Source organism: Sagittula sp. P11 (assembly GCF_002814095.1).
Lineage (GTDB): Bacteria > Pseudomonadota > Alphaproteobacteria > Rhodobacterales > Rhodobacteraceae > Sagittula.
Map to the genome: position 1 here is coordinate 4,166,150 of NZ_CP021913.1, position 230,686 is coordinate 4,396,835.

Genomic DNA, 230,686 nt, shown 5'->3' on the forward strand with positions numbered 1-230,686 from the left:
TACGTCGAGGCGCTGATGGCGGCGGAGGCGGCGCAGCAGGTGTCGGGCGAGGTGCGCGACCGGCACGGGCTGGGCACGCTGTCGAACCCGGTCTTTGCCGAGATGTACCGCCGCCCGGCGACGGCGGTGGGCGGCGGGCTGCTGGCGGCGGAGCTGGTGGCCGAGGGCGGTGTCGTCCACAACCCGGGCGGCGGGCAGCATCACGCCATGCCGGACCGGGCAGAGGGCTTCTGCTTTCTCAACGAGCCGGTGCTGACCATCCGCAGGCTGCTGGCCATGGGGCTGGAGCGCGTGGCCTATGTCGACATCGACGCGCATCACGGCGACGGGGTGGAGGCGGCCTTTGCCGGGTCGGAGCGGGTGCGCGCGATCTCTGTCCACGAGGCGCGGCGCTGGCCCTTCACCGGTGCGCTGGGGGACCGGGCGGGCGGCGCGGCCTTCAACCTGCCGGTGGGGCGCGGGTTCAACGATACGGAGTTCGCGCTGGTGCTGGAAGAGGTGATCCTGCCCGCCGTGGCCGGTTTCCGGCCCGACGCGATCTTCCTGCAATGCGGGGCGGATGCGCTGGCGGAGGACCCGCTGGCGCGGCTGGCGCTGTCGAACCGCGCGCATGTGGCGACGGCGCTGGCCTTGCGGGCGCTCGCACCGCGCCTGATCGTCTCGGGCGGGGGCGGTTACAACCCGTGGAGCACGGCGCGCTGCTGGACGGCGGTCTGGGGGGCACTGGCGGGGGAAGAGGCGCCGGAACGGTTGCCGGATGCGGCAGAGAGTGTGCTGCGCGGCCTTGTCTGGCACCGGAAGGGCGTCCCGGAGGAGGCGCTGCTGACCACGCTGGTCGACGCGCCGCGCGAGGGGGCGGTGCGGGACGATGTGCGGTCGGACGTGGCCGTGCTGAAGGCGCGACTGAAGGCCGTCGTCTGACGTGAGACGGCCCGCGCCGGGGTGGACGCGGGCCGTGCCGTTCTGCCGTGGAGGAGGGGGTTACCGCGGCAGAAGAACGCCTTCGATGACGTGGATCACGCCGTTCGACTGGTTCACGTCGGACTGCGTGATCTCGTAGGCGTCGCCGTTCTCGTCGAAGATGAAGATGTTGCCGGAGGACGTCACCTTGGCCGAGAGCGCGTCGCCGGACACCGCGTTGAAGTGGTAGAACCCGTCACGCTGGGATCGTGCCGCCTCGCGGATCGACTGGGCCGACCAGTTGCCCGCCACCACATGCGCGGTCAGGATCTTGGTGAGCTGGTCCTTGTTCGCAGGCTCCAGAAGCGTCTCGACGGTGCCGTCGGGCAGCTTCTCGAAGGCGGCGTTGGTGGGCGCGAAGACGGTGAAGGGGCCTTCGCCGCTCAGCGTGTCCACGAGGTCGGCGGCCTTCACCGCGGCGACGAGCGTGGTGTGATCGGCGGAGTTCACCGCGTTCTCGACGATGGTCTTCGACGGGTACATCGGCGCGCCGCCGACCATCGGCACATCGCCCTCGGCGGCCATGGAGGCGTCCGTGGCCATGCCGTCGCCTGCCATCGCGGTCTGGGCCGGGGCCGTTTCCGACATGCCCTGATCGGAGCTTTCCTCGGCGGCGGGCAGCATCACGGTGTCGATGACGTGGATCACGCCGTTCGACTGCTGCACATCGGCGATGGTCACGGTGGCGACGTTGCCCTGTTCGTCGGTCAGGGTGATCATGTCGCCGTCCATCTTCGCCTGCAGCGTGCAGCCGCCCAGCGTGGCGACCGGGTGGGTGCCGCCGTCATCGGCGATCATCCCGGCGATGGCGTCCGACATGGCGTTCGCGCCGACCACGTGGCAGGTCAGCACCTTGGTGAGCTGGTCCTTGTTCTCGGGCATCAGCAGCGTGTCGACGGTGCCGTCGGGCAGCTTGTCGAAGGCGGCATTGGTGGGGGCGAAGACGGTGAAGGGGCCTTCGCCGCTCAGCGTCTCCACAAGGCCCGCCGCCTGCACCGCCGCAACGAGCGTGGTGTGATCGGCAGAGTTCACCGCGTTCTCGACGATGGTCTTGTCGGCGAACATGGCGGCGCCGCCGACCATCGGGTTTTCCATGGCGTGGCTGGCGGCGAGGGCCGGGCCGGCCAGCACGAGGGCAAGCGCGGTGGCGGCGGCGGAAGTGTAAAGGCGTTTCATGAAGGTCCTCCTCCTTGGGACAGCGGCATCCAGTGCGCCGCGATGTCAAAGCCACGGAGGAAGGGGGACGAGGGTTTCGCGCGGTCACGCTTCTGTGACTTACGTTACGTCCGGTGCGTGGGAGGAGGCTGGAGCGGGTAGCGGGAATCGAACCCGCGCGTTCAGCTTGGGAAGCTGACAGGCTACCATTACATCATACCCGCCGCGACGGATTGGCTATCGCAACTCCCCGAAGGGATCAAGCCAAATCGGTGTCGGCTGACGCTGTCGGCGCGGCCTTCTGGGGGCCGGGCGGATGCGGGGGTTTGCCGCCTGCCCGGGTGGCCTGATCGGCAGGGCAGGCTGGTCGTTTAAAGGCCACCCGCCCATGCCGGTGGATCAGCTGCGCCGCCGACGGCGACCGCCGCCGGATCCGTCCCCGCCCACGTTGAAGGAGACCTGCGGCAGGGTCACGACCTTCTTCAGTTCCGGGAAGGGGTCGGTGGCATGCGGGATCGCGTTCGCGGCGACGAAATGTTCCTGGAAGCGCGGCTCGATGGCGGTTTCCACCTTGGTGATGCGGCGCACGGTCGTCTCGATCTCGCGACGGGCCTTGAGCGAGCAGAGCGCGATGCGCGCGCCGGTTCCGGCGGCGTTGCCCGCAGAAGTCACCTTGTTGAGCGGCACGTCCGGGATCATGCCCAGCACCATGGCGTGTTTCGGCGAGATATGCGCACCGAAGGCCCCGGCCAGCACCACGCGGTCGACCTGGTCGACGCCGCGCGTGTCCATCAGGAGCCGTGCGCCCGCATAGAGCGCGGACTTGGCAAGCTGGATCGCGCGGATGTCGCCCTGGGTCACGGTGATCTTCGGTCCGCCCTCGGCGGTGCCGTCGTAGATCAGGTATTCATGGGTGCGGCCCGCGGGCAGGGAGCGTCCGGTGCCTGTGGCCTCGGCCGAGCCGATGAGGCCGGAGGGGTCCAGCAGCCCGGCCATGCGCATCTCGGCCACCGCCTCGATGATGCCGGAGCCGCAGATGCCGGTGATGCCAGTCTGTGCCGTGGCCTCGGAAAAGCCGTCCTCGTCGGACCAGAGGTCGCAGCCGATGACGCGGAAGCGCGGTTCCTTGGTCTCGGGGTCGATGCGGATCGCCTCGATCGCGCCGGGCGCCGCGCGCTGGCCGGAGGAGATCTGCGCCCCTTCGAAAGCGGGGCCGGTGGGCGAGGAACAGGCCAGCGTGCGGGAGGTGTCGCCCAGCAGGATTTCGGCATTGGTGCCCACGTCGACGATCAGGGCGAGGTCCTCGGACTTGCCCGGCTGCTCGGCCAGCGCTACGGCGGCGGCGTCGGCGCCCACGTGCCCGGCGATGCAGGGCAGGATGTAGATCCGCGCGGACGCGGGCAGGGCGGTCAGGCCCAGTTCCACCGCCGAGAGGTGCAACGCGTCGGAGGTGGCCAGCGCGAAGGGCGCCTGTCCCAGCTCCACCGGGTCGATGCCCAGCAGCAGGTGGTGCATCACCGGGTTGCAGACGAAGACGGTTTCCAGGATCGACCCGGTGTCGATCTCCGCCTCCTTCGCGATGTCGGTGGCCAGCGTGTCGATAGCCTCGCGCACGGCGGCGGTCATCTCGCGTTCGCCGCCGGGGTTCATCATCGCGTAGGAGACGCGCGACATCAGGTCCTCGCCGAAGCGGATCTGCGGGTTCATGATGCCCGCGGAGGCGACGACCGCGCCCGTATCGAGGTTCGTCAGGTGCGCGGCGATGGTGGTGGAGCCGAGGTCGATGGCCAGCCCGAAGATCCCCGCCTCGTGCAGGCCGGGCCAAAGCGCGATCAGCCGGGGGCGCGCCTCCGCATGGGTTCGGTGCAGTGCCACCGTCACCTTCCAATCGCCCTTGCGCAGGACCTTCTGCAGGACCGGCAGGATCTTCGGGTCGACCTCCAGATCGGCGATCTCCCACTGTTCGGAGAGCGCCTTTGCCAGCCGCTGCTGGTCGCCGGTGGGGTCGTGCATGTCGGGCTCTGCCACCTCGACGTAGAAAAGCCGTGTGGCCGGGTCCATCTCGATCACCCGGTCGGCGGCGGCCTTGCGGACGACCTGCCGGTGCACCTGGCTTTCCGGCGGCACGTCGATGACCACGTCGGACTGCACGGTGGCCTGGCAGCCGAGGCGGCGGCCGGTCTTCAGCCCGCGCACGCGGTCATAGCGTTCCTCGACGCTGTTCCATTCGGACAGCGCATCCTGCGCGACATGCACCCCATGTTTCGAGAAGTCGCCATAGGAGGGCGTGATCTGGCACTTGGAGCAGATGCCGCGCCCGCCGCAGACCGAATCGAGATCGACCCCCAGTTGCCGTGCTGCCGTCAGCACGGGCGTGCCCACCGGGAAGCGTCCGCGCTTGCCGGAAGGGGTGAAGATCACGAGGGGGTCCTGGGCCATGGTCGCTCCGCGTACAGTCTGGGTCCGTCGTGGCGGAACATAGCGACTGCGCGCGCGAGCGAAAGGCCGGAACGCGGCATCGGTCGGCGGGATTGCGTCGGAAGGGGCCGGAAATGCGAACGGCGGCGCCCCGCAAGGCCCCGCCGTTTCCCGTCACCGGCCGAGGCGTCAGGGTTTGATGTAGGTGTATCCCATCGCCTGGAGGCGAGAGAGTTCGGCCACGCCGGAGGGGACGATGTCCTCTTCCCAGACGTCGTAGAGGTCGTCGCCGTAGTTGATGTTGCGGCCTTCGAGGGTGTTGTTGCAGACGTGGAAAGCGACGTTCTGGCTTTTCAGAGAGCCGATGGCGGTCTGCAGGCGGTCGTCCTTCTTGGCGTTCATCACGAGGCCCACGCCATTGCCGTGCATCACCACGACCACCTCGAGGTTCCCTGCGCCCACCGCGTTGATGTGGTTCTGGATGTTGCGCATCGCGCCCATGTAGCCCTTGCTGTCCTCGCCGCCGTCCTCGTTGATGTGGTAGACGACCTTCTGGGTGCCGTAGCGTTCATTTGCCATCGCGGGCTGCGCCAGAACGAAAATGCCGAATGTCAGCGCGAAAAGCGCCCTTGCCATAAGTCTCATTGGTTTTCCTCCCTTGGCGGGGGGCGTCCTGCTGCCCCCGTGCCGGTCCAGAGCCGCTGCTGGCTCTCGTAACATCATTTACGAATGTATGAATAAGTCAACGGTTTCGAGCCCGGATCGCGGGACCCGAGGGACAGTCAGGGTCAGGATTGCTCCAGCCAGCGCAGGATTTCGCCGCGATTTCCGTCGAGATCCGGCGCCGGGCTGCGCGAGGTCGGATCGGGCGCGTCGGTCATCTTGATCGGGTTGCCCGCGGCCTTGAACGCCTGCCGCCCGTTCTTGTCCAGCACGTCGACCACCATGTTGCGCGCGAGGATCTGCGGGTCCTTCAGCACCTGGTCGACGGTCTGGATCGGGCCGGTGGGGATGCCCGCCGCCGTCAGCTTGGCGATCCAGTGGGCGCGGGTGTTCTCGAGCGTCACCGCCTCGATCAGCCGCTTCAGCAGGCGCGCGTTCTGGCAGCGCGCGGGGTTGGTGGCAAAGCGTTCGTCGTCGGAGATCGGCAGGTTCAGCGCGATGCAGAGCCGCTCGAACAGCCGGTCGTTCCCGGCGGCGATCACGAACAGCCCGTCGGAGGCGTGGAAGGTCTCGAACGGGGTGATCGAGGGATGGCGCGCGCCGGAGGGGCCGGGCGCCTTGCCGGTGACGGTGGTCAGCGCCACGGCGTGTTCGAGGATCGCGAGCTGGCTGTCGAGCATCGCCACGTCGATCTTGCGGCCCTTGCCGGTGCGTTCGCGGTCCAGCAGCGCGGCGAGGATGCCCTGCGTCAGGAACATGCCCGCCACGATATCGCCGATGGAGGCGCCGACGCGCACCGGCTCGCGGTCCTTCTCGCCGGTGATCGACATGACGCCGCCGCGCGCCTGAACGACCATGTCGTAGGCCGGGCGCTTGGCATCCGGGCCGGTGTGGCCAAAGCCCGACACCGCGCCGTAGACCAGCCGGGGGTAGGCGGCGTGCAGGGTTTCCCAGCCGTAGCCCAGGCGTTCCATCACGCCGGGGCGGTAGTTCTCGACGATCACGTCGGCGCGCGGCAGGAGCTTTTCGAAGATCGCGCGGTCGTTGTCTTCCTTGAGGTTGAGCGCGATGGACTTCTTGCCGTGGTTGATCGCGGCGAAGTAGGCGGACTTGCCGTCCTTGAAGGGCGGGAAGGTGCGCGTGTCGTCGCCGGACTCGGGCGGCTCCACCTTGATGACGGTGGCGCCCATGTCGGCCATCGTGACGGTGCAGAAGGGCCCCGCCAGGACATGCGTCAGGTCGAGGATCGTATAGCCTTTGAGTGGGGCGGTCATTGTCGTGCCTCCGGATGTCTGCTGCTCGGGTGCCAGCAAACCGCGACGGGGCCGTGACGGCAAGGGGTTTTGCCGCAGGGTCGCTGCGACGCGGCGGAGGATGGCTGATCTTTCCGCTGCAGGCATGGCGCGCGCCGCGACGGGCGCGCGCATTTGTCCCGGTGCGGGGGCGGTGCCGCTCAGCCCTTCGCGAAGATGAAGCCGAGGAGGTTCAGCAGCACCTGCGCCGCGAGGATCGAGGTGGAGCCGGTGGGATCGTAGTCCGGCGCGACCTCCACCAGGTCGATGCCCACGACCTTGTGGGTGCGCGCCACCTGCTGGAGGATTTCCAGCACGTCATAGTAGAGGAAACCGCCGTGGCTGGGCGTGCCCGTTCCCGGCGCGATCGACGGGCAGAAGGCGTCGATGTCGATGGTGATGTAGACCGGCACGCCCTCGGGGATGCGGGCGGCGGTCGCCTCCGGCCCGAGCTTGCGCACCTGCCGCACCGACAGGATGTCCGAGCCCCGGGCGCGGGCATCCTCGTACCCCTCGCGCGCGGTGGAGGACACGTTGCGGATGCCCAGTTGCGTCAGCCCGCTGACCCAGGGTTTTTCCGAGGCGCGGCGCATCGGGTTGCCGTGGCCGCGCGTCACGCCGTGGCGGACGTCGACGAAATCGAGGTGCGCGTCGATCTGCAGGACGTGGAAGGGGGCGTGGCCCTCGTAGGCCTCGATGCAGGGGATGTTGATCGAATGGTCGCCGCCGATGGTGACGGGCAGGGTGCCTGCCTTCAGCGCAGCCTCCACGCCCTTGCGGATGTTGGCGTGACTGGTCTCCGTGTCGGTGTGGACGATGTCGGCGTCGCCCATGTCCACGATCCGCACCCCTTCGAGATAGGTGATGTCGTCCTCGTGGTCGTAGGCGCCCGCATGGCCGAAGCTGAACAGGGTCGAAGCCTCGCGCACCCCGCGCGGGCCGAAGCGGGCACCGGCGCGCCATTGCGTGCCTGCGTCGAAGGGCGCGCCGAGCACCGCCACATCGGCGTCGAGCGCGCTCCAGTCCGGCTGGTACGGGCTGCGGGCAAAGGTGCAGATGCCGGTGAAGGGCAGGTTCAGGCGGCCGGATTCGTAACCATGTGTCATGCGGGATCTCCTTCGTCGCGCGACCCTGCAACGGCGGCAGGGGGCGGGCAAGCGAGATCGGGCCAAGGGCCTGCCCGGGGCAGGGTGTGCCTCGGGGATGGGCATCTGGTGCCGGTCCGGTGGCGTGGCGTGCGCGCGGGGTGCCCGCCGGGCGGTCTGCGCGCGTCAGGTCGCTCCGGTCCGGCAGGTGCCGTGCGGCGGCCCGCATCAAAGGGGCATTGCGCGGGCGGCATGACGTGGCGGCGGTTTGGGGGTTTCCCTCGCTGACGGCCCATGCAATAGGGACGTGCCAACCGATCCCCTCCCAAAGGAGACTTCCAATGGAGATTCGCGAGGCGCTCACCTTCGATGACGTTCTTCTTGTTCCCGCCGCATCCGTGGTGCTTCCGTCCACCGCAGACACGCGCACCCGGGTGACGAAGTCGATCAAGATGAACATTCCGCTGCTCAGCTCGGCCATGGACACGGTGACCGAAAGCCGGATGGCGATCACCATGGCGCAGGCCGGGGGGATCGGGGTCATCCACAAGAACCTCTCCGTCGACGAGCAGGCGCGCGAGGTCCGGCGGGTCAAGCGCTTCGAATCGGGCATCGTCTACAATCCCGTCACCCTGACCCCCGAACAGACGCTGGCGGACGCCAAGGCGCTGACGGAACGCTACGGCTTCACCGGCTTCCCGGTGGTGGACGAGAAGCACCGCGTCGTGGGGATCGTGACCAACCGCGACATGCGCTTTGCCCAGAAGGACGAGACGCCGGTCAAGGCGATGATGACTTCGGATCGGCTGGCGATCCTGACCGAACCCGCCGACCGCGAGGAGGCGATCAGCCTGATGCGTGCGCGCCGGATCGAGAAGCTCCTGGTCACCGACAAGGACGGCAAGCTGACCGGCCTCCTGACGCTGAAGGACACCGAGAAGGCCGTGCTGAACCCGACCGCCTGCAAGGACGAGCTGGGTCGGCTGCGGGTCGCGGCGGCCACGGGCGTCGGCGACTCGGGCTATGAACGGTCGGAGGCGCTGGTCGATGCCGGGGTCGACATCATCGTCGTGGACACCGCGCACGGCCATTCGCGCGGGGTGCTGGAGGCGGTGACGCGGGCGAAGCGGCTGTCGAACGAGGTGCAGGTCATCGCGGGCAACGTGGCGACGGCGGACGCCACGAAGGCGCTGATCGACGCGGGCGCGGATGCGGTCAAGGTCGGGATCGGGCCGGGCTCCATCTGCACGACGCGGATGGTGGCCGGTGTCGGCATGCCGCAGCTTACCGCCATCATGGACTGCGCGCAGGCGGCGGGCGACGTGCCGGTGATCGCCGATGGCGGCATCAAGTTCTCCGGCGACTTCGCCAAGGCCATCGCGGCGGGCGCTTCCTGCGCCATGGTCGGCTCGATGATCGCGGGCACGGACGAAAGCCCGGGCGAGGTGATCCTCTACCAGGGCCGGTCCTTCAAGGCCTATCGCGGCATGGGGTCGCTTGGCGCCATGGCGCGCGGCTCGGCGGACCGCTATTTCCAGAAGGATGCCGCAAGCGACAAGCTGGTGCCCGAGGGGATCGAGGGGCAGGTGCCCTACAAGGGCCCGGCGGGCGTGGTCATCCACCAGCTCGTGGGCGGTCTGCGCGCGGCGATGGGCTATACCGGCAACGCGACGGTCGAGGACATGCGGCGCAACTGCACCTTCGTGAAGATCACCGGCGCGGGTCTGAAGGAAAGCCACGTCCACGACGTGCAGATCACCCGCGAGTCGCCCAACTACCGGATCGGCTGATGGACGGCGCGGGCACGCCCGGGGTGGACCGCTTCGTCTCCGGCGAGGTGGAGGTCCTGTGCCTGACCGACGGCAGCACCGTGCTGCCGCCGGAGGTCTTTCCTGCGCTCGACGCCGACACCCGCGCCGCGCGGCTGGCGGCCCGCGGGATGGAGGACATCACCACCGCCTTCAACGCCTACGTGCTGCGGCACGCGGGCGGGATCGACCTCGTGGACACGGGATGCGGATCGCTGGTGGGCGAGGGCGCGGGCCACATGGTGCGCCTCATGGCGGAGCTCGGGATCGCGCCGGGCGACGTGGACCGCATCATCTTCACCCACCTGCACGGCGACCATGTCGGCGGCGCGTTCGGCGACGGTGGCCTTGTCTTTCCGCAGGCCGAAGTGCTGATGCACCGCGCGGAGGCGGACCACTGGCGCGGCAAGGACGCGCCCGGCGGCCGCATGGTGGCAGAGGCGGGGCGGCTCGTGCTGCTGGAGGACGGGGCCGACCTGGGCCACGGCATGCGGCTCTGGCACCTGCCGGGACATACGCCGGGCCACAGCGGCCTGCGGATCGGCGCGCTGGCGATCGTGGCGGACATCGCGCACGCCGAGGCTCTGCAACTGCCCGACCCGAACCTGTCGCCGACCTATGACGTGGACCCGGTGCAGGCGGCCGAGACGCGTCTGGCCGCGCTGTCCCGCGTCGCGGCCGAAGGTCTGGTCTGGTCCGGCTGCCACATGCTGGGACCACAGAAGTTTGCCCGCCTCGCGCGGGACGGAGACGGCTTCGCGCGGGTTGCGCTGTGACGCCGGCGGCCCGCATCCAGGCCGCCGCCGAGCTGATCGACCGGATCGCGCAAGGCGAGGCCGCCGAGAAGGCGCTGACCACATGGGGACGTACCTCGCGCTTTGCCGGGTCGAAGGACCGTGCCGCGGTGCGCGATCATGTCTTCGACGTGCTGCGGATGTGGCGGTCAACCGCGGCGATGGGCGGCGGAGAGAGCGGGCGCGCCCGGATGCTCGGCCTCCAGCGTCTGCGCGGCACCGATCCCGATACGCTGTTCGACGGCAAGGGCCATGCGCCCGCACCGCTGTCAGAGGCGGAGCGCACCGCCGGTCATACGCCCGAAGGCGCGGACGCCTGGGACCTGCCGGACTGGCTGGCGGACAGGTTTCTTGCGGACCTTGGCGAGGCCGCCGCTCCGACCGCGCTGGCCCTGCGGGACCGGGCGCCTGTCTTCCTGCGCGTCAACACCCTGAAATGCGATCTGGCGGCGGCGCGGGACCGCCTTGCCGCCGAAGGGGTGGAGACTGCGCCGCATCCCCTGTCGCCCACTGCCCTTGAGGTGCTGTCCGGCGCGCGGGGGCTGGTGCGGACCGGGGCCTTCACCGACGGCTGGGTCGAGCTTCAGGACGCCGCCAGCCAGGCTGTGGTCGATCTGATCCCGGCAGAGGGCGCGGGCCGCGTGCTCGACTATTGCGCCGGGGGCGGGGGCAAGACGCTGGCGCTGGCGGCACGGCTGCCGGGCGCGCGTATCTTCGCCCACGACGCCGATCCGGGCCGGATGTCCGACCTGCCGCAACGCGCGGCGCGGGCCGGGGCGGAGGTCACCGTGACCCGTAAACCCGAAGGGGTCTTCGACCTGGTGATGGCGGATGTGCCCTGCTCCGGAAGCGGCGCGTGGCGCCGTGCGCCCGAAGGCAAGTGGCGCCTGACCGAAGACCGCCTGACGGACCTGCAGGGCATCCAGCAGGGCATCCTTGCGACCTGCGCCGACCGCGTCGCGCCGGGCGGCTGCCTCGCCTATGCCACCTGTTCGGTGCTGGCCGCCGAGAACGAGAAGCAGATCGCGCGGTTCCTCGCGGAGAGACCGGACTGGCGGCGCGGGCCGTCACGGCAGTTCCTGCCCTCGGACGGCGGCGACGGGTTCTTCGTCTGCTGCCTGATCTCGGGCCGCGCCTGACCGCATCCGACCGTGCCGCACGAGGCCACAACCTAGGGCTGTAAGTTGCGTCGTGCGCTATCACGGTTAACATGCCGTTAACCTCTCGGCAGTCGAATGGATGGAGGCGATTCGAGGCGAAAGCCAGTTGTGGAGGACATCATCGCGCGCCGTGGCGACAATTTGCACAGCCTCACCCCGATTATCGGGTCGGTGATCCTTATCGTCATCGCGGCCTGTGCGCTGTGGGTCTCGCAATGGGCCAGCGCGCATGAGGTGCAGGTGGCCGCCCTTGCCGTGACCGGCGCACTGTCCTGCGTGGCGCTGATCTGGCTGGCCGTCGACATCTACCAGTCGGGCCGCAACCGCCGTACCCTGCGCCGTCTTGCCGAGTTCACCGAGACGGAGCCGGGCTTCTGTTTCATCTGCGACGACAGCGGGCGCCTCTACCACGCCAACGCCGCCGCCCGCAGCCGGTTTCAACCGGCAAAGGGAGAGGCGCTGGCGCAGCTCCTGCGCGACGTCTTTGCCAGCAGCGAGGGCATCCTCTACCGGCTCTGGCAAAAGAGCCTGACGACCGGCTACGCGATCGAGGACGTCACCAGCCATTCCGAGGGTTTTCGCATATATGTCAGACGCTTCTCCGACGACGCTGTGCTCTGGCGGCTGGAGTCGGAGGCGCAGCGCAGCGCCGGGACCGTGCGCAGCGACCTGCCGCTGATGTCGCTGGGCCGGAACGGCGCTGTCCTCTACATGAACGCCGCGGCGCGCAGCCTTGTCGGCGGGCGGGCGAAACGGCTGGAGGATGTCTTCGTCGATCTTCCGCTGCGCCCGGGCGGCGTGCATCACCTCAGCAACACGGAAGGCGAGCAACGGGTGCTGGTGCAGTCGAGCGACATCGGCGCCGGGCGGGTGGAACTGGTGCTCTCGCCCATCGCGACGGAAACGGATCCGGAGGACAGTGTCGGCACCTTCGACGGGCTGCCCGTGCCGCTGCTGAAGGTGTCGCCCGACGGCGCCATCCTGCGCGCCAACCCGGAGGCGCGGCGCATGCTCGACCTCGGCAGCACAACCGCGCCGGGCCAGCTGGCCGAGCACATGGAAGGGCTGGGCCGCGCGATCAAGGACTGGCTGCAGGAGGCGGCGGACGGACGCGGCCTGCACCGCTCGGAGTTTCTGCGCCTGACGCGCGCCGACCGCGAGGTCTTTGTCCAGGTGACGCTGAACCGGGTGATCGAGGACGGGGAGAAGCGGCTGGTCGCCGTGCTGAACGACGCGACCGAGCTCAAGACACTCGAGGCGCAGTTCGTACAGAGCCAGAAGATGCAGGCCATCGGTCAGCTTGCCGGCGGCGTCGCGCATGACTTCAACAACCTTCTGACAGCGATTTCAGGGCATTGCGACCTGTTGTTGCTGCGCCATGATCAGGGCGATCCGGATTACGGCGACCTCGTTCAGATCAACCAGAACGCCAACCGCGCGGCGGCGCTGGTGGGGCAGTTGCTCGCGTTTTCGCGCAAGCAGACCATGCAGCCGGAGGTGCTGGACCTGCGCGACACGCTGTCCGACCTGGCCCACCTGCTGAACCGGCTGGTGGGCGAGAAGGTGCGCCTGACCCTGCGCCACGACCCGGCGCTGCCGCCCGTCCGCGGCGACCGGCGGCAGCTGGAACAGGTGATGATGAACCTCGTGGTGAACGCCCGGGATGCCATGCCCGAAGGCGGCGAGATCCTCGTGGAGACGGAGCGCCGCATCCTGCGCGAACCGTTGAAGCGCGACCGCGCGGTGGTGGCGCCGGGGACCTACGTCTCTGTCCGGGTGATCGACGAGGGCATGGGCATCCCCGCGGACAAGCTGCAGAAGGTGTTCGAGCCGTTCTTTACCACGAAGCGGACGGGCGAGGGCACGGGGCTGGGCCTCTCCACGGTCTACGGCATCGTCAAGCAGACCGGCGGTTTCATCTTCGTCGACAGCGTGGTCGGGCAGGGCACCTGCTTTACCCTGATGCTGCCCGCCCACGAGGTCGTCGCCGCGAAGGCCGCTCCGGTGGCGATCAAGGAAGAGGCCCGCCTGCCACAGAAGGGATCGGGCGTGGTGCTTCTGGTCGAGGACGAGGCGCCGGTGCGCGCCTTTGCCGCCCGAGCCCTCCGGCTGCGCGGCTACACGGTGATCGAGGCGGAGACGGCCGAAGACGCTCTGAAGACCCTCGACGACGAGAAGCTGGCGGTCGATGTCTTTGTCACCGACGTCGTGATGCCGGGCATGGACGGGCCGACCTGGGTGCGCAAGGCCCGCGAAAGCCGCCCCGACACGCGCGTTGTCTTTGTCTCGGGTTATGCAGAGGATGCCTTTGGCGAAGGGTCGGAGGCGATCCCGAACTCCGTCTTCCTGCCCAAACCCTTCTCGCTTTCCGAACTGACCGAGACGGTGCACCAGCAGTTGAACTGACGCCGCCATGACCTTGATTTGACGATCAGAACCCCTCGTTCAGGTGGCGCGTTCCCAGATCTCGAAATCTTCGGCGCACTTGCGGCGCAGCTTCTCTTCCGTTGCGGCGGAAAGGTCGGTGTCGCGCCGGGGCGACACGTTTTCACGCGGGAGGTCCAGCGTGACGCCCAGCCGGTCCTCAAGGAAGCCGATCAGGCCCGACTGATTCTCGTACTTGAAGAGATGCGTGACGGAAACGCCGTTGGGGCGCGGCTCCACGAACTTGGCTTGGCTGCCGACATTGGCGAAAGGCGGGCGGTCGCCCTGCGCGTAGGCCTGACAGAAGTCGTCAAAGCTCATGTCGCGGGTCGAGGTCGGCTTGCCCTCGAGAAACGCGCGCTGCCGGTAGCGATACCAGGAGCCAAGCCACGACACGGGTTCGCGGATCACGGCCAGAAGCTCCATGTCCTCGCCGCCGACCTTCTCGAACATCGGGCGGAAGAAGCGGTTGTAGCGGTAGACCGGCGCGTGTTTCAGCTCCGGCGGGTCGGACACGACCATCGACGCCAAGGGGCCAAGCGCCGTCGCATAGGCCGAGGTCCCGGTCTTCGGCACCGCCAGCATCACCAGACGCTGCTTCCAGAACACCAACATTCTCTAAGTCTCTCGATTTGCTCAACCTTCTTTTAACCCTGTGGGCGCAAGCTGCGGAAGGAAAGAATTGACTTGTAATGTTCTACTTTTGTGCTCATCTTGACGAGAACAAGAGGCGAACGAAAGCAGCGATTGCCGCGCCCCGGTGCGTGTGGAATAAGGAGCCAAAGAATGGCAACGGCAGATCTTCTCAGTATGGACAGCAAGCGGAACGCGGACAAGCAGAAGGCGCTGGACAGCGCCCTGGCCCAGATCGAACGACAGTTCGGGAAGGGCTCGATCATGAAGCTGGGTGGCGAGAACGCGATCAAGGACATCGAGTCGACCTCGACCGGGTCGCTCGGTCTCGACATCGCGCTCGGGATCGGCGGTCTGCCCAAGGGCCGGATCATCGAGATCTACGGCCCGGAGTCCTCGGGCAAGACCACCTTGACGCTGCACGTGGTGGCGGAAGAACAGAAGAAGGGCGGGGTCTGCGCCTTTGTCGACGCGGAACACGCGCTCGATCCGCAGTACGCGCGGAAGCTTGGCGTCGATCTCGACGAGCTGCTGATTTCGCAGCCCGACACCGGCGAACAGGCGCTCGAGATCACCGATACGCTGGTGCGCTCCGGGGCGGTCAGCCTCGTGGTCGTCGACTCGGTCGCGGCGCTGACGCCGAAGTCCGAGCTCGAGGGCGACATGGGCGACAGCTCCGTCGGCGTGCACGCCCGCCTGATGAGCCAGGCGATGCGCAAGCTGACCGCGTCGATCAGCCGGTCGAACTGCATGGTGATCTTCATCAACCAGATCCGCATGAAGATCGGCGTCATGTTCGGCTCGCCTGAGACGACGACCGGTGGCAACGCGCTGAAGTTCTACTCTTCCGTCCGTCTCGACATCCGCCGCATCGGCGCGATCAAGGACCGCGACGAGGTCGTCGGCAACCAGACCCGCGTGAAGGTGGTGAAGAACAAGGTCGCGCCGCCGTTCAAGCAGGTCGAATTCGACATCATGTACGGCGAAGGTATCTCCAAGATGGGCGAGCTTCTGGACCTCGGCGTGAAGGCCGGTGTCGTGGACAAGTCCGGGGCGTGGTTCTCCTACGGGGACGAGCGGATCGGGCAGGGGCGTGAAAACGCCAAGACCTACCTGCGTGAAAACACCCGCGTCGCTCTTGAGATCGAAGACAAGATCCGTGCCGCGCACGGGCTGGACTTCCACATGCCGGAAGAAGAGCCGGACATGGTCGACGACGACGAATAGTCCGGCCTCGCCAAGGGGATCGGTCCTTCTCCGAAAGACAATGGGGCGTCCTGCGGGGCGCCCTTTTCTTTGCACACGCTTTTTGCTGACCCGAATTTGGGGGCCATAGGGCCACCCTTTTCCGCCCTGTATACCCGTGGGGCCGGGACCGTGACGGCATGGTGAAGTGGCCGCCCGCGTCAAAGGCCCGGCCGAACCCTTTGTTGCCATGGACAGATGCCCGCACGGCAGATACATCAGGCCACCAGACCTGATAGCCCGCAAAGAGGCCCCGAGACATGGCAAGCCTGAACGACATCCGTTCCACATTTCTGAACTACTTCGAGAAGCAGGGGCACCAGATCGTCCCGTCGAGCCCGCTCGTGCCGCGCAACGACCCGACGCTGATGTTTGTCAACTCGGGGATGGTGCAGTTCAAGAACCGCTTCACCGGCGTCGAGAAGGGCGATTACGACCGTGCGACGACCGCGCAGAAATGCGTGCGGGCGGGCGGCAAGCACAACGACCTCGACAACGTGGGGTACACCGCGCGGCACCACACCTTCTTTGAAATGCTCGGGAATTTCTCGTTCGGCGACTATTTCAAGAAGGAGGCGATCCCCTTCGCCTACGAGCTGGTGACGCGCGAGTTCGGGATCGACAAGAACCGGATCTACACCACCGTCTACCACACCGACGACGAGGCCTTCGAGATCTGGAAGAAGGTGGGCGTGCCGGAGGACCGGATCATCCGCATCGCGACCTCCGACAACTTCTGGCAGATGGGCCCGACCGGTCCCTGCGGTCCGTGCACCGAAATCTTCTACGACCACGGCCCGGAGGTCTGGGGCGGCCCACCGGGATCGCCGGAAGAGGACGGCGACCGCTTCATCGAGATCTGGAACGTCGTCTTCATGCAGAACGAGCAGTTCGAGGACGGCTCCATGAAGGCGCTCGACATGCAGTCGATCGACACCGGCATGGGGCTGGAGCGGATCGGCGCGCTTCTGCAGGGCAAGCACGACAACTATGACACCGACCTGATGCGCTCGCTCATAGAGGCGTCGGCGCATGCGACGTCGGTCGATCCGGACGGGCCGGGCAAGATGCACCACCGTGTGATCGCCGACCACCTGCGCTCGACCTCCTTCCTGATTGCGGACGGTGTGATGCCGTCGAACGACGGGCGCGGCTACGTGCTGCGCCGGATCATGCGCCGCGCCATGCGCCACGCCCACCTGCTGGGCGCGCAGGATCCGCTGATGCACCGGCTGGTCCCGGCGCTGGTGCGCCAGATGGGCACCGCCTATCCGGAACTGTCGCGCGCACAGGCGATGATCGAAGAGACGCTGCTGAGCGAGGAGACCCGCTTCAAGCAGACGCTCGACCGCGGTCTGAAGCTGCTGGACGAGGAACTGGCGGGCCTTGGCGAAGAGGCGGCCCTGCCGGGCGAGACGGCCTTCAAGCTCTATGACACCTTCGGTTTCCCGCTCGACCTGACACAGGATGCGCTGCGCGAAAAGGGCCGGTCGGTGGACACCGCGGGCTTCGACGCCGCCATGGCGGAACAGAAGGCACGCGCGCGTGCGGCGTGGTCCGGTTCGGGCGACGCGGCCGACACCGCCGTCTGGTACGACATCGCGGAAACCGCGGGGGCGACCGACTTCCTCGGCTACGACACCGAGCAGGCTGAGGGCCAGGTGCTGGCGCTGGTCAAGGACGGCGCGCAGGTCAAGTCGCTGGCCGAGGGCGAGAAGGGCTGGATCGTCCTGAACCAGACCCCGTTCTACGGCGAAAGCGGCGGTCAGGTCGGCGACACCGGCTGGCTGCGCCGTCTGGAAAACGAACGCGAGATCGCGACGGTCGAGGACACGCAGAAAATGGGCGGGGGCAAGGTCTTCGCGCATCTGGTTCAAGTGAACAAGGGTACGTTCACCAAGGGCGACGCGCTTTCGCTGGAGGTCGATCATGGCCGCCGGTCCGCGATCCGGGCGAACCACTCCGCCACGCACCTGTTGCATGAGGCGCTGCGCGAGGCGCTTGGCGATCACGTGGCACAGCGCGGCTCGCTCAACGCGCCGGACCGGCTGCGGTTCGACTTCAGCCACGGCAAGGCGCTTTCCGCGTCCGAAATCAAGGAGGTGGAGCGGGACGTGAACACCTACATCCGGCAGAACGCGCCGGTGTCGACGCGCATCATGACGCCGGACGACGCGCGCGCCATCGGGGCGCAGGCGCTGTTCGGCGAGAAGTACGGCGACGAGGTCCGCGTGGTGTCGATGGGTTCGAAGCCCGGCTCCGGCAAGGGCTCGGATGGCTCGACCTATTCGCTGGAGCTTTGCGGCGGCACGCACGTCCGCCAGACCGGCGACATCGGGGCGTTTGTCTGCCTCGGCGACAGCGCGTCCTCTGCCGGCGTGCGCCGGATCGAGGCGCTGACCGGTCAGCTTGCGCTCGACCACCTTGCCCAGCAGGGCCAGACGCTGGCCGCCGTCGCGGCAGAGCTGAAGGCGCCGGCCTCCGAGGTTCCGGCCCGCGTCCGCGCCCTGATGGACGAACGCCGCAAGCTGGAGAACGAGGTGGCGAGCCTGCGCCGTGAACTGGCGATGGCCGGTGGCGGGCAGGGCGCAGGTCCCGAGGCCGAGGAGATCGGCGGCGTGAAGTTCCTGGCGCAGGTGCTGACCGGCGTGACGGGCAAGGACCTGCCGCCACTGATCGACGAGCACAAGACCCGGCTCGGCTCCGGTGCGGTGCTGCTGATCGCCGATGCCGGTGGCAAGGCGGCCGTGGCCGCAGGTGTGACGGATGACCTGAAGGGCACGCTGTCCGCGGTCGACCTCGTCAAAGCCGCAGTGCCGGAACTGGGCGGCAAGGGCGGCGGTGGCCGTCCCGACATGGCCCAGGGCGGCGGCGCTTCGGTCGAGAACGCCGATGCCGCGATTGCCGCGGCGCGGGCCGTGATCGCCGGATGACGCGCGGCCGGGCTTGACCCCGGCGCCCTTCACCGCTTCAAACCATGGGGCCCCGGACACGCGCCGGGGCCAATTCTTTTGGAGGAAATGAGATGCCAGCACTCTGGATCGCGCATGTGTCGGTCACCGACGCCGAGGCCTACGGAAAATACGCCGAACTGGCGGGGCCCGCCATCGCCGCCCACGGCGGAGAATTCATCGCGCGCGGCGGCCGTTACGTGCAGCTTGAAGGCCGTGACCGGCCGCGGAACGTGGTTGCCCGCTTCCCCAGCGTCGAGGCTGCGGTGGAGTGCTACAACTCGGATGCCTATCAGGCGGCGCTGGATCACGCCCGCGGTGCCTCCGAACGCGACCTGATGGTGGTCGAGATCACCGAGTGATCCCGCTTGCAGAGCTGCGCCGCCGCTTTGCCGGGCCGGGGCGGGTCGACTGGATCGGCCTCCGGCCCGCCCGGCTGGCACCCCCGCTTTCCGTCACCCGCTGCACGGTGACGGAAAGCGGGTTGGAGGGCGACCACGGGCGCGGCGGCAAGCGTGCCGTCACCCTGATCCAGGCCGAACACATCCCCGTCATCGCGGCGCTCTGCGGGAGGACGGTCACGGCAGAGATGCTTCGCCGCAATATCGTGGTTTCCGGGCTCAACCTGACCGCCGCGCGGGAGTTCGGCCTTCAGATCGGCGAGGTCGAGTTGGAGATCACCGCTCCCTGCGCGCCGTGCTCACGGATGGAGACGGTTCTGGGGCAGGGCGGTTACACCGCGATGAGAGGGCACGGCGGCTGGTGCGCCCGGGTGGTGACAACGGGTGAAATCGAACTCGGTCACAGGGTTATCCACAGGAGTTGAACCCAATTCGGCGCCTTCCCGCCCGAACTTCACCGCAGCGTGAGCAATGCTTTGCCATCGGCGGATTCCGGCCTTTCGCCTGTCTTTGAGAAGTGGCTGATTCGAGGGAAACTGTGAATACCGTGCAGTTATCCACAACAACGTTTTCTGAATCTGGAAATGTTTCCGCTTCTGAAAGCGAATTGGGGCCGCCAACACCGCGGAACCGTTGCAAAAATATGGCACTCTGGCCACAGATTCCCGAATTTCCGGGGGAATCCGGGGGTCTAGGGCGATTTTGCGTCGGCAAGTACGGAATTCCTGTCGCGCCACCTGAATTTCTTTGGCTAAGGTTCTCTCACCTACAATTTTTTCTTGGGAGAAAGATCATGAAAAAAGTTCTTGCTGGCGCCGCTGTTCTCGCAGCTCTCGCAGCTCCGGCCTTCGCTTGGGAAGGTCAGGTCGTGGCGTGCTACGACAAAGTTTGGGTCCCCGCCAAGTACAACACCTCCAAGACCCTGATCATGGCAGCTCACACCGAGTGGGAGCACGCAGCCAACGGTCAGATGGTGCAGATGCACTACCCGGCGGTCTACAAGGAGAACAAGACGCTGGCAGCGCCCGGTCATTACGTGGCCGTGAAAACCGCCTGCAGATAATCCTCTCCTGAGGTGAAATAAATCGAAGGGCGTGGGGAGCTGCCAACCCGCGCCCTTTTTGCTTGCCGTGGCCTTTGTGTTTCTGCCCCGGAAATTCTCCGGACACAGCCTGTGGAAAACTTGCCAATGCGCCGGAAATATTGAAGACTCCGGCGCAGGGCTGAAACAGGGGGCAACATGGGACGCGTCTTGGCGTGGACATTGGTATTGGCGTCTCTTGCCAATTCCGCCGCTTCTGCGGTGGACACAGACGGGGTTCCCGCTCCACGCTGCTACAAGAAAGTCAGCGTCGAGGCGAAATACGATTATTCCCGGCGTCTCGTCCGCAAGGCCCGCCTCGTGCACGACGAGAACGACAAGGGCCAGATCACCATGACCCATTACCCGGCGATCTATATCGAGGAAAAGACCCTCGTCGCGCCGGCCTACGTGCTGCTCCGGGAAGTGAACTGCACGAAGCGGGTCCTGCGCCGCGCCGAACCTCTGCCCAGCAGCACATGCGTTCAGACCCGCGGCTGCGAAGAACTCGAACCCGCCGCCGCAGACTGACCCCAAACCTTCGTACCACAAACGAAAGAGGCCGGTCCGACCCGGCCCCTTCCTTCATCTTGGAAAAAATACCTGCGGGGGTCCGGGGGGGCACCCCCCGGTGGGTCGCCCTCGCGAGAGGGCGAAACCCGGTCAGGCAGAGCGCGACGCGCGCTTGCGCTCATGCGGGTCGAGGAACCGCTTGCGCAGGCGCACGGCGTTCGGCGTGACCTCAACCAGCTCATCGTCGTTGATGTAGGCGATGGCCTCTTCCAGCGACAGTGACATCGGCGTGGTCAGGCGCACGGCCTCGTCGGTGCCCGAGGCGCGGACGTTGGTCAGCTTCTTGCCTTTCAGCGGGTTCACTTCCAGGTCGTTGTCCCGGGAATGCTCGCCGATGATCATGCCGGTGTAGACCGGGGCCTGCGCGCCGATCATCATCTTGCCGCGATCCTCGAGGTTCCATAGCGCGTAGGCCACCGCCTCGCCGCTTTCCATGGAGATCAGCACGCCCTGGCGGCGGCCCGGGATGGCACCCTTGTGCGGGGTCCAGCCGTGGAACACGCGGTTCAGAACGCCGGTGCCGCGGGTGTCGGTCAGGAACTCGCCGTGATAGCCGATGAGGCCGCGCGACGGGACATGCGCGATGATCCGCGTCTTGCCCGCACCGGCGGGCCGCATCTCGACCAGCTCGCCCTTGCGGACGCCTGTGATCTTCTCGATCACCGCGCCGGAGTACTCGTCGTCCACGTCGATGGTCGCCTCTTCGACGGGTTCCATCATCTGGCCGTCGACTTCCTTCATGATTACCTGCGGACGCGAGATCGACAGCTCGAAACCCTCGCGGCGCATGTTCTCGATCAGGACGCCCATCTGCAGTTCGCCACGGCCCGAGACTTCAAAGGCCTCGCCGCCGGGGGTGTCCTTGATGCGGATGGCGACGTTGGTCTCGGCCTCTTTATAAAGACGGTCGCGGATCACGCGGGACTGCACCTTCTTGCCGTCACGGCCCGCGAGCGGGCTGTCGTTGATCCCGAAGGTCACGGTGATGGTCGGCGGGTCGATGGGCTGGGCTTCGAGCGGCTCGTCCACCGCCAGCGCGCAGAGCGTGTCGGCCACGGTAGTCTTGGTCATGCCTGCGACGGACACGATGTCGCCGGCAAAGGCTTCGTCGATGTCCTGCATCTGCAGGCCGCGGAAGGCCTGGATCTTGGTGACGCGGAACTGCTCGATCTTCTGGCCGATGCGGCTGATCGACTGGATCGTCTGACCCACCTTCACGTGGCCGGATTCGATGCGGCCCGTAAGCAGGCGGCCGACAAAGGGGTCGGCGCCAAGGGTGACGGCGAGCATGCGGAAGTCCTCGTCCACGTGCTTGACCTGCTTCGGCTCGGGCACGTGGTCGACGATCAGGCGGAACAGCGCGTCGAGGTTCTTGCGCGGGCCGTCCAGCTCCGTGTCGCACCAGCCGTTGCGGCCGGAGGCATAGAGATGCGGGAAGTCGAGCTGGTCCTCGTCGGCGTCGAGGGCCGAGAACAGGTCGAAGACTTCGTCCAGCGCGCGGTCCGGCTCCGCGTCGGGCTTGTCGACCTTGTTCAGCACCACGATCGGGCGCAGGCCAAGCGCCAGCGCCTTGGACGTGACGAACTTGGTCTGCGGCATGGGGCCTTCGGCGGCGTCCACCAGCAACACCACGCCGTCGACCATCGACAGGATGCGTTCCACCTCGGCACCGAAGTCGGCGTGGCCGGGGGTGTCCACGATGTTGATCCGCGTGCCCTTCCACTCGACGGAAGTCGCCTTGGCAAGGATGGTGATCCCTCGCTCGCGTTCGAGGTCGTTCGAATCCATGGCCCGTTCGGCCACGGCCTGGTTGGCGCGGAAAGCGCCGGATTGCTTCAGCAGTTCGTCGACGAGGGTCGTCTTGCCGTGGTCGACGTGCGCGATGATCGCGACGTTGCGCAATTGCATGTCTGTTTCCTCTTGTCCGGATTGCCGCCCGCGTAGCGGCAGTCGGGCCAAAACACCAGTGCCAATCGGTCGCAAACCCCCCTGTTGCAATGATGTGACGGATCGTTCCTCACGTTTTCGTGCGCGGAACAGGCGGGGAATGGCCGGGTGCATCCACGTCATCGGCACCGATTGGCCAAGAAATGCCAGTCCTTGGAAATTACACACGAAATCGGGAACGGAAACGCGGGGTTCAACCGTTGAAAGGGTACTACGGATGGCCACATGGCTGTCGAGCGCCCGAGCAGACCGGACAGAGACCCGGAACGAGGCGTGAAAAACAAAAGAAAGGACGAAGGAAATGAAAAAGCATATCCTGACCATGACCGTCGCCATTGCAGCACTTGGCACCGCAGCTTCCGCAGGCAGCCTTGACGTGACGCCGGTCGAGCCGACCCCGGTCACCCCGGTTGAAGTCGTTCCGGTTGCACCGGTCGGCACCTGGACGGGTGGCTATGCCGGTCTGAGCCTCGGCGGCGCACAGGCGTCCTCGGGCGGTTCCGAAGAGACCGGCCTGATCTACGGCCTGCACGGCGGCTACGACTACCAGTTCGGTAACGGTATCGTTCTGGGTGGTGAAGCAGAGTTCCAGGGCAACGACGACCTGAGCGTCAACGGCTTCGACGTGGACAACGTGTCCCGCGCCAAGGCACGCATGGGCTACGACCTCGGCCCGGCGCTGGTTTACGGCACCGCCGGTGTCTCCAAGGTGAACACCAGCATCGGCGAGGCGACCTCCCCGGTTTACGGCCTCGGCATGGAATACAAGGTGACCGATCGCTTCAGCGTCGGTGCGGAATACCTGAACGAGGACTTCGAGAACCTCGGCTCCACGGAAACCGACCTGCAGCAGGACTCGATCTCGCTGCGCGGTAACTTCCGCTTCTGATCGCAGTCTGATCTGTCGATGTTGCGCCCCGGACCCATGGTCCGGGGCGTTTTCGTTTGTGCACCGCGGCCGTGCCGGTCAGTGCGGTGTCGCGCGAGAAAACAGGTGGATCACCACGATCCCGGCCAGGATCATGCCCATGCCCAAAACCGCCGCAAGGTCGAGCTTCTGGCCAAAGACCACCCGCCCGATGACGGCGATCAGCACGATGCCCAGTCCCGACCAGATCGCGTAGGTGACGCCCACCGGCATGACCTTCAGCACCATGCTCAGCAGGTAGAACGCCGCAGCGTAGGACACCGCCACCACGACAGAGGGCAGGGGCCGGGTGAACTGCTGGCTGGCCTGCAGCGCGGTGGTTCCGATGGTTTCGGCCACCACCGCGAGGATGAGGATGAGATAGGGCATGAGGCGACTCCCGCTTGGCTGTGCCCCGGTCTACGTGCCGGGGCGGCGGGGTCAATACGCGGGCAGGTGGATCGGGAAGCGGGCCCGGATGGCACGGTCCAGATCGGCGTGGAACCGGGCGGCAGAGGGCACGGACAGGATCATCTCCTTCCTGCGGGTCGCGGCCTCCTGCAGGCAGGGCTTCTCGCGCTCCTCCCACTCCTTCGGCGACATGCGGTTGCCGAGCGTCGGATAGACGTGGTCCTTCTGCATCCGGCCCAGAGTCTGGTCGGTGCCGAGGTAGTGGCCCGGACCCTCAAGGCAGACCTCGCGCATCTGATCCAGCGCGAGCGTGTCGTCGTCCACCTCGATCCCGCGCACGCAGCGCAGCGCCTGACCGATCAGGTCGTCGCCCAGGATCAGGCTCTCGTGGCAGAACCCCAGAAGGGAGGCGTGCATGCCCGCGGCCTCGTAGATCATGTTCACGCCCGCCAGCCCGGCCATGACGTTGGAACACATCTGTTCCCACCCGGCCTGCATGTCCGGCAGCTTCGAATCCGAGGCGCCGCCCGCCGATCCGCCGGGCAGGCCGTAGAACCGGGCCATCTGCCCGCAGCCCGCCGTCAGCAGCGCCTGCTCGCCCGAGCCCACGCTCATCGCCCCGGTCCTGAGGTCCAGCCCGAAGGGCCATGTCCCGAAGATCGCCGGATGCCCCGGCGCCAGCGCGTTGACGTAGACCACACCGGCAAGGCATTCCGCCACCGACTGCACGATGGCCCCGGCGATGGTCGAGGGCGCGGTCGCCCCGGCCATGCCCGCGCTGAGCAGGAGCACGGGCATACCGCCGCGGATGCAGGCCTCCATCGTCTGGCAGCTTTCGGTGGCAAAGCGCATCGGCGGCACCACGAAACAGTTGGAGTTCGAGACGAAGGGCCGGGCGCGCCACGCCTCTTCTCCGCCCGCGATCAGGTGCAGCAGCTCGAACGCAGTGCTCACATGCGAGCGGTCGGAAAAGGAGGTGCCCACGTGCTTTGTCGTGCCCGAGCAGCAGGCGTAGAGCGTGTTGAGGTCCATCTCCAGCGCGTTGGGAATGTCGCGCGCCACCATGGGGCGCTGCAGGAAATGCAGGTTGTCGAGCACGTCGACGATCCGCGCCGCATCGTGCAGGTCCTGCACCGTGCTTTCGCGGTAGCTGCGGTCCGCCGGATCGACCATGTGCACGGCAGCGCCGGCGGTGCCGTAGTGCACGCGGCTGCCCGACAGGTCGAGGTCGTGATGCGCCTCGCGACCGTGCAGCGGGATGTCCCGCGCGGCCCGGGCCAGCATGTCCTCCACCAGCGCCGCAGGGAAGCGCAGGCGACCATCTTCGCCCTGCAGGGCACCCGCGGCCACCATCGCCTCCACACCGCTCTCCGGCGCGCCTGACAGCCCGATCTCTTCCAGCGCCGTCAGCGCGGTGCGGTGGATGCGCAGCACCTCTGCGTCGCTCAGGGGATTGTAACGCCCGCCGGTGAGCCCGGCCCGCACCGGCCTGAGATCGTGGGCGAGGGCGGCGGTTCTGGCAGCGACACGGGCACGGCGACCGCCGCCCCGCCGGGTAAGAGGCGCATTCATCTCGATAGGTCTCCGTCTGCCTGATCGGGTGATGTCATGCCGCGATGCTGGCGGCTGGCGCGCCGCGCCGTCTGCGCCGAATGCGACATGGGGTCGTTTTCGTCAGCGCCCGCGGTGCGGGTTGCGACAATTGGACGGAAATTGAATGAGGCGCCTTTACCGACTGGTAGGTGTTGGGGCGTAGCGTGCGCTCCACCTGACACAGATACCGGAGACTCCCCCCATGCGCGCAGCACTCTTCACCGCCATGCTCGGCCTTTCGGCCACCATGGTCTTCGCGGCCGAACCCGAGGCCAACGTGAAGGCCTTCCTCGACACCCACATCGCGCCCTGGGCGCAGGACCCCGCCATCCTTTCGGCGGTCGCGAAACAGAATGCCCAGACCGCAGGCTACGACGCCGCCACCATCGAGGAGATGGACCAGAAATGGCGGGCCGAGGTCGGCACCGGCGCCTCCGAACTGGTCGACGGCGTTCTGATGAACCCCGCATCCGACCTTCTGCGGTCGCGGGTCGAGGGGTCCGGCGGGATGATGACGGAGGTGATCGTCATGGATGCCCTCGGCCTGAACGTCGCCGCCTCGCAGGCGACCTCCGACTACTGGCAGGGCGACGAGGACAAGTACCAGCAGACCTACAGCGTCGGTCCCCGCGCGGTGCATGTCTCTGAGATCGAGTTCGACGAATCGAGCCAGACCTACCAGGTGCAGATCTCCATCACCCTCAACGACCCGGCCACAGGCGCCCCCATCGGCGCGATGACGGTGGGCATCGATGCCGAAGCGTTGATGTAAGCGCCGATGAGTTGCACTGCCGCGCGGGGGGCGAACCCGCCGCGCGGAAAAATCGGGAAAAAACCTGAAAGAAATCCGATGTCCGAGCAAACGACTTCAGACGGCCCGCGGGCCGGCGCCCGCCACTCCATCTTCATCCGCTGCGCCGCGATCATGGCCCTGACCACGATCGTCGTCGCGGGCGTGCTGTCCGGCGGTGCCATGCAGTTGCTCGAGCGGATGGCCGTCGCAGACGTGAACCTCCAGGGGGAACGCGCCGCCGACAAGGCCGCGGAGGATCTTGCCAAACCCCTGCGCTTCAACGTGACCGACAAGATCGAGGAAGCGGTCGCCCACGCCTTCAGCAGCGTCGGCGCAAGCGGGGGCGCCGCCGTGGTGATCGGGGCCGAAGGGGACGTCGTGCTGGCGCTCGGCGACGCGGACGACATGGGGCAGGTCGGCGAGATAGCGCAGGAGGTCATGTCTTCCGGAACGGCGGTCTCGGCGGACGGCGGGCGCGTGCGGGCGGTGCCGGTCCTCGCCGGTGAAGACGGTCCGGTGATCGGCGTCTTCGGTTTCACCGTCTCCTACGACGCGAAGATGAAGGAGGTCTGGAACCGGGTCCGCTGGATCTTCGTACTGGCCGCCGTGACCTTCGCCTTGATGATGTCGCTGACGCTTTACCTGTTGTCCCGGACCCTTGGCCGCCCGCTGAAGTCGCTGGCCGCGGCGGTGTCCGATGTGGCGCAGGGCAATTACGACACGCAGCACGGCATGAGCGCCCGCAAGGACGAGATCGGCGGCATCGCCCGCAACCTTGACACCCTGCTGGAGGTGCTGCGCGCCGGTCGCGCGGCCGAGGAACGCCGCGCACAGACGCTCGCCGCGCAGATCCGCGTGGTGGAAGAACTGGGGCAGGCGCTGGACAGCCTCGCCAGCGGGGTGCTGCACCGCCGGATCGAGGTGGAGTTCCCCGACGAATACAGGTCGCTGCGCGACAACTACAACCGCGCGGTCGACCATCTGCGCAAGGTCGTCGAAGAGGTGAAGGAAGGCGCGAAAAGCATCCTCGGCAGCTCGGACCAGATCGCCTCTGCCTCCGGCGAACTGTCGCGCCGGACGGAAACCCAGGCCGCGACGCTCGAACAAAGCGCCGCAGCGATGGAGGAGATGCTGAACAGCGTGCGCTCCGCCGCGAAGAATGCAGCGGACGCCAACACCACCGTGCACAGTACCCGCGAGATCGCCGAACGCAACGGCGAGGTGATGAAATCCGCCGTCGATGCCATGGGCGAGATCGAGAAAAGCTCTGACCGGATCTCGGAGATCACGACCGTCATCGACGACATCGCCTTCCAGACGAACCTCCTTGCGCTGAACGCAGGGGTGGAGGCGGCGCGCGCCGGGGACTCGGGCAAGGGCTTTGCCGTGGTCGCCTCCGAGGTGCGCGGTCTGGCCCAGCGAAGCGCGGAGGCCGCGCAGCAGATCAAGGACCTGATCCAGGGCTCGGGCGAACGCGTGCGCGACGGCGTGCGGCTGGTGGAGGCGGCGGGCAACGCCCTGCAGGACGTTCTCGACAAGGTGGCAGACGTGTCCCGGATGGTGGAAGGCATCGCCTCAAGCGCGGGCGATCAGGCGCAGGGCCTGAACGAAATCAATACCGGCATCGCCAATCTGGACCGGGTGACCCAGCAGAACGCCGCCATGGTCGAAGAGTCCACCGCCGCCGCGCAGATGCTTCAGGGCGACGCCGACAGCCTGAACGACCTCGTCTCCCGCTTCTCCACCCGCCCGGCGCAAGCGGTCGAGAAGCGAATTGACAAGGCGGCCTGAAGGGGCGGCAGGTCGCGCTGCCCCTTCTTCACAACGTTGGGCCGTTTGGCAGATTGTCGATCAGGAGGACAGGCGCGCGCCGCAATTGTCGAAGGCCACCTGACCGGTCAAAGCGGTCAGAGGCCCCGCTCTTCAAGCGCCTGTGCGATATCGCCGCGCACTTGGTCCACCGCCGCGTCCTTCACCGGCCCGAAGCCACGGATCTCCATGACCCTGGCGGCGATGCCAGCCCGGTCTTCGACGTTGTCGCGGGTCAGCCCGGTGGTGAGCCTGTCCAGAAGCGCAGTGTACTCCCCGATCAGGGCGCGCTCCCTGCGCCGTTCGCGCGTATACCCGAAGGGATCGAGCGCCGTGCCGCGCAGCCGTTTCATGCGGGCCAGCTGACGGAACACCGGGCCGATCCACGGCCCGAAGCTGCGCTTCAGCGGCCGCCCCCGCGCGTCCTTGCCCGGCAGCATCGGCGGTGCAAGGTGATGCTTCACGACGAAGTCGCCCTCGAAGCGATCCTTCAGCCCTTCGGCAAACCCTGTCTGGCTGTGCAGCCGCGCGACCTCGTATTCGTCCTTGTAGGACATGAGCTTGAACAGCCCCTTCGCGGCGGCTTCCGTCAGCGGGCCGGGCGCACCGGTCGCCGCCACCTCCGCCGCGCGCACCCGGTCGATCACGGTGCGATAGCGGTCCGCCCAGGCGCTGTCCTGATATTCCGTCAGGAAGGCAGCGCGGCGGTCGATCGTCTCGTCCAGCGTCATCACCGGCGCGGCGGTCAGCCCGGCAGCGGCCTCCGCCTCTGCCCGGTCGGTCATCACGATCCGCCCCCAGGCGAAGGCGCGCTTGTTGAGGTCGGGCTTCACGCCGTTCAGTTCGATGGCGCGCATCAGGGCATCGTACGACAGGGGGACGAGGCCCGCCTGCCAGGCCGCGCCCAGCATCATCACGTTGGCAAAGACGGTATCGCCCAGAAGCGCCTCTGACAGGGCGTTGGCATCGAGCGTCTTCAGATGCGCCGCGTCGACACCCCCGGCAATCGCCGCCAGACGCTGCCCGGCGTTCAGGTCCGCGTCGCGGTTCCGGACGAGGTCGCCCGTCGGCATGACGGCGGTGTTCACCACCGCCCGGGTGCCCGCGTGGAAAGTCTGCGAGGCCTTGGGGGAAGAGCTGACCACAATGTCGCAACCGATCAGCGCGTCGGCGGAGGCGGGCTCCACCCGCACCTGGTTCACCGCCTCGGGCTCCTTTGCCATGCGGATGTAGCTGATGACCGGGCCGAATTTCTGCGCAAACCCCATGAAGTCCAGCACCGATGCGCCCTTGCCTTCGAGGTTGGCGGCCATGGCGATCACCTGTCCGACCGTGACCACGCCCGTCCCGCCCACGCCGGTGACGACGATGTCCCAGGGCCGGTCCAGCGCGGGCCCCACCGGCTCCGTCAGCCTTTGCGACAGCCGGTCGAAGGCCGCGTCGCCCGCGCCCTTGCCGCGCTTCAGCGTCGCGCCCTCCACCGTGACGAAGCTGGGGCAGAAGCCGTTCAGGCAGGTGAAATCCTTGTTGCAGGTGTTGAGGTTGATCTTGCGCTTGCGGCCGAATTCCGTCTCCAGCGGCTCCACGCTCAGGCAGTTGCTTTCCACCGAACAGTCGCCGCAGCCCTCGCAGACCAGCGGGTTGATGACGGCGTAGCGCTTCGGATCCTCCATCAGGCCACGCTTGCGCAGGCGGCGTTTCTCCGTGGCGCAGGTCTGCTGGTAGATCAGGACGGTGGTGCCGGGGATCTCGCGAAGATCGCGCTGGACGCGGTCCAGATCGCGTCGGTGGAAGGCGGTGACACCGGGAACCCGGGGCAGGCCGTCGGGCGCGTCGCTTACCATGACGACCTTCTTCGCGCCTTCGGCCAGCACCGACCGGGCAATCGCCTCGACCGAGATCGGCCCGTCCACCTGCTGCCCGCCGGTCATCGCCACGGCGTCGTTGAACAGGATCTTGAAGGTGATGTTGGTGCCCGCGGCAATCGCCTGGCGAATGGCCAGCGACCCGGAGTGGTAATAGGTCCCTTCGCCGAGGTTCTGGAACACGTGCCGGTTGCCGTTGAACTTCGACCGCGCCACCCAGTTCACACCTTCGCCGCCCATCTGGATCAGCGAGGTGGTGTTGCGCCCCATCCACGAGGCCATGAAGTGACAGCCGATCCCGGCAAAGGCCTGCGACCCCTCGGGCACCTTGGTGGAGGTGTTGTGCGGACAGCCCGAACAGAAATACGGCGTGCGGGTCGCACCAGCGACATGGATCGGCTGCGGCGCGTCGGTCACATGGGCCGCGCGATCCCGCAGATCGACGATGCCGTTGCGTTCCAGCCGGTCGGCGATGTGCCGGGCCAGCATCACCGGGCCAAGCTCCTGCGTCCAGGGAATCAGGCGCTGGCCGGTCTCGTCGCGTTTGCCCACCATGCGGCGCGGTTTGCGTCCGGGGAAATCGTAGAAATACTCCTTGAGCTGGCTTTCGATGATGCCGCGCTTCTCCTCGACCACCAGCAGCTCGTCCTTCTCGTGGGCGAACTCCAGCGCGCCGTCATGTTCCAGCGGCCAGACCATGCCGACCTTGTAGAGGTCGATGCCAAGCTCCGCCGCGCGCGTCCGGTCGATCCCCAGCAGGCGCAGCGCCTCCAGCACGTCCAGATGTGCCTTGCCGGTGGTGACGATGCCGAAGCGGGCAGGGTGGCCCCATTCGGCGCGGTCGATGGGATTGGCGCGGGCAAAGGCCATCACGGCGTTTTTCTTGTGCTCCAGCCGCGCCTCGATCTGCGGGCCGGGCAGGTCGGGCCAGCGGTAGTGCAGGCCGTCGGCAGTCGGCGTGAAGTCGGGCGTGAGAAATGTCCGGTCCGGCGCCAGCTCGAACGACATGCCGGATTCCACGGTTTCGGAGATCGCCTTGAAGCCGACCCACATCCCCGAGAAGCGCGACAGCGCATAGCCCCATTCGGCGAAGGGCAGGAACTCCGCCACGTTGGCGGGGTTCAGCGTCGGCATGAAGAAGTTCATGAAGGCCACGTCGGACTGGTGCGACATCGACGAGGACACGCAGCCGTGGTCGTCGCCCGCCACCACCAGCACCCCGCCGTGGGGCGAGGACCCGTAGGCGTTGCCGTGCTTCAGCGCGTCGCCCGCCCGGTCCACCCCCGGCCCCTTGCCGTACCAGAGGCCGAAGACGGCGCGGCATTCCTTGTCGGGATCGGTCTCCACCTGCTGGGTGCCGATCATCTGCGTCGCGCCGAATTCCTCGTTTACCGCGGGCAGGAAGGTCACGCCCGCCTCGCGCACGATGTCGGCGTTTCGCCCGATCTCGAGGTCGATGCCCCCCACCGGCGAGCCGCGATAGCCGGAGATATACCCCCGCGTGTCGAGCCCGCGCGCCCGGTCGCGCCGCGCCTGGTCCAGCGCAATGCGCACGATGGCCTGCGTCCCGGTCATGAACACCCGGCCTTCGGTGCGTGTGTAGCGGTCGCTCAGCGCGTAATCCTTCAGGATCGGCGTCTGGTCTGTCATCGGTCTCCTCCCGGTGCGGACATGTGTCGCTTGGCCCCGATGATACGGCATTTCGGGTGAAAAGGGCTTTCAACGACGTCCCAGGCAGGGTCCAATGTGAGTGATTCCTTTCAGAAGGGGCGCCCAGATGAACGATCTCGATCCGCTATCGCCGGTAGAGGCCAAACTGCTTTCGATGCTCCAGCGCGACGCCTCGCTCTCCGTGGCGGAACTGGCCGAGGCGGCGAACAGCTCTGCCGCGACGGTCTGGCGCCGCATCCGCAGCCTGGAGGAACGCGGCGTGATCGGCCCGCCGGTGCGGCTGGTCGATCCGGCAAAGGTCGGGCGCGGCATGGATGTCTACTGCCAGGTGCGGATGAAGTCGCAGGACGCGCAGGCGCGGGCGGCTTTCCAGCAGGCGGTCGACGACGAACCCGCGATCATGGAGGTCTACTCGGTCACCGGCGAGTGGGACTACATGCTGCACATGGTCGTGCGCGACATCGCCGATTTCGAGGACATCCTGATGCGGCGCCTGCTCGAACTGGACTGCGTGGCGGGCACATCCACCATCTTCGCCCTGCGCCGGATAAAACACACGCGGCAGGTGCCGGTGTGACGGCGGCGGGGCCTCGCGACAGGACCATCCGCTATACAGAGCGTCTTTCCGCAAGGCAGGCTTGACCGGGGGAAAGCTGCGGCCCTGATCCGTGACAGGGCCGCAGCATCTATGTCGGGCGCTTCGGTGAATGCAGGCGCCCGCAACGGCGCTCAGGAGGCCGCCGTCACCCGCCAGATCACGTCGCCCACGTCATCCGCCATCAGCAGCGACTCGCCGTCCGGTCCCAGCGTCACCCCGACAGGCCGTCCGTAGGCCAGCTTCTCGTCCTCCGACAGGAAACCCGACAGGATGTCCCGCGCCGGGCCGCTCGGCTTGCCGCCCTCGAAAGGGATGAAGATCAGCCGGTAGCCGCTCAGCTTCGAGCGGTTCCACGATCCGTGCTGGCCGATCACCATGCCCGCGCCGAAACCGGGCAGGGTGCCTTCGGGCATCCAGCAGAGCCCCAGCGACGCCGTGTGCCCGCCAAGCGCGTAGTCCGGCGTGATCGCCTGCGCGACCATCTCCGGGTCCTGCGCGACGCGGTCGTCCACCGTCTTGCCCCAGTAGCAATAGGGCCAGCCGTAGAACCCGCCGTCCTGAACGGAGGTCAGGTAATCCGGCGGCGTCTCGTCGCCGAGGCCGTCGCGCTCGTTCACCACGGTCCAGAGCTTGCCGGTCACCGGCTCCCACGCCATGCCGACCGCGTTGCGCAGGCCGGAGGCGAAGATGCGCGCCGCGCCCGTGGCCACGTCCAGTTCCCAGATCGCCGCGCGGCCTTCCTCGGCCGCCATGCCCTGGTCGCCGATGTTCGACAGCGACCCGACCCCGGCATAGATCTTCGTCCCGTCGGGCGAGACGATCAGGCTCCGCGTCCAGTGGCCGTGCGGCTTGAAATCGACCAGCTTCTCTCCGTCGCCGGACAGCGCCTCGTCTCCGTCGGCGTAGTCGAAGACCTTTATCCCGTCCGTGTTGCCGAGGTAGAAGCGGTTGCCCACCAGCGCCATGCCGAAAGGCTGGTTCTGGTTTTCGACAAAGACCTTGCGGATCTCCGCCACGCCGTCGCCGTCCGCGTCGCGCCACAGGGTGACGCGGTTGGCGCTCTTGCCGATGGCCTTGACCCGGCGCATCGTCGCCTGCGCGGCGTGATCCATCAGCGTCTTCGGCGGCCCGGCCTGTTCCTTCGACTCCGCCACCAGCACGTCGCCGTTCGGCAGCACCTCGATCCAGCGCGGATGGTCGAGCCCGCTGGCAAAGGCGTTGACCTTGAGCCCGGGCGCGCAGGTCGGCAGTCGGCCGTCCTTCCAGCCTTCGGCAACCGGCATCTTCAGCGTCATGATGCCCTGCGCACGGGCCTCGGGAATGTCGGGCTTTGCGCCAAAGGCCTGATGTGCCGGCGATCCCATGCGCCGCACGTATGCGACGGTGCCGCCCACCAGGGCGGTTGCTTTTGCGATAAGCTCCATGTGTACCTCTCTGTTTGACCGGCACCTTATCCAACGGCGTGGGCGAGCGATACCTGCCTTGTCCGCTCAGAAGGTCAGGCGGACGCAAAGCGGTGGCATCAGGGCGGGGCCATTCGCCCGACGGCAAGGCGTCGCCGCAGTCGCCTCTCCGGACCCTTACGACCAGGGACCGGACTGACGGCGCGCGCGGGTCTTCGGCACGCTGCTGGAAGAGACGGTCGCGGTGTCCCGCACACGTCCCGAACCTGCCTGACCGGCCATGGCGCGCAGGGCAGCGATCCGGTTCTCCGTCGCGGGGTGGGTCGCGAACAGGTTGTCGTGCTTGTGGGCATGCAGCGGGTTGATGATGAACATATGCGCCGTGGCCGGGTTGCGCTCTGCCGCGTGGTTGTCGATGCGGGCCGCGCCCACGGCGATCTTCTCCAGCGCCGAGGCCAGCCAGAGCGGCTGGCCGCAGATCTCCGCCCCGGCCTTGTCGGCGGCGTATTCCCGCGTCCGGCTGATCGCCATCTGCACCAGCGCCGCCGCCAGCGGGGCAAGGAACATCATCAGAAGCGTGCCGATCAGGCCCAGCCTCTCGCGCGAGCCGCCGAAGAACATCGCGAAGTTCGCAAGCATGGAAATCGCCCCGGCGAAGGTCGCCGTCACGGTCATGATCGCCGTGTCGTGGTTGCGGATATGCGCCAGCTCATGCGCGATCACGCCGGCCAGCTCCTCGCGGCTGAGGCTGCGGATCAGGCCCGAGGTCACCGCCACGGCGGCATTCTCGGGGTTCCGCCCGGTGGCAAAGGCATTGGGCTGCGGCGTGTCGATCAGGTAGACCTTGGGCTCCGGCAGGCCGGCGTTGCGCGCCAGTTCGGCCGTGAGGGCGTGCAGCCCCATCCGGTCGCCGCGCACCACCGGCTGCGCGTTGTGCATGCGCAGGACCATGCGGTCCGAGTTCCACCAGGTGAAGACGTTCATCCCCGCCGCCACCAGAAGCGCGATCATCGCGCCGCCCGTGCCGCCGATCAGGTAGCCCACGCCCATGAACAGCGCCGTCATCGCCGCCATGAGCATCGCTGTCTTTACATAGCCCATCCAAGCCTCCGTGCCGCTTCCATGCGGTAATGGATGAGATATGGAGACGGTTCCCGAGCGCGCAAGCATTTGCCGGTGGATGTGAATGATGGGGCAAGGGGCGGCGCTGGACCGGAAGGTGCCGCCGCCGCGCGGCTCCACATCTATTGGAGGCGCGAAAAAAAGGAACCCGCGGGCATGTCACGCCGATGACCCGCGCACATGATATGTCAGACAAAGCCGACAATCCCCACACGCCGTCTTTCCTGCGCAAGGCAGGAGAGGGCGATCCATAGTCAGGGAATAGTGGCGGAGAGACAGGGATTCGAACCCTGGGTGGACTTGCGCCCACAACGGTTTTCGAGACCGCCCCGTTCGACCACTCCGGCACCTCTCCGCGGGGGTCTGGGTAGAGGGGCGTTTAGACAATTCAAAAGGCAGGTGCAACAGCCAAAACAACGGAATTTCGCCGGAGCGCCGCACAGGCCGCGCAACACGGTTGTTGCCGCCCGCCTGCCGGGCTACCTGTAACCCAGCAAACACGCACGAGGACCCGGACAACCCCATGGCCACCGCCACCAGATTCGCGCAGCAGCCCGCGGGGGCAGGGCTCATGCGCATCGCCGCCGCACTGATGCTCTGCCTTGTCGCCGCGCTGCCGCTGCGCGCCGATCCGGCGAAGGAGGGCATCGACGACCTGCTGGATGCGCTGCAGATCGATTCCATGCTCGAGATCATGCGCGTCGAGGGGCTGGCCTACGGGGCCGATCTTGGCGACGACATGTTCCAGGGCGGGGACAACGCCCGCTGGCAGACCCTTCTGTCGCAGATCTACGACGTGCCGAAGATGCACATCGTCATGCGCAACCACTTCGCCCATCTGCTGGACGGCACCGACATCGGGCCGCTGGTCGACTTCTTCTCGTCCGAGACGGGCACCCGCATCGTGCAGCTCGAGCTTTCGGCGCGCCGCGCGATGATCGACGACGAGGTGGAGGACACCGCGCGGCAGGCTTTCCTTGCCGCCGATCTCGACGCGCCGCGGATGCAGCAACTCACCCGCTTCATCGAGGTGAACGACCTGCTCGAGGCCAACGTGGCCGGCGCGCTCAACGCCTCCTTCCAGTTCTACCGCGGGCTGGTGGACGGCGGCGGCCTGGCGATGACGGAGGGCGACATCCTCGCCGACGTCTGGGGGCAGGAGGAAGAGACCCGCGACGACACGCGCGAATGGCTCTATGCCTTCCTGATGCTGGCCTACGAGCCGCTGACGGACGCGGAACTCGCCCAGTACATCGAGATTTCCGCCACGCCCGAGGGGCGTCTTCTGAACCGCGCGCTCTTTGCCGGGTTCAACGCGATGTACGACGAGGTGTCCTATGCGCTGGGGCTCGCCGCGGCGGAACAGATGCAGACGCAGGAGCTGTAGAACAGGGCGCGCCGCGGGGTGCGGAGCGCTTGACAGGCCTGTCGCACGCGCGTATAGGCACCGGACCAAAGGACGGGGCTCAGGCCCCGCCTTTCGTTTTTGAGATACCCGCCCGACGCAGGGCACATCAACCAACGTCTTGAGAAAGACGCGCAGTTCGAGGCCGGGGCAGGCGCCCCGCCAACGCCCGGAACCGGGGGCCGAAGGACGCGGCAGAGAAAAGGAAGACGCGCATGTTCGCGGTGATGAAAACCGGCGGCAAGCAGTACAAGGTCGCAGCCGGCGACACCCTCCGGGTGGAAAAGCTGGCCGCAGACGCTGGCGAGACCGTTCAGTTCAACGACATCCTGATGCTCGGCGGTGACTCCGTCGTCGTCGGTGCACCCTTCGTGTCGGGCGCGGCCGTGCAGGCCGAGGTCGTGGACCAGGTCAAGGGCGAGAAGCTGATCCACTTCGTGAAGCGTCGCCGCAAGCACAGCTCGCAGCGGACCAAGGGCCACCGTCAGCAACTGACCGTCCTGCGGATCACCGAGATCCTGTCCGAAGGCGCAGACAAGACCGGCGTCAAGGCCGCAATCGGCGCGGGCTCCGCTCCGAAGGCCGCGTCGAACGACGCAGCCGCACCCGCAGCCGCCGCAAAGGGTGGCGAAGGTGACGACCTGACCCAGATCACCGGTGTCGGCCCCGCCGCCGCCAAGAAGCTGAACGACGCAGGCATCACGACCTACGCGCAGCTCGCCGCTGTCGACCCGGAAACCTTCGAGGCCACCAAGGTGAAGCCGGAGTGGGTCGAGCAGGCGAAGACCCTCGCGTAACCGATAGTAAGGAGAGAGACACATGGCACATAAAAAGGCAGGCGGTTCCTCCCGCAACGGTCGCGACTCCGCAGGTCGTCGCCTCGGCGTGAAACTTTACGGCGGCCAGGCCGTTATCCCCGGCAACATCATCGTGCGTCAGCGCGGCACGAAGTTCTGGCCGGGCGAAGGCGTCGGCATGGGCCGCGACCACACGATCTTTGCCACGGTCGAGGGCGCCGTCCAGTTCCACAAGGGACTGAAAGGCCGCACCTTCATTTCCGTAATGCCGGCAGCGGAGGCTGCCGAGTAAGCCGGTTTTCAGGTCTGAAAGTTACAGACGGGGGATCGGCCAACCGGCCGGTCCCCTTCGCCTTTTGAGCGACCGGGCCCGGCCTTATATCGGACATGTATGTCCGTTATCCCAGACCTTCGTGATTGCGAGGGATGCACGAGAGGAGAGTGCAGATGGGCCTTGATTTGACGAATGACCTTCCTGTTGTGGAAACCGAACGGTTCGACCTGCGCCCCGTGCGCCGGTCCGACATGGGCCTGTGGGAGCTTTACGCCTCCGACAAGCGCGTGGCCGCCATGACCCCCACGATCCCGCACCCCGTGCCCCCCGGCGCGGCAGAGGCTTTCGTGACCCGCGCCGTGGCGCCGGACCGCGAATGGGACATCTGGGCGATGGACGGGACCCGCGTCGGCGGGTCGGAATTCATGGGCGTGATCAAGCTGATGCGGCTGGACCGCGACCAGTCGGAAATCCGCTACTGGGTGGCGCCCGCCTTCTGGAACACCGGCCTCGCGTCGGAGGCCGTGCGCGCCCTGGTAGAGGCCAACCCGCTGAACAACAAGACGATGTTCGCCTCTGTCTTCCAGGACAACCCGGCCTCGGCCAAGGTGCTGGTGAACTGCGGCTTCGAATACATCGGCGACGCGGAATCCTATTCCGTCGCGCGCCAGTCGAAGGTCCCGACCTGGACCTACCTGAAAAAGCTGAGCTGAGGAGCCCCCCATGTTGCGCACGAAGCGGCTGGTCCTCCGGCCTCTTCGCGCCGGGGACGAGGGCTGGATCACCCGCCACATCGCCGATCCCGAAGTGCATCGCTGGCTGACCTCCGTGCCGCATCCCTACGCGGCGGCGGATGGCGCGGCCTTCGTCGAACGCTTTGCCGGGCGGCCCGGAACGCTGGCGCTGGTCGCTGAGGACGTGCCCTGCGGGGTGTTGACCATCGAGCACGCCAGCCGCCTTGCCGACGACCGTCCGGCGGCGTGGGAACTGGGCTACTGGCTGCGCCGCGACCATTGGGGCAGGGGGCTGATGACCGAAGCGGCAGAGGCCGCGATCCGCCACCACCGCGCCGAACATGGGGCCACCCTCCACAGTGGCTGGATCACCGGCAACGCGGGCTCTGCCCGGGTGCTGGCGAAACTCGGTTTCCATGGCCCGACGCACAGCGAAGAACGGCACGCCTTCTTCCACGGCCGGCCGGTGACGGTAGAGCGGGTGATCCTGCCCGCCGATGCGCCGTTGCCGCCACAACATGACCCCGCGGACGCCCACCCGGCGCACCCGTGACACCCCGCCTGCGCAACGGTCCGGCCCGCGCGCAGTCCGCCCCTTCCACACGCCGGGATCGCTTGTTCCCGTACGCAAATCCCGCTACATCCCGGCCACCCAGTTCGAAAGCACGTTCCGATGAAATTCCTCGATCTCTGCAAGGTCTATGTCCGCTCCGGCTCGGGCGGCAACGGCTCGGTCTCGTTCCGCCGGGAGAAGTTCATCGAGTTCGGCGGCCCCGACGGCGGTGACGGCGGCACGGGCGGTTCCGTCTGGGCAGAGGCCGTGGACGGCCTCAACACGCTGATCGACTTCCGCTACCAGCAGCACTGGTTCGCCCAGAACGGGCAGGGCGGCATGGGCCGCGGCCGCACCGGCAAGAACGGCGACGACATCCTGCTGCGCGTGCCCGTGGGCACGGAGATCATCGACGAGGACGAGGAAACCGTCATCGCCGATCTTTCCACGCTGGGCGACCGCGTCCTGCTGGCCAAGGGCGGCAACGGCGGCTGGGGCAACCTGCGGTTCAAGACCTCCACCAACCAGGCGCCGCGCCGCGCCAACGCCGGTCAGGAAGGCATCGAACGCACCCTCTGGCTGCGGCTGAAGCTGATCGCGGACGTGGGTCTCGTGGGGCTGCCCAACGCGGGCAAGTCCACCTTCCTCGCCGCCACCTCCAACGCCCGGCCGAAGATCGCGGATTACCCGTTCACCACGCTGCACCCGAACCTCGGGGTGGTGAAGGTCGACAACACCGAATTCGTCGTGGCAGACATCCCCGGCCTGATCGAGGGCGCGCACGAAGGCCGTGGCCTGGGCGACATCTTCCTCGGCCATATCGAGCGGAGCGCTGTCCTTCTGCACCTGATCGACGGCACCTCCGGCACGCTGATCGAGGACTGGCAGACCATCTGCGACGAACTCGACGCCTACGGCGAGGGGCTGACCGACAAGCCCCGCATCACCGTGCTGAACAAGATCGACGCCATGGACGACGAGGAACGCGCCTTCCTCAAGGACGAACTGGAGGCCGCCGGGGCCGAGAACGTCATGCTGATGTCCGGCGCCACCAAGGAAGGCGTGACCGAGGTGCTGCGCGCGCTCCGGCCGCATGTCGATGCCCGCCGCGCAGCCGACCGTCCCGCCGATCCGGAGGACGAGGAGGACAAGCCTTGGAAGCCCTGACCGCCTCGCGCAGGCTGGTGGTCAAGATCGGTTCTGCGCTGCTGGTGGACCGCAAGACCGGCGACCTGCGCCGGGACTGGCTCGCCGCCATCGCCGAGGACATCGCCGAACAGAAGGCCGCCGGCAAGGACGTGATCCTGGTCTCCTCCGGCTCCATCGCGCTGGGGCGCGGGCTGCTCGGCCTGCCGCAGACCACGCTGCCGCTGGAACAGGCTCAGGCCGCCGCCGCCTGCGGCCAGATCCGCCTTGCCCACGCCTGGGCTGAGGCGCTGGCCCGCCACGGTCTGATCACCGCGCAGGTGCTGGTGACGCTTGAGGATTCCGCCGACCGCCGCCGCTACCTGAACGCCCGCGCCACGCTGGCCACGCTGCTCAGCCACGGCGCCGTGCCCATCGTGAACGAGAACGACACCGTCGCCACGGACGAGATCCGCTATGGCGACAACGACCGCCTCGCGGCGCAGATCGCCGTCACCACCGGCGCCGACCTGCTGATCCTGCTGTCGGATGTCGATGGGCTCTATACCGGCAACCCCGGCAACGACCCGCAGGCACAGCGCCTCGCGACGGTGAACGATATAACACCGCAGGTCGAGGCGATGGCCGGTGACGCGGGCTCGGGCCTATCCAAGGGCGGGATGAAGACCAAGGTGATGGCCGCCAAGACCGCCATGGCCTCCGGCTGCGCCATGGTCATCATGCACGGGGCGGCGGATCACCCGCTGGCGCGCCTCAGGGACGGGGCGCCGCACACGCTGTTCGTTGCCGACATGGACCCGCACGCTGCCCGCAAGCGCTGGATCGCCGCGATGAAGTCGCAGGGCACGCTGATCATCGACGCGGGCGCCACGCAGGCGCTGGCCCGCGGGAAAAGCCTGCTGCCCGCAGGTCTCACCCGTGTCGAAGGCACCTTCGGCCGGGGCGACCCGGTGACGCTGCGCGCCCCCGACGGCACCACGCTGGGGCAGGGGCTCGCCCGCTACACCGCCGCCGAGGCGCGCCAGATCGCCGGCCACCACAGCGCCGAGATCGAGCAGATCCTCGGCTATCCGGGGCGCGCCGTGCTTGTCCATCGCGACGACATGGCGCTCTGACCCGTTCTGAACCGGGGCGCGCGCGGGCGTCCGAAGAACTGGCGCCCTGCGCGCATCCCCTGTAAAAATACCCCTCGAACCCCAACCACGAAGGCAAGGCCCATGAAGGATCTCACCGACATCCCCGCCCTGATGCAGGACATCGGCACGCGCGCGCGCGCCGCCGCAGCGGATCTCGCCTTCGCACCAGCCGCTGCCAAGCAGAAGGCGCTCGAATCCGCCGCAGCTCACCTGTGGGACAACCGCGCCGCCATCGTCGAGGCCAACGCAAAGGACCTCGACTACGGGCGCGAAAAGGGTCTCTCGGACGCGATGATGGACCGCCTGACCCTGACGGAGGACCGCATCGCCGCGATCCGCGACAGCCTGATCGCCGTGGCGCAGCAGGACGATCCCGTGGGCAAGGTCATCGCCGAATGGGACCAGCCCTCGGGCCTGCACATCCGGCGCGTGCGCACACCGCTCGGCGTGATCGGCGTGATCTACGAATCCCGGCCCAACGTGACCGCGGACGCGGGCGCGCTCTGCCTGAAGTCGGGCAATGCGGTGATCCTGCGCGGCGGCTCTGAATCGCTGCACTCCAGCGCCGCGATCCACGCCAGCCTCGTGCACGGCCTGCAGGAGGCCGGTCTGCCCGAGGATGCGATCCAGATGGTGCCGACCCGCGACCGGGCCGCCGTCTCCGAGATGCTGACCATGACCGATTACATCGACGTCATCATCCCGCGCGGCGGCAAGGGCCTCGTGGGTCTTGTCCAGCGCGAGGCCCGCGTGCCGGTCTTCGCCCACCTCGAAGGCATCGTGCACATCTACATCGACAAGGACGCCGACCCGGTGAAGGCGCTCTCGGTCGTCAAGAACGCCAAGACCCGGCGCACCGGCATCTGCGGCGCCGCCGAATGCCTGCTGATCCACCGCGACGTGGTCGACGACATCGGGCAGGGCATCATCCGGGCGCTGATCGACGCCGGGGTGGAGGTGCGCGCCGACGAGACCCTGCGCGCCATCGCCGGCACCGAGGAGGCGACAGAGGCCGACTGGGGCAAGGAATACCTCGACATGGTGATCGCCGCGAAGGTGGTGGACGACATCGACGCCGCCATCGCGCACATCCGGCGCTACGGCTCGAACCACACCGACTGCATCATCACCGAGGACGATGCCGCCGCCGCCCGGTTCTTCCAGCGGCTCGATTCGGCGATCCTGATGCGCAACGTCTCGACGCAGTTCGCCGACGGCGGAGAGTTCGGCATGGGCGCCGAGATCGGCATCGCCACCGGCAAGATGCACGCCCGCGGCCCGGTGGGGGTCGAGCAGCTCACCTCGTTCAAGTACCTCGTCGAAGGCGACGGCATCCTGCGGAAGTGACGATGCTGACGGCACCCGCCCTGCGCGACATGACGTAGGGCGGGGCTTCGCGCCGCCGCCCCGCTCCGCTCCGGGCGGGCCGCTCCGGGACCTTGCGTCAGGCGATCTTCAGGGTGATCGAATCGTCCGTCAGGGTGGCCAGCAACTGCCGCCCGCGCACTGCTGCGAGGATCGGCAGCAACGCGAAATGCACCTTGTCGGGCGGCGGCGTGTCCAGCGGCGCCGCGCCGTTGATGTGATCCCAGTACGTCCGGTCGCCGTTGATCCGTGCGCCCGATGCGCGCACCGTCCAGCCGGCCGCGTCGTTCTCGATCCGCACGGCGCCGCCCATGGGCAGCGCGCTCTCGCAGCACTGGAAGGCCAGGAAGCAGAGCTGCACCTCCGGGCGCGGCTGGTCCTCCGCCGCCGACCATTCCGCCGTCAGCCGCCCGCCGCTGGTCACGCCCGACAGGATGCCGGCGATCTCGCGGCGCGACATCATCTGCGCCTCGCCCGCCGCGCCATAGGCCACCCGGAAGAACCGGATGCGCGCCGCGGCGCTGGCGCAGCTGTCCTGGATCAGCGTCATCTCCGGGCTGGACTGGTCGGCCCCCGACAGGGCAATCAGCTCAAGTCCGTTCTGGATCGCACCGATCGGGCTGATAAGGTCGTGGCACAGGCGCGACCCCACAAGTGCTGCGAGCGTGGCGCTGACATTCTGCATTTCTATCTCCACAAGGACGAACGGACATGAACGACATCAACGCCTTGCTGGAGCCCGGTCAGATCGTCCGCCATCCGGATCAGCCGGATTGGGGCCTGGGTCAGGTCCAGTCCAACATCGACGGGCGCATCACCGTCAATTTCAGGGAACAGGGCAAGGTCGTGCTCGACGGCTCGGTCGTGGCCCTCGTTCCCGTGTTCGAAACCTAAACTAGGGCGTCACCGGTTGACAAATGGTTAACCACTGTGCGGTCGCGGCAAGCGCCACGCCCGGCAATTGGGCGTTTCCAAACCGGGCCGAGATGCTCTAGAACGCGCCCGGATACGGGGTGGCACAGGGCGCCGGGCGGCCGGCGGAACGAAACACATGAGCGACAGCTTTACAGTGCGGCTGGCCCGGGACGCGGCGGACGTGGCGGCGGCGCAGCGGCTGCGCTACGACGTCTTCGTGGCCGAGCTGGGCGGCGACGGCCCGCTGGTCGATCACGAGAACCGGCTGGAACGCGACCGCTTCGACCCGTTCTTCGATCACCTGCTGGTCTGCGACCCGGCGCGCGGCGACATGGTGGTGGGGGTCTACCGGCTCCTGCGCGACGACCGCGCGGCGGAGGCCGGGCAGTTCTACTCGGAGGACGAATACGACCTCGGGCCGCTGCGCCGCTCGGGCCGCAGGCTGCTGGAGCTGGGGCGCTCCTGCCTGCATCCCGACTACCGCGGCGGACCTGCGATGTTCCACCTCTGGCAGGGGCTGGCCGCCTACGTGACCGACCACGGCATCGAGGTGCTGTTCGGCACCGCCAGCTTCCACGGCACCGACATCGCGCGGCTGGCGCAGCCGCTGTCGCTCCTGCACCACCGCCACCTCGCGCCGCCGGACCTGCGGGTGCGCGCCCGCAATTTCCAGGACATGAACCTGGTCCCCGAGGCCGATATCGACCGGGTGGGCGCGATGCTCGAGGTGCCCGCGCTGATCAAGGCCTACCTCAGGCTCGGCGGCTGCGTGGGCGAGGGCGCCTACGTCGACCACGCCTTCAACACCACCGACGTCTGCCTCGTGATGGACACCGCCCGCATGACCGAGCGGCAGCGCGCGGTCTACACGCGGGAGCGGGCGACATGAGCTACACCTGGGAGGGGGAAGAGCCGCCGGCCCATCCGCCCTTCACCCTGTCCGAACGGCTGCGCGTGGCCTGGCGCGGCACGCCGATCGCGCTGGTGCTGGTGACGGGGCTGCTGCTCATGATGCTCCTGCGCCTCATCGAGCGTCCGCTGCACGGCATGGACCGCCCCTGGACGCCGCACATCACCCGCGTGGTCTGCCGCTTCGTGCTGCGGATCATGGGGCTGAAGGTCAGGGCGGGCGGCAGCCCGCCCGCGCCGCGCGGCGCGCTTGTGGCCAACCATTCCTCCTGGCTCGACATCTTCGTGCTGAACAGCCGCTGGCCGGTCTACTTCGTCTCCAAGGCGGAGGTGGCGGGCTGGCCGGGTATCGGCCTCCTGGCGCGGGCGACCGGCACTGTCTTCATCACCCGCGACCGCCGCGATGCCGCCGCGCAGACTGCGCTTTTCCGCGAACGGCTGGCCCACGGCCACCGGCTGCTGTTCTTTCCCGAGGGCACCTCGACCGACGGCCTGCGCGTCCTGACCTTCCGCACGCCGCTCTTTGCCGCCTTCTTCGACGAGGACCTGGTGCACGAGGTGTCGGTGCAGGCGGTCAGCCTCGCCTACCACGCGCCCGAAGGCGCCGATCCGCGGTTCTATGGCTGGTGGGGCGGCATGGACTTCGCGCCCTCGCTGGCCCGCGTGCTGGCGCAGCGGCGGCAGGGATCGGTGGACCTGGTCTGCCATGCGCCGGTGCGGGTCGACGATTACGCCAACCGCAAGAGCCTGGCCCACGCGCTGGAGACGCAGGTCCGCGCGGGGCACGAGCGGGCGCTGTCGCGGAAGGGGTGACGGGGGAAAGAAGGGCGTATCGCCGTGCCTGCGGCCCGGCGATACGCCGGGGGCGCTGCCCCCGGACCCCCGAGGTATTTCGGCCAAGATGAAGGAGCGGGGCGGGCCCCGGGCTCAGCCGGGGATCATGGCGGCCTGCAGGCGTTTCAGCGCGGCCAGCGGGTCATCGTCGTTCCAGATCTCCTCGCCCACGGCGAAGAAGTCGGCGAAGGGGGCGAGGGTTGCAATGTTCTCGGGGTCGAGGCCGCCTTCGGCCACGACCGGAACCTCGATCACCTCGGACCACCACTGGAACAGCTCGGTTTCGGCGTGGGCGCCGTCGCCCAGGGCGCCGCCCACCGGGCCGAAGGTCACGTAATCCGCACCGGCTTCGCCCGCCGACATGCCCTCGTGCCGGGACTGGCCGCAGTGGCAGCCGACGATGGCATCGGGTCCCAGCGTCTTGCGGGCGGCGCGGACGCCGCGCCCGCCGTCGAGCAGGTGCACACCGTCGAGGCCCAGCCGTTCCGCCAGCACCACGTGGGTGTCGATCACCAGCGCCACGTCGGCGGCATGGGCGACCTCGCGCACGGCATCGGCGGCGCGCATCAGGCGGTCCTCGTCGCGGGTGGCCAGCGACAGGCGCAGGCAGGCGATCTCGGCCCCGTCCAGCACGCGCCTCAGCTCGGCCGGAAAGCGCGAAAGCTCGATTTCCGGCGGGGTGACGAGGTAGATCTGGGGGGTCTCGGGCTGGGTCATCGGGTCCTCTCCTGACGGAGGCCCTCTTAGCGCGGGATTTTCCGTTTGACCATGGGGATTTGTGGCGGGGTTTCGCGCGTAGCCGCCGGTGAAGGGGGCAATCCTGCCTCTGGCGGGGGCTTGTGCTGCCGGGGCGGGCGTTCTAGGCGGGGGCGATCGAGACGGAGGGGCCATGACCCGAGGGACACAGCAGCCGGCCATCGTGCTGGTCCGCCCGCAGATGGGCGAGAACATCGGCGCTGCGGCGCGGGCCATGTGGAATTTCGGGCTGGACCGGATGCGGGTCGTGGGGCCGCGCGACGGCTGGCCGAACCCGAAGGCGGTGGCCATGGCCTCCGGCGCGGGGCGCCTGCTGGACGAGGCGCAGCACACCGACACGCTGGCCGATGCGCTGGCGGACTGCCATTTCGTGCTGGCCACCACGGCGCGGTCGCGCGACCTGACGAAGACGGTCTACGAGCCGCGCGAAGCCATGGCCGAGGCCGCCCGCCGGATCGCCGCGGGCCAGCGCGTGGCGGTGATGTTCGGCCCCGAGCGCGCGGGGCTGGAGAACGAGGACGTGGCGCAGGCCAGTGCCATCGTCACCGTCCCGGTCAACCCGGAGTTCTACTCCCTGAACCTCGCGCAATGCGTGCTCCTGATGTCCTACGAATGGCAGCGCGCCACGGCGGAATTTGCGCCCAAGGCGGAGGCGCTGGCAGGGACCGAGGTCGCCGAGGGCCACGAGGTCGAGCATCTGGCCCGGCACTACGAGCAGCAGCTGGACGAGGCGGGGTTCTTCTTTCCCGAGACCAAGGCCGAAGGCATGAAGCTCAACCTGCGCAACATGTGGTCGCGCATGCCGCTCACCCGGGCCGACGTGCAGATGCTGCACGGCATGATGCGCCAGATGGTGCGGTGGGCCAATAAAAAGGCCGGCTGATCCTTGGGGGGGATCAGCCGGCCAGTCAGCCGGGCCGGACAGGGAGGAAACCGGCCTGCTGGGGACGTCGTGCCGCGTCAGTAGCTGTAGCCGTTGGGCCGGTAGCTGGGCTGGCGGTAGGTGTTCTTCGGTTGGGCGGCGCGCGGTGCGCAGGCCTGACCCCGCAGGTATTTCGCGGAGACCCAGTAATAGGCGTTGTGCCAGGTCACCTTGGCCCAGCCGTTGGCGTAACCCACGGCGTTCAGCTCGGTGCAGGCGGGGAAGGTGGTGACCTTTGCGTAGTGCGTGCCCGGCCCGCTGCGAGCGTTCAGCGCGCTGCCGCCCACCCAGACCTGATCGGCCAGGGCCGCCGTTCCCGCAAGGCTCGCTGTGGCGATGGCGGCGGAAAGCAGGATCGTCTTCATCGGGGCACCCTCGTTTGCAAATCATCGACTGACGGTCGGCGTATGGCCGCTTGACGTGAAGGTAGGGCCGGGAAGGCGGAACGCGTAGTCCGGAAGTCCTGACTGGTGGAATTCCCGACCCCGCCCTTGACGTGGCGGCCCCCGGGTCCATGGCGCGCTGGCGGGGCGACCTGCCGGGTCAATCGGGCGCGGCTCTGGCGCTTGAAGCCCGCCCGAACGCGGCTATGTTGGCGAAGCGAAAAAGGAGACCGGAATGGCCGAGAAACGCAAGCTCTTCGAGGAGGTTGGCGCCGAGACGCCGAAACAGGCCCCCACCGGCGGGATGATCGACAAGGCAAGCCGCGGCGCGCGCGGGGCGATCCGGATCTGGCTGATGGTGCTCTTTGTGCTGGTCGTGGTGATGATCGCCGTGGGCGGGCTGACCCGGCTGACCGACAGCGGCCTGTCGATCACGGAATGGAAGCCGGTCACCGGGGCGCTGCCGCCGATGTCGGAAGCCGCCTGGACGGCCGAGTTCGACAAGTACCGCGAGATCCCGGAATACCAGTTGCAGAACAAGGGCATGTCCATGTCCGAGTTCAAGACGATCTACTGGTGGGAATGGGGCCACCGGCAGCTTGGCCGGCTGATCGGCGTCGTCTGGGCGCTTGGCTTCTTCGGGTTCCTGCTGGCCGGCCGGATGCCGCGCGGCACCTCGGGCATCGGACTTCTGTACGGCGGCATAGCCTCGCTCGGCATCGGTGCGCTGGCCATAGCGGGCAGCATCGCGGGCCTCCTGCCGCTGGACACCAACGGCCTCGTCGCGGCGATGATCGCGGCGCTGGTGGTGTTCCTCCTCGGCTTCATGCGCGAGGAGGCGCCGGACTGGATCCCGCGCCTGCTGTTCATCGGTCTGCTCGGCGCGCTGCAGGGCGCGGTCGGCTGGTGGATGGTGCATTCCGGCCTGTCCGGCGAACGGCTCGACGTGGCCTCCTACCGGCTGGCGACGCACCTTGGCGTGGCCTTCGTCATCCTCGGCTACATCGCGTGGTACACTTACGCGCTCGCCCGTCCGGAGCGTGACCTGATGCAGGCCCGCAGGCTGGGCGAGGCCAAGCTCTTCGGCATGACCACGGGCCTTCTGCACTTTGCCTTCCTGCAGATCCTGCTGGGCGCGCTGGTGGCGGGCATCGACGCGGGCCGCAACTACCCGAGCTGGCCGCTGATGGAAGGCGGGCTCTGGCCGTCGGACATGTTCGTCGAAAGCCCGGCCTGGCGGAACTTCTTCGAGAACCCCGGCCTCGTGCAGTTCATGCACCGCATGGCGGGCTACCTGCTCTTTGCCTTCGGCGTCGTGGTCTGGCTGAGGGGCCGCCGCTCGGCCAATTCCGACACCCGTTACCGCTACAATGCGATGTTCGCCATGTTGCTCCTGCAGGTGGTCATCGGTATCGTTACGGTTGTGTATATGGCACCGTTGCACATCGCGATCCTTCACCAGTTCGGTGCCGTCCTTCTTTGGGCACTGATCCTGCGCGCAAGGTTTGCGGCACGCTACCCGGTGCCCCAGTCTGTCAGGGGACCCAAGTGACACTCCAAGCTTTTAACGAGTTGATGGCCTTCCAGCGCGACACCGAAGCGCTGGCCCAGATCGCGGGACGTCTGTCCTGGGATCAGGAAACGATGATGCCGCGCGGTGCGGCGGACCAGCGCAGCGACGAACGCGCGGCGATGGAGGCGGTGCTCCACCAGCGCCGCATCGACCCGCGCGTGCGCGACTGGCTCGAGGCGATCCCGACCGATGGCCTGTCGGAGCAGGACCGCGCCAAGCTGCGGCTCATCCGGCGCGACCACGACCGCGCCGCCAAGGTGCCCGAACGGCTGGCGTCGGAGATCGCGCGCACCGTCAGCCGGGGCCATGTCACCTGGGCGGAGGCGCGCGCCGACGACGACTTTGCCTCCTTCGCGCCGGTCCTGTCGGAGATCCTGAAACTGCGGCAGGAAGAAGCCGCGGCGCTGGCCTGCGGCGGCGACCTCTACGATGCGCTGCTGGACAAGTACGAACCGGAGGCGCGCGCCGAGGACCTCGTCGCCATGTTCGGCGCGCTCAGGCCGCGGCTGGTGGCGCTGCGCGAGGCGGTGCTGTCGAAACCCGCGCTGCCCGGCCTGACGAAATCCTTCAACGAGCAGGGGCAGATGAAGCTCGCCCGCCTGCTGGCGAAGACCTTCGGCTACGACTTCCGCCGGGGGCGCGTCGACAAGGCGGTGCACCCGTTCTCCTCCGGCTCCGGCGACGACGTGCGCATCACCACGCGCACCGTGCCGCTCGACCCGTTCAACTGTCTCTACTCGACGATCCACGAGGTCGGCCATGCCGCCTACGAACAGAACGTCGATCCGTCCTACCGCCTGACGCCGCTGGGGCAGGGTGTGTCGATGGGCGTGCACGAATCGCAAAGCCGGATCTACGAGAACCAGCTTGGCCGCTCGCGCGCCTTCTGTGGCTGGCTCTACCACCAGATGCGCGACACCTTCGGCGACTTCGGCATCCCCGACGAGGACACCTTCTACGGCGCCGTGAACCAGGTGCGGAACGGCTACATCCGGACAGAGGCGGACGAACTGCAGTACAACCTGCACGTGCTGCTGCGCTTCGACCTCGAACGCGCGCTGGTGGCGGGCGACCTGAACGTCAACGACCTCGAAACCGCGTGGAACGACCGGTTCAAGGCCGATTTCGGGTTCGAGGTCGACAAGCCGTCTAACGGCGTCCTGCAGGATGTGCACTGGTCGGCGGGCCTTTTCGGCTACTTCCCGACCTACAGCCTCGGCAACGTCTATGCGGGCTGCCTGCACAAGGCGCTGACCGAAGCGGTGCCGGACCTCGACGCGCAACTGGCGCGCGGCGATACCTCTGCCGCGACGGCCTGGCTCAGGGACAACCTCCAGCACCACGGCAGCCTCTACCAGCCGCGCGCGCTGATCGAGAAGGCGACCGGCAGCGCCCCTTCGGAGGAACCACTGCTCGATTACCTCGAAGCGAAGTTCACCGCGCTCTACGATCTCTAGCCGTTCGCGGGCGTGTCGCCACCGGCACGCCCGCCCACAGGCCGCGCGGCCTCAGATCAGCGCCATGCGTTCCGCGCGCTCCGGGTCGGGGAAGGGGCGGTAAAGCCCGGTCTCCGCCACCGCGATCAGTTCGTGCACCGCGCGGTACAGCCCCTCCACCGTGTCGTCATGGGCGCCAAGCGCCCGGAACGCCTTGTCCAGCTGGGTCATGTCCTTTACCTCGATCTCCAGCAGGAAATCGCGGTGCGCGCCAGAGGCGAGGTTCAGCTTGCGGCGCATCAGGCGCCAGCTTTCGATCGCGCCGATGGCCCGCAGATGGGACATCCAGTCATCCAGCGCCTTGGCAAAGACAAGCGCCTTGGCGTCGTTCTTCAGGTCGATTGCACAGGTGTACAGGTTCATCGCATCTCCTCCGACCGGGCAGGAGTGCACCCGTTTGCCTTTCAGCCGGGTTAAGACAAAAAAAGAGGTGGCTCCGAAGAGCCACCCTCAGTCGGTGTAGTACAGGGAAATACTTGCTCAAATGTCTTAAAGCGCCACGCGCCAGCCACCACGCACAAGGCTGTAGTGACCGCCACCGGCAAGGATAACGGGAAGGGCCAGTCCGGCCACGATGGCCACGCTCAGCAGCGAATGCGCCGTCAGCCGGTCGAGACCGGGCAGCAGCAGCGCCATCGCGCCGTAGATCGTCAGCCCCAGCGCCGCCACGATACGGGTGCGGACGCCGAACATCAGCCAGACAGAGATGACCCAGAGCAGGCCGGACATGATCGTCCCGGCCAAGGCGGTATGGGTGTCATTCAGGGAAAGCGCGCCATGCGACTGGGAGGAAAGGAGGATGTGCTCGGACGCGGTGTACGCCAGGGCACCGGCCAAGGAGATGCGCAAACCGCACATCAGACCGTCGAGGGTCTTTGCCATGAATGTTACCTGCTCGCATTTTTTGCTTTGTTAAGGAATGTTAATCATCCTTAACGTGTTTTCAATTGCGAGATCGGTAAACCTGACGTTGCAGAAATGAAATTACTCTGCGGCGGCGCGCTCGGTCCTTGTGGTCTCGATGTCCTCGAAACAGCCCAGGACGAAGTCGACGGTGTTGCGGATCACTGGGTCGTCGCGGCGGGTTTCGTGGTAGAACATCCACACCTCGATCACATGCGGCGGCCTCTCCGGATCGTAGGCCACCAGCTCCGGATCGTTCATCCCGACGAGGTCGGGCAGGGGGGCCGCCAGCCCCGCGGCCTTGGCGACGCTGATGATGGCATCCGCGCTGCTCACCCGGATCTTGGGCGGCTTGCCAAAGGCGTCGAAGCCGAATTTCTGGAACGGCATGTCATCCATCTGGGCGCTGTAGCCCGCCCAGTTCTTCGGCTCGGGCACGCCTGCGGGGCGGTAGAGGCGCACGGGCAGGCGGCCCACCCGGCGCGTCACAACGCGGCCCTCGGCGGGCCGGTTCGTCTGGATGACGATGTCATGATCCCCGAGCCCGTCCTTGAAGACGCGGTCGGTCAGGTGCAGTTCGATCCCGTCCAAGAGGTCGCCGTAGCGATTCATGCCGGGGATCAGGATGTTGCGCGCGATGAAGGGGACAGAGCCCAGCCTCAGCGGAATCGGCGCGGCGTCCGTCCCGACGCGGCTGTGAAGCGCGGTCTGGATCTGGCCGTCGAAGGTCTGGGCGATCTGGATCAGGCCCTTCACCGCCTCGGATGGCTGCCAGCCGCCGGGCGTCTTGATGAAGGCCGCCTCTCCCAGCGTCTCCGACAGCCTGTCGATCCGGCGGGATACGGTGGCGGTGTTGGTGCCCAGCATCAGGGCGGCCGCCTTCATCGTGCCGGTGCGGGCCAGGGCCACGAGAAACCTCAGATCGTCCCAGTTTTCCATTGCAGTTTCCCGAGGGCCAGCCTGGCAGGTTTGAGGGGTGAAGACCCGGTTTGCAGGACGTGATGCCCGCCAGGGCGCCGCACGTTTCCATAAACTTTAGGTAGATCGAGACAAAGCTGCAATGACGACTTTGCGAAATATGCACGGCACCGACGTCTCGAAAGTATAGGCGGCATGTACCTGTTTTCGTTGTTTAAACCAATCGTGAACCAAAAGTTAACGCAGCGGAAACTACATCCAAAGGTTGATTCGACCGGGCGGAAAACGGTTGCCGGAACAGCAAACGGCCCGGCGCAGGGCCGGGCCGTGACGATCTCTCGCATAGGCCGACTGTGTCAGTCGGCGCTGTCCTCGGGCTCTTCGTCGGCCTGGTCCGCGATCCATGCCACGGACACCACGGTTTCGCCCGCGCCGGTGTTGAACACCCGCACGCCGCCCGCGCTCCGCGACCGGAACGAGATGCCGTCCACCGGCACCCGGATCGACTGGCCGGTAGAGGTCGCCAGCATGATCTGGTCGCCCTGTTCCACCGGGAAGGAGGCCACGATATCGCCGCCGCGCATGGATTTCTCCCACGCGGTGACACCCTGGCCGCCACGTCCGCGCACCGGGTAATCGTGCGAGGACGACAGCTTGCCCAGGCCCTTGGCGGTGACGGTCAGGATCAGGTTCTCGACCGCCGACATCTCCGCATAGCGTTCCTGCGGCAGCGGCGTGTCCGCATCGCCTTCCTCGTCGCCGGCCTCGTCGTCTGTCACGCCGGCCATCAGGCGGCGCATCTTGAGATAGCTGGCACGTTCGTCCGACTCCGCCTCGAAGTGGCGGATCACCGACATCGACACGACCTCGTCGCCGTTCATCAGGCGGATGCCGCGCACGCCGGTCGAATTGCGCGAGTTGAAGACCCGCACCTCCGGCACCGGGAAACGGATCGCCCGGCCGGAGTTGGTGACCAGCATCACGTCGTCATCCTCCGAACAGATGCGCGCGTTGATCAGGCGGGTGTTCTCGTCCTCGCCCTCGAACTTCATCGCGATCTTGCCGTTGCGCATGACGTTGGTGAAATCCGACAGCCGGTTGCGGCGGACCGAACCCTTGGAGGTCGCAAAGACGATCTGAAGGTCGTCCCACTCGTCCTCGTCCCGGTCCACGGGCATGATCGCGGCGATGGAGACACCGGCCGGGATCGGCAGGATGTTGACGATCGCCTTGCCCTTCGACGTGCGTCCGCCCAGCGGCAGGCGCCATGTCTTCAGCTTGTAGACCATGCCGTCCGTCGTGAAGAACAGAAGCTGCGTGTGGGTGTTGGCGACAAACAGCGTCGTGACGACGTCGTCCTCCTTCAGCCCGCCACCGGACAGCCCCTTGCCGCCGCGCTTCTGCGCGCGGAAGTCAGCCAGCGCGGTGCGCTTGATGTAGCCGCCCGCGGTGACGGTCACGACCATGTCCTCGCGCTCGATCAGGTCCTCGTCGTCGAGGTCGCCGGCCCAGTCGACGATCTCCGTGCGGCGCGGCACGGCGAACTCGTCGCGGATGGCGGTCATTTCCTCGCGGATGATGCCGGTGATCCGCTCGCGGCTCGACAGGATCTCCAGGTAGTCCTTGATCTTGGACGCCAGGTCTTCCAGCTCGTCGGTGACTTCCTTGACACCGATCTGGGTCAGGCGCTGCAGGCGCAGGTCGAGGATCGCACGGGCCTGCGTTTCGGACAGGTTGTAGGTGCCGTCCTCGTTGGCCTTGTGGGTCGGATCGTCGATCAGCGCGATGTAGGGCAGGATCTCGTGCGCGGGCCAGCGCCGCTCCATCAGCCGCTGCCGGGCCTCCGCCGCATCGGCGGACGACCGGATCGTCGCCACGACCTCGTCGACGTTCGACACCGCCACGGCCAGACCGCACAGCACGTGAGACCGTTCGCGGGCCTTGCGCAGCAGGTAGGCGGTGCGGCGCGCGATCACGTCCTCGCGGAAGTCGAGGAACGCCGACAGGAAACCGCGCAGCGTGAGCTGCTCGGGCTTGCCGCCGTTCAGCGCCAGCATGTTGCAGCCAAAGGAGGTCTGCATCGGGGTAAAGCGGAAAAGCTGGTTCAGCACCACCTCGGCGGTGGCGTCGCGCTTCAGTTCCACCACGACCCGCACGCCATCGCGGTCGGATTCATCCTGGACGTGGGCGATGCCCTCGATCTTCTTGTCGCGCGCGGCCTCGGCGATGCGCTCGATCATCGTGGCCTTGTTCACCTGGTAGGGGATGGCGCTGATGACGATGGCATAGCGGTCCTTGCGGATCTCCTCGACCCGGGTGGCGGCACGGATGATGACCGACCCGCGCCCTTCGAGGTAGGCCTTCCGCGCGCCGGACCGGCCCAGCATGATGCCCCCGGTGGGGAAGTCCGGGCCCTTGACCCATTCCATCAGGTCCTCGGAGCTGAGGTCGGGGTTGTCCATAAGCGCCAGCGTCGCGTCGATCACCTCGCCGAGGTTGTGCGGCGGGATGCGGGTCGCCATGCCGACGGCGATGCCTTCGGCGCCGTTGACCAGCACGTTGGGATAGCGGGCCGGCAGAACCGTGGGCTCACGTTCCTTGCCGTCGTAGTTGTCCTGGAAATCGACGGTTTCCTTGTCGATATCCACCAGCAATTGCAGCGCGGATTTCGCCAGCCGGCTTTCGGTGTAACGCATGGCCGCCGGCGGGTCGCCGTCCATGGAGCCGAAGTTGCCCTGGCCGTCGATCAGCGGCAGCGACATGGAGAAGTCCTGCGCCATGCGGACCAGCGCGTCGTAGATCGCGGAATCGCCGTGCGGGTGATAGTTGCCCATCACCTCGCCCACGGATTTCGCCGACTTCCGGTACGACTTGTCGGGCGTGTAACCGCCTTCGTGCATCGCGTAGAGGATGCGCCGGTGCACAGGTTTTAGGCCGTCGCGCAGGTCCGGAATCGCCCGGCTCACGATCACGCTCATCGCGTAATCGAGATAGCTCGACTTCATCTCTTCTTCGATGGAGATCGAGGGGCCGATGTAGCTCGGACGCTTTTCTTCTTCGTTTTCAGGGGGTTCGGGCGTATCGGTCACGTCTGGAGCCTGTCCGTCATTCTGCCATATCTTGTTGGCGCTCTTATATCAGATGCAGGATATGGGGTGCAATGGCGCGGGGTGCAGTGCTTTTGGCAGCCACCGGATATGCCTGCTAACACACTGTTTTCATTGAAAAGTAATAACGGTCTCGGCACCATGTCCTTACGGCAAACTCCAAGGGCTAACAAGATGCAGATGACCGAAACGGAATTGATGCTGAAAGGCTACGGGCTCACCACGGCAGAGATCTTCTATCGCATGCCGGATTACCGCAACGTGCTGAACACCTTCGTCTGGCAGGATTACGACCTGGCGCCGGACCATCCGAAGCTTTTCGGCTTCATCGAGTTCTGGCAGGACAGGATCGAGGGGCCGCTGCACTCCATCCGTTTCACCCACCGCAAGATGATCTCGCCGGGCGAATGGCGCAACGTGGTGGGTGAATTCCGCTACCACTGAGGGGCTGAAACGGCACAAGGGCGACCCGTGGCCGCCCTTGTGTGAAAGTCCGATCCGGCGCGTTACTGCGTACAGATTTCCCGCGGTCCGCCACCGTAGGGCTGGAACGTGCAGTCCGACGCGCGGAACGACCGGTAGGCACGCTGGCAGGCGCGGATGTTGCACTGCTGCTGAGCGGTGGTCTGGCCCACGGAGTCGGCCCAGGACCGGATCACGAACTCGCGCAGCCCGTGCACGTCGCCGTCCTGCAACTCGCGCTCCACCGTGCGGCGCAGCTCCTCGATGTCCTTGCCGCGCACACGTCCGTCGTTCTCCATCCGCGAGAGGGCAGCCCCCAGCGCGATCTCCAGCTCGGAACGGTCGTCACGCGCCACCGCTTCCGCCTCGCCCGGCTCGGACCGCACGGCGGCGACAACCGCCTGCGCGCCACTGGCAGCAGGGTCAGGGGTGCCGGGCGCGACCGCCTCGGGCTCGACCGCACGGGGCTCCGCCACCTGCGGGATGCTCACGTCCATGCCCTGCGCCGCGGTCAGGAAGTCCGACCAGATCTCCGCCGGGATCGAGCCGCCGGTGACCTCGTCCATGGGCGAATTGTCGTCGTTGCCGACCCAGACGCCCACGATCAGCGCGTCGTTCCAGCCGACGAACAGCGCGTCGCGGAAGTTCTGGCTGGTGCCGGTCTTGCCCACGGCGCCGGGCACATCCGCCACGGCCTTGCCCGTGCCGTCCGTCACCACGGCCCGCAGCATCGCCGCCATGTCGGCGCGCGCGTTCATCAGCTGCGCGGTGCGGCCGGTCATCTGCGGCGTCTTCCACTTGAACGGATAGTAGGTCTGTTCGTTGCCAGCGGTGATGCCGCTCACGAAATGCGTCTCGAACGGCGCGCGCCCGGTGGCGATGGCGCCATAGGCCGCCGTCAGGTCCAGCAGCGACACGCCCGAAGCGCCAAGCGCGACCGACGGCGTCTCCGACAGCTCGGCGTCGATGCCCAGCAGCCGCGCGGTCTTCACCACGTCGGCCAATCCCACGTCCATCGCCAGCCGCACGGTCGCCGCGTTCATCGACTTGGCAAAGGCGGTGGCCATCTGCACGTCGCCATAGAACCGGCCGCCGAAGTTCTCCGGCGCGTAGCCGTCGATGTCCACGGGCCGGTCGGAAATCACCGTGCCGGGGCTGTAGCCGTCGGCCAGCGCGGTCAGGTAGACGAAGGTCTTGAAGGTCGACCCCGGCTGCCGCTGCGCCTGCGTCGCCCGGTTGAACTGGCTCACCTGGTAGTCCTTGCCGCCGACCAGCGCCGCGACGCTGCCATCGGGACGCAGGGCGACCAGCGCCGCCTCCATCGGCAGGCCCGCAAGCCGGGTCTGCACCGCGCGCTCCGCCAGCCGCTGCAATTCGGGATCGAGCGTTGTGCGCAGCGCACCGGCACCGGAGAACCGCGCCGCCAGCTGTTCGCCCTGACGCGCCGCGATGTCCGCGAACCAGCCGCCATAGGGCTGCTCGCCGGAGGAGGGCGCCATCACCGTCAGTTCGGCCAGTGCCGCGTTGGCGGCGTTCTCGTCGATGCTGCCGCTCGCAACCATGGCGCGGATCACCACCTGGGCCCGGTCGCGCGCCGCCTCCATGTCGTTGCGCGGGTTCACGATGGACGGCGCCTGGATCGACGCCGCCAGAAGCGCGCTTTCCGCAAGGCTCAGGTCGTCGATCGGCTTGCCGAAGTACACCTGCGCGGCAGAGGGCATCCCGTAGGCGCCGCTGCCGAGGTACACCCGGTTGAGATACATCTCGAGGATCTCGTCCTTGGTGTGCGCCGATTCCAGTTCGCGGGTCAGCAGCGCCTCGTGCAGCTTGCGCTTGTAGGTGCGTTCCGGCTCAAGGTAGCTGATCTTCACAAGCTGTTGCGAGATGGTGCTGCCGCCCTGAACGATCTCTCCGGCGGCGGCGTTGGTCCAGAACGCCCGCCCGATGGAGCGGTAGTCGAGCCCGCCGTGATCGCGGAACCGCTGGTCCTCGATGGCGATGACTGCGTTTTCCAGCGTGTCGGGGATGCGCTCGATGGTGGCGTAATCGGCGGGGCGCTCGCCGCGGGCAAACAGCGGCCCGCCGGTGGCGTCCTCCAGCCGCAGGGGCCGTTCGCGCCGCGCTTCGAGCGCGTCCAGATCGTCGAGGGAGGCAACCGCCACCGACACGCTGGCGGCGCCCAAGAGGGCCACGGTGCCCAGCGCAAGGGCCGTGCGCGTCTTCCAGCCGGTGCGGCCCAGCCTGCGCCCGACGCCCGACCCGAAGGTCCGCGCGCCGCCGAATAGCTGCTTGCCGTGGTGCCGGATGGCGTTGCGGGAGGTGGACGGACGGTCCTGTGACTTTTGCTCGCTGGTCATTCTGGTCTCTCCTGTCGAAAGACCAATGCCCGGAGCCCTCTACCGTTCCCGCCTGATACAAAAATTTGCCGCAAAGGCGCGGCCGGTGTGGCCGCGCTGCCGTTTACGGCATCTTGTCCGGTCAGGTCAGGGAATGATGCGCGTGTATTTCACGCCTTCCAGCGTCGCGCCGACCCGCAGGCCGGACTGGCCGAAGATCACCGCGATCACCGGCGCAAGCGACGTGGTCGTCTCGGCTGCCAGCGCCTCGCCCTTTTGCGGGGTGGCATAGGCAATACCGGCGCCCGCGGCGAAACCGCCGGAACGGCGGAAGGTCTGCAGCGCGTCGTCGGTCATGAAGAACAGGACATGGCTGTACTGCTGGACACCGATCTGAAGGCCGCCCGACGCCTTGACCATGTTGTAATAGTCGACCGTCGCGCCACCGATCCGCAGCGCGCCGTTGCCGCCGCCGCCGCCAAAGCCTAGACCCGCTTCCGTCACCAGCGGCATGACAAGCTGGCCCGCGGATTTCTCCGCCAGTTGCCGGGTCGCGGGGTAGTCGCCGTAAAGCTGTGCAAGCGTGGAGTCGACCCTCGCGTCGATGGTTGCCCCGCCGTTGCCGCCGACGCCGTTGGCGCAGGCGCCCAAAAGGCCCACGGCCCCAAGGCCGAGAAATACGTCGCGTCGCGTATGTGTCATGGTGTGCTCTTTTCTGCCGATGCCTCGTTCGTCCGGCTGTGCCGCCGGTTGCGCCTTTTATACGCGCGCGCGGGCGGCTTGTCACCTCAACTTGTGGTCGATGCGCGAAGACCCGCTATTGATGGGGGCAGGCGATGGGGAAACGGGCAGGGGCCGCCTTGCCCGGCGCAGGCCGGCGGACGCGGCGTCAGGCGCCGCCCCTCTGCAAGGCGTTGAAATCGTTGACGGGGCAGCGGCCGGGCGCCAATAGCGCCCAGCGCGCCTCAGCCGTTCAGAAGACGCGCGGCGGCGGGGGCAAAGTAGGTCAGCACCCCGTCGCAGCCTGCGCGCTTGAAGGCGGTCAGGCTCTCCATCATCACCTTCTGGCCGTCGACCCAGCCGCGTTCGCCCGCGCCCGCCAGCATCGCGTATTCGCCCGACACCTGGTAGGCGAAGGTCGGCGCGCCGAAGGTGTCCTTGGCGCGGCGGCAGATGTCCAGATACGGCATCCCCGGCTTTACCATGATCATGTCCGCGCCTTCGCCCAGGTCGCGGGCGATCAGCCGCATGGCTTCGTCGGAATTGCCCGGGTCCTGCTGGTAGGTCTTCTTGTCGCCCTTGAGCGCGCCGGACGCGCCCACCGCATCGCGGAACGGCCCGTAGAAGGCAGAGGCATACTTGGCCGCGTAGCTCAGCAGCAGCACGTCCTGATGGCCCGCGCCTTCAAGTGCGGTGCGGATCGCGCCGATGCGCCCGTCCATCATGTCCGAGGGCCCGATGATGTCGGCGCCCGCCTCGGCTTGGGACAGCGCCTGCTTCACCAGCGCCTCGACGGTGCGGTCGTTGACGATCACCCCGTCCTCCACAAAGCCGTCGTGGCCGTCGATGCTGTAGGGGTCGAGCGCCACGTCGGTCATCACCGCGATGTCCGGCACCGCCGCCTTGATCGCGCGGGTGGCGCGGTTCGACAGGTTCTCGGGGTTCCAGGCCTCGGCGCAGTCCTTGGTCTTGAGCGCCGGGTCGGTATAGGGAAACAGGCAGATCGCCGGGATGCCCAGCGCATGGGCCTCGCGCGCGGCTTCCACCACCTTGTCGACCGACAGCCGGTTCACCCCGGGCATGGAATGGATCGGCTCCGACACGCCCTCGCCGTCGCGCACGAAGACCGGCCAGATGAAGTCCGCCGGGCTCAGCACCGTCTCGGCCACAAGCGCGCGAAGCGCGGGCGTGCGGCGCAGACGGCGAAGTCGCAGGGCGGGGAAGGGGGCGTGGCTGTGCATCTGGCATCTCCTTTGGCTTCGCGCGCAAAAGGGATGCACCCGCGGTCCCCGCTTGTCCAGTGGCCCGCCCGCGACGAATTGGGGCGGGCCGCAGGGGCGGTTCCGTCAGGCCAGGGCGCCCTCGCGCACCTCAAGCGCCTCGGGCGTGCCGCGGCGGGCCAGGTAGTCCGGGCGCGGCGCGGGAGCGGCAAACGGCGCCACGGGCGCGTTCGACACGGCGTTGTAGACGAAGAACGCGTTGGAGCGCGGGCTGGGCGTGATGTTCCCGTTCGAGCCGTGCAGCGTGTTGCAGTCGAACAGGATCAGCGTGCCCGCCGGACCCTCCGCATCGTCGATCCCGCAAAGGCGCGCCATGTCGGCAAGGCTCTCCTGCGAGGGCGTGCCCACCTCCTGGCGTGCGAGCGAGGACTTGTGGTTGTCCTCGGGTGTCTCGCCCCGGCAGGACACGTAGGTCTTGTGCGACCCCGGCATCAGCATCAGTGCGCCGTTGTGCGCCACGTTGTCGGTCAGCAAGAGCGAGGCCGACAGCGCGCGCATCCGGGGCATCCCGTCCTCCGCGTGCCATGTCTCGAAGTCCGAGTGCCAGTAGAACTCCTTGCCGGTGAAGCCCGGCTTGTAGTTCAGGCGCGACTGGTGGATCGCCACCTCGTCGCCCAGGATGAAGCGGGCGATCCCCGCCAGCCGGGCGTCGCGGGAAAGCCTGTCCATCAGCGCGTCTTCCGCCTCCAGTTGAAAGACGGTGCGCACCGCGTCGCCGCCCGGTTCGGTGACGACGTGATCGGCATCGCTGCCCGCCAGCCGGGACCGGATCTCTCCGGCGCGGGCGACCAGCGCCTTCACCTCGGCCGGGGTGAACAGGTCCTTCAGCACGAGATAGCCGTTCCTCTCGAAGAATGCGGCCTCCTCGCGGGTGATCGGCGCATCCGCCTCCCAGTCCTGCCAGAGCACCGGGTCCTCACGCTCCATCCAGCGCTCCCGCTCGGGGGCACGGGTGGGGTAGGCATCGGCGCATGCGGGATCGGGCGCGTATTCCAGCGGCATTGGTTCCTCCTGTGATTGGTTTTCGGCGACGGACGATCAAGCATCCGTCTGCTTCCTCAGCGCACGGGACCCGCCCCGGGTTCCATCCTGTGTGCACCCGCCGCCGGGGAAGGAAGCCACGTCAACGCCGCCCGCGGGTCCCGACTGTTTGTCGCTGGGCATTTGCGCGGACGCGCGGTAGTAAGTCCGAAAAGCAGCAGGGAAAAGGCAGGCATGGACTGGTACGGCACGGTGTTCGAAGTGATCGACATGCGGTCCTTCTCCAACCTCTGGTTCTGGATCGTCCTCGCCGTCCTGTGGTCCTCGACCAGCCACTGGGTGCTGGGCGTGCCCTTCGACATGGTCGCCCGCGCGCGCCGCAGCGGCGGGCAGGCAGAACAGGACCTCGAGGACCTGGTGCGCATCAACACCAACCGCTTTCTCTACATCGTCGACGAATCCGGTCTCTTCCTCTCGGCCCTGACGTCGGCCTTCCTGTCGGGCGCCGCGATCCTCGGATTCTGGTACGGGGTGGAACTGGCGCAGGCGCTCTTCCTGCTGGGCTTCCCGATGACGCTGGTGGGGCTGCTGAGCGTCTATTCCGCGCGCCGCATCCGCGCGGGCGAGCAATCCGGAGAGCCGCTCTGGCGCCGCCTGCGGGTGCACCGGGTCATCACCCAGATGATCGGGCTTGTGTCGATCTTCGTCACCGCGCTCTGGGGGATGTTCCAGAACCTCTCCATCGGCGTGCTCGGCGGCTGAGCGCCGGGCAGGGCGGCGCATAGCCCCGCCCTACGTCGGGCCGGTCCTTTGTGGGCAAGGGCGTGCGATGTCCTTCGCGGGGAGGGTTTCGGGACTCACCAGAAGAAAACCCTGCTTTCTGCCGATGCCGTCCCTCGCCGTCTTGCTGCCTGACAGGGTCGTCGCCCCGCGCCAAGCAAAATAGCCGTATCCCCCTTGCGGGGGCCCCTCGGCGATTTGGCTTGTCCCGGCGCGCCGCCCCCGTCGGGGCATCGACAGGCGAGGGACGGCTCCGGAAGAAAGCTGGCGGCGGTCGGGCCGGTGCGGGGGCGCGTGTGCCGGGCCCTTGCGCTGGATCGGTGACGGCGGGGGACGGAGAGGTCTTGCTTGACGGCGCCGCACGGTCGGGCCATCTGGGGCGGCATGGCTGGACAGGTGATCATCGGCGGCGCCCCGGAGGGCTTTGACGCGCGGCTCGTGCTGGGCGAGGTGGCGAAGGCGGGCGGGCCGGTGGTGCACATCGCCCGCGACGACAAGCGGCTGGCGGCGATGCGCGATGCGCTGGCCTTCTTTGCCCCGGACATGCCTGTGGTGGTCTTCCCCGCCTGGGACTGCGTGCCCTACGACCGGGTGTCGCCCAATGCCGACATCTCGGCGGCACGCATGGCGACGCTGGCGGGGCTGGCGCACGGCATGCCGGACCGCTTTGTCCTGCTGACGACGCTGGGCGCGGCCATGCAGCGTCTGCCCGCCCGCGAGGTGCTGCGCGAGGCGGCCTTCACCGCCCGCGTGGGCGACCGTGTCGACGAGGAGGCCCTGCGCGCCTTCCTCGTGCGCATGGGGTTCAGCCAGGCACCCACGGTGACGGAGCCCGGCGATTACGCCATCCGCGGCGGCATCATCGACATCTACCCGCCGGGCGAGGGCGGGCCCGTGCGGCTCGACTTCTTCGGCGACACGCTGGAGGGCGCGCGCCGCTTCGACGCGGCCTCCCAGCGGACGACGGAAAAGCTCGACGTGGTGGAACTGGCGCCGGTGTCCGAGGTGATCCTCGACGAGGCGGCGATCCTGCGCTTCCGCCAGAACTACCGGATCGAATTCGGCGCGGCAGGCACCGACGACCCGCTTTACGAGGCGGTGAGCGCCGGCCGCAAGCACGCCGGGATCGAGCACTGGCTGCCGTTCTTCCACGACCGGCTGGAAACGCTCTTCGACTACCTGCCGGGCGCGCCGGTGCTGATGGACGACCAGCTGACGCCCGCGCGGCTGTCGCGCTGGGACAGCATCGCCGACCAGTACGAGACCCGCAAGCACGCGCTCTCGCAGAAGAAGACGCTGGGCAGCACGGTCTACAAGCCCGTCCCGCCGGACCTGCTCTACCTCGATGATGGCGCGTGGGAACAGGCGATCGGCGACCGCCGCCGCGTGCAGTTCCATCCGCTGCCGCAGGCCACCGGGCCGGGCGTGGTGGACGCGGGCGGGCGCATCGGGCGCAACTTCTCCCCCGAGCGCCAGCAGGAAAACATCAGCCTGTTCGCCGCCCTTGCCGACCACGTGAAGAAGAAGCTAGATCTGGGCCCTGTCGTCATCGCCTCGTGGTCCGAAGGGGCACGCGAACGCCTCACCGGCCTGATCGAGGACGAGGGCCTGGCCGAGGTCATCCCGATCTCCAACGCCACCCGCGTCGGCAAGCGCGGTCTGCACCTGGCGGTCTGGGCGCTCGACACCGGGTTCGAGGCCCCGTGGGAGGCCGCGGGCGACAAGGGGCGGATCACCGTCGTCTCGGAACAGGACGTGCTGGGCGACCGGCTGATCCGCAAGCCCGCGAAGCGCCGCAAGGCCGAGAACTTCCTGACCGAGCACCAGTCCCTGTCGCCGGGCGATCTGGTGGTGCACGTCGACCACGGCATCGGCCGCTACATGGGGATGGAGGTCATCACCGCCGCGGGCAGCCCGCACGAATGCCTGCTGCTGCAATACGCCGAGGACGCAAAGCTCTACCTGCCCGTCGAGAACATCGAGCTGCTGTCCAAGTACGGCCACGACGAGGGTCTGCTCGACCGGCTGGGCGGCGGCGCGTGGCAGGCGAAGAAGGCCAAGCTCAAGGAACGCATCCGCGAGATGGCCGACCGGCTGATCCGGATCGCCGCCGAACGCGCCCTGCGCAAGGCGCCCATGCTCGACCCGCCGCCGGGCGCCTACGAAAGTTTTGCCGCGCGTTTCCCGTACTCCGAAACCGACGACCAGCTTGCCGCCATTGACGACGTGATGGCCGACCTCCAGTCCGGCCAGCCGATGGACCGGCTGATCTGCGGCGACGTGGGCTTCGGCAAGACCGAGGTCGCGATGCGCGCCGCCTTTGTCGCCGCCATGTCCGGCGTGCAGGTGGCGGTGATCGCGCCCACGACGCTGCTCGCCCGCCAGCACTACAAGTCCTTTGCCGAACGCTTCCGCGGCTTCCCGCTCGAGGTCGCGGCCCTGTCGCGCTTCGTCCCGGCCAAGCAGGCCGCCAAGACTCGCGAGGGCATCGCCAAGGGCACCGTGGACATCGCCATCGGCACCCATGCGCTTCTGGCCAAGAACATCCGCTTCCAGAACCTCGGCCTCTTGATCATCGACGAGGAGCAGCGCTTCGGCGTGCAGCACAAGGAACGGCTGAAACAGCTCCGCTCCGACATCCACGTGCTGACGCTCACCGCCACGCCGATCCCGCGGACGCTGCAGCTCTCGCTGACCGGGGTACGCGACCTGTCGATCATCGGCACGCCGCCGGTCGACCGCCTGTCGATCCGCACCTATGTCTCGGAATTCGATCCCGTCACCGTGCGCGAGGCGCTCCTGCGCGAACACTACCGCGGCGGGCAGTCCTTCGTCGTCGTGCCGAAGATCACCGACCTGCCGGAGATCGAGGAATTCCTGAAGGAACAGGTCCCCGAATGCTCCTACGTGGTGGCGCACGGCCAGATGGCGGCGGGCGACCTCGACGAGCGGATGAACGCCTTCTACGACGGCAAGTACGACGTGCTGGTGGCCACCACCATCGTGGAATCCGGCCTCGACATCCCGACCGCCAACACCATGATCGTGCACCGCGCCGACATGTTCGGCCTCAGCCAGCTCTACCAGATCCGGGGCAGGGTGGGCCGGTCCAAGACCCGCGCCTACTGCTACCTGACGACGAAGCCGCGCGCAAAGCTGACCGCCACCGCCGAGAAACGCCTGCGCGTGCTGGGGGCCATCGACATGCTGGGCGCGGGCTTCAGCCTCGCCTCGCAGGACCTCGACATCCGCGGCGCGGGCAACCTCCTGGGCGAGGAACAGTCCGGCCAGATGCGCGACGTGGGCTACGAGTTGTACCAGTCCATGCTGGAGGAGGCGATCTCCAAGATCCGCTCCGGCGAGATGGAGGGCCTGACCGAGGAAGACGGCCAGTGGGCGCCGCAGATCAACCTCGGCGTGCCGGTGCTGATCCCCGAAGACTACGTGCCCGACCTCGACGTGCGGCTGGGCCTGTACCGCCGCCTGTCGTCCCTGACCACCAAGGTGGAGCTGGAAGGCTTTGCCGCCGAGCTGATCGACCGCTTCGGCAAGCTCCCGCGCGAGGTGAACACCCTTCTTCTGGTGGTGCGCATCAAGGCGATGTGCAAGCGCGCGGGCATCGCCAAGCTCGACGGCGGGCCGAAGGGCGCGACGATCCAGTTCCACAACGACAAGTTCGCCTCGCCCGAGGGGCTGGTGGCATTCATCAACGACCAGAAGGGGCTGGCGAAGATCAAGGACAACAAGATCGTCGTCCGCCGCGACTGGAAGAAGGACCGCGACAAGATCCAGGGCGCCTTCGCCATTGCCCGCGATCTGGCCGAACACGCGGGCGTCCTGAAGAAGCGCGCCGAGAAGGCCTGACTCCGGTCATGCGCCTGTCGGTCTGCGACCGCGTGCCGCCGGGCAAACCGCGTGGTGCGGCGGCGTTTCCTGTTTGGCGGGCGGGACCGCTCCGTTAACGTGTATGAACGAAACGTTAACGGGTGTTCACCATGCGAGTTCTCACGGTTCTTCTTCTCATCGCCACCACGTCCTCCGCCACGGCGGAACCGCTCACGGCCGCCGACCTGCGGTCGCGGCTGGCGCCTTACCAGACCGCGCAGGCCTACGACTGCCGGGACGTGAGCTGCAAGCAACTGCGTTCCTGTGAGGAGGCCTGCTTCAAGCTGATCCAGTGCGGACAGTCGAAGCGGGACGGCGATCACGACGGCATCCCCTGCGAAAACCTCTGCCGCTCCCGCTGCTGAGGTTTTTCCTGCCTTTCGGCCCGGCGTTCACGCGGTCGTGATGACCGCTGGTGCGGAAATCCTGCGTCGCACCGGAAAACGGTCTGGCTGACCCCGAATGGGGCGCCCCGGGGCCGGGGCGATGGTTAACAACCGGCCGGTTCAGGGGGCCGAACCGGCCGGGACTCACCTTTCCAAAACGTAAACGGCGCGCGGTTAACAGGCCGCGCGCCGCATGTCTTGACTTGGTTTGGGGCCGGTGCGCGGGCGCTCAGGCCCGGCGGCGACGCCCGCCACGGCGCCCGCCGGCACCGCCACCGGCTTCCCCGGCAGGTTTGTTAAAGGAAATCCAGGCCGCGCCACCGTCGTCGTGGTTGGTCAGCAGGTTGGCGGCGCGGATGGCCTCCATCTCCTTGCCGGGACGCGGCTTGGTCGACCCCATGCCGAACAGGGTGACGAAGGTTTCGTCGTCCATGTCCTCGGGCAGGATGATGCCCGCGGCTTCAACCTGTTGTTTCTTCTCGGCAATCTTGGCCGCGTTGATCGGCAGCGCCACCGGGTTCATGATCGCGGAGGTCATGCCCGCGCCCATCGCCATCGGCAGGAAGGCATTGTTGATGCCGTGCCGGTTGGGCAGGCCGAAGCTGATGTTGGACGCGCCGCAGGTGGTGTTCACGCCCAGCTCCTCGCGCAGGCGCCTAACCAAGGTAAACACCTGATGACCAGCCGTGGCCATCGCGCCGATAGGCATGACAAGCGGGTCGACCACAATATCGTGTGCCGGGATGCCGAAATCGGCCGCGCGCTGGACGATTTTCTTGGCGACGGCAAAGCGGACCTCCGGGTCCTCGCTGATGCCCGTGTCGTCGTTCGAGATCGCCACGACCGGCACGTTGTATTTCTTCACCAGCGGCAGAACCAGCTCCAGCCGCTCTTCCTCGCCGGTGACGGAGTTCAGCAGCGGACGCCCCTCTGCCGCTGCAAGACCGTTCTCCAGCGCGCCGGGAACGGAGGAGTCGATGCACAAGGGAGCGTCCACAACCTTTTGAACACACTCGACAAGTTGGCGCATCAGCTCCGGTTCGACAAAGTTGTTGTCGGCATAGCGCGGGTCCTCGGCCATCTTGTTGGAGAACACCGCGCCGGAGTTGATGTCGAGCACCGTGGCCCCCGCCGCGACCTGCGCGATGGCGTCCGCCTCCACGCGGGAAAAGTCGCCGCGCTCCAGTTCCTCGTTGAGGATCTTGCGCCCGGTCGGGTTGATACGCTCCCCGATCACGCAGAACGGCTGGTCAAATCCGATGATCGCGGTTTTGGTCTTCGACTCGACGACGGTACGGGTCATGTGGTGGTCTCTCCCTTCAATCGCGCGCACAGAGCGTCGAGCGATATGTCCTTGAAATCCTGTAGTGTTTCGCGTGCGCCGCTGGCCCGCAAAGTGGCATCGTCGAGGCTGGAGCGGATACCGATGGCATAGGCCCCGGACCCCGCCGCAGCCCGCATCCCCGAGGGGCTGTCCTCGAAGGCGATGCAGTGGCCGGGTGCCACGCCAAGCTGGCGCATCGCCTCCCGGTAGGGCATCGGATCGGGCTTGCCGCGCTCACATTCTTCCCCGATTACAATGACTTCAAAGGCGTCCCTCAACTCGATGGCCTGCAGCATCGCCTCGGCGTTGGCGCGCATGGCGTTGGTCACCACCGCCAGCCGCCAGCCCTCGGCCTCTGCCGCGCGCACCAGCGCCTGAACCCCCGGCATCCCCGGATAGGGACGCGGCAGACGATTGCGGAACTCCGCCTCCTTCGCCTCCGACAGGCCTTGCGGATCATCCAGATCGGGCAGGATTTCCGCAAAGATATCAACGTTCAGGCGGCCGTGGACCCGGGCCATGTAGAAGTCGTGGGTCACCTCGATCCCGTAAGGCGCCATCATTTCGGCAAAGACACGGGCGTGGATCGCGTCCGTGTCCAGCATGGTGCCGTCGAGGTCGAAGAGCAGCGCGGGTTTGGTCATCCGTTCGCCGGGCGCGCCGCTTCGCCGCCGTTGTCGATGGCCCACTCGGCGTTGGTCTTGATGCCGCCCAGCGGGAAGAAGTGCACCTGCTCGATACCGAACGCCGGGTTGGCCGCCTTGTGGGCCGCCAGCTCTGCCAGGACGTCCGTCGGCTCGTAGGGCAGCAGCAGCTTGGTCACGTCCATCGCGCGCTTCTGCAGCACCTTGAGCGAGGGGCCGACACCGCAGGCGATGGCGAACTTGATCAGCGTCTGCAGCTTGGCCGGACCCGCGATCCCGATGTGGACGGGCAGGGAAATCCCCTCTGCATTCAGGCGGTTGACCCATTCGATGATCGGCTTCGCCTCGAATGCGAACTGGGTGGCCAGCGCCATCTGCGCGTCCGTCCGCTCCGAGAACGACTGCTTCCAGCGCAGCGCCTCCATCACCGCACGGTCGGAGCCGTCGGGGTCGATGTCCTTGTTGCCCTCGGGGTGGCCCGCCACGTGCAGCCGCTTGAAGCCCGCCTTGTCGAACAGGCCGGTTTCCATGAGCTGCATGGAGGAGTGGAAGTCGCCGTGCGGCTCCGACACGCCGCCGGCCAGCAGCAGCGCCTGCTCGACGCCGGCCTCGCCCTGGTACATGGCGATCCAGTTCCCGAGCGTCGCGGCGTCCTTGATGATGCGCGCGGGGAAGTGCGGCATCACGTTGTAACCCTCGGACGACAAACGCTTTGCCGTGGCGACCATCTCTTCGATGGGGGTGCCGTCGATGTGGGCGATGTAGACCCGGGTGCCTTCCGGCAGCAGGTCGCGGAAATTCTCCACCTTGGAGGCCGTGCGCGGCATGACCTCGATGGAATAGCCCTTCAGGAAGGCCTCCACGGCGGCATTGCCCGGGGTCTCGGTGAAAGAGCGGTCTTCGCGTTTACGAAATTGGAACAAAGCCATGAGAGCCTCCTTCAGGGTCATCAACTTCAGGCCTGGTTTTCCGCCTGCGCAGAAACATCGGCCCAGCCACCATTGGCGATCAGGGTCTTGAGGCGCTCGCTGTCGTATTCCGCATCCAGTCGCGCCGCCGCATCCGCCGCCGCCTCCTGCGGATCGCCCGCCACCTCGCCGGAGGGCACCTTGCGCCACTCCGCCAGGTAGGCGTCGGTTTCCGCCGCACCGGATTTCATCGCGGCACGGTCGATCGCCTGTTCGAAGCGCTCGGGCAATTGTGCCTTGGCACCGCGACGGCCCTTGCCGACGATCACCTGCGCCGGGATGTCCCGCCAGTAGACAATGGTCAGTTCCGTGCTCATCAGCGTCGATTCCCCTGTTCGCCTGAAGGTCTCTCTACCTGCAGGGATGCGCCGGACGGTGTCGGTTTTCGACCCGTGACGCATCATGAGCGACAGCCTATGTGAAACAGACCGGAAGGTGAACGGCACCTTTGCCCCAAAGTTTTCAGGAAAATGATGAAATGATTGAGGACTCCCGACCCATTAACGCCGCATTTTCCGGCCAAACCTTTGATTAACCATTCAATCGGAGGCTGAAGGGGACGGGGCGATGACGATCACGGTGGACGCATACAGGCTGGCCTTCACGCCCTTGCCGAAATCGGCCTGCACCTCGGTCAAGCGCACGCTGGCGCAGGTCGACCCGGACGTGTCGCAGCCCGACACGCCGGACGTGCAGGTCTGGCACGAAGTCTACCCGACCCGCCGTTTCCGCAGCGACCGCTGGGTGCGCTACGCCGACTACTTCCGCTTCTGCGTCGTCCGCGATCCGGTAAAGCGGCTGATGTCGTGTTACACCGACATCGTCGCCAACCGCGAAGAGATGTCGAACAGCCCGCGCCTTCGCAAGTCCGCGCGCTATCCCGTCGACCCGGATCCGGACTTTTTCTTCCTGAATCTAGAAGCTTACAAGATGCATTCCTCGCTGGTTAAACATCACTGCATGAGCGCCGCCTTCTTTGTCGGCCCCCAGCCCGAAGAGGACTTCGATCGCGTCTACCGCACGTCCGAGCTTGACGAACTGGAGAATGACCTCTCGGTGCGCACCGGGCGGATGCTGACCGTGCCGCATGCCAATGCAACGCGCCGCAAGCTGGTGCTCGACGACCTGCTCGACGAAACGGTGGATGCGATCCGGCCTTTCCTCGAACAGGAATACGCGCTCCTGAAGGGCTACTTCCGCAACCCCTTCGGATCTAAGATACATGCGGCTTGCGCGATACCGAACTGAGGCGTATCCTGAAATCAAGTTGAGATCGGAAGAGGCGCATCATCATGGCGCCCAAGCGTCCCAAGGCTGCGGGCGCTTTCCCGAGACCGGTTGAGAGTCCCGCGCCGACAGACCCGGATCCGAATGCCCTCTACGCGGCTCTGGATCTGGGAACAAACAGTTGCCGCATGCTGATTGCCCAGCCGAAGGGCAGCCAGTTCCATGTGGTCGACAGCTTCTCCAAGTCCGTCCAGCTGGGGCAGGGGCTGGAGATGACCGGAAGGTTAAGCCGTGCGTCCATGGGGCGCACGGTCTCTGCTTTGCGTGTTTGCAAGCAGAAGATCGAACGCCACAACGTGCAGCGCATGCGGCTTGTCGCGACGGAGGCCTGCCGCCGTGCCAAGAACGCGCGCGAGTTCATCCGGCAGGTGCGGCGCGACACCGGCCTCACGCTGGAGATCATTCAGCCCGAGGAAGAAGCCCGCCTTGCCGTAATCTCCTGCGCGCCGCTCGTCTCCACCAAGACGGAGCAGCTTTTGGTGGTGGACATCGGCGGCGGCTCGACAGAGCTGGTGTGGATCGACCTCAGCGCGGTCGAACCGCGTGAACGGCCGCGTGCCATCATGCGGCTTCATGCCGGGTTCCATCCGCCGTCCTCGCCGTTTCCCTCTGCGAAAGTGGTCGACTGGATCTCCGTGCCGCTCGGCGTGGCGACCCTGCGCGACCAGTTCTCGGACGTGCAGGACGACGCCGCGCGATACGCTCTGATGAGCTGGTACTTCGAGGAAAACCTCGCCGAATTCGCGCCTTACCAGGACGAACAGGCGCGCGAGGGGTTCCAGATCGTAGGTACTTCGGGGACCGTGACCACGGTTGCGGCATCGCACCTCGGGCTGCGGCGCTACGACCGCACGAAGGTCGACGGGCTGCGCATGTCCTCCGACCAGATCGAGGCGGTGATCCAGAACTACCTCGAGATGGGACCGACCGGGCGCCGCCGCGATCCGCGCATCGGGCCGGACCGGCACGCCCTCATCATGTCGGGTTCGGCCATCCTGCAGGCGCTGCTGCGGCTCTGGCCCACCGACCGGCTGAGCGTGGCGGACCGCGGCCTGCGCGAAGGGCTGCTTTACGCGCAGATGTCGGCGGATGGCGTTCTGGAAGACGGTCCGCTATAGACGGTTTCTCGGAAAGAGCGCGCCGGGGGGCTGACTGGCCGCCCGGACCGTTTTCACAGAACTGACAGGACAGGGTCGCGACACGATGGCGAAGGGGCCGAAGAACTCATCCGGACGCGGGCAGCGCGATCTGAAGGTCAAGGTAAAGACCGCCCGGGGGCGCAAGCTGTCCTCGACCCTCTGGCTGCAACGTCAGTTGAACGACCCCTACGTGAAGCGGGCGAAGGAAGAGGGTTACCGCGGCCGCGCGGCTTTCAAGATCCTCGAGATCGACGACAAGTACCGCTTCCTTGTGCCCGGCGCGCGGGTCGTCGATCTGGGCTGTGCGCCGGGTGGCTGGTGTCAGGTTGCGGCGCGGCGGGTCAATTCCCTGGGCGAGAAGCCCGGCAAGGCGCAGGGCTTCGTTCTTGGCATCGACCTGCAGGAGGTCGACGCGATCGCCGGCGTGGAACTGCACCAACTCGACTTCCTCGAAGACGGGGCCGACGACAAGGTGAAGGACTGGCTGGGCGGCAGCGCGGATGTGGTGATGTCGGACATGGCCGCGGCCTCCTCCGGTCACAAGCAGACCGATCACCTGCGCATCATCACCCTCTGCGAGGCAGCGGCGGAACTGGCCTTCGACGTGCTGGAAGAGGGCGGGACCTTCGTGGCCAAGGTGCTGGCGGGCGGGGCCGAAGGCACGCTCCAGTCCACCCTGAAGCAGCGGTTCGACAAGGTGGCGAATTTCAAGCCGCCCGCAAGCCGTTCGGATTCATCGGAAAAGTTCGTCGTAGCCACCGGCTTTCGGGGCTGAGAACCGGCGCAGCAGGGCCCGCAGAAGGCTGGGCCTGCGCCGCGGTCCCGCTGTCAGCGACTGCGCGGCACTGGCCTGAATGCGCAGGCTGTCCTCTGCCGCAAGCAGATCGGGCCGGGCCTCCCGCGGGGCCTGCGTCTGTCGGTGCAGGTCGAACAGGCGCGCGTGTCGTCCGGAGCGCTGCTCCGGCTGGTGAGTGGCGGTCGAGATGGTCACGTCAATACCCCCGGCAGAAGGGTGCCCCACGTGTTCAATTGCATGGGACCGGGGCGATTCCAAGACGGTCGAGGTGCGATTTGGTGGCATGGGGATTGACCATGGCCGCGCGCCGGGTCTCACTGCACGCAAAGGAGGCACCATGGCAGTCATTTTATGCTTCGGCGACAGCAACACGCACGGGACCGCGCCGCTGGACCGGCCCGGCGGTCAGGCGCGCCATCCGAAAGGCCAGCGCTGGCCCGACGTGCTGGCAGCGGAACTGGGCGACGGGCACGAGGTCATCCAGGAGGGCCTCCCCGGTCGGACCACGGTGCACGACGATCCGGTGGAGGGCGGCTGCCGCAACGGGCAGGCGGTGCTGACCGCGATCCTCCACACCCACCGGCCCATCGACCTGATGCTGATCATGCTTGGCACCAACGACCTGAAGAACCGCTTTTCGGTCACCGCCTGGGAGATCGCCCGCTCGGTCGAACGGCTGGTCATCATGAGCAGGGCAGAGGCCGTGGTGTCCGACTTCATGGTCATCGCGCCCGCCCCGGTGCGCGAATGCGGCGCGCTTGAGGCGCCCTACCTCGGGGCAGAGGCGCGACAGCAGGGATTGACCGAACGGCTGGCAGAGATGGCCGGACGTCAGGGCATCGGGTTCTTCGATGCGGGCCAATACGCCACCGTGTCGCCGAAGGACGGTGTCCATTGGGAGCCTGAGTCGCATATCGCGCTGGGACAGGCGTTGGCCCCCGCCATCCGGGCCCGTCTGTCTTGATCCGCGCAGTGCCGGCGATCCTGCTTGTGGCGGCCTGTTCGGTCGCGCCCCAGGCACCGCATGCGCCGATCCCGGTCCGCAACCCGACAACCGCCGTGGCGTCGCAGGTCAACGCCGATCCCGCGCGCGTCCAGGGCCAGTGGGTCGTGGTGCAAAGCAGCCGGGCGCGGCCCGGCACCCCGGTCCGCATGGGCAACGGCGCCCTGCAGATCGGCCCGTATGCGGAGGCCTTCGTGCCGAAGGGGCAAGGCCGCTTCGCCTCGGGCGAGACGGAGGTCTGGGTGCACTGGCTGGACGATGACGACCGGACGCTGGCCATGGGCGCGCCGGGGGGCGCTTGGTTCGCCATTCTCGACCGGACGGGCCGCCCCGGAGAACGGCTGAACGCAGCACGGGACATCCTGGAATGGTACGGGTACGACCTGACCCGGGTGATGAAATGAGGGAGAGCGTCACATGACGAAGATAGCCACCATCGTCGGCGGCGGGGTGATCGGCGGCGGCTGGGCCGCGCGCTTTGCACTGATGGGCTGGGACGTGCGGATCTTCGATCCCGATCCGGAGGCGGAGCGCAAGATCGCAGAGGTGATGGCTGGCGCCGCCCGCGCGTTGCCGATGCTCTACGAGGCGCCGATGCCGAAGCGTGGAACGATCACCTTCCACAAGGATCTGGCGGAGGCGGTCACAGGCGCCGATTACATCCAGGAAAGCGTGCCCGAACGGCTCGACCTCAAGCACAGGGTCATCCGCGAGATTCAGGCCCATGCGCCGGAAGGTGCGGTCCTGGGCTCCTCCACCAGCGGGTTCAAACCCTCCGAGTTGCAGGAGGGCGCCACGCGGCCCGGACAGATCGTCGTCGCGCATCCGTTCAACCCGGTCTACCTGCTGCCGCTGGTCGAACTGGTGCCGGGCGGGGCGGACGATGCGACGGTGGTCCGCGCGCGCACCATCCTGACCGAGATCGGCATGTACCCCCTGCATGTGCGCGCCGAGATCGACGCCCATATCGCCGACCGTTTCCTCGAGGCCGTCTGGCGCGAGGCGTTGTGGCTGGTCAAGGACGGCATCGCCACCACCGAAGAGATCGACAATGCCATCCGCTACGGGTTCGGCCTTCGCTGGGCGCAGATGGGCCTGTTCGAGACCTACCGCGTCGCGGGCGGCGAAGCGGGGATGCGGCACTTCATGGCGCAGTTCGGGCCGTGCCTGTCGTGGCCCTGGACCAAGCTGATGGACGTGCCGGAGTTTACCGATGAACTGGTCGACCTGATCGCCGACCAGTCGGACGCGCAGTCGGGCCAGTTCTCCATTCGCGAGCTGGAGCGTCAGCGGGACGACAACCTCGTGGCGATCCTGCGGGCGCTCAAGGGCCGCGAGGCGGCGGCGGGCAAGCTGATCCTCGACCATGACGCGATGCTGCGCGGCGACCTTGGTGACGGCGTGCCGCTGGTGACCGTCCGGCGGACCGTGCCGGTCGACTGGACCGACATGAACCGCCACATGAACGAAGGCCGCTACGGGCAGGTGTTCTCCGACGCGTCCGAAGAGCTGATGACCCACATCGGGGCCGACCGGGCCTACATCGCGGCGGGCCACAGCTATTTCACCGCTGAAAACAACATCAAGTATCTTGCCGAAACCATTGCGGGAGAGGAGTTTTACGTTGAAACGCGCGTCACGCTGGGCGAGGGCAAGAAGCTGCGCCTGTGGCACGAGATGAAGCGCGCTTCGGACGATGCACTCCTGTCGACCTGCGACCAGTTCATGCTGCATGTTTCCCTCGAGACGCGCCGGTCCTGTCCGCCGCTGCCGCATGTGCTAGAGGCCGTCGAACGGCTGGCCGCCGCCCACGCCCGCCAAGAGGAGATGACCGATGGATAAGCGCGCCTTTCTGACCGATCTGTTCGAGGCCGCCGTGGCCGCCGCCGATCCCAGGCAGGCGCTGCGCGACGTGCTGCCGCCGAAACCGCCGGGGCGCACCGTGGTCGTGGCCTTAGGCAAAGGCGCGGCGCAACTGGCGGCCGCCTTTGAAGAGCTGTGGGGAGACCCGGTAGAGGGCGTCGTCGTCACACGCTACGGCTATGCCGCGCCCTGCAAGCACCTGAAGGTGATAGAGGCCGCGCACCCGGTGCCGGATGCCGCCGGTCTCGCCGCGACGGAAGAGGTGTTCAGCGCCGTCTCTGGCCTGACGCCCGGCGATCTGGTCGTGGCGCTGGTCTGCGGTGGCGGCTCTGCCCTTCTGCCCGCCCCGCCGGAGGGGCTGACGCTTGAAGACGAACAGGCGCTGAACCGCGCGCTTCTGGCCTCCGGCGCGCCCATCGGGGTGATGAACGCGATCCGCAAGCATGTGAGCCGGATAAAAGGCGGGCGTCTGGCCGCTGCCGCAGCACCGGCGCAGGTCGTGTCGCTGGTGGTCTCGGACGTGCCGGGCGACGATCCGGCGCAGGTCGCCTCTGGCCCGACGGTGCCTGACTGGGTCACGCGCGAAGACGCGTTGGCGATGATTCGCGCGCGCAACATCGCCCTGCCGGAAAAGGTCATGGCCCACATCGCGACGGAGGCCGCCGCGGCACCCTCACCGATGGACCCGGCCTTTGAACGCAACGTGGTCCGGGTCGTGGCCTCAGCCCGTCTGTCGCTCGAAGCGGCGGCGGCCAAGGCCGAGGCCGCGGGCATCACGCCGGTGATCCTGTCGGATGCCATCGAGGGTGAGGCGGGCGATGTCGGCTCGGTGCACGCCGCCATTGCGCGCGAGGTGGCCCGCCGGGGTCGTCCTTTCAAACCGCCGGTTGTCATGCTGTCAGGCGGCGAAACCACCGTGACGCTGGGCGAAACCCCGGGCCGCGGCGGTCGCAACACCGCGTTTCTGCTGGGGTTTGCCCTTGGCACAGAGGGGATGCCGATCAGCGCATTGGCGGCGGATACCGACGGCATCGACGGCACCGAAGACAATGCAGGGGCCTTCTGCGACGGTCAGAGTATGGCGCGGCTACGCGAAGCGGGGCACGACCCGCGCGACTTCGTTCGTAAGCAGGATCCCTACGGCGCCTTCGACGCAATTGGTGACATCTTCGCGCCCGGGCCAACCGGGACAAACGTCAACGATTTCAGGGCGATATTCATCGAAGCTGAAACCTGACGCGAAGCGCGGTCAGTAGACGTAACCCAGGCGCGCCTCGGTCGTCAGGTCGAGGGCGTCGCGCAGGAAGTCGAGGTCGGCCTCCGGCACGTCGCGGGGCGTGTCGGGGCGTTCCGCGACGGCGGGCGAGAACTTCGACCCGAGGCGCTTCATGACGGGGCGATAATCGCCTTCCGGCATCGGCAGACCAAGACCGTCGTGAACGCCGCGCAGAAAAGCCTGTGGATCCGCCTGCACGGCTTCCATGCGGCAGAGCACCACGGCCGACCCGCGCATCAGGAAAGACAATAGCCCCTCCAGCTTGGCCCGCCGCAGCGCGAAGAGGTTGGCAAAGGTCGCCCCGGTCACCGGGTGGCGGTCGTGCTGCAACGGCAGACCTTCGCCGCCGATCTCCTGCACCTGCGGGAAGTATCGTTTGCGGTCGGCGATGGTGGCCCATTCGGCGCGGATGAATTCGGAATACCCCATGGCCTGCATCGCGGCTGGCGTGTGCCAGGGCTTGGCGTGCATCGACAGGCTCCAGGCGCGGGCATCCCGGACGCAGCAGACCACAGCCGTATCCGCCGGAATCGCGGTCATGTGCGGGAAGCCATGTTTCCAGCCAAGCGCCTCGGTCGGTTGCAGGGCAGAGTTTCTCCCGATCAGCCGCTTGACGAAGTTGGTGCCGGACGACCGCTCTCCGAAGACCTGGAAGCGGCGCACGGGGGCCGGGCCGGGGACAATCTGCCAGCCTGTCCGGGAAAACTCGTCTGAGATCATGCTCGCGCCTCGCGGGTCTCTTTTTCGCAACCTTAGTGAGGCGTGTGACAGAATGCGATTCTCATGTTCGGGGTCCTGCGGTATCCTGCGGCGCAAAGGCCACGGAAGCGGGCGATACGAGGGATACGAGCGGATGCAATCGGTTGCGGCGGCACTCACCATGGTGCGGGACGATGCCTTCTTTCTGAAGGCCTGGTTGCGCCACTACGGCGAGGTCTTCGGGCGCGAGAACTGCTATATCGTCAACCATGGCCGGGGGGATGAGGTCGCCGCGCTGGCCGAGGGCTGCAACGTCATCGGCATCCCCGGCGATCCGCATCCCAACTTCGACATGAAGCGCTGGCGGTTGCTGAACAACCTCGTGCAGGGGCTGCGCTGCTACTACACGCATGTGGTGGTGGGCGACGTGGATGAGCTGGTTGTGGTGGACCCGGACGACGGGCGCGACCTGCTGCAATACCTGACCGAGACGAAGCCGCGCCGGTTCCTGACGCCGCTGGGGCTGGAGGTCATCCACCGCATCGACGTCGAGGAAGAGGAGATCTCCGACCGCATCCTCGGACCACGCCGGCATGTACGCCTTGCGCCGCATTATTCGAAACCCTGCATCGTCAGCCACGGCGCCAAGATCGCCCGGGGTGGCCACTTCACACAGTACGACAAGCTGCACGTGCCTGACGAGCTGTACCTGTTCCACCTGAAGTTCTGCGATTTCCGCAACTACACGGAGGTGATGAACGCCCGCAACGCCGTGACGGAGAGCGTCGGTGCGGATGTTCAGACGGCCTCCATCGGGCGCCACTGGTTTGCAGAGGCGCGGGGCGAGGATCGTGCGGTGTTCGAAGCATTCGCGGATCTGGACATGATAGACGGCTTCGACCTCGGCTGGGTGCGGAAACGCATGCACCGAAGCTGGGGACCGCGCGGCGAAACCGGGTTCTGGCAGTTTGCGCGTCCCGAGTTCGAACAACAATACGTCGTGCCGGACAGGTTCGTGGGTGCGTTCTGAGGGGCGCGCGGGGCGTCAGTTGCCGCCGGACGAGACGAAGGCCAGATCGTGAACGCCAAGACCGGGGAAGGTGCCCTCGATCGCGGCGCCAGCGGTTGCCAGGGCGTTCCGGCTGTGGCCGTCCAGCATGCCGAAGCCCGTGCTCCAGACGCCGGATGGGGTGTAGAACAGCACCAATGCGGCGATTGCGCCGACAAGAACACCGCCGGAGTTCGTTCGCTTGCCGCCCGACTTCATGAAGTAGCGGAAGACGTGCAGGGCCAACACGATAAAGGATGCCACGATCATCGCGGCGAGGCCGTTGAAGATCCAGTCGTGGTATTCAGTGGCAAGCGAGCCTTGCTTCAGCGAGGAAGCGATCAATTCACGGTTGGTCGAAACCGCAACCACGAGATAGATCCAGCCGAAACCTGTCAGAGTTGCGCCAAAGGGGCGGGCGATCGTCGTGTCCCGGGTCGCAACCGATGCGCCGGGGCGACAAATTCGGCTCTCCACGCGAGAGAGGCGTTGACAAAAATCCGCGTGGGTCTGTTTTCGGATCGCTGTGCTCATGCCTCATGTCTAAAAGCGGATTCGGGCCAAATCAGGGTCAATTGAGGCGAAATCGCCACAATCGGACCTTACCATGGGTTGTATTTTAACCTTTTGGGAGAGATGTGGCCGAAGCGGCGCAGTTTGATGGGGCGGAACGCCAAGGCCGTCGCTTTCGGGTCGCACGGCTTGACCATGGGTAAACCTGACATACCCAACAGCTAAACCCCTGCGTGTGCGGGCCGGTCCCCGACAGACCGGCCCGACCGTTCGCTTGCCTCAGCGGATGGCGTCCAGTATCCGGGCCCAGCTCCGGATGCCTTTGTGGAAGCTCTCGACATCGTACTTCTCGTTCGGGGAGTGGATCTGGTCATCGTCCTTGCCCCATCCCACCAGCATCGTGTCGAGGCCGAGGTACGTCTTGAAGTAGCCGGCGACGGGGATGGATCCGCCGCATCCGGTGAAGGCGGCCTCTTCGCCCCATTCCTCGCCCAAGACCGCGCGGGTCTGTTCGAACGCTGGGTGATCGATGGACATCTGGCTGGCCGGAGAGGCGCCATGCGCGTGGAACTCGGCGGTGACATCCTCGGGCAGCTGCGCCTTGACCCATGCCCGGAAGTGTTCGCGCAGGGCGTGCGGGTCCTGCTGGCCGACAAGGCGGAAACTTACCTTGGCGGAGACCTTCGAGGGCAGCACGGTCTTGAAGCCGTCTCCGGTATAGCCGCCCTTGATGCCGTTGATCTCTGCCGTGGGGCGGGACCAGATCATCTCGAGCGCGGTGTGATCCTGTTCGCCCGCGGGTTTCGACAGGCCGACATCGCCAAGGAAGGTAGCGTGGTCGAAGTTCAGGCCGTCCCACTGTGCCTTGATGTCCGCCGGCAGGTCGGGAACGTCGTCGTAGAAGTGCGGCACCTGAATGCGGCCGGTGTCATCATGCAGGTTGGCGAGGATCCGCGACATCACCCGGATCGGGTTCATCGCGGCGCCGCCGTACATGCCGGAGTGCAGGTCCTTCGACGGGCCGGTCAGGACGATCTCCTCGCCCAGAAGGCCGCGCAGCTGCGTCATGATGGCGGGCGCGCGGCTTTCGAACAGTCCGGTGTCGCAGATCAGTGCGATGTCTGCCTTCAGTTCGTCCGCGTTCTCTTTCAGGAACGGAATGAGCGAGGGAGAGCCGCTTTCTTCTTCGCCCTCGAAAAAGAAGGTGATGCGGCAGGGCATCTCTCCGTGCACGGCTTTCCACGCGCGGCAGGCCTCGACGAAGGTCATGAGCTGGCCCTTGTCGTCCGATGCGCCGCGCGCCCGGATCACGCGTCCTTTCGGCGTCTCCTCGATGGCCGGATCAAAGGGGTCGCGGTCCCACAGTTCCAGCGGATCGACCGGCTGCACGTCGTAGTGTCCATAGAAAAGGACATGAGGTCCGGTGCCTTCGACATGGCCGACGACCATCGGATGGCCGGTTGTCGGGCGCTTGGTCGCCGCGATCCCGATGCTTTCGAGGTCGCTCACAAGCCAGTCGGCGGCGCGGTCGACGTCCGCCTTGAACGCGGGATCGGTGGAGATCGACGGGATTCGGAGCAGGTCGAAGAGCCGCTCCATCGCGGCGTCGAGATCGGAATCGATACGGTCGAGTACGGGGTCGAGGGACATGTGTGCTCCTTTGCCATGGGCCGGCATTGGCCTTTTGGCGGAGCCTAGCGGCAAAGCGGTCGGTGTCCAGACGGCTCAGACCGCGACTATGGCCAAACCGCCAAGCACGATCATCGCGCCCAATGCCTGCCTGAGCGTGAAGCCCTCGCCGATACCGAAGGCGAATCCCAGGACGATCACCGTCTCGACGCCCAGCACGAGAATGTAGATGATCGAAAGGTGAGTCTGGCGCATAAGCGCGACCTCTGCCGCGAAGGCGAGGAGGAACCCCACGACGGCAAGGGCGATTCCCGGCAGCAGCAGCCCGCTGGCCGCACCCTTCATTCCGACGGTCGCCAGAACGTAGCCGAAAGCGGTGACGAGGATGAGGGGCAGGGTGGAGTTGACCGTGTTGTGAATGGTGAGCACTGGCAAACCTTTAAGTTGAAACGTACTGAAAATGTCATGAAAACGAATGCCTTGGAGGGTAGGCGGTTAACCATTTCACGCGAAGTAGGGAAAACCGGACCTCAGCCTAAGGTCGGTAAGTGGCAGGGTGGTCAAGGAGGTTTCCGATCCACTAAAAAGGTTCCGAGCGGAAAGGTGGAATGGAGATCTTTCTTTGAAGCCTTTGATCTTTGTCAAAGATGCGACGGAACGTCCGAGCCTAAACGGTAGACACATGACGCCGCGCGCATTAGTTATTCACGAACTTGAATGCAGCCCGGAGCCGCACAAGGGACGCGAACCACAGCGTCCCCACAATGACCAAGGAGGAGCCCGGTGGACTACACCGCGAAACTCGACGACGCACTGAACCGTCTGCATGAAGAAGGCCGTTACCGGACCTTCATCGACATCGAGCGCAAGAAGGGCCAGTTCCCGCACGCCATCTGGCGCATGCCGGACGGGACCGAGAAGCCGATCACGGTCTGGTGCGGCAACGACTACCTTGGCATGGGCCAGCACCCTGTCGTCCTGCAGGCTATGCACGAGGCCATCGACGCCACCGGCGCCGGTTCGGGTGGCACGCGGAACATCTCCGGGACCACGGTCTACCACAAGCGGTTGGAGGCGGAACTCGCCGACCTGCATGGCAAGGAAGCGGCGCTGCTGTTCACCTCTGCCTACATCGCGAACGACGCGACCTTGTCGACGCTGCCGAAGCTCTTCCCGGGCCTGATCATCTATTCCGACGAGCTGAACCACGCCTCCATGATCGAGGGCGTGCGCCGCAACGGCGGGGCGAAGCGGATCTTCAAGCACAACGACCTCGACGATCTGCGCGCCAAGCTGGAGGCGGACGATCCCGCAGCGCCCAAGCTGATCGCCTTCGAATCGATCTACTCGATGGACGGCGACTTCGGCCCGATCGAGGCGATCTGCGATCTGGCCGACGAATTCGGCGCGCTAACCTACATCGACGAGGTGCACGCGGTCGGCATGTACGGCCCGCGCGGTGCCGGTGTGGCCGAACGTGACCGCCTGATGCACCGCATCGACATCATCAACGGCACGCTGGCCAAGGCGTTCGGCGTAATGGGCGGCTACATCGCGGCAAGCGCGAAAATGTGTGATGCCGTGCGCTCTTATGCGCCGGGCTTCATCTTCACGACCTCGCTGCCGCCGGCCGTGGCCGCGGGTGCCGCCGCCTCCGTCGCGCATCTGAAGCGCGATCAGGGCCTGCGCGACAAGCATCAGACCCAGGCAAAGATCCTCAAGACCCGGCTGAAGGGCATGGGGCTGCCGATCGTCGATCACGGTTCGCACATCGTACCGGTGATCGTCGGCGATCCGGTGCATACGAAGATGCTGTCGGACATGCTGCTCGAGGGTTACGGCATCTATGTCCAGCCGATCAACTTCCCCACCGTGCCGCGCGGAACGGAGCGTCTGCGCTTCACTCCGTCGCCGGTTCACGGGCCCGGCGAGATGGATCATCTCGTCCACGCGATGGACGAACTGTGGAGCCACTGTGCGCTGAATCGTGCTGAATTGGCGGGGTAACCTACGGTACTTCTGTCAATTGTCTTGCGATGTGGTAACGTTATCGCAATAACCGGGCTGCACGAATCGTGATTGCCCGGATGGGCAGGACGGACAGACAGTGAAGTGGGGCAGTCTCGTATGATCGGGCGCAAAACCCATAGCAATAACGGCGTGACGGACCCCTCGGTGCAGGGGTTCGACGACTACGCCCTGCGATTGGGCGACGTGATGCGCGGTGAGCGCGCGACGCTGGGCAAATCGCTGCTGGATGTGCAACGGGAACTGCGGATCAAGGCGAGCTACATCTCTGCCATCGAGAACTGTGACCCCTCTGCTTTTGACACACCCGGGTTTATAGCCGGTTACGTCCGTTCCTACGCTCGATACCTTGGTATGGATCCGGACGAGGCCTTCGCCGGGTTCTGCAAGGAAAGCGGGTTCTCCGTCGCGCACGGCATGTCGCAGGAGGCCTCCGTCATCCGCAAGGCGCATGACGACGAGGCACCGAAGCCGCGGGCGCGCAATCCGCTGGCCGAACCCAAGATGCCCTTCGCACCGGCCTCCGACAGCTTCTTCAGCCAGATCGAACCGCGCGCCATCGGGTCGTCGCTGGTTCTGATCGCCCTGATCGGCGGCATCGGCTACGGCGGGTGGACCGTTCTCCAAGAAATCCAGCGCGTTCAGGTGACGCCGGTCGACCAGACCCCGGTCGTCCTCAGCGAACTGGACCCGCTCGACGCCGCCAAGGCCGGAAAAGGTCAGCCGGAAGGGGCCGAGACGGAGCAGATGGCAGGTGTCTTCACCCCGCCGTCCACCGAGGCCTTTGACCGGCTTTACCGGCCTCAGGCGCTCGACGTGCCGGTGCTCGTGGCGCGGGACGAGCCGATCTCGACCCTCGATCCGGACAGCGGCGGGCTTTATTCCGGTCGCGGTCCGTCGCTCCCGCGCGTGGACGACAGTTCGCTTGCCGCGGCGGCGCTGGCTCAGGGCCTGATCGACCAGGCGTCGACCGGCGCGGTGCCGGTAACAGCAGGGTCCGGCGTGACGGTCGTGGCGGTGCGTCCGGCCTGGGTGCAGGTCAAGGACGAGGCGGGCACTGTGCTTTATTCGCGCGTCATGAACGCGGGCGACGCCTACCCGGTGCCGCGCAACGCGGGAACGCCGAAGATCCAGATCGGCGAATCCGGCGCGATCTACTTCAACATCGAGGGCGAGACCTACGGTCCCGCGGGCAGCCGCGGCGCCGTGAGCGAGGACGTCTCGCTGGCGGCGGCGGACCTCGTCGACCGTTTCGAGCCCGCGCAACCGGGTGCCGACGACGATCTTATGGCGGTTCTCGTCGAACTCGACATGAAGCGCGCTTCCGAGCCGGTAAACGTGGCGGCCGCACAGGCCCCCGCAGCACCTGTCGCACCCCGGGCTTTTGCCGCGCCGCGTCTCTACGATGCGCCGTCTTCCCCCGAACCGGCGCAGCAGCAGGCACCGGCACAGGTGGCCGAAGCGCCGGCCGCGCAGCAGGATGCCGTGCCGAATTCGCCGCGCGTGCTGGCCGAGACACCCCCGGGTATCACGGTCGTCGCGACGCAGGAAACATGGGTGGAGGTCACGTCGCCCTCCGGCAAGAAGCTGTTCGCCCAGACCCTGCAGGCGGGGCAGACCTACCAGGTGCCGCAGACCGATCAGCCGCCGACCATCTTCTCGGGGAATGCAGGCGGCGTGTTCTTTGCCGTCAACGGACAGACCTTCGGGCCCTACGGCTCCACCGGCCAGTTCGGACGCAACCTCGCCCTGTCGCCGGCCGCCATCCAGCAGCAATTGCAGGTGGCGGACCTGAGCGCCAACCAGACCCTCGCGCGGGTCGTCGCCGAGCTGAACCTCCAGTCCACAGACGGACCCGGGCGCTGACGGCAGGTTGCGGGTTGCAATCTGCCTGTCACGATCACAGGTCACATTCAGCAAGCAGGTCGCTCGACCGCGTGTCATCGTAACGGGATAGCTGTCATGAGCATCAACCACGTCCGCCCCTGGCGGAACATCTACCGCCGCGCCTCGCGTCAGATCATGGTCGGGTCCGTGCCGGTGGGCGGCGGCGCGCCGATCAGCGTGCAGACGATGACCAACACGGTCACGACCGACATTCCGGGCACCATCGCGCAGATTCAGCAGGCGGCAGAGGCCGGGGCAGACATAGTGCGCGTCTCTGTCCCCGACGAGGCGTCGGCGAAGGCCTTGAAGGAGATCGTGCGCGAAAGCCCGGTGCCGATCGTCGCGGACATCCATTTCCATTACCGTCGCGGGATCGAGGCGGCTGAGGCGGGCGCGGCCTGCCTGCGCATCAACCCCGGCAACATCGGCAGCCCCGAGCGGGTCCGAGAGGTCATCAAGGCGGCGCGCGACCACAACTGTTCGATCCGCATCGGCGTGAACGCCGGGTCGCTGGAAAAACACCTGCTGGAGAAATACGGCGAGCCGTGCCCCGACGCGATGGTCGAAAGCGGGCTGGATCACATCCGCATCCTGCAGGACAACGACTTCCACGAGTTCAAGATCAGCGTGAAGGCGTCCGACGTCTTCATGGCGGCGGCGGCCTACCAGCAACTGGCCGAGCAGACCGACGCGCCGATCCACCTCGGCATCACAGAGGCAGGCGGGCTGGTTTCCGGCACGGTGAAAAGCGCCATCGGCCTTGGCAACCTGCTGTGGATGGGAATCGGCGACACGATCCGCGTGTCCCTGTCCGCCGATCCGGTCGAAGAGGTGAAGATCGGTTATGAGATCCTCAAGTCGCTGGGCCTGCGCCATCGCGGGGTGAACATCATTTCCTGCCCGTCCTGTGCGCGGCAGGGGTTCGACGTCATCAAGACGGTGGAAACGCTGGAAAAAAGGCTGGAGCACATCAAGACGCCGATGTCGCTGTCGATCATCGGCTGCGTGGTGAACGGTCCGGGCGAGGCGCTGATGACCGACGTGGGCTTTACTGGCGGCGGCGCCGGGTCGGGCATGGTCTACCTGGCGGGCAAGGCCAGCCACAAGATGTCCAATGCCCAGATGATCGACCACATCGTGGAAGAGGTCGAGAAGCGCGCCGAGGCCATCGAGAGCGGCGCGGCAGAGGCGAAGGCGGCGGAGTGATCGCCGCCATTCGGCGTCACTGCGTCAGGTAATCCTGCAAGACAAAATCCGGCATGTGCCCGCGGATCAGCCTGTCGGGCATGACGTAGGCGGGCAGGGTGTCGAAACCCAGGTCGCCGAACAGCGTCTGCGCGTCGGGTGTGGACGTGTCGAAGACCTGCATCCGCAGGCCGAGGCGCTCCGTGACGGCGCGCAGCTCGGTCTCGGCAGTTGCGCAGGCCTCGCAGTCCGGGCCAGTGAACAGGGCGATGGCCACGTCCCGGTCAGTGCCGAACAGGGTATCGGCACGTTCGTCGATCACCAGAAGGTCGGCGTTCTTTTCCTCGCGGTAGATGTCGACGGGCGGAGGCGCCACCAGAGCGCGCAGACGTTCCTCTGCGGTGGGGGCGAACTGGGCGTGGACCGGCGCCGCCATAAGCAGCGCCGGGATCAGCAGATGTTTCACTCGGCGCGGCCCATGGCGACGATCTGTTCCATCGCGGCCAGCGGGGCGTAGCCGCGCACCATCTCGTCCCCGAAGACGAAGGAGGGCGTACCGTTGATCTGCATGGCCTGTGCCAGCGCGCGCGTCTCGTTGATGCGGCGGGTGATCTCCTCGCTGCCCATCTCGGCCATGATCGCATCGGCGTCGAGGCCAAGCGTGTCGGCGATGCGCTTCAGGGAGGCTTCGGTCGGGTTGCCTTCGAGGGCGATCAGCGCGTCGTGCACCTGGCCGTATGCCTCGTCACCGGCGACGATCTTGGTGGCGATGGCAAAGCGCGACGAAATCGTGGACGCATCGCCGAGGATTGGAAATTCCTTGACGATCAGGCGGATGTTGCCGTCGTTTTCCAGAAGCTCGGTGACCTCCGGCTGCGCCTTGCGGCAATATCCGCAGCGGTAGTCCATGAACTCGACGATGGTGAAGTCGCCGTCCGGGTTGCCGCCGACCCAGGAATAGCCGTCGTTCAGCAGCGCATCGCGGTGGGTTTCGACAAGCTGCTTGTCGTTCTGTTCCTGGGCTGCGGCTTCCTGCTGTTCCAGCACCGCGACCGCATCCATGATGACCTGCGGGTTGTCCATCAGGTAGTCACGCACCGCCTGACCGAAGGCGGCCTTCTGGTCGTCGTTCATGGCGCCGAAGTCGAAAGTGTCCTGAGCCGAGGCGGGGGCCGCGGCCAGGCACATCATGGCGGCGCCGGCTTTGAGAAGGGTTCGTGTCATGGGGGTCTCCGTTATATCGTTGTCCCGTGGGGGTTCGCTTACCGGCGCTTTGCCTGCTGTGCGGCACTTAGCACATCCTGTGCGCGCTGCCACGGGGCGGAACCGCGCGGCAGTTGATCGGAGGCGCGGCGGGCGTGAAGCTCCGCATCCTCCAGCCGCCCCAGGAGCGCGTAACGTTCCGCTGTGGCGAGCGAGGCCATCGCGTTGTTGCCGAGCTTGGCATATGTCACGCCGAGGTCGCGCAGAACACCCGGGTCCGAGAAGTCGCGCCCGCGGGCGGCCTCCAGCGCCTGGAGCGCGCCGCGCGGATCGCCTGCGGCCAGCCGGGCGCGGCCCAGTCCGCCAAGGATCAGCGGTTCGCGCGGGGCGCGGCTGGCGGCGGCCTCGTAGACCTGGACGGCGGGGCCGAACTGGCGGGATTCAAGGAGGATCTGGCCTTTGAGGTCCAGCAGGAAGGGGTCGCCGGGCCGGGTCGCGATGGCGCCGTCGATGGCCGCGAGCGCCTTCTTCAGGTTCGACTGGCGGTGCCAGGCGACGGCCTCCTGCATCAGGCGCACGTCCTTGTAGGGCACCGATCCGCTGCGCCGCAGTGTCCAGGACGGCGCGCGCTTGAAGGCACTCAGCTTGCCCCTGGCGCGGGCGAACCAGTATTCGCCTTCGGGCGAACGCTTGCCGGGACCGGCGGAAACGGCCAGCGCCTCCAGTGCGCGGAGGCGGTCGCGGGACAGCGGATGGGTGACGGCGTAGGGGTCGAGACGGGATTCGGACAGGGAGACCTGCCCGGCGAAGATCTTGATGACCTCGACCGCGCCCTGCGGATCGAGGCCGGCACGCTTCAGATACCGGACAGAAGCGATGTCGGCCGAGCTTTCCTCGGCCCGGGTGTGGCTGAACAGGCGCCGCTGTGCGGAGCTTTGCGATCCGAAGGCGATGCCCGCGGCGACACTCGGATCCGCGCCCGCAAGACCCGTGGCCAGCGCCAGCAGCATGCCCATGCCGGCGGCGCTGCGCGCGCTACGCATGTTGCCCAGGCGGCGCGTGATGTGGCCGTTGGCGATATGCGCGGCCTCGTGCGCGATCACCGCCTGCAGGGCGGCCGCGCTCTCGACCTTCATGATGAGGCCCGAATGCAGGAAGATGTGGCGCGCGTCCGCAACGAAGGCGTTGAGCGAATTGTCGTCCAGCACGACGATCTGAACCTGGCTGGGGGAGAGGCCGGCGGCGCTGAGGATCGGTGCCGCCAGTTGCCCCAGCGCGTATTCCATGTCGGCGTCGCGCAGGAAGGTCGCCGCGCGGACGGGCTGGGCCAGCATCAGGGTCGCCGCCAGAAGCACGGCCATCGCTCGGGTTAGGATCATTGACGTCTCGCAGGTCGCAGCCGTAAGCCTCGGGTTCAAGCGGCAGACTAGAGAGGCAGGCATGCGGAGTTCAAGACGCGGTGACGTCGATCCCTTTATCGTGATGGATGTCATGGAGGCGGCGCGCGCCCGCGAAGCGGCGGGTCACCGGGTGATTCACATGGAAGTCGGCCAGCCGGGCACACCGGCGCCGCGTCTGGCGCGCGAGGCCCTGGGCCATGCGCTGGAAAGTGACGCGCTGGGGTACACCGTGGCGCTCGGCCTTCCGGAACTGCGCGCCCGCATCGCGCGGCTTTACGGCGAATGGTACGGGCTGGACCTCGATCCGGGTCGCGTGGTGGTGACGTCCGGGTCCTCGGGCGGCTTCATCCTCGCCTTTACCGCGCTGTTCGACGCGGGCGAGCGTGTGGCGCTCGGGGCGCCGGGCTATCCGTCCTACCGCCAGATCCTGAGATCGCTGGACCTCGTGCCGGTGGAGGTGCAGACCGCACCTGCCAACCGCTACCAGCCCGTGCCGTCCGATCTGCGCGGCCTCGACTTCGAGGGGCTGATGGTGGCCTCTCCGGCCAATCCCACGGGCACCATGCTGGACCGGCAGGCGCTGTCGGATCTGATCGACGTGACGGCGGAAAAGGGCGCGGCCTTCCTGTCTGACGAGATCTACCACGGTATCGAGTACGACCGCAAAGCCGTCAGCGCGCTGGAGATCAGCGACGACGTGGTGGTCATCAATTCCTTCTCGAAGTTCTTCTCGATGACGGGCTGGCGGGTCGGCTGGCTGGTGGTGCCGGAAGGGCTGGTGCGGCAGGTGGAACGGTTGGCCCAGAACCTTTTCATCTGCGCGCCCCATGCGGCGCAGGTTGCGGCGCTGGCCGCCATGGACGCGAAAGATGAGACAGAGGCCAACCTTGCCGTCTACGCGAAGAACCGCGCGCTGATGATGGCCGGTCTGCCGGAGGCGGGATTCGACCGCATCGCACCGCCGGACGGCGCCTTTTACGTCTATGCCGATGTGAGCCACCTGACCGACGACAGCCGCGCCTTCGCGCAGGAGATCCTTGAAGGGGCCGGGGTCGCGGTGACGCCGGGGCTGGATTTCGACCCGCTGCGCGGCGGCGGCACGCTCCGGTTCTCCTACGCGCGCAGCACGGCCGATATCGAGGAAGGGTTGGCGCGGCTCAGGGACTTCATGTCCAGGCGCCGATCGTGAACGGGCAGGGCTGGGCGAAGGGACGCGCACCTGCTAGATTTGGCCGCAACGAGAACCCGCAAAGCGGGCCCGCCAATCGGGAAAGAGCAGCCATGCACAGGATCTTCGCGTTACTCATCGCCATGCTTTGCGCGTCGCCAGTAGTGGCGCAGCAGCAGGAAGAAAGCTCCGGCCTTGCGCGCTATGAGGGGGGCGGGTTCACCGAGCGGCGGTTCGGTGGCGCGACGGAGCTGTCGCTGAGCCTCAGCCAGGGGGTGCCCTGGCGGCTCTTTACCGTCGACGACCCGCTGCGTCTGGTGGTCGATTTCCGCGAGGTCGACTGGGAGGGTGCAACCCCCGGCGAACTCGATGCCTCGGCGCGGATCGGTGCGGTGCGGGTCGGCGGCTTCCGGCCCGGCTGGTCGCGCATGGTGGCCGACCTGGCAGAGCCACTGTCCGTGGATTCAGCCAGCCTGACAGTGCCCAAGGACGGCGGCAGCGCGCAGTTGAAGGTGGTGCTCTCGCCGACGGACGCGGCGAGCTTCGCAGCGAAGGCAGGCGTGCCGCGCGATCCGGGCTGGGATCACCTGCGGCCCAAGGCGCGCCGGCCCGCGCCCCGCGCACCCGGCGCGCCGCTGGTGATCGTCATCGACCCGGGCCACGGCGGCATCGACCCGGGCGCGGAACGGGCAGGGGTGAAGGAGGCCGACCTCGTCCTGCAATTCGGGCGCGAACTGAGGGACGTGCTGCTGCGATCCGGGAACTACGACGTGCGGATGACACGGAACTCCGACGTCTTCGTGTCGCTCGAAGGCCGCGTTGCGGCGGCGCATGACGCGGGCGCGGACGTGTTCATCTCGCTCCACGCCGACGCGCTGGACGGCGGCGGGGCGAAGGGGGCGGCGGTCTACACGCTGGCCGAAGACGCCTCCGACGCGGCCTCTGCTGCGCTGGCAGAGCGGCACGACCGCGATGACCTGCTGTCGGGGATCGACCTTTCCGGGTCGGACGACCGGGTGGCGCAGGTGCTCTTGGACCTCGCCCGGCAGGACAACACCCCGCGCAGCCAGGCGCTGGCCAAGAGCATCGTCGCGGGCATCCGCAACAACGACGGCAAGGTCCACAAGGACCCGCTGCGGCAGGCGGCCTTTTCCGTGCTGAAGTCGGCGGACATCCCCTCCGTCCTGGTGGAACTGGGATTCCTGTCCTCGCAGCAGGACCTGATGAACCTGCAGGATCCGGCGTGGCGGGCGGGCATGGCGGCGGGCATCCGGGACGGGCTGGCGCAATGGCTGATCGAGGACAAGGCCCTGTCGCGTCTGCGCCGGCAATAACGCGCGCATTCAAAAGCTTGGGCGGTCCGGCGCTGACGGCAACAGGGATGTGTTTTGACCGACGCCGCGTTACAGTATATGCGACGGTTTGAAATCGAGCACTTGCCACAAGGGTCCACGCGTGACGCGGTTCATCTTCTCATTCTTCGGCGGTATCTTCGCGGTGGTGACCATGGGCACCATGATGATCGCGCTCACCATCGGCGCGATCTTCTGGATGTACGGGCGCGACCTGCCCAGCCACGAACACCTGGCGCAATACACCCCGCCGACGATCAGCCGCATCTATTCGCAGGAAGGGCGCGTGATCGACGAATTCGCGCAGGAACGCCGCCTGTTCACGCCTGCGAACGAGATCCCCGACCTGGTGAAGAACGCCTTCATCTCGGCCGAGGACAAGAACTTCTACACCCACCAGGGCTATGACGTGCGCGGCATCGTCGCGGCGGGCGTGCAGGCGGTGCAGTCCGGCGGGCGCGACGTGCGCGGCGCCTCGACGATCACGCAGCAGGTGATGAAGAACTTCCTGCTGTCCGGCGACCGCCGGGCAGAACGGAAGATCAAGGAGATCATCCTCGCCTCGCGTGTCGAGGAGGCGCTGGACAAGGACAAGATCCTCGAGCTGTACCTGAACGAGATCTTCCTCGGGCAGAACTCCTTTGGCGTGACCGCCGCGGCGCAGACCTACTTCAACAAGACCCTGTCGGAGCTCGAATCGCACGAGGCGGCGATGCTCGCCTCCATGCCGAAGGCGCCGTCGGACTACCACCCGGTCCGCCGGAAGGAGCGTCTGACGCAGCGCCGCGACTTCGTGCTGAAGGAGATGTACGAGAACGGCTACATCGACAAGGCGACCTACGAGAGCGAGGTCCAGCAGCCGCTGCGCTCGGTTCAGAACGGCGACTTCGAACCTTACAACCAGGCGCTGCCGCCGCGCGACTACTTCACCGACGAGATCCGCCGCCAGCTCAGCCGCGACTTCGGGGAAGATCAGTTCTTTTCCGGCGGTTATTCGGTGCGCGCGACGCTTGACCCGGAGATGCAGACCGAGGCGGCCCATGCGCTGCAGCGTGCGCTGGAGCAGTACGACCGCGGGCTTGGCCGCTGGCGCGGCACGGGCAAGACCATCGACGCCGGGCTGCTGGGCGACGAGGCCGCATGGCGGGAGGCCCTCGCAGGCGTGCGCGTGACGCGCGACGTGACGCTGGTCAGCAAGTGGCATGTGGCCGTGGTGCGCGAGGTGCGCGAGAATTCCCTGCTGATCGGGATCGAGGATGTGCCGCTGGACGATCCGCGGGGCATGGAAGTGCCGCGTGCGGACACCGACTGGTTCAAGGGCAACCTGTTCGAAAACTTCGAGCCGGGCGATGTGATCCACGTCCGCGAGATGACCGAGGACGACTCCGGCAACTTCATCCGCTGGACGCTTCGTCAGGTGCCGCAGGTGCAGGGCGGGTTCATGGCCATGGACGTGAACACCGGCCGCGTGATCGCCATGCAGGGCGGGTTCAGCTACCAGCACTCGGTCTTCAACCGCGCGACGCAGGCGAAGCGGCAGCCGGGTTCCTCGTTCAAGCCGTTCGTCTACGCGGCGGCGCTCGACAGCGGCTATACACCGGCCACCATCGTCGTAGATGCGCCGATCGAGATCGACACGCCGCAGGGCGTCTGGCGTCCGAAGAACGCGTCGAACCAGTTCTACGGCCCGACCCCCCTGCGCACCGGGATCGAACGGTCGCGGAACCTGATGACCATCCGCCTCGCGCAGGAGGTCGGCATGGACGTGGTCGCGAATTATGCCGAAAAGTTCGGGGTTTACGACAACATGGGCCGGGTTCTGGCCAACGCGCTCGGCGCCGACGAGACGACGCTGATGCGGATGATCTCGGCCTATGCCATGTTCGCCAACGGCGGTGAGCGGGTGGAGCCGACGCTGGTCGACCGGGTGCAGGACCGCTACGGCAACACGGTCTACAGCCACGATGCGGCGCAGGGGAACCGGCGGGTCTGCGTGGACTGTGCCGATCCGAACATTCCGCCGGGGCGGAGCCCGCGGATCGTCAACGACCGCGAGCGGATCATGGATGCGATCACCGCGTACCAGCTTACATCGATGATGGAGGGTGTGGTGCAGCGCGGGACGGCGTCGGGCACGGTGAAGCTGCCGGTGCCCACGGCGGGCAAGACCGGCACCACCAACGACGCGAAGGACGTGTGGTTCATCGGCTTCACCTCCAACATCGTGGCGGGCTGCTACATCGGTTACGACCAGCCGCGCAGCCTTGGCAGCGGTGCGTCGGGCGGCGGGTTCTGCGGTCCGGTGTTCACCCAGTTCATGCAGAAGGCGGTGAAGAAATACGGCGGCGGCCCCTTCAAGGTCCCGGAAACATGCAACTTCGTGAACATCGACCGGTTCTCGGGCGCGCGTCTTGGCGCCGGCGCATCGGGTGCGAACGTCGTGGCGGAGTGTTTCCGCGAGGACGATCTGCTTGACGGTGTTTGGGGCATCCAGCTGGACGGCGGCTTTGCCATCTCGGGCAGCTTCGACCTGATCCGTCCCGAAGGCGGGTCGGTCGCGCGGGAGGTCACGACCTCCACCGGCCGCAAGGCCGTGGTCGGTCCGAAGGCCGGGTTCGGCACGCTGTCCTCCGGTGGCCTGTATTGAGGGATCGCCGGCAACCGGCTTAACCCTTCGGGTTGGGCAATGGGGTAAACGGAGCGCGCGTTGGGGTTAACCCGGCGCGCGCTTCGCACATCTGGGGGGTGTCAAACCCCGGGTTCAGGGGCATTTACCCGATCTTCACCGGGATGACCGCCGCGTTACCGGTGAACCGGCCGTTTCGACCCCCTGAACCGGCCGGTTGTTAACCTTTCCGGACGGGCCGCGCGTGACGTTGCGTCGGAAAGAGTTAATCCGTCAGAATTCGACTTCGAGCTCGACGATCTCTTCGGGCTCGGCCAGCGCGCCCTCGGTCCATTCGCGCATCAGGTCCCAGCCGAGGATGTGGTCGGCGTAGCTTTGCAGCGTCGGGTCGAGGGCCACGGAATAGGTGCGGAACCGGGTGCAGACCGGCGCATACATCGCATCGGCCACCGTGGGCTTTGCCCCGAAGAGGAACGGCCCGCCGCAGGCGTCGAGGCATTCGTGCCAGATGGTCTTGACCCGCTCGATGTCGGGCCGGGCTCCGGAGAAGATCTTGAAGGCCGCATGATGCGACTTGAGGTTCATCGGCAGGGCGGAGCGCAGGTTGTAGAAGCCGGAGTGCATCTCGCCCGATATCGCCCGGCACCGGGCGCGCATCACCGGGTCCTTCGGGTAGAGACCGGCCTTGGGGAAGGTCTCGTTCAGGTATTCGGCGATGGCGAGCGTGTCCCAGACCGCGATCTTGCCATGCTCCAGCCGGGGCACGCGGACGGACGGCGAAAGCAACAGCAGTTCCTGACGGTTGTCGGCGCTGTCGGGGTCCACCGGCGCCTCGGCGAACGCGATTCCCGACATCTTGCACAACAGCCATCCGCGCAGGGACCAGGACGAATAGTTTTTTGATGAAATCGTGAGCGTGGCGTCCGTCATGGTCTTCCCCGTGTCGCGGCGGTGCAGCGAAATTGCATTTTTTTGTCGCACCGCACCGGGGGCCTGACTAGCGTTTTGTGGGAAGACACAGGCAGGAACCGCCATGCAGTACGCCATCTACCAGGGTTTCGATGATTTTTTCGCCCCTTTTCGTACGTCTGCCCTGATGGGGCTGTCGCTGGGCGGCGAAAAGTCCGGGGCCTTCGCGCCGATGCTGCGCCGCCACATGGCGGGGCTTGAGATGCTGTCCCGGTTCAGGCTGAGCCACACGCGGCCGCCCTACGGCATCCGTTCGGTCTCCATCGACGGGCGGACCGTGCCGGTGACGGAGGAGGTGGTCTGCGATCTGCCTTACGGCCAGCTTCTGCATTTCAAGCGGGAGATCGACACGCCGCAGCCGAAGGTGCTGGTGGTGGCGCCCCTGTCGGGGCATTTCGCGACTCTGCTGGCGGGCACGGTGAAGGTGCTGCTGCAGGATCACGAGGTCTATATCACCGACTGGAAGAACGCCCGCGACGTGCCGCGCAGCGCAGGGTCCTTCGGGGTGGAGGATTACGTGGAATACGTGATCCGCTTCATGGAAGAGATCGGCCCGGGCGGCCATATCCTGGCGGTGTGCCAGCCCTGCGTGCAGGCACTGGCCGCGGTGGCGGTCATGTCGGAGGACCGCAACCCGGCAACGCCCCTGTCGATGACGCTGATGGCGGGGCCGGTGGACGTGCGCGAAAGCCCCACGGCGGTGAACGACCTGGCCTTCGAGAAGCCGCTGTCGTGGTTCAGGAACAACGTGATCGCCTCTGTCCCGTTTCGCTATCCGGGGGCCGGGCGGCGAGTCTATCCGGGGTTCGTGCAGCTTACCGCCTTCATGACGATGAACATGGACAGGCACATGGCGCAGCACAAGCGCATGTACCAGTTGCTGGCAGATGGCGAGGTGGAGGAGGCGGAGAAGATCAAGGCGTTCTACGACGAGTATTTCGCCGTGCTCGACCTGACGGAGGAGTTCTATATCGAGACCATCGACCGGGTGTTCCAGAAGGCGGAGCTGGCCCGGGGCGAGATGACCTACAAGGGCCGCAAGGTGAACCCGGCGGCGATCCGGCACACCGCGCTTCTGACGGTCGAGGGCGGGCGCGACGACATCTGCGGGCTGGGCCAGACGAGCGCCGCGCATGACCTGTGTTCGTCGCTGAGGCCGCACCTGAAGCGCCATCACCTGCAGGCCAACGTCGGGCATTACGGCGTGTTCAACGGTCGCCGCTGGGAGAAGGAGATCTACCCGGTGGTGCGCAACATGATCCTCGCGATGCTTTAGGTTTCAGCGAGAAGGGCGGAGAGCAGGTCGGGCTCCGGGTCGGTTGCGGGTTTGTCGCGCATGGCGATGGAATGGGCACATTTCGCCGCCGCCCACCCGGCAAGCCTGTGGCGCGGAACGTCCAGTGCGTCGGCGTAGGTGTCGAGGCAGGCGGCGATGCGCCCGGGGTCCCGGACGGTGGCGGGGATGCCCTTCGGATTGCGGATCGCGTTGGCGAGCTCGAACGCCGGGTCGCCGGTGAGGCCCTTGGCGTCGAAGGCCTTTGGCCCGGTGGCAGTCAGGTTGACGTTGTCGTGATGCAGGTCGCCGTGCAGCGGCACGGGTTGGGCGGTCGTGGCGATGAGGCCGCGGGCGAGGGCCTGCGCGCGGGTCATGTCGCGGCGGAGGCTGGCCGGGCAGGTGTCGAGAGGCACGGCGAAGAGCCGTTCGAACCAGACGCCGACGGTCGGCAGGTCGGCAATCTGCGGACGGGTGGCGTGGAGCGCCCGCGCGGTCTCGGCGAGCAGGCGGCAGGCCTCTGCGTCGCGGCCCTGACGGGAGAGGTCGCCAAGCGAGGGGCCGTCGAGCGCCTCCATCAGGACGCTGTCGGGCCCTGCGCCCAGGATGGCGACCATGTGCGGCCCGGCCCAGGCCTGCATCAGCCGGACGCCCGCGGCCTCGTTCCCGGCGTGGCCCTGCGGCCAGAGTTTCAGGATGGCGCGGCGGTCATCCCTGCGCACCTCGTGGAGTTCGGCGGCGGCGGTGGTGGCGAGGGGGCGGACGATCTGCACCGCGTGCCGCGCAAGGGCCTTTTCCAAGCGACGCTCCACCACATTCCCCACCTTGCCCGTCCTCTGGCCCCTTGGTATCACGCGGGGCCTGAGAGTACGAGGAGTCCCCCATGCGCGCCGAAGCCCAGAACCACGTGGAGAAGATCGAGAAGTCGCTTGATCTGCTCAAGCAGCGGCTTGGCTGGGAGACGGCGCAGCACCGGCTGGAGGAGTTCAACGCGCGGGTCGAGGACCCGAACCTGTGGGACAACCCCGAGGCCGCGCAGAAGCTGATGCGCGACCGGCAGTCGCTGGTCGACGCGATGGAATCCTACACCTCGCTCAAGCAGGAGCTGGAGGACCAGGTCGAGCTGATCGAGCTGGGGGAGATGGAGGACGACGAGGAAGTGGTGCGCGACGCCGAGGCGGCGCTGAAGGCGCTGGTGGAGACTGCCGCCAAGAAGGAGCTGGAGGCGCTGCTGGACGGCGAGACCGACGGCAACGACGCCTTCCTCGAGATCAAGGCGGGCGCGGGCGGCACGGAGGCCTGCGACTGGGCCAACATGCTGGCGCGGATGTACGTCCGCTGGGCGGAAAAGCGCGGCTTCGAGGTCGACCTGCAGGAAGAGCAGGCGGGCGCCGAGGCGGGCATCAAGTCGGCCACCTACCAGATCAAGGGCAAGAACGCCTACGGCTGGCTGAAGTCCGAGAGCGGTACGCACCGGCTGGTGCGGATCTCGCCCTTCGGGAAGGGCACGCGGGAGACCTCCTTTGCCGCGGTGGGCGCCTACCCGGTGATCGACGACAACATCGAGGTGGTGGTGAACCCCGCCGATATCCGCATCGACACCTTCCGGTCGTCGGGCGCGGGCGGGCAGCACGTGAACACCACCGACTCGGCGGTGCGGATCACCCACCATCCCACGGGGATCGTGGTGACGAGCTCGGAGAAGTCGCAGCACCAGAACCGCGACATCGCCATGAAGGCGCTGAAATCGCGGCTCTACCAGCTTGAGCTCGACCGCCGGAACGCCGAGGTGAACGCGCTGCACGAGGCGAAGGGCGATGCGGGCTGGGGCAACCAGATCCGGTCCTACGTTCTGCAGCCCTACCAGATGGTGAAGGACCTTCGGACGCAGTACGAAACCGCCGATACGCAGGGCGTGCTGGACGGCGACCTCGATCCCTTCATGGAAGCGACGCTGGCGCTACAAGTGTCCGGCAAGAGCCGCGCAGACGCACGCGGCGAGGACTGATCCCTTTCAGGCAGACGCTCCGGGTGTGAGCGGACGGGAGGGCGGAGAATCTCCGCGCTACGATGCCGCGCGCCTGTGGCGTTGCGGGATGCCTCGTCCGGCGGTCGGGGTTTCTGTGGTGCGGTGGGTGTCGGACCAGGGGATGCACCGCAAATTGGCGCACACTCGTGGTCGTTGGACCAGACGGCGCGAGACATTTTCAAAGTCGTACGACGGGACCGCGATGGCTGAGGGCGCAGCCTCTTTAGCCTGTGGTAGTGGTCGGATCCGGGGACATTGAGCGCGTTCTTGGGCAGAAGGAGGCGGAGAATCTCCGCCCTACGTTGGCGCGCGCGCCCAGCCTCGCGGACAGCTATGTCCGCGGCGTGGATCCACTGGTTGGCCGGGTCAGGTCAGGGTTTCGTAGAAGCCCTGCCAGGCCGGCGGTTCGGGGTGTTCGGCGCGGATGCGGGCCTGTCGTTCGGGGCTTTGCCCCCGGTACCAGGCGATGAAGCCGGACATGGCGGTTTCCCCGCCCGTGGTGTGCCAGGCGACGCTGCCGCGCGGCATGTCGGGGCAGATCGTCCATGGCGGTTCGTCGTAGATCGCACGCGGCGCGGGCATCCTGTCCGACAGCTCGCTCAGCGCGGCGCGCAGACGGGCAAAGCCGTCGGGCCGCCGGACCAGTGCGGGCACGTCGATATTGCGAATCCTGCCGTCGTCGCCACGCCGAATCGGATCGGGTGCGTGTGTCATTGAAGCTCCTCCCACAGCCAATGGTAGAACACAGGCGTAGAAGGAAAATGTTAATAAGAGACGAATCTTGCCCGTCGGCGACATATCGCCTTTAGTGAATGCCACCGCGCGCAACGGGAGTGACCCTGAGGAGGAGAGGCCATGCCCGACACACCGAAACCCGGCGTTCCCGAACTCGGGCCCGTGTCCGCCGAGATGCTGCGCGAGGCACTGCGGCGCGGCTGGCGCGACCTGCGCCGCGCGCCCGGTTTCGCGCTGGTCTTTGCCGGGCCCTACGTGCTGGCCGGGTGGCTCATGGTCTGGGTCACATGGGTGACCGGGCAGAGCTACTGGCTGGTCTTCGCGGCCATAGGCTTTCCGCTGATCGCGCCATTCGCGGCGGTGGGTTTCTACGACGTGAGCCGGCGGCTTGAGGAAGGGCGCCCGCTGGACTGGATGCAGATCTCGAGCGTGATCGCGCGCCAGTCGAAACGCCAGCTTCCGTCGATCAGCGCGGTGATCCTGGTGATCTTCCTGTTCTGGTTCTTCCTGGCGCACATGATCTTTGCGCTGTTCCTGGGGCTTGCGCCGATGACCAACGTGTCCTCGTCCTACGACATCTTCCTGACGCCGAACGGGCTGACCATGCTGGCGGTGGGCACCGGCGTTGGCGCGGGCTTTGCGGCGCTCCTGTTCATGATCACGGTTCTGGCGCTGCCGATGCTTCTGGACCGGGAAATCGACTTCGTGACCGCGATGATCACCTCCTTCGGCTACGTGCAGCGCGAGCCGGTGGTGATGTTCGGCTGGGCGGCCTTCATCGCAGTCACGACCTTCGTGTCGATGCTGCCGGGGTTCCTGGGGCTGCTGGTGGTCCTGCCGGTGCTGGGGCACGCCACATGGCACCTTTACGACATGCTGGCCTACGGCACGCGGCGCGGCACGGTCTCCGCCGCGGAGGCGGTGGCCATGCGCTGAGGCCGCGCGGACCCGGGGCGCCCGGGCCGGCCAACACTCGGGCTGGGGTGCGGGCGCTCGGGCTTGCGGGCGCCGTGGAGACAGGCGCGGGGCTGGCTGCGCGGGGACGGGCAGGGGGCCTGCCCATCCGTCAATAGAAGTTCTCGCCCACTTTCAGCAGGTTGCGATGGTAGGGCACCAGGTCCTCGGCCGTGCAGAACCCGGCCTGACGCGCGGCAGGCAGGACCTCCTGCAGATCGGTGCCGAGATGTTCGTAGACCAGCCGTTCGACGCGCCTGCCGGCGACATTCTCGCGGACGGTGCGGGTGACGTAGCCGACCCAGAAGTTGTTCTCGAACGTCGGGATCCGGGCGAGGTAGTTGAACGAGGTGGTCGTCGCACCCTTGCGGCTGACCAGCGCCGCGATGCCGTCCTCCTGCGGGATCACCGTGCCGCGGAATTCGCGGTTGCGCGGCTCGACCGAGAGGCCCTGCGCGCGCATGGCGTCCTTGGCCTCGAATCCCTTGAGGAAGGTGCCGCCGCGGTTGCGGAACACGTAGATCACGCCCTGCACGAAGGCCTTGTCGTCCATGAAGCTGCGCCGCGTGAAACGGTAGAAGCCTGAGGGAAAGACCTCTTCCGGGACCGGGCGGGCGGTGCCGCCGAGGTATTCCGCCACCGCCGGGTTCAGCAGCACGCTGTTGTCGGTCGCCACGACTCGTTCGACCGGCTCCAGCAGGATGCGCGCATCGACACCGAAGTAGGAGCAGATCCTGTGCAGCACGTCTGGCCGGGGAAAGCTCTCTCCGGCGAGGTATCTGTTATATTGTGTCCGGTTGATGCCCAGTTCCCGGCACAGGGCCGAGATGGACGCCGCCTGTTGTGACAACTGACGCAGATTGTCACCAAGCATGTTGCGCAGTTCTGCCGGAGAGGGGCTGCGCTGTCGCATCTTGCCGCCGTCCTTTGCCATAAAAATTCCCGTTATTGTTGAGTCGTAGCACTGTTTTACGACTTATTGGAAGATGAGAACACAAGCTGATGCTTGACTTGCCGCTACTTGGCGTCACGGGTGATGCTTAACAGAGGCAAACCTGCCGATTCACGGCACAAAAATCAAGAAGCCGACGCGGAAAAATACGTGTTCTGTGCGAATGGTTTCCGGCACCTTTGATCTGCAACCATCAGCAGGTGTGGCGTGATGCAAGAACATATGTACGGAGTGGTTCTTTGGGCGGATGCCAGCGATACGAAGGCTGTGATCTGGTGTGAAGATCAGGGCAATCTGGCGTATTATACCGCTGCCGAAGAAGACATCCACGAAGGGCCCGCGCTCGACGCCGGCGACCTGATCCAGTTCGAACTGAGCGAATGCGCGAATTTCCGGCGTGCGGACAACCTCAAGCGCGTAGGCGCGGGCTATGCGCCCGATCTGGCGCAGAACCTGCGCGGCCGGGTGAACGACGCCGTCGCGCCGCGGCCCGAGTCGAGACGTTTCACGCGGACCGACAATGTCGTGGCGTTTCCCGGGGTCGTGATGTCGTGACCTGACTTAGCGGACGATCAAACGCGAAAGGCGCGCCTCACCGGGCGCGCCTTCGCTGTTTCCAGGGGGTGATTTCAGATCAGGAGCCGGCGCCGCGGGCCAGGGCGGCCACACCCGTGCGCGCGATCTCGATCATGCCGAGGGGGCGCATGAGGTCGGCGAAGGCGTCGATCTTGTCCGGTGCGCCGGTGAGCTGGAAGATGAAGCTTTCCAGCGTCGAATCGACCACCTGCGCGCGGAAGATGTCGGCAAGACGCAGCGCCTCGACGCGCTTGTCGCCGGTGCTTTTCACCTTGAAGAGCGCCAGTTCGCGTTCCACCGAAGACCCTTCGACCGTCAGGTCGTGCACGTCGTGGACCGGCACGATGCGGCCAAGCTGCGCCTTGATCTGTTCGATCACCTGCGGCGTGCCCTTGGTGACGATGGTGATGCGCGACAGGTGGCCCTGGTGGTCGACCTCGGCCACGGTGAGGCTTTCGATGTTGTAGCCGCGGCCCGAGAACAGGCCGATGACGCGCGCCAGCACGCCGGGCTCGTTTTCGACGAGGACGGCGAGGGTGTGCGTCTCCGTCACGTCCGAGAAGTTCGGGCGCAGGTTGTAGGCGGAGTGCTTCGAAGAGCCCTTCTTGATCTTTAGCGCGGACATGCGGTGTTCCTTTGTCAGTCGTTGCGGGGCCGGATCAGTCGAGGCTGTCGCGGCTTTGTTGGTCGAGACGGTCGGCGAGGCGGCGCAGCGCGTCCGCCTGATCCGGGAAGGCCGTGAGGCCGGTGGCGCCGAGGCGCGCCGCGATGGCGCGCAGTTCGGCGGGGCTTCGGTCGTTCGAGAGGCGCTGCGCAAGAGAGCGGGCGCGCCCAGTCACCGATCCGACGGGCGTTTCGTCGAGATAGCGGCGTTCCGCGTTACGGCGGTCCCGGTGCGCCGCGGCGTTCTGCGTGCCCCAGTGCCGGTCCTTCACACGATGGGCGGTGGCCAGGTCCTGTCCGCTCAGGTCGTCGGGATCGGTCATCGCGGAGAGATCCTGACGCCCCTTGCGGCGCAGGTGCCGGTTGGCCGTGGCCTTGATGGTGCGGGCATGGCGGCGGGCCGCCTTGTCCGAACGGTTGGAGACGATCTTGCGCTGGCGTGCGGAGTCCCGCGCCTTTTCCAGGCGCGGGTCCTTGCCGGGCTGATCGCTCCCCCCGCTCATGGCCTTACACCAGAACCGCGCCCTTGCCGGCGATGGCGTTTGTGGCCTTGGCTTCGCCGAGCAGCATCTTGTTGTGCGGCTCGCCCGAGGGGATCATCGGGAAGCAGTTCTCGTGCTTCTCGACGAGGCAGTCGAAGACCACCGGGCCGTCGTACTCCAGCATCTCCATGATCGCGTCGTCGAGGTCGGCGGGATCGGAGATCGAGATGCCCTTGCAGCCGAAGGCCTCTGCCAGCTTCACGAAGTCGGGCAGCGATTCCGACCACGAGTGCGAGTAACGCTCGCCGTGCAGAAGCTGCTGCCACTGGCGGACCATGCCGAGGCGCTCGTTGTTGAGGATGAACTGCTTGACCGGCAGGCGGTACTGGGTCGCGGTGCCGAGCTCCTGCATGTTCATCAGCCACGAGGCTTCGCCCGCCACGTTGATGACGAGGCTTTCGGGATGCGCCATCTGCACGCCGATGGAGGCCGGGAAGCCGTAGCCCATCGTGCCGAGGCCACCGGAGGTCATCCAGCGGTTCGGATCCTCGAAGCCGAGGAACTGCGCGGCCCACATCTGGTGCTGGCCGACCTCGGTGCAGATGTAGCGGTCCTTGCCCTTGGTGAGCTCTTCGAGACGCTGCAGCGCGTACTGCGGCTTGATCGTCTTGTCGGAGTTCTTGTAGGACAGGCAGTTGACCTTCTTCCATTCGTCGATGCGCTTCCACCACTTGGCCAGCGCCTCGCGGTTGACCTTGCGGCCGCGCGATTTCCAGAGCGCCAGCACGTCCTCGAGGACATGGGCGATGTCGCCGACGATCGGGATGTCGGTCTTGATGACCTTGTTGATCGAGGACGGGTCGATGTCGACGTGCACCTTACGGCTGTCCGGGCTGAACGCATCGATGCGGCCGGTGATCCGGTCGTCGAAGCGGGCGCCGAGGTTGATCATCAGGTCGCAGCCGTGCATCGCGAGGTTGGCCTCGTAAAGACCGTGCATCCCGAGCATCCCCAGCCAGGCCTTGCCCGACGCGGGGTAGGCGCCGAGACCCATCAGCGTGGAGGTGATCGGGAAGCCGGTGGCCTCCACCAGTTCACGCAGCAGTTGCGAGGCCGCCGGGCCCGAGTTGATGACGCCGCCGCCGGTGTAGAAAACCGGCTTCTCGGCGGTCTCGATCGCCTCCACGAGGTCCTCGATCATCTCCATGTCGCCCTTGACCTGCGGCTGGTAATGCCGGGTCGAGACCGAAGGCTTCGGCTGGTAGGTGGCGGAGGCGAACTGCACGTCCTTCGGGATGTCGACGAGCACCGGGCCGGGACGGCCGGCGGTGGCGACGTGGAAGGCCTCGTGGATGGTGGCGGACAGGCGCTCCGTCTCCTTCACCAGCCAGTTGTGCTTGGTGCAGGGGCGGGTGATGCCGACGGTGTCCGCCTCCTGGAAGGCGTCGGAGCCGATCATGAAGGTCGGCACCTGGCCGGTGAGGACAACCAGCGGGATCGAGTCCATCAGCGCGTCGGTCAGGCCGGTCACGGCGTTCGTGGCGCCCGGGCCCGAGGTCACGAGCACGACGCCCGGCTTGCCGGTCGAGCGGGCATAGCCCTCGGCCATGTGCACCGCGCCCTGTTCGTGCCGCACCAGAACGTGACGGATGTCGTTCTGCTGAAAGATCTCGTCATAAATCGGTAGAACCGCGCCGCCCGGGTAGCCGAATACGACTTCCACGCCCTGATCCTTGAGGGCCTGGACCACCATTTTCGCTCCGGTCATCTGACGTGTCATAACTGTCTCCGATCTTGACACTTGGGCGGGATTGCCCGGGTTCGGTATTGCATCGCGCTGCGCGGGCAGCGGGCATAAAAAAGCCCCCGGTCGGCTGACGGGGGCGCATGGGGACCTGGAAGGGTGTCCGCGTTAGCGGCCCATGCGCCTTTCTCCTACGATGACTACTAGAGTGATCATGCCAGAGGCTCCTTCTTGCGGGGGCAGTTGTATGGGCCATGCGCCGGGGCGTCAACCGCAGAAAGCCCTGTGAGGGGGCATTTCGCGCAGATATTTTTCCATTTGTTGCGCCAGAGGGGGCGTTCTTGGAATTTTTGTCGCCGCCAAAGCGCGGGATTTGAGCGGAGATGCGCCGATATTCGATTGCGCGGGGCAGTTGTGCATCCTCGCAGGGGTCATCGGACGAAAGGTCTTGCAGGGGGCGTGGAGCCAAGGGTTTCAATGGTTTGCCGGGCGAAGGGCTGGCGCACCATGGGGTGTCGTGCCGATTCTGCAACATTTCTGCTCAAATTCGTGAGTTGATCGGATCAACGCTTTCCCGCACTGTCGAAGCAGGCGGCATCGAAGAGCGCCGAGCAGACCCGAGGGATTTTCAGCGATGACCCGTAACGTCTTCTTTCGTGATTTCACCCTGTGCAAGGCGGCGGCCCTGGTGGGGTTGATCGGTGCGGCACTGGTGTTGGGCGGCGTACCCAAGGCGGAGCCCGACATGGCCGGTGCGGCGGAAGCGAATGCGGTGCTGTTGGTTCCTGCGGTCCTGTCCGCTCCTGACCTCGGTTGCGATCCGCATGAGACTGGCGTCAACATCTGACGCAAGAACTACCCAAGGCACGTTACCTCTACCGGCTCCTTCGGGAGCCGGTTTTTTCTTGGCATCGGCATGTGGCTGAGGTGGCGCTGCGCGTCAGAAGTTGACGCTGGTGCCCTGCAGGACGCCGTGTTCCAGCGCGTAGCGGGTCAGGCCTGCGGTGGTGGCGATGCCCAGCTTGCGCTTGATGTTCTTGCGGTGGGTTTCCACCGTGCGCACGGAGATGTCGAGCGCCACGGCCACCTCCTTGTTGGACTTGCCCTGCGCCAGTTGCAGCAGGATCGTCTGTTCGCGGGTGGTCAGCGGGTCGCGCCCGCCGGTGTTGATCGGGGTCAGCGCGCCGGAGGCCCCGGTGCAGAGGTATCGCTCGCCCCGCATCACCGCGTCGATGGCATGCTTGATCTCGTCGGTGGGCACGTCCTTCAGCACGTAGCCCCGCGCGCCGTGGCTGAGCGCGGTCGAGATGTATTCCGGCGTGTCGTGCATCGAGAGAACGAGGATGCGGGTGTCGGGCGCACGTTCGAGGATCATCTCGGTCGCCGACAAACCGCCGAGGCCCGGCATGTTCAGGTCCATGAGGATCACGTCGGGGTCGAGCTCTTCCAGTCGGTCGATCATCGACTGCCCGTCCGACAGCGTCGCCACGACGGAAATGTCGTCGTAGCTGTCGAGGATGGCTTCGATGCCTTCGGCCACAAGTGGGTGGTCGTCGACGATGGTCACGCGCGTCGTCATCCTTTGGCCTTCCGTTTGGGCGCGCCTTCTTCCGGCGGCAGCAGATGGGAGAGGGGGACCTGTGCCTCTACCACGGTCCCGGTGCGCGAGGAAAGCACCCTGAGCGTTCCGCCGAGCTGATCCATCCGCTCCTGCATGTTTCTGAGGCCGATGCCCGTGGTGGGGCGGCTGCGGTCGCCCATGCCCTTTCCGTTGTCGACGACCCGCAGCGTGGCGCCGGAGCGGTGGCCGCGCAGGTCGATCGACACCTCGGTCGCGCCGGAATGGCGTTCGACGTTGGTCAGCGCCTCCTGCGCGATGCGGTAGAGCGCGATCTTGGCGTCCTGCGACAGGCGGTTGCGGAAGACCACGGTTTCGAACCGCGTGTCGATGCCGGTGCGGGTGCGGAAGTCGTCGGTCAGCGACTTGATCGCCGGGCCGAGGCCGAGGTCGTCCAGCACGCCGGGGCGCAGGTCGCGCGAGATGCGCCGCACCTCGGTGATCGCGCGAGAGAGGTTGTCGGCGCCCTTGGCCAGCGATTCCTCGGCGCGCGGATCGCCGGAGGACAGCCGGCGGCGGGCGATGTCGAGAGCGTATCTCACCCCCACGAGGATCTGGCTGATGCTGTCGTGCAGTTCACGCGCGACGCGGCCGCGTTCGTCCTCCTGCGCGTCGAGCACGCGCTGGGTCAGGTGCTTGAGCTTGGCGTCGGCCAGGCGGCGTTCGCGGATGTTGATGACGAGGCCGGAGATGAAGACCAGGAGCAGCGCCGAGAGGGTGATGGCGCCGATCCACTGGAAGGTGCGGTGAACGCGGTCCTCGACCTCTGCCCGGGCGGCGGCGACGGTCTGGAGCACGTCGTCGATGAAGACGCCGGTGCCCACCGCCCACCGCCATGACGGGAAGGAGGTGACATAGGTGATCATCCGCGCGTCCTCGCCCGTGGAGGGTTTGGGCCAGAGGTGTTCGACGTAGCCCGCGCCGGAGCGGGCGGTGTTGATGAACTCCTGCACCACGGGCGTGCCTTCGCTGTCGCGCATCTCCCACTGGTTGGTGTTGATCAGCTCCGTCTGGCGGGGCGAGACGAGGTTCAACCCGTCGTAGTCGTAGACGAAGAAGAAGCCCTCGTCGCCGTAGATCATCGCGGCGAGGATCTGCATGACCTGCCGCTTGGCGTCCTCGTCGTCGGGCGGGGCGGAGCCGTAGATGAAGTAGAAGCCGTTGCGGGCCTGCGTGACGTAGTTCCTCAGCTCGCGCTTCTTCGCCTCGATGAGCTGGGTCTCGAGGCCGCGGATCTCGCGGTCGGCCAGCGTGCGCGCCTGTTCCGCCACCAGAAGGGCTATGGCGGACACCGCGAGGATCAGCGGCAGCGAGGCCAGCAGGAAGAGCTTCTGACCGTAGGAGAGGCGGTGGCGTTTCATCAGGCCCATGGTGCAATGAAAGCAGAGCACGGGGCCGGGGAAAAGGGGCATCGGTCGCGCGGGCGGCCCGGAATGCGGCTTCCGGTCCGGGGCGCGGCGCACTAGCCTGCGGAAAAGACCGGCATGAGGGGCACGACATGGCAGGCGCATTGATCCGGGAGAACCGCAACTACCGGCTGCTGATCTCGGCCAGCGCGGTGTCGAACCTTGGCGACGGGATCGGCATGGTGGCGCTGCCCTGGCTCGCGACGCTGCTGACGCAGGACCCGGTGCTGATCGCCGCCGTCGCCACAGCGCAGCGCCTGCCGTGGACGCTGTTCGCGCTGCCGGCGGGGGTCTGGACCGACCGCTCCGACCGGCGGCTGATGATGGTGCGCGCCGACCTCGTGCGCGTGGTGCTGATGGGGCTGACGCTGGGCATGGTCCTGTCGCCGGTGCAGGAGGGCGGGATCTGGGCGCTGGTGCTGATCGCCTTCCTGTTCGGCACGGCGGAGGTGATCCGCGACAACGCCGCCCAGACGGTGCTGCCCTCCATCGTGCCGCATGATGCGCTGGAGCGGGCCAACGGCCAGATGTGGAGTGCCGAGCAGGTCACGGGGCAGTTCATCACGCCGCCGCTGGCCGGGCTGCTGATCGCCTCGTCCATCGCGCTGCCGTTCGGGGCGGATGCTTCCTTCTACGCCATTTCCGCCGCGCTGGTCTGGCTGATCGCGCTGCCGGCGCGGCCGGGCGGCGCCGCGGCGCGGTTCTGGCCCGCGCTGGTGGAGGGGCTGGCATGGATGCGCGCCAATCCGACGGTGCTGCGGCTGGCGGTGATGCTGGGCGTCATCAACGCGGTTTTCACCGGCGGCATGACGGTGCTGGTGCTTTATGCGCAGGAGGTGCTGGGGATGTCCTCGGCGGGTTACGGCCTGCTGCTGACGCTGGGTGCCTGCGGCGGCGTGCTGGGCGGGCTGACGGCGCCCCGCGTGGCGGCGCGGCTGGGGATGCGGGCGGCGCTGCTTGTGGCGCTGGTCCTCTTCGTGGCGGTGCACCTGATGCTGGGGCTTTTCGCGTCGCCCGTGGTGGCGGGGCTGGCGCTGTTCACCGAGGCGCTGGGGGGCATGTTGTGGAACGTGGTGACCGTCAGCTACCGCCAGCGGCTGATCCCGGATGCGCTCTTGGGGCGGGTGAATTCCGTCTACCGCTTCCTCGGCTGGGGCGCGATGCCGCTGGGGGCGATGGGGGCCGGGGCGCTGGTCTCGGTGCTGGAGCCGGACATGGGCCGGGCGGCGGCGCTGCACGCACCCTACCTGCTGGGCGCGGCGGTCAGTTCGGGTCTGCTGGTCTACGCCGTAGCGCGGCTGCGGTTCGACTGACCCGGGCGCCAACAGGACCAAGGTGACGCTGCCGGGCGGGTCATTGCCGTGGCAGGCCTTGTCGTGAAGGCGTTGTCGGGCTGGCGGTTCGGGCCGCTTGCCGGGACAGCCCGGCCGCCATCGGGGGAATGCGCGATGGCGGCCGGTGTGCCCCGCCGCAGGTTCTGGCTATGCAGGCGCTGCAGACAGGAAACCGCCGTTTCGTGAGTGGTGGCAGGGAAGGCATCCAGCGGTCCGGTCGTCGAGGGGGAGGGGAACTCTGGACGCGGGATGCGCTCCGGCGGCGGTTGTGGAGGGAGAGGTGAAATATGGCTGGCTGTTCAAGGGTTTCAAGGCAGCCTCCGCGGGCCGTAAAGGTATGGTTTGAATACATCAAATCGTAACACAGATTCGCGCATGAGTGAAGTTCACCGCCGCGAATAATTTACCATAGGTTGTATTCCGGGGGCAGGTTCACGTCACGAGCGGCATTTTCGGGTCATTTATCCGGCCCGTCTGCGCAGTAGTGGGTATTTCCAACCCAGGGAATCGTACCTAGTCTGCCTCCACTTTCAACGATCCGCGCAGAGTGGGGAGCCCTGCGCATCAAGAACAATCTGGGAGGATTTCAATGGATCGTCGTTCTTTTCTTCGCGCGTCCACCGTGGGCGCGGGCGCTGCAGCTGCGTCCACGCTGGCCGCTCCGGTCTATGCACAGGGCCAGCGCACGCTGACCATGGTGACGTCGTGGCCGCGCGGTTTCGCGGTTCTCGATGACGCGGCGCAGTACCTCGTGAAATTCGTCGGCGAGCTGTCCGACGGCAATCTGACCATCGACCTGAAGGCCCCGGGCGAGCTGGTGGGCGCGTTCGAAGTGTTCGACGCCGTGTCCTCGGGCCAGGCCGACATGTACCACGCCGCCGACTACTACTTCATCGGCCAGCACCCGGGCTTTGCCTATTACACGGCCGTGCCGTTCGGCGGTACCGCGCAGGAAATGGTGAACTGGTACTACCACGGCGGCGGCCAGGAGCTGCACGACGAACTGGGCATGATCTTCAACCTGAAGGGCCTGATGGCGGGCAACTCCGGTTCGCAGTCGGGCGGCTGGTTCCGCAACGAGATCAAGTCGGCCGACGACTTCAACGGCCTGAAGTTCCGCATGCCGGGCCTTGGCGGCCAGGTGTTGGGCAAGCTGGGCGCATCGGTTCAGAACATCCCGGGCGGCGAGTTGTACCAGGCTCTGTCCTCCGGTGCCCTCGACGGTCTGGAGTGGGTCGGCCCGCTGGCGGACGAGCGCGCGGGCTTCCAGGAAGTGGCGAAGATCTATTACACCGCCGGTTTCCACGAGCCGGGCTCCGCTCTGTCGGCGAACGTCAACCTCGACGTCTGGAACGACCTCAGCGACACCCACAAGGCGATCCTGAACTACGGCTCCATGGCGACCACGCACTACCAGCTGGCCGAGACGCTGGCCAACAACGGTGCGGCGCTGGCGCGTCTGCAGGCGCAGGGCGTGAAGACGCTGCAGTTTTCGGACGACGTGTGGGACGCCTTCGGCGCGGCGTCGAAGGAAGTCATGGACGAGAACATGAACGACGAGCTGTTCGCCAAGATCCGCAACTCCTTCGAGGAGAGCCTCGCGACCTCCGCAAGCTGGATCAACAAGTCGGACGGCTTCTACGTGCAGCAGCGCGTGCGCGTGCTGGGGCAGTAACCGAGACCGAACGGGTGACGGGGCCCCCTGCGGGGGGCTCCGTTTCCGCATCCGGGCGCTGCGCCTCGCGCGCCGCGCCCGTCGTGCCGCAGGCGGTCCGAAAGGGGCCGGCGGCCACCGGGACAATTGGGGGTCATCATGGACGAGACCGCGGCAGGCGGCGGGATTCTGAGCGGGATCGGTTGGGTCCTGCAGAACATCGCCATGTCTTTCTACAACCTTGGCTACGCCATCACCCATCCGGCGAGCTGGCTGGACTGGAGCGATCAGACGGCCATCATGCGCTTCATCTACTACGGCGCCTCGGTGGAGCTGTGGTTCATCGTCGTCACCTTCTTCCTCGTGCTCTTCGCGATCGGCCTGTGGAAGCGGTCCTTCCTGTGGGGCGTGGTGATCGGGCTTGAGTTCTTCGGCAACTGGGTCGGGCGCTTCTTCGCCTGGGCGGGCCTCCTGATGGTCCTGCAACAGGTGATCATCGTCTTCATCCAGCGCATATTCGCGCGCCCCGACATCGTCGTGGGCTTCGGCATCCCCATCGGGTTCGACATCTCGTGGTGGGCGGAAGAGCTGAAGCTTTACAACGCGATGGTGGTGGCGCTGTGCCTTGCCTACACCTTCATCCAGGGCGGCCACGTTCGGGTCGACCTCGTCTATTCCGCGGTCAGCTTCCGCACCAAGCGGATCATCGACATGGCGGGGTCGCTGTTCTTCATGATCCCCATGGCGACGCTGATCTGGCTGTATACCTGGTACTTCCAGTGGCGGTCGCTGATCGTGCCGCCGGTCAATCCCACCGATCCGCTGGACCGGCTGGAGATGAAGGCCCGCGCGCTGCGCTGGAACGTGGAGACCATCGGGTTCAGCCCCAACGGCTTCACCGCCTACTTCCTGTTCAAGATCCTGATGGTCATCATGGTCGGCATGATCTTCATCCAGGCATGGACCTTCTTCTTCCGCTCGTACCTCGAGTTCGTCGAAGGAGAGGAGTCGGAGGGCAAGTACCTCGACAGGGACAAGGTGGAAACGGGCGAAGAAGCCTACGACCACGCCGAATTCTGAAGGATCGAACACCATGCTATTCGGACTTGATGGCGTCGAGATCGGACTGATCATCGTCTTTCTGACGCTCTTTGCCGCGATCCTTTCGGGCTTTCCGGTGGCGTTTGCCATCGGTGGCGCAGGGGTCATTTCCTTCGGGATCATCGCCGCGCTCGACAGTGCCGGGATCCTGATCCACCAGGCGATGGACACGTCCTCGCAGCAGTACCGGGATCTGGTCGCCTCCGGCGTCAACCCGTCGAACATATCGATCTTCCGATACCCCGAACTGCCAAGGGTGCCGACGGAGTCGATCTTCCCCGCCGGCGGCTGGGAAGAGGGCCTGAAGCGCACCGTCGCGGGCATCACCAACCGCATCAACGAACGCGTCATCGCGGGCCAGTCCATCGAGACGCTGCTGGCGGTGCTGATGTTCGTGCTGATGGGGATCGTGCTGGAACGCTCGAAGATCGCCAACGACCTGCTGACCACCATGGCGCGCGTCTTCGGCCCGCTTCCGGGCGGTCTGGCGGTGTCCATCGTCGTGGTGGGCGCGTTCCTTGCCGCATCGACCGGTATCGTCGGCGCGACAGTGGTCACAATGGGCCTGCTCGCCCTGCCGACCATGCTGCGCAACAACTACTCGCCGGAACTGGCGACGGGGGTGATCGCGGCGTCGGGTACGCTGGGTCAGATCATTCCGCCGTCCATCGTCATCGTCCTTCTCGGCACGCTGGCGGGCGACCTTTACGCCACGGCGCAGGACGCCCGGGCGCAGGCGGCGGGCTGTACCGACGCGCTGACCTTCCTCGGCAAGCCGGCGGTGGTCTCCGTCGGCACGCTGTTCCAGGCGGCGCTGCTGCCGGGCATCCTTCTGGCGTTCCTCTATGCCGCCTATGCCTTCGGCTACGCGATGCTGAAACCGCACAAGGCGCCGCCGGTCATGGCCGAGGACAGCCACAACGAGCCGGTCACGCGCGGCGAGGCCTTTACCTGGTACCTCGGGGTTCCAATTCTGCTGGTCGCGGGCACCATGGTGCTGGCGCAGCTCAACATCGTCGGCAGCCAGTCGTTCACGGTCAACAGCTTCTCCGACACCGCAGCGACCGCGTCCTTGCGGACCAACGTGAGCGATGCCTGCAAGACCTCGATGATCGAGCTGCACGGGCAGGAGGCCTGGGACCGCGCGGTGGCCGAGCAGACGGCCATCGACGAAGCCGGCGGAATCCAGGAAAGCGTCCGGCGCTCCCCGGAAGAGATCGCGTCGATCCGGGCCGGGATGATTTCGGACGCGGCCCCGATCGGTGTGGGCATCGCCACGCTGGCGGTGATCTTCGGCCTGATCCTCGCGGTGGCGCGCGGCGTGTCGCCGTCCTCCGATCCGCGCCCGTTGCAGATCGGCGCCTTCGGCATCGTGCTGGGCCTGCTGGTGGACTGGCTGCTGCTGCGGCCGACCACCTCGGCGGGCATGACGGTGGTGCTGATGGCGATCCCATGGGCGATCACCATGTTCGGCGTCGCCTATGGCTTCAGGCTGCTGTCGAAGAACGAGCTCCTGCGCGTGGTCTTCCCGCCGCTGGTGCTGATCGTGGCGGTGCTGGGGTCGATCCTCGGCGGCATCACCAACCCGACGCCCGCCGCGGCGCTCGGGGCGGCCGGTGCCATCATGCTGGCGGCCTACCGCAAGCTGGGCGACCAGGGCCGCAGTCCGAAGGTCATCATCTGGACCACGCTGGCCGTGATCGGGATGATCCTGATGGGGATGAACTTCGACCTGCGCATCAACACGGAAACCGTCAGCATCGAAACGTGGGTCGCCTTCGTCTTTACCTACATCCTGTGGCTCTACGCGCTGTTCGGCTTGCTGTTCTCGTGCTGGGTGCTGTTCACTTCCGGCGTGCTGACGCCGGCGGTGCGGGAGACGGCCAAGGTGACGTCGATGGTCTTCACCATCCTCATCGCCTCGCAGCTTCTGAACCTCGTGGTGATCTCCTTCGGGGGCGAGCATTACATCCAGGAGTTCCTCAAGAGCTTCGACGATGTGCGCACGGTGTTCATCATCGTGATGCTGGTGCTCTTCGTGCTGGGCTTCGTGCTCGACTTCCTCGAGATCATCTACATCGTGGTGCCGATCGTCGGCCCGGTGATCTACGGCGCGCATTTCGATCCGAAGTGGGTGACGATCATGATCGCGGTGAACCTGCAGACCTCTTTCCTGACACCGCCCTTCGGCTTTGCACTGTTCTACCTGCGCGGCGTGGCGCCGAAGGAGGTCACCACCGGTCATATCTACCGCGGCGTGATCCCCTTCGTGATCATTCAGGTTGTGGGCCTGCTGCTGCTGGCGGTCTTCCCGGGCGTGGTCACCATCGTTCCGGCGCTGCTGGGCAGCGGCTGACCTGAACCGGGATGACCCGTGAAACAGGCGCCCCCGCGGATCACCGCGGGGGCGTTTTCGTTGCGGCGGGCAAATGAGGGCGCCGCGCCACATCTGCCACATTCTTTTAGGTTGAGTTTAAGTTCGCCATAAAATTGTATGATTGTGTGCGCTATGTTTTCCCAATCGGGTGCCACGCTGGCATCGTTCCGGGCGCAGACCCGGGCGGAAGACAATAAGACGAGGATACGATCATGTACGCATCACGCATCGCAGGCACGGGGCGGAGACAGGCACGCCCGGCAAAGGGCCCGCAGGAGAGCCGCGGCCCGGTCCGCGCGTACGGACTGACCGGCCCGGTGCACCGCCGGGGCAGCACGCGCCACGACAGGCACCTGATGGAGATGGACGACCCGGCGGCATGGCTGATGGAGCCCGCGACCGAGTTCCACGCGGTGGCCCGGCGCGCGGCGCGCGGGGTGTTCCTGCTGGCGGTGGGTCTTCTGATGACACCGGCGGTCCCGGCGTTCCTCGGCTGAGGGTTCAGCCGCGCCCGTCGGGGAAGGAGATGTTGGCGACCTGTTCGGCGATGGGATCGGTGGACAGGGGATGCGTCTCTGCCTCGTAGGCGGTGGGGTCGGTCAACCGCTCCCAGCGGCCCTGGCGGTAGATCTCCAGCGCGTCGAACTGCGCCTTGTAGCCCATCTTGTCGGACCCCGGCACCCAGTAGCCCAGATAGACATAGGGCAGCCCGGCCTCGCGCGCGATGTCGATGTGGTCGAGGATCATCCACGTCCCGAGAGAGTTCTTCGCCTGCGATGGCTCGTAGAACGAATAGACCATGCTCAGCCCGTCATCGAGCATGTCGGTCAGGCAGGTGGCGATCAGGTCGCCCGTCTCGCCGTCGAGGTATTCGATCACGCGCGAGCGGATCGGCGTCTCTTCGATCATGGCGGCGAATTCGAACACATCCATGTCGGCCATGCCGCCCTGCGCATGCCGCTCGTCGAGGTAGCGGCGGAACAGGTCGTACTGGTCTTCGGTGGCCCAGGGGCTGGTCGCGCGGCGTTCGAGGTGGGCGTTGCGCTTCAGCGTGCGCTTCTGCGAGCGGGACGGCTTGAAGTTCTGCACGTCGATGCGCGCCGACAGGCAGGCCGCGCAGTCGGAGCAGGACGGCCGGTAGAGCACGTTCTGCGAGCGGCGGAACCCCTGTTTCGACAGCGAGTCGTTCAGTTTCTGCGATCCTTCGCCCTGCAGCGCGGTAAAGAGCTTACGCTCCATCCGGCCCTCGAGATAAGGGCAGGGCTGCGGAGCGGTGACATAGAATTGCGGTGCAAGCGGCAGCGAGTGGCGCATGGTGGTGCCATTACTCCGGGATGTTTAACGAAACGGTAACAACGATCATGCCGCCCGCCAACCCCCACTTATGGGCAGGAAGGCATTAGGACAATCTTTACTGATCAATTGGTTAACTGAAGGTTAATTGGTTCGGTTCCCGGGAAGGCGGCGCAAAAGTGATTCTTCCGGACCCCTTCTGCGAGGGGTCCGGAAGCTGCGGGTCACGCCCGGCGGTTGAGGGCAACGGTGCCCAGCACCATGTCGGTCAGGCCCTGGCCGCGTTCGGAGGTCGCCATCAGCACGACCGAGACCACCTGGATGATGAAGGTCGACATGCTGATCGTGTAGCCCAGGACGTGCAGGAAAGCCTGTCCGCCGTCCAGCCGTTCGCCCCATGCGTTGCGGAACTCGATCGCCATGAGGCGCATGCCCCATGTGGCGGAGCCGCCCGCCAGCGTCATCCAGCGGTAGAGGAAACCCACCGCGAGGAAGATCAGCGGCATCATGAACAGGCCGACGATAGTCACGGTGGAGATCACGAGGGTCACGAGCGCGATCAGCACCACGTCGACGATCCAGGCGAGGAAACGCTTCACCAGAACCCCGTCGTAGAAACCGGCCTGACGCTCCGGGTCGGGCAGGTGGGACATCGGTTCGGTGTACATGCGGGGCTCCTGTAGGGTGAGATCTGTCATCAGTTTACCAGCGGTGGGGACGGGACAAAAGGGAAGCGCCCTCGGGGGCGCTTCCGGATGGCTGCGGGGGACGCTCAGGCGTCTTCGTCAACCGTCTTGGCGGACTCGGCGGCGCGCTTCTCGCGGTCGTTCATGAACTGGTCGAACTCCGCCTTGTCCTTGGCTTCGCGCAGACGCTCGAGGAAGGATTCGAAGGCTTCCTGTTCCTGTTCCAGCCGGCGCAGGGTTTCCTGCTTGTAGGCGTCGAAAGCCATGTTGCCCGAGGGCTTCATTGCCGCCCACGCGGTGTGGCGGTGGGATTGGAAGTGCTGTTTGCGCTGTGCGCATCCTTTGCCGAACATGCGTTTGCTCCAGATCATGTAGGCCAGAAGGCCGAGGCCCACGGGCCAGAAGAAGATGAATCCGAGGACCATGGCCGCGATCCAGGCGCCTTTGCCCTTGTGATCGAGCCACGCCTCGGCCCGGGTCAGCCAGCCTGCGTTGGCGGGCAGATGGGTCGTTTGGTAAGCGGCGGTGGTCATGTCTCTCTCCGTTTGGAAGTGAATGTGAATGTCTTTCACATGACATGAGATCGGGATTGCCGGGCGGCTTATCAAGAGGCGATGTGAAGGTTTTTTACATTTTGGCGCGGAATTTGCGGGGTGATGTGTGGGTGGTAAGTAAAAACAATGGGTTGTGGTGCGTACTGGTGTGATTTTTGGGGTTTTGCCATGGTCTTTTGGCATGCAGAAGCCCGCGCCGGACGCGGTTTTCCGGCGGTTTTCGGGGGGTCGAGGACCGGAAAAACCCGCCCGGCTGGCCGCCGCAGGGCGTTCCGTACGCGCCTCAGAGCGTGAAGTCGGCGGTCTCCGCCCCGGTCAGGCCGGGCAGGCGTCTTGGGTCAATTGGGAAGACGTGGCGCGGTGTGCCGGCTGCTGCCCAGACCTCCTCGAACGCCAGAAGGCGCGGGTCGAGCCAGGCGCGGATCGGGTTCAGGTGGCCGATGGGGGCGACGCCGCCGATGGCAAAGCCGGTCTGGGACCGGATCAGCCCGGCGTCCGCCTTGCCCAGCGGTTCGCCCGCCAGCGCCGTCGCCTTGTCGGCGCAGACCCGGTTGCCGCCCGCGGTCAGGAAAAGCACCGCCTCGCCCGAGGTCTCGGCCCGGAAGATGATCGACTTGGCGATCTGGTCCACGTGCACGCCGACGCTGTCGGCGGCTTCCTGCGCGGTGCGGGCCTGTCCGACCTCGCGGATGTCGGGGCTGAGGCCTGCCGCCTCGATGGCGGCGCGGACACGTTTGAGGCTCTTGCTCATTCACGGCTCCGTGGGAAAGAGGTGGGTGGCCGCGCGGGTGAGGCGGGTCTCGAAGCGGTTCAGTCGGGCGGGCGTGACCTTCTCGGCCCCGTTGAGGGCGAGAAAGCGGAACCGGGCCTTCGGCGCGCAGGGTTTGAACACCCCGTATTTCAGCGCGCGATACACCGGGCGGCGGGCCACGAGGCGGTCGTACCACGCGGGCGCGCCCATGGTGGTGACCGCCAGCACGGACTTCAGGCAGGGCAGGCCGGGATGCAGCGTGCCCTGTTCCGGGTCGTGGGAATAGGCCACGCCGGGCAGGAAGGTCCGGTCGATCCAGCCCTTGAGGATCGCAGGCAGGCCGAACCACCATGTCGGAAAGACGAGGACCATGCCGTCGAAGGTCTTCAGCCCGGTCTCGTCCTCGAAGGGCGTGCTGTAATAGGCGCGCCGCTCGTCGGCGGTCAGGGCGGGTGCGAACCCTTCGGCATAGAGGTCGCGCAACGTGACATCGTGCCCGCGCCCTGTCAGATCGCGCGACAGGCGGTCGGCGAAGCGGTGGCTGAGGCTGTCCTTCAGCGGGTGGGCTATGACCATGAGCAGGCGCATGGCCGTCTTGTCTCAGAGCGCGCAGGGCTTGCCAAGCCGCTGATGTCATGAGCATCTGCCAGACATGACGCTGGAAAGCCGCATCACCCGCCTGCCACGCCCCTTCGATCCCGAGAAGGGAGAGGAAACCCTGTCGAGCGCCCCCTGGGCCAGCGGCGCCGTTGCCGACCTGCTGCGCGGCACCGGCGGCTCGTCACCCTATCTCAAGGGGCTGATCGCGCGAGAGAGCGACTGGCTCGAAGAGGCGGCGGGCGACATGGAGGCGGCGCTGGCGGCGGTACACGCCGGTCTGCGCGAGGTGGCGCCCGATACGCTCGGCAGCGCGCTCAGGCAGGCGAAGCGCCGGATCGCCCTGCTGACCGCACTCTGCGACCTTGCCGGCGCGTGGGAGCTGGAGGACGTCACCGGCGCGCTGAGCGATTTCGCCGACCTGGCGGTCACGCTGGCGCTGCAGGCGGCCGTGGGTCACGAGATCCGGCGCGGCAAGCTGCCCGGCATGAGCGCCGACGATGTGGAGACGGCGGGGGGCGCGGCGGTGCTGGCCATGGGCAAGATGGGCGCGGGAGAGCTGAACTATTCTTCCGACATCGACCTGATCTGCCTCTTCGACGAAACCCGCTACGATCCCGACGACTACTTCGAGGCGCGCTCGGCCCTCGTGCGCGCCACGCGCAAGATGTCGTCGATGCTGAACGATCCCACGGGCGAGGGGTATGTCTTCCGCACCGACCTGCGGCTGAGGCCCGACCCCTCGGTGACGCCGGTCATCATGGCGATGGAAGCGGCGGAGCGGTATTACGAGAGCTTCGGGCGCACCTGGGAACGCGCGGCCTATATCAAGGCGCGGCCCTCGGCGGGGGACATCCCGGCGGCGGAGCGGTTCCTGGCTGCGCTGAAACCCTTCGTCTGGCGCAAGCATCTCGACTTTGCGGCGATCCAGGACGCGCATGACATGCGGCTGCGCATCCGGTCGCACAAGCGGCTGCACGGGCCGGTGACGCTGGCCGGGCACAACATGAAGCTGGGGCGCGGCGGCATCCGCGAGATCGAGTTCTTCACCCAGACGCGCCAGCTGATCGCCGGCGGCCGCGACCGGGACCTTCGGGTGCGCGGCACGGTGGAGGGGCTGCGGGCGCTGACCGCCAAGGGTTGGGTGCCGGAGGATGTCTCGGAAAAGCTGGTCTGCCACTACCGTGCGCACCGCGAGGTGGAACACCGCATCCAGATGGTCAACGACACCCAGACCCACGACATGCCGACCAGCGAGGAGGGGCTGAACCGCATCGCCTGCCTCATGGGCTGCGACCTGGCCGACCTGGAGACAAAGATCGTCGACCGCCTGACAGAGGTGCATTCCCTGACGGAGGGCTTCTTCGCCCCCGACTCGTCTGCCCCCTGTGCCGAACCGGAGGTCTTCGAGGACAGCGACCTGCCGCGCCGCTGGTCGACCTATCCCTGCCTGCGCTCGGAACGCGCCCAGCAACTGTGGCAGCGCGTGCGGCCGGAGATCCTGCGCCGCCTCGCCGCCACCGCCCGGCCCGAAGAGGCGCTGGCCGCCTTCGACGGTTTCCTGAAAGGGCTGCCCGCGGGCGTGCAGTTGTTCGCGCTGTTCGAGGCCAATCCGCAGCTCGCCGACCTGCTGGTGGACATCGTCGGCACCTCGCCCGACCTTGCCGTCTACCTCGCGCGCAACGCGTCCGTGCTGGACGCGGTCATCGCCGGGGATTTCTGGAGCCAGTGGCCCGGACGGACCCGGCTGGCAGAAGAGCTGTCGCGCGTGCTGGAGGCCGAACCGGACTACGAACGGCGCCTCGACCTCGCGCGCCGCTGGGCCAAGGAATGGCACTTCCGCGCGGGCGTGCACCTCCTGCGCGGGATGATGGCGCCGGAGGAGGCGGGCCGCGCCTATGCCGACCTTGCCGAAGCCGTGCTGGCGGCAATCTGGCCGGTGGTGCAGGAGGAATTCGCGCTGAAACACGGCGCGCCGCCGGGACGCGGTGCCGTGGTGCTGGGGATGGGCTCGCTCGGGGCTGGGCGGCTGCACGCGCGCTCCGACCTCGACCTTATCGTGATCTACGATCCGCAGGACGTCGAGAGCTCGGACGGCCGCCGGCCGCTGCCCTCGCGCACCTATTACGCGCGGCTGACGCAGGCGCTGGTGACGGCGATGACCGCGCGCATGTCCGAGGGGCGGCTCTATGAGGTCGACATGCGGCTCCGTCCCTCCGGCAACCAGGGGCCGGTGGCGACCTCCTGGGCGTCTTTCCAGCGTTACCAGCAGGAAGAGGCCTGGACCTGGGAGCACCTCGCGCTGACCCGTGCGCGGGTGATCGCAGGCCCGCGCGGCTTCGCCGACGACGTGGAGGCCTTCCGGCTGGACCTGCTGGCCGAGCCGCGCGACCGCACGAAAGTGCTGTCGGAGGTGGCCAGCATGCTGCGCCGGATCGAGGCGGCAAAGGGCGGCTCCGGCCCGTGGGACGCCAAGATCGGCCCGGGCCGGATGCAGGAGATCGAACTGATCGGGCAGGCGGCGGCGCTGACCGCCGGGAAGCCGGTGCGCCAGACGCCAAGGGCGCTGCGGGCGGCGGACTGGCTCGACAGCGGCCCGCTGGTGGCGGCCTACGAACTCGCCTGGTCGTTGCAGATCGGCGCGCGGCTGGTCAGCGACAAGCCGCTCGACCCCGACACGCTGGGTGCGGGCGGCTGCGCCTTCCTGCTGCGGCTGACCGGGCACGAGACCCTCGACGCGCTGCGCGAGGAACTGGATACGCGCACCGCGCGCGCCGCGGGCATCATCCGGGCGGTCCTGCCCGAAGGAGAAGAGACATGAACGACGCGGACCCCAAGGGGCTGATCCGGGAAGCCTACCGGATCGAGGGCATCACGATCGAGGAAAGCCGCTCGATCTTCTTCGACTGGGCGCTGTCGCTGCCGGTCGACACCGAGACAAGCACGCTGATCGCCGCGCTGCTGGAGGAGTACGGCCAGGAGGGCCACCCGATGACGGAAGTCCTGCGCGAAGGCCAGCACGGCATGGCCGCGCCGAAGCGGCGCGGCGGATGGCGTTCGCGCCCGCGCAACTGATCGCGGGTCTCCCCTTCATCTTGGCAGAAATACCTCGGGGTCCGGGGCAGAGCCCCGGCCTGTCGGATCGGCGTCAGCCGATCCGACACGTGACACTTCACGCAAGGCGCGGCAGGGCCGCGGCCTCTCGGGCCAGCGCCTCGATCCCGGCCCAGTCGCCCGAAGAGACCATGTCCTTCGGCGCCACCCAGCTGCCGCCGCAGCAGAGCACGTTCGACAGGCCGAGGTAGTCGCCCACGTTCTTCATGGACACGCCGCCGGTGGGGCAGAAGCGGACCTGCGGGATCGGCGCGCCGATGGCCTTGAGCGCGGGCACGCCGCCGTTGGCCTCCGCCGGGAAGAACTTCTGCACGGTATAGCCGCGCTCCAGCAGTTTCATCGCCTCCGACGCGGTGGCGGCACCCGGCAGCAGCGGCAGGTCGGCGGCCTCGCAGGCGTCGAGGATGCGGTCGGTGGCGCCCGGCGAGACGCCGAATTTTGCGCCTGCGGCCACGGCCTTTTCCACGTCCTCGGGTGTCAGGAGCGTGCCCGCGCCGACCACGCCGCCCTCGACCTTCGCCATCTCGGATATCGCGTCGAGCGCCGCGGGGGTGCGCAGCGTCACCTCGAGCACGGGCAGGCCGCCCTTGACCAGTGCCTCGGCGAGGCCGCGCGCCTTCGAGGCGTCGTCGATCACGAGAACCGGGATCACCGGGGCGAGGCGGCAGAGGCGCTCGCTTTCGCGGCTGGCGTCGGCTGGGGTCATGGGGAGCGTCCTTTTCGAGTATTTGTGAAGCAGAGAAGCAGGGGGCGCGCCCTTGGCGGGGCCGGGCGCGCCTTTGGGGTCAGACGACCACGGCCGCGCCGTTCGAGGCAAGCCCCACGTTGGCGCGGAAGGCGGCGAAAAGCTCGCGTCCGACGCCGTGGCCGTTGCCTGTGAGGTCGGCGGTCACCGGTTCGCGGTCGGCGAAATCGGGCGCGAGGTTCTCGAGCGTGCCGTTGGTGGCGTCGAGGCGGACGATGTCGCCGTCGCGCACGCGGGCGAGCGGGCCGCCGTCTGCCGCCTCGGGCGAGACGTGGATCGCCGCGGGCACCTTGCCGGAGGCGCCGGACATGCGGCCGTCGGTCACCAGCGCCACCTTCAGGCCGCGATCCTGCAGCACGGCGAGAGTCGGGGTCAGGCCGTGCAGTTCCGGCATGCCGTTCGACTTCGGCCCCTGGAAGCGGACGACGACGATGGTGTCCTCGGTGAACTCGCCCGCCTTGAAGGCCAGCTTGACGGCTTCCTGGTCCTCGAAGACGCGGGCCTTCGCCTCGATCACGTGGCGTTCGGGGGCGACGGCGGAGACCTTGATCATGCCGTGGCCGAGGTTGCCCTTAAGCTGCTTCAGGCCGCCGGTCTTCTGGAAGGGGTCGGTGGCCGGGCGCAGGACCTTGTCGTTGTGGGTCTGCGTCGGGCCGTCGCGCCAGGTCAGCTTGTCGTCCTTCAGTTCGGGCTCGCGGGTGTAGGGGCGCAGGCCGTCGCCGATCACCGTCTTGACGTCCTCGTGCAGGAGGCCCGCGTCAAGGAGTTCGCCGATCATGTACTGCAGCCCGCCCGCGGCGTGGAAGTGGTTCACGTCCGCAAGGCCGTTCGGGTAGACCTTGGCCATCAGCGGCGTCACCGAGGAGATGTCGTCGAAGTCCTGCACCTCGAGCGCGATGCCTGCGGCGCGTGCCATGGCGGGCATGTGCAGCACGAGGTTGGTGGAGCCGCCGGTCGCCATCAGCCCGACGATGCCGTTGACGAAGGCCTTGGCGTCGAGGATCTCCGACACCGGACGGTAGTCGTTGCCGAGCGCCGTGATCTCGAGCGCGCGTTCGGTCCCGGCGACGGTCAGCGCGTCGCGCAGCGGCGTGTTGGGGTTCACGAAGGAGGCGCCGGGCAGGTGCAGGCCCATGACCTCCATCAGCATCTGGTTGGTGTTGGCGGTGCCGTAGAAGGTGCAGGTGCCCGGCCCGTGGTAGGAGGCCATCTCGGCCTTCATCAGTTCCTCGCGGCCGACCTCGCCGGTGGCGAACATCTGGCGGACCTTGGCCTTTTCGTCGTTGGGCAGGCCGGTGGGCATCGGGCCCGCGGGCAGGAAGACCGAGGGGATGTAGCCGAAGGTGGCCGCGGCGATGATCAGCCCCGGCACGATCTTGTCGCAGACGCCGAGGTAGAGCGCCGCGTCGAAGGTGTTGTGCGAGAGCGCGATGCCTGCTGCCAGTGCGATCACGTCACGGGAGAAGAGCGAGAGTTCCATGCCGACCTGGCCCTGGGTGACACCGTCGCACATTGCCGGAACGCCGCCCGCCACCTGCGCTGTGGCGCCCTGCGCGCGGGCCGCCTTGCGGATCAGGTCGGGGAAGCGCTCGAACGGCTGGTGAGCCGAGAGCATGTCGTTGTAGGCGCTGACGATGCCGATGTTGGGCGCGCGTTCGGTGGCGAGCCGGTCCTGGTCCTGGCCCATGGCGGCATAGGCGTGGGCCTGGTTGCCGCAGGTCAGGTGGGCGCGGCGCGGGCCTTCGTCGGCGGCGCGAGCCATGCGGTCGAGATAGGTGGCGCGCATGCCCGAGGAGCGTTCCTCGATACGGGCGGTGACGTCGGCGATGGTCTGATTGAGGGTCATGGAACGAGTCCTTTCCGGCTCCGGTTTCCGGTCTTCCGCGATACATAGACCAGTTAGCGCTAACGGTAAACCCCGTGATCCGTGCGGCCATCAGGTTGACGTGTCGACGAAAGACCCTGCTGTCGCCCAAATGGCGCCACGTTCCGGAGCAAAACAACGTTAACAGCAGCCTTCGGGCAGCGACAGGGCAGAACGGCGCTTCGGGAGCAGCGAAGCGGCACAGAAGGGCGAAAAAGATGCGGATTGCACGGTTTGTTCTTGGGCTTGGAATGATGGCGGCACTAGCGGCCTGCGGCGAGATGCCCGGCCGCGCACCGTTCGAGGCGATGCCCGGCGGCGAGGTGACCCGCGCCTCGACCCTGCAGATGGAGCGCGCGGCCCCGGTTGCGGAGCTTGACGCCCCGGTCCTGCAGGGGGGCATGAGGCTGGTGGAGTACGAGTTCCGCGTGCCCGAGGCGCTCAGCGTGTCCGAAGCGAACCTGTATCTGCCGATCGCCGACATCGTCTGGCGCGGCGACGCGCCCGGCAACCGCAAACAGCAGGTAGCGGCGATGTTTCAGGCGAGCCTCGAGAAGGCCCGCGCGGGCGCGCCCGCAGAGGGGCGTCCGGTCAAGGCCATCATAACGCTCCACAAGTTCCATTCGCTGACGGAGAAGGCCCGTTACACCACCGGCGGCATCCATACGGTCGTCTTCGACACAACCCTCGTCGATGCCGCGACCGGTGCGGTGCTGGTGCAGGGCCGCCGGACCCGCGCGGATCTGGAGGCCTTCGGCGGGCGCCGGGCGATGGCGGCGGAACGGCAGGGCCTGGGCATGAAGGTCCGCCTGATGGCGCATCTGGACCGCGTCATGGCGGCCGAGGTGTCGACCGCGGGGGGCTGGCGCGACAAGGGCCGGACGCTGACCCGGGCGCTCGATCAGATCTGAATTTCAACCGCTTCATTCTTGGGAGAAAGCGGGGTAAGGCGGGGGTCATGACGACCTCCGCCTCGCCTGATTCCGGCTCCGCATCCGACCGTCCCGTCCTGCGCCTTCTTCCGAAGGCCAACGCCCGCGCCATCCGCCGCGGCGCGCCATGGGTCTTTGACAACGAACTGGTGATGGATCGCCGGACCCGGGGCATCGCGCCGGGCACCATCGCCACGCTGGAGGACCACGAGCGCAAGCCGCTGGCCACGGTGGCGGTGAACCCCGGCTCGAAGATCGTGGCGCGGGTGCTGGACCGCGAGATCGTGGAGGTCGGCACCGACTGGCTGCGGGCGAAGGTCGCCAAGGCGCTGTCGCTGCGCGAACGGTTGTACGATGCGCCGTTCTACCGGCTGATCCACGCGGAGGCGGACGGCTTTCCCGGCGTGATCGCGGACCGTTTCGGCGACACGCTGGTGGTGCAGCCGAACGCCGCCTGGGCCGATGTGCGCCTGCCGGAGCTGGCGGAAATCCTGGCGGAGGTCACGGGCTGCACGAACATCCTCAAGAACGCGTCCGGGCGCGGGCGCGCGCTGGAAGGGCTGGACGATGCCGATGCGGTGCTGCTGGGGGTGGCGCCCGACGCGCCGGTGCCGGTGGTGATGAACGGCGCGACCTACATGGCCGACCTGACCGGCGGCCAGAAGACCGGTCTGTTCTACGACCAGCGCGACAACCACGCCTTTGCGGCCCGGCTGGCGGCGGAGGGATCGGTGATCGACGTCTTCAGCCATGTCGGCGGCTTCGGGCTGGCGGCTCTTGCGGGCGGCGCGCGCGAGGTGCTGTGCGTCGACGGTTCTGCCCCGGCGCTGGAACTGGCGCAGGCGGGGGCCGATGCAATGGGCGTGGCCGACCGCTTTGCCACCCGGCAGGGCGACGCCTTCGACACGCTGACGGCGCTGCAGGAAGAAGGCGTGCGCTATGACGTGGTGGTCTGCGACCCGCCGGCCTTCGCGCCGTCGAAGCAGGCGCTGGACAAGGGGCTGCGGGCCTACGAACGGATCGCGCGGCTGGCGGCGCCGCTGGTGGCGGAGGACGGGTATCTCGTGCTCTGCTCGTGTTCGCACGCGGCGGACATGACAGCCTTTACCGGCGCGTGCCTGCGCGGCATCGGCCGGGCCGGGCGGCGGGCGGTCCTGATCCACACCGGGCAGGCGGGGGCCGACCATCCGCTGCTGCCGCAACTGGCAGAATCGGGCTACCTGAAGGCGCTGTTCTTCCGGCTGTGAAGGTCGTCCTCGACACCTGCGTCCTGTTTCCCACGGTGATGCGCGAGGTTCTTCTGGGCGTGGCCGGGGCCGGGCTTTACGCGCCGCTCTGGTCGGAACGCATTCTCGAGGAATGGGCCCGCGCCGCGCGCAAGCTGGGACCGGGCGGAGAGGCGCAGGCGCGGGGCGAGATCGCGCTGGTTCGCGCCGCATGGCCTCGGGCCAAAGTGACCTGGCCGCCGTCGCTTGAAGGGCGCCTGTGGCTGCCCGATCCGGCGGACGTGCATGTGCTGGCGGCGGCGGTCGCGGGCAGCGCCGACGTGATCGTGACGATGAACGCCTCTGATTTCCCGCGTAACGTGCTGGCCGAAGAGGGCCTGAGCCGCACCGATCCCGACGCCTTCCTGCTCGGGTTCTGGCAGGCCTCGCCAGACGCGGTGCAGGGCGTGGCAGAGCAGGTGCTGGCCGAGGCGCGGCGCCTCTCCGGCGACGACTGGGAGATGCGCGCGCTCCTGAAGAAGGCCCGTTTGCCGCGTCTTGCCAAGGCCTTGGCCTGACGAGACCTGGCACGGGGGACAGGGTGCCCTTGCAGTACACGGCGGGTCAGTCTAGAGGTGCCTGAAACCCGATAAAATCCCTCGGACGTTTTGGGGCAGACGTGACGACACCGCCAAGGCTAGAAATCCGCGACCTCGTGCGCCGCTTCGACGGTCAGACCGTGGTCGATCACGTGTCGCTGCAGATCGCGCCGGGGCAGGTGACCTGCCTGCTCGGCCCCTCGGGATGCGGCAAGTCGACGACGCTGCGGATGATCGCGGGCGTCGACATGCAGGATGAAGGCACCATCCACGTCGACGGCAAGCTGGTCTGCGACACGGTGTTCCGCGTGCCGCCCGAGCGCCGCTCCATCGGGCTGATGTTTCAGGACTTCGCGCTGTTCCCGCATCTGAGTGTCGGGGAAAACGTGGCCTTCGGACTGAAGGGCGGACGTTCGGAGAAGCGCGCCACGGCGGAGCGGCTTCTGGACCGGGTCGGGCTGCGGCATTACATCGACCATTATCCGCATCACCTGTCGGGCGGCGAGCAGCAGCGCGTGGCCCTGGCTCGCGCGCTGGCGCCGCAGCCGAAGATCATGCTGATGGACGAGCCGTTCTCCGGCCTCGACAACCGGCTGCGCGACGGTATCCGCGACGAGACGCTGGACCTGCTGAAGGAGGAAGGCGCGGCGGTCCTGCTGGTCACGCACGAACCCGAAGAGGCGATGCGCATGGCCGACGAGATCGCGCTGATGCGCGACGGGCGGATCGTTCAGCAAGGTGCGCCCTACAACATCTACAACGCGCCGGTGGACCGCGAGGCCGTGGCATTCTTCAGTGATGTCAACGTCTTGCAGGGCACTGTTCAAGGGGCGCTGGTGGACACGCCGTTCGGCCGCTTCCTTGCGCCGGGCGTGGCGGATGGCGGCGCGGTGGAGATCGTTTTCCGCCCGCAGCACGTCTCCATCGACTTCGACCGCTCCGGCAAGGGCCCGAACCCGACGGAGATCGCCGGCACGCCTGCGCGCGGCGTCGTGCAGCGGGCGCGGTTCATGGGATCGGAAAGCCTCGTCGAGTTCGTGATGGATCACGACAGGCAGAAGCTGATCGCCACCGTACCCAACGTTTTCCTGCCGAAGACCGGCACGCCGATGTGGTTGAGCCTGCGGCGCGACCGGTGTTTCGTGTTCCCCGTAATGGGGCGGAAACGCGCCTGATTTCAGACTCTTGCGTCGCGTTCTTCGACCAGTTTGCGAAGGATGTAGACCCGTATGGAAGAGGCCAGCCCGACCTCCGGGTCGCGCGCCTCGTCGATTTCGGAGGCAAGCGCGTTCAGGGGCTTGTCCATCTCGGCCGCGATGCGCCGGAATTCGGACCAGAAGGCATCCTCGAGCGAGACCGAGGTGCGGTGGCCCTTCAGGGTCAGCGACCGCTTGACCGGGCGGCCCGTCATTCCCGTTCGTGCCCGTCGAGGTCGCGCCGCTCCTTGTCGGTGCGGGCCTTGGCCAGCGTCTTCTGCGCCTTGGTCAGGCCGTGCTGAGCGGCGTTGGTGTCGCCCTCGCGGCGTTTCTCGTCGCGGGACTTCTGCTTGCGGAAGCGGTTCAGGTTGACGACCTTGCTCATGACGCGATCCTAGCTGGCTTCTTGGCGGCGTTCCATGGGTTTCAGACGGACAGGACCGGGCCGTCGAGCAGGTCCATCAGCGCCCCGAAATACCCCTGCGACCGCGCGGGCCGGTTCGGGTCGGAGGTGATGGCGGCGGCGATGTCCCGGTCGGCGTGAAAGGCGATGATCTGCCCGCCGTAGCCGCGCGCCAGCGCCCAGCCGGTGGGGCTCAGGAACCAGCCGTAGCCGTAGGAGAGGCCGGAGTAGGGCGAGCGGGTCAGTGGCTGGACGGAGGTTTCCACCCAGTCGGCGGGGATGACCTGCGTTCCGTCCCAGACGCCGCCGTCGCGCATCGCCAGCGCAACGCGCAGCATCGCCCGGGGAGTCAGCGCCATCTGGTTGCCGCCGAGGTAGAAGCCCTGCGGATCGCGGGTCCACGGCGGGATGTCGATGTCCAGAGGGCGGCCCAGCCGGGTGCGGGCCTGTTCCAGCAGCGTGAGGCCGGTTGCCTCTGCCAGCGCCGCGCCGAGGACATGGGTCGAGCCGGTGGAATAGAGCATCCGCCCGCCGGGTTCCGCCACCATGGGACGGGACAGCGCGTCGCGCACCCAGTTTGACGAGGCGACCCATGCGCCGTAATTGGGGCCGGAGGTCCGCTCCAGTCCGGCGCGGAGGCTGGCGAGGTCACCCAGCGTGATGTCGGCCACCTGCGGATCGGCACCGGAGGGGATCAGCCGGGGGGCCACGTCGCCGAGGGTGGCGTCCAGCGCGACCTCGTCCCGGTCGATGGCACAGCCCAGAAGCAGCGCGACCATGCTTTTCGAACAGCTCTTGATATTGGCCAGCGCGTCGAGGCCGGGGCCGCGATAGGCCTTTTCGTGGATCAGCGTGTCGCCCTTCCGGACGAGGATCGCGTGGAACTGGTCGTGCGCCTCCGCGAAGGCGGCGAAGGGATCGTCCTGCGCCCACGCGCGGGAGACGAAGGGCAGGGCCAGGGCGGAGGCGAGGAGGGTTCGACGTTGCATCCCCCTGAAATCGGCGGAAATCGCCAGAGGTCAACGGATCGCGGCTCACGTTTGCGCGGGTCAGAAGTCGGGCGAACGAGAAACGCGCGCCCGGATGGGGGCGCGCGTGGGTGTCTTTCCGCGTTGGTGCAGGATCAGTCCTTGGGGCCGATCATGTCCTCGGGGCGGACGACGCGGTCGAAGGTCTCCTCGTCCACGAAACCGAGCGCGATGGCCTCTTCCTTGAGGGTCGTGCCGTTCTTGTGGGCAGTCTTGGCGACCTTGGTGGCGTTGTCGTAACCGATGGTCGGCGCCAGCGCCGTCACCAGCATCAGCGATTCCTTCATCAGTTTCTCGATCCGCGCCTCGTTGGCCTCGATCCCGACCACCATGTTGTCGGTGAAGGCAGAGGCCGAGTCGCCCAGAAGCTGCATGGATTGCAGGACGTTGTAGGACATCATCGGGTTGTAGACGTTCAGCTCGAAGTGGCCCTGCGAGCCCGCGAAACCGACCGCCGCGTCGTTGCCCATGACATGGGCGCAGACCATGGTCAGCGCCTCGGCCTGCGTCGGGTTCACCTTGCCCGGCATGATCGACGAGCCGGGCTCGTTCTCGGGCAGGATCAGTTCGCCAAGGCCGGAACGAGGGCCGGAGCCCAAGAGGCGGATGTCGTTGGCGATCTTGAAGAGGCTTGCCGCCACGGTCTTCAGCGCGCCGGAGAACATCACCATCGCGTCATGCGCGGCCAGCGCCTCGAACTTGTTCGGTGCGGTGACGAAGGGCAGGTCGGTGATCGCGGCGATGTTGGCTGCGACCGTCTCTGCCCAGCCCTTTTTCGTGTTGAGCCCGGTGCCGACGGCGGTGCCGCCCTGCGCCAGTTCGTAGATGTCGGGCAGGCAGGCCTCGACCCGTTCGATGCCCTTCTTGACCTGGTGGGCGTAGCCGCCGAATTCCTGGCCCAGCGTCAGCGGAGTGGCGTCCTGGGTGTGGGTCCGGCCGATCTTGATGATGTCCTTGAATTCGGCGGACTTCGCTTCGAGCGCCGCGTGCAGCTTTTTCAGGCCGGGCAGCAGGACGTCGCGCGCCTGCATGCCGATGGCGACGTGCATCGCGGTCGGGAAGGTGTCGTTCGACGACTGGCCCATGTTGCAGTGATCGTTGGGGTGGACGGGGGACTTGGACCCCATCTCGCCGCCCAGCATCTCGATTGCGCGGTTGGAGATGACCTCGTTCGCGTTCATGTTCGACTGCGTGCCGGAGCCGGTCTGCCAGACCACCAGAGGGAAGTTGTCGTCGAACTTGCCCTCGATGACTTCCTGTGCGGCGGCCATGATCGCGTCGGCGATCTCGGGCGTCATGGTGCCGAGCGACTTGTTCGCCTCGGCGCAGGCCTTCTTGATGACGCCAAGGGCGCGGACAATCGGCACGGGCTGCTTTTCCCAGCCGATGGGGAAGTTCATGATCGAGCGCTGGGTCTGCGCGCCCCAGTACTTTTCGGCGGGCACTTCCAGCGGGCCGAAGCTGTCGGTCTCGGTACGGGTGGCGGTCATGGGCGACTCCTGCATTTGTATGCGATTGCATGCCGATTAAAGGAAAGCGGGATGCTGGGCAATCGTGCAATCGCGGCAAGGTTTACTAAGGCCGGTGCCGCGCGCCTAGAGACGAATTGCCCCAGCGGAACGGCCCGGGGTCAGGCCAGACGGGTTCCGGGCAGATGCACACGGAATACGCTGCCGCCGCCCTCCGGCTGGGTTGCCGACAGCTTGCCCTTGCGCATGCCAAGCAGCCGCCGCAGCCCGAGCAGACCGAAGCCATGGCCGTATTCGAAGGGTTTGCCGTCGAGAAAGTCGAGCGTACCGCCGGGCAGGCCCTTGCCGTTGTCTTCCACGAGGATGTCGAGGCCCTCGTTCGTCGCGTCGGTTCGGACGCGGACGCGCACCCGGTCCTTGCCCGCGTGTTTCAGTGCGTTGTCGACGAGGTTGCGCAGGATGATCTGGAGCGCGGTGCGGTCGGCGGTCAGGCGGATCTCTTGTGCGTCGAGGTCGTGCTGCCCGCGCGGGTCGAGGACGGTGAAGATGTCGCGGCAGAGCAGGTGCAACTCGAAGCTCTCGATCCGCTCCTCGGCATTGCTGGCCTCGCTGAAGTCGAGGACCTCGCCGATCAGGTCCTGCGCCTTTTCGCTGACTTCCGACATCAGGTCGGCGATCTCCCGCGCCTCCGTCGCGTCCTCGGGCAGTTCGTCGCGGATCAGTTCGGACAGGCCGAGGATGCGGCGCATGGGCGCGCGCAGGTCGTGGGCTGCGAAGGCGAGGTACTGCTCCATCTCGCGGCGGGCGCGTTCGACCCTGGCGAGGGTTTCGATGTCCTTCTGCTGCGCGGCCCGGATGGGCGTCACGATGGTCGAGGTGCCGACGATGACGATGATGTGGTCGTCATGCCCGAGGATCGGCGAGAGGGTGGTCTGCACCTCTGTCGCGGAGCCGTCGAGGTCGAGCAAGAGGTCGTAGGTCTGCGCGGTGCGGGTGGCCATGACCTCCATGTGACGCCGATAAGCCGCTTCGCCAAAGGCGCCCTCGTAGACCTCGCGCGCGGTATGGCCCAGCACCTCCTCCCTCGGGCGGGCGCCCAGCCGTTCGGCGGCGCGGTTCCAGAAGGCATAGACAGGCCTGCCCTCCGGATCGGGCCGGAGGACGAATATCGGCAGAGCGACATAGTCGAGGATGGCGAAGTTCAGAGGGTTCATGCCGATGTCGCCCGAGACCCAGGCAGGATAGTCCCGTGGACGTTACGGCAGGCACCCTTTACGAAAGGTTCATTTCCGGAAACGGTCGAGGCTGACGACTTCGGCATCATGATGCTGCGCCTCGGGTTTGCCGGGACCGTCGCCGCCGGGCGTGGGATCGTCGTCGCCTTCGTCGTCCTCGCTGTCCTGACTTTCGAAACGCAGGCCGAATTCCACGGAGGGATCGACGAAGGTGCGGATGGCATCGTAGGGGATCGACAGCCGTTCCGGTGCGTCGCCGAAATTCAGAGTGACGGCAAAGCCCTCGTCACCGACCTCGAGGTCCTCGTACCAGTTCTGCATCACCACGGTCATCTCGCCGGGGTAACGCTGGGCCAGCCAGTCGGCCAGTTCGACCTCCGGGTGGCGGGTGTCGAAGGTGATGAAGAAATGATGATCGCCGGGCAGCCCATGCTCTGACACGCCGGTCAGAACCTCCTGGATGAGGCCGCGCATCGCGCGGTGCATGAGTTTTCCGTAATCAATACTGTCGGACATAGTTCGGCTTTCTGTTCGTTGCGCCCACCATATTGCTCTGGACGGAGAATGGAAGGGGGGAGTCAGACCTGCGCCAGACCCCAGCCGGCGAGCGCACAGACCGCCAGCACAAGTGGCACCGGTGCCTTGCGCGCGAACATCAGCGCGGCCAGCGCGATCAGCGGCAAGGCGTCGATGCGCAGGGTCGAAAGGACAGGGAGCGGCATGGACAGCGGGCCGCGGTCGATGGTCATGGTGTCGGCAAAGAGCGTGTGGAGCGCGAACCAGAGCGAGAGATTGGCGATCACGCCGACCACGGCGGCGGTGATCCCCTTGAGCGCGGCCTGAAGCCGCGGACGGGCGAGCAGAGTCTCCACATGCGGGGCGAACGTGAAGATCCAGAGGAAACAGGGCACGAAGGTCATCCAGAGTGTCAGCGCCCCGGCGGCCAGAGCCATGCGGGGTCCGCCCTCGGCATGTCCGGCGAGTTGACCCACGAACTGCGTGACGAGGATCAGCGGGCCGGGCGTCGTCTCGGCCAGCCCGAGGGCGTCGACCATCTGCGGCGCGGTCAGCCAGCCGCGGATCTCCACCACCTCCTGCGCCATGTAGGCAAGGACGGCATAGGCGCCGCCGAAGGTCACGACAGCCAGTTTCGCGAAGAAGGCGGCGAGGTCGAAGAGCAGCGTCTGGCCCGCGACGTAGAGGATCGGAAGGGGCAGCAGCCAGAGCACCAGCCACAGCAGGATCGTGGCCGGGGCGGTGCCCTTGCGGGCGGGGTCCGACGCGGGTGTGACCGGTTCGTCCACTGTGGCACGGCTGCGCAGCGCCCCCCAGACCGCCGCCAGCGCGATGACCAGCGGGAACGGCAGGCTGAACGCGAAGAGGGCGAGGAAGGCCGCGACCGCCATTACCATGTCGGACGTGCGCTTCAGGGCCTTGGACGACAGCCGGCGCAACGCCTGCACCACGATGACGATGACGCTGGCCTTGACGCCGAGCATCAGCGCCTCCGTCTCGGGCCGTGTGCCGTATTGCGCGTAAAGCAGTGCGAGGACCGCGATCACCGCCGCGCCGGGCAGGACAAAGAGCGCGCCCGCGATCAGGCCGCCTGGGATGCCGCGCAGGCGCCAGCCGGCATAGGTGGCGAGCTGCATCGCTTCGGGGCCGGGCAGCAGCATGCAGAAGGACAGCGCCCGCAGGAACTGCGCCTCGGTGAGCCAGGGACGCTCTTCCACCAGTTCGCGGTGCATGACGGCGATCTGCGCCGCAGGACCACCGAAGGAGAGCAGGCCGATGCGCGCGAAGACTCGGGTCAGGAGAGGGTAGGGCGTCATGATCCCCAAAGGCTTAGGGGGGCTTCGTGACGATCACAAGACAGACCGGTGCGGGGCCGGGCTCAGGCGGCCGTCGCGGGCCAGTTCATCGCGATCAGCCAGGCGGCCGGGGCGGCCTCCAGCAGGAACCAGACGAAGGCCTTGGGCTGTGGCGGCCGGTCCATCACCATGGAGACGACGCGCCCGGTGGCTGCGCCGACGTAGGCGATCCCCAGCATGGCATAGGCGAAATCCGCGCCGGTGATCAGGCAGCACAGGCCCATGGCCACGAACAGCCCGCCCGCAGAGGCGCGCAGCTCGCTCAGACCCATGGTGCTGTTGACGGGCTTCAGGTCCAGCGCCTTCGCGGCGAAACGCGGGCTGACGAAGGCCATGCCGCCGAAGGCGATGGTCATCAGTGCGATGAGAATGTTGAGCAGGTCTGTCATCCGGGTCCGCCTTGCTGGTTCGCTCAGACGTAGCGGGCCGAAGGAGGGCGGCAAGAGCGCGGCGGACAATCATGCTGCCTTGCAGCAGAGGGTATGTCAGGGGCAGGGCCGGTCGCCGAGGCCGGTTTCGTCGCAGGGGGGCAAAACGGGTGCCGGGCGCGGCGTGTCGCCGGGTCTGCCGTAAGTCGGGTGGTCGTCGTCGTGGCGCCCGCCCATCGACAGGTCCCGGGCCCTCTCCATCACGTCATAACGCATCGGCTGGGCAGGTTCGGTCATGTGTCCGCCGGGCATCGGGCCGCCGCAGGCGGAGATGAACGAAACGGCGATGAGGGGAAGCAGGAGGCGCATTGCGGAACTCCGGTCTGTCCGGGTGACGACTGCGTCCGGTGTGGTCCGAAAAGCGAGCGCAAACTGGCGGTCGCGGATGGGGATGGCACGGGACGTGAAGTGCAGGCTTCTGTTGCCAGGTGCCTGCGAACCCCGCCTTACGCTGCTAGGCGCAAGGACTTAGATTTCGGTCTCGTCACTGCTTACGCAGCAACTGCAACCGGAGCACGATTGTCGTTGGCAATTGTACTTTGTGAACCGATAACGGTGGTATCTCACCGGGACAAAGCAACATCTTTACGCGTTCGTCGATCCTGTTTCGGCCCCATTGTCCCCCAACGAAGGGATGTTTGGTGGAGCCGCCGGGTACCGCCCCCGGGTCCGATCCGTTTATTACATGCGCGTTTATGCCCATAGTTCCCGAAGGAACAGCCTAGATATAGGCGCCGCGCCGCGAATTGCAAAGGGGGAAATCGATACGAATTCCACGGGCTTTGCACCGGGGCCGGCTTCCGCGTTTCTTAACCGTTTTGATATTTATTCGGGCCCGACGGCGGGCGCGATGCGCCGGCCTGCGTGTTCCGCGGGCGGCTGTGGCGCGCGCATCCGGTATGGGAGGAGGTTCAGGTCGATGAAACACATGGCAACCCGTCTGAGGCGCATGGCCGCCTTGGTCTGCATGAGCCTGGGGCTTTGCGGCCCCGCCGTGGCCGAGGAGTACAGCTTCGGCGTCGTGCCGCAGTTCGAGCCGCTGCGGCTGGCCTCCGCCTGGATTCCGATCCTTGAGGAGCTCGAGCGGCGGACCGGCCACCGCTTCGTCATGTCTGGCACGCCGGACATACCGGCGTTCGAGGATGCCTTTCGCCGCGGCGCCTTCGATTTCGCCTACATGAACCCCTATCACGCAGTCATGGCGCACGATCATCAGGGGTATCTGCCCCTGCTGCGCGATGGCGGGCGGCAGCTTTTCGGTATCCTTGTGGTCGCCCGCGACGGGGGCATAGACGACCCCGCCCAGCTTGCCGGAAAGCAGGTGGCCTTTCCCGCGCCCAACGCGCTTGGCGCTTCGCTGATGATCCGTTCAGACCTTGCGCAGAGGTTCGGCATCGACTGCGTGCCGGTCTATGCCGCGACGCACAGCTCCGCCTATCTCAACGTGCTTCTGGGACGGTCGGCGGCGGCGGGCGGCGTGATGGCGACCTTCACCGCCCAGCCCGAGACGGTCCGCAACGGCCTGCGCATCATCCACGAGACGCAGCGCGTGCCGCCGCATCCGGTCGTCGCGCACCCCCGCGTCTCCGAAGAGGTGCGCGAGGAGGTGCGCCGCGCCTTCCTCGACATGGCGCACGATGCCGAGGGGCAGGCCGCGCTCGACCGGGTGCCCTTCCGCGAGATCGTGACGGCGACGATGGAGGACTACCAGCCGCTCAGGGACATGAACCTCGAACGCTTCGTGGAATGAGGTGACGGTACATGAGGTGCCGCGATGACTGAGGACGAGGGACGGGGCCACCGCAAGCTGCGTTATTCCGTGCGCGGGCGTTTCCTGCAGATGGGCGCACTTGTCGGCCTCCTCGGTTTCCTGCTGTTCTTCGGGATCTGGCAGCCGAAGGTCCAACGGACGTTCAACGAACTCGAAGTCACTTTGACGGAGCGCCAGCTTGACGTGCTGGGCAACGCCCTGACGCCCTACATGCTGCAGAACCAGATCGGCGCGGCGCACGAGATCCTCGATCACGCGCAGATGAGTTTCAGCGCGTGGCGCGGGGTGGAGCTTTTCGACGGGGACGGGCGGCGCCTCTATCCGCTGGAGCACCCCGATCATACAAAGGACCATTACCTCGTCACCCGGCCGATCCTGTTCGGCGGGCGGCTTGTCGGCACGCTGGTCGTGCATCTGGACATCCGGGTCCACAGCGCCGCGCTGCGCAGCCAGGTCTGGCATCTGGGTGTCGTGATGATGGGGATCGTCGTGATCTTCGGGGTCGGGGGGATGGTCTTCCTGGACCGGCTCGTGCTGCGGCGGGCGTCGATGCTGGCGCGTGCCGCCAAGGAGCTGGCCGCGGGCCGCTACGACACCCCGCTACCCAAGGCGCGGCAGGACGAGATCGGGCAACTGGTGGAAAGTTTCGCCACCATGCGCGAGACGATCCGCAGCAAGGAGCAATCGCTGACGGAGGCGCGCGACACGGCGGAGGCGGCGGTCGAGGCGAAGTCACGCTTCCTCGCCACCATGAGCCACGAGATCAGGACACCGCTGAACGGCATCCTGCCGGTCACCGACCTGCTGCTTGAGACGGAGGTGACGGAGGATCAGCTTGCCAAGCTGACGATCATCCGCAACGCAGGGCGGACGCTGAAATCGGTGATCGACGACATCCTCGACATATCCAAACTGGAAGCGGGCGAGGTGCTGATCCGTGCGGAGGAGTTCGACCTCGATGGCGTCGTGCGCAGCGCGGTGTCCGTCCTTGCCCCGCAGGCCGACGCGCGCGGACTGTCGCTGGAGGTCGAGATGGGCGCCGACTGTGCCAGCTGGGTGATCGGCGACGCCGACCGGCTGAGCCAGGTTCTGATCAATCTGGCGGGCAACGCGGTCAAGTTCACCGACACCGGCGGTGTCCGGGTGCGCGTCTCGGCCGAGCGGGGGCGGTTCCGGTTCGAGGTGATCGACACCGGGATCGGCATCGGCGAGGCGGACAAGGCGCGGATTTTCAAGCGTTTCTACCAGGTGGCAGGGGCGCAGAGCAGCCGGATGTCGGGCAGCGGTCTGGGCCTGTCGATCAGTGCCGCGCTGGTCGACGCCATGGGCGGCAGGCTGCGGCTGGACAGCACACCGGGCAAGGGCAGCCGTTTCCACTTCGCGCTGCCCCTGCCGGAGGCCGGGCATGCGCCCGACACGTCCGGCGATAGTCCCGAGGGCGCGGAGACGACGCAGCAGCCGTTGCGGGTGCTTGTCGTGGATGACAGCAAGGTCAATCTGACCGTGGCCTGCGCGATGCTCAAACGCCTTGGGCATGAGGTCGACTCCGTCACCGGCGGTGCCGAGGCGGTGGAACGCGTGGCGAAGGGGGGGATCGACCTCGTCCTCATGGACCAGCACATGCCCGAGGTCGACGGGCCGGAGGCGACCCGCCGCATCCGCGCGCTGCGGGGGCCGGTGTCGCGGGTCTACATCTCAGGACTGACCGCCAGCATCTTTGCCGAGGACGTGGGCAAGTGCCTTCAGGCCGGCATGGACGAGTTCCTCGCCAAGCCGATCTCGCGCATCGAACTGGTCCGGGTGCTGAAACTGGCGCAGGAACATCGCGACGCGGAAGCGGCGCAGGGATCGAAACCCTGTCCGCCGCCCCAGTCCGCAACACAATAACATCCGGGTTGCGCTGTCGCGGCGGGGTTCACCCGCCGCGACGGCAATTCGTCAGCCCTTCCGCTTGCTGTTTGCCAGCCGCTCGAACGCCGATCTGAGCGCCGTGTCGGTGAACGGCTTCTGGACGATCTCGCAGGGCGGGTAGGTTTCGACCAGCGCCTGGTTGTCGCCGTAGCCGGTTGCCAGCACGAAGGGCACGCCCATGTCATGCAGCCTTTCCGCGACGGGCAGCGATTGTTCGTCCCCGAGGTTCACGTCCAGCACCGCGTGATTGGGGGTCACGGTTTCGAGCCATGCCATGGCATCGTTGACGGACGAGGCGATCTCCACCGGGGAGGCGCCCATGTCCTCGAGCATGGCGGCCGCGTCCATCGCGATGATCAGCGAATCCTCCAGCACGAGGGCGGGACCGGCGAAATCGGCGCCCGCGGCCTCTTGCGCCGGCTGGACCGGCGCGGGCGACGGTGCAGCCTGTTCTTCGATCACCTTGGCGAGGACGTGCGGCGGCAGGCGGAAGTGGGCCTCGACCCCGGTCACCTTGTAGTGGATCCGGGAATCGCCTTTCAGTTCGTGCGGGATCGACGTCTCGATGATGACCGTTCCGAAGCCGCGACGTTCCGGCGGCGACACCGGCGGGCCACCGCGTTCGAACCAGTCGATCAGCAGACCGCCCGCGTTGTCCTGCGAGATGTTGATGTCCACGCGCCCGCGGCTGTCGCAGAGCGCGCCGTACTTGACGGAGTTTGTCGCCATCTCGTGCAGGACCAGCGCAAGCGTGGTGTAGGCCTGTGGTTTCACCAGAGCGTCAGGTCCGGTGATCTTCACCCGTGCCGCCTTGCCGTCGGCATAGGCCGCGAATTCGCAGACGATCAGTTCACGAAGCGAGGCAGGTTCCCAGTGATCCGCGGTAAGCTGGTCGTGCGCCCGCGCAAGCGCGTGGATGCGCCCGTCGAGGTTGGCGGTGAAATCTTCCAGCGTGGCAGCGGAGGCCCGCGATTGCGACAGCAGCCCGCGCATCAGGTTGAGGATGTTGCGCACGCGGTGATTGAGTTCGGAGATCAGCAGTTGCTGCTGTTCCTGCGCCCGCTCCCGTTCGAGGTTCGCGGCATCCGTCACCTTGAGGAAGACCTCGAGCAGGACGGTGCGCAGCAGGTTTGCGGCGTGCACCTCCTGGTTGGTCCAGGGAGCGGACCGACCGGCCACGGTTTCCTTCCACACGTCGAACGACTTGCGCGGCGTGAGGCGCACGCCGTTCGGGCCGACGGTGACCGGCTTGTTCGGATCGCCCGCCCAGGACACCGTGTCGTTGATCGGGCGGCGGAAGAGCAGCAGGTAATCACGCGGGCGTTTCGAAATCGGGATGGCCAGAACACCGGCGATGCGATCCTCGTAGTCGCGGGCGGGTTCGTGCACGTTGCCGAGGCAATCGGTGTAGTAATTCTGCGAGCCGATGGAGCGGTCGAGGAACCGCGCGATGCTGCGGACCTCCTCGGCGGTGGTGGTCGTGCCGATACAGGTCGGGGACTCGCCGTCATACAGGCACAGCCCGTCGTGCGGCAGGACCGACTGGATGTCGTCGCTGACCGCCAGCAGGCTCTCTGCCAGTTTCTGACCGTCGGCCATATGCGTCATCAGGCGGCTTTGCAGACGGTTGGTGTTCACCTCCGCGATCTTGCGCTGTCCGTCCTCGAACCGTGTCAGCTCGTACGAGAACATGTGTGCGAACATCTCGAACGCGGTGCGGCGTTCGTAGTCGATGTAGCGCGGGCTGTGGTGGTGGCAGGCAAACAGGCCCCAGAGTTCGCCGTCCTTGATGATCGAGACGGACATGGAGGCATTGACGCCCATGTTCTTCAGGTACTCGATATGGATCGGAGAGACGGCGCGCGTCACGGCGAGCGACAGGTCCACGGGCGCGCCGTCGACCGTGTGGGGCGGAGAGATCATGCTGCCCGGATCGTCCACATCGGCGATCAGCCGCAGCAGCGACCGTTTGTAGAGCGCGCGGGCCTGTGCGGGGATGTCGGAAGCCGGGAACATCAGGCCGAGGTACCTGTGAGCGCCGTCGCTCCGGGTTTCCGCCAGAACCTTGCCAGACATGTCGGCCTGGAACTGGTAGAGCATGACGCTGTCGAAACCGGCGAGTTTCTGCAGCGCGGTGGTAGCCCTGCGGGCGAGGCTTTCGAGGTCGGCACAGCCCTTCAGCTGAAGGATCTGGGGGTAGACCTCGGACATGACATCGCGGCCGTGCGAGACCGCGCGCGGCTCGAACTCCACGATCATGTGGCGTCCGCTGCCGTGCAGGGACACGTCGAAAGTCCGGTTGTCGTTCTGCAGGGTCATGCCGAACAGCCGCACCACGCCATCCGGCGTGTCGGTGAGGTGCATGCTCTTGCGCATCCGTTCGAAACCGTCGTGGACGATGAGGTCCTGCAACGGACGGCCGATCGCGCTGTCATGGTCGATGCCGAGGATGTCGTGAAGATTTTCGGAGGCGTGTTGGACGATCCAGTCCGTCGAGACGGCGAGCAAGGCGCCGTAGGACTGTACCCGACCCAGCTGGTGGATCGGTTCGCGGTCGCAATTGGTGAGGTCCACGCTGTCGCTGTCGGAACCCGAAGCCCTTGCGATTTTCATATAGGCGACCCTTTCAGTCCGGTTGGTTCAGGAGACATGCGCTGCGGCTGCGCGGTCGAAGATTTTGAATGCTTCCGTGGCGTCCGCGACAATGCGGTCGGCCTCGGGACTGCGCGCGGCCATAGAGTCCAGGCCAGCGCAATGGCGCTGCCAGACCGGTCCGACCGGAGGGGCAAGGAAATAGGATGGCATGGCGATGTCCGGATCCGCCTTGACCAGCCTGCGCCGGATCACCTCAGTTCCCAACCGCGATCCAAGCACAATGTAGTCGATTGCCACAGGATGCAGCGGCTGGCCAGCTTGACCTTGCGTAGGCCCGGGGCCGACATCGGCAAAAAGCCGCATCAGGAGATCTACGATGATTTCCCGGCTGAGGAGGGACTTGTTGTCGGCGGTGCGGCGGCACAGCGCAAGAAGGGCTTCCTGCTGGACGCGGAGGAAGTCGTTGAGGCGGGCATGCGGATCGTGGAAGACGTTGTCGAAACGGAGTTCCACACGGGCATGTTCCGGGCCGGTGTCGTTACGAATCCTGTGCCTGAGAGACAGCGTATCCTGCCCTCCGGACAGCGATACATCTGCGAATAACATCAACGTAAGGTCACCTTCCTAGAAGTCCAGAGTCGTAGAACGCGGAAACACTGCAATCGTTCCGCAGAATTATTAACATTCCGCATTTTTTTCTGGAGGGCTTCGAAGGTGGTAAATGCGCCTCTTCAGGCGTGTACGAGTTTGCCGTCGCACAACTCGACGGAGTCGGGCGCCAGCCTGTCGCGGAACCTCGGATCGTGGCTGACCAGCAGGATGGCCTGGGGCAGGGCGTCGAGGATTTCCAGGAGCCGTGCCTCGTTGCGTGTGTCGAGCGCGTTGGTGGGCTCGTCCAGCAGCAGCGCCTCCGGCTCCATCACCAGCACGGTCGCCAGGGTGACCAGCCGCTTCTCGCCCCCGGAGAGCTTGTGGGTGATCCGGTCGCGCAGGTGGGTCAGGCCCAGGTCACCCAGAATGCGGTCGACCATTGCCAGCGCCTCTTCCCGGCTGCGGCCGAGGTTCAGGGGGCCGAAGGCCACGTCCTCTGCCACGGTCGGACAGAAGAGCTGATCGTCGGGGTCCTGGAACACCAGTCCGACCCGGCGGCGCACCTCGTGGAAGTCCGCCTCGGCCACGCGCGGGGTGCCGAAGACGCGGATCGTGCCGCTGTCGGGGCGTTGCAGGCCGAGGATCAGCCGGAGCAGCGTCGACTTGCCCGCGCCGTTCGGGCCGGTCAGCGACAGGCGCTGGCCCGGTTCAAGCCTCAGGTTCGCGCCTTTCAGGACGGGGTCGTGGCCCGGGTAGCCGAAGTGCACGTCTTCGATGTCGATCAGGGCCATGTGACGTCCAGTCGAAGGAGCGTTGCGCAGATGACCACGAGAAGCAGGCCGAACATGGCGTCGCGACGGGTGTAGACGAAGTCCTGCAGGAGCACGAGGCGCCCCGAAAACCCCCGGCATTTCATCGCGGCGAGGATGCGCTCGGACCGCTCGATCGCGCGCACCAGCATCATGCCCACGAGGTAGCCAAAGGTGCGGTAAGTGTGCCATGAGGTCGTGGGGCGGAAGGCCCGGACCTTCATCGCGGCGCGCAGGCGGAGGTATTCCTCGCGCAGGACCTCGATGTAGCGGATGGTGAACATCATCAGGTGCACGAGTTTTTCCGGACACCGCAGACGATAGAGCGCATGTCCCATGGTGACCGGCTCCATCGACCCGACCAGCGTCATGAGAGCGAGGATGACCGCATTGGCAGTCAGCGCGATCTCGACCGCCTGTCTGAGACCCTGCCATGACGCGTCGAAGCCCCAGACTGAGAAGATCACGTCGCCGGGCACGGTGAACGGAAAGAGCACCAGCATGAAGATGATGAAGCCGTCCATCGCCGCCATGCGCCTCAGCGTCGGCAGGATGGGCAGGCGCGAGAGCAAGAGGAAGGCGGCGGAGACGACAAGCGCCGCCAGCAGCGCAGCCAACGATGACAGCGCCACGACCACGACGCCGAAGACGCAGGCGCCCAGGATGCGGGTGCGCGGGTCGAGCTGGTTCACCGCGGTCAGGCCCGGTGCCCCGGTATCGGCCAGCGTCTTCTGCGCCTGTGTCAGCACGTGACCCATGGATCAGACCGCCATCTTGCGTCGGGCCGCGATGTAGAATCCCAGGCCGAACAGGCCGAGGATGTAGCCCAGCCCGCCAAGGATGGCCTGCAGGTCGTTCTTCTCCTTGTAGGCGGCGATTTCGCGGCGCAGGGGACGGATCTCGTCCCGGACGGCTTCGGCGATGACGTCACGCTCCTCTGCCGTCAGCCCGGCGACTGCGGCCGGGTTGGTTGCGTCGGTGGTCGCGGCGGGCGGCGGGGTCTCGATCACCGGCTTGCCGAGGATGGCGGCCACGTCTTCGGCGGGCAGGGTGGTCATCGCCACGTGCCCGGCGCCCAGATCGGCGCGGAAGCGATGCTCGACTGGTTCTTTCGGGGTGAAGACGAAGAAGCCATCGGCATCGGTGACCGCGCGTCCCAGTTCGGTACCGTCGGGGGCGGTGACGATCACCTCCTCGCCGACGGCCATTTCGCCGTTGGAGAAGCCGATCTCGCCCTCGATGGCGGACCCGGAGGGAAAGACGGCGGCGATGACCTTGTGGGCCTGGGCGGGCAGGGGCAGCGTCAGGAGCGCGGCGGCAAGGGCAAGGCGTTTCATGTTGTGCCTCGCTGCAGCGCAAAGAACAGGTCCGGCTTGACCTTGCGGCCCAGCAGGACGGCAAATCCGGTCAACAGCCCCTCGATGATCATCACCGGGATATGGGCGACGAACACCAGCTTGGCCGCCGGGATGAAGGCGTCGCCCGACAGCGCGAGGGAAAAGCCCACGAAACCGGTTGTTGCGGCGATGCAGAAGGTGCCGCCGACCGCGCCCCAGATGGCGCCCGTCACAGGCGTCCCGCACGAGATGAGCCGCCCGAAAAGGATGCCCGCCAGCACCGCCGGCAGCGCGATGTTCAGCGTGTTGACCCCGAGCACGGTGAGCCCCCCGAACCCGAAGAACACCGCCTGAAGCAGCAGCCCCACGAAGAGCGCCGGAAAGGCGGCCCAGCCGAGCACGAGCCCGGCAAGACCGTTCATGATGAGATGAACCGAGGACGGGCCGATGGGCACATGCACCAGCGATGCCACGAAGAAACTGGCCGACAGGACACCGGCGGCGGGGATGCGTTCCATGGTCAGCGACCGCAGGCCGTAGGCGATGCCGCCCGCCGCCAGCACGGCCCCGCCGATCACGACCGGGTTGGAAAGGGCTCCGTCCACGATGTGCATGGCGTCACTCCAGTTCCCAGGCGCGGATCCAGATCACGGCGTCCTGGCTGAGTTCCTTGCCCTCGTGCTCGGTCACCGGGCCCACGCCGAGTGCGGCAAAGCCCCAGTGTCCGGCCCTCGGGATGCCGAAGGTGAAGTACCCGTTGTCGTCGGACAACACGACGACGGCGCCGCCGGGCGGCGGGCTGACCACCGGATCGGTGGCGCGCGCTTGGTTCATGTCAGGCTCGGCCGCCATGAACTCGACCTCGATCTCGGCACCGGCGACGGGCTGGCCTTCGGACATGACCCGTCCGGTGAAGGTGGAGCCGGCCAGCACGTTGTAGGGCTTGTTCAGCGGCAGGATCTCGGCCGGGAGACCGACCGGATTCATCCAGTCGGTGGGCAGTTCGCTGCGGTTGAGGAAGGCCTTGGTGTACTGCTGGATGTACTTGTCTTCGGATTCCTCGAAATAGGGCTGCGGGACGGTCACGAGCACGTAGTCGCCCGACCGCTTGACCGGGACGCTTCCCAGAAAGGCCGGCGCCTCGTTCTCGGACCCGGTGAAAGCGGTCGGTTCGAGCCTGTCCAGAAGATCGGTGCGCTTGCCGTGATGCACCATGAAGAATTCCTTGGGCGTCTCCATCTCCATCACGTAGCCGTTGGAGAAGGGGTGCCAGAAGATCAGCTTGACCGGCACGTCGCCGGGGCGGTCGATGATGGTGTCCGATGTATATTCGAGAAGGAAATGCGCCTGTGTCATCGCCGGAAGCGCGATGCACGCCGCAAGGGCACTCAACGTGCGTTTCATGAAGTCGTCCCTGTCCACTGCGCCACACCCGGCGCGCGTCGTTTCTGGACGCTGGGAACGCTCGACCCCATCCGCGCGGCGGAATGACCCGCCGCCGCACAAGGCCAGACGCGCACCCCGGCGTCCGGTGGAAAGCGCCTCTTCCATGGGCGCCAGTCCGGCAGGTCTCCTGGCTCGCGGGTCATCGCATCTGGACTGGCCTTCCCGGATTTCTCCAGTGGCATATCAGCCCTGCTTGCCGCTTACAGTTGCGGGGGCAGCTGCAGGGTAGGCACTGGCGTGCCGCACTGCATTCCCTCTTTCCTCCGGGGCGTGAAAACCCCGGAACCGGACGTGCGATTTCCTTGCCAGAAAAGCGCGCGCCCGGTCAATTGCTATTTTTTGAGGGGTCGGGGACCGGCCTGAGACAGGCGCGGTCCCCCGTGAAACGCGATGGGCGGGTGGGCGTCAGGCGTCTTCCGGCGCCACGGCTGCAAAGCTCAGCGCATGACCGCCCAGGTCGCGGAAGGCGCGCTGGCGGCAGGTCAGCACGATGATCTGGAGGTCGCCCGCCTGGCGATGCAGCGCGTCGAACATCCGTTCGATCCGGTCGTCGTCGGTGAAGACCAGCGCGTCGTCGAGGATCACCGGCGCGGTGCGCCCGGCGTGGGACAACATGCGCGCAAAGGCCAGCCGGACCAGAAGGGCCACCTGTTCCTGCGTGCCGCCGGAGAGGATGTCGACCGGCTCGCTCTGGCCATCGCGGAGCAGCGCGTCCGGCAGCAGGGATTCCTCGCCCCAGGTCAGTTCCGCGTCCGGCCACAGCAGGTGGAGGAGCGGTTTCAGCTCGTGGGCGATGGGGGCGAAATAGCGGTCCCGGGCCTCGTTCCGGGCTGTTTCCAGCGCCTGTTCGAGCCGCCGCAGCACCGCCACCTCGTGTTCGATCCGGGCCAGCGCTTCGCGTGCCGACGTCAGCTTTTCGGTCGTCTCGGCCAGCCTCTCCTCGACCGCGTCCCCGGCGGACCGGCCGATGCGCTCTTCGAGCCGGGCGAGGAGCAGCTTCAGTCGGGCGGTTTCATCGCGCGCGCGGGTTTCCACGGATTCCGCGCGCGTGAGTGCGGCGCGCGCATTGGCGGGATCGGGCGCATCCTTGGCCTTGGCGGCATGTGCGGCCTGCTCTTGGGCCAGTGCCGCCTCCAGCACCGCCAGTTCGGAGGCCAGTTCTTCTTCCGTGGCGCCACCGGTCCGCGCAACGGCGTCTTCGGCCCGCGTCAGGCGGTCCTGCAACGAGGTCAGGGCGGTGTCGGCGCGCAGCACCTCCGCCCGGGCGTCCGCCAACCGCTCCGTTGCGGTGTCGAGCGCGCTGCGGGCGATGTCCCTTGCCTCTCTCGCGGCGGCGAGGTCTGCCTCCGCCTGCGCCAGATCGGGCAGGTCTTCGCCCTCCACAGGGATGGGGATCCGGGCGAGCGCGGCGCAGAGCTGTTCGATGCCCTCCGGCGCGAGGCTCTGCAGCACGGCCTTTGCCTCGGCGTGCTGCCGTTCCGCTTCGTTCCGGGCGGCGGCGGCATCTCGCGCGTCCTCTAGCGTCTCGGCACCGGCGGTTGCGAGTGCTGTGCGCAGGGCCTTGGCCGCGGCGTCTACGGTCCCCGCGTCGTGCCCGGTGTCGCCCGGTCGGATCTCCAAGTGACCGACACCGGCGATGTCGAGGCGGGCGGTCCGGGCGAGGGGGACCGTCTGTCCGCCGGGCAGAGCAGCGTCGCCGAAACGGATCGCTCCCTCGGACCCTGCCGTGTAATGGGCGATGATCTGCGTGGCCGTGGCGTCGCGGGCGGCGATGGCGGCGGCATGGGCGTTGGCCAGCGTCTCGATCCGGCGCAGCGCCGTGGCGTCGGGTCCGTTGCGGGCGGCGCCAGCCGCCGTCTCCATCCGGCGGCGCATCTCCTCCGCCTGCGCGATGCGGTTTTCCAGTTCGTTGCGGCGTTCGGCGCCGTCGCGCGCGGCCTGTGCCCGTTGCGCGGCGTTGCGGGTGGCCTCTGCTTTCGACAGGGCAGCCTCTGCGGCGTCGAACGTCTTTTGCGCGGCATCGCGCGTCGCCTGCGCCTTGTCCCGCGTGGCGGCGGCCGCCAGTTTTTCGGTGCCGGTGGCCTCGACCTGGCGCGCGGCCTCGGCCCGTTCGGTCTGCGCGGCGCGGAGGGAGGCGAGTTTGCCCCGGGCCGCCTCCCCCGTCAGGCGGGCCATGTCGACCCTGCGGGCGGCGGCATCAAGTTCCTCGGCATGGCGCATGGCGGCGGCATGGGCGGCGCGTGCGGTCTCCAGCTTTTCGCTGCGCTCGGCCACGGCGTCGGGGGCGTCCCATTCGGCAAGGTCGCGCCGGGCGCGCTTGCGCTCGGCCAGCGCGTCGTGAAGATCGCGGGCGGTCGCCGAAAGCGCTGCCTCCTGCTCGGTCAGAGCCTCCACCGTGTCGATGGCGGCCTTCCACGCGCCGCCGGTCTTCGGCTTGCCGGTGCCGGTGGCGAGGGCGGAGAGTTCGTCACGACAGCGCGCCAGTGCCCTGTCCATCCGCCGCCCGCCGGTCATCGCCTCGACCTCGTCCCCGACCGAGGTCATCAGGTCGCGGCGGGCTTCGAGCGCGGCCTGCCGTTCCTTCGTTGTGCCGGCTGTCAGATCGGTGACGCCTTGCCGCACCCAGATCAGCCCGGACGGCCCGCCCGCGTCGCCGCCCAGTAGATCGGCGATCCATGCCTCTGCCGCGTCGGCCTGCGCGATCAGCCGGCTGCCCTGATGGACCGTCGCCGCGGGCTTCTGGAACCAGCGCTTGGAAAGGGTGAAGCGGCCGTCGGCGGTCTCCAACTCGACCGTGACCTCCGGGGCGCCGCCCGCGTGCGGCCTGAGCGACGAAACCTCCTTGTCACGCGACCCGTGCGGCTTGAAGAACAGCGCCTGGATGGCATCGAAGAGGGTGGATTTGCCGTGTTCGTTGGGCTCGCAGAGCACGTTCAGCCCGTCGCCCAGCCCGTCGACCCGCGCCGGTTCCGTGAAGCGGCGGACGTTGTTGAGGGTGATGCTGCGCAGTTTCATTCAGCCTCCTCCCGCACATAGGCGTAAAGCCGGGCGAGGGCGTCGGCCGCCACGTCGCGATCCGCCTGCGACAGCGTCTCGGCGTTGGCGTCCGCCATCAGGCCGTCCGCCGCCATCCGCAGCGCGCCCGCCCGGTCGATCGCATCTAGGTCGGCGGCCTCGAACAGGGCGCCGAGTGCGTCGGTCCGCAGCTCGAAATGGGCAAAGTCCGGGGCCGCGTCGGCGGCCGCGTTCTGCAGGGATACCTGCTGCGGCAGGTTGGCCCAGCCGGAGGCCGCGACGCGCAAGAGGATGTCGCGCCGCCCTGTCGCGGGCAGCGCATCGGCCAGCGCCGCCGCGGCGTCCTGCCGTGCGGTAAGGGGAAGGGCGACCTCCTGCCAGAGGAACGATCCCGTGGGGACCTCTTCGATGGCGGGCACAGCGCCCGGACCGTCGAGACTGACACACAGGCAGACACCGCGCTGACCGTGCTTGAAGCGGTCCTGTTCCGGGGTGCCGCTGTAGTGCACCCGGTCAGAGACCGTGAGCCGCCCGTGCCAGTCGCCGAGCGCGAGATAATCGAGCCGCGCGCTGCGGTCCCGGTCGGGCGCGATGGTGTCCCCGGCCTCGGTGAAATCGGTGACGCCGCCGTGCGCCAGACCGATGCGCAGGAGACCTTCGGCGCTGGTCATGCCGGGCAGGGCCTCCGTCGGGTCGCTGCCGAGGGCGCGGTAGGCCACGGGGCAGGGCAGGAGGACCGCGCTGTCGCCCAGTTCACGCGGGGCGGTTTCGGTGACGGCGATGACGTTTGAGGGGGCGTCCTTGCGGATCGTGTCCCAGAGCGGTTCGGCATCGCGCATGTTGTCGTGGTTGCCGGGCAGGAGCCACCAGGTCACGCCCTCCGCCTCGGCCATGGCGCCGAGCGCCTGGCGGATCACCGGGGCCGAGGGCGTCGCCGTGTCGAAGGTATCGCCCGCCAGCAGCACATGGGCGGCACCACGGCTGCGCGCCGCCTCTGCCAGTTTGCCGATGACCGCGTGCCGCGCCTCCATCAGGCGGCCGCGGATGTTGCCGTCGGGCGGCTGCGGGATGTTGGCGAACTTCCGGCCGATGTGCAGGTCGGATGCGTGGATGAAACGGAAAGCCATGGCCTGCTCCTGGTATGCGATTCGTGCCTTCGCGGGAACGGAAGTCAGACTGCGGCAGGTGGGGGACAGAAACTGTCACGGCCCCTGCGCGGCTGTCCCGTCCTTCGTGGCACGGCCCGGAGAGGGGAGAGAACCATATTCGGGGCGCCGCTCCAAGTGGGGGACGGGATTATCCCTTCTCGCAGGAACGGGCGCGTCTGCGCCGGATGGTGGCGCAGACGCGGTCCTGTGTGTTCAGGAACGTTCCGAAAGGGGCGGCCGGCCCAAACGGCGAAATGCCCGGGTCAGCGCCGAAGGTTCATCTCCTCGACGTCGACACCCAGCGGGTCGCTCAGGTCGGCAATGGAATCGTACAGCAGTTCGAGGGTATAGAGCGGGTTGTGCGCGTAGTTGCCCGGATCGGCGGTGACCAGCTTCCAGTTGAAGGCGGCGCGCAGGCTGCGCGGGGTCCACGACTTGTAGGCCACCGGACTGCCGTCTTCCATGTCGATGGCGCCGTCGCCGTTGGCATCGGCAAAGAAATAGGGGTAGCGCGTGCCATCGTAGATCACCGGCGCCCCGGCGACTTCGGTGGTGTAGGCGCGGATCATGTCCATCAGCGTCCCGGCATTGGCGGCGATGTCGGAATGGATGCCGACGTCGGTCTTGCCGCTGCCGTCGTAGCTTTGCCGGGCGATGCGGATGTCCTCGGGGGACTCGGCCTCGTGGCAGGTCTGGCAGGGTTCGAAAACGATCTCCAGCGTGTGCGGTTCGTGGCAAGAGTTGCAGCTTTCCACGGGCTTGGCGTGGAAGAACCGCCCGGAGTAGGTCTGGCCCTCGTAGTGATACCCCGCCTCGCCGTACCCGCCGAGCCAGGTGGCCGCAGCCGTAGCGTAGTGCGGGTTGATGAAGCCGAGATCGGCGTTGGGTTCGTCGACGGGCAGGCCCGCGATGGCCTTTTCCACGTCCGCCCCCGCCGACCGGCCCTGGTGGCAGGTCAGGCAAGACGCTTCGACGCCCGTCACCGGATGCACCACGCCACTGGGGAAGGTGATCTCGCGCACCTCTGCCAGCCCGGCGTTGTGGCAGGTGCCGCAGTCAACGACACCGCCGGTGTTGATCGGGCCGTCCACGACACCGGCCTCCGTGCCGTCCAGCCCGTGGAAATCGCGGAACCCTTCGCCCGAATGGCAGGTGGCACAGCGCGCGTTGACCTCGCCCTCGTCGTCCCAGTGGCGGAACGCTTCGGCGGCGGCATTGGCATGGGCGGAGCGGAACCAGTCCTGGATCGCCTTGTCGTTGTCGATGTTGATCTCGGACGGCGAGAACGGACCGGATTGCGGGAGCGCGAAGGGGATGACGGGGGCCTCGCCTTCCGCGTCGTCGGAGGCTGATTGCGCGGTTGCGGACGCGGCGAACAGCAGGCCCGCGATCACGCCCGCGGCAAGGGACGGCACGAGCGATCCGGGGAAGGGTGACGGCATGGGCAATCTCCTTTCGAAGCAGGTTTGCAATTGCAGCAAGGATCGCGCGGTTGCGAAAAGATGGCATTGATTCAAATCATATCGTGGACCGAAAGCCGCCGTTAACCTTCAACTTCGAGGCGTTTTCAACAGGCGCATAAGGCACTGCAACCGAGTGGGAGAAGGATGGGTTTTTTCAGGGCGGGAAAGGGACTGGTCCCGGCGATCGCCGCATTGCCGGAACGCCGCGAGGACACTTGCGTCACGACGGAAGAGGCGGCGGTCCTGCCGCCCGCGGGTCCGATCCCGCACGTCACGCCTCTGGTCGCCGAAGGTGACCGCGTGGCGCAGGGAGAGGCCGTTGCCCACCTGCGTCATGCGCCCGGGATTCGTCTGACCGCTCCCATCGCCGGAACCGTGGCGCTGATCGTCATGCGTCCCGGGCGCAGGCTGGTGGAAATCGTGTTGTTCCGCGACGGGGACGCGGTTGTCCGGCACGAGACGAGCGACCAGACCCCTGACGGGTTGCGCCGTCTCTTCCAGGCGTCGGGAGCCTGGCCCCTGCTGCGCAGGCGGCCGTTCGGCGGAATGCCCGATGCAGAGGAGGTGCCCGCCGCGATCCTCGTCATGGCGACCGACACGCGCCCGGGTGCCCCCGATCCCGGCGCGGCGCTTGAAGGGCGGGAGGAGGACTTTGCCCGGGGCGTTGGTGCGCTGCAGAAGCTGACCGATGGCCCGGTGATCGTCTTTGCCCAGGCGGACGCGTTGCCCTCAGGGCTGTCGCTGAGCGCGCAGGTGGTGCATCGCGGCCGCCGTCATCCGCAGGGATTGCCGGGGATCTGCTGCCACGGGGTCTTTCCCGCGGGCCTTGGCGCGCCGGTCTGGGACATACATGCCGAAGACGTGGCCGCCATGGGCGCCCTGCTGGACACTGGGGTGTTGCCGGTCATGCGGCAGGTGCGCATCGGGGGTACGGGTCTGCGCGAAGGACGAAGCCTGCGGACCCACCCCGGCGCGGACCTCCGGCAACTCACTCGCCGGATCGTGGCCCCCGGACCGCACACGATCCTGTCCGGCAGTGCACTGGATGGGCACGTGGGTCACTGGCTCGCGCAGCGCGACCGGCAGGTGACGGTCCTGCCTGCACAGGGACCGGCGCGTCCTCGGCACTGGCTGGCGCAAGCTCTCGGCCGCTCCCCGCGCGGTCTGCCCGCGATCCCCACGGCGGGGCTGGAGCAGGCCTTCGCGGCCACGCTTCCCGCGGCGCCCTTTCTGCGTGCCCTTGGCGCGGGGGATGACGAGACGGCGATGAAGCTTGGTGTGCTGTCGCTGCTGGAGGAGGACGTGGCCCTGGCCGATTACGTGCTGAGCGAGAACGGAGAGATCGCCACCCAGCTGCGCACCATGCTGGATCGCATCCGGTCGGAGTTCGCAGCGTGATCCGGGGGCTCTGGAACCGCGAAACCGTGGCGGCCGTGCTGCTCGCCGCGCATCTGCCCATCGTGGTGATGTGGATCGCCTACGGCGGGGCGGACACGCTGTTCCGCTTCGGCCTCGCGGCGCTGGTGATCGGCGTCTGGCACCTCGTCTTCCTGCTGGTGCGCGCGCAGGCGCCGTCTCTGTCCGCGGTCCTCGCGGCCCTCGCCATCGCGATCCTGATGCCCGAGGACCTCGGCGCATTGCGCGCGGCCCTCGGCATCAGTTTCGGCATCGTGATGGGAGAGCTGGTCTTCGGTGGCTGGGGCCGGAACGTGGTCCACCCGGCGACGGTGGCGCTGTCTTTCCTCGGGTTCGGCTTCCCGGCCTTCGGCTGGCCCGCGTTCGACGCGCCGGTGGCATGGGCGGTCGTACCGGCTGCGCTGATCGGCATGGGGACGGGCGTGATGCCGGGCGGCGTGATCGCCGGAGCCGTCATCGTCGGTGCGGCGGCGGGCGTCTTCGGTGTGTTGCCGGTGCCGGTCCTGCATGTCGGCGCGCTGGTGCTGGTGCTGCTGGTCGCCGACCCCGTCACAAGCGCTGCGACCCGCGGCGGTCGCTGGCTGGAAGGCGCACTTTATGGCGCCCTCCTGATCCTGTTTGCAACCGGGTGGACCGGGGCGGCGCCGGTGCAGATCGCCGTCGCCGCCGCGCTGCTGGCCTCGCTGGCGGCCCCGCTTCTGGACGAGGCCGCGCTGGCGCTCTGGATCGCCCGCAGAAGGAGACGTCATGGCAGAACGTGACCTGAACCCGCTGCGCCGCCTGATGGCGCTGCCCAACGAAAGCCGCGCCAAGACGATCATCGTGGCGTTCGTCGTTTCGGCGATCTGTGCCGCGCTGGTCAGTGGCGCGACAGTGATGCTGCGCCCGATCCAGGCGGCCAACCGCGCGGCTGAGGAACAGGCCCGGATCGCCTCTTTGGTGGCGGGCATTCCCGGCATGTCGGCGCTGCTGAAGGAGGCGGGCGGGACGCTCTCGACCGTGGTGATCAACCTCGACAGCGGGCGCGCGGCCGAGGACGTGACGCCCGCAACGCTCGACGCGGCGCTGGCCGATCCGGGCAACTGGACGGCGCTTACACCCGCCGAGGATCTGGCCGGTCTGGGGACGCGGCCGGACTTCGTGCAGGTCTACCTGCTGCGCGAGGGTGAAGATATCTCGCTCGCGCTGCTGCCGGTCAGCGGGCAGGGCTACGGCGGGCGGATCGACGCGATCCTCGCAGTGCAGGGCGACATGAACACGGTGGCCGGTATCGCCGTCACCCGCCATTCGGAGACGCCCGGCCTTGGCGGCCGGATCGAGGAGGCGTCGTGGCAGGCGGGCTTTGCCGGGACCGAACTGCGCGATGATGCGGGCACCGTCCAATTCCGCGTGGCGCAGGGGACTGCCACCGGCCCCTACGAGGTCGACGGCATCACCGGCGCCACACGCACCGGGCGGGGCATGACGCAGATCGTCCGCTTCTGGCTCGGCCCCGAGGGGTACGGCCCGCTGATCGACGCCATCGCGCGCGGGGAGTTCTGAGCGATGGCACGGACTTCTGCATGGACCACGCTGACCGAGCCGCTGATCCGCCAGAACCCGGTGATCCTGCAGATCCTCGGCATCTGCTCGGCGCTGGCGGTGACGACGACGCTGGCCACGGCGCTGACCATGTCGGTGGCGCTGACCGTGGTGCTGACGCTGGCGGCGGGTATCGTCAGCACGATCCGGCGGCATATTCCCGACACCATTCGGCTGATCGTGCAGATCGTCATCGTCTCCTCGCTGGTGATCGTCATCGACCAGGTCTTGCAGGCCTATTTCGCCGAGATCAGCCGCGCGCTGTCGGTCTACGTGGGTCTTATCACCACCAACTGCCTCGTCCTCGGCCGGACGGAGGCCTATGCCCGCCGCCACCCGCCGCTGCCCGCGATGATCGACGCCTTCGGCAACGGGCTGGGCTATTCGCTGGTGCTGCTGGTGATCGGCGGGCTGCGCGAACTGCTCGGCAAGGGGGAGCTGTTCGGCGCAACTGTCCTGCCGCTTGCCAGCGAGGGCGGCTGGTTCACGCCGCTCAGCCTGATGCTGCTGGCGCCCTCCGCCTTCTTCCTGCTGGGCCTCTTGGTCTGGACGGTGCGCAGCGTGCTGCCGGAGCAGGCCGAGGCGCCGGAGCACACGCCGCCGGGCAGAGCGGAGGTGACCGAATGACCGATCTGTGGAACCTGTTCCTGATGTCGGCCTTCGTCGACAACATGCCCCTGACGCTGTTCTTGGGCCTCTGCACTTTCCTTGCGCTGTCGAAGAAACCCGAGGCGGCGCTGGGGCTGGGCATCGCGATGATCGGTGTGATGGGGCTGACGGTGCCGTTGAACCACATCGTCTATCGCTACCTGCTGGCGCCGGGCGCCTGGGGCTGGGCCGGGATGCCGGAGATCGACCTGTCCTATCTGTCGCTCATCGCCTTCATCGGGGTCATCGCCGCGTCGGTGCAACTGCTCGAGATGCTGCTCGACCGTTTTGTGCCCGCGATCCACGCGGCTTTCGGGGTCTTCCTGCCGCTGCTGACGGTGCAATGCGCGATCCTCGCCGGGAGCCTCTTCATGGTGGAGCGCAACTACACCCTGGCACAATCGACGGTCTTCGGGCTGGGCAGCGGCGTCGGTTTCGCGCTGGCGGTGGCGATGCTGGCGGCGATCCGAACGCGGCTGGCCTATGCCGACCTGCCCGCGGGGCTGCGCGGGCTGGGCATCGCCTTTGTCCTGACCGGGTTGATGTCGTTGGGCTTTGCCTCCTTCGCACAGATGGCGGCGTCGCAATGACGGAGGTTGTGCTGGGAAGCGCCGTGATCGTGCTGCTGGTGGTGGGGATGAGCCTGGGGCTCGTGGTCCTGCGGCGGCGGCTGGTGCCGGACACCGGGCTGGATGTGGTGGTGAACGCCACGACCCACCTGACGGCCAGGCGCGGCGACAAACTGCTGGGGGTGCTGCATAACGCGGGCATCGGTCTGCCCGCCGCCTGTGGCGGATCGGGGACCTGCGGGCTCTGCCGCGTGACGGTGGAGGGCGAGGGCGCGGGCGAACCGCAGGCGACGGAACGGGGCGTCCTGTCGCCCAGGGAACGGCGCGCCCATGTCCGGCTGGCCTGCCAGACCCGGCTGCGCGGCGATTGCGCGGTGACCGTGCCGGATGACATCCTCAGTGCCGGGGGCGGCGTGACCTGCACGGTGCGCTCGACCCGGATGCTTGCCCCGCTGATCCGGGAGATCGTGGTGGACCTGCCGCCCGACCATCCGACGGAGTTCCTCGCCGGCGATTTCATGCAGGTCACCGCGCCGCCCTACAGCCTCGATTTCGCGACGCTCGACGTCCCGGCAGAGTTCGCAGAGGCCTGGGACATCGCGGGCTGGCGTAGGTTGAGATCGCAGTCCGGGGCGGAGGTGACACGCGCCTATTCGCTTGCCACCCGGCCGGAGGACACAGGGCGCGCCGTTTTCAACATCCGCCTCGCCGTGCCGCCTGCAGGACGGGAGGAAGAGGTGCCGCCGGGCTGTGTCTCGTCGTGGATGTTCTCGCTGAAGCCGGGCGACAGGATCACGTTGTCCGGGCCCTTCGGCGAGTTCCATGTCCAGCCCACCGACCGCGAGATGGTCTTTGTCGGCGGGGGCGTGGGCATGGCGCCTCTGCGCGCGATGATCCACCAGCAACTGGGGCGGGGGACGCAACGACGCATCCGCTACTTCTATGGCGCGCGCTCTGCCGCCGACCTGTTCTACACCGACGAATTCCACCGGCTGGCCGCCGAGCATCCGAACTTCAGCTGGACACCGGCCTTGTCGGATCCGGCACCGGGCGATCGCTGGCTGGGGGCTACGGGGTTCGTCCACGACATCCTGCGCCGCGAGATGAGCGCAGATCCCGCGCCCGAGGAATGCGAGTACTACCTCTGCGGGCCGCCGGTGATGATCTCGGCGGTGCTGTCCACGCTCGACCGGCTCGGCGTCGAGCCCGAGCAGATCTTCTATGACGATTTCGGAGCCTGAGATGATGAAACGCCTTCAGGAACCCACCCGCCGCGCGGCCCTTACCCTGATCGGCAGCGCCTGTGTCCTGCCACGCATGGCACTTGCAGCAGGCGGCGGGGTCGAGACGCTGAGCGGCCGGGCCTTCGGCACGGATTGGCGTGTGAGCGTGCCGGAGGGGCAGGGGCTGGCAGGGCTCAGGCCCGAGATCGACGCGCTCTTTGCCCGGATCGACCGGCAGCTTTCGCCCTGGCGGCCCGACAGCGCGATCAGCCGCTTCAACGCAGGCGGGACGGAGGGGGACGATCCCGCGCTGTGCCACGTGGCGTCTGCCGCGGTGGAGATTGCCCGGCAAAGCGAGGGCGCCTTCGATCCGACCGTGGGGCCGCTGGTGGCGCGCTGGGGATTTGGCCCGGTCAGCGGCGGTGCGCCGGACTGGCGGGCCTTGTCCGTCAGCGCGGAGAGCATCACCAAGCGGCGGGCCGACCTGACGCTCGACCTTTGCGGCATTGCCAAGGGCTGGGCGCTGGACCGCGCTATGGTCCTGATGGGCGAGGCCGGGTTCACGGACGTGCTGTTCGATCTGGGCGGAGAGCTGTCGGCGCGCGGCCACCACCCGACCGGCCGGGACTGGAGGGTCGCGGTCGATGCGCCGTTCCCCGGTGCGCCGTCACCCGCCACCCTGCGCCTGCCCGACCGCGGCGCGGTCGCCACGTCCGGCACCGGCGTTCAAAGCTATGCGCTGGGGGGCAGGCGCTACAGCCACGTGATCGACCCGCGCGCGGAGGCGCCGGTGGCGGGCCGACTGCGCGCCGTGTCGGTGGTCGCATCGGACGCCATGAGTGCCGACGGTTGGGCCACCGCTCTGCTGGCGGCGGGCGAGGAGCGGGGGCCCGGGATCGCCCGCGCCCGGAACCTCGCGGCGCTGTTCCTGCTGGAGGACGCTGGCGCGCTGAGCCAGATCCGAACCGGCGCCATCGATGACATGATCCTCTGAGCGAAAGGCATTGGCCATGGAAATCCTCCTTGCCGTGATCACCGTGACGCTCGCCGCCTGCGGCATCGGGCTCGGGCTGATATTCGGCGGCAAACCCGTGCGCACCAGCTGCGGCGCGGCAGAGGGACTGCCCGGCGGACGCTGCGCCGATTGCCCGCTGCGGCGGCGCGCGGCGCAGGTGCAGTCGGAGGTCGGATCGTGACCGCCTACCGCATCCGGAGCATCCTTCGGCACGAGGTGCCCACGCTTGCGCCCGACATGCCCATGCGCCGCGCGGTTGCCATCCTGGTGGAAACGAAATCCGCCGCTGCCCCCGTTATGACGGACGATGGGCGCCTAGTCGGCATCCTGACCCAGAAAGACTGCTTCCGCCCCGCGCTGCACGCCAGCTATCACCGGGACTGGACAGGGCTGGTGCGCGATCACATGTCTGCCGAGGTGGTGACCGTCGATATCGACGACGAGGTCATCCGCGTGGCGGAGATGTTCCTCGATCTGCCGCACCGGCTGTTCCCGGTTCTGGATCAGGGCCACGTCGCGGGCATGATCCATCGCTCGGACGTGCTGGGCTTGCTGATCCGGATGGGGTGACCGGAGGAACCGTTTTCAATGGTCGGAGGGAGGCGGCGCGCGAAAGCGTGGACTGAACCCCTCAATCGTCAGGGCTGCGCAGGCCAAGCAACAGCCGGTGATAGCGACGTCTCATATGCGTTTGCGCCTGAACCGTCGGACCCTGCCGCCCGCTCCACCAGACGCGCCCTGTTCCCGGGGCGTGTCCGTTGTTCCAGCCCGGCCAGTGTATTGCGTGCTGACAGGCCCGGGAGCCCATCCGTCTTGCCTCACTGAGTCAGTTTGGCCGTGATCTGGGCGAAGAGTTCCTCGTTTTCCTGGTCCCGGCCAACGGGTTCCTGCGTGTAGCTGATCTTGACGATGACGATGTTGTTGGCGGGATCGACACGGATGAACTGGTGGTGCAGTCCGAGTGCCATGAACACGTCGCTGCCCGCGTCGGTCCACCACTGGTACTGGTACCCCACCGGTTCGCCGGGTGCGACCGGCTCGTAGCCCTCGTCGGGAACGGTGGCCTCCGTCACCCAGTCGGCGGGCACCACCTGCTTGCCGTTGGCCATGCCGCCCTGCAGGAACATCTGGCCGAAGCGCGCATGGTCGCGCGCGGTGGAGGCAAGGCCCGCACCGTAGAATTCGCGGCCCACGTCGTCCGGCCCGTCCATGATCCAGTAGGCGTCGTATTCCGCGCCCATCGGCTGCCAGAGCTTCTCGCTCATGTACTCCGCCCCGGTGCGGCCGGTGACCCGTTCCACGATGCAGCCCAGCACGCTGGTGTCGAGCGTGGCGTAGTTGAAGCGTTCGTCGGGGGCCGTCTCGCCCTTCTCCGACTCGTTCGCGGCGTAGTCGCACCAGCGGTACTTGTAGCCCACTAGCGCGTTGTCGTGGACCGTGGTCAGCTGCGTCTCGCTGCCGAACTCGTAGCGTTCCTCCCATGCCACGCCGGACCGCATCCGCAGCACGTCGCGTACCGTGGCCCCTTCGTAGCCTGAGCCTTGCATCTCGGGCAGGTACTTCGTGACCTTGTCGTCGAGGCTGTCGATCAGCCCGTCCTCCAGCGCGAAACCGATCAATGTCGAAGTGTAGGACTTCGCGACCGAGAAGGTGAGGAAGCGCGTGTCCGGGCCGCTGCCGTTGCGATAGGTCTCGTGCACGATGGCGCCGTCCTTCAGCACCACCAGCGCGTTGGCCCGCGTCCGTTCGAGCGCGCCTTCGAGATCGTAGGTCTCGCCCAGGATCGTGTACTCGCCGTCGAGCGGGATCGGGTTCTCCGGCAGCGTCCATGTCTCGCTTCCGGCGGGGACGGTGCGCGTCGCGAACATCTGGTCCATGTGCTGGAACGTCAGGTAGTTGAGCGAGGGCAGGAACATGCTGGCGCGTGCCTCGATCATGGTCGTGGTCAGCCAGCGGTCGGGATCGGCGGTCTGGGCAGTAGCAGAGCCGCAAAGGCCTACCACAATGGCCGCGGCGGTGAACGTCGCCGTCAGGTGGTTCAGATGTCTCATGCGTTTCTCCTCTGGTGCATGGGACCTGTCGACGATTGCCCGTTCTCCGATTGCCCTGCGCCCCCCCGCCGATTGGAATCCGGCGGAGGCCTGACATAAGATCGCCCGGTCATGTCCAGCCCTCCCGGAGGGACACGACGGAAACGAACTGTCGGAGCGCGCAGGATCATGAACGAAACCCACCCCCGAACCGGTCTGGCACCATGATTGCAATCGCCAGAAACTTTTAGTCAATAAAAAAATATATGGTATAATAGATTATCCGGATGGACAGCTCGAAGAAAACCATGGCGATGAGAGACGATGAACAGGCCGCCGGCGGAGCGGGGCCCGCGACCGGACTGAGGTCGCGCAAGAAGGCCAGGCGGCACGAGGAGATCCTCGATCAGGCCCGCGCGCTCTTCTCCGAGAAGGGCGTGGATGCCGTGACAATGGCCGAAATCGCCGAAGCTGCGGGCGTGTCGACACCGACGGTTTTCAACTACTTCGGCAACAAGGACGGCATCCTGATCGCAATGATCACCGACGGCGCGCAGAATGCCCGCGACAACAGCAAGGTGATGGAGCCGCGCACGGATGTCGATTTCCTCAGCACCCTGATGACGGTCTTCATGGATATCTCGGTCGAGACGATGGAGATCGCCAGCAAGCGCATCTGGCGCTACGCCAATGCAGCGGCAATCCGTCACTCGGAGTCGGAATTCGCACGGTCGTTTCAGGACGTTGACGCTGCGCTGATCGGTGTGATCGAAGCCATTCTCGGACGCTACAGCCTGACGCTGCACGACGGTTCAGCGGGGGACGCGCGGCACATCGCACAGCTGCTCTTCGATGTCTGGCTCAGCACCTTTCAGGTCTTCGTCGGCGTCCAGGAAATGACGATCGAGGCGCACGAGGACAAGCTGAGGGCCCGTTTCGCGCCGCTGTGCAAGATGATCTTTGCCCCCGAATTCCTTGCCCGGCCGACACTGGCAGACGCGGCACCGCACTGATCCTTGCGAACGAGCAGGCGGTGTTCAACGCCCGCCGCGCAGCCGCGCCAGTTCGGTCTTCATCCGGGCGACCCTGTCGTGATGCGCATCGCCGCGGCGCAGGCTGACGGCGGTCGAAAGTATGTCGATCACCACGAGATGCGACAGCCGCGACACCGTCGGCGTATAGAGATCCGTGTTCTCCAGCGTTTCGACCACCAGCGTCACGTCGCAATGGCGGGTGAGGGGGCTTTCCGCCTGCCCGGTGATGCCCACCGTCGCCGCCCCCCGCGCGTAGGCCGTGGCCATCGCCGACACGATTTCACGCGTCTGGCCGGTGTTGGAAATCGCAACCGCCGCATCGCCCAGTTGCAGCATGCCGGCGGTCATGAACATCTGGTGGGCATCGGAGGGCGCACCGCAGGGCACGCCGAACAGCGGGAACTTCTGCTGCGCGTCGCGCGCCACGATGCCGGATGCACCGAAGCCCAGGAACTCGATCCTTTGCGCGGCGGCCAGCAGGTCCACCGCCGCACCGATCCGTTCCACGTCCAGCCGGGACTGCGCCCAGTTGAGGTTCGAGAGGTTGAAATCGAAGATCTTGGTCACGATGCCGGGCAGGTCGTCGGCGTCGCTGATCGCGGTGTGTGACGTGGTCCGGGCAAAGGCGAGGCTGCGCGCCAGCCGGACCCTCAGGTCGCGGAACCCCTCGCAACCGATTGCGGCACAGAAACGGATGACGGTAGGTTCGGAAACCTCCGCTGCCTTGGCTAGCCGGGCGAGCGTCATGGCCACCACCTCTTCGGGGCGGTCGAGGACGACCTCGGCCACACGGCGGTCGGACTTGCGCAGGTCGTCCCGCAGGCGGACGATCTCTTCCAGCAGGTTGTCGTTCGGCGTGGGCGTGCTGTGCATCGTGGCTTTCTTTCTCAGGTGTTTGCGACGTCGCCCGGGAGGGCGCGCCCACCTGTCAGGGCTGTGAGGCCACGCGGCCCGTCGCCTCCGCAGCAATCTGCGAGATGGCGTCGAACCCCGGGCCGGACGTGGGGATCGGCACGTCGAAGACCTCGGCAATGACCTGCGTCCAGCCGTGGATGAAGTAGGTCCAGCCGTCCTCGATCTGCAAGCCGCGCGCCGCCTGTTGTGCCCGTGCCTGGTCGAGGAACACGAGATCGCCGCGATAGTTCAGCTCCCACACGATGCCGCCATGCGGGAAGGGGCCGTCGAAGGTCAGCGGAGAGCCGGGGGCATCCTTGCCCAGCCCGGTCGCGTTCACCACGACCGAGCCGGGCTGCAGCGTTTTCATCTGCGCATCGTTGTCCTCGCGCCGGTCTGCCAGCACGTAGTCGCAGGGAACATCGCAGCCGGACGCCTCGTGGAACGCGCGGATGTGGTCGAGGCGGGGCTGCGTGCGGTCGGTGACGACGATCCGCGCCGGCCGGTTGGCGCCGCGTGACGGCTGCGCAAGGTGCCAGGTCAGTGCGATGGTCGACCCGCCTGCGCCCATCGACAGAAGCTCCGCCCCTGTGTCGGCAAAATGGTTCGTAGTGAGGACCCCGTCGAGTGCGAGACCGGAAGAGATCGGGTCCTTCGCATGGCAGATCAGCCGTCCGTTGCGCTTCGACAGGCAGGAGGTTTCGGCCATCAGGCGCGCTTGCGGGTCAATCTCGTCGAAGAGGTCGGCGCAGGCGGCGTAGAGGTCCAGCTTGTGAGTCGTCACAAGCGCGCCGAGGCTGAGCGGGTCCTCCTTGATGAAGCGCGTCACGGCGCGGTAATTTTCCACCGTGTCATGTGGTTTCAGGTCGATGCCCTTGATCGCGACGTCGCCCAGACCGAGGTGAGCGGCCCACTTCGGAAAAACCCGCATGATCGACGAGGCGCCGGTGGTGACGCCGATGAAGTAGAAGGTCGGTTTCTGGGCCGGGGTCATGGTGCCTCGCTGCATGGGGATTGCCATCGTACGCGTCAGGCGGCGGTGGCCAGAACGGCGTCGATCTCGGCGCGGGTGCGCGGGCGGTAGGCGGCGTTGTCGACCGCCTCCCAGCCTTCCGGCCCGGCGACGATGCGTTTCGCCATACCGCCCGAGCGTTCGATGATACCGTAGTCCTGTCCGCTGTCGCTGGGGTAGCAGAAGCTCATCACCAGCGGCTGCAGCCCGGTGTTGACGGAGCGGTGGATCCACATCGGGGGGACGTAGACCATCACGCGCGGGCGGATCTCCAGGACCCGCGTCTCGCCCTCAGGGCTTTCCAGCAGCATCACGCCTTCGCCGCTTTCGCCGTAGTAGGTTTCGGGACGGTTGCCGGTGGCATGGATATGGCCGCGCGTCATGAAAAACTCGCGCCCGACGCGCCCCGGCTGCATCCATGTGGTCCCGAAGATCAGGTCGCCGGACGCCTGCTGCGGCCTTACCTCGTGCACGACGTAGACGATGCGGTCCGGGTCCTCGACCTTGAGCGTCTCGAAAGCCTGAGCGTCCTCATAGAGGCCCGCAAGGTCCGACAGGCGTTTTTCATACCGCCCGGTGGCTGCGCTCAGGTGCCCGGTCGACGGATCGATGACGTGGGCGGTCGGGGGCTGATACATCGGCGGGACTCTCGGCTGATAGGTAGTTTAACTACATCTGTAACGGGGGACGCGTCGATTTGGCAAGGCTGTGCCTGTCTCTCCATGTGGGCGGCGCAGACCGGTTTCGGGCTTTGAGTGTAAGATTGGTCCGTTTCTAGGGCATTGGATGTCAATTGCACTGACGCTTTGCCCGCCTGCCACTGGCTGCGATATCGTAGTTTTTCTACCTATACCGCTTGCGCGCGCCAGTGCGCGTCGGCACTCTGCCTGCCAGGGAGAAGCCCGCAAGCGGAGGAGAGACCATGCGCGACCTTTATCTGGCCATCGATGTCGGCACCGGCGGGCTGCGGTCTGCTCTGGTCGGGCGCGACGGGCGCATCCTTGCCTTTGCCCACCGCGAGCACGAGCAAATCGTTCCGCAGTTCGGCTGGTCGGAGCAGCGCCCCGCCGATTGGTGGCAGGGCACGCAGGACACTATCCGTGCGGTTCTGGCCGATGTCGATGGCGCTGCGGCCCGGGTTGCGGCGATTTGCACTTGCGGACAGATGCACGGCACGGTCCTGGTGGACGCGGACGGCCACCTGACCCGAGACACTGCCCCCTTGTGGAACGACAAACGCACGGCGCCGCAGGTGGAGGCATTCTCGGGCCGGGTCGGGCAGGGCGCGTACCTCGATCTCGCCGCAAACATGCCCGCGACCGCCTGGCCCGCCTTCAAGCTCGCCTGGATCGCGGAGCACGACCCGCAGGCCATGGCACGGACTGCGGCGGTCCTGATGCCGAAGGACTGGATCAACCTGTGCCTCACCGGACAGCTTGCGCAGGACCGGACGGAGGCCTCGCTGTCCTTCCTTATGGACTGGCGCAGCCGCGACTGGTCGGAGGTGTTGTGCCGGATGACCGGGGTGGACCCTGCGCTTCTGCCGCCGCTGCACGATGCCGGGGACATCCTCGGGCCGCTGCTGCCGGAGGTGGCGCAGGCGCTTGGCCTCGACGGCGGAATCCCTGTGCTGGTGGGCGCGGGCGATTACCCCATGGCGCTGCTCGGATCGGGCGTGATCGGGCCCGGCATGGGATCGGACGTGACCGGCACCTCGACGATCATCACACTGACGCATGACAAGCCGGTCATCGATCCGGAGATATCGAACGTGCTGTCGGCGGGCGGCGACTGGGGGGCCATGACGCTGCTCGACGCCGGAGGGGACGCGGTGCGGTGGGCGCGGCGCGCCTTTCATGGCAACGACCGCAGCTATGCCCGGATCGCGGAGGACGCGGCGCAAGCGGTGGCGGGATCGGACGCGCTGTTCTTCCTGCCGTACCTGTCCGGTGAACGGTTCAACCCGCGCAGCCGAGCGCAATTCTTCGGCCTGACGGCCAGCCACGGCCTGCCGGAGCTGCACCGTGCCGTGCTGGAGGGGGTTGCCTTCTCCGTCCGCCAGAAGCTCGACGGGCTGCAGGGCGGGCAGGGGCGGCCGGAGCGGATCGTGGCGGCCAGCGGCGGCGCGAAGAACGCCCTCTGGCTGCGGATCAAGGCGAGCATGTACGGTGTGCCCTACCTCGTCCCCGAAGAACTGGAATGCGGCGTCGTGGGCGCGGCCATGCTGATGGCGGTGGCGACGGGCAATGCACCGGACCTGAAAGCGGCGGCCACGAAAATGGTGCGCTTTGCCGACGAGGTGCAGCCCGATCCCGTCTGGGCGGAGGTCTACGACCGGATGATGCCCATCTACGCGCGGCTCTACGACAGCGCGCAGGAGATCCTGGCGGAGATGGAGGGGCTGCTCTGAGGCTCGGCCCTCAGTCGGGGCGGTAGAAGCCCGAGCGGACCTCCGCAAAGGTGAGGGTGCCGCCGAGGCGTTGGTTGATCTCGGCCTTTTCCTCATCGGACCAGTCGACGTAGAGCACGATCTCGACCGGCGACAACAGGATGCCGTTGCCGTTTAGGTGCGCACCGTGGGCCTTGACGTGCGGGCTGGCGAAATGCGCCTCGAGCGCGGCGAGATCGGTGAAGACCTCCAGCCAGCGGTAGGTCACGCGATCCCCGGCGCGGGTGTGCACGGTCAGGGCGTGGACCAGCATTCCCGGTTCGGTCTCGCGGACCTTGTCGTCGATGGCCTGGCTTGCGGCCTCGTAATCGGCGACGCGGTCGGGGTGGACGTGCTCGAAGGCCTCGAGCGCGATGATCCTGTCGGTGGAAGCGGTCATGCGGTGTCCTCGCGGATGGCGGCGCCGTCGCTGGCGCGGAAGAAATGCAGCTTGGCGGGATCGAAGCGGATCGGCACATGGTCCCCGGGCCGGGTGGGCGTATCGGCGCGGGCCTGGCCGGTGAACTTGCGGTCGCCGACTTGGCCGATCACCAGCGTGTGCGGCCCGAGCGGTTCGATATCGACGACCTCGACGGTGACGCCGATGCCTCCTTCGCCCTCTGCGGTATGTTCGGGGCGGATCCCCAGCAGGCAGTCCTGTCCGACAAGCGGCGCAAGCGTGGCGGTGCGTTCGGCGGGAATGTCGAAAGTCAGCCCCTCGGTCCCGACGAAACGCAGGGTGTCGCCCGCACCCTCGATCCGGCCATCGAGCATGTTCATGCTGGGCGCGCCGATGAACTCGGCCACGAAGGCATTGGCGGGCCGTTCGTAAAGCGTGATCGGGTCGGCGGCCTGTTCGATCAGCCCGTCGCGCAGCACCACGACGCGGTCGGCCATGGTCATCGCCTCGACCTGATCGTGGGTGACGTAGACCATGGTGGTCTTGAGGCGGCGGTGAAGCTGCTTGATCTCGACCCGCATCTCGACGCGCAGTTTGGCGTCGAGGTTCGACAACGGTTCGTCGAACAGGAAGACATCGGGGTCGCGCACGATGGCGCGGCCGATGGCAACGCGCTGGCGCTGGCCGCCCGAGAGGGCCGCGGGCTTGCGGTCGAGATAGTCGGTCAGGTTCAGGATGCGCGCGGCGTTGTCGATGGCCTTGGCGGCGTCCGCCTTGGGCGTGCGGCGCACCTTCATGCCGTAACCGATGTTCTCGCGCACGGTCATGTGGGGGTAAAGCGCGTAGCTCTGGAACACCATGGCGCAGTTGCGCAGGCCGGGGCGCAGGTGCGTGACCTCGCGGTCGCCGATGTGCATGGCGCCGCTGGTGACGGTTTCGAGGCCCGCGATCATCCGCAGCGTGGTGGACTTGCCGCAGCCCGAAGGCCCGACGAGCACGACGAACTCTCCGTCGTGGATCTCCAGGTCCATCGGCGGGATGACCTGCAGGTCGCCGTAGGATTTCGTCACGCCGTTCAGCGAAATGGTTGCCATGTGGGGGTCTTTCCGAATGTCGCGAAAGGGGCGGCCCGCATAAGGCCGCCCCCGACGGGTTACTTCTGCGGCAGGCCCATGGAGGCCCGGTAGGCGGCAAGCTGTGCGTCGCGGCCGAACTGGTCGGTCAGCTCGTTCCAGCCTTCGGCCACGGTGTCCAGCGCCTCCTGCGGGGTGACTTCTCCGGCCAGCGCGCGGCTCAGCTCGATCTCGAGGATCTCGGTGTAGGAGAAGTAGCCCGGCAGACGCATGTCGAGCGCGACGTTGTCCGCGGTCACCGCCTCACGCTGGGCGCCCAGGTATTCCTGCGCCTCGCGCTCGGAGAACAGCGTGGACCAGCGCTCCATGTCGGTGGTGTGCGAGATCCGGTAGGGGTTCACGCCCGTGCCGCCGGTGACGGTGGCCTTGCCCGAAACCTCGGGGCTGGAGAGGGTGGAGATGAAGTCCCACGCCGCTTCCTGGTTCTTGGAGGACTGCGGAACCGCCGCCTGCCAGCCGCCGAACGCCATGAAGGAGGTGTCGACGGGTTCCTCGAAGGTGTCCCACTCGCCGGTCTTGTAGTTGTAGACCTCGGTCGAGGACGGGAGCACGGCAGAGCCGACATTGCCCGCGACGGTGGACTGGGCCGGGTCCGCCGCGATCACGCCGGTGTCGCCCCAGCCGATGGACTGGGCGACCTGGCCGCCCGCGAAGGCGGCGTTGACTTCGCCGAAGGAGAAGTTCAGCGCCGACGGCGGTGCCAGCTTGGAGGCGCGGATGTACTCTTCGAGGCCGCGGACCCATGCCGGGTTGTTCACTTGCGCGTCCATGGTTTCCGGGTCGAAGAACATGGCGCCGGGAAGGTCCGGGTGGCTGGCGTAGGCTGCCACGTGGGAGAAGAGGAACCAGAACTGCTGGCCGCCGCGGCGGAACGCTTCGGCCGTGCCGTAGACGCCTTCGACGTTGTCCTGGAAGTACTCGGCGATATCGAGGTACTCGGCCCAGGTCTTCGGCGGAGCGAGGTCGTAGCCGTACTTCTCCTTGAATGCGGTCTTGTTCGCCTCGTCCTCGAAGAGGTCGATGCGGTAGGTGTAGGTGTGCACGTCGCCGTCCATGGTCTGCGACAGGACCTTGTCGTTCCAGACCATCAGCTGTTCACGGTAGACCGGCGCGATGTCTTCCCATGCCTCGCCTTCCTGGAACTTGGCGGGCATCTCCGTCAGGAATGGCGTGAAGTCCGGCGCCCAGGCGGGAGCGAAGGCGATCACGTCGAAGGAGTCGTCGCCCGCGGCCAGCGTGGTGACGATCTTGGGATAGAGCTCGGACCAGGGGAACTCGACGACCTTGACGGTGCCGCAGGTCTTTTCCTGCCAGGCTTCGGCGGCCTGTGTCAGGGCCGAGGCGATGTAGGGGCCGGTCTGGGTGGTCGCGGTGATCTCGACGCCCGTGAAGTCGGGCGAGCAGGCCAGCGCCGCCCCCGTGCTCAGGGCCAGCGCCCCGACCGAGAGTTTCAACGATTTCAGCATGTTATTTCCTCCCTTGGAAATTCGCCCCTCCTCCGGGGCATTGTTAAGTCTACTTGACGGCGCCGCTCAGCAGGCCCGAGCGCATCAGGCGCCCAAGAAGCCCGGCCGCGATGACCATCGGAATGATGGCGACGAGGGCTGCGGCGGAGATGGCCCACCATTCATCGCCCCTCTGGCTGTTCTGACCGGCGATCAGGACGGGCAGGGTCTGCCATTCCGAGTTGGTCAGGAAGAGCGCGAAGAGGAACTCGTTCCAGGTGAAGGCCAGTGTGATGACGAAGGTCGCGATCAGGCCGGGGCGGCACATCGGCAGCACGATCCCGAAGAAGATCCGCCATTGCGGCACGTTGTCGACCAGCGCGGCCTCCTCGACCTCGAGCGGCAGGGCCGAGATGAAGTCGCGCATCAGCCAGACCACGATTGGCAGCGAGAAGGCGACATAGGCGAGCGTCAGGCCGATGTAGGTGTCGGTCAGCTTGAAGCCCAGCTTGCCCATCTCCGAGTAGAGCAGGAACAGAGCGAAGGCCACGACGATGGGCGGGAACAGGCGCTGGCTGACGAACCAGAAGACGATGTCGTCGTTGTTCATCACCTTGCCCGGCAGCGGTAAGCGGTTGGCCAGCACCGACAGCGCCAGCGCCACGCAGAAGGCGATGATGGAGGCGGTGGCAGGCGGCAGGCCCACCACGTCTCGGCCGAGCAGGAAGCCCCCCATGGCCACGGCGAAGAACAGGATCCCCGACAGCAGCTTCACCCGGAAGGGGAAGCGCACCAGCGCATAGGCCGCCATGGCGCCCAGCAGCGTGGCCAGCACAGACGAGGATACCGCCACGATGGTCGAGGACCAGAAGTTCGAATAGAACTCGCCCCGGATGCCGGAGAGCAGCTCCCTCCAGGCCTTCAGCGTCGGCTGGAAGTCGACGAAGGGCAGGTAGGTCGGACCGCCCACCACGTCGGGCGGTGTCTTGAGCGACGTGATCGCGACCCAGTAGAGCGGGAAGACGGTAAAGGCGAACCACGCGCAGCACAGGGCGAAGGCGACCCAGCGGCGCGGGCCGTGCAGGTCACGCACGCTCATTTGTACTTCTCCAGCCAGGGTTTCAGCAGGGCGAGGTAGACGAGGCTGAGGATCAGCACCACCGCGAGGAACAGGAAGGACAGTGCCGAGGTGTAGCCCAGGTTGAACTTCTTGAAGCCCTCCTGGTAGGCGAACAGTGTCAGCGTCTCGGTGGCCACGCCCGGGCCCCCGCCGGTCATGACAAAGACCGTGTCGATGATCTTGAAGCTCTCCACGATGCGGATGAAGATTACCGCCGCCGAGATGGGCAGCATCATCGGGAAGGTGATCCCCCAGAACTGCTGCCAGGGGGAGGCGTTCTCAAGCTCCGCCGCCTCGTAGACGTCGTCGGGCAGACCCTGAAGACCGGCGAGCAGCAGCAGGATCACGAAGGGCGTCCACTGCCAGATCTCGACCGCGATCAGCGACCCCAGCGCCCAGTGCGATTCTGTCAGGTAGGGCAGGTTGGGGAAGCCGAAGAAGGTGGCCACCTGGTTGAGCGGCCCCATGGTGGGGTTGAGGATCTGGCGGGCGATCAGCGCCACGGCCACCGGCGCCACCAGCATCGGCATCAGGAAGGTGATGCGGAAGAACTCCACGCCCCGGACCCGTTTGGCCAGTGCCAGTGCGATGCCGAAGCCGATCACGAACTGCAGCGCGACCGAGGTGAAGGCGATGATCGAGGTGGTCTTCACCGTCTGCCAGAACCGCGGGTTGCCCAGCAGGTCGGTATAGTTGTCGACGCCCACGAACCGCGCGGGCATCGGCGGCACGAGCCGCAGCGACATGAAGCTGTTCGCAAGCGAGTAGATCAGCGGAAAGATCGCGATGGCCAGAACCACGAGGAATGCCGGCCAGAGGAACAGGTGCTTGACCGGATCGTCGCGGGTCATGCGGTCTCTCCCAGAAGGGCGTCGATTTCCGCGCGGAAGGGCATGGCAGGGGCTGTGCCGCGGCGGGTCACCGCGATGCCTGCCGTGGCACAGCCCATGCGCACCGCGTCCTCGACCCCGCGGCCTTCGGACAGTGCCGCCGCGAAACCGCCGATGAAGGCGTCGCCCGCGCCGGCGGTGTCGATGACGGCGGCGTTGGTCATGGCGGGAATGCGGGTGCTGAGCCCTTGGCCGTGGATGTAGACCCCCTTGTCGCCCAAAGTGATCAGCGCCGTGCCGACCCCGCGCTCGACAAAGATCTCTCCGGCGCGGCGGGCATCTTCTTCGGACGTGATGTCGAAGCCGACGATGGCCGCGGCCTCGCTTTCGTTCGGGACGAAGTAGTCGGTCTGTGCGTAGCAGGCGTCGTCGAAGGGATTGGCCGGGGCAGGGTTGAAGACCGTGGTCACGCCCGCCGCCTTCGCCATGGTGAGCGCGGCAAGTGCGGCGTCGGCGGGCTGCTCAAGCTGGGTGACGAAGACCTTTGCACCCTCGATCACATCCCGCTGCGCCTCCACATCGGTAACGGAGATGGTGCCGGCCGCGCCGGGGTAGACGATGATCGCGTTATCGCCGGTCTGGTCGTTGACGAAGATGAAGGCCGCGCCGGAGGGCATGTCGGGCATCACCTCGACCTTCGCGGTCACGCCTGTTTCCTCGTAGATCTCCAGCGCCATCTTGCCGAACGGGTCGTCGCCGATCTTCGAGATGAAGCTCACATCGGCCCCGGCACGCCCCGCCGCCACCGCCTGGTTCGATCCCTTGCCGCCCGGTCCCAGCGAGAAACCCGAGCCGGAGATCGTCTCTCCGATCTTCGGCATGCGTCCGGCGAGATAGGCGGTATCGGCAACGTAGATCCCCAGGATCGCGATGCCCTTCTGCTCTGCCATGTCGTCTCCTCCCCCGTGCGCCGCCCCTCCCAAGGCGGCGCTGTGGTTCCCTTATTCCCCGTAGGGCACCCATATGTTCTTGATCTGCGTGGCCTGCCTCAGGAAGACCTCGCCCTCTGCCTCTGCGCTGGTCCAGTCCCAGGCGCGCCCGTGGTCGGTGAAGACCCGCTTGAGGTTGCCGATGGACAGCCGCTCCACCTCTGCCGACAACTCCGGCGTGGTGAAGGCCCAGAGCACGTCGACATCGTTGTGTTTCGCCAGTTCGCGGCCCAAGGTCTGCGCGCTGCCCGTGAGGATGTTCAGCACGCCGCCCGGCAGGTCGGAGGTTTCCAGCACCTGGTAGAAGTCGGTGGCGGACAGCGGATGCGCCTCGGAGGCGATGGCGACCACGCGGTTGCCGGTCGCAATCAGCGGCGCCACGGTGGAGAGGAACCCGAGAAGCGGGCTTTCCTCCGGACAGATCACGCCTGCCACGCCGATGGGTTCGGGCACGGCCAGCGCCAGCCCCTTCATCGGTGGCATGTGGACGGTGCCTTCGACTTTGTCGGCCCATGCGCCATAGGTGAAGAGCCGCGAGACGCTGGCCGCTACCTCGGCCCGTGCCTTGTCCGCCTTGATGCCGGTCTGCGCGCTCAGGCGCTCGGCAAACTCGGCGGCACGGGCCGAGAGGTTCTCGCCCATGTAGTAGAGGATCTGCGCCCGGTTGTGCTGGGACTTGCCGCCCCAGCTGGCCGCGCCGCGCGCTGCCTCGACGGCGTTGCGCACGTCCTTGCGGTTACCTTCGCCGACCTCGCCCAGAACGGTGCCCTTGGCGCCCAAAACGGGGCGTGCGGTGCCGCCGTCGGGCCGCGCCTGCTTGCCGCCGATGAAGAACTTTGCCGTCCGGTCCACCGGGTCGAAGCTGAAGCCCTTCGCGGGGGCGGGTGTGATGGCCTTGCGCTCGGCGGCCTTGGCGAATGCGCGTGGCTTGAGGTAGTCGTAGCAACCCTCACGCCCGCCTTCACGACCAAAGCCGCTTTCCTTGACGCCGCCAAAGCCCACGCCCGCGTCCATCACGTTGGTGCAGTTGACCCAGACGATGCCCGCCTGCACCTGCGCGGCCAGTTCCAGCGCGAGGTTGATGTTCTCGCTCCAGACGCTGGCAGCCAGGCCGTAGCGGGTGTGGTTGGCCAGTTGCACCGCCTCGGCGGGGGTGCGGAAGGTCATGGATACGGCGACGGGGCCGAAGATTTCCTCGGTCGCGGCCTCGCATGTGGCGGGCACGTCACGCAGTACGGTCGGCGGGTAGTAGCTGCCCTTGGCGGGTACCTCACCGGATTGCAGAAGCTTGGCACCGGCGGCCACGGCGCGGTCGACCATGCCGGCGATGCGGTCCCGCTGCGGGCCGTCGATCACCGCGCTCATGTCGATGGTCTTGTCGAGCGAGGCGCCAATGCGCAGCGTCTTCATCCGGTCGGCCAGCCGGGCATGAAAGACATCGGAAACGCCTTCCTGCACCAAGAGACGCGAACCCGCGCAGCAGACCTGGCCCTGGTTGAACCAGATGGCGTCAACCACACCCTCGACCGCCGCGTCGATGTCGGCGTCATCACAGACGATGAAGGGGGACTTGCCGCCCAGTTCCAGCGTCAGCGACTTGCCCTGACCGGCTGTCGCCTCGCGGATGCGGCGTCCGACCTCGGTCGAACCGGTGAAGGCAACCTTGTCGGCGCTCTCGTGGGCCGCGATCAGCGCGCCGGTCTCGCCGTCGCCGGTGACGATGTTCAGCACACCTGCGGGCAGCCCCGCCGCCTGCGCCAGTTCCGCGAACAGCAGCGCGGTCAGCGGCGTCGCCTCGGCCGGTTTCAGGACCACCGTGTTTCCCAGCGCCAGCGCGGGGGCCAGCTTCCATGCGAGCATCAGGAACGGGAAGTTCCACGGGATCACCTGACCCACGACGCCCACCGGATCGTAACAGGCGAACTGGCTCTCCTGGATCTGCGCCCAGCCTGCGTGATGGTAGAAGTGCCGCGCGGCGAGCGGAATGTCGATGTCGCGCGTCTCGCGAATCGGTTTGCCGTTGTCGAGCGCCTCGACCACCGCGATCAGGCGGGAGTTCCGCTGGATGATCCGCGCAAGCGCGTAAAGCTTCAGCGCGCGTTCGTGGCCGGGCAGGGCGGCCCAGCCCTTCTGCGCCTTGCGCGCCGCCTTGAACGCCGCGTCCACATCAGCACCGGTCCCTTGAGACACCTGCGCCAGACGCGCGCCTGTTGCGGGCTCGATCGTGTCGAAGCCGTCGCCCGGCTTCGTGAAGGCGCCTTCGATGAAGTGGCCGAAGCGGGCGTCATGCGAGGCGAGCCATGCGCGGGCGGCGCTGTCGTCCTCTTTGCTGGGGGCGTAATCCATGCTGTCGAAAAAGCTCGCGACTGTCATCTGGTCATCCGATCGGGTGGCGTATGGCGGCGCTGTAGGCCCCCGTCACGCGGTGTTCGAGCTGGCGCTCGATGTCGCCCAGAAGCGACGAGGCGCCGAAGCGGAAGAGGTCGGGCTGTACCCAGTCGAGACCCAGTTCCTCTTTCATCAGTGCGAGGTAAACAAGCGCATCCTTGGCCTTCGACACGCCGCCGGCGGGTTTGTAGCCGACCTTCGCTCCGGTCATCTCACGGTACTGGCGGATTGCACGGACCATGGTCAACGAGACGGGCAGGGTGGCGTTCACGCCCTCCTTTCCGGTGGAGGTCTTGATGAAGTCGGCACCCGCCATCATGCAGACGAGGCTGGCACGGGCGACGTTGCGCAGGGTCTTGAGGTCGCCGGTGGCGAGGATCGCCTTGACGTGCGCATCGCCGCAGGCGGCACGGTAGTCGCGCATCTCGTCATAGAGCGCCTGCCAGTTGCCGGTCAGCACGTGTTCGCGGGTGATGACGATGTCGATCTCCTGCGCGCCGTCGGCGACGGAGGCGTCGATCTCGGCCAGCTTGGTGTGATGCGGGGCAAGCCCGGCCGGAAAGCCGGTGGACACGGCGGCGACAGGCACCCCGGTGCCTTGCAGCGCATCGACGGCGGTGGCGACGAAACGGTGGTAGACGCAGACCGCACCCGTGGTGATGCGGCGGTCGGCCATGCCGAGCGCCTCGAGGATATCCGGGCGGACCGGCTGCGCCGCCTTGGCGCAAAGCCTGCGGACACGGCCCTCCGTATCGTCGCCGTTAAGCGTGGTCAGGTCAATGCAGGTCACCGCCTTCAGAAGCCATGCGCTTTGCGCGTCACCCTTGACGGCGCGGCGGCCCGGCAGGCTGGCGGTGCGGCGGATGCTCGCCTCGGTGTTGACCTGGACAGCGCGCACGGCGGCCATGTCCAGCGCCATGCCGTCGTTGCGCGAATGCGCCACCGGCGCGGCGGCAGGCAGGGTCGTGACCTCTGTTTTCACAATCTTCCCTCCATGTCTCCACGCGTCCGCTTGCCGCGAATCTCGATGGAAACTTTTCAGCAGGATGCGTTGATCTTGTTGTTTCTGCAACCCCATTTTGTTACGATCTTAACATAGTGAATTGCCGGGGTGTGACGATGACCCAGACCGACTCCCGCGGGTTGCCCGCAAGCCGCAAGGAGGCCCGCGCGTTGTGGCTTCGGGATGCGGTCATGAAACAGGGGCCGCTGCACGTGCGCGACGCCGCGGAAAGCCTCGACGTGTCCGAGATGACGGTGCGCCGTGACGTGCGCGAAAACCCGGAAATGCTGCAGTTTCTGGGGGGGCACATCGTCCTGTCGCAGGACGCGGTGCGGCGCGCGCCCTATGACCTGTCCGACGCGGCAGAGGTGAACCAGGACGCGAAGCGCGCCGCCTGCGAGGCCTGCCTCCCGCTGTTGGAACCGGAGGCCACGATCTTTGTCGACTGCGGCACAACCCTGCCGCATTTGATCCACGCCATCCCGTCCGATATGAAGCTGACAGTTATTTGTTACGCTTTGAACATCGCGGATCTCGTGGTGCGCAAGCCGGACGTCAAGCTGGTGCTGCTGGGCGGCGTCTACCATCCGGCCACCGCCTCGTTCTACCCGGTGGAGGAGGACGGCACGCTCGACGCCTATGCCGTCAACCTGGCCTTCATGTCGGCGGCAGGTGTGGATGCGGCACTGGGCGTGACCTGCACCACCTTCCGCGAGGCAGGGTTGAAGCGGCTCGCGATGCGCCGCGCCGCCCGCAGCGTGCTGGTCACGGACCGCTCGAAGTTCGGGACGGTCCGTTCGGCGCGGTTCGCCGGACTGGAGGATTTCAGTGACGTGGCGACGGAGGACGGCCTGATCCCGCCGTCCGGGTTGTCCCCGGACGGGCTGCGCCGCGATAGGACCTGAAGAGACGTCCACCCGTGACCTGCAGGCATGAAAAAAGCCCCGGGCGGTGACCCGGGGCTTTCCGGCGCTTCGGCCTGTCAGTCAGTCAGCGCGATACCAGTCGGCAATGTTCCAGATCTGGCTGTCCCAGCTGTTCATCCGCACGCCTTCGAGGGTCTTGGCCTTGCCCGACAGGATGCTGCGGTGGATCAGCGGGATGATCGTGTAGGATTCGACCAGCATGTCGTTCATCTCGCGCGCGATGCGTCCGCGTTCTTCAAGCGAGGCGGCGGTGCGGAACTCGGCGATCAGTGCCTCGTACTCCTCCGAGCAGAAGCGCTGGATGTTGTTGCCCTGCCACTGGGTCGCAGGGCTCGGGATATTGGCACAGCTCCAGTTGCCGAGGAAGGCCTCCGGGTCCTGCCCTTTGGAGTTGTCGGTGTACATCTGCACATCGGTGTAGAACTTCTGGCGGGTGTCGGGCGAACCCGGGTCGCCGCCGAAGAAGACGGAGGCGTCGATGTTGCGCAGCTCCGTCTCGACGCCCAGCTCTTCCCACCATGCCTTGATCAGCGACTGGCTGTCCTGCCGCACGCCGTTGGTGGAGGTCTGGTAAAGGATCGAGAGTTTCACGCCGTCCTTGTCGCGGATGCCGTCGCCGTCGGTGTCGGTCCAGCCGGAGTCCTCCAGCAGGGCCTTCGCGGCCTCGATGTCCTGCGTGACGCAGTCGTCATTTGCGTCGGACTTGTAGAGCTCCGGGGCAGGGACAACCGCGCAGCCGGGAATGCCGGAATCGCCGTAGAGGTTCTCTGCGATCAGCGTCCGGTCGATGGCCAGAGACAGGGCCTTGCCCACGCGCGGATCGGTGAGGAACGGGTGCGGACCGCCCTCCACGGTGGAGCGTGCATCGCCAAGCTCGGGATTGGGGTCGGTCTGGTTGAGGAACAGGAACTCCACAGCCGAACCGTTGCTGGTGATCACCTCGCCCGGGCCGTCGCTCATGGCGTCCAGCACGTCGGGCGGAAGCTGCAGGTTCCAAGCGTAGTCTACTTCGCCGGTCTGGAGCACCGCGCGCGCCGAGGCGTTGGGATCGCCGCCGCCCTTGAGCGTGACCCGTGCGAAGGCAGGTTTGTCCGGGTCACGGTATTCCGGGTTCATCGAGTAGGTGATGATGTCGTTGGCGCGGAAATCCTCGACCACGTAGGGGCCGGTGCCGATGGGATGGGTGTTCTCATCCGTGCACTGGGAGACCCGCGCGCCGGTGCAGTTCTCGAACTGTGCACGCTGGAGGATCGGTGCCTCGGAGCTGACGAAGGCGGCGTAGGGGTAGGGTTTGGGCTCGGTGAACCTCACCTCGATGGTGCGGTCGTCCACCGCGACGACCTCTGCCACGCCGTCGAATTGTTGCAGGGCGGCGCAACCGCTTTCCTCGTCGACACAGTATTCCCAGGTGAAGACCGCGTCGGCGGCGGTGACGGGCGTGCCGTCGGACCATGTCAGCCCCTCGCGCAGCGTCCAGGTGATCGAGGTCAGATCCTCCGACACGCCGCCGTTCTCGACCGTGGGGATTTCTTCCGCGAGGATCGGCACCAGTTCCCCGGTTTCCGAGAAGCGCGCCAGAGGCTCCAGCACAAGCGAGGCGGCCTCCACCTCCTTGGCAATACCCGAAAGGTAGGGGTTCATCGAAGACGCCGCCTGCCAGTACAGGATACGCAGCTCTCCGTCGCTGCCGCGTTCGGCGCTGGCGGTGAGGGGCAGAAGCGCAAGCGCCGTGCCCAATAGGGTCGAAAGGGTCTTCATAGAGCTCTCCTGTCGGTCTCGGGGCGTGTTGGCGTCCCCTGTGGCGGGGGCGTGGAACCCCGTATGTCTGTATTACATGTTGCGAGAGCATTCTTTGTCAGTCAAGATGTATCAAATCATACAGGGCGGAATGCGGGACACGCCGATGACATCTTCACAGGATCTGCTTGCACGTCTGCGCAACGGCGCACAATCGGGGGCGGAGCGCAAGGTCGCCGCCGCCCTGTCCGAGACCTTCCCGACGAGCGCCCTGGGCACGGTGGAGGCGCTGGCGAACCGAGCGGGCGTCAGCGGCCCGACCGTGCTGCGCTACCTCAACAAGCTGGGCTTTCTCCGCTTTGCAGAGTTCCAGGCGGCGGTTATGGAAGAACTCGACCGGCAACTGGGATCCCCGGCCGTGCAGATGGCCACCCCGTCCGAGCCGCAGGACGCTGGCGAACACCTCTACCGCCGCACATTGCTCATGCAGGCCGAGGCGCTGCGCCGTGTGGCGGACCGGGCCATCCCGGCCGAGTTCGACCGCATCGCCGACCTCCTTGCCGATCCGAAGCTGACGATCCGGGCGCTTGGCGGGCGCTACAGCCGCAACCTCGCGCAGCGGCTGGTGGCGCACCTGGGGCAGATCAGGGCGCATGTCTCGCTGATCGACAGATCGATCGGCTTTGCCTTCGACCCGCTGGTCGACATCGGGCCGCGCGATCTTCTGGTGATCTTCGATTACCGCCGCTACCAGCAGGACCTTCTGGCCTTCGCGCAGGCTGCGCGGGGGCAGGGCGCGCGGATCGTGCTGCTGACCGACCCCACGCGTTCCCCGGTGGCCGAGCTGGCCGAAGCGGTGCTGACGTCTCCGGACGACTCGCCGTCGCCCTTCGCTTCGAAGGTGGTCGCCACTGCGCAGGTCGAGGCCCTGGTCGCCGCGGTCGTGGCCCGCGACCGAGACGCGGCCCGCAAACGGCTGGAACGGATCGAGGCGCTGCGCCGGGACGGACAGGGCGATGCGTGAGCCGTATGAGATCCTGAACCCGGAGGGCCGGTTTCCCGGGCTGATCGTCGTGGACCACGCGGGCGTCGACTTGCCGGAGGGGCATGAGCTGGGACTGGCTCCGGAATGGCGCGGTACGCATCACTTCTGTGACCTGGGGGTCGAGCCGCTGGCCCGTATGCTGGCCGAGAGGCTGGATGCGCCGGTGATCCTCGGCACGGTGAGCCGCCTGGTTCTGGATCTCAACCGCTGGATCGCCGATCCGCGGTCGATCCTGCCGGAGGTGGAGGGCGTCCCGATTCCCGGCAACAAGCTGTCGCATGCGGCGCGCGAGGCACGACAGGACGGTATCTTCTGGCCCTATCACATCGCGCTGGACAGGCTGTGGCAGCAGGTGCAGGCGCGCCATGAGGATCCGGTCTTCTTCGCGCTGCACACCTGCACCCGGCACATGGACGGGCAACGCAGGCCCTGGGACGCAGGGACGATCTGGAACGAATCTCCCGCGCTCTCGCAGGCCCTGCTGGCCGGGCTCGAGGGGGCCGGTACGCTTGGTGACAATCAGCCCTATTCGGGCCGCGGCGGCGTCTACACAGTGGACCGGCACACCTGGGGCACCGGGCTGCGCGCCTCGGGGCTGGAGGTGTCGAACGATCTGGTCGAGACGCGCGCCGGGCAGGCGGCTTGGGCCGATCGTCTTGCCCGGGCCCTGCGACGGACTGTGTGGGCGGAGGTCGGCGCATGACCCTGAGCACCGCCACGCCTTACGCACTGAGCGCGCCGCCTGCGCCCGCGTCCGAGCCGCTCGAGGGCAGCCTGAAGGTGGATGTCGCCCTCGTCGGCGCGGGGTTCAGCGGTGCCATCGCGGCGTTGATGCTGGCGCGGCGTGGCGTCTCGGTCGCGCTGATCGAGGCGGCGGAGGTGGGTCACGGCGGTTCCGGCCGCAATCACGGACAATGTATCCCGGTCTTCGGCTACCTCGACGACTCCGTCCTGCCGCCGGAGGGCTTTGCGCTGCTGCGCGATTCCGGGCAGGTGGTGTTCGAGACCATCGAAGAGCTGGGAATTGCCTGCGAACCGGTGCAGAAGGGCTGGCTCAGCGCCGCCCACGACGCCACCGGGCTGGAGCGTGCTCGTGCTGCGCACGCGAAATATGCACGACTGGGAAAGGCCGGCGCGTTCCTAGGGCGGGAAGAGGTCGAGGCGCTGAGCGGCATCCCCGGATACCTGGGCGGCTGGGTGCACCGTGACGGCGGGCACCTGAACCCTCTGGCCTACGTGCGCGGCCTTGCCCGGGCGGCACAGGCGGCGGGCGCGTCGCTGCACGTCCGCACACCGCTGACCGCGCTGTTGCGGCAAGATGGCGGATGGCTGCTGAAAACCCCACGCGGAGATATCACGGCGCGCAAGGTCGGACTGACGGTCAACGCCTACGGCGACGCGGCGATCCCCGCGCGTCTGCGGCAAAGCCTCGTTCCCATGCGCTCCTATGCGGTGGCCTCCGCACCGCTGACACCGGATCAGCGCCGCGCCGTGCTACCGGGGGGCGTGAACTTCAGCGACACGAGGCACGACCCGATGTTCTTCCGCGTCGACGGAAGCGGGCGGATCATCACCGGCGGGCTGGTCGAACTGCGGCGCGGGCGTCTTGGCGGGCCGACGGTCGCGCAGGCGGGCAGGCGGCTCGCGCGGCTCTACCCGGCATTGGAAGGGCTGGCGTTCACCCATCACTGGTCCGGCATCGTGGGCATCTCTGCGAGGCAGCGGCCCGCGATCTTCGAACTGGATGACGAACTTTGGGCGCTGGCGGGCTACTCGGGTCGCGGCGTGCCGACAACGGCGGCGCTGGGACGAGCCTTGGCGGCGACGCTGGTGGACAAGGACGAGGGCGCGCGGCTCTGGCCCCATGACCCACCTGCACGGATACCGGCGGCGGCGCTCATCGGGTTCGGCGTGCAAAGCCTGCGCGGACCGCTGAACAAGCTGCGCGACAGGCTCTAGCTGGCACGGTCCCGTATCGGCGCGCGGTAGAGTTCCGGCTGCACCTGTTCGATGATCGGCGTCCCGTCGCCGCCCAGCAGGGCAAAGGCGCGCCGCACCAGCATCTTGTGCCGCTGGCGCATCATGTGGACCGGAAACCTCAGTAACTGCCCGAAGGGTTCGTAGTCGAAACAGCCGAAGGCGCAGGCGTCAAGTTCGTGCTCTGGCAGGGTGGCAAGGAAGCGCAGCACGCCCTCGAACACCGAGTCGGAGTTGATGAACAGTCCTCGCGGCAGACCGCCGAGGCGTGCATAAAGCGCGGCAATGGCCTCAGTCGCGGCGTCGATGTCGTAGGTCTCGGCGATGATCTGAGCGGGATCGACGCGGCCGACGTGGAAGTAGAGCGCCTCCGAGAAGCCTTCGATCCGGTTGGCGGTGGCGGGCAGGTGGCGGTTGCCCCCGATGAAATAGATGGTTTCGCGCGGCGCGGTGCCGACCCCGCCGAGCGCCGTCATCGAAGCGAGGATCTCGCGCGTAAGCACCTGCGCGCCGGTGCGGTTGTCGGTCACGACAGAAGGCGCAAGGGCACAGGGCTGGTCGACGAAGACATGGGGGATCCGCGCCGCCTCGCACTGGCGGCTCAGGTCCTCAGGCGCGACGGTGCCGACGAAGAACAGCGCGTCGATGGCCCAGGAAGTCAGGTCGGCAACGGTGCTGCGCTCTTCCTCGGGGTCGCGCTCGGTGGCGATGATGACGGGGCATAGATTGCGGGCCCGCACCTCGCGCGAGAAGGTCTGCGCGATCTGCGAGAAGAAGCGGTTGTACTCCGGCAGGAGCAGCGCCACCAGACCCGAGCGCGACGTGCGCAGCGCCCGGGCCTGAAGGTTGGCGGAATAACCATGGTCGCGGGCGATCTCGATGATGCGCTTTGCGGTCGCCTCGGAGATGCGGCGCTTCTTCCACGTGCCGTTCAGGGCGGCGGACACGGTGGAGGCCGAGGCGCCCGCCCGCTGCGCAATGTCGTAGATCGTCTTTTTCTGGTTGTCGGACATATGGTTGCGTGTACCTGCGCAAACGAACGTAAGGAAGTGTTGACAGGATGCGCGGACTCGGTATTTGTTTGCAACATCGATTGTGCAGCGCGCTGATCAAACAGACATGACCCCAAGAACAGAGGTCGTGAATTTTTCGGCGGCGATGCACAACCGATTGCGCAGATCAGGAGAGGTGGTGCGCAAAGCGCCACATGGGAGGATGACATGAAGAAACTGACAGGATTCGTCAGCGCGCTTGCGCTGACCGTTGGGCTTGCCACTGGCGCGGCGGCAGAGACCACGATGGGCGTCGTCGTGAAGATCGGCGGCATTCCGTGGTTCAATGCCATGGAAGACGGCATCAAGCGCCGCGCCGAGGAACTGGGCGTCACCGCCGAGATGATCGGGCCCGTGTCCGCCGACCCGGCGCTGCAGGTGCAGGCCATCGAGGACCTCATTGCCAAGGGCGTCGACGTGATCGGCGTTGTCCCGAACGACGAAGCCGCGCTGGAACCGGTGCTGAAAAAGGCGCGCGACGCGGGCATCAAGGTCATCAGCCACGAGGGGCCGGGGCTGGAAAACGTCGACTGGAACTTCGAACTGGCTTCGGCCGACGGCTTCGGTGAGGCACACGCGAAACTCCTGTCCGACATGACGCCCGAGGGGGGCAAGTACGCGGTCTACGTGGGTTCCCTGACGGTGCCGCTGCACAATGCCTGGGCCGACGCGGCCATCGCCTGGATGAAGGAAAACCGCCCCGACATCGAGATCGTCGGCGAGCGTTACGGCGTGGCCGAGAACGTGGACGACAGCCGTTCGACCGCGCTCGACCTGATTGCCGCGAACCCGGACCTGAAGGGCTTCCTCGCGTTCGGATCGCAGGGTCCGATCGGTGCGGGCCGCGCGGTGGAGGAGCGTCGCAAGACCGGCGAGATCCACGTCATGGGTCCGTTCTCCCCCGGTCAGGGCCGCAAGATGATCCATTCGGGCGTGCTGGCGGGCGGCTACATGTGGAACCCCGCGCAGGCAGGCGAGGTCTTTGTCACGCTGGGCGACATGCTCGCCAAGGGTGAAGAGATCACGGATGGCATGGAGATCCCCGGCTTGGGCGTCGTGCATCCGGATGTCGAGAACAAGGACATCATCACCGACAACCTCTTGGAAATCAACGCGGAAACCGTTGACGACCTGGCCGACAAGGGCCTCTGACATTCCCTCCTGCGGGCGGGTTACCCGATGGGTTCCCGCCCGCGCCTTTTCCTGACGAGGTGAACGATGACTGCCGAGGCAGACCGCTTCGCGCTGCGCCTGCACAAGGTCTCCAAGGCCTTTGGCGGGGTGCAGGCGCTGAATGCCGTGGATTTCGAGGTGCGCGCCGGTGAGGTGCATTGCCTTGCCGGAGAGAACGGCTGCGGCAAGTCCACGCTGATCAAGGTGGTGACCGGAGTCCACCGTCCCGAGAGCGCCGAACTGATCGAGCTGTTCGGCGAGGAGGTCCAGAAGATCACGCCGGTTCAGGCCCGGGCGCGCGGTGTCTCGGTGATCTGGCAGGACCTTGCGCTGTTCCCCTACATGAGCGTGGCCGAGAACATCGCATTCGACGATCTGGTCGGGCTGGTGCCGCGCCCGGTGAAGTACCGCGACATGGCGGCAAGGGCAGGGGCGGTTCTTGCGCGGCTCGGCGTGACGCTGGATCTTGGCGCGCCTTTGGGCGATCTGCCCATCGCGCAACGGCAGGTGGTGGCCATCGCCCGCGCGCTGATGAATGACGCGCGGCTGATCTTCATGGATGAACCGACCGCCTCGCTGACGCAGGCAGAGACCGACCGCCTGCTCGACATCGTCCGCAAGCTGTCGGCGGACGGGGTTGCGGTTGTCTTCGTCTCGCACCGGCTGGCCGAGGTGCTGGAGATCGCCGAACGTGTGACCGTGGTGCGCGACGGCAACCTCGTGGGCGTTTACCCGACCGAAGGCATGACGCAGGCCCGGCTGGGCGAACTGATGACAGGCCACCTGATCGACGACACGGTCTCGGCCCGCGACGTGGCGCCCGGCGCGGCAGAGGTCATTGAATGCGAGGGTCTGACCAGACGCGGCGAATTCACCGATGTCTCACTGAAGGTCCGCGCCGGCGAGGTGCTGGGACTGACCGGCCTGATCGGCGCGGGGCGGACGGAACTGGCGCATGTCATGATGGGCATGCGCCCTGCCGACGGCGGCCGGATGCGGCTGGACGGACAGGAGTACGCGCCGCGTTCGATCCGAGAAGCCATAGCGCGCGGCATGGCCTATGTGTCGGAAGACCGGCTTTCGCTGGGCCTGCTGCAGAAGCAGAGCATCGCGGACAACACGGTCATTTCTGTCCTGAAGAGGCTGACGGCTGCAACCGGGCTGATCTCGGACAGCCGCAAGTCGGAACTGGTCCGCCACTGGATCCGGGAACTGGGCGTCAAGATCGGCGCGCCGGAGGATGCCATCTCGACCCTTTCGGGCGGCAACCAGCAGAAGGTCGTGCTGGCGAAATGGCTGGCCACGGAACCGCGGCTCCTGATCCTCGACAGCCCCACCGTGGGTGTCGATGTCGGCGCACGGGCGGGGATCTTCCGCATCGTGCGGGCGCTGGCCGACGAGGGGCTGGCGATCCTGCTGATTTCCGACGAGGTGACGGAGGTCATGCAGAACGCCGACCGTATCCTGCACATGGCCAATGGCCGCATCGTCGGAGAGGTCGACCCGCGCACCATCACCGTCCCCGAACTGGAGGAGCGCATCTATGCGTAACTACACGGTCGAACTCCGCCTTGCGGTGGTGCTGGCGCTTATCTGCGCGGGCCTGTCGCTGGCCGCGCCGCAATTCGCGACCCTGCCGAATATCACCTCGCTGCTGAACAACAGTGCGGTCAACCTGATCTGGGCCGTGGGCCTGCTGGTCGTGCTGGTCGCGGGGGGGATCGATATCTCCTTCGCCGTGGCGTCGTCGGTGGTGCAGTACATCGCGGCCAAGCTGCTGATATCCATGGGCGGCGGCAACTGGCTGTTGGGCTTCCTGTTCTGCGGCTCGCTCGGCATCCTGCTGGGGCTGCTGAACGCCTGGCTGATCCACGGCTTCCGGATCATCTCCATCGTCGTGACCATCGCCACCTTCAACGCCTTCTTCGGGCTGCTGATGTTCTTCACCGGCGGGCGCAACATCTACAACCTGCCGGACTGGTGGACGGCGCGGATCTTCATCTTCGAGCACGAGGGCGCGAACGGTGTCTGGTCGGAGCTGACGCTGCCCGTGGGGATCATGATCGGCTGCGTGATGGCGACCTGGGTTCTGCTCAGGCGCACCAACATCGGCCGGCAACTCTTTGCCTTCGGCGACAACCCGGAAGGCGCGCGTCGGGCTGGTGTCAACATCGCGGTCATGCAGGGCATCGCCTTCGGCTGGATGGGCCTGATGGCCGGGATCGCCGGCCTCTGCCAGGTGAACATCGTGAAGGAGGTCGTGCCCAACGCGCTTTACGGACGGGAGCTCGACGTGCTGGCGGCGGTCGTGCTCGGCGGCGCGCGGCTTGGGGGCGGCAAGGGTACGATCCTCGGCTGCATCCTCGGCGTGATGTTCGTCGCCGTCACGCAGAACGGCCTGAACCTGCTGGGTGTCTCTCCCTTCGCGTTCCAGATGATCATCGGCGCGGCGATCCTGATCGCGATCTCGACCTCGAACATCGACCTGACGCGCGTCCTGCGTCTGTCCAAGACGGAGGCCCGCGCATGATGGCCCGTGCATCGACCTCACCCAAAGTCGCAACAGAGCCCCGCAAGGCGCTGATCGGCAAGGAGAACCTAGGCCTTCTGGCGATGCTTGCCGCGCTGGTGGTTGCCTTCGCGCTGGCCTCTGACCGGTTCCTGACAGCAGCCAACCTCGGCTCCATGGGGTTCCAGATGCCGCTCTTGGGGCTGCTGACGCTGGCCATGCTGGCGCCCATCGTTTCCGGCGGCCTGAACCTTGCCATCGTCTACACGGCGAACATCAGCGGGCTGACGCTGGCCTGGACGCTGATGCAGTTCGGCGGGGCGGAGGCAGGCATCCCCGCCTTCATCCTCGGCTGCGCGCTGGCGCTGGTCGTGGGCGCCGCAGCGGGGGCGACCATGGGGCTTGTCATCGCCTACATCGGCGCGCACCCGATCCTCGTGTCGCTCGCCATGATGATCTTCCTGCGCGGTTTGGGGGAGTTCCTGACCCGTGGCGGCGACATCTCGGGCTTTCCCGGCTACATGAACGTGCTGGGCCACGGGTCCCTCATGGGCATTCCCGTGCCGCTGATCCTGTTTGCCGTCATCGCGCTGGCCTGGCACGTCCTGCTGCGCCGCACGCCGCACGGCTTCTCCGTCTACATGACCGGATCGAACATGCGCGCGGCCGAGTACGCGGGCCTCAACGCCAAGCGCACTCTGGTCCTGATCTACACGCTCTCGGGCATCCTCTGCGCCGTGGCGGGCATCCTCATGGCGGCGCGGTTCAATTCGGTCCGCGTGGGCCATGGCGAGGCGATGCTGCTGATCACCGTGCTTGCCTGCTTCCTCGGCGGGATCGACCCTTTCGGCGGGCATGGCCGAGTGGCCCCCGTCATCCTATCGCTGGTCATCCTCCAGGTGCTGTCCTCCGGGCTGAACCTGATCGGTGCCAACCAGCATCTTGCAACCGCCGTCTGGGGCCTGTTCCTGATCGCCGTCATGGTTCTGCGATCCGACCGGCTGAAACGGGCATTCCGACTTTCGCGAAAGGACACGTAATGGAAGGCTTTGGCGTACACACAAGCATGTGGACGATGAACTGGGACCGCGAGGGCGCCGAACGCGCCGTCGCCGGGGCGAAGGAATACGGGGTCGATTTCATCGAGATCCCGATGCTGCGCCCCTCCGAGGTCGACACCGCACACACCGCCGCGCTGATCGAGAAGAACGGACTGCGCGCGATCTGCTCGCTTGGCCTGCCGGAGCAGTACTGGGCCTCCGTCAACCCGGAAGGCGCCATCGACTACCTGAAGCTGTCGATCGACAAGACCAAGGCCTGCGGCGCGGAGGCACTGTCGGGCGTGACCTTCGGCGGCATCGGCCAGCGCACCGGCACCTGGCCCACACAGGGCGAATACGACAACATCGCCACTGTGCTGGATTCAGCGTCGAAGTATGCGAAACAGGCCGGTCTGCTCTTTGGGATCGAGCCGGTGAACCGCTACGAGAACCACCTCATCAACACCGGCTGGCAGGCGCGCGACATGATCGAGCGTGTGGGCTCCGACAACATCTTCATCCACCTCGACACCTACCACATGAACATCGAGGAGAAGGGTGCCGGCAACGGCATCCTCGATGCGCGCGACTACCTGAAGTACATCCACCTGAGCGAAAGCGACCGCGGCACACCGGGCGAAGGCACTTGCGACTGGGACGAGATCTTTGCAACCCTGAAGGCCATCGACTTCAAGGGGGGACTCGCCATGGAGAGCTTCATCAACATGCCGCCCGAGGTGGGCTTCGGCCTCGCCGTCTGGCGGCCGGTGGCGAAGGATCACGACGAGGTCATGTCGAAGGGCCTGCCGTTCCTGCGCAACAAGGCCGCGCAATACCGGCTGATCTGATGGCCCGCACCGTCGATATGGAGGGCCTCCGCACGGAGGCCCTTGCCCTGTTGGATCGCCCGGGCCGGCAGTTCATAGCCATCGCTGGCGCGCCGGGTTCGGGCAAGAGCACGACCGTCGAGCAACTGTTCGAGGCGCTCGAGGCCAGCCATCCCGGTTTGGCCGCGATCCTGCCGATGGACGGGTTTCATTACGACGACGCGGTTCTGCACGCGATGAACCGCCGCCCGTGGAAGGGCGCGCCGGACACTTTCGACGTGGGCGGACTCGCCTCGGTTTTGGACCGGCTGAAGCCGGGCAGGGAGGTGGTGGCCGTCCCGGTCTTCGACCGAGAGCTGGAAATCTCGCGCGGGTCGGCGCGGCTGATCGGGACGGAGGCGCGGCTCATCCTCTGCGAGGGCAACTACCTGCTGCTGAACCGTGCGCCGTGGGACCGTCTGGCGGGGCGCTTCGACCTGGACGTGACGATCGACGTCCCCGAAGAGGAACTTGCCCGCCGGTTGCGCCGCCGCTGGGTGCACTACAAGCTGACCGAGGAAGAAATCCGGGCGAAGCTGGAGGACAACGACCTCCCGAACGGGCGCACTGTTAGAGCGGAGAGCCGCGAGCCGGACCTCGTTCTGATCCAGACGCGCGCCGGGCAGGACCCGCGGCCCTCCTGACCGCCTGTTTATTGAATGCGGATGCGTCTGTTTGAGGCGGCCTACCGCTCCCGGCACATTGCAGTCCGGGGCCCTCCGGTTGGCCGTTCAGAGGTGCGGTGCGCCTAGCGCGCGGTCGGCGCCGGAGGGCACCTCGTGCATGCGCCCACCGGCCAAGGTATCCCTCACCAGCAGCAGAAGCCGCCGTCCACCAGCAGGTCCACGCCGGTGACGAAGGACGACGCGTTCGACAGCAGGAAAACAGCGGGGCCGACCATCTCGTCGACGCTGGCCATGCGTTGCATTGGCGTCTGGCTTTCGAACTCCTTGGTCTGGTGCACCATCTCGGGCCGGGTGTTCATCGGCGTCGCGGTATAGCCCGGAGAGATCGTGTTGACGCGGATGCCGTGACCGACCCATTCCATCGCGCGCCCCTGTGCTCGGCAGGTCAGCCAGATGCCCTTCATGTTGATGTCCATGAGGGCCTGGTACTGGTCTTCCTCCATCTCCTCGTTCCTGTTGGCGTTGGCGATCCCGGCGGCGTTCAGGCACAAGGTCAGCGGCCCTAATTCGCCTTCGGTCTGCGCCACCGTATCGGTGAAGCGGCGGCGCATTTCCTCGAGGCGACCCTCCAGCCGGGTGAGATCATCGGCGTGTCTAGCTGGTTGGAAACCATCCTGCGGATGGTCGACAACATCCATCCGATGAAGTGTGGCAAGGCGCGCGTTGTGGTGCTGCGCTGGCGTGAACCATTCCCGGCGGCGATTGCTGTGCATCGGATTCGGCGTGGCGAGGTGATTCTCGATCTACTTTGCCGTCGTGTTGGGCGGTGGAAGAGGTGCTCGTATGGGAGGAGTGATTGTCTGCGTGTCATTCAGCATTTTTCATAGGTTTTCGGCCTGTCAGAGACACCTTGACCCGAGCAAAATACAACTCATCCGAAGAGCAGCACTCCGCGGCTGGCCAACAGGTCAGCGGACTGTATCACTCCACCACCTGCAGTGCGCCCAAAGATTAAAGTTGGCGCGCAATTCATTGAATATGCGCGCATACTTGGATCGTTTCGTCTCCCAAAACTCACCGGTTTACAAAAGTGATAAAATAATACTTAATTGATTCACGGAGCGTCAGAAGGCTCCGACAGGGAGGACATCATGACATTCAAGACAACGCTACTGGCGTCCACGCTCGCTATTGCTCCGCTGGCCGCGATGGCCGCAGATCTGACCATCGGTTTCAGCCAGATCGGCTCCGAATCCGGATGGCGCGCGGCAGAGACCACCGTCACCAAGCAGGAAGCCGAAAAGCGCGGCATCGACCTCAAGTTTGCCGACGCGCAGCAGAAGCAGGAGAACCAGATCAAGGCGATCCGCAGCTTCATCGCGCAGGGCGTCGACGCGATCCTCGTGGCCCCCGTGGTCGCCACCGGCTGGGACGAGGTCCTGGAAGAGGCGAAGGACGCGGACATCCCGGTCGTCCTGCTCGACCGCACAGTGGATGCCGACAAGTCGCTCTACCTGACCGCCGTGACCTCCGACCTCGTGCACGAGGGTCGCGTTGCCGGTGAATGGCTGGTGAGCGAGATGGGCGACGAGGAGTGCCGCATCGTCGAACTGCAGGGCACCACCGGTTCGTCGCCCGCCATCGACCGCAAGAAGGGGTTCGAGGAAGGTATCGCCGGCCACGACAACCTGCAGATCGTGCGCAGCCAGACGGGCGATTTCACCCGCGCACAGGGCAAGGTCGTCATGGAAAGCTTCCTGAAGGCCGAGGGCGGAGAGAACATCTGCGCGCTTTACGCCCACAACGACGACATGGCCGTCGGCGCGATCCAGGCGATCAAGGAAGCCGGCCTGAAGCCGGGCGAGGACATCAAGATCGTCGCCATCGACGCGGTGCCGGATGCGCACAAGGCGATTGCCGAGGGCGAGATGAACGCCACCATCGAGCTGACGCCGAACATGGCCGGACCCGCGCTCGACGCGCTGGAGGCCTACCTGGCCGACGGCACCGAGCCGGAGAAATGGATCCAGACCGAATCCAAGCTGTTCACCAGCGAAGACGACAACCAGGCGATCTACGAAATGAAGAAAGACCTGGGTTACTGACTCCTCCGGAGAGTGGGCGCGCTCTCCCTCGTCCGCCGGGCCGATCACGGGCCCGGCGGCATTTCCTTAGGCAGATCCCGGCACCGCCGGTAAGGTTTTCCCATGAAAGACACGCTGACACCCGATGACCGCCCGGTGCTGCGGGCGCGCGGGGTATCCAAGTTCTTCCCCGGCACCATCGCGCTCGACGATGTGGACCTCGCGCTGAGGCCCGGCGAGGTGCATGCACTGCTGGGCGAGAACGGGGCCGGAAAGTCGACGCTGATCAAGTGCCTGACCGGCGCTTATCGGCGCGACGCGGGAGTGATCGAACTGGACGGGCAGGCGGTCGAGCCGCAGTCCACCGCCGACAGCCAGAAGCTGGGCATCGGCACGGTCTACCAGGAGGTCAACCTGCTGCCCAACCTGACCGTGGCCGAGAACCTGTTCCTCGGGCGCCAGCCGATGCGCCTGGGTTTCGTCGCGCGGCGGCGGATGAACCGTGAGGCGCAGGAGGTTCTGGCGGGCTATGGTCTGGACGTCGACCCCGGTGAACCGCTGACCGCCTATTCGGTCGCCATCCAGCAGGTCATCGCCATCGCCCGCGCGGTCGAGATGTCGGGCAAGGTGCTGATCCTCGACGAACCAACGGCCAGCCTCGACCGGGAAGAGGTGCAACTGCTCTTCGGTGTGATCAGGCAACTGACGGCACGCGGGCTGGCGGTGGTCTTCATCACGCACTTCCTCGACCAGGTCTTCGAGATATCGGACCGCGCGACGGTTCTGCGGAACGGCCGCGTCGTGGGCACGGTGAAACTGTCCGAAGTATCGCCGCGCGATGTCATAACAATGATGCTGGGCCGCCAGTTGGAGGCACGGGTCAAGCGCCATGAGGTCGGCCCGGCGGGCAAGGGTCTTGTCGCCATCGACGGGCTGGCCAAGCGCGGCATGATCGAGCCGTTCTCGCTGAACATCCGGGAAGGCGAGGTGGTCGGCCTGGCAGGTCTGCTGGGCTCGGGCCGGACGGAGACGTGCAATCTTATCTTCGGCGCGGTGCAGGCCGACCAGGGACGTATCCTGTTGCGGGACAAGGAGATTTCCGTGTCCCGGCCGCGAGACGCCATCGCCCATCGCTTTGCCCTTTGTCCGGAGGACCGCAAGGTGGACGGCATCGTCGGCGACCTGTCCGTGCGGGACAACATCATCCTTGCGCTGCAGGCGCGGCAGGGCTGGATGCGGCCGATTCCGCGCGCCAAGATCAACGAGATCGCCGAGAGCTATGTGCGGGCGCTGGACATCCGGCTGGCCTCTCTCGATATGCCGATCCGGCTGTTGTCGGGCGGCAACCAGCAGAAGGCGCTGCTCGCGCGCTGGCTGGCGACCAATCCCGATTTCCTCATCCTCGACGAACCCACGCGCGGCATCGATGTGGGCGCCCACGCCGAGATCATCGCCCTGATCGAGCAATTGCGCGCGGACGGCATGGCCCTTCTGGTCGCCTCGTCCGAGCTGGAGGAACTGGTAGCCTACAGCACCCGCGTCGTGGTGCTGCGCGACCGGCAGCAGGTCTCGGAACTGAAGGGCGACGCGATCACGCCCGAAAACATCGTGCGGGCGATTGCGGACGAAGGAGAGGCTGCCTGATGGGACCGAAACCCTCGACACTGAAACGGGTGATGCCGCAGTTGCTGATCCTCGCCGCGGCACTGGCGCTGAACGTGCTGGTCTTCCCGGAGTTCTTCCACATCGACTTCCGCAACGGGCGCCTGTTCGGCAACATCGTGGACGTGCTGAACCGGGGTGCGCCGGTTGCTCTGCTGTGCATCGGCATGACGCTGGTCATCGCGACCCGCGGCATCGACCTGTCAGTGGGCGCGGTCATGGCCATCGCGGGCGCCGTGGCGGCGTCGATGGTGGTCAACGGGCATGGCTGGGTCACGGCGCTTCTGGCCGCGCTCGGCGCTGGCGGGATCTGCGGGCTGTGGAACGGGTTCCTCGTCGCGGTGCTGCGGATTCAGCCCATCGTCGCGACGCTGGTCCTGATGGTGGCCGGGCGCGGCATCGCGCAGCTTGTCACCGAAGGGAAAATCCTGACCTTCTCCGACCCCGGTCTGATCCATCTGGGCGCGGGTGTCGTCGCAGGCATCCCCACGCCGATCCTCATTTGGGTGTCGCTGGGCCTGCTGGTCGCCTGGGCCGTGCGCAAGACGGCGCTGGGGATGCTGATCGAGGCCATCGGGATCAACGAACGATCCTCGCGGCTGGCCGGGATCAACAGCCGTGTCCTGCTGATCTGCGTCTACACGGTGTCCGGCCTCTGCGCCGCGCTGGCGGGGGTGATCGTCGCCGCCGACATCAAGGGCGCCGACGCGAACAACGCCGGTCTCTGGCTGGAGCTGGACGCGATCCTTGCGGTGGTCATCGGCGGCAACTCCCTTCTGGGCGGGCGGTTCTCGATCCTCGCCTCGCTGATCGGGGCGCTGATCATCCAGTCCGTCAACTCGGTCATCCTGCTTTCGGGCATGCCGCCGGAGTTCAACCTCGTGATCAAGGCGGTGCTGATCCTCTGCATCCTGGTCATCCAGTCGCCGCGGATCGGCAACCTGGTCTACATCCTGCGCGCGTCCGGGCCGCAACCGCAGCCCGACCGGCCCGCAATACCCGAAAAGGAGGCGGCGCGATGATCCGTTCCACCCATCTGCCCCTGCTGGTGACGCTTGCCACCTTCGTCCTGGCCTATGCGCTCTGCGCCGCGGCCTATCCGGCGATGCTCTCGACACGGGTGATGTCAAACCTGCTGACCGACAACGCTTTCCTCGGGATCGCGGCGGTGGGGATGACCTTCGTCATCCTTTCGGGCGGGATCGACCTGTCCATCGGGTCGGTGATCGCCTTCACCGGCGTCTTCCTCGCCGTCGTCCTGCGCGACACCTCCATGCACCCGCTGGTGGCCTTCGTGCTCGTGCTGTGCATCACGACCGGGTTCGGCGCGGCCATGGGGGCCACGATCCACTACCTCGAGATGCCGCCGTTCATCGTCACGCTGGCGGGCATGTTCCTGGCCCGTGGCGCCGCCTATGTCCTGTCGACCGAAAGCGTGCCGATCACGCACGAGTTCTACGACACGTTGCAGGGCCTCTACTGGAAGGCGCCCGGTGGCGGGCGGTTTCGGCTGATCGGCGGCGTCATGGTCCTGACCTTCATCGTCGGCATAATCGTCGCCCACCGCACCCGCTTCGGCCAGAACGTTTATGCGCTTGGCGGAGGAGAGCAGGCGGCGCGGCTGATGGGCGTTCCGCAGGCGCTGACCACCGTCGGCATATATGCGACATCGGGGTGCCTAGCGGGGCTGTCTGGCATCGTCTTCTCGCTCTATACATCCGCCGGGTACTCACTCGCGACGGTGGGCGTGGAACTGGATGCCATCGCGGCGGTGGTGATCGGGGGCACGCTGCTGACCGGGGGATACGGCTTTGTGGGGGGGACGTTCTTCGGCATCCTCATCATGGGCCTGATCCAGACCTACATCGTGTTCGACGGAACGCTGTCGAGCTGGTGGACCAAGATCGTGATCGGAGGGCTGCTGTTCGCATTCATCCTCCTGCAGAAAGGACTGACGTGGGCAACGCAGGCAAAGGCGACCCGGGCAAGACGACGAACAGCGACTGGCTCCGCCGCTCTCTCATGACCCTGATGCAGGCCGGGGGCGGGGCGGAGCGCGCGTCGAACCACACGGCCTTCGTGGTGGAACAACTTGGCCGGGCCATCGTCGCCGGGGAATACCCGGCGGACACCATGATCCCGCTCGATCCCGACCTGTGCGAGATGTTCGGCGTGTCGCGGACCGTCGTGCGCGAGGCAAAGAAGACCCTGATCGCGAAGGGCCTGATCCAGTCCAAGGCCAAGGTCGGCACGCATGTGCGGCCCGCCGACGAATGGAACATGTTCGACCAGGACGTGATGCGGTGGCATGCGGCGGTGAAGAACCCGACCCGGTTCTACGAGGAACTGTTCGAGATCCGGATGATCTTCGAACCCGCCGCCGCCGCGCAGGCCGCCGGGCGGGTGAACCAGCTGGGGTGCGAGGAGCTCTATCGCCTGTGCGACCAGATCGCCGCCGCCACCAGCCGGGCGGATTTCGCGCTGGCCGATTACGCCTTTCACAAGCAGGTCCTGAAGATGTCGGGCAACCGGTTCCTGCAGTCGCTGGGCGACCTCGTGCAGACGGCGCTCTATTCGCTGTTCATGTCGGAGTCGAACCGCGACTATGCCGACCGGCGCGAAAGCGTGGCCGAACATCACCGGGCCATCGTCGCGGCCATCGCCTCTGGCACCCCGGACGCCGCGCGAGAGGCCATGGGCCGCGTGATCCATGACGGCTACTGGAACGCCATCCCTGCCGGACGCGCCGCGGGGGGCTGACCGGAGGGTGCTGCGGGCGTTCTCCCGAGCTCAATGCTTCGGGACGGTCGAGGTCGTCACGTCTCCAGATATCGGGCGATGACGTCCACCTCTTCCGCCGCACCGAAGACGAGCGGCACGTTTTCATGCGGATCGGCGGGGACGTGGTCGAGGATGCGGCGCTTGCCATCGGTGGCCTTGCCGCCCGCGGCTTCCATGAGAAAGGCGATGGGGACGGCCTCATAGGCCAGGCGCAGGCGTCCGTTCTCGTAGCCTTTCCTCCGGTCGGCGGGGTACAGGAACGCACCCCCCTGCAGGACGATGCGGTGGAGTTCGCCCACGGCGGCGGCCAGCCAGCGCATGTTGAAGTCGCGCCCGCGCGGCCCGTCCTTGCCAAGCCGCAGATCCCGTGCCCAGGCTTGCAGGCCCTCGGGCCAGTGACGCTCGTTCGAGGCGTTGTAGGCGATGGTCGAGGTGGTGGGTTTGATCCTCAGGTCACGTGCCGCTTCGCGGAAGTCCTGCCCGTCGAAGGTGAAGACCTGTATGCCTTGGCCAAGCGTATACCCGAAGTCCAGGGAATGCCCGAAGGAGGCATAGCCGGAGGCCACGGCCTCGGAACCGGGGCGGGCGAAGGTCACCGGGCCGGTCGGGTAGATGACAAACAGCATACCCAGCGGCGCGCCGATCCCGATGGAGCCGGAGCCGTCTATGGGGTCGATGGCGATATCGTACCCGCCATCGGGGTCGAGGGTTTCGACCGCCACCGCCTCTTCCGACAACAGGTGGCGGACGCCGCATCCGCGCAGCTCGGCGAGGATGTGATCATGGGCGCCCACGTCCAGCGCTTTTTGCGCATCGCCGCTGTCGTTGGTCCCGACCAGAGCCGCCGGATCGCCCGGCAACCGGCCGGCCGCAAGGCGCGCGGCGATGGCGGGCAGGGCGTGGGCAAGGGCGTTGACGATCCGCCCCACGCCGTTCTCCGGCAGGCAGGCGGGCAGGATCGGGGCGGTGGAAATCATGTCGTCGGGCAGGGTCAGCATGGGCACTCCGGTCGCAGGCAAACGGGCAGGGGTGTGACCGTTCGCAGGGGCCATATCACGCCGGGCTGAAGAAGGGGGATGTTTCGTGCGGGCCGGCCAGACGGCGGTTGCCGCGGCCCACGAGGACGAATTCGGCGCCATCCCTGCCCGGAAACGACACGGCGCGGGCTCCCGGCCAAACGCCAGGAGCCGGGTTTGTCAGCCGTTCACCACCGCAAGTTCAGGGCGCGGCAGGGCGATGTCGAACACACCACGCACCGCGCGCGCCGCTTCCGCGCCCTTGGTCACGAAGTGCTCCTGGTAGAAGCCGGTCAGCAGCTCCGTCTCCTGGTAGTTGTGGGGCGTCAGCGACACGCTGAAGACCGGCACATCGGTCTGCATCTGCGCCTCCATCAGCCCCTTGACCACGGCGTCGGCCACAAAGTCATGCCGGTAGATACCGCCGTCGACGACGAAAGCCGCGGCCACCACCGCGTCGTAGCGCCCGGTCTTGGCCAGCCGCTTGGCCAGCAGCGGCATCTCGAAGGCGCCGGGCACGTCGTAGGCGTCGACCTGTGCGCCGGGAAGCTGCGTCCTGGCCTCGGCCAGAAAACCCTCGTGCGCGCGGTCGACGATGTCTGCGTGCCAGCGCGCGCGAATGAAGGCGATGCGTTTGTTTGAGAAGTCAGTCATGTCGGAACCCTCCGTTTGATACAAAAGGTCCCAAGGCTTACGGCCGTACGGAACCGTCAGGTCCCGTCCGTCGCGTCTCTTCCATCCGGACTTTCACCGTCGGCCCCGGAGTTCCACCGGATCTGCTTGACCCCCTCCGAAAGGAGGGGCGCTCGCGGGCTGTCACCGCCGGTGGGGAATTTCACCCCGCCCTGAGAACGCGGCCAAATTAACTGCTGTGACGGGAGATTCCAGTGTGAAACCGTCAGGCCTGGGCATTTTCGCGACGGCGGGAGGCAGGTGTACCAGATCGTAGGGCATAAAGAGTTTGCAGGCAGTCGGGATCGGTGCTCAACCTATGCCGGGTCACGCGGCGCGTTCTGTGCGCGTTCGACGCTCCCGGCCGGCCGCTCTGATCGTGCGAAACATCTTGAGAAGGCGGGCCGGAGGGGGTGGCGCAAACACCCGGTTTCGGGGCAGACATGAATCGGGCGGATCGGACGCCCGCCGCCATACGCAAGGAGGTCACATGCGATATCACAGTCCCACCAGTTTCACGGACGCCGCGGGCATTGCCGCGGGGGCTTCCGGGCTGACGCGGTTCCTTGCCGGCGGGACGGACGTCCTCGTGCAGATGCGTGCGGGCATGGTGCAGCCGGACGACCTGATCGACCTCAAGAAGATCGCCGGCGTCAGCGAGATCACTCCCACGGATGACGGTGGTTGGCGCATCGGGGTTGCGGTGCCCGGCATCGCGCTTGGTGCGCATGCGGGGCTGAAGGGTGCCTGGCCCGGGGTGGTCGAGGGCATGGAACTGGTGGGATCGACCCAGATCCAGGGCCGCGCGACGCTTGCGGGAAACCTGTGCAACGGGTCGCCCGCGGCGGACTCGGTGCCGGGCCTCGTTGCCGCCGGTGCGACGGTCGAGATCACCGGTCCCGACGGCACGCGTACAATGTCGGTGGAAGAGATCCCCGCCGGACCCGGCAAGACGAACCTCGGCAAAGGCGAGCTGATCAGCGCGATCCTGCTTCCGGCGCGGGGACAGCACGGCGGCGACGCCTACCTGCGGTTCATCCCGCGAACAGAGATGGACATCGCCGTGGTCGGCTGCGCGGTCAACCTGACCCTCGACGGGGACAAGGTGAAATCGGCGCGCATCGCGCTGGGGGCCGTGGCGCCCACGGTCATCCTCGTGCCTGAGGCGGCAGAGGCGATCGTCGGCACGACGCTCGACGACGATGCCATCGCCGCGCTCGAAGCCGCGGCCCGGGGTTCGGCAAAACCGATCAGTGACAAGCGCGGGACCACGGAGTTCCGCGTCGACGTCGCGGGTGTCCTTGCGAAGCGCGCCGCGCGCATCGCCTACGCCCGCGCGAAAGGAGAACAGGCATGAGCAAGATCCATGTGACAACGACGATCAACGGCGATCCGGTCGAATTCCTCGCCGACCCGCGTGAAACGCTGCTGGACTGCCTGCGCGACAAGGTGGGGCTGACCGGCTCCAAGGAAGGCTGTGGGACGGGCGACTGCGGCGCCTGCAGCGTCGAGCTGGACGGGACACTGGTGTGCTCCTGCCTGGTGCTGGGTGTGGAGGCGGACGGCAAGTCAGTGTCTACCATTGAAGGCATGGCATCGGACGACGAGCTGCATCCGCTGCAGCGCAAGTTCATCGAACACGCGGCGCTTCAGTGCGGGTTCTGCACGCCGGGCATCCTCGTTGCGGCGAAGTCACTGCTGGCGAAGAACGCGGACCCGACCGAGGAAGAAGTGCGGTATTGGCTGGCGGGCAACCTGTGCCGCTGTACCGGCTACGACAAGATCGTGCGCGCCGTGATGGATGCGGCGGCTGAAATGCGTCAGGAGGTGGCGTGATGGCGAAAGACGGATTGAACGAATTCAAGCTGGTCGGCACGCGTCCTGACCGTCCCGACGGTCTCGACAAGGTGACGGGCCGGGCGCGGTACGGCGCGGACTTCTCTTTGCCGGGGATGCTGTGGGGCGCGGTCGTGCGCTCGCCGCATGCGCATGCGAAGATCGTGAAGATCGACGCGACCAAGGCGCTCGCAATGGAAGGCGTGAAGGCCGTGGTGACCCGCGCCGACTTCCCCACCGGACTGACCGGCGAGGACTGGGACCTTCAGGAAAACACCATCGCGGGGGAGAAGGCCCTGTATGACGGGCATGCCGTTGCCGCGGTGGCCGCCACGTCGAAGCTGATCGCCGAAGATGCCGCACGGCTGATCGAGGTCGAATACGAGGTCCTGCCGCATGTCATCGACGTCGACGACGCGATGGCCGAGGGCGCGCCGGTGATCCGCGAAGGCGCCGCCGATCCGACCGTTCCCGAAGGACTGCATCCCAACGTGGTCAAGTACATCGAATTCGGGCACGGCGACGTCGAGAAGGGCTTTGCTGACGCCGACCTCGTGCGGGAAAAGTCCTACAAGACCGAGGCGACCCACCAGGGCTACATCGAGCCGCACGCCTGCGTCGGCCAGATGGGCCGCGACGACAAGGGCGAGATGTGGGTCTGCACACAGGGCCAGTGGTTCATCCGCAAGATGTGCACCGCCGTGCTGGGCGTCGAGGCCTCGCAACTGCGGGTGACGCCGTCGGAAATCGGCGGCGGCTTCGGCGGCAAGACCACGATCTTCATGGAGCCGCTGTCGCTGGCGCTGTCGCGCAAGGCGGGCGGGCGTCCGGTCAAGATCGTCATGAGCCGGTCCGAGGTGCTGCGCGCCACGGGGCCGACCGCCTCGGCGTCGATGGATGTCAAGATCGGCATGAAGAAGGACGGCACCATCACCGGCGCCCGGGCGGAGTTCCGGATGCAGGGCGGCGCCTTCCCGGGCGCGCCTGTGGACATGGCGCTCTATTGTGCCTTCGCGGGCTACAAGCTCGAGAACGTCCAGCACATCGGCTACGACGTGCTGGCGAACCGTCCGAAATGTGCGGCCTACCGTGCACCGGGGTCGCCCATGGCCGCCTTCGCCGTCGAGAGCCTTGTCGACGAGATGGCCGCCGAGCTGGGACTCGACCCCATCGCCGTCCGTGAAACCAACGCGGTGCGGTCCGGGGACAAGTCGTCCTACGGGCCCAAGTTCGGCTCCATCGGTCTGGTCGAGGTGCTGGACGCGCTGAAAGAGCACCCGAACCTGAAGGCGGAGCTGGGGAAAAACCAGGGCCGCGGCATTGCCGTGGGCTACTGGTTCAACCACAACGGCGAAACCTCGGTGTCGATGGCGATCGGCGAGGACGGCACCGCGCAGGTGTCGATCGGCACGCCGGACATCGGCGGCAGCCGGGCCTCCGTCGCGCTGATGGTCGCGGAGACGCTGGGCATCCCCTACGAGGACGTGCGCGTCAACGTGGTGGAGACCGGCGCGCTTGGTGTGAACGAGCCGACCCACGGCAGCCGCGCCACCTTTGCCACCGGCAAGGCCGCGGTGGAGGCCACGGGCCATGCCATCAAGGAGATGTGCCGCCGCGCCGCCGCCGAATGGGGCATCGACGAGGACGCGGTGGAATGGGTGGACGGTGCCGCCCAGCCCGCAGGTCCCAACGCGGGCAAGTTCCCCCCGATGACCATCAAGGAAATCGCAGGCAACATGGGCAGCACCGGCGGTCCGATCTCCGGTCACCATGAATCTGTGCCGGACGGTGTCGGCGCCTCCTTCGGGGCGCATGCCGTGGATCTGGAGGTCGATCCGGAAACCGGGCGCGTGACGATCCTGCGCTATCTCGTCGTGCAGGACGCAGGGAGGGCGATCCACCCGTCCTACGTCGAGGGCCAGTACCAGGGCGGCGCGGCGCAAGGCATCGGCTGGGCGCTGAACGAGGAATACGTCTACGACGACAAGGGTCGGCTGGCGAACCCGGTGTTCCTCGACTACCGCGTGCCGGTGGCCTCGGACCTGCCGATGATCGACACGGTCATCGTCGAAGTGCCGAACCCCGGCCACCCGTTCGGTGTGCGCGGTGTGGGCGAGACGGGCATCACCCCGCCGCTGCCGGCCATCGCCAACGCCATTGCGGATGCGGTGGGGGTGCGCATGACGCATCTTCCGATCAACCCGCCGAAGCTCCTCGCGGCGCTGAAGGCGCGCTGATGGCGCAGGTCACGGTCCACCTGTGGTCCGGCCTGCGGCGTCTGACTGACGGCGCCGAAGCGGTCGAGGTCGAGGCCTCGACCGTGGGCGAGGCACTGGATGCGCTGGCAACGGCGCATCCGGGCGTCAAACCCGTGCTGGATGCGGGCGTCTCCGTCGTCATCGACGGCGAGATGACCACCTCCCGCCATCAGCAGGTCACACCTGAGAACGAGATCTACCTTATGCAGCGTCTCAAGGGCGGCTGACACACGCTGTCCATGTCAAGAGCGCGTCTCAAAGAGGCCGACCACTTGCGGGTCGGCCCTTTTGCTTATCCAGACAAAGCTCCGACGCGCAGTGTATGGCGCCATCGGAAACCGGGGCATGACGGAAACTGGAGCAACGGAAACGGCCTGCTTTTCTTGTCCGATGACCGACAGGCTGGACGGCAAACGGATCTTTGCTTGCCCTATTCAGGGATGAGCGACTGACCGATTCTCCCCGCAGTTGCGTGGCGCTGCCCAATTTGCAGACGTCGGGCAAGTTCAAAGTTAATGTTTGAGCAAGAAAAAAACCTTGGTTCGTGAGACGCCCTGACCTAGGGTAAGCCGATAGATTCATCGCTTATTGTCGATGGCTGCTCTTCGCTCTTGTTTTCCAGTGTAAGTTTGGTGCGCAATTTTTATGCGCGATCAATTAGTTAGACGGCAGACGTCGGCACACTGTCCGAGGGAGACTTCGATGGCACTGCCGTTCGAACCGCGTTCCAGCAAGCGCGAGAAGCGTTCCACTGCATCTTGGGATCAGGCTTTTTCCTGGTTTACCGACCTCGGGACACGATCTTTCCGAAGGACCAGGCGCATGGCGCCCGGTGGGAAACTGCCAGGGCTGAAGATGGAGGCGATGGAGCCTCGTTTCCTGCTGTCGGCCGATGCCGCGCCGTTCCTCGCGGACATGTCGATGACGACAGGAAACGACTACCTGCTCAAGTACGACTCCCTGACGCAATCCATTAACCTCTACGACAAGCAGGCGAATTCCCTCATCGCCCAGCGTCTCGTGCAGGAGATCACCTACGTCCGGGTTACGGGCACGGCAGGCGACGATTCACTGGAACTGGACTTCAGCGATGGCTTCGTTTCGCCCATCGACATCCGTTTCGACGGCGGCGACGGCGCGGACACTGTCACCCTGTCCGGCGCGACGCTGGATGCCGTGACGCTCAGCATCAGCGGCGAAGGGTCGGCGGACATCAAGATGTCGGACGTCAGCCACACCCTGAGCCTGTCGCTGACCGGCACGGAGGCGGTGCACGACCAGAACACCGCGACGGACCGTCTGTATTCCGACGCGACGACGCATGGCCAGAACATCCGCATCCAGGACAACAGCGGCAGCACGGCCGACAATATCGGCACGATCGCCGGGGACGGCCTGCTGGCTTACACCTTCACCGCCGAGACCGGGACTATCACCGTCGATGCCGGGGTGGGAGACGACGATATCGCCCTCGAGTCGCTGGACACTGGCCTTGCGGGCCGCGTGCTCCTGAGCGGTGGCGCAGGGACCGATGCCGTGACCGGGCCGCCGGTGGATCTGACCTGGACCGTGACCGGCGAGAATGCCGGCGAGGTTGCAGGTGTGTCCTTCGTTTCGGTGGAGACGCTGATTGGCGCCGCCGATACGGAGGACGTTTTCGTCGTTCAGGCCGGGGGTTCCCTCTCTGGCGGGCTGGACGGCGGGACCGGCGGTTTCGACACGCTGGTCTTCGATGGCGGATCGTTCCAGAGCGTCGAATACCTCGCCTACGATCTGCACTCCGGGGTCATCACCCGCGACGGCGTTTCGCTGAACTACGCCGGGCTCGAGCCGATCAACGACAATTCGGATGCCGCGAACCGGGTCATCGACCTGTCCAGCATGTCGGACACCGCGGAAATCACGCAGGACGGTACGGGCCTGCACATCACGCCGAGCCTGTTCGGAATCACCATTCCTCCCAACATTCCCGCCGGCCTGACCTTCGAGACGGTCAACATCGCCACGCTGCCGACCGAGTCGCTGACGATCAACCTCGGCGACAGCGCGGATTTCCAGGGCGATGCGATCCCGTTTCTGTCGCGCGACAAGGTGACGATTTCCGGCCCGGTCGACCTGGGCAACATCCACCTGACCATCGACGGGCAGGGCGACAAAGACCAGGTGGTGATCGCCGGTGACCTGACCGTCGGCGACCTGACCGTCAACGCCGAGATCATAGACGTGACCGGCAGCATCACGGCCAACATCGAGACAGTCGGCAGCCACACCTCCACCGGGACGGTGACGCTGAATGCGCTGGCCGAGGACGATGGCGTAATCGTGGACGGCGATTCCCCGTCGTTCCTGCAGGGCATCGGCCTTGAAGGCTTCTTCGTCGCGGCGACCACGGCGACCGTCGAGGTGTCGGGCAGCATCACCGCCGGTGGCGCGCTTGTCATGACCGCCGAAGGTGCGGTGAACATTTCCGCGGGCACCGGCGATCTGGCCGGCGCCGGCGTGCTCGACCTGACCGGCGTGGTGGCCCTGCCGGATGTCGCCGTGCGCATCGACGGGGCGACTCTGTCCGCCGAAAGCGTGACAGCGACTGCAACCGCCGATATCGACGTGACCGTGGCGGACGACGCGGGTGCCGACGACACCAACTCGACGACGGCCGACGCGGCGGTTTCGGTCGTGGCGGTCTACGGCGACAGCGCCATCTTCGTCGACGGGGCAAGTGCCATCACCGCGACCTCCGGTGCCGTGACACTTGGCGCCGTGTCCGAACTGAACGTGGCAACGAAGGCAGATGGCTCGACCGAGGCAGGCGCGAAGGGCGCGACTCTGGCGGTTGCAACCATCGGCATCACCACCTCCATGAGCGTGGCCTCGACCGCCTCGATCACCGCGGGCAGCGGCGATGTGGCGCTGGCCTCGACCCTGACGTCGGTCGTGTCGACCGAGGCGATCTCAACCCAGGACGGTGCCGACGACGGCGCGGGTGCCAACCAGTCGGAGCAGCGTCTGCAGGACCCGAACGACGACGGCGACACCAGCGACCAGGCGGCGGGTCAGGGCGGCAGCGTGAGCTTCGCGGGCGCCGTGGCGGTGACGGATTACCGGCCGGTGACGCTGGTGACGCTGGGCGGTACGGTGAACAGCGGACAGGCGCTGACCCTGACGGCACTCAGCACCGACAGCGTGACGACGAAGGCGGACGCCTCCGTCACCGGGTCGGGCGGCGGTGCGACCGGCGTGGGCATCGGCGTTGCCATCGGGATCGTCGATTCCAGTGTCAGCGCGGCGATCACCGGCGGCGACCTGACGGCGGCGAACGGTGTGACGCTCCTTGCGCACATGGACGCCGACGAGACCTTCAGCATCGAGGCGATCTCCGGCATCGGGGACGGGGCGAAGACCGCCGTCGCCGGTTCGCTGGCCATCCATGTGGGCCTCGCCGATGTCACGGCCACCGTGGGCGGGACACTGGACCTGAACGGATCGAACCTGAGCGTGTCGGCGCTGTCGGAGACGCGCACCGTGACGCGCGCCGTGCCTTCCGAGGATGGCGTGACTGGTGAATCGACAGGCGTCGGCGCCTCGGTCGCGCTGGCGATCATCGACTACCAGACCTTTGCCGGTGTGGACGACAATGCCACGATCACCAATGGCGCGGACCTGACCCTGTCGGCGACCAGCAATCAGGACGTGGAGACCGTGGCCAAGAGCGGCGCAACGGGCGGGGCCTCCGGCACGGCCTTTGTTCCGGTGGCGGCGATCACCATGCTGTTCAGCGACACGGCGGCGGAAATCGGTGTCGGTACGGGCGCTGTCAGCTTTGCCGGCGACATCGGCCTGAGCGCCACCCATAACGCTGGCGCAGAGACCACCGGCGAAGGCAATGCGGAAGGCGGCACAGCCGTCGGCGTGTCCTTCGGCCTGACGGTCGACGAACAGACCTCGATGGTCCGCGTTCTGCGCGACCTGGCGTCGACCGGCGGCGCCATCGCGCTGACCTCCACCAGCCTGATCCGGTCGCGTACTGACGCCAAGGCGTCGGCGGCAGGTGCGGCGGAAGATGACGGCTCCAGCCCTGAAGGCGTGGATGACACCACCTCGCAGCAGGCCGGGTTCGCGGACGATCAGGCAGCGGCCCGCACCGGCTCCGGCCCGCGCACCACCGACACACAGTCGGCAGAGGGTCAGGGCGGCGGCAAGATGTCCGTTGCGGCGGCGATCTCGCTTACGATCCAGAACGTGGACACGGTGACGGTTCCGGCGGACGGCGTGTCGATCACCGCAGATGAGGGCCTGTCGCTTGTCGCGCTGTCGAACGTGGATGCCTTGGCCGACGCTGATGGCAGCGCGTCGCAGGGGACGAGTGGCTCCATAGGTGCGGCAGCATCTCTGACCTATTCCAATGTCTCGACGCTGGCATCCTCCGGCGCGGGCACCACGCTGACCGGCGACGGGATCGAGATTCGCTCTGGCGTCGCAACCCGCAACGTGCCGCTGACCGTCCAGTCGGGCAAGGCGCTGGATGAGGACGCCGACACGATCGTCCTGGGTGAGGACCATGGGCTCAGCACTGGCGACGCGGTGGTCTACACGAACAACAGCGGCGGTAACGACATCGGCGGCCTGACCAGCGGCCAGACCTATTACATCGTCGAAGACACAAATGGCCGTGTGAAACTGGCCGCGACGGAGCCGGACGCAAACGCAGATCCGGCGGTGACCATCGACCTGTCGCTGAACGCCGCCTCTGGCGAGCACCAGCTTCAGAAGGGCACCGAGGACGCCAAGACCTTCGATCCGACGACGGACGTGTTCGGCCTCGACAGCAGCGAGAAGTCGAGCCTGCGGACGGGTGACGCGGTCACCTACACGACGAACGGCACCGACACTGACATCGGTGGCCTGACCAATGGCACAACCTATTTCGCGATCATCGACGAAGAAGGCGACCTGAAGCTGGCGACCAGCAGTGAAAACGCGCTGAAGGGCGAGGCGATCGAGATCACCTCCGCCGGAAGCGGCACGTCGCACCAGCTGGCAGAGACAGTCAGCCGCGCCGCAGCGGATTCCACGTCGGGTGCGTCCGACGGCGACCTCGGCATCGCAGGATCGCTGGCGATCAACGTCGCCGAGGTGAACACCAACGCAACCCATGCGGATACCTCGACGGCGGTCCTGCGGGACAGCACCGGCGGCGATGGCGCGGTGGGCGCGCTGACCGTTTCGGCAACGGCCGAGACGATGGCGGGGGTCGACGCAAACGCGCAGCAGTCCGAGGCGGGCAAGACCGGGGTCGGCTTCTCCTTCGGTCTGAACATCACGGATCACAACACGCGCGCAACCTATGAAGGCGGCGCGCTTCTGGACACCGTCACCGGGTCCCCGGATGACGTGACGGTCGAGGCATCGGGCACCTATTCGATGCTGACCAATGTCGAGGGCGGCGCGCAGTCCACCGGCGGCACGGGCGCCACGCCGGTACTGGGCATCTCCGTCGCAATGAACGACACCTCTGCCGTGTTCGAGGACGGCGATGCGCTGACCATCGGCGGCGATCTGACCGCCAAGGCCACCCATGTGGCGGACAGCACGACCATCGCGAAAGGCGACACGAAGGGCACCGACGCGGCCGTGGGCATTTCCTTCGCACTGACCGTGGCCGAGGATGACGTTACGGCGCAACTGCTGCGCGACGTGACCTCCACCGGCGGCGGCGTGTCGGTGACGGCAGAGGGCGCCTCTGCCTCCACGACCGAGAGCCAGGCCAGCGCCACGGGCGCGCCGGAAGACAACAGCAACCAGAACGTCAACGACCAGACCGGCGCGCAGGCCGGTCAGGCGCAAAGCCAGAGCGCGGCCCGGACCAGCAGCGGGGCGACCCCGTCGTCCGCGTCCACCGGGCAGGGCCAGGCGAACGCGTCGAACAACGGCAGCAGCCTGACGGTCGCCGCCGCGATCAGCCTCAACATTGCCGACATGGACGTGATCGCCAGCATCGACAACGGCGCGGTGGTCAATACCACGGGCGCGGTGGAGGTGACGGCCCGCGGCAACATGGACGCGCAGGCCGAAGCGGACGGCAGCGCCACGACGATCCCGGCCTCCGGCACCAACAGCACCAACATCGGCGCGGCCGTGGCGCTGAACTGGGGCTCCGCCGACATCGACGCGATACTTGGCGACGCGGACGTGACCGCCGGCGGCCTGACGGTTCAGGCGCTGATGTTCGAGCGCGGCGACGACGACACCCATACGTTCGGCGCCAAGGCGACCTCGGGCGCCAGCGGCGGCTCCACCGGCGTGGCGGGGTCCTTCGCGTTGAACCTGCCAAGTGTGTCGACCTCCGCGCTCGTGTCGAACGACGCGGTCGTGGCCATCACGGGCGCGGGCGACGTCGTGGTGAAATCCGTCTCGAAGACTGAATCCTCGGTCGTGGCAGGGGCAGCCACCGACGCGAAGAAGGCGCAGTCGACCGGGTCCTCGTCCTCCGGCGGGACAAGCGGCACCAGCGGTACCGGGTCCAGCTCAACCAAGTCGGGCAACACCATCGGCGTGGGCGTCTCCATCGGCGTCAACGTCTCCGACATGCTGACGGAGGCGTCGCTGGGCGGGAATGCCGCGCTGACCGGCGCGCAGAACCTTACCATCGAGGCCGATGGCACCCACGCCATGACCACCAGCGTCGAGGGCGGGGCAGAGGCGGCGGGCGGATCGGCGGTGACGCCGGTTATCGGGATCAGCGTGGCGCAGAACGCCGTGCGCGCGGACCTGCCCTCCGGTACTGAGCTGACCATCCTTGGCGACCTGACTGTGAAGGCGTCGCTCGATGCCGACACCTCCACCGACGCCAACGGCAGCGCAGATGCGACCAACGCCGCCATCGGCGCGTCGCTGGCCCTGACGATCACCTTCGACAGCGCGGTTGCCACATTGTCCCGCTCGGTGACGGCGGGCGGTGCGGTGCTGGTCAGTGCCGCCGCCGTGACCGTCAGCCGTGGAGACGCGCGCGCCTCTGCCGTGGGGTCCCAGCAGGCGAATTCCCAAGGTCAGGCACAGACATCGGGCGGCAGCGTCCAGAGCCAGACCGACAATCAGGTGACCGAGGCCAACAACCGCTCGGCCACATCGGGCACGGGCAACACCGCCACCAGCCCCAGCAACCGCCAGCAGACCAACAGCGGCCAACTGACCGTCGCCGCCGCCATCGGCATCAACATCGCGCAGACGGAATCGCGCGCGGTTCTTGCCGGCGCACCGGGCACCCCGATCACCGTCGAGGCGGACGGGGCCGTCACTGTGAAGTCCGAGGCCAATGACGATGCCAACGCCCGCGCGGACGGGCAGGCCACGCTGAAGAAAAAGGCGAGCCAGGGCAACAACACCTCCAACGACACGACCATCGGCGCGGCCATCGCTGTGAACGTGGCGCAGATCGACAACATCGCCCTGATGAACGACGCGTCAGTCACCGGCAACGGTATCAACGTGCAGGCGCTCATGGCGGCGCGCGAGGTGAAGGTCGAGGCCAGCGAACTGTCCACCGTGGATACCGACGCCGACACGATCTTCGTGGGCGAGCCGGAGGTGGCGTTCACCACGGGTGAGCAGGTCACCTACAACATGGGCGCGGGCGGCACCGCCATCGACGGGCTGACCGACGGCACGGACTACTACGTCATCCTTGGCGACAACGGCACGATCCAGCTTGCCGCCAGCCAGTCGGATGCGGAGGAAGGCAAGGCCATCGACCTGAAGGACCAGGGCGCGGGCGATGCCCATGAACTGGTGCGCACGGCACAGACGCCGGAGAACACCACCGCCGATCCGGTCGAGTTCGACCCCGACGAGACGCGGGTGGAGATCGTCTTCGACAATCCGGGCGGCCTTCAGACCGGCGAAGCGGTGGTCTATGACACCGACGGCGCGGCCATCGGCGGGCTGACGAACGGTGAGACCTACTTTGCCATTGTCGAGGCGGACGGACGGCTGAAGCTGGCCGCCAGCCGCGACGACGCGATGAAGGGCGAGGCCATCGAGCTGACCTCTGCCGCGTCGGGCGACGCGCACAAGCTGACGGAGGCGGCGCACAGCAACGGCGCCACTTCGGTGTCCGGCGCATCGGGCGGCAAGACGAGCGTCGCGGGCTCCGTCGCGGTGAACGTGGCGCTTGGCGAAACCTCGGCACTGTATGGCGAGACGGCGCAACTGACAGTCACGGGCGGTGGCGCCAGCACGGTCGAAGCGAAGGCCGCGACCTACACACTGACGCGCGCCCTGTCGGCCAAGGACACCGCCGGCAAGTCGCTGGGACTGGGCCTGTCCTTTGCCATCGGTGTGTCCGAGCATGACGTCCTGGCCTCCGTCGCGGGCGGTGCGACCCTCGCGGACTTCGGTGACCTCTCGGTTTCGGTAACAAGCGATCACGTCGCGGCCACACAGGCCAAGGCGGGCAGCGTGACAACGGCGACCGACGGCACCTCCGTCGGCGGGTCCCTCGCGCTGATGGTCTCTCTCAACGACACCGAGGCGACGGTACCCGCAGGGGCCACCGGCCTTTCGGTGGACGGCAACCTTTCGGTCACGGCGGCGCATACGCTCGACCTGCTGACCGAGGCAGACGCCGACACCAAGGGCAATACCGGCGTGGGCATCGCGCTTGGCATGGCCTGGGCAGAGGACGACACGCGGGCACTGCTTGGCCGCGATGTCTCGACAACCGGACCGACGGCGGACGATGTGACCGTCTCTGCCACCAGCGTCACCACCGCGCTCACCGTCTCGCAGGGCAGCTCTCAGGGGGCGAAGAAGAAGCAGTCGAACGGCGACGGCACCACGGCGAACGAACAATCGGCCAGTGCCACCGGTGCGGCGAACCAGCAGTCGGGCGCGACGCTGAACGACCCGCAGCCCGGCTCTCAGGTCCAGAGCGGCAACAACACCGCAGCCACCCAGACGACCAACCCGGGCGGGCAGGGCGGCAACGCCCAGCAGTCGACCCAGCAGACCACCGGCGGAGCGGTGCAGGTGGCAGGTGCCATCGCGGCGACGGTGGTCGTCTCCGACGCGGAGGCCGTGGTCGAGGACGTGACCATCAACGCGACCGGCGACATGACGGTCCGGGCGCTGAACGATGCGGATGCGTCGTCCATCGCCACCGGGCTGGCACTCAACACCTCCGACGGCCAGACAGGTGTGGGCGCCGCGGTCGCGGTGAACGTCGCCGTGCTGAAGGCGAAGGCCACGGTCGCCGCGGGCACCATCTCCACCGGCTCTCTGACCGTGGAGGCCGGGACCTCCGACGGCGAGACGAACGAGATGCAGACGGTCGCGTTGGCGGGTGCGGGCGTCAAGCAGAAGTCGAACCAGCAGCAGAACCAGGGCGGCGGCGGCACCAACACGAACGGCGGGCTCGCCATCGCGGGTGCGGCTGGCGTCAACTACTACGAAAGCGACACGGACGCCTCCATCGCGGATGGCGCCACCGTGACCGCGGTCAGCGGCGATGTGGATATGACCGCGCGGCAAAGCGTCGGCGTCCAGAACATCGCGGGCGGCGCATCGCTCCTGCTGAGCAACAGCAACGGCGGCGGTGGCGGCGGGTCGGGCAGCGATGGCGGCACCAGCGTCGGTGCGGCCGTGGCGGTCAATATCGTGCCCATCGACACGGATGTGAGCATCGGCGCGGGTGCCACGGTGACGGCTCAGGGGTCTGTCAGCATGCTGGCCGACAGCGAGATCGTCCCGATGGAGATTGTGATCCCCGACGTGCTGCCCGAGGCGCTCGGCATCGGCGAGATCGAGACCGGGCTCTTCGTGACCGGCCTTGCCATCGGGGCCTCCATCGCCTCCGGCGGCGGCGACCAGCAAGGCAGCGGTTCCGATGCGGGTGCCGGATCGGCGGTCATCAACGTATTCACACCCGACACGCGCGCCATCGTCGGCGCAGGGTCGACCATCACGGCCACGACCGGCGACATCTCGGTCCGTGCCGAGTCCGAGACGCGCGTGACCGATTCCGCCGGGTCTCTCGGCTTCTCCACCAGCGGCTCCGGTGTCGGCGTGGGTCTCGACGTGACGGTGCACGAGGCGACGACGCTTGCGATCATCGAAGGCGGCGATCCGTTGGGGACACCCACGACGCTGCAGGCCGGTGGCAACATCATCGTGGAAGCGCAGTCCGTCGAGGACTTCTTCCAGCTCGCGGTGAACGTCGGCGCGGGCGACAGCACCTCAGGCGCGGGTGGCGCAAACGTTCTGGTCAACATCACGGATACCCAGGCCCGGATCAACAACGCGCTCGACGCGGCGGACGGTGCAGCCTCCGTTGCGGCGGACGGCAGCGTCGTGGTGCAGGCGCGGTCGAAGACCATCGCGGACAGCTATGCAGGATCGGGCGGCGGCAGCCTGAGCGGTTCGGCGGTCGGCATCTCCGTCGACGTGCTGGTCGACCTTGATGACACGCAGGCGATCATCGGCAACGGCACCGACATAGTGGCGCGCGGCAACGGGGCCAGCGGTGTCGAGATCGCAGGGGACACTTTCGACAGCAACGGCGATCCGGTGACAGAGACGGTGCGCGGCCTGGCCGTCACGGCCTCCAGCTACGACGCCCTCTACCAGCTTGCCATCGCGGCGTCGGCCTCCCTCGGGTCGGACAACAGTGGCTCGAACGGCGGCGGCGGTGGCAGCAGCCAGTCGGGTGGCGGCAGCAGTACGACCATCGGCATCGCAGGGGCCGTGACCATCGCCGTCCTGAAAGGCGAGACGAAGGCTGTGCTGGGCGACGACGTGGACGTGAATGCCGACGCGGCGGCCAACAACCTCGAAGCGCACGCCCTGCAGGGCATCACCATTCGCGGCACGGACCAGACCACCATCGGCCAGGATGCCGGCGGCGGCACCTTCGCGCTGAACGGCGATGTGGGCCTGACCGGATCCGTCGCGGTGATCGATTCCGACCAGTCCGTCTGGGGCACCGCGCTTGGCGACAACACGCTGCGGTCGAAGGGCGGCGGCGTCACGCTCGACGCACATGGCGCGACCGACATCGACACGCTGGTGATCGCGATTGCGGGTGTCGTGGACACCGGGTCGTCGAACCAGCAAAGCTCCAGCGGCGGCGACATCAAGTTCGCCGGGGCCGGTGCGGTGACGGTGAACCTCGTGGACAACGAGGTACTGGCAGAGGTGGGTGCCGACAGCGAGATCGCCACCACCGGCGCGCTCAGCATCCAGGCAGCGGACAACTCCGACATCACCTCCGACTCCGGCGGTGTGGCCTTTGCGCTTAGCACCGGCCAGTCTCAGGGCGGGACCACGGCAGGCTCCGTCGGGGCGTCGGTCGCGGTGAATGACATCACGCAGACCATCCGGGCCACGGTGACGGACACGCCGATCACGGCGGCCAGCGTGGACATGGACGCGATCAACAACGCCGAGGTCGATACGCTGACCATCGCCGGGTCGGCTTCCGTCTCGAACAGCTCCACCGCTTTCGGTGGCGCGGGGTCCGGGTCCGGCAACTACATAGACGCGACCACCATCGCCAGCATCTCGAACCCCTCGGGCGTGCAGGTGGTAAATGCGGCGGGCGGGGCGGTTTCCGTCAACGCGCTCGACAACGCGAAGATCAACGCCGATGCCGGTGCGGGTGCGCTGGCCGTCTCCACCGCGAGCAGCGGCAACAATGCGGGCGCGGTTGCCATCGGTGCGGCCATGGCCGTAAACCACATCACCAAGACGACCACGGCCGAAGTGCACGCCGCCACCGTCACCTCCGCCGCCTTCACGACCGAGGCGCTGTCGACCTCTGAGATCGACGCCTTCACCTTTGCCGTCTCGGGATCGCTGTCGTCCGGCAGCGGCACGCTGGCCCTGTCCGGCGCCGGGTCGGGTTCCGGCAACGAGGTCACGTCCTCCGTGCTGGCCTCCGTCCGGCAGAGCAGCATCACCGCCACCGGTCCGGTCACGATCAACGCAGCCGAGGCGGGGCGCATCGACGCGACCACCGGCTCTCTCGGCATTGCGCTGAACGTGGGCAGCGGCACCGGTGCCAAGGTGGGCGTCGGCCTCGGGATCGCGGTCACGCTGAACGACGTGACGGCATCCGCCATAGCGGAATCCGAAGATACCTCGATCAACGCAGGCACGCAGGACGTGTCGATCACCGCGGACAACACCGCCTCCATCGACTCCACGGCCTTCGGCGTCTCGCTGAGTGTCTCGACCTCCCAGAGCGGCGCATCGGTCGGTGTGAGCGCTAACGTCGCGGTCTCCCTCAACGATATCAACCTGGAGACCCGCGCCCTCGTGACCGACACGGCCGGGGGAGACTCGGACTCCGTCCTGGCGGGCGACCTGACGGTCAGCGCCACGGACAGCGGCAACATAACGGCGGATGCGACATCGGTTGGCCTGGCTGTCTCTTCGTCGAGCAGCAGCGTGTCCGTCTCGGGCGCGGTGAACGTGTCGGTCGCCGACAACACCATCACCTCCACGACCGAAGCGCTGATCGACTCCGTCGATGCGACACTGAGCGGCGCGGTCGACATGGATGCGTCGTCCGAGAAGGTCATCACCGCGATCGTCACCGCGGCGTCGGTCGGTGTCAGCCTTGGCAGCGGCAGCGGGGCGTCGGCCTCCCTGACCGGGGCGGGCTCCAGATCCTACAACGAAACGACCAACTCCGTCCTCGCGGCGATCCGCAATGCCGACGTGACCGCCACAGGCGATGTCACGCTCGACGCCGTGGATTCGACCGAGATCTCCGCCACGCTGGTGGCGGTGGCGGCATCGGTTTCCGTGGGCGGCGGCAGCGGCGCATCCGCATCCCTGACTGTTGCGGTGAGCGACGCGCAGAACGTGATCCAGAACACCACGCGCGCGGTGATCGAGGGCGGCTCCGAAGTCCGGTCCACCGGCGGTGCGATGCGGCTCGACGCTTCTTCCGACGGGTCGATCACGGCGACAGCCGTCGCGGCCTCGCTCGGGGTCAGCACCGGCGGTGGCAGCGTCTCACTGAGCGGCGCGGGTGCCGGTGCCAACGCCGACAACAGCATCACCAACACGGTCGAGGCCGGCGTTCTGGGCGCGTCCGACGCCATAGTGGACGGAGCGCTGGACATCACCGCAACGGACGCGGCCAGCGTCACCGCGACCGTCGTCACGGCTGCGATTTCGGCCGACCTGGGCGGTTCCGGCTCAGCCAATATCACGCTGTCCGCCGCGGTGTCCCTTGCGGACAACAGCATCTCGAACACGGTGGCGGCGCATGTCGTCTCGTCCGGGATCGACGCGGGCGGTGCGGTGACGATCAAGGCGGACTCGACCAAGGCCATCGACGCGGTGCAGGTCGCCGCGGCCGTTGCGGTATCCATCGGGTCGGGCACCGTGTCGTTTGCCGGCGCCTTCGGTGTCGCGCAGGCGCAGAACACCATCGGCGGATCGACCACCGCGGGGATTTTCGGCGCGGACATTGCCAGCATCGGCGGTGCGCTCGACATCGACGCAGTCAGCGGCAGCACGATCAACGCCACGCTGGTGGCCGCGACGGCCTCCGTCTCGGCAGGATCCGGCACGGTGTCTCTGGCCATGTCGGCGGCCATCGCGCTGGCCACGAACGAGATTTCCAGCGTCGTCCTTGCAGGCATCGACGACACCCCGGTGATGACAACCGGCGGCGCCGTGACGGTGGACGCCACCAACAGCAGCCAGATCGACGCGACCTCCGTCGGGGTGGCCATCGCGGTCAGCGCGACCAGCGGCAGCGTGTCGCTTGCGGCGTCTCTGGCGCTGGCACAGGCGAACAACACCATCCTCGGCAGCACCGATGCCATCGTCTCCGACAGCGGTGTGACGGCGGGCGGCGCGGTGGGCATCGGCCTGACCGACAGCGCGCAGATCAACGCGGACGTGATCGCGGCCTCGGTCTCCGTCTCCCTGAGCAGCGGCGGCGTGGCGGGCAGCCTTTCGGTTGCGGTGGCGCTGAGCGAGAACGTGATCGGCGGTACGGGCCGCGCAGCCATCGACACGGCGAGCGTCGTGGCGCAGGGCGGCGGCATCACGCTGGATGCCGTCAGCACCAAGTCGATCACCGCGACCGGTGTCGCGGCGGCAATCAGCGTATCGGGCAGCGGCAGCGTCGCGGTGTCCGGCGCAGGCGCGGGTGTCGATGTCAGCAACACCATCACCAACACCTTCGGCGCCGAGATCCTGAACGCGCCTCAGGTGCAGGCGTCCGGTGCAATCGGCGTGACCGCTTCGGATACGTCGACGATCACGGCGACCATCGTATCGGGCGCGGCAGCCGTCGCGGTCGGCGGCTCGGCCTCCGTCGCGGGGGCCGTGGCTGTCACGCTGGCAGAGAACACCCTGTCCGGCGCGCTGGAGGCGCGGATCTCCGGATCCGATGTGGATGCCCTTGGCGGTGGCGTAAACGTGGCGGCCACGGCGAACAACACCATCGATGCGACCGCCGTGGCGGCCAGCCTGTCGGTGTCGGCATCGGGCAGCTTCGGCGCCGCGGGTGCCGGGGCCGGGGCCAGTGCGACCAACACCATGACGAACAGCGTCAAGGCGCTGATCGAGAACGGCAGCGACGTTGATGGGGCTGGCGCGGTCACAGTCTCGGCCACCGACAGCTCATCCATCGAGGCGGAGGTCGCCTCCGTCGCGGCGTCCATCTCGGGCAGCTCGACCGCCGCGATCTCCATCTCCATCGCGGTGCCCATCGCCACGAACTCGATTTCCACCGTCACGCTGGCCAGCATCGACGCCAGCGACGTGGATGCGACCAGCGTCTCTGTCACCTCTCTGCGCGACGGGTCGATCACCGCCGTCAGCGCGGCGGTCTCCGTGTCGATCTCGGTCTCCGGCTCGTTCAGCCTGTCGGCGGCAGGTGCGGGCGCAGTGGCGGACAACTTCATCGGTGGCGGCGGCGAGGCGTCGATCCGCGGCAGCAACGTCACCACGACGGCGGGCGGCGTGACGGTCGAGGCCGACGACACCAATTCGATCAGCGCCACGCTGGTGGCCGCATCGGTCGGCGTCGCGGGCAGCGGCGGGGCGTCCATCAGCCTCGCCATCGCGGCGACAGTCACGACCAACGAACTGACCGGCACGACGCTCGCCACCATCCAGGGATCCGACGTGGATGCGGCGGGTCACATCACGGTCGACGCGCGCAATGAGAACACCATCGACGCGACGGCCGTGGCGGCGGCGATTTCCGTTGCGGGCGGTTACGTGGGCATTGCCGGGGCCGGGGCAGGGGCGGAGTCCGTCTCGTCCATGTCGAACAGCGTCGAGGCGTCGATCATCGACTCGCCCGACGTGGACGCGGATACCGGTGTGACGATCCACGCCGAGGATGCCTCCACCATCACCAACGCCACCGCCGCAGCGGCAATGGCCGTGGGCGTCGGCGCGGGCGGCGGGGCCGTCTCTGTCGCCGTAACCCTTGTGGAGGTCAACTACGACACCGCCGTCAAGGCGCACATCGGCGGCTCCGATGTGCGCACCACCGGCGGCGACGTGACGCTGACGGCCCTCGCATCGGGCACCATCGACGTGGAAGGCTACGGCATCGGCGTTGCGGTCTCCGGCGGTGCGGTCGGTATTTCCGGCGCCGGAACAGGTGTCGTGACGCGGGTCAATGCGGGCAGCCTGGTCGAGGCCTCGATCTTCGGCGGCTCCGACGTGCGGGCGCTGGACGGTGCGGTGATCCTCGACGCGCAGGACCAGACCGGGATCGACGTGGACGCGCTTGGCGTCACGCTGGCGGCCTCCGGCGGCTCTGTGGCGCTGTCGATCTCGGCCACGGTGATCGTGGCAGAGACCGAGATCGAAGGCACCGTCCGCGCAGAGATCGACGACAGCAACGTGGTCGCCGGCAACGGCAATGTCGACGTTCTGGCCTCGTCCACCACCTCCTCCGACCTCGAGGCGACAGGCATCGCGCTTTCGGCTGCGGGCGGCACCTTCGGCGGCAGCATCGCGCTGGCGGCGGGCGTGGTCCACAACACCATCGCGCAGGTTGTCGAAGCTGTAATCGACAACGCGGACACCGCAGACGGCCAGGCGGTCACCGCCAGCGGCGCGGTCAACGTCTCGGCCGAGGATTCGGTCATGATGACGGCGATCTCGCGTGCGATTTCCATCGCAGTGTCGGGCGGTTACGTCGGTCTTGCGGTCTCCGTGTCTGCCGCCATCGCGACCAATACCCTGGCCGGATCGACCATCGCCCGGGTGCAGAATTCGCGCGTCGACGCAAACGGCGGTCCCGTGACAGTCACGGCGCAGACGTCGAGCCAACTGGACACCCAACCCATCGCCTTCGCCTTCTCGGCGTCGGTGGCCTTTGCCTCGCTGGCGGCCGCCGGTGCGGGGGCGTCAGGCATCAACACGGTCACACGCGAAGTGTCCTCCACCATCGAGGCGGCGTCCAACGTGACCGCCAACGGCGCAGTGACGGTCGAGGCGCATGATGTGCTGGAGGCCAACGCCCAGGTCGGTTCCGCCGCGGTCAGCCTTGGCCTTGTCGGTTTTGCGATCAGTGTCGCCATCGGCAAGAATCTGATCGCGACACAGGTGCTTGCGGCGATCGACGACAGCACCGTGACGGCGGAGGCGGGCAACATCCTCGTCGATGCCGACGCGACCCATGAGGACGGCGACATCGTCACCGAGGTCAGCATGGTCAGCGTCAACGGCGTGCTGGGCGGCGCCGGTGCGGGGGGCGAGGCTGTTTCGCAACTGGAGACCGACGTGACCGCGCGCGTGCGCGGATCGCAGCTGACGGCGCAGGGCGTTGGATCGACCGTGGACGTGGATGCGGACAGCATCGACTGGGCGCGGGCAGAGATCATCGGCGTGGCGGTGTCGCCCGTGGGGCTGGCGATCTCCGCGCTTGTCTCCACTGGCATCGTCGAGGGCGCGACACGCGCCGTGGTCGATGGAAACACCCAGATCACCGCGGACGGGGCGCTGGACGTCACGGCGGACAGCGTGGCCAAGGGCCTGCCGGAAGGCGACGCCATCGCGGTCGGCGGCATCGGCGGCGCGATCACCATCATGGACGCGCAGGTGAACCGCGTGACCGAGGCCTATGTCGGCGGCCAGGTGGCACCAGGCACGCTTGTGGACACGCGGCTGGACCGCATTTCACTGCCCGGGCAGGATGTGCCATTCGTGGATGGCGAGATCGTTACCTACAATTCAAACGGTGGCACCGCCATCGGCGGGTTGGTGAGCGGCCAGCAGTATTACGTGCTGGCAGGAGAGACCGGGACCATCCAGCTTGCCGCGCTGCGGACCGGCGAGAGCCTCGTGAACCTCGGCGACAACACCATCCGCGTGGGCGATCAGTCCGAACCGCTCGTGACCAATGACGAGGTGCGCTACCAAGCCAACGGAAACGATGTCATCGGTGGTCTGACCGACAACACCACCTATTACGTCAACGTCCTGTCCGGCGGCCGCATCCAGCTGATGGACGCGCCGAACGGCAACGTGATCGACCTGACCTCCACCGGTGGTGCCGGCACGCACACCATCGAGCGGGTGAACCCGAGCGAGGCGGACATCAACTTCGACCCCATCACCGTCACGGAGGATCAGGATTTCCTGGCCCGCGAGGTGGTGGACCTGACCTCGACCGGAACCGGCAGCAACCACACCTTCACCCGTGGCACGGTGGCGGGGATCACCGCCGTCGACACGGACGATACTGAGGATTCGCTGACCCTCGACACCGGCGGCATCGCGTTCGAAACCGGCGAAACCGTGGTCTACACCACCACCGGCAGCGCCATCGGCGGGCTGGTGAACGGCGGCACGTACCTCGTGCAGGCCATCGACGACGGGACGGTGAAGCTGGCGGCGCTGGCCCCGACGGGTGCCGCGGTGAACACCGGCGGCGACACCATCTTTGTCGGCGACCCCGCGTCGCCCTTCTTCACCGGCGAGGTCGTTCAGTACGACAGCAACGGCAATGCCGCCATCGGCGGGCTGGTGGACGGCGCGTTCTACACCGTGATCGCGGGCGAGGACGGCACCATCCGCCTCGTGAATGACCTGGATGGCTATGTCGACACGACCAACGACACGATCAACGTGGGCACACCCGCAACCGCCTTCACCACCGGCGAGGAAGTCACCTACGTCAAGGGCTCCGGCAGCCTGATCGACGGGCTGAGCGACGGCGGAACCTACTACGTCATCGACATGGGGAGCGGGCTGATCCGCCTCGCGGATTCGCTGGCCAATGCCAACAACGGCATCGGCGTGGATCTGACGTCGGGCGGTTCCGGCTTCGGCCATGCGATCCAGCGGACGGGCGAGCCGGATGTGCTCTTCGATCCGGAACTGGCCATCGTGAACCTGACCTCGGCCGGTGGCGGTGCGGAACACATCCTGCATCGTTCGACCAGCGATGACGTGTTCATCGACATCACGCTGGACCTGCCTGAGGACTTCTACCTTCAGCGCGGGACCTTCATCGACCTGAGCAGCGCGGGCAGCGGCGTCCAGAGCCTGCAGCGGCAGGACATCGGCACCGTCAGCTTCGACCCCTCGGCCCTGACCGGGACGGCGGGCACGGCGCCTGCGGCGACGGTCCTGAACATCGGCGGCCACAAGCTGAACGTCGAGGCGACCTCTGCCTACGAGGCGACGGCTGACAGCGTGGCGGGCGGTTTCGGCCTGCTCGCCGGTGCCACGGTGACGAAGTCGGTGGCCAGCGTGGTCGGCGATACGCTGGCCTATGTGGGTGAGGGCACGCAGGTCGTGGCCGGTGCGCTGGACGTAATCGCAACGTCTAACGACGCGGCCAATTCGCTGAACGAGTTCTACGCCATCGGCGGCGCGCTCTCGGTGAACGTGACCATCGCGGACGCGACCATCGACAGCCGGACGGAGGCCTTCACCGGCACCATGGCCGGCGCCACGCCCACCGCGAACAGTGTCACCTCCATCACACTTACGCAGGGTGCCAATGGCAATGGCCGGGCCTTCATCGACGCGAACGGCAGCCAGACGGCCAACGCCGAGGCGGAGGGCATCGGGGCCTCCTTCGGCATCTCGGTCAACGTGCTGGTGCCGACGGCGGATGTCTCCGGGGCCGTGCGTGCCTACGTGGGCGAAACCACCGTGCTCGACGCGGACCGCCTGGACGTGACGGCGGACGGCGATGTCATGGACGCGACCGCCAAGGTCCGTTCCGGCACGATTTCGGGCTTTGCCTCGATCAGCGTGCTGCAATCCTCGGCGCTCGTCAGCGGTGAGGTCGAGGCCTTCATCGGCGCGCAGAACGACACGGGTTCCAGCCTGACCGCCGCTCCGCAGGTGACGATCACGCCCACCGGGGCCGATGTAGGCGACGGTGCCGTGGTCGTGGCAGCGGATGCCACCATGGACGCGGCCGCGGATACCGTGCTGGTCGGCGCAAGCTTCGGCCTGACGGTCAGCGCCGCGCGGCCCAAGGCCGAGGTCAGCGGTGCGACCCGTGCCTACGTCCGCGACGGCGTGGCGATGAGTGCGGCGACCCTCGACATCAATGCCGGCAACTCGGCGCTGGACGCGATCCAGTACAACGCCACGACGCAGACGATCCTCGCGAGCCTCGCAGGCCTTGCGTCGGTGTCCTACCTCGAAGGCGAGGCCACTGTGACGGGCGAGGTTTCCGCCTATCTCGGCGCGCCCTTCGACGGACCGGTGACGGGCGGTGCGGGCGTTGTCGACATCACGGGGGCGGTCACCATAGACGCATGGTCCGACATGAACGCCACCGCCGGTTTCGGTGACCTTGGCTTTACCGCGAACCTCGGCGGGCTTGCCGCGATCAGCATCTTCGACACCACGACGGACGTGGCGGGCACCACGCGCGCCTTCGTCGGGCAGGGCGGCACGCTGAACGCAGCCTCACTCGCGGTGCATGCGCAGGGCGATTACGACGCGACCTCCACGACGCTGGGTGTGACGCTCTCGGGTGTCGTCGCCTTCACCGACATCACGGCGAACGCCACGGTGAGCGGCACGGTCGATGCGCATGTGGGCTCGGCCTACAACGCCACCCCGTCGAGCAACATCGGCATCGTCGACATCGAAGGTGCCGTGACGATCACCGCCATCGGCAACATGTATGCGGCGCCAACCATCGGCAACCTGACCGCCTCCTCCATCGCCATCTCGCTGTTCGACCAGCGCGCGACGATCTCCGGCGCGGTGCGGGCTTATGTCGGGCAGGGCGTCGACCTTGAGGCCGACAGCCTGACGATCCTCGCCGACACGCCCTTCACGCAGGTCGGGGCCGCCGAGAACTACGGCGGGCACGAATACGGCATGGGCGCCTATGCGCGCAGCGCCAGCCTGTCGCTCGGGCTGCTGGCCTCCGTCACCGACATCAAGTCGGTCGCGACGGTCAACGGCACGGTCGAAGCGTTCATCGGCGCGGGTCGTGACCTGGTGGCCTCGGACGTGCAGACCGATGTGGACATCACCGGCGGCGCCGTCAGCGTCTCTGCCGACAGCGACATGCGGGCGGTGTCCGACATCGACTCCCTCAGCGCGAGCCTCGGGCTCAGCCTGAACCTGTTCCAGAATGACGCGAACGTCAGTGGCCGAACCTCCGCCTTCGTGCGCGACGGCGTCAACCTGACCGCCAGCTCGCTGGATGTGTCCGCCGGCAATGCCCTTGTCCCGAATGACAGGGTGATCAACCAGGCCGTTGCCCTCGCCTCCAGCTTCGGGATCGGCTTCATCGGCGAAGGCACGAGCCTGAAGCCCACCGCCACCGTCAGCAGCATCATCGAAGCCTTCGTGGGTGCGCCCGACGACGTGGCAGCGGGCGGCGCTCCGGGGGCGGTCGTGGCCGTCACCGGCGGCGTGGATTCCATGAATGTGACCGCCCTTGGCGACATCGACGCCATTTCCCGGACGGATTCCGTCTCGGCGGGCGGTCTTGTGCAGATCGGGAACTTCGAGCCGACCGCCATCGCAGGCGGCAAGACCCGCGCCTATGCGGGCAACGGCATTGAACTTCACGTCAGCGACCTCAACCTGCTGGCGGACGGCGACGCAAAAGCGGATGCCGAGCTCCTGAGTGTCGGCGTCACCGGCGGCGTGGCCGTGAACGGGCTGAAACCCACGGCGATCACCTCGAACGACGTGGAGGCCTACGTGGGCCGCAACGACGACGCGACCGAGACAACGGACGTGGTGGTCAGGGTGCTGGGCCAGGATGGCATGTCGCGCGGTACGGTGGATGCCGTGGCACTCGGTTCGACCATTGCCGATGCGGAGACGAGGGGCTTTGCCGCGGCAGGCATCGTCGGCGTATCGCTGGCAACCTCCGTCGCTGCGATGGAAGGCAAGACCCGCGCCTACGTCGGTCGCTATACCGACCTCACGGCGGGCGACGTGAACCTGACCGCGACCGAGGTCGCCGCCCAGGCGCTGTCCGAAGTCGCCAGCACCTCCGTCAGCGGTGCGGTGGACGTGGCCGTGCTGACCTCCGAAGCCTACGCGGCGCGGATCACCGAAACCTTCGTCGGCGATCATTCGACGGTCAACCTCGGCGCCCACAACCTGACAGGTGTGGCCACCACCAAGGTCCTCGACAACGCCAACCAGCTTGTCCCCATGGCCAGCGCATCCATTGCATCTGTGGGCGGTGCGGGCCTTGTGGACGTGAACGACATGACCGTGATCGCGGTCGTGGGCCAGAAGGATCCTGCCGGCCAGGAATCCGCTACGCGGGCCTATGTCGGGTCCAACTCCGACGTGACGGCGAACAACGTGACCCTCGATGCCGTGTCCAGCACCACGGTAGAGGCGGACGCGTCGAACTTCAGCGCGGCAGGCCTTGTCGCGGTTTCGGTCTCGACCATCACGGCACGCAACGCGCATGACGGTGCGGTCTACATCGGTGACGATACCGACCTGACGCTTGACGGCACGCTGCACATGCTCGCGGACAACACCGTCACCGCCCGTCCCCAGTCGAAGAACACCGGGTTCGCGGGGGCAGTCTCCGTGGGCAGCGCCACGATCCGGACCGACCTCGACGCGGACACCGACGCGTGGATCGGCAAGAACGGCATCATCTCGGCTGACAGCATCGACATGGAGGCCCGCGGCCTTCACACCGCAGAGGCCGCCGCGCTGAACACCGGCGTCGCCGGTCTGGTGGACGTGGCCCTGCTGGACGTGCAGGTGGTCGACAACGGCGGTGCCTCCGTCCGCATCGGTGCGGCCAACGGCGACGCCACGCCGGGCACCACCTCGATCACCACCACCTCCGGCGGCATCGACCTCGACGCGGCACTGACCTCGAACGTGACGGCCCTGACGTCCGCCACGTCGGTGTCGGGCCTCGGCTCCGGCATCGACACCGACACCAGCGCCATCAACAACGCGGCGGTGAAGGGGCATATCGGCAGCGGCGTGGACGTCGATGCGGCCACCGTCTTCCACATGCAGGGCAAGCTGCTGGGCAAGACCGACGCCTCCGCCACCTCCGTGCAACTGACCGGCGGCGTGTCGGTCAACGTCTCGGACACCGAATCCACCTTCAGCCCGGACGTGGTGATGACCACGGGGCAGGGCGGTTCCATCCACGCCGGGCAAAGCGTGACCGTTTTGGGCCTCCTGAACTACGACGAGGTTAACGACGAGTTCCTGCGGTTCTCGGACGGGTACGGCGCCTTCGGCAATGCCGAGGGAACCGGCGTTGCGCTGCTGGCCGCGGTTGACCACACCGTCATCGACGTGGACAACAACTCGCTGGTCGATGTGACCGTGGCAGAGAACATGTCGCTGACCTCCACCAGCGGTGACATCAACGTCGCCGCGCGGCATTCGAACGAGGCCTACGGAGCGGGCTCCACCGGCGGCTTCGGCGGCTTTGCGCGGGTCGCGGACATCACCGCCGACATCAAGGCGACCGGGACGACCAACGTGTCCTTCCTCGGCGATGTGGGCGACGGCACCGCGGCCGCGGCCTCCGACATCAACTTCGACGCGGCGGCGCTGTCTGCGGCGACCTCGACCATGTCCTCGGGCGGCGGATCGATCTTCGGCGACTTTGCCGAGGGGCAGGCCAACGCCACCACCAACCACACCATCAACGCGACGTTCGGCGGCAGCGGCAGCACAATGAACGTGGCCAACAACATCAACGGCAAGGCCTTCCTGCTGGCCGACGCGGACGCGAGCGGCAGCACCAACGGCTTTGGCGGGTTCGTCAGCTCGGCCTCTGTCGGCACGGCTGCGGCGGCAACGGGCGTGGTGAACTTTACCGTAGGCGCGACGGACCACGTCGAAGCCGGCAACCTGATCGAGCTGGTGGCCGAGCAGGGCGGCGAAGGCAGCGACATCTCGGACGGAACGGTGCTGAACTCCAGCGCGGCCAACGACACCATCAACTTCGGCAATCTCCACAAGCTGAACGACGGCGCGACGATCACCTACAGCGGGACGACCGGCGGCGGCCTGACCTCGGGCAAGGACTATACCGTCGTCGTCTTCGACGACACGCAGATCCAGCTTGGCACCAGGTTCGCGCAGGGCAACGTCACGGTGAACCGCGACACGATCACCATTGCCAACCACGCCTTCGAGGACGGCGACCAGGTGATCTACAACTCGAACGGCGGCACACCCATCACCGGGCTGTCGAACGGTTCGAAGTACCAGGTGAAGGTCGTCGACGAGAACACGATCAAGCTTCAGACCATCGGCTTCACCGAGGTCGAGGACAGCTTTACCCGCGCCATCGTGGACGTCGTCGACGACAAGATCCTCGACACCTCCACGCCGTTCAACAATGGCGACGTGGTGACCTATCGCCCGGCAGAGCCGCGCATCTTCGTGTCGACCTTCGTGGATGCCATCGTCACGCTCGATAACGAGAACACTGAGGTCAACGAGTTCAGCAGCACGCAGGACGGCTCGAACGTCGGGCGCATCTTCCTGCCCGGCCACGGTTTCTCGAACGGCGACGCGGTGATCTATACCGCGCTGGACGGCTACGAGATCCCGGGCCTGAACAGCGGTCAGACCTACTATGTCGTCAACGGCGGCGCGGCGATCGGCGGCACGCCGCTCGGTGCGGCCTACCAGCCCGATGCCAACTTCATCCGGCTGGCTGCCAATCCGGAGGACGCCATCGGTCGCGACCTGGACCCCGATCCGGGCGTCTTCGATTACGATCCGGTGGCGATCATCAATCTGCCCTACCGTTCCGACAATGCCGACACCGGCTTCGGTTTCGAAGGCCATTCGCTGATCGGCGTCGGAGAAAGCCCGGTCGGCGACCTGAACCCGGGGCAGTCGTACTACGTGGTCGAAAAGGACGCCAACGGTTACAAGCTGGCGACCGATGCGGCGGGCACGAACATCGTCAACCTCTACCTCAGCGGAAACACCGAGGGTGGCTCGCACCGGTTCGTGCGTGAAGGTATCGACCTGCAATCCACGGGGCCCGGGTCCAACCAGACGCTGGTCTTCGATCTCACCTCGAACAGCCTGTCGGGTGTCTTCGACGGTGTGGGCGGCGCGGCGGGCTTTGCACTGCCGGAATCCGCGGATGGCATCGTGAACTCCTCGGCGGGCGGCTCGGGCGGCAGTCTCGGGTGGAGCAACCAGCGCGGCAAGACCTACGCCGCACAGGTGGCCAGCACGAACTTCACCATGGCGGCCAACGGGCACCTGAAAGCCGACGACATCACGATCCGCACCGACGGCGACGCGAACGCGGTCGCGAATGCGGATGGCGGCGGTGGCGGCAGCATCTCCATCGCCGGAGCCGAGGCCTACGCAACGGTGGTCAACACCAGCCTGATCGACATCGGCCAGAACGCCGTGCTGGACGCCTTCAACGACATCACCGTCAAGGGCATCCTGAAGTCCTACGCCGCCTCCGAGGCCGAAACCACCAGCGGCAGCCTGCTGGGCGCCGGTGCGGATGGCACAGCGGAGTCGCGGATCTATTACGGTGTCGACCAGCAGATCAACGGCGACCTGACCGCCGGTGACGCGATCCTGATCCAGAACCTCGTGGACAACAACGCGACCGCGAAGTCCGAAGCCTATGGCGGCGGCATCTTCGGCGTCAGCACCTCCGTCGACGCGGTGGCCGAGGTTCGCAAGGCCTCTCAACTCAACGCCAACAGCGGCATCTGGGCCCGGCACAACGTCAGCCTGCTGGAAGACCCCGATGCCGCGGGCGACGCCGAGGCGCGCATCAACGCCTACTACGACCAGTTCCGCGGGGCCGAGATCACGCTGAACGGCGCGGCCGACCTCGTGGCGCAGACCATCACCATCACCTCGGACGTGACGCGCAACCGCGCGAACAGCAACACCAACACCGTGGCCGGCGCCGCCGGCGGGTCGGCCAAGTCCTACTCGACCTCGCGCATCGTGGCCGAGAACCGGGTGGTGCTGAACAACGGCTCCGAGCTGACCGGCAACGAGTCGATCCTGGTGCAGGCGCAGAACCTGAACACCAACAACTTCGCCAAGTCCAAGGCGCGGCTTTACGCCATCGGCGGCTCGACCCGTGCCAATTCCACGAACGAGGTCACCAACGACGTCAAGATCGAAGGACACTGGGAATCCATCCTGCGCACCGCCGATCTGGACGTGAACGCCATAGACACCGGCGTGGACAACGACCGTTCGCGCAGCCCGGGCGGCGGCTACATCGGTCCGCGCCGTCGTGGCGGCGACAGCTCGACCGACCTGACGCGCGACATCTTCTGGGAAGCCCATGTCATCCTCTTGGGCGAGCCGAACCCCTACCTGCACATCGACCGCAACGGGGTCATCCAGTCGCTGTCCAACATCGACTTCCTCGGCGTGAACGCCGGCAAGACGGTGGGCGACACGCTCGACTTCATCAGCGCGAGCAACAAGCAGGTCGTGCTGGACGACATCATCTTCGACCAGGCTGGCAAGGCGACTTTCTACGCCAGCGCGGACTCGAGATACAATTCGCTTGGCCGCATCTGGGGCAACGAGGGCCTGATCGAAAGCCAGCGTAGCTGGGATTTCGTCACCCTCATCAATGAATCCGAATGGGATCTGGTCATCAACCACATCGACGCCATCGACGGCGGCGCGGTGGTTGACGTGATCGTGGACGACATCAAGTTCGACGGCTCGGGCGAGGGCAACAACACCTCGAACACCGCCGGGACGGTCGGCAATACCTTCGAGTTCCGCCTGAACCTGCTCTATCCGCAGACCGCCGTGCGCATCCTGAACATGGATCACGCGCTCGACAGCTTCGACTTCTACACCGGACCGGTGTTCGACAACACCTCACTCAACACCGCGGACAGCGACATCATCCTGCTGGGCGGGATCGAGAACACCTTCGGTCACACGCAGATCATCAACGAGCGCGGCAACATCCGCGCCGACCAGCCCGAACTGCGGATGAGCGATCCGAATGCGCCCTCCGTCGTGGTGACGCCGGTCTTCGAAGAGGCACTGATCCGCACCAACACCATCGAGCTGGATGCCTCGGGCGACATCGGCAACCAGTCCGCGCTGACGGGCCGCAAGGCCGTGGCGGTGGAACTGCTGCGCATCGAGCATGCTGTGGGCGAGGACGATCCGATCGAGCTGAAGGAAATCTCGCTGACCGCCGATGCCGGTGGCGACGCGGTGCTCGACATCACGCTGCACGACCGCACCACCGATGCCGGGCCGGTGACGGTCGAGATCGAGCGCATCCGGGCGGGTGACGACGTCGATGTCGTGATCAACGACAGCCTCGTGGGCAACGCGCCCTCGACGCTGACCGGCCTGTCTGTGCAGACCTTCAACCCGCCGGACCTTGTGACCACGCAGGCGCGCACCGGCAGCTACTTCCGTTACTGGAGCCCGGATGCAGACGGCGGCGCCTCCTACTACGACTTCATCGGCCGGTCGCTGAACACCACCGCCACCGAGGTCGACTCCACCTATGTCTTCGTCGAGGTGCGTGCCGGTGACGACATCGACATCGGCCATGTCACCACGAATGACGTCTACACGGATGGTGCGGGCAACCCCCTCCCGGGTGAGGAAAACCGCAGCTATCGCACGACCGACCTGTCCTACAGCCTGCCGAACCCGAACCCGCGGAAGATCACCGACATCGACGTGACGCCCGCGGCGTCCTCGACCACCGTGAACTTCGTGGTCTTTGGCGACGCCGACTGGACCGGCGGCAGCAGCGACGACGGGGTCGAACAGATCTGGCTGACGACCAACGGCAACATCCTTGCGCAGGAACTGTCCGGCGACATGCTGGTGGGCCACATCCATTCGACCGCCGGTGACGTGACCCTGTGGTCGGGCGGGCGGATCCTCGATGCGGACGGCACGGCGACGGTCGACGTGACCGCCGCGAACATCACGCTCTATTCCGGCGTTCCGACCGGCGCGCAAAGCGGCAGCGCGGTGCTGACCCTGCTGCTGGGCCAGTCTGACGGCTTCACGGCCGGTGGCCTGACCGTGCTCAACGGCGTCGGATCGCCCGGCACCGGCGGTATCGGCGAAGGCGACGACTTCCTCGAGATCAACGTGGATCGCAACAACGCGGGCGGGGCGACCGGCCACAACCTCGACGCCTTCGACACCAACGCGGGCACCAACACCGGCATCTTCATCGACGAGATGACGGGCGACCTGCGCGTGGGCCAGGTGGAAACCGGCGGCGACGTGTCGCTGCGCACGGTGGCCGGCTCCATCGTCGACCGGCCCGAAGACGGCGCCGAGGACGTGACCGACGCGGACATCATCGCCCGCGCCGTCAACCTCGACGCCAACGGGCTGGGCGCCAGTATCGGCGAGATCGGCAACGACCTCGAGATCGACTCGCGAAACGGCAGCGCCGGCAGCGAGACCGTGGACGGCGTGTCGCTGGATGCGGCACAGGACGACGTGGCACTGGAGGCGCTCCAGAACATCTTTGTCACCGAAACCGAGGGCGCGCTACGTCTCGTGCTGGCGCATGCGCTTTACGGCACGATCCGCCTGACCGTCCGCGAAACCTCCGAGACGGAGGAGAACCTGCTGCTGGTCGACAGCGGCGTGGCGAACTTCGCGGAATCCGACGCCCGTTATCCGGGCTTGCAGGACGACCACAACCGCGTCGTGGCACACGGCACGATCTTCGCCGAGCGCGGTGACGTGCTGCTGCTGGTCGCGGACGGCGTTGTCACGGATGCGAACTCCGACCTGCTTGCCGCCGGTGACATCACGATCTTCGGCGATGCCAACTATGTCGACGGCGCCGATCAGGCGAGCGATCCCGATGCAGGCTATGGCACGCGCATGACGCTGCGTGGCCGCATGATCGCAGGTGCGGAAGTGACGCCGGGACAGGACGGCTTCAACGCCGGACAGCAGGGCGGGCCCGTCATGGGCTCGGCCATCGCGACCTTCACGACGCCGGTCTACGGCACGACCATCTTCGGCAACGACGACGTCGACCAGATCCAGTTTGGCGACACCAGCGGCGGCTCCGGCCAGACCACGCAGGGCAGCGACGGGTTCATCTACCTCGGCTCCCGCACAACGGTCTATGGCTCCGACACCGCGCCGACTGACGGCGCAGGCGTGAACGGCAAGGGGCTGAGCATTGGCGATGACGGCGAGGACCGGTTCCGCGTCTATTTCCTGCAGGACACCGCGACGGTGACGTCACCGTCGATGCTCGATGCGCTGCAGGCGCTGGGGCAGGCGGACGCGGGCCACACCCTGACGCTCGACGGGCAGGCCGACACCGACACCTACGAGATCTACGTGCTGGGCTCTGACGGGACGGACGAACGCAACTACGTCATCAACGCGCTGGACACCGGCGCCGAGGACGATGGCGTCGATGAGCTGCACGTGCTCGCGCCCTCCGCGTCGCTGACCGACCCCGATGGCACCGACGACATCTTCCTGATGCGGGCGATGCAGTACATCGGCGGCGAGGCGGCGGATCGTCCGGGCTTCGTGGCGCTGCTGCACGGCACGGTTTCCACCTACCAGGACGTTGTTCAGTTCAACGAGGACAGTGCCGAGGTCAGCCGCATCCAGTACGACAGCGGCATCAACGGCCGGATGATCGTCGAGGGCCGTGAGGGCGACGACCAGTTCTACTCCGACGACGTGACGGTCATCACGACGCTCGACGGCGGGGCAGGCGACGACACCTTCCAGGTCGGCCAGATCTTCGGGATGAACCGGACGCTCGACGCCAACATGCTGCCGACGGACATCTTCCCGGAACTGGTGGCGACCACGCGCGGCTGGCTCTCTCCGGGGTCCAGCGCGCCGCTGGTGGCGCAGGGCGGCACGGGCAACGACACCTTCCGCGTCTACTCCAACCAGTCGGAACTGCGGCTGGAAGGCGATGACGACAACGACCTGTTCATCGTCCGCGCCTTCGCGCTGGCGGCGACGACCGACTTCGACTGGAACGGCGACAGCTACGACGCCGACCCGTCGCAGGGCGCCATCGACGTGGACGACCTTGAGGCAGGCGCGGCCGTGATGGAGGCGCTGGAGACCCTGCGCACCACGAATGGCTGGACCGTCGCACAGGCTATCGACAACCTGACCGACGCGGACGTCGCTGGCTTCGACATCTTCATCAACGCCGCATGGCGGACGGATCTGAAGGCGAAGATGGCGGTCAACGGCGCCACCTCCTTCAACATCAACGGCGACTTCGGGATCAACTTCCTCGACCTGCTGCTGACGCCCACCGTGACCGACGATGTGATCGTTCTGGACGCGGACGGCGTCGCCTCGCCGCAGATCGGACTCGGATTCTCGGTCGCGCAGGCGCCCGACATCCGCGCCGGTGGCGGCCAGGACGAGGTGCGTTACAACGTCAATGCTCCGGTCTCCGTCGACGGCGGCGCGGGCTTCGACAAGATGGTGATCCTCGGGACGGAATTCGCGGACGACATCGTGATCCGGGCCGACGGCATCTTCGGCGCGGGCCTGAACGTCCGTTACTCCACCATCGAGGCGATCGAGGTGGACGGCCTCGAAGGGGATGACGAGTTCTTCGTGCTCTCCACCGCCTTCGGCGTCAGCTACCGCGTGATCGGCGGCCTCGGGTCAGACGTGATCAACGTCGGCGGCGACGTGACCGAGGACATCGTGACCCGCGAACTCGAAGGCGCGACCGGCACGGTGGACCACCTCGTGCGGTCCTCTGACGTGCTCTACGACGGCGTGGTCATCGACGGCTTCGACTACAACGTGGCGCGCGACGACTCCGGCCTCGTGGTCATCAACGAAGAGGCGGCGGGCGACACCTCTCAGGGCCGTACCGTGGTGGGCGAGGAGAGCCTGCTCGCCGACCAGTACGCCGACTTCTACACGATCCGGCTGGCGCAGGCGCCGACCGACGTGGTCTACGTGACCGTCTCGGCGGCGCGCAGCTTCCAGGAAGAGCGCGACATCGACCCGATCACCGGCCAGCCCTACGACCTGAACCCCGACTTCCTGACCGACGCCCTGGGCGAGACGGTCTGGCTGTCTGCGGTCGATCCGACCGGCGGCGCGACCCCCGGCGGGGCAACCGTCACCGATCTGGACTTCCAGCGCACCGTCGTGATCAACGGCGTGACGGCCTACATCTCGCAGAACGCGATCACCTATGCCTTCACCGCGGCCAATTACGCCAACGAGGTCGGTGTCTACGTCTTCGCACCGGATGACGACCGCTCCGAAGGCGACCGCGTGACTGTCATCCAGCACAGCGTTGTGTCCGAGGACATTGCCTACAACGGCATCGACGTACGCAATGTCGAGGTCGAGGTGCTCGACAACGACACGCCGGGCATCAAGGTCCGCGAAGTGGATGCGGCCGGCAACGATGACGGGCGCACCGTCGTCGTCGAGGGCACCGACACCACCGAACTGACGGACGAGGTTCGCCTGTCGCTGGCGCGCGATCCGGGCTTCGGCGAAACCGTCGTGGTCGACATCGTGGTCGACGTGGACAGCGACAATGCGCTCGAGTTCTCCAACATTACGGGCGACAGCCGCCTGAACCTCTTTGCCTCGACCTCCGTCCGTCCGAGCGACGGCATGGTTGTCATCGGCACCATGACCTTCACCAACAACGGCGCCCCGGGCTGGGATGATGAGATCCGGCTTGGCGTGGAGGCGCGCGACGACTTCGTCCGCGAGGACCTCGAAATCGCGGTGCTCGAGTTCGAGCGCAACGATGCGACGACCGACGCCGACTACATCTTCCCGAACTTGCGGTCCGGATTCCAGATGCTCGACGTGGAGGTGCACGACAACGAAACCTCCGGCGCGGTTGTGCTGGAGACTGGCGGCGACACGCTGCTGGTGCCCGACAACGCGGACACCGTGACGGATGAGACGGAGACGGACAGCTACCAGATCCGCCTGACGCGCCAGCCCGACGACAGCGTGACCGTCGCGGTGCTGACAGATGGCCTGGCCGATGTGACCTCGATCGAGGGCATCACGATCACGCCCGAGGACTACGCAGTGATCGGCGGGCTCCAGGCGACGCAACTGTTCTCCGGCAACCTCGTCTTCGGCACCGACGGTTCGGGCAACCTGACCGTCACGCGCGGCGAAGGGGCCGACCTGGGCAGCTTCCAGGACGAAGGGTTCTTCGGCGAAAGCCTCGAAGCCTCCGTCCGTTTCGACGGCACAGTGACCTTCGGCAACGACGGCACCAACCTGACGATCGGCGGGGCGGGTGTCGGCGGCAGCTTCTCGGCCGGGGACACGATCCGTGTCCGCGCCGGGTCTGCAGGCGGCTTCGACACGAACAATGACGACTATGTCGTGTCCTCCGTCAGTGCCAACCAGATCGTGCTGACGGCTCTTCTGGCCAATGGCGACTGGGATACGGCGGGTAGCGCGGACGACGTGCAGCTCTCCGACTTCGCCACCGTGCCGGGCGAGCGCATCCGCCTCGACGGGCTTTCCGGCGCGTTTGCGGCGAACAACGGCGATTACGTCGTCATGTCGGTCAGCGCGGATGGCCAGACCCTGACCCTGACCGCCACCACCGCTGACGTGCCCGGCTGGGCGCAGGGCGCCGCCGACACGGAGGCTGTACTGTCCGACCTGGCCGAGAACTTCGTCTTCGAAGGCACGGTCAGCTTCGGCGAAGAGACCGATCCGCTGGCCTTCCCGGGTCAGTTCCTCGACATCGGTGTGGCCGGTGCACAGGAAGGCTGGCTGGCTGACGGGTTCCTCGAAGGCATGTGGGTCCGGATTTCCGACCTGAACGGTGGCAACCCGGCGGTCGAGGCCAAGATCCAGCTGATCCGCGGCGACAACGACAGCCAGGACGCCAAGCTGCAACTGATCCACGTCACCATCGACGGCACCGAAATGGCGCTGGCCGACACATGGCTGGGCGATGCGGCGGCGGACCAGGTGCAGGTGGTGCGGATCGCGCCCGAGGTGACCTTTACCGACGGCAACTGGTACGACCTGCAGACCGTCACGCTGACGGCGGACGCGGACTATGTCGTGCCGCCGACCCGCGATGGCGTGAAGATCTTCCCGGTCTCCACGCATCTGCTGTCCAAGCTGCGCGGCCCGCTTGCGGTCGAAGGCGGTCCCGCCGGGGCCGACCGGTCGCTGACCGCGGGCGTCAAGCTGCCGGGCGAGGCGGACGACTTCCTGATCGCCATCGGCGCACAGCCGCCGGAAAGCCAGCAGATCGACGTGCTGAATATCTTCAACGACTCGAGCCAGGCGGACACCTCCGGTGTGCTGACGCAGACCACGCTGCGCGGCTTCGGCATGGCCGACGACCTCGTGTTCGAGAACGTGTCCGGCCCGCTCTACGGCGAGGCGCCGGAAGGCTCGACCTCGATCACCGTTCCGGGCGGCATCAGCTTCGGCAAGATCAACTACGGATCGTTGAGCGTCGGCGCCGATAGCGCGCAGTCGACCATCGAGGTCCTGAACATCATGCTGGGGCAGGGCAACGACACGCTGGAGATCAACGGCACGCTCGATCCCGCGCCGTTCGTCTCGGCGCAGAACGTGTTCAGCTTCTCCGCACCCGGGCAGGACCCGGACCAGGAAGACGCCTTCGACGGGTTCTACACCGTGCGCTCCGAGGACATCGACTGGAAGGCAGAGGGCTTCCTGCCGAACCAGACCGTGACCGTCGACGGCGTGCCGGGCGTGTTCTTCACCGTGGTCGAGGTGGCGGATGCCATCTACCTCGACGGCGAAGGCCAGCCGGTCCTGCAATCGGGCGCCTTCCTGCGTGATCCCAACGACAACTCCGTCCTCGTGCTGGAGGCCGTGGGCAGCCTGACGGCGGCGCAGCTCGACGATCTCGTCGCCGCCTTCGCGGGCGAAGTACGCCTTGTCGCGGTCGATGCGCTGGTGCTGGATCACTACACCTACGGTGTCGAGAGCACGCCCACCGGCGCCGTCCTGACCGGCATCGACTGGGAAAGTGAGGGTTTCCTTGAAGGGCACCTCATCAACATCGGTGGCGAGGACGGCAGCTTCGACACGGCGGTCCAGTACCGTGTGCTGTCGATCGAGGGCGACCGGATGGAGATCCTCGGCGACA

183 protein-coding genes, 2 tRNA genes, 1 other RNA gene, 2 pseudogenes and 2 riboswitches (2 of these 190 cut by a window edge) are annotated in these 230,686 nt (G+C 67.0%); of the genes and pseudogenes, 97 read left to right on the forward strand and 91 right to left on the reverse strand.

Annotation, left to right across the window (positions count from 1 at the left end):
• A protein-coding gene (locus CDO87_RS20090) for an acetoin utilization protein AcuC (RefSeq protein WP_100930427.1) crosses the window boundary here: on the forward strand, positions 1-921 show its 3' portion. It extends 192 nt beyond the left edge of the window; only the last 921 of its 1,113 coding nucleotides appear in the window; the start codon falls outside the window, past its left edge; its stop codon occupies positions 919-921.
• A gap of 60 nt (positions 922-981) precedes the next feature.
• Here CDO87_RS20090 and CDO87_RS27290 read toward each other — a convergent pair whose 3' ends face one another.
• The 7 genes and pseudogenes from CDO87_RS27290 to speB form a co-directional block, all read right to left on the reverse strand.
• Positions 982-1,518 carry a fasciclin domain-containing protein gene (locus CDO87_RS27290; protein WP_254698445.1) on the reverse strand — a complete coding sequence of 179 codons (537 nt, stop codon included), beginning with the start codon at positions 1,516-1,518 and terminating at the stop codon, positions 982-984.
• Between the two features lie 54 nt (positions 1,519-1,572).
• Positions 1,573-2,136, reverse strand: a pseudogene (locus CDO87_RS27295) (fasciclin domain-containing protein); the annotation flags it as partial.
• Positions 2,137-2,265: 129 nt separating this feature from the next.
• Positions 2,266-2,339: transfer RNA gene (locus CDO87_RS20100), tRNA-Gly, on the reverse strand.
• Positions 2,340-2,514: 175 nt separating this feature from the next.
• Positions 2,515-4,554, reverse strand: coding sequence for an ASKHA domain-containing protein (locus CDO87_RS20105; RefSeq protein WP_100930429.1), 2,040 nt, complete (start codon positions 4,552-4,554; stop codon positions 2,515-2,517).
• 168 nt (positions 4,555-4,722) lie between these two features.
• Positions 4,723-5,178, reverse strand: a complete 456-nt coding sequence (locus CDO87_RS20110) for a DsrE family protein (RefSeq protein ID WP_100930430.1) — start codon at positions 5,176-5,178, stop codon at positions 4,723-4,725.
• 143 nt (positions 5,179-5,321) lie between these two features.
• On the reverse strand, positions 5,322-6,470 hold the full coding sequence (locus CDO87_RS20115; protein ID WP_100930431.1) for a CaiB/BaiF CoA-transferase family protein: 1,149 nt from the start codon (positions 6,468-6,470) through the stop codon (positions 5,322-5,324).
• Positions 6,471-6,649: 179 nt separating this feature from the next.
• Positions 6,650-7,594 carry an agmatinase gene (gene speB, locus CDO87_RS20120; RefSeq protein ID WP_100930432.1) on the reverse strand — a complete coding sequence of 315 codons (945 nt, stop codon included), beginning with the start codon at positions 7,592-7,594 and terminating at the stop codon, positions 6,650-6,652.
• Positions 7,595-7,914: 320 nt separating this feature from the next.
• Between speB and guaB the strand changes: the two genes are divergently transcribed.
• The 4 genes from guaB (at position 7,915) to CDO87_RS20140 (ending at position 13,741) form a co-directional block, all read left to right on the forward strand.
• Positions 7,915-9,363: an IMP dehydrogenase gene (gene guaB, locus CDO87_RS20125; RefSeq protein ID WP_100930433.1), complete on the forward strand. Its 1,449-nt coding sequence runs from the start codon at positions 7,915-7,917 to the stop codon at positions 9,361-9,363.
• Positions 9,363-10,157: an MBL fold metallo-hydrolase gene (locus tag CDO87_RS20130; RefSeq protein WP_100930434.1), complete on the forward strand. Its 795-nt coding sequence runs from the start codon at positions 9,363-9,365 to the stop codon at positions 10,155-10,157. The genes guaB and CDO87_RS20130 overlap by 1 nt, the downstream gene beginning before the upstream one ends.
• The gene (locus CDO87_RS20135) at positions 10,154-11,314 is read left to right on the forward strand and encodes an RsmB/NOP family class I SAM-dependent RNA methyltransferase (RefSeq protein WP_100930435.1); all 1,161 of its coding nucleotides are present in this window, start codon (positions 10,154-10,156) and stop codon (positions 11,312-11,314) included. The genes CDO87_RS20130 and CDO87_RS20135 overlap by 4 nt, the downstream gene beginning before the upstream one ends.
• 129 nt (positions 11,315-11,443) lie before the next feature.
• Positions 11,444-13,741: an ATP-binding protein gene (locus CDO87_RS20140; RefSeq protein WP_100930436.1), complete on the forward strand. Its 2,298-nt coding sequence runs from the start codon at positions 11,444-11,446 to the stop codon at positions 13,739-13,741.
• 39 nt (positions 13,742-13,780) lie between these two features.
• On the opposite strand, the gene CDO87_RS20145 is transcribed toward CDO87_RS20140, so the two are convergent.
• Complete coding sequence (locus CDO87_RS20145) at positions 13,781-14,374, reverse strand: gamma-glutamyl kinase (RefSeq protein WP_100930437.1); 594 nt, start codon at positions 14,372-14,374, stop codon at positions 13,781-13,783.
• A gap of 171 nt (positions 14,375-14,545) precedes the next feature.
• Between CDO87_RS20145 and recA the strand changes: the two genes are divergently transcribed.
• The 6 genes from recA to CDO87_RS20175 all read left to right on the forward strand — a co-directional run bounded on the left by recA (position 14,546) and on the right by CDO87_RS20175 (position 20,601).
• Positions 14,546-15,619: a recombinase RecA gene (gene recA / locus CDO87_RS20150; protein WP_100930438.1), complete on the forward strand. Its 1,074-nt coding sequence runs from the start codon at positions 14,546-14,548 to the stop codon at positions 15,617-15,619.
• Between the two features lie 278 nt (positions 15,620-15,897).
• The gene (gene alaS, locus CDO87_RS20155) at positions 15,898-18,570 is read left to right on the forward strand and encodes an alanine--tRNA ligase (RefSeq protein ID WP_100930439.1); all 2,673 of its coding nucleotides are present in this window, start codon (positions 15,898-15,900) and stop codon (positions 18,568-18,570) included.
• A gap of 92 nt (positions 18,571-18,662) precedes the next feature.
• Positions 18,663-18,950 carry a DUF1330 domain-containing protein gene (locus tag CDO87_RS20160; RefSeq protein ID WP_100930440.1) on the forward strand — a complete coding sequence of 96 codons (288 nt, stop codon included), beginning with the start codon at positions 18,663-18,665 and terminating at the stop codon, positions 18,948-18,950.
• Positions 18,947-19,414 carry an MOSC domain-containing protein gene (locus CDO87_RS20165; protein ID WP_100930441.1) on the forward strand — a complete coding sequence of 156 codons (468 nt, stop codon included), beginning with the start codon at positions 18,947-18,949 and terminating at the stop codon, positions 19,412-19,414. The genes CDO87_RS20160 and CDO87_RS20165 overlap by 4 nt, the downstream gene beginning before the upstream one ends.
• 368 nt (positions 19,415-19,782) lie before the next feature.
• On the forward strand, positions 19,783-20,052 hold the full coding sequence (locus tag CDO87_RS20170; RefSeq protein WP_100930442.1) for a hypothetical protein: 270 nt from the start codon (positions 19,783-19,785) through the stop codon (positions 20,050-20,052).
• A 177-nt stretch (positions 20,053-20,229) separates the two neighbouring features.
• Positions 20,230-20,601 carry a hypothetical protein gene (locus tag CDO87_RS20175; protein WP_157815060.1) on the forward strand — a complete coding sequence of 124 codons (372 nt, stop codon included), beginning with the start codon at positions 20,230-20,232 and terminating at the stop codon, positions 20,599-20,601.
• Between the two features lie 132 nt (positions 20,602-20,733).
• Here CDO87_RS20175 and typA read toward each other — a convergent pair whose 3' ends face one another.
• Entirely contained in the window at positions 20,734-22,551 is a 1,818-nt protein-coding gene (typA, locus tag CDO87_RS20180) for a translational GTPase TypA (protein ID WP_100930444.1), read from the reverse strand.
• 340 nt (positions 22,552-22,891) lie between these two features.
• On the opposite strand from typA, the gene CDO87_RS20185 reads away from it, so the two are divergent.
• Positions 22,892-23,479, forward strand: a complete 588-nt coding sequence (locus CDO87_RS20185; RefSeq protein WP_100930445.1) for an outer membrane protein — start codon at positions 22,892-22,894, stop codon at positions 23,477-23,479.
• A gap of 78 nt (positions 23,480-23,557) precedes the next feature.
• Here the strand turns inward: CDO87_RS20185 and CDO87_RS20190 are convergent, their stop codons facing one another.
• Both CDO87_RS20190 and CDO87_RS20195 read right to left on the reverse strand, forming a co-directional pair.
• Positions 23,558-23,887, reverse strand: a complete 330-nt coding sequence (locus tag CDO87_RS20190) for a multidrug efflux SMR transporter (RefSeq protein ID WP_100930446.1) — start codon at positions 23,885-23,887, stop codon at positions 23,558-23,560.
• Positions 23,888-23,938: 51 nt separating this feature from the next.
• On the reverse strand, positions 23,939-25,480 hold the full coding sequence (locus CDO87_RS20195; RefSeq protein ID WP_100930447.1) for a trimethylamine methyltransferase family protein: 1,542 nt from the start codon (positions 25,478-25,480) through the stop codon (positions 23,939-23,941).
• Positions 25,481-25,703: 223 nt separating this feature from the next.
• Here CDO87_RS20195 and CDO87_RS20200 point away from each other — a divergent pair, with 223 nt between their 5' ends.
• Positions 25,704-26,273: a hypothetical protein gene (locus CDO87_RS20200; protein ID WP_100930448.1), complete on the forward strand. Its 570-nt coding sequence runs from the start codon at positions 25,704-25,706 to the stop codon at positions 26,271-26,273.
• A gap of 78 nt (positions 26,274-26,351) precedes the next feature.
• On the forward strand, positions 26,352-28,085 hold the full coding sequence (locus CDO87_RS20205; RefSeq protein ID WP_157815061.1) for a methyl-accepting chemotaxis protein: 1,734 nt from the start codon (positions 26,352-26,354) through the stop codon (positions 28,083-28,085).
• 116 nt (positions 28,086-28,201) lie between these two features.
• On the opposite strand, the gene CDO87_RS20210 is transcribed toward CDO87_RS20205, so the two are convergent.
• Positions 28,202-31,618, reverse strand: a complete 3,417-nt coding sequence (locus CDO87_RS20210; RefSeq protein ID WP_100930450.1) for an indolepyruvate ferredoxin oxidoreductase family protein — start codon at positions 31,616-31,618, stop codon at positions 28,202-28,204.
• A 127-nt stretch (positions 31,619-31,745) separates the two neighbouring features.
• Here CDO87_RS20210 and CDO87_RS20215 point away from each other — a divergent pair, with 127 nt between their 5' ends.
• Positions 31,746-32,216 carry an Lrp/AsnC family transcriptional regulator gene (locus tag CDO87_RS20215; RefSeq protein ID WP_100930451.1) on the forward strand — a complete coding sequence of 157 codons (471 nt, stop codon included), beginning with the start codon at positions 31,746-31,748 and terminating at the stop codon, positions 32,214-32,216.
• A gap of 152 nt (positions 32,217-32,368) precedes the next feature.
• Here CDO87_RS20215 and CDO87_RS20220 read toward each other — a convergent pair whose 3' ends face one another.
• The 3 genes from CDO87_RS20220 to CDO87_RS20230 form a co-directional block, all read right to left on the reverse strand.
• Positions 32,369-33,661 carry a sorbosone dehydrogenase family protein gene (locus tag CDO87_RS20220; protein WP_100930452.1) on the reverse strand — a complete coding sequence of 431 codons (1,293 nt, stop codon included), beginning with the start codon at positions 33,659-33,661 and terminating at the stop codon, positions 32,369-32,371.
• 156 nt (positions 33,662-33,817) lie between these two features.
• The gene (htpX, locus tag CDO87_RS20225) at positions 33,818-34,741 is read right to left on the reverse strand and encodes a zinc metalloprotease HtpX (RefSeq protein WP_100930453.1); all 924 of its coding nucleotides are present in this window, start codon (positions 34,739-34,741) and stop codon (positions 33,818-33,820) included.
• Between the two features lie 286 nt (positions 34,742-35,027).
• Positions 35,028-35,117: transfer RNA gene (locus CDO87_RS20230), tRNA-Ser, on the reverse strand.
• A 168-nt stretch (positions 35,118-35,285) separates the two neighbouring features.
• Between CDO87_RS20230 and CDO87_RS20235 the strand changes: the two genes are divergently transcribed.
• The 8 genes from CDO87_RS20235 (at position 35,286) to CDO87_RS20270 (ending at position 42,154) form a co-directional block, all read left to right on the forward strand.
• Positions 35,286-36,149: a DUF2059 domain-containing protein gene (locus CDO87_RS20235; RefSeq protein WP_254698220.1), complete on the forward strand. Its 864-nt coding sequence runs from the start codon at positions 35,286-35,288 to the stop codon at positions 36,147-36,149.
• Positions 36,150-36,382: 233 nt separating this feature from the next.
• Positions 36,383-36,964, forward strand: coding sequence for a 50S ribosomal protein L21 (locus CDO87_RS20240; protein ID WP_100930454.1), 582 nt, complete (start codon positions 36,383-36,385; stop codon positions 36,962-36,964).
• A 22-nt stretch (positions 36,965-36,986) separates the two neighbouring features.
• The gene (rpmA, locus tag CDO87_RS20245; protein ID WP_005857992.1) at positions 36,987-37,256 is read left to right on the forward strand and encodes a 50S ribosomal protein L27; all 270 of its coding nucleotides are present in this window, start codon (positions 36,987-36,989) and stop codon (positions 37,254-37,256) included.
• A 155-nt stretch (positions 37,257-37,411) separates the two neighbouring features.
• On the forward strand, positions 37,412-37,951 hold the full coding sequence (locus tag CDO87_RS20250) for a GNAT family N-acetyltransferase (protein ID WP_100930455.1): 540 nt from the start codon (positions 37,412-37,414) through the stop codon (positions 37,949-37,951).
• A gap of 10 nt (positions 37,952-37,961) precedes the next feature.
• The gene (locus CDO87_RS20255) at positions 37,962-38,525 is read left to right on the forward strand and encodes a GNAT family N-acetyltransferase (RefSeq protein WP_100930456.1); all 564 of its coding nucleotides are present in this window, start codon (positions 37,962-37,964) and stop codon (positions 38,523-38,525) included.
• Between the two features lie 120 nt (positions 38,526-38,645).
• Entirely contained in the window at positions 38,646-39,692 is a 1,047-nt protein-coding gene (gene obgE / locus CDO87_RS20260; RefSeq protein WP_100930457.1) for a GTPase ObgE, read from the forward strand.
• A complete protein-coding gene (gene proB, locus CDO87_RS20265; protein ID WP_100930458.1) occupies positions 39,680-40,786 on the forward strand; it encodes a glutamate 5-kinase in 1,107 nt (368 codons plus the stop codon). Before obgE ends, proB begins: the two co-directional genes overlap by 13 nt.
• Positions 40,787-40,888: 102 nt before the next feature.
• Entirely contained in the window at positions 40,889-42,154 is a 1,266-nt protein-coding gene (locus CDO87_RS20270) for a glutamate-5-semialdehyde dehydrogenase (RefSeq protein ID WP_100930459.1), read from the forward strand.
• A gap of 97 nt (positions 42,155-42,251) precedes the next feature.
• Here CDO87_RS20270 and CDO87_RS20275 read toward each other — a convergent pair whose 3' ends face one another.
• Positions 42,252-42,857, reverse strand: coding sequence for a histidine phosphotransferase family protein (locus CDO87_RS20275; protein WP_254698221.1), 606 nt, complete (start codon positions 42,855-42,857; stop codon positions 42,252-42,254).
• A gap of 26 nt (positions 42,858-42,883) precedes the next feature.
• On the opposite strand from CDO87_RS20275, the gene CDO87_RS20280 reads away from it, so the two are divergent.
• The 3 genes from CDO87_RS20280 (at position 42,884) to CDO87_RS20290 (ending at position 44,809) form a co-directional block, all read left to right on the forward strand.
• Positions 42,884-43,066 carry a DUF3553 domain-containing protein gene (locus tag CDO87_RS20280; protein WP_005857999.1) on the forward strand — a complete coding sequence of 61 codons (183 nt, stop codon included), beginning with the start codon at positions 42,884-42,886 and terminating at the stop codon, positions 43,064-43,066.
• Positions 43,067-43,223: 157 nt separating this feature from the next.
• Positions 43,224-43,976 (forward strand): GNAT family N-acetyltransferase, encoded by a 753-nt coding sequence (locus CDO87_RS20285; protein WP_100930460.1) that lies wholly within the window; start codon positions 43,224-43,226, stop codon positions 43,974-43,976.
• Positions 43,973-44,809: a 1-acyl-sn-glycerol-3-phosphate acyltransferase gene (locus tag CDO87_RS20290; RefSeq protein ID WP_100930461.1), complete on the forward strand. Its 837-nt coding sequence runs from the start codon at positions 43,973-43,975 to the stop codon at positions 44,807-44,809. The genes CDO87_RS20285 and CDO87_RS20290 overlap by 4 nt, the downstream gene beginning before the upstream one ends.
• A gap of 114 nt (positions 44,810-44,923) precedes the next feature.
• Here CDO87_RS20290 and CDO87_RS20295 read toward each other — a convergent pair whose 3' ends face one another.
• The gene (locus CDO87_RS20295) at positions 44,924-45,547 is read right to left on the reverse strand and encodes a thiamine phosphate synthase (RefSeq protein WP_100930462.1); all 624 of its coding nucleotides are present in this window, start codon (positions 45,545-45,547) and stop codon (positions 44,924-44,926) included.
• Between the two features lie 172 nt (positions 45,548-45,719).
• On the opposite strand from CDO87_RS20295, the gene CDO87_RS20300 reads away from it, so the two are divergent.
• The gene (locus CDO87_RS20300) at positions 45,720-46,469 is read left to right on the forward strand and encodes an RNA methyltransferase (protein ID WP_100930463.1); all 750 of its coding nucleotides are present in this window, start codon (positions 45,720-45,722) and stop codon (positions 46,467-46,469) included.
• A 77-nt stretch (positions 46,470-46,546) separates the two neighbouring features.
• Here CDO87_RS20300 and CDO87_RS20305 read toward each other — a convergent pair whose 3' ends face one another.
• On the reverse strand, positions 46,547-46,873 hold the full coding sequence (locus tag CDO87_RS20305; RefSeq protein WP_100930464.1) for an SH3 domain-containing protein: 327 nt from the start codon (positions 46,871-46,873) through the stop codon (positions 46,547-46,549).
• Between the two features lie 253 nt (positions 46,874-47,126).
• Between CDO87_RS20305 and CDO87_RS20310 the strand changes: the two genes are divergently transcribed.
• Both CDO87_RS20310 and CDO87_RS20315 read left to right on the forward strand, forming a co-directional pair.
• Positions 47,127-48,443, forward strand: coding sequence for a COX15/CtaA family protein (locus tag CDO87_RS20310; protein ID WP_100930465.1), 1,317 nt, complete (start codon positions 47,127-47,129; stop codon positions 48,441-48,443).
• A gap of 23 nt (positions 48,444-48,466) precedes the next feature.
• Positions 48,467-49,921: a carboxypeptidase M32 gene (locus tag CDO87_RS20315; RefSeq protein WP_100930466.1), complete on the forward strand. Its 1,455-nt coding sequence runs from the start codon at positions 48,467-48,469 to the stop codon at positions 49,919-49,921.
• Between the two features lie 51 nt (positions 49,922-49,972).
• Here the strand turns inward: CDO87_RS20315 and CDO87_RS20320 are convergent, their stop codons facing one another.
• The 4 genes from CDO87_RS20320 to gyrA all read right to left on the reverse strand — a co-directional run bounded on the left by CDO87_RS20320 (position 49,973) and on the right by gyrA (position 54,870).
• The gene (locus CDO87_RS20320) at positions 49,973-50,323 is read right to left on the reverse strand and encodes a DUF6614 family protein (RefSeq protein WP_100930467.1); all 351 of its coding nucleotides are present in this window, start codon (positions 50,321-50,323) and stop codon (positions 49,973-49,975) included.
• 126 nt (positions 50,324-50,449) lie between these two features.
• Entirely contained in the window at positions 50,450-50,842 is a 393-nt protein-coding gene (locus CDO87_RS20325; protein ID WP_100930468.1) for a hypothetical protein, read from the reverse strand.
• A 102-nt stretch (positions 50,843-50,944) separates the two neighbouring features.
• Positions 50,945-51,802, reverse strand: a complete 858-nt coding sequence (locus CDO87_RS20330; RefSeq protein WP_100930469.1) for a LysR family transcriptional regulator — start codon at positions 51,800-51,802, stop codon at positions 50,945-50,947.
• A 335-nt stretch (positions 51,803-52,137) separates the two neighbouring features.
• Positions 52,138-54,870 carry a DNA gyrase subunit A gene (gyrA, locus tag CDO87_RS20335; protein WP_100930470.1) on the reverse strand — a complete coding sequence of 911 codons (2,733 nt, stop codon included), beginning with the start codon at positions 54,868-54,870 and terminating at the stop codon, positions 52,138-52,140.
• 192 nt (positions 54,871-55,062) lie between these two features.
• Between gyrA and CDO87_RS20340 the strand changes: the two genes are divergently transcribed.
• Complete coding sequence (locus CDO87_RS20340) at positions 55,063-55,332, forward strand: usg protein (protein ID WP_100930471.1); 270 nt, start codon at positions 55,063-55,065, stop codon at positions 55,330-55,332.
• A 62-nt stretch (positions 55,333-55,394) separates the two neighbouring features.
• Here CDO87_RS20340 and CDO87_RS20345 read toward each other — a convergent pair whose 3' ends face one another.
• The 4 genes from CDO87_RS20345 to thpD all read right to left on the reverse strand — a co-directional run bounded on the left by CDO87_RS20345 (position 55,395) and on the right by thpD (position 60,688).
• On the reverse strand, positions 55,395-57,707 hold the full coding sequence (locus CDO87_RS20345; RefSeq protein WP_100930472.1) for a PBP1A family penicillin-binding protein: 2,313 nt from the start codon (positions 57,705-57,707) through the stop codon (positions 55,395-55,397).
• 126 nt (positions 57,708-57,833) lie between these two features.
• A complete protein-coding gene (locus CDO87_RS20350) occupies positions 57,834-58,388 on the reverse strand; it encodes a YSC84-related protein (RefSeq protein ID WP_100930473.1) in 555 nt (184 codons plus the stop codon).
• 263 nt (positions 58,389-58,651) lie between these two features.
• Positions 58,652-59,647: a porphobilinogen synthase gene (gene hemB / locus CDO87_RS20355; protein WP_100930474.1), complete on the reverse strand. Its 996-nt coding sequence runs from the start codon at positions 59,645-59,647 to the stop codon at positions 58,652-58,654.
• A gap of 105 nt (positions 59,648-59,752) precedes the next feature.
• Complete coding sequence (gene thpD, locus CDO87_RS20360) at positions 59,753-60,688, reverse strand: ectoine hydroxylase (RefSeq protein WP_100930475.1); 936 nt, start codon at positions 60,686-60,688, stop codon at positions 59,753-59,755.
• A 213-nt stretch (positions 60,689-60,901) separates the two neighbouring features.
• Between thpD and CDO87_RS20365 the strand changes: the two genes are divergently transcribed.
• From CDO87_RS20365 to CDO87_RS20375, 3 genes are all read left to right on the forward strand, one after another.
• Positions 60,902-61,429 carry a component of SufBCD complex gene (locus CDO87_RS20365; RefSeq protein WP_100930476.1) on the forward strand — a complete coding sequence of 176 codons (528 nt, stop codon included), beginning with the start codon at positions 60,902-60,904 and terminating at the stop codon, positions 61,427-61,429.
• Between the two features lie 402 nt (positions 61,430-61,831).
• Positions 61,832-65,311 (forward strand): transcription-repair coupling factor, encoded by a 3,480-nt coding sequence (mfd, locus tag CDO87_RS20370; protein ID WP_100931054.1) that lies wholly within the window; start codon positions 61,832-61,834, stop codon positions 65,309-65,311.
• Positions 65,312-65,442: 131 nt separating this feature from the next.
• Positions 65,443-65,697 (forward strand): excalibur calcium-binding domain-containing protein, encoded by a 255-nt coding sequence (locus tag CDO87_RS20375; protein ID WP_100930477.1) that lies wholly within the window; start codon positions 65,443-65,445, stop codon positions 65,695-65,697.
• 250 nt (positions 65,698-65,947) lie between these two features.
• On the opposite strand, the gene CDO87_RS20380 is transcribed toward CDO87_RS20375, so the two are convergent.
• From CDO87_RS20380 to CDO87_RS20395, 4 genes are read right to left on the reverse strand one after another with little or no spacing between them, the layout of a single operon-like run.
• On the reverse strand, positions 65,948-67,021 hold the full coding sequence (locus CDO87_RS20380) for a methyltetrahydrofolate cobalamin methyltransferase (protein WP_100930478.1): 1,074 nt from the start codon (positions 67,019-67,021) through the stop codon (positions 65,948-65,950).
• Positions 67,018-67,686 (reverse strand): HAD family phosphatase, encoded by a 669-nt coding sequence (locus CDO87_RS20385; RefSeq protein ID WP_198521768.1) that lies wholly within the window; start codon positions 67,684-67,686, stop codon positions 67,018-67,020. Before CDO87_RS20385 ends, CDO87_RS20380 begins: the two co-directional genes overlap by 4 nt.
• A complete protein-coding gene (locus CDO87_RS20390) occupies positions 67,683-68,615 on the reverse strand; it encodes a 5,10-methylenetetrahydrofolate reductase (protein ID WP_100930480.1) in 933 nt (310 codons plus the stop codon). Before CDO87_RS20390 ends, CDO87_RS20385 begins: the two co-directional genes overlap by 4 nt.
• Positions 68,616-68,641: 26 nt before the next feature.
• Complete coding sequence (locus CDO87_RS20395; protein WP_100930481.1) at positions 68,642-68,971, reverse strand: virulence factor; 330 nt, start codon at positions 68,969-68,971, stop codon at positions 68,642-68,644.
• Positions 68,972-69,221: 250 nt separating this feature from the next.
• Here CDO87_RS20395 and CDO87_RS20400 point away from each other — a divergent pair, with 250 nt between their 5' ends.
• From CDO87_RS20400 to CDO87_RS20430, 7 genes are all read left to right on the forward strand, one after another.
• Positions 69,222-69,902, forward strand: a complete 681-nt coding sequence (locus CDO87_RS20400) for a sulfotransferase family 2 domain-containing protein (RefSeq protein ID WP_100930482.1) — start codon at positions 69,222-69,224, stop codon at positions 69,900-69,902.
• Positions 69,903-69,946: 44 nt separating this feature from the next.
• Complete coding sequence (locus CDO87_RS20405) at positions 69,947-71,059, forward strand: Ppx/GppA phosphatase family protein (protein WP_100930483.1); 1,113 nt, start codon at positions 69,947-69,949, stop codon at positions 71,057-71,059.
• An 85-nt stretch (positions 71,060-71,144) separates the two neighbouring features.
• Entirely contained in the window at positions 71,145-71,855 is a 711-nt protein-coding gene (locus CDO87_RS20410) for an RlmE family RNA methyltransferase (RefSeq protein WP_100930484.1), read from the forward strand.
• Between the two features lie 358 nt (positions 71,856-72,213).
• Positions 72,214-72,840 (forward strand): SGNH/GDSL hydrolase family protein, encoded by a 627-nt coding sequence (locus CDO87_RS20415; protein ID WP_254698222.1) that lies wholly within the window; start codon positions 72,214-72,216, stop codon positions 72,838-72,840.
• The gene (locus CDO87_RS20420) at positions 72,837-73,283 is read left to right on the forward strand and encodes a lipocalin (protein ID WP_254698223.1); all 447 of its coding nucleotides are present in this window, start codon (positions 72,837-72,839) and stop codon (positions 73,281-73,283) included. The genes CDO87_RS20415 and CDO87_RS20420 overlap by 4 nt, the downstream gene beginning before the upstream one ends.
• 13 nt (positions 73,284-73,296) lie before the next feature.
• Entirely contained in the window at positions 73,297-74,721 is a 1,425-nt protein-coding gene (locus tag CDO87_RS20425) for a carnitine 3-dehydrogenase (RefSeq protein WP_100930486.1), read from the forward strand.
• On the forward strand, positions 74,714-75,979 hold the full coding sequence (locus CDO87_RS20430) for a glycerate kinase (RefSeq protein WP_100930487.1): 1,266 nt from the start codon (positions 74,714-74,716) through the stop codon (positions 75,977-75,979). Before CDO87_RS20425 ends, CDO87_RS20430 begins: the two co-directional genes overlap by 8 nt.
• A gap of 12 nt (positions 75,980-75,991) precedes the next feature.
• On the opposite strand, the gene CDO87_RS20435 is transcribed toward CDO87_RS20430, so the two are convergent.
• Positions 75,992-76,738, reverse strand: coding sequence for a hypothetical protein (locus CDO87_RS20435; protein ID WP_198521769.1), 747 nt, complete (start codon positions 76,736-76,738; stop codon positions 75,992-75,994).
• Between the two features lie 133 nt (positions 76,739-76,871).
• Here CDO87_RS20435 and CDO87_RS20440 point away from each other — a divergent pair, with 133 nt between their 5' ends.
• Positions 76,872-77,747 carry a glycosyltransferase family 2 protein gene (locus CDO87_RS20440; protein ID WP_100930488.1) on the forward strand — a complete coding sequence of 292 codons (876 nt, stop codon included), beginning with the start codon at positions 76,872-76,874 and terminating at the stop codon, positions 77,745-77,747.
• A 15-nt stretch (positions 77,748-77,762) separates the two neighbouring features.
• On the opposite strand, the gene CDO87_RS20445 is transcribed toward CDO87_RS20440, so the two are convergent.
• The 3 genes from CDO87_RS20445 to CDO87_RS20455 all read right to left on the reverse strand — a co-directional run bounded on the left by CDO87_RS20445 (position 77,763) and on the right by CDO87_RS20455 (position 80,336).
• The gene (locus tag CDO87_RS20445; protein ID WP_157815062.1) at positions 77,763-78,299 is read right to left on the reverse strand and encodes a hypothetical protein; all 537 of its coding nucleotides are present in this window, start codon (positions 78,297-78,299) and stop codon (positions 77,763-77,765) included.
• A gap of 258 nt (positions 78,300-78,557) precedes the next feature.
• Positions 78,558-79,928 carry a M20/M25/M40 family metallo-hydrolase gene (locus CDO87_RS20450; RefSeq protein WP_100930490.1) on the reverse strand — a complete coding sequence of 457 codons (1,371 nt, stop codon included), beginning with the start codon at positions 79,926-79,928 and terminating at the stop codon, positions 78,558-78,560.
• 75 nt (positions 79,929-80,003) lie between these two features.
• Positions 80,004-80,336, reverse strand: a complete 333-nt coding sequence (locus CDO87_RS20455) for a 5-aminolevulinate synthase (RefSeq protein ID WP_100930491.1) — start codon at positions 80,334-80,336, stop codon at positions 80,004-80,006.
• Positions 80,337-80,690: 354 nt separating this feature from the next.
• Between CDO87_RS20455 and hemA the strand changes: the two genes are divergently transcribed.
• The 3 genes from hemA (at position 80,691) to ispG (ending at position 85,028) form a co-directional block, all read left to right on the forward strand.
• On the forward strand, positions 80,691-81,914 hold the full coding sequence (hemA, locus tag CDO87_RS20460; RefSeq protein WP_100930492.1) for a 5-aminolevulinate synthase: 1,224 nt from the start codon (positions 80,691-80,693) through the stop codon (positions 81,912-81,914).
• Positions 81,915-82,034: 120 nt separating this feature from the next.
• On the forward strand, positions 82,035-83,801 hold the full coding sequence (locus CDO87_RS20465; RefSeq protein ID WP_100930493.1) for a helix-turn-helix domain-containing protein: 1,767 nt from the start codon (positions 82,035-82,037) through the stop codon (positions 83,799-83,801).
• Between the two features lie 96 nt (positions 83,802-83,897).
• On the forward strand, positions 83,898-85,028 hold the full coding sequence (gene ispG, locus CDO87_RS20470; protein ID WP_100930494.1) for a flavodoxin-dependent (E)-4-hydroxy-3-methylbut-2-enyl-diphosphate synthase: 1,131 nt from the start codon (positions 83,898-83,900) through the stop codon (positions 85,026-85,028).
• A gap of 16 nt (positions 85,029-85,044) precedes the next feature.
• On the opposite strand, the gene CDO87_RS20475 is transcribed toward ispG, so the two are convergent.
• The 3 genes from CDO87_RS20475 to CDO87_RS20485 are packed head-to-tail and all read right to left on the reverse strand — an operon-like array spanning position 85,045 to position 87,589.
• Positions 85,045-85,473: a hypothetical protein gene (locus tag CDO87_RS20475; RefSeq protein WP_100930495.1), complete on the reverse strand. Its 429-nt coding sequence runs from the start codon at positions 85,471-85,473 to the stop codon at positions 85,045-85,047.
• Complete coding sequence (locus CDO87_RS20480) at positions 85,470-86,231, reverse strand: DsbA family protein (RefSeq protein WP_404944738.1); 762 nt, start codon at positions 86,229-86,231, stop codon at positions 85,470-85,472. The genes CDO87_RS20475 and CDO87_RS20480 overlap by 4 nt, the downstream gene beginning before the upstream one ends.
• Positions 86,232-86,269: 38 nt before the next feature.
• Positions 86,270-87,589, reverse strand: a complete 1,320-nt coding sequence (locus CDO87_RS20485; RefSeq protein ID WP_254698224.1) for a M48 family metalloprotease — start codon at positions 87,587-87,589, stop codon at positions 86,270-86,272.
• A 61-nt stretch (positions 87,590-87,650) separates the two neighbouring features.
• On the opposite strand from CDO87_RS20485, the gene CDO87_RS20490 reads away from it, so the two are divergent.
• The 3 genes from CDO87_RS20490 to CDO87_RS20500 all read left to right on the forward strand — a co-directional run bounded on the left by CDO87_RS20490 (position 87,651) and on the right by CDO87_RS20500 (position 92,777).
• A complete protein-coding gene (locus CDO87_RS20490) occupies positions 87,651-88,799 on the forward strand; it encodes a pyridoxal phosphate-dependent aminotransferase (protein ID WP_100930497.1) in 1,149 nt (382 codons plus the stop codon).
• Positions 88,800-88,891: 92 nt separating this feature from the next.
• Entirely contained in the window at positions 88,892-90,112 is a 1,221-nt protein-coding gene (locus tag CDO87_RS20495; RefSeq protein ID WP_100930498.1) for an N-acetylmuramoyl-L-alanine amidase, read from the forward strand.
• A gap of 121 nt (positions 90,113-90,233) precedes the next feature.
• Positions 90,234-92,777 (forward strand): penicillin-binding protein 1A, encoded by a 2,544-nt coding sequence (locus tag CDO87_RS20500; RefSeq protein ID WP_100930499.1) that lies wholly within the window; start codon positions 90,234-90,236, stop codon positions 92,775-92,777.
• A gap of 252 nt (positions 92,778-93,029) precedes the next feature.
• Here CDO87_RS20500 and CDO87_RS20505 read toward each other — a convergent pair whose 3' ends face one another.
• Positions 93,030-93,686 (reverse strand): glutathione S-transferase family protein, encoded by a 657-nt coding sequence (locus CDO87_RS20505; RefSeq protein ID WP_100930500.1) that lies wholly within the window; start codon positions 93,684-93,686, stop codon positions 93,030-93,032.
• Between the two features lie 103 nt (positions 93,687-93,789).
• On the opposite strand from CDO87_RS20505, the gene CDO87_RS20510 reads away from it, so the two are divergent.
• Complete coding sequence (locus CDO87_RS20510; RefSeq protein WP_100930501.1) at positions 93,790-95,001, forward strand: polyhydroxyalkanoate depolymerase; 1,212 nt, start codon at positions 93,790-93,792, stop codon at positions 94,999-95,001.
• On the opposite strand, the gene CDO87_RS20515 is transcribed toward CDO87_RS20510, so the two are convergent.
• Positions 94,998-95,798, reverse strand: a complete 801-nt coding sequence (locus CDO87_RS20515) for an aminoglycoside phosphotransferase family protein (protein WP_157815063.1) — start codon at positions 95,796-95,798, stop codon at positions 94,998-95,000. The genes CDO87_RS20510 and CDO87_RS20515 overlap by 4 nt on opposite strands.
• Before the next feature lie 83 nt (positions 95,799-95,881).
• Between CDO87_RS20515 and prfB the strand changes: the two genes are divergently transcribed.
• Positions 95,882-97,006 (forward strand): peptide chain release factor 2, encoded by a 1,125-nt coding sequence (gene prfB, locus CDO87_RS20520; protein WP_100930503.1) that lies wholly within the window; start codon positions 95,882-95,884, stop codon positions 97,004-97,006.
• 387 nt (positions 97,007-97,393) lie between these two features.
• On the opposite strand, the gene CDO87_RS20525 is transcribed toward prfB, so the two are convergent.
• Complete coding sequence (locus tag CDO87_RS20525) at positions 97,394-97,741, reverse strand: hypothetical protein (protein ID WP_100930504.1); 348 nt, start codon at positions 97,739-97,741, stop codon at positions 97,394-97,396.
• Positions 97,742-97,882: 141 nt separating this feature from the next.
• Here CDO87_RS20525 and CDO87_RS20530 point away from each other — a divergent pair, with 141 nt between their 5' ends.
• Complete coding sequence (locus tag CDO87_RS20530; RefSeq protein ID WP_100930505.1) at positions 97,883-98,698, forward strand: DUF2189 domain-containing protein; 816 nt, start codon at positions 97,883-97,885, stop codon at positions 98,696-98,698.
• Between the two features lie 130 nt (positions 98,699-98,828).
• Here CDO87_RS20530 and CDO87_RS20535 read toward each other — a convergent pair whose 3' ends face one another.
• The gene (locus CDO87_RS20535; protein ID WP_198521770.1) at positions 98,829-99,629 is read right to left on the reverse strand and encodes a helix-turn-helix domain-containing protein; all 801 of its coding nucleotides are present in this window, start codon (positions 99,627-99,629) and stop codon (positions 98,829-98,831) included.
• 249 nt (positions 99,630-99,878) lie between these two features.
• Here CDO87_RS20535 and CDO87_RS20540 point away from each other — a divergent pair, with 249 nt between their 5' ends.
• A complete protein-coding gene (locus CDO87_RS20540; protein WP_100930506.1) occupies positions 99,879-100,223 on the forward strand; it encodes a hypothetical protein in 345 nt (114 codons plus the stop codon).
• A 79-nt stretch (positions 100,224-100,302) separates the two neighbouring features.
• Here CDO87_RS20540 and ilvN read toward each other — a convergent pair whose 3' ends face one another.
• From ilvN to CDO87_RS20555, 3 genes are read right to left on the reverse strand one after another with little or no spacing between them, the layout of a single operon-like run.
• A complete protein-coding gene (gene ilvN / locus CDO87_RS20545; RefSeq protein WP_100930507.1) occupies positions 100,303-100,869 on the reverse strand; it encodes an acetolactate synthase small subunit in 567 nt (188 codons plus the stop codon).
• A 34-nt stretch (positions 100,870-100,903) separates the two neighbouring features.
• The gene (locus tag CDO87_RS20550) at positions 100,904-101,410 is read right to left on the reverse strand and encodes a hypothetical protein (RefSeq protein ID WP_100930508.1); all 507 of its coding nucleotides are present in this window, start codon (positions 101,408-101,410) and stop codon (positions 100,904-100,906) included.
• 4 nt (positions 101,411-101,414) lie between these two features.
• A complete protein-coding gene (locus CDO87_RS20555) occupies positions 101,415-103,169 on the reverse strand; it encodes an acetolactate synthase 3 large subunit (protein WP_100930509.1) in 1,755 nt (584 codons plus the stop codon).
• 598 nt (positions 103,170-103,767) lie between these two features.
• Between CDO87_RS20555 and CDO87_RS20560 the strand changes: the two genes are divergently transcribed.
• The gene (locus CDO87_RS20560) at positions 103,768-103,980 is read left to right on the forward strand and encodes a hypothetical protein (RefSeq protein WP_100930510.1); all 213 of its coding nucleotides are present in this window, start codon (positions 103,768-103,770) and stop codon (positions 103,978-103,980) included.
• Positions 103,981-104,073: 93 nt separating this feature from the next.
• On the opposite strand, the gene CDO87_RS20565 is transcribed toward CDO87_RS20560, so the two are convergent.
• The gene (locus CDO87_RS20565) at positions 104,074-104,712 is read right to left on the reverse strand and encodes a response regulator transcription factor (RefSeq protein WP_100930511.1); all 639 of its coding nucleotides are present in this window, start codon (positions 104,710-104,712) and stop codon (positions 104,074-104,076) included.
• Positions 104,709-106,121 (reverse strand): cache domain-containing protein, encoded by a 1,413-nt coding sequence (locus CDO87_RS20570; protein ID WP_100931059.1) that lies wholly within the window; start codon positions 106,119-106,121, stop codon positions 104,709-104,711. Before CDO87_RS20570 ends, CDO87_RS20565 begins: the two co-directional genes overlap by 4 nt.
• 128 nt (positions 106,122-106,249) lie before the next feature.
• On the opposite strand from CDO87_RS20570, the gene CDO87_RS20575 reads away from it, so the two are divergent.
• The 5 genes from CDO87_RS20575 to CDO87_RS20595 all read left to right on the forward strand — a co-directional run bounded on the left by CDO87_RS20575 (position 106,250) and on the right by CDO87_RS20595 (position 113,120).
• Positions 106,250-107,470, forward strand: coding sequence for an MFS transporter (locus CDO87_RS20575; protein ID WP_100930512.1), 1,221 nt, complete (start codon positions 106,250-106,252; stop codon positions 107,468-107,470).
• Positions 107,471-108,080: 610 nt separating this feature from the next.
• On the forward strand, positions 108,081-109,166 hold the full coding sequence (locus CDO87_RS20580; RefSeq protein ID WP_100930513.1) for a TRAP transporter substrate-binding protein: 1,086 nt from the start codon (positions 108,081-108,083) through the stop codon (positions 109,164-109,166).
• A 138-nt stretch (positions 109,167-109,304) separates the two neighbouring features.
• A complete protein-coding gene (locus tag CDO87_RS20585) occupies positions 109,305-110,225 on the forward strand; it encodes a TRAP transporter small permease subunit (RefSeq protein WP_100930514.1) in 921 nt (306 codons plus the stop codon).
• A 13-nt stretch (positions 110,226-110,238) separates the two neighbouring features.
• On the forward strand, positions 110,239-112,602 hold the full coding sequence (locus CDO87_RS20590; RefSeq protein ID WP_100930515.1) for a TRAP transporter large permease subunit: 2,364 nt from the start codon (positions 110,239-110,241) through the stop codon (positions 112,600-112,602).
• A gap of 233 nt (positions 112,603-112,835) precedes the next feature.
• A complete protein-coding gene (locus tag CDO87_RS20595; protein WP_100930516.1) occupies positions 112,836-113,120 on the forward strand; it encodes a hypothetical protein in 285 nt (94 codons plus the stop codon).
• 4 nt (positions 113,121-113,124) lie between these two features.
• Here the strand turns inward: CDO87_RS20595 and CDO87_RS20600 are convergent, their stop codons facing one another.
• The 5 genes from CDO87_RS20600 to CDO87_RS20620 all read right to left on the reverse strand — a co-directional run bounded on the left by CDO87_RS20600 (position 113,125) and on the right by CDO87_RS20620 (position 116,495).
• Positions 113,125-113,937, reverse strand: a complete 813-nt coding sequence (locus CDO87_RS20600; protein ID WP_100930517.1) for an arginyltransferase — start codon at positions 113,935-113,937, stop codon at positions 113,125-113,127.
• Positions 113,938-114,140: 203 nt separating this feature from the next.
• Complete coding sequence (locus CDO87_RS20605) at positions 114,141-114,584, reverse strand: RDD family protein (RefSeq protein WP_198521771.1); 444 nt, start codon at positions 114,582-114,584, stop codon at positions 114,141-114,143.
• A 104-nt stretch (positions 114,585-114,688) separates the two neighbouring features.
• The gene (locus CDO87_RS20610; protein ID WP_100930518.1) at positions 114,689-115,135 is read right to left on the reverse strand and encodes a DUF2852 domain-containing protein; all 447 of its coding nucleotides are present in this window, start codon (positions 115,133-115,135) and stop codon (positions 114,689-114,691) included.
• Positions 115,136-115,439: 304 nt separating this feature from the next.
• Positions 115,440-115,907, reverse strand: coding sequence for a YbaK/EbsC family protein (locus CDO87_RS20615; RefSeq protein WP_100930519.1), 468 nt, complete (start codon positions 115,905-115,907; stop codon positions 115,440-115,442).
• The gene (locus CDO87_RS20620; protein WP_100930520.1) at positions 115,908-116,495 is read right to left on the reverse strand and encodes an NAD(P)H-dependent oxidoreductase; all 588 of its coding nucleotides are present in this window, start codon (positions 116,493-116,495) and stop codon (positions 115,908-115,910) included.
• 64 nt (positions 116,496-116,559) lie between these two features.
• Here CDO87_RS20620 and CDO87_RS20625 point away from each other — a divergent pair, with 64 nt between their 5' ends.
• Complete coding sequence (locus tag CDO87_RS20625; protein WP_100930521.1) at positions 116,560-119,325, forward strand: glutamine-synthetase adenylyltransferase; 2,766 nt, start codon at positions 116,560-116,562, stop codon at positions 119,323-119,325.
• Positions 119,322-119,579, forward strand: coding sequence for a hypothetical protein (locus tag CDO87_RS20630; protein WP_100930522.1), 258 nt, complete (start codon positions 119,322-119,324; stop codon positions 119,577-119,579). The genes CDO87_RS20625 and CDO87_RS20630 overlap by 4 nt, the downstream gene beginning before the upstream one ends.
• Positions 119,580-119,676: 97 nt before the next feature.
• On the opposite strand, the gene eda is transcribed toward CDO87_RS20630, so the two are convergent.
• Together eda and edd are read right to left on the reverse strand one after the other, a co-directional pair.
• Complete coding sequence (gene eda, locus CDO87_RS20635) at positions 119,677-120,324, reverse strand: bifunctional 4-hydroxy-2-oxoglutarate aldolase/2-dehydro-3-deoxy-phosphogluconate aldolase (RefSeq protein ID WP_100930523.1); 648 nt, start codon at positions 120,322-120,324, stop codon at positions 119,677-119,679.
• Positions 120,325-120,403: 79 nt separating this feature from the next.
• Entirely contained in the window at positions 120,404-122,209 is a 1,806-nt protein-coding gene (gene edd, locus CDO87_RS20640) for a phosphogluconate dehydratase (RefSeq protein ID WP_100930524.1), read from the reverse strand.
• Between the two features lie 269 nt (positions 122,210-122,478).
• Here edd and CDO87_RS20645 point away from each other — a divergent pair, with 269 nt between their 5' ends.
• The 4 genes from CDO87_RS20645 to CDO87_RS20660 all read left to right on the forward strand — a co-directional run bounded on the left by CDO87_RS20645 (position 122,479) and on the right by CDO87_RS20660 (position 126,138).
• Complete coding sequence (locus tag CDO87_RS20645; protein WP_100930525.1) at positions 122,479-123,138, forward strand: DUF6778 family protein; 660 nt, start codon at positions 122,479-122,481, stop codon at positions 123,136-123,138.
• A gap of 47 nt (positions 123,139-123,185) precedes the next feature.
• The gene (locus CDO87_RS20650; protein ID WP_100930526.1) at positions 123,186-124,406 is read left to right on the forward strand and encodes an RSP_2647 family RNA methyltransferase; all 1,221 of its coding nucleotides are present in this window, start codon (positions 123,186-123,188) and stop codon (positions 124,404-124,406) included.
• Complete coding sequence (locus CDO87_RS20655) at positions 124,403-124,942, forward strand: RSP_2648 family PIN domain-containing protein (protein WP_100930527.1); 540 nt, start codon at positions 124,403-124,405, stop codon at positions 124,940-124,942. The genes CDO87_RS20650 and CDO87_RS20655 overlap by 4 nt, the downstream gene beginning before the upstream one ends.
• Before the next feature lie 101 nt (positions 124,943-125,043).
• A complete protein-coding gene (locus tag CDO87_RS20660; protein WP_100930528.1) occupies positions 125,044-126,138 on the forward strand; it encodes an ABC transporter ATP-binding protein in 1,095 nt (364 codons plus the stop codon).
• A gap of 2 nt (positions 126,139-126,140) precedes the next feature.
• Here the strand turns inward: CDO87_RS20660 and CDO87_RS20665 are convergent, their stop codons facing one another.
• The 10 genes from CDO87_RS20665 to ssrA all read right to left on the reverse strand — a co-directional run bounded on the left by CDO87_RS20665 (position 126,141) and on the right by ssrA (position 133,350).
• Positions 126,141-126,374, reverse strand: coding sequence for a ribbon-helix-helix domain-containing protein (locus CDO87_RS20665; protein ID WP_100930529.1), 234 nt, complete (start codon positions 126,372-126,374; stop codon positions 126,141-126,143).
• Positions 126,371-126,544, reverse strand: a complete 174-nt coding sequence (locus CDO87_RS20670) for a DUF4169 family protein (protein WP_100930530.1) — start codon at positions 126,542-126,544, stop codon at positions 126,371-126,373. Before CDO87_RS20670 ends, CDO87_RS20665 begins: the two co-directional genes overlap by 4 nt.
• A 41-nt stretch (positions 126,545-126,585) precedes the next feature.
• Positions 126,586-127,551 carry a serine hydrolase gene (locus tag CDO87_RS20675; protein WP_100930531.1) on the reverse strand — a complete coding sequence of 322 codons (966 nt, stop codon included), beginning with the start codon at positions 127,549-127,551 and terminating at the stop codon, positions 126,586-126,588.
• 134 nt (positions 127,552-127,685) lie between these two features.
• A complete protein-coding gene (fumC, locus tag CDO87_RS20680; RefSeq protein ID WP_100930532.1) occupies positions 127,686-129,080 on the reverse strand; it encodes a class II fumarate hydratase in 1,395 nt (464 codons plus the stop codon).
• Positions 129,081-129,220: 140 nt separating this feature from the next.
• Positions 129,221-130,273 (reverse strand): HAMP domain-containing sensor histidine kinase, encoded by a 1,053-nt coding sequence (locus CDO87_RS20685; protein ID WP_100930533.1) that lies wholly within the window; start codon positions 130,271-130,273, stop codon positions 129,221-129,223.
• A gap of 69 nt (positions 130,274-130,342) precedes the next feature.
• The gene (locus CDO87_RS20690) at positions 130,343-130,810 is read right to left on the reverse strand and encodes an SspB family protein (protein ID WP_100930534.1); all 468 of its coding nucleotides are present in this window, start codon (positions 130,808-130,810) and stop codon (positions 130,343-130,345) included.
• A gap of 62 nt (positions 130,811-130,872) precedes the next feature.
• The gene (chrA, locus tag CDO87_RS20695; protein WP_100930535.1) at positions 130,873-132,126 is read right to left on the reverse strand and encodes a chromate efflux transporter; all 1,254 of its coding nucleotides are present in this window, start codon (positions 132,124-132,126) and stop codon (positions 130,873-130,875) included.
• 62 nt (positions 132,127-132,188) lie between these two features.
• Positions 132,189-132,554 (reverse strand): DUF4345 family protein, encoded by a 366-nt coding sequence (locus CDO87_RS20700; RefSeq protein ID WP_100930536.1) that lies wholly within the window; start codon positions 132,552-132,554, stop codon positions 132,189-132,191.
• Between the two features lie 96 nt (positions 132,555-132,650).
• On the reverse strand, positions 132,651-132,902 hold the full coding sequence (locus CDO87_RS20705; protein ID WP_100930537.1) for a hypothetical protein: 252 nt from the start codon (positions 132,900-132,902) through the stop codon (positions 132,651-132,653).
• A 98-nt stretch (positions 132,903-133,000) separates the two neighbouring features.
• Positions 133,001-133,350, reverse strand: a transfer-messenger RNA (tmRNA) gene (gene ssrA / locus CDO87_RS20710).
• Between the two features lie 162 nt (positions 133,351-133,512).
• Between ssrA and CDO87_RS20715 the strand changes: the two genes are divergently transcribed.
• Together CDO87_RS20715 and CDO87_RS20720 are read left to right on the forward strand one after the other, a co-directional pair.
• Positions 133,513-134,343, forward strand: coding sequence for a phosphate/phosphite/phosphonate ABC transporter substrate-binding protein (locus CDO87_RS20715; RefSeq protein WP_198521772.1), 831 nt, complete (start codon positions 133,513-133,515; stop codon positions 134,341-134,343).
• Between the two features lie 24 nt (positions 134,344-134,367).
• Positions 134,368-136,251 (forward strand): ATP-binding protein, encoded by a 1,884-nt coding sequence (locus CDO87_RS20720; protein ID WP_100930538.1) that lies wholly within the window; start codon positions 134,368-134,370, stop codon positions 136,249-136,251.
• A gap of 51 nt (positions 136,252-136,302) precedes the next feature.
• Here CDO87_RS20720 and CDO87_RS20725 read toward each other — a convergent pair whose 3' ends face one another.
• The 11 genes and pseudogenes from CDO87_RS20725 to CDO87_RS20770 all read right to left on the reverse strand — a co-directional run bounded on the left by CDO87_RS20725 (position 136,303) and on the right by CDO87_RS20770 (position 148,658).
• On the reverse strand, positions 136,303-138,888 hold the full coding sequence (locus tag CDO87_RS20725; RefSeq protein WP_100930539.1) for an HWE histidine kinase domain-containing protein: 2,586 nt from the start codon (positions 138,886-138,888) through the stop codon (positions 136,303-136,305).
• A 27-nt stretch (positions 138,889-138,915) separates the two neighbouring features.
• Positions 138,916-139,476 (reverse strand): hypothetical protein, encoded by a 561-nt coding sequence (locus CDO87_RS20730; RefSeq protein ID WP_157815064.1) that lies wholly within the window; start codon positions 139,474-139,476, stop codon positions 138,916-138,918.
• Positions 139,477-139,601: 125 nt separating this feature from the next.
• Entirely contained in the window at positions 139,602-139,817 is a 216-nt protein-coding gene (locus CDO87_RS27650) for a hypothetical protein (protein ID WP_407072244.1), read from the reverse strand.
• A pseudogene (locus CDO87_RS27655) lies at positions 139,812-140,183 on the reverse strand (energy-coupling factor ABC transporter ATP-binding protein); the annotation flags it as partial. The pseudogene CDO87_RS27655 and the gene CDO87_RS27650, both read right to left, overlap by 6 nt.
• Before the next feature lie 59 nt (positions 140,184-140,242).
• Positions 140,243-141,028, reverse strand: a complete 786-nt coding sequence (cbiQ, locus tag CDO87_RS20740) for a cobalt ECF transporter T component CbiQ (RefSeq protein WP_100930542.1) — start codon at positions 141,026-141,028, stop codon at positions 140,243-140,245.
• Between the two features lie 3 nt (positions 141,029-141,031).
• A complete protein-coding gene (locus CDO87_RS20745; protein ID WP_100930543.1) occupies positions 141,032-141,607 on the reverse strand; it encodes a cobalt ABC transporter permease in 576 nt (191 codons plus the stop codon).
• Positions 141,604-142,221 (reverse strand): cobalt transporter CbiM, encoded by a 618-nt coding sequence (cbiM, locus tag CDO87_RS20750; protein WP_100930544.1) that lies wholly within the window; start codon positions 142,219-142,221, stop codon positions 141,604-141,606. The genes CDO87_RS20745 and cbiM overlap by 4 nt, the downstream gene beginning before the upstream one ends.
• Before the next feature lie 4 nt (positions 142,222-142,225).
• Entirely contained in the window at positions 142,226-143,011 is a 786-nt protein-coding gene (locus CDO87_RS20755) for a DUF4198 domain-containing protein (RefSeq protein ID WP_100930545.1), read from the reverse strand.
• 141 nt (positions 143,012-143,152) lie between these two features.
• Positions 143,153-143,358: riboswitch (cobalamin riboswitch) on the reverse strand.
• A 100-nt stretch (positions 143,359-143,458) separates the two neighbouring features.
• A complete protein-coding gene (locus CDO87_RS20760; protein ID WP_100930546.1) occupies positions 143,459-146,068 on the reverse strand; it encodes an AAA family ATPase in 2,610 nt (869 codons plus the stop codon).
• A complete protein-coding gene (locus CDO87_RS20765; RefSeq protein WP_100930547.1) occupies positions 146,065-147,195 on the reverse strand; it encodes a metallophosphoesterase in 1,131 nt (376 codons plus the stop codon). Before CDO87_RS20765 ends, CDO87_RS20760 begins: the two co-directional genes overlap by 4 nt.
• A gap of 284 nt (positions 147,196-147,479) precedes the next feature.
• Positions 147,480-148,658, reverse strand: coding sequence for a cytochrome c3 family protein (locus CDO87_RS20770; protein ID WP_157815065.1), 1,179 nt, complete (start codon positions 148,656-148,658; stop codon positions 147,480-147,482).
• A gap of 165 nt (positions 148,659-148,823) precedes the next feature.
• Between CDO87_RS20770 and CDO87_RS20775 the strand changes: the two genes are divergently transcribed.
• From CDO87_RS20775 to CDO87_RS20815, 9 genes are read left to right on the forward strand one after another with little or no spacing between them, the layout of a single operon-like run.
• The gene (locus tag CDO87_RS20775) at positions 148,824-150,077 is read left to right on the forward strand and encodes a hypothetical protein (protein ID WP_100930548.1); all 1,254 of its coding nucleotides are present in this window, start codon (positions 148,824-148,826) and stop codon (positions 150,075-150,077) included.
• Complete coding sequence (locus CDO87_RS20780) at positions 150,074-150,856, forward strand: RnfABCDGE type electron transport complex subunit D (RefSeq protein WP_100930549.1); 783 nt, start codon at positions 150,074-150,076, stop codon at positions 150,854-150,856. The genes CDO87_RS20775 and CDO87_RS20780 overlap by 4 nt, the downstream gene beginning before the upstream one ends.
• Positions 150,843-151,637, forward strand: a complete 795-nt coding sequence (locus CDO87_RS20785; RefSeq protein WP_100930550.1) for an FMN-binding protein — start codon at positions 150,843-150,845, stop codon at positions 151,635-151,637. Before CDO87_RS20780 ends, CDO87_RS20785 begins: the two co-directional genes overlap by 14 nt.
• Before the next feature lie 3 nt (positions 151,638-151,640).
• A complete protein-coding gene (locus tag CDO87_RS20790) occupies positions 151,641-152,303 on the forward strand; it encodes an NADH:ubiquinone reductase (Na(+)-transporting) subunit D (RefSeq protein WP_100930551.1) in 663 nt (220 codons plus the stop codon).
• Positions 152,300-152,914 carry an NADH:ubiquinone reductase (Na(+)-transporting) subunit E gene (gene nqrE / locus CDO87_RS20795; RefSeq protein ID WP_100930552.1) on the forward strand — a complete coding sequence of 205 codons (615 nt, stop codon included), beginning with the start codon at positions 152,300-152,302 and terminating at the stop codon, positions 152,912-152,914. Before CDO87_RS20790 ends, nqrE begins: the two co-directional genes overlap by 4 nt.
• Entirely contained in the window at positions 152,911-154,134 is a 1,224-nt protein-coding gene (gene nqrF / locus CDO87_RS20800; protein WP_100930553.1) for an NADH:ubiquinone reductase (Na(+)-transporting) subunit F, read from the forward strand. The genes nqrE and nqrF overlap by 4 nt, the downstream gene beginning before the upstream one ends.
• A gap of 1 nt (position 154,135) precedes the next feature.
• The gene (locus CDO87_RS20805; RefSeq protein WP_198521773.1) at positions 154,136-155,110 is read left to right on the forward strand and encodes an FAD:protein FMN transferase; all 975 of its coding nucleotides are present in this window, start codon (positions 154,136-154,138) and stop codon (positions 155,108-155,110) included.
• Positions 155,111-155,126: 16 nt separating this feature from the next.
• The gene (locus CDO87_RS20810) at positions 155,127-155,312 is read left to right on the forward strand and encodes a hypothetical protein (RefSeq protein WP_100930555.1); all 186 of its coding nucleotides are present in this window, start codon (positions 155,127-155,129) and stop codon (positions 155,310-155,312) included.
• A complete protein-coding gene (locus tag CDO87_RS20815; protein WP_100930556.1) occupies positions 155,309-155,701 on the forward strand; it encodes a CBS domain-containing protein in 393 nt (130 codons plus the stop codon). Before CDO87_RS20810 ends, CDO87_RS20815 begins: the two co-directional genes overlap by 4 nt.
• Positions 155,702-155,949: 248 nt before the next feature.
• Here the strand turns inward: CDO87_RS20815 and CDO87_RS20820 are convergent, their stop codons facing one another.
• Positions 155,950-157,182 (reverse strand): serine hydrolase, encoded by a 1,233-nt coding sequence (locus tag CDO87_RS20820; protein ID WP_100930557.1) that lies wholly within the window; start codon positions 157,180-157,182, stop codon positions 155,950-155,952.
• A gap of 287 nt (positions 157,183-157,469) precedes the next feature.
• Here CDO87_RS20820 and CDO87_RS20825 point away from each other — a divergent pair, with 287 nt between their 5' ends.
• Positions 157,470-158,174 carry a TetR/AcrR family transcriptional regulator gene (locus CDO87_RS20825; RefSeq protein ID WP_157815067.1) on the forward strand — a complete coding sequence of 235 codons (705 nt, stop codon included), beginning with the start codon at positions 157,470-157,472 and terminating at the stop codon, positions 158,172-158,174.
• A gap of 24 nt (positions 158,175-158,198) precedes the next feature.
• On the opposite strand, the gene CDO87_RS20830 is transcribed toward CDO87_RS20825, so the two are convergent.
• From CDO87_RS20830 to CDO87_RS20840, 3 genes are read right to left on the reverse strand one after another with little or no spacing between them, the layout of a single operon-like run.
• Positions 158,199-159,068 (reverse strand): MurR/RpiR family transcriptional regulator, encoded by an 870-nt coding sequence (locus CDO87_RS20830; protein ID WP_100930559.1) that lies wholly within the window; start codon positions 159,066-159,068, stop codon positions 158,199-158,201.
• Positions 159,069-159,123: 55 nt separating this feature from the next.
• Complete coding sequence (locus tag CDO87_RS27080; protein ID WP_100931063.1) at positions 159,124-160,083, reverse strand: shikimate dehydrogenase; 960 nt, start codon at positions 160,081-160,083, stop codon at positions 159,124-159,126.
• A gap of 35 nt (positions 160,084-160,118) precedes the next feature.
• A complete protein-coding gene (locus CDO87_RS20840) occupies positions 160,119-160,739 on the reverse strand; it encodes a glucose-6-phosphate isomerase (protein ID WP_100930560.1) in 621 nt (206 codons plus the stop codon).
• A 284-nt stretch (positions 160,740-161,023) separates the two neighbouring features.
• Here CDO87_RS20840 and CDO87_RS20845 point away from each other — a divergent pair, with 284 nt between their 5' ends.
• Positions 161,024-162,511, forward strand: coding sequence for an FGGY-family carbohydrate kinase (locus CDO87_RS20845; protein ID WP_100930561.1), 1,488 nt, complete (start codon positions 161,024-161,026; stop codon positions 162,509-162,511).
• 10 nt (positions 162,512-162,521) lie between these two features.
• On the opposite strand, the gene CDO87_RS20850 is transcribed toward CDO87_RS20845, so the two are convergent.
• The 8 genes from CDO87_RS20850 to deoC are packed head-to-tail and all read right to left on the reverse strand — an operon-like array spanning position 162,522 to position 171,816.
• Entirely contained in the window at positions 162,522-162,929 is a 408-nt protein-coding gene (locus CDO87_RS20850) for a putative quinol monooxygenase (RefSeq protein ID WP_100930562.1), read from the reverse strand.
• Positions 162,926-164,023 carry an ABC transporter ATP-binding protein gene (locus tag CDO87_RS20855; protein WP_100930563.1) on the reverse strand — a complete coding sequence of 366 codons (1,098 nt, stop codon included), beginning with the start codon at positions 164,021-164,023 and terminating at the stop codon, positions 162,926-162,928. The genes CDO87_RS20850 and CDO87_RS20855 overlap by 4 nt, the downstream gene beginning before the upstream one ends.
• Positions 164,024-164,082: 59 nt before the next feature.
• Positions 164,083-165,528, reverse strand: a complete 1,446-nt coding sequence (locus CDO87_RS20860; RefSeq protein WP_100930564.1) for an extracellular solute-binding protein — start codon at positions 165,526-165,528, stop codon at positions 164,083-164,085.
• A 49-nt stretch (positions 165,529-165,577) separates the two neighbouring features.
• Positions 165,578-166,606, reverse strand: coding sequence for a carbohydrate ABC transporter permease (locus CDO87_RS20865; RefSeq protein ID WP_100930565.1), 1,029 nt, complete (start codon positions 166,604-166,606; stop codon positions 165,578-165,580).
• Positions 166,603-167,478 (reverse strand): carbohydrate ABC transporter permease, encoded by an 876-nt coding sequence (locus tag CDO87_RS20870; RefSeq protein WP_100930566.1) that lies wholly within the window; start codon positions 167,476-167,478, stop codon positions 166,603-166,605. Before CDO87_RS20870 ends, CDO87_RS20865 begins: the two co-directional genes overlap by 4 nt.
• Positions 167,475-168,407 carry a ribokinase gene (locus CDO87_RS20875; RefSeq protein ID WP_100930567.1) on the reverse strand — a complete coding sequence of 311 codons (933 nt, stop codon included), beginning with the start codon at positions 168,405-168,407 and terminating at the stop codon, positions 167,475-167,477. The genes CDO87_RS20870 and CDO87_RS20875 overlap by 4 nt, the downstream gene beginning before the upstream one ends.
• A gap of 51 nt (positions 168,408-168,458) precedes the next feature.
• Positions 168,459-170,819: an aldehyde dehydrogenase family protein gene (locus tag CDO87_RS20880; protein ID WP_100930568.1), complete on the reverse strand. Its 2,361-nt coding sequence runs from the start codon at positions 170,817-170,819 to the stop codon at positions 168,459-168,461.
• Between the two features lie 4 nt (positions 170,820-170,823).
• Positions 170,824-171,816: a deoxyribose-phosphate aldolase gene (gene deoC / locus CDO87_RS20885; RefSeq protein ID WP_100930569.1), complete on the reverse strand. Its 993-nt coding sequence runs from the start codon at positions 171,814-171,816 to the stop codon at positions 170,824-170,826.
• A 137-nt stretch (positions 171,817-171,953) separates the two neighbouring features.
• Here deoC and CDO87_RS20890 point away from each other — a divergent pair, with 137 nt between their 5' ends.
• Positions 171,954-172,742: a DeoR/GlpR family DNA-binding transcription regulator gene (locus CDO87_RS20890; protein ID WP_100930570.1), complete on the forward strand. Its 789-nt coding sequence runs from the start codon at positions 171,954-171,956 to the stop codon at positions 172,740-172,742.
• A gap of 81 nt (positions 172,743-172,823) precedes the next feature.
• Here the strand turns inward: CDO87_RS20890 and CDO87_RS20895 are convergent, their stop codons facing one another.
• Positions 172,824-174,521: a peptide ABC transporter substrate-binding protein gene (locus CDO87_RS20895; RefSeq protein ID WP_100930571.1), complete on the reverse strand. Its 1,698-nt coding sequence runs from the start codon at positions 174,519-174,521 to the stop codon at positions 172,824-172,826.
• 145 nt (positions 174,522-174,666) lie between these two features.
• Between CDO87_RS20895 and CDO87_RS20900 the strand changes: the two genes are divergently transcribed.
• From CDO87_RS20900 to CDO87_RS20910, 3 genes are read left to right on the forward strand one after another with little or no spacing between them, the layout of a single operon-like run.
• Complete coding sequence (locus tag CDO87_RS20900) at positions 174,667-175,524, forward strand: MurR/RpiR family transcriptional regulator (RefSeq protein WP_254698226.1); 858 nt, start codon at positions 174,667-174,669, stop codon at positions 175,522-175,524.
• Positions 175,517-176,248, forward strand: coding sequence for an N-formylglutamate amidohydrolase (locus tag CDO87_RS20905; protein WP_100930572.1), 732 nt, complete (start codon positions 175,517-175,519; stop codon positions 176,246-176,248). The genes CDO87_RS20900 and CDO87_RS20905 overlap by 8 nt, the downstream gene beginning before the upstream one ends.
• Positions 176,245-177,504: an FAD-binding oxidoreductase gene (locus CDO87_RS20910; protein ID WP_100930573.1), complete on the forward strand. Its 1,260-nt coding sequence runs from the start codon at positions 176,245-176,247 to the stop codon at positions 177,502-177,504. The genes CDO87_RS20905 and CDO87_RS20910 overlap by 4 nt, the downstream gene beginning before the upstream one ends.
• On the opposite strand, the gene CDO87_RS20915 is transcribed toward CDO87_RS20910, so the two are convergent.
• The gene (locus tag CDO87_RS20915) at positions 177,501-178,535 is read right to left on the reverse strand and encodes a LacI family DNA-binding transcriptional regulator (protein ID WP_100930574.1); all 1,035 of its coding nucleotides are present in this window, start codon (positions 178,533-178,535) and stop codon (positions 177,501-177,503) included. The two genes, CDO87_RS20910 and CDO87_RS20915, sit on opposite strands and share 4 nt — an antisense overlap.
• A 207-nt stretch (positions 178,536-178,742) precedes the next feature.
• Here CDO87_RS20915 and CDO87_RS20920 point away from each other — a divergent pair, with 207 nt between their 5' ends.
• From CDO87_RS20920 to CDO87_RS20945, 6 genes are all read left to right on the forward strand, one after another.
• A complete protein-coding gene (locus CDO87_RS20920; protein ID WP_100930575.1) occupies positions 178,743-179,726 on the forward strand; it encodes a substrate-binding domain-containing protein in 984 nt (327 codons plus the stop codon).
• Between the two features lie 66 nt (positions 179,727-179,792).
• A complete protein-coding gene (locus tag CDO87_RS20925) occupies positions 179,793-181,298 on the forward strand; it encodes a sugar ABC transporter ATP-binding protein (RefSeq protein WP_100930576.1) in 1,506 nt (501 codons plus the stop codon).
• Positions 181,291-182,277, forward strand: coding sequence for an ABC transporter permease (locus CDO87_RS20930; RefSeq protein WP_100930577.1), 987 nt, complete (start codon positions 181,291-181,293; stop codon positions 182,275-182,277). The genes CDO87_RS20925 and CDO87_RS20930 overlap by 8 nt, the downstream gene beginning before the upstream one ends.
• Positions 182,274-183,296: an ABC transporter permease gene (locus CDO87_RS20935; RefSeq protein ID WP_254698227.1), complete on the forward strand. Its 1,023-nt coding sequence runs from the start codon at positions 182,274-182,276 to the stop codon at positions 183,294-183,296. Before CDO87_RS20930 ends, CDO87_RS20935 begins: the two co-directional genes overlap by 4 nt.
• The gene (locus CDO87_RS20940) at positions 183,296-184,144 is read left to right on the forward strand and encodes a sugar phosphate isomerase/epimerase (protein ID WP_100930578.1); all 849 of its coding nucleotides are present in this window, start codon (positions 183,296-183,298) and stop codon (positions 184,142-184,144) included. The genes CDO87_RS20935 and CDO87_RS20940 overlap by 1 nt, the downstream gene beginning before the upstream one ends.
• Entirely contained in the window at positions 184,144-184,806 is a 663-nt protein-coding gene (locus CDO87_RS20945) for a nucleoside/nucleotide kinase family protein (protein WP_100930579.1), read from the forward strand. The genes CDO87_RS20940 and CDO87_RS20945 overlap by 1 nt, the downstream gene beginning before the upstream one ends.
• A 164-nt stretch (positions 184,807-184,970) precedes the next feature.
• On the opposite strand, the gene CDO87_RS20950 is transcribed toward CDO87_RS20945, so the two are convergent.
• Positions 184,971-185,486 (reverse strand): SDR family oxidoreductase, encoded by a 516-nt coding sequence (locus tag CDO87_RS20950; protein WP_254698231.1) that lies wholly within the window; start codon positions 185,484-185,486, stop codon positions 184,971-184,973.
• Here CDO87_RS20950 and CDO87_RS27610 point away from each other — a divergent pair.
• The 6 genes from CDO87_RS27610 (at position 185,430) to CDO87_RS20980 (ending at position 191,294) form a co-directional block, all read left to right on the forward strand.
• Positions 185,430-185,675 carry a hypothetical protein gene (locus tag CDO87_RS27610; RefSeq protein WP_254698446.1) on the forward strand — a complete coding sequence of 82 codons (246 nt, stop codon included), beginning with the start codon at positions 185,430-185,432 and terminating at the stop codon, positions 185,673-185,675. The two genes, CDO87_RS20950 and CDO87_RS27610, sit on opposite strands and share 57 nt — an antisense overlap.
• 264 nt (positions 185,676-185,939) lie before the next feature.
• Positions 185,940-186,893 (forward strand): galactofuranose ABC transporter, galactofuranose-binding protein YtfQ, encoded by a 954-nt coding sequence (ytfQ, locus tag CDO87_RS20960; RefSeq protein ID WP_100930580.1) that lies wholly within the window; start codon positions 185,940-185,942, stop codon positions 186,891-186,893.
• A gap of 102 nt (positions 186,894-186,995) precedes the next feature.
• On the forward strand, positions 186,996-188,516 hold the full coding sequence (locus tag CDO87_RS20965) for a sugar ABC transporter ATP-binding protein (protein ID WP_100930581.1): 1,521 nt from the start codon (positions 186,996-186,998) through the stop codon (positions 188,514-188,516).
• On the forward strand, positions 188,516-189,556 hold the full coding sequence (locus CDO87_RS20970; RefSeq protein ID WP_100930582.1) for an ABC transporter permease: 1,041 nt from the start codon (positions 188,516-188,518) through the stop codon (positions 189,554-189,556). The genes CDO87_RS20965 and CDO87_RS20970 overlap by 1 nt, the downstream gene beginning before the upstream one ends.
• Positions 189,553-190,560, forward strand: coding sequence for a galactofuranose ABC transporter, permease protein YjfF (yjfF, locus tag CDO87_RS20975; protein WP_198521774.1), 1,008 nt, complete (start codon positions 189,553-189,555; stop codon positions 190,558-190,560). The genes CDO87_RS20970 and yjfF overlap by 4 nt, the downstream gene beginning before the upstream one ends.
• The gene (locus CDO87_RS20980; protein WP_100931067.1) at positions 190,557-191,294 is read left to right on the forward strand and encodes a FadR/GntR family transcriptional regulator; all 738 of its coding nucleotides are present in this window, start codon (positions 190,557-190,559) and stop codon (positions 191,292-191,294) included. Before yjfF ends, CDO87_RS20980 begins: the two co-directional genes overlap by 4 nt.
• 56 nt (positions 191,295-191,350) lie before the next feature.
• Here the strand turns inward: CDO87_RS20980 and CDO87_RS20985 are convergent, their stop codons facing one another.
• Complete coding sequence (locus CDO87_RS20985; protein ID WP_100930583.1) at positions 191,351-192,313, reverse strand: class 1 fructose-1,6-bisphosphatase; 963 nt, start codon at positions 192,311-192,313, stop codon at positions 191,351-191,353.
• Between the two features lie 198 nt (positions 192,314-192,511).
• Positions 192,512-192,985 carry a 6,7-dimethyl-8-ribityllumazine synthase gene (locus CDO87_RS20990; RefSeq protein WP_100930584.1) on the reverse strand — a complete coding sequence of 158 codons (474 nt, stop codon included), beginning with the start codon at positions 192,983-192,985 and terminating at the stop codon, positions 192,512-192,514.
• A 70-nt stretch (positions 192,986-193,055) separates the two neighbouring features.
• Positions 193,056-193,188: riboswitch (FMN riboswitch) on the reverse strand.
• 305 nt (positions 193,189-193,493) lie between these two features.
• Between CDO87_RS20990 and CDO87_RS20995 the strand changes: the two genes are divergently transcribed.
• The 5 genes from CDO87_RS20995 to CDO87_RS21015 form a co-directional block, all read left to right on the forward strand.
• Positions 193,494-194,360 (forward strand): xanthine dehydrogenase family protein subunit M, encoded by an 867-nt coding sequence (locus tag CDO87_RS20995; protein ID WP_100930585.1) that lies wholly within the window; start codon positions 193,494-193,496, stop codon positions 194,358-194,360.
• Positions 194,357-194,839: a (2Fe-2S)-binding protein gene (locus CDO87_RS21000; protein WP_100930586.1), complete on the forward strand. Its 483-nt coding sequence runs from the start codon at positions 194,357-194,359 to the stop codon at positions 194,837-194,839. The genes CDO87_RS20995 and CDO87_RS21000 overlap by 4 nt, the downstream gene beginning before the upstream one ends.
• Positions 194,839-197,076, forward strand: coding sequence for a xanthine dehydrogenase family protein molybdopterin-binding subunit (locus tag CDO87_RS21005; protein WP_100930587.1), 2,238 nt, complete (start codon positions 194,839-194,841; stop codon positions 197,074-197,076). Before CDO87_RS21000 ends, CDO87_RS21005 begins: the two co-directional genes overlap by 1 nt.
• Positions 197,076-197,324, forward strand: coding sequence for a MoaD/ThiS family protein (locus tag CDO87_RS21010; protein WP_100930588.1), 249 nt, complete (start codon positions 197,076-197,078; stop codon positions 197,322-197,324). The genes CDO87_RS21005 and CDO87_RS21010 overlap by 1 nt, the downstream gene beginning before the upstream one ends.
• Positions 197,325-197,919: 595 nt before the next feature.
• Positions 197,920-230,686: the 5' portion of an LEPR-XLL domain-containing protein gene (locus tag CDO87_RS21015; RefSeq protein WP_198521775.1), read on the forward strand. 6,326 nt of this gene lie beyond the right edge of the window; 32,767 of the gene's 39,093 nt are visible here — the first part of the coding sequence; the start codon lies at positions 197,920-197,922; its stop codon lies off the right edge, out of view.

Coding starts and splice junctions, on each gene's coding strand:
- ytfQ (WP_100930580.1), top strand. CDS start 185,940: ATGACATTCAAGACAACGCTACTGGCGTCCACGCTCGCTATTGCTCCG.
- CDO87_RS20485 (WP_254698224.1), bottom strand. CDS start 87,589: ATGATCCTAACCCGAGCGATGGCCGTGCTTCTGGCGGCGACCCTGATG.
- fumC (WP_100930532.1), bottom strand. CDS start 129,080: ATGACCGCCACCCGTACCGAGACCGACAGCTTCGGCCCGCTGGAAGTG.
- ispG (WP_100930494.1), top strand. CDS start 83,898: ATGAGCATCAACCACGTCCGCCCCTGGCGGAACATCTACCGCCGCGCC.
- CDO87_RS20130 (WP_100930434.1), top strand. CDS start 9,363: ATGGACGGCGCGGGCACGCCCGGGGTGGACCGCTTCGTCTCCGGCGAG.
- CDO87_RS20755 (WP_100930545.1), bottom strand. CDS start 143,011: ATGAAACGCACGTTGAGTGCCCTTGCGGCGTGCATCGCGCTTCCGGCG.
- CDO87_RS20280 (WP_005857999.1), top strand. CDS start 42,884: ATGAACGACATCAACGCCTTGCTGGAGCCCGGTCAGATCGTCCGCCAT.
- recA (WP_100930438.1), top strand. CDS start 14,546: ATGGCAACGGCAGATCTTCTCAGTATGGACAGCAAGCGGAACGCGGAC.
- thpD (WP_100930475.1), bottom strand. CDS start 60,688: ATGCCGCTGGAATACGCGCCCGATCCCGCATGCGCCGATGCCTACCCC.
- alaS (WP_100930439.1), top strand. CDS start 15,898: ATGGCAAGCCTGAACGACATCCGTTCCACATTTCTGAACTACTTCGAG.
- chrA (WP_100930535.1), bottom strand. CDS start 132,126: ATGACGCCCTACCCTCTCCTGACCCGAGTCTTCGCGCGCATCGGCCTG.
- CDO87_RS20670 (WP_100930530.1), bottom strand. CDS start 126,544: ATGAGCAAGGTCGTCAACCTGAACCGCTTCCGCAAGCAGAAGTCCCGC.
- CDO87_RS20400 (WP_100930482.1), top strand. CDS start 69,222: ATGACGATCACGGTGGACGCATACAGGCTGGCCTTCACGCCCTTGCCG.
- CDO87_RS20770 (WP_157815065.1), bottom strand. CDS start 148,658: ATGCCGTCACCCTTCCCCGGATCGCTCGTGCCGTCCCTTGCCGCGGGC.
- CDO87_RS20295 (WP_100930462.1), bottom strand. CDS start 45,547: ATGACCCAGCCCGAGACCCCCCAGATCTACCTCGTCACCCCGCCGGAA.
- CDO87_RS21010 (WP_100930588.1), top strand. CDS start 197,076: ATGGCGCAGGTCACGGTCCACCTGTGGTCCGGCCTGCGGCGTCTGACT.
- CDO87_RS20365 (WP_100930476.1), top strand. CDS start 60,902: ATGGACTGGTACGGCACGGTGTTCGAAGTGATCGACATGCGGTCCTTC.
- CDO87_RS20610 (WP_100930518.1), bottom strand. CDS start 115,135: ATGACCACCGCCGCTTACCAAACGACCCATCTGCCCGCCAACGCAGGC.
- CDO87_RS20875 (WP_100930567.1), bottom strand. CDS start 168,407: ATGGCAGAGCAGAAGGGCATCGCGATCCTGGGGATCTACGTTGCCGAT.
- CDO87_RS20540 (WP_100930506.1), top strand. CDS start 99,879: ATGCAAGAACATATGTACGGAGTGGTTCTTTGGGCGGATGCCAGCGAT.
- nqrE (WP_100930552.1), top strand. CDS start 152,300: ATGACCGATCTGTGGAACCTGTTCCTGATGTCGGCCTTCGTCGACAAC.
- CDO87_RS20595 (WP_100930516.1), top strand. CDS start 112,836: ATGTACGCATCACGCATCGCAGGCACGGGGCGGAGACAGGCACGCCCG.
- CDO87_RS20860 (WP_100930564.1), bottom strand. CDS start 165,528: ATGCTGAAATCGTTGAAACTCTCGGTCGGGGCGCTGGCCCTGAGCACG.
- CDO87_RS20580 (WP_100930513.1), top strand. CDS start 108,081: ATGGATCGTCGTTCTTTTCTTCGCGCGTCCACCGTGGGCGCGGGCGCT.
- CDO87_RS20980 (WP_100931067.1), top strand. CDS start 190,557: ATGACCCTGATGCAGGCCGGGGGCGGGGCGGAGCGCGCGTCGAACCAC.
- CDO87_RS21000 (WP_100930586.1), top strand. CDS start 194,357: ATGAGCAAGATCCATGTGACAACGACGATCAACGGCGATCCGGTCGAA.
- CDO87_RS20910 (WP_100930573.1), top strand. CDS start 176,245: ATGACCCTGAGCACCGCCACGCCTTACGCACTGAGCGCGCCGCCTGCG.
- CDO87_RS20880 (WP_100930568.1), bottom strand. CDS start 170,819: ATGACAGTCGCGAGCTTTTTCGACAGCATGGATTACGCCCCCAGCAAA.
- eda (WP_100930523.1), bottom strand. CDS start 120,324: ATGACCCCAGCCGACGCCAGCCGCGAAAGCGAGCGCCTCTGCCGCCTC.
- CDO87_RS20830 (WP_100930559.1), bottom strand. CDS start 159,068: ATGCACAGCACGCCCACGCCGAACGACAACCTGCTGGAAGAGATCGTC.
- CDO87_RS20810 (WP_100930555.1), top strand. CDS start 155,127: ATGGAAATCCTCCTTGCCGTGATCACCGTGACGCTCGCCGCCTGCGGC.
- CDO87_RS20395 (WP_100930481.1), bottom strand. CDS start 68,971: ATGAGCACGGAACTGACCATTGTCTACTGGCGGGACATCCCGGCGCAG.
- yjfF (WP_198521774.1), top strand. CDS start 189,553: ATGATCCGTTCCACCCATCTGCCCCTGCTGGTGACGCTTGCCACCTTC.
- CDO87_RS20585 (WP_100930514.1), top strand. CDS start 109,305: ATGGACGAGACCGCGGCAGGCGGCGGGATTCTGAGCGGGATCGGTTGG.
- CDO87_RS27290 (WP_254698445.1), bottom strand. CDS start 1,518: ATGGCAGGCGACGGCATGGCCACGGACGCCTCCATGGCCGCCGAGGGC.
- CDO87_RS20530 (WP_100930505.1), top strand. CDS start 97,883: ATGCCCGACACACCGAAACCCGGCGTTCCCGAACTCGGGCCCGTGTCC.
- CDO87_RS20350 (WP_100930473.1), bottom strand. CDS start 58,388: ATGACACATACGCGACGCGACGTATTTCTCGGCCTTGGGGCCGTGGGC.
- CDO87_RS20745 (WP_100930543.1), bottom strand. CDS start 141,607: ATGAAACGCCTTGCCCTTGCCGCCGCGCTCCTGACGCTGCCCCTGCCC.
- CDO87_RS20730 (WP_157815064.1), bottom strand. CDS start 139,476: ATGTTATTCGCAGATGTATCGCTGTCCGGAGGGCAGGATACGCTGTCT.
- CDO87_RS20920 (WP_100930575.1), top strand. CDS start 178,743: ATGAAGAAACTGACAGGATTCGTCAGCGCGCTTGCGCTGACCGTTGGG.
- CDO87_RS20965 (WP_100930581.1), top strand. CDS start 186,996: ATGAAAGACACGCTGACACCCGATGACCGCCCGGTGCTGCGGGCGCGC.
- CDO87_RS20850 (WP_100930562.1), bottom strand. CDS start 162,929: ATGACCGCTTCCACCGACAGGATCATCGCGCTCGAGGCCTTCGAGCAC.
- CDO87_RS20210 (WP_100930450.1), bottom strand. CDS start 31,618: ATGACAGACCAGACGCCGATCCTGAAGGATTACGCGCTGAGCGACCGC.
- CDO87_RS20240 (WP_100930454.1), top strand. CDS start 36,383: ATGTTCGCGGTGATGAAAACCGGCGGCAAGCAGTACAAGGTCGCAGCC.
- CDO87_RS20195 (WP_100930447.1), bottom strand. CDS start 25,480: ATGAATGCGCCTCTTACCCGGCGGGGCGGCGGTCGCCGTGCCCGTGTC.
- CDO87_RS20170 (WP_100930442.1), top strand. CDS start 19,783: ATGAAAAAAGTTCTTGCTGGCGCCGCTGTTCTCGCAGCTCTCGCAGCT.
- CDO87_RS27080 (WP_100931063.1), bottom strand. CDS start 160,083: ATGACCCCGGCCCAGAAACCGACCTTCTACTTCATCGGCGTCACCACC.
- CDO87_RS20345 (WP_100930472.1), bottom strand. CDS start 57,707: ATGACCAGCGAGCAAAAGTCACAGGACCGTCCGTCCACCTCCCGCAAC.
- CDO87_RS20625 (WP_100930521.1), top strand. CDS start 116,560: ATGACGCTGGAAAGCCGCATCACCCGCCTGCCACGCCCCTTCGATCCC.
- CDO87_RS20890 (WP_100930570.1), top strand. CDS start 171,954: ATGACCCAGACCGACTCCCGCGGGTTGCCCGCAAGCCGCAAGGAGGCC.
- htpX (WP_100930453.1), bottom strand. CDS start 34,741: ATGGGCTATGTAAAGACAGCGATGCTCATGGCGGCGATGACGGCGCTG.
- CDO87_RS20785 (WP_100930550.1), top strand. CDS start 150,843: ATGGCAGAACGTGACCTGAACCCGCTGCGCCGCCTGATGGCGCTGCCC.
- CDO87_RS20930 (WP_100930577.1), top strand. CDS start 181,291: ATGCGTAACTACACGGTCGAACTCCGCCTTGCGGTGGTGCTGGCGCTT.
- CDO87_RS20215 (WP_100930451.1), top strand. CDS start 31,746: ATGAACGATCTCGATCCGCTATCGCCGGTAGAGGCCAAACTGCTTTCG.
- CDO87_RS20690 (WP_100930534.1), bottom strand. CDS start 130,810: ATGTCCGACAGTATTGATTACGGAAAACTCATGCACCGCGCGATGCGC.
- CDO87_RS20490 (WP_100930497.1), top strand. CDS start 87,651: ATGCGGAGTTCAAGACGCGGTGACGTCGATCCCTTTATCGTGATGGAT.
- CDO87_RS20715 (WP_198521772.1), top strand. CDS start 133,513: ATGAAACACATGGCAACCCGTCTGAGGCGCATGGCCGCCTTGGTCTGC.
- CDO87_RS20700 (WP_100930536.1), bottom strand. CDS start 132,554: ATGACAGACCTGCTCAACATTCTCATCGCACTGATGACCATCGCCTTC.
- CDO87_RS20970 (WP_100930582.1), top strand. CDS start 188,516: ATGGGACCGAAACCCTCGACACTGAAACGGGTGATGCCGCAGTTGCTG.
- CDO87_RS20315 (WP_100930466.1), top strand. CDS start 48,467: ATGGCCTTCCAGCGCGACACCGAAGCGCTGGCCCAGATCGCGGGACGT.
- CDO87_RS20775 (WP_100930548.1), top strand. CDS start 148,824: ATGGGTTTTTTCAGGGCGGGAAAGGGACTGGTCCCGGCGATCGCCGCA.
- CDO87_RS20425 (WP_100930486.1), top strand. CDS start 73,297: ATGACGAAGATAGCCACCATCGTCGGCGGCGGGGTGATCGGCGGCGGC.
- CDO87_RS20415 (WP_254698222.1), top strand. CDS start 72,214: ATGGCAGTCATTTTATGCTTCGGCGACAGCAACACGCACGGGACCGCG.
- CDO87_RS20105 (WP_100930429.1), bottom strand. CDS start 4,554: ATGGCCCAGGACCCCCTCGTGATCTTCACCCCTTCCGGCAAGCGCGGA.
- CDO87_RS20535 (WP_198521770.1), bottom strand. CDS start 99,629: ATGCGACAGCGCAGCCCCTCTCCGGCAGAACTGCGCAACATGCTTGGT.
- typA (WP_100930444.1), bottom strand. CDS start 22,551: ATGCAATTGCGCAACGTCGCGATCATCGCGCACGTCGACCACGGCAAG.
- prfB (WP_100930503.1), top strand. CDS start 95,882: ATGCGCGCCGAAGCCCAGAACCACGTGGAGAAGATCGAGAAGTCGCTT.
- CDO87_RS20845 (WP_100930561.1), top strand. CDS start 161,024: ATGCGCGACCTTTATCTGGCCATCGATGTCGGCACCGGCGGGCTGCGG.
- CDO87_RS20205 (WP_157815061.1), top strand. CDS start 26,352: ATGTCCGAGCAAACGACTTCAGACGGCCCGCGGGCCGGCGCCCGCCAC.
- CDO87_RS20450 (WP_100930490.1), bottom strand. CDS start 79,928: ATGTCCCTCGACCCCGTACTCGACCGTATCGATTCCGATCTCGACGCC.
- CDO87_RS20550 (WP_100930508.1), bottom strand. CDS start 101,410: ATGAGCGGGGGGAGCGATCAGCCCGGCAAGGACCCGCGCCTGGAAAAG.
- CDO87_RS20940 (WP_100930578.1), top strand. CDS start 183,296: ATGGAAGGCTTTGGCGTACACACAAGCATGTGGACGATGAACTGGGAC.
- CDO87_RS20820 (WP_100930557.1), bottom strand. CDS start 157,182: ATGAGACATCTGAACCACCTGACGGCGACGTTCACCGCCGCGGCCATT.
- CDO87_RS20825 (WP_157815067.1), top strand. CDS start 157,470: ATGGCGATGAGAGACGATGAACAGGCCGCCGGCGGAGCGGGGCCCGCG.
- CDO87_RS20115 (WP_100930431.1), bottom strand. CDS start 6,470: ATGACCGCCCCACTCAAAGGCTATACGATCCTCGACCTGACGCATGTC.
- CDO87_RS20615 (WP_100930519.1), bottom strand. CDS start 115,907: ATGAGCAAGAGCCTCAAACGTGTCCGCGCCGCCATCGAGGCGGCAGGC.
- CDO87_RS20905 (WP_100930572.1), top strand. CDS start 175,517: ATGCGTGAGCCGTATGAGATCCTGAACCCGGAGGGCCGGTTTCCCGGG.
- CDO87_RS20950 (WP_254698231.1), bottom strand. CDS start 185,486: ATGGATGTTGTCGACCATCCGCAGGATGGTTTCCAACCAGCTAGACAC.
- CDO87_RS20145 (WP_100930437.1), bottom strand. CDS start 14,374: ATGTTGGTGTTCTGGAAGCAGCGTCTGGTGATGCTGGCGGTGCCGAAG.
- rpmA (WP_005857992.1), top strand. CDS start 36,987: ATGGCACATAAAAAGGCAGGCGGTTCCTCCCGCAACGGTCGCGACTCC.
- CDO87_RS20410 (WP_100930484.1), top strand. CDS start 71,145: ATGGCGAAGGGGCCGAAGAACTCATCCGGACGCGGGCAGCGCGATCTG.
- CDO87_RS20385 (WP_198521768.1), bottom strand. CDS start 67,686: ATGACCAAACCCGCGCTGCTCTTCGACCTCGACGGCACCATGCTGGAC.
- CDO87_RS20760 (WP_100930546.1), bottom strand. CDS start 146,068: ATGAAACTGCGCAGCATCACCCTCAACAACGTCCGCCGCTTCACGGAA.
- CDO87_RS20990 (WP_100930584.1), bottom strand. CDS start 192,985: ATGACTGACTTCTCAAACAAACGCATCGCCTTCATTCGCGCGCGCTGG.
- CDO87_RS20270 (WP_100930459.1), top strand. CDS start 40,889: ATGAAGGATCTCACCGACATCCCCGCCCTGATGCAGGACATCGGCACG.
- ilvN (WP_100930507.1), bottom strand. CDS start 100,869: ATGTCCGCGCTAAAGATCAAGAAGGGCTCTTCGAAGCACTCCGCCTAC.
- CDO87_RS20790 (WP_100930551.1), top strand. CDS start 151,641: ATGGCACGGACTTCTGCATGGACCACGCTGACCGAGCCGCTGATCCGC.
- CDO87_RS20870 (WP_100930566.1), bottom strand. CDS start 167,478: ATGACCCGCGACGATCCGGTCAAGCACCTGTTCCTCTGGCCGGCATTC.
- CDO87_RS20510 (WP_100930501.1), top strand. CDS start 93,790: ATGCAGTACGCCATCTACCAGGGTTTCGATGATTTTTTCGCCCCTTTT.
- CDO87_RS20855 (WP_100930563.1), bottom strand. CDS start 164,023: ATGGCAACCATTTCGCTGAACGGCGTGACGAAATCCTACGGCGACCTG.
- CDO87_RS20325 (WP_100930468.1), bottom strand. CDS start 50,842: ATGGCAAAGACCCTCGACGGTCTGATGTGCGGTTTGCGCATCTCCTTG.
- CDO87_RS20575 (WP_100930512.1), top strand. CDS start 106,250: ATGGCAGGCGCATTGATCCGGGAGAACCGCAACTACCGGCTGCTGATC.
- CDO87_RS20605 (WP_198521771.1), bottom strand. CDS start 114,584: ATGTACACCGAACCGATGTCCCACCTGCCCGACCCGGAGCGTCAGGCC.
- CDO87_RS20915 (WP_100930574.1), bottom strand. CDS start 178,535: ATGTCCGACAACCAGAAAAAGACGATCTACGACATTGCGCAGCGGGCG.
- CDO87_RS20570 (WP_100931059.1), bottom strand. CDS start 106,121: ATGGGCCTGATGAAACGCCACCGCCTCTCCTACGGTCAGAAGCTCTTC.
- CDO87_RS20935 (WP_254698227.1), top strand. CDS start 182,274: ATGATGGCCCGTGCATCGACCTCACCCAAAGTCGCAACAGAGCCCCGC.
- CDO87_RS20525 (WP_100930504.1), bottom strand. CDS start 97,741: ATGACACACGCACCCGATCCGATTCGGCGTGGCGACGACGGCAGGATT.
- CDO87_RS20720 (WP_100930538.1), top strand. CDS start 134,368: ATGACTGAGGACGAGGGACGGGGCCACCGCAAGCTGCGTTATTCCGTG.
- hemB (WP_100930474.1), bottom strand. CDS start 59,647: ATGCACAGCCACGCCCCCTTCCCCGCCCTGCGACTTCGCCGTCTGCGC.
- CDO87_RS20665 (WP_100930529.1), bottom strand. CDS start 126,374: ATGACGGGCCGCCCGGTCAAGCGGTCGCTGACCCTGAAGGGCCACCGC.
- CDO87_RS20685 (WP_100930533.1), bottom strand. CDS start 130,273: ATGAACCCTCTGAACTTCGCCATCCTCGACTATGTCGCTCTGCCGATA.
- CDO87_RS20435 (WP_198521769.1), bottom strand. CDS start 76,738: ATGATCTCAGACGAGTTTTCCCGGACAGGCTGGCAGATTGTCCCCGGC.
- CDO87_RS20285 (WP_100930460.1), top strand. CDS start 43,224: ATGAGCGACAGCTTTACAGTGCGGCTGGCCCGGGACGCGGCGGACGTG.
- CDO87_RS20805 (WP_198521773.1), top strand. CDS start 154,136: ATGATGAAACGCCTTCAGGAACCCACCCGCCGCGCGGCCCTTACCCTG.
- CDO87_RS20675 (WP_100930531.1), bottom strand. CDS start 127,551: ATGCAACGTCGAACCCTCCTCGCCTCCGCCCTGGCCCTGCCCTTCGTC.
- CDO87_RS20255 (WP_100930456.1), top strand. CDS start 37,962: ATGTTGCGCACGAAGCGGCTGGTCCTCCGGCCTCTTCGCGCCGGGGAC.
- cbiQ (WP_100930542.1), bottom strand. CDS start 141,028: ATGGGTCACGTGCTGACACAGGCGCAGAAGACGCTGGCCGATACCGGG.
- nqrF (WP_100930553.1), top strand. CDS start 152,911: ATGACGGAGGTTGTGCTGGGAAGCGCCGTGATCGTGCTGCTGGTGGTG.
- CDO87_RS20405 (WP_100930483.1), top strand. CDS start 69,947: ATGGCGCCCAAGCGTCCCAAGGCTGCGGGCGCTTTCCCGAGACCGGTT.
- CDO87_RS20250 (WP_100930455.1), top strand. CDS start 37,412: ATGGGCCTTGATTTGACGAATGACCTTCCTGTTGTGGAAACCGAACGG.
- CDO87_RS20900 (WP_254698226.1), top strand. CDS start 174,667: ATGACATCTTCACAGGATCTGCTTGCACGTCTGCGCAACGGCGCACAA.
- CDO87_RS20765 (WP_100930547.1), bottom strand. CDS start 147,195: ATGGCTTTCCGTTTCATCCACGCATCCGACCTGCACATCGGCCGGAAG.
- CDO87_RS20110 (WP_100930430.1), bottom strand. CDS start 5,178: ATGAGACTTATGGCAAGGGCGCTTTTCGCGCTGACATTCGGCATTTTC.
- CDO87_RS20185 (WP_100930445.1), top strand. CDS start 22,892: ATGAAAAAGCATATCCTGACCATGACCGTCGCCATTGCAGCACTTGGC.
- CDO87_RS20865 (WP_100930565.1), bottom strand. CDS start 166,606: ATGAGCGTGCGTGACCTGCACGGCCCGCGCCGCTGGGTCGCCTTCGCC.
- CDO87_RS20275 (WP_254698221.1), bottom strand. CDS start 42,857: ATGCAGAATGTCAGCGCCACGCTCGCAGCACTTGTGGGGTCGCGCCTG.
- CDO87_RS20705 (WP_100930537.1), bottom strand. CDS start 132,902: ATGCGCCTCCTGCTTCCCCTCATCGCCGTTTCGTTCATCTCCGCCTGC.
- CDO87_RS20390 (WP_100930480.1), bottom strand. CDS start 68,615: ATGGCTTTGTTCCAATTTCGTAAACGCGAAGACCGCTCTTTCACCGAG.
- obgE (WP_100930457.1), top strand. CDS start 38,646: ATGAAATTCCTCGATCTCTGCAAGGTCTATGTCCGCTCCGGCTCGGGC.
- CDO87_RS20320 (WP_100930467.1), bottom strand. CDS start 50,323: ATGAACCTGTACACCTGTGCAATCGACCTGAAGAACGACGCCAAGGCG.
- CDO87_RS20480 (WP_404944738.1), bottom strand. CDS start 86,231: ATGACACGAACCCTTCTCAAAGCCGGCGCCGCCATGATGTGCCTGGCC.
- CDO87_RS20290 (WP_100930461.1), top strand. CDS start 43,973: ATGAGCTACACCTGGGAGGGGGAAGAGCCGCCGGCCCATCCGCCCTTC.
- edd (WP_100930524.1), bottom strand. CDS start 122,209: ATGACCCTCAATCAGACCATCGCCGACGTCACCGCCCGTATCGAGGAA.
- CDO87_RS20600 (WP_100930517.1), bottom strand. CDS start 113,937: ATGCGCCACTCGCTGCCGCTTGCACCGCAATTCTATGTCACCGCTCCG.
- CDO87_RS20445 (WP_157815062.1), bottom strand. CDS start 78,299: ATGAGCACAGCGATCCGAAAACAGACCCACGCGGATTTTTGTCAACGC.
- CDO87_RS20375 (WP_100930477.1), top strand. CDS start 65,443: ATGCGAGTTCTCACGGTTCTTCTTCTCATCGCCACCACGTCCTCCGCC.
- CDO87_RS20300 (WP_100930463.1), top strand. CDS start 45,720: ATGACCCGAGGGACACAGCAGCCGGCCATCGTGCTGGTCCGCCCGCAG.
- CDO87_RS20555 (WP_100930509.1), bottom strand. CDS start 103,169: ATGACACGTCAGATGACCGGAGCGAAAATGGTGGTCCAGGCCCTCAAG.
- CDO87_RS20235 (WP_254698220.1), top strand. CDS start 35,286: ATGGCCACCGCCACCAGATTCGCGCAGCAGCCCGCGGGGGCAGGGCTC.
- CDO87_RS20340 (WP_100930471.1), top strand. CDS start 55,063: ATGCAGATGACCGAAACGGAATTGATGCTGAAAGGCTACGGGCTCACC.
- CDO87_RS20645 (WP_100930525.1), top strand. CDS start 122,479: ATGATGGCGGCACTAGCGGCCTGCGGCGAGATGCCCGGCCGCGCACCG.
- CDO87_RS20200 (WP_100930448.1), top strand. CDS start 25,704: ATGCGCGCAGCACTCTTCACCGCCATGCTCGGCCTTTCGGCCACCATG.
- CDO87_RS20560 (WP_100930510.1), top strand. CDS start 103,768: ATGACCCGTAACGTCTTCTTTCGTGATTTCACCCTGTGCAAGGCGGCG.
- CDO87_RS20925 (WP_100930576.1), top strand. CDS start 179,793: ATGACTGCCGAGGCAGACCGCTTCGCGCTGCGCCTGCACAAGGTCTCC.
- CDO87_RS20160 (WP_100930440.1), top strand. CDS start 18,663: ATGCCAGCACTCTGGATCGCGCATGTGTCGGTCACCGACGCCGAGGCC.
- CDO87_RS20505 (WP_100930500.1), bottom strand. CDS start 93,686: ATGACGGACGCCACGCTCACGATTTCATCAAAAAACTATTCGTCCTGG.
- CDO87_RS20495 (WP_100930498.1), top strand. CDS start 88,892: ATGCACAGGATCTTCGCGTTACTCATCGCCATGCTTTGCGCGTCGCCA.
- CDO87_RS20430 (WP_100930487.1), top strand. CDS start 74,714: ATGGATAAGCGCGCCTTTCTGACCGATCTGTTCGAGGCCGCCGTGGCC.
- CDO87_RS20630 (WP_100930522.1), top strand. CDS start 119,322: ATGAACGACGCGGACCCCAAGGGGCTGATCCGGGAAGCCTACCGGATC.
- CDO87_RS20310 (WP_100930465.1), top strand. CDS start 47,127: ATGGCCGAGAAACGCAAGCTCTTCGAGGAGGTTGGCGCCGAGACGCCG.
- CDO87_RS20985 (WP_100930583.1), bottom strand. CDS start 192,313: ATGCTGACCCTGCCCGACGACATGATTTCCACCGCCCCGATCCTGCCC.
- guaB (WP_100930433.1), top strand. CDS start 7,915: ATGGAGATTCGCGAGGCGCTCACCTTCGATGACGTTCTTCTTGTTCCC.
- cbiM (WP_100930544.1), bottom strand. CDS start 142,221: ATGCACATCGTGGACGGAGCCCTTTCCAACCCGGTCGTGATCGGCGGG.
- CDO87_RS20190 (WP_100930446.1), bottom strand. CDS start 23,887: ATGCCCTATCTCATCCTCATCCTCGCGGTGGTGGCCGAAACCATCGGA.
- CDO87_RS20840 (WP_100930560.1), bottom strand. CDS start 160,739: ATGTATCAGCCCCCGACCGCCCACGTCATCGATCCGTCGACCGGGCAC.
- CDO87_RS20945 (WP_100930579.1), top strand. CDS start 184,144: ATGGCCCGCACCGTCGATATGGAGGGCCTCCGCACGGAGGCCCTTGCC.
- CDO87_RS20220 (WP_100930452.1), bottom strand. CDS start 33,661: ATGGAGCTTATCGCAAAAGCAACCGCCCTGGTGGGCGGCACCGTCGCA.
- CDO87_RS20330 (WP_100930469.1), bottom strand. CDS start 51,802: ATGGAAAACTGGGACGATCTGAGGTTTCTCGTGGCCCTGGCCCGCACC.
- CDO87_RS20650 (WP_100930526.1), top strand. CDS start 123,186: ATGACGACCTCCGCCTCGCCTGATTCCGGCTCCGCATCCGACCGTCCC.
- CDO87_RS20305 (WP_100930464.1), bottom strand. CDS start 46,873: ATGAAGACGATCCTGCTTTCCGCCGCCATCGCCACAGCGAGCCTTGCG.
- CDO87_RS21005 (WP_100930587.1), top strand. CDS start 194,839: ATGGCGAAAGACGGATTGAACGAATTCAAGCTGGTCGGCACGCGTCCT.
- speB (WP_100930432.1), bottom strand. CDS start 7,594: ATGACACATGGTTACGAATCCGGCCGCCTGAACCTGCCCTTCACCGGC.
- CDO87_RS20440 (WP_100930488.1), top strand. CDS start 76,872: ATGCAATCGGTTGCGGCGGCACTCACCATGGTGCGGGACGATGCCTTC.
- CDO87_RS20620 (WP_100930520.1), bottom strand. CDS start 116,495: ATGCGCCTGCTCATGGTCATAGCCCACCCGCTGAAGGACAGCCTCAGC.
- CDO87_RS20175 (WP_157815060.1), top strand. CDS start 20,230: ATGGGACGCGTCTTGGCGTGGACATTGGTATTGGCGTCTCTTGCCAAT.
- CDO87_RS20590 (WP_100930515.1), top strand. CDS start 110,239: ATGCTATTCGGACTTGATGGCGTCGAGATCGGACTGATCATCGTCTTT.
- CDO87_RS20565 (WP_100930511.1), bottom strand. CDS start 104,712: ATGACGACGCGCGTGACCATCGTCGACGACCACCCACTTGTGGCCGAA.
- CDO87_RS20995 (WP_100930585.1), top strand. CDS start 193,494: ATGCGATATCACAGTCCCACCAGTTTCACGGACGCCGCGGGCATTGCC.
- mfd (WP_100931054.1), top strand. CDS start 61,832: ATGGCTGGACAGGTGATCATCGGCGGCGCCCCGGAGGGCTTTGACGCG.
- CDO87_RS20895 (WP_100930571.1), bottom strand. CDS start 174,521: ATGAAGACCCTTTCGACCCTATTGGGCACGGCGCTTGCGCTTCTGCCC.
- CDO87_RS20465 (WP_100930493.1), top strand. CDS start 82,035: ATGATCGGGCGCAAAACCCATAGCAATAACGGCGTGACGGACCCCTCG.
- CDO87_RS20725 (WP_100930539.1), bottom strand. CDS start 138,888: ATGAAAATCGCAAGGGCTTCGGGTTCCGACAGCGACAGCGTGGACCTC.
- CDO87_RS20380 (WP_100930478.1), bottom strand. CDS start 67,021: ATGACCCGTACCGTCGTCGAGTCGAAGACCAAAACCGCGATCATCGGA.